We start from the raw sequence: 230686 nt of genomic DNA on the forward strand, positions 1-230686 counted from the left end.
ATGCCTTCTCCGGTCGTATCCGGTATTAGACCCAGTTTCCCAGGCTTATCCCGAAATCAGGGGCAGGTTACTCACGTGTTACTCACCCGTTCGCCACTCATCCACCAGGTGCAAGCACCCGGCTTCAGCGTTCGACTTGCATGTGTTAAGCACGCAGCCAGCGTTCGTCCTGAGCCAGGATCAAACTCTCCATAAAAAAATTATGTTACGAATCAATCCCAGCAAGACAGCCAACCCCTCACGGGGTGAGAAGGTTGACCAAAAAATATCCCGACCAAACACACCATCCACCCATGTGATGCGGGAGGTTCGGCGAAGAACCACCCACCAGGGTGAACCAGATGTTCGATCAGGTGATTGTCTCACCAGAAAAATATTGAATGTTCTGGCATCACAACTTGTTCAAACAAACACGCTATTGGATTCTCAAACCACAAACACACACCCATCACCACACCACACAAAAGAAAGCGTGTTCACTGGGGGTATCAGTTTCATTTCTGGTTGCCCACCCGGTGTTCTGAACTCTCGGATCAAACCGTGTTTGTCCTGGTCAGACCCGGTAGAAACTCTGTCTTAGCGACGTTGTTTCCGGCGGGGCAACGAGATATAACTCTAGACCACCCCATCCGCACCGTGCAAATCCAAAACCGACTTTCTCCACGTGACACCCACCACACAGCCTGCAGTGCTCAACGATACATCAGTCCTTGCACCAACCGAGCCCGAATGCCGCGCGATTCAGCTGCCCGGGCGGATAGCTTTGCGCAGGCGTGCGAGCTGTGCGTCGATGACGGCACCCATCTCGATGATCTCTGCCCGTCGGATCCCCCGTTCTACAGCCCGCGACCTCCACCCTTCGACTGCACTCACGACCTCGTTGAGCACAGACACAGCGGTCGGCTTCGTCAGATGGCAGAGAGAGGCGAACTCGAGCAGCGCTTCGGCTTCGGTCTCCGCTGACACGACGCCATTGACCGCGGTCTGCCGTTCGACCGCGGGTTCCGGTTCCGGGTTGATGTCGAAAGCCGGGCTCAGCTGCCATCCCGCGTCCGCCCGTACGAAGCCGTGGTTACGCAAATGATCATCCGTATTGTGAAATGCAACTGAGAATGCCGCTCGGCGAAACAGTTCCGCACAGTCGCTGCGCCAGCGCCGGCTGTGGTCTTCGATAGCTTCGACGATATCGAGATAGTCACCGGCTTCTCCGTCTCGACGCCCGGTCGCTGTCATCGCACTCATATATCCGATCCGACGGTCAGCCGTGCGATCGAACCTCTGCAGAAGAAGCACGGATCTCTCGTCGATGCTCAGCAATCGAGATTCAGAAGTCTCGATTCCGGCCCCACGGGCAAGTTCGAGCGCCAGGCTCTCCCACGCGATGACGTCTCGATCGTCGCCAGGTCGGGAGAACTTCGCAATTAGCAGTCGTCCCTCATCGTCCACCACAGACGCTTTGGGCCGCGCCCCTCCCAGAGACCCTGTCCCCGCGTCGAGAAGGCGCTTCACAGCCGTGCCCGACCCTTCTGCGGCACCATCGGCAGCCCGCTGCAGTTCGGGCAAGGACAGCAGCTTCGGTACACGGCTCGTCGGGCTGAGGAAGTCTTCGTCAGACCCACGACGAAATCGCAGAGCTCCCTGTCGAGTGCGATCGCTGACTCCGAGCAGAAAGTCGATGTCTGTCAGACGGCGGTCACGGACGACGCCGTCGGCGACCTGCCGCCGATGCTCCTTCGCAACGAGATTACGACCCCAGCGGTCAGGAGAACAGTCGGCAAATGCTCCCGGCAGACCGGGTACGCTGAACGGGACTGTCGACAGTGGGAGCTCTGGGTCGATGGAGTAAGCCCATCGAGCTCCCACGTACTCATCGGAGTATTTGAACGTCGTCGAGATCTGCCCCCGTGCGATGTGGAAATAAGCAGTACCGACGAAAACCGCCGCTCCGCCATGGTCCAATTCAACCCGGATCTGCTCACTCATCGACGAACCCTGTCTGGAAGCGTTTCAGCAGAACGCAGTCTGCCGACATCGGTGCTCAAAGGATCGAACGAGGCGGACACGTGGTCGAGCTGCCCCAGCGCCTGCATAACCGACATCACTGCGCCGATTGATACCCCTGCGTCACCACGTTCGACTTTCTGGAGCGTCGATCGTGAGATGCCGGCACGCTCCGCGACTTCGACAGCCTTGAGCGACTGAATTAGTCGCCACCGACGAATCGAGGATCCGATCTCGGTGAGGCGGCGATCCACTTGTCGAGTGACGCTCATTTGGGCTCCTTATGAGTGCAATAGGCACCATACAGTACATTAACGACTAGAATACGCGTCATTAGATCAACCGGCAATGCCGATTTCGGGCGGAGCGATGGCCAGCTGCCATCCGGATGGACGACACAAGATCTCTGCACGTCTGTGAGCACACCATTCTCAGTTGCCGGCGACGAGCCGGAGATTACACGAATGGCCTCGTCCGACCTGACTTTCACAACTAGTTGCTGATTTCGCGATTCTGTTCGTGTTTATGCTGGTCACGAGGTCGGCAATTGCGCTGGTGGGGCACTAATAAGCTGTCTACGATGGGGTTATGTCGCCTTTTCGCCTCCAAGTAAGTGCCCATGCTGGGCGTACGATAGCGGCGGCCCGTCACCGAGATAGTGACGGGCCGCTGCCGTGTCTGGCGATGTGTCAGGTACGGTCTAGCCGGCGAGAGTGCATCTTCGTCGGCCTGCCGATGTAGTTCCCTGAGATGGTGATGCACTGCATCCCCGGCTGGGCCTTGCAGTAGGGGCACTCAGCGTCGATCGCCGACGCATTCGCTGGCGACATTCTGCTCTTGCTCTGCTCGGTAACGAAGTGAGCCATTCCCAGCACGACGCTCGACATGGCGATGCCGTCTGTACCGAGGAAATGCACCAGATAGGTGGGCAGGCTGTACATCACGAATGCGTAGACAACCGAGCGAGACGCGATATTCAGCTGGGTGATGACTCGCGCAGAGAGCTCGGGGTAACGGTCCTGCCACCACGTGCTGAAGTCGGCCAGCCGGCTGAGGACAGCGTCGAGGATGGGATCATCGACCTCGGCGCTTTCCTCTGGGTCCGCTACCGTCTGAGCATCGCCGTGCTCTGGCTCCGCGGGCTCAGTGACGGCATGGACCTTGGCGAACAGCGACTCGATGGTGTCGTCGCTCAGCGAGGTCGCCATAGCGGCTCCGGTCTGCGCGATCGTCTGCGATATCGCGCTCAGGTTGGACCTCTGAGCCGCAGTGGTGATGCTCTGCCAGTCGACGCCACGGTAGGCTCCCTTCCACCACTCCTGCTGCTCGAGCCGCATGGACGTGAGCTGCGTGAAGGCAGAGGTGTTCATTATCGACCGAGTCCGGTCCAGCCATGCCAGAGTGTCGACCTTCGGATACATATCGGTGATCCACGACAGCGTGTCGACCTTCGGCATCAGGTGGTCGAACAAGCTGAAAGCGTTCACCTGCTGGAGAATCTTGGCGACGGTATCCACGGCGGAGGGCTGAGTCATCATGCCCAAGGCCGCCGGTGTCGGAATGGTGCTCTTGAACCACGCAGCGTTGTTCAACGCAGAGAAGTGGTTCACGGCTGAGTTACGAGTGATGTTTCTGATAATGCGTCCGATGGCATCGTTCGGGGAATCATCGTCGTCATCGGCAATGGGAGTCGTGGTCATGAGACCACTATGCCGTAGCTGACTGGTATATCAAGCATTCTGAGTGCACGGCTCTACTTCTGCTCCCGCTGTTGCTCGTAGTATCTCGCTAGTTCCCTGCCGGGCTCGTCGGAGGGACGACCAGACACCCCCGAGTGGGAGTACCGACCGGGCAGATCGGTGCCGCTGCTCGGTAGCATCACGGTCACGGTGTGCTTCCCGACCGTGATGTCCGCGATTCACTTTCGCTCCCGAGGTCACAGGGGAGGCCAAAGAAATCGCGGCTGAGCTATTACCCGACCGGCTTCCGGGGCACTAAAGCTGTGAAACTCAGGAGCCGGAGATTACACGAATGGCCTCGTCCGACTCCCAGTGGGAGTCGTACGAGGCCATCTACTACCTGACGGGGGTCCAGCAACCCCGCGCCAGGTAGCAGGACTGTGTTGTCTCAATAGGTTGCTGACAACCTGACTCAATACGTTGCTGACAGTATGTCTCAATACGTTGTTGACACACTTCGGGCCATGCCTGAAGCACTTTCAATAGCCCAACGCCGCGCGATCATCGACTTCGACCCCAACGCACCAGATTCACCATCGATCACCGAGTTCTGCGAACACAGCGTTACTCGAACGTCGTTTCTATGCGATCCGCAAACGGTACAAAACCGAGGGGTTACGGGCACTCCATGCCCGTTCATCGGCGCCGAAGAACACCGTGCGAATCTACGACCAAGAAACCACCGATCTCGTCTTGAAGATCCGTGCCGAACTCGAGTCCACCGGGTGGGATGCCGGACCGAAATCGATCTGGTACGAAGGCGTTCGATACGGCCGATTCACCGAACCCATCCCATCGGTGGCCACGATCGGACGGATCCTCTCCGACGCTGGACGGGTGAAGGCGAACCCGAAGAAGCGTCCCCGATCATCATTGATCCGATTCGTCCGTGCCAACGCCATGGAACTGTGGCAACTCGACGCTTTCGAATTCGAACTCACCGGCAGCACCACCAAGATCACGGTGTATCAGCTCCTCGACGATTCCACCCGCTTCGACGTCGGCACACAAGCCTTCCACGGAGTGGAAAACGGCAATCATGCGATCACGACGATCTCTGATGCCTTCGCCAACTACGGGGTGCCCCAAGAGATGCTGACCGATAACGGCAACGCCTTCAACGGCAACAGGCAGGGTTGGGTCGTGGCCACTCAGCTCTTCCTCGCCGACTATGGGTGCCGAGGAATCTCCGGCATGCCCGGACACCCACAAACCCAGGGAAAGAACGAACGCGGCCACCAAACACTGCTCAATGTCCTCAGGGCCCACCGACCCCGCAGCCTCGCTGAAGCACGGAAAGTGATCGCGATGTTCCGCGACCGCTACAACTATCGGCGACGGCATCAGTCACTGCCAGGAGACATGAATCCTCACCAAGCCTGGCAAGCAGCAATCCACACTCCTTCAGACGGCACACCGATCCCGCATGCTGAAGTCGAAGCGATCGCACGTGGGTACGCTCAACGGCGACGCGTCCTAGCCGCAATGAACCAACCACACGTCGATGACGAGAAATCGGCCGGTGAACCTCTCCCGACCGCAGCTGACTCAGTACAGACCGTGTCGTCATCGCTGAGGGCAATCCACAGATCTATTTCCATGCTGTCGGACTCGGAGTACCGAGAACATTGGCCGGAACTTATCAATCAGTCGTCACTGACGACTTCTACGCCCTGTTCGACACGACCACTGGCGAGGAAGTGGTGTACTTCCCTCTTCCGATCCGCACCGCGGAAACGCAGAGACGATATCCGCTGTGGAGAGTCGTCGGTGCCAGAATGCGTGGAGCTTCGAGCCTGTGGTTGAAGAAGCAGCGCGACTACATGCTCAAGCATTTCCCCAGCGAGGCTCCGGCTAATCGAATCGTTACGAAATGCCACTGACAACCCCACTCATTTGGTGTGAGCAACCTATGGAGTCAGGTCGTTCGCAACCTGGTGAGCGAGGTTGTCAGCAATGTGTTGAGTGAGGTTGTCAGCAAGGTCGCGAGTTTCCACACCAGGTAGCAGGACACCCCTCAGGTAGCACCAACACACCACCACCGGTGAATAGCAGAAAGGCCCCACCCAACACAGTTGGATGAGGCCTCCCCACTCAAAAAATATTGCGGCGGTCACTTACTCTCCCACAACCACCAAGTTGCAGTACCATCAGCGCGAATGGGCTTAGCTACCGGGATCGGAACGGTTAACCGGGCGTTTCCCCACCACTATCACCACCGCAAAACCAACAAACCACCACACCCAAACCCATGCTCGGGTGGTAGTGGTCCAAGAACCGCACAGCGAACGCGAACACCAAAAACTCATGCAACATGCACACCCTATGGGTGTGAACTCTTCACATCATCCTAGAAAAACAAACAAAACTGTTTTCGCACACACCAACCCCAAAAATTGGATGGTTGATGAGTGATCGGTGTATTAGTACCAGTCAACTCCACACCTTACAGTGCTTCCATACCCGGCCTATCAACCCCATCATCTATAGGACACCTCCCCCAACAAATGTTGGTCGGAAATCTCATCTCGGAGCAGGCTTCCCGCTTAGATGCTTTCAGCGGTTATCCATCCCGAACGTAGCCAACCAGCCATGCTCCTGGCGGAACAACTGGCACACCAGAGGTTCGTCCGTCCCGGTCCTCTCGTACTAAGGACAGACCTCCACAAATTTCCTACGCACGCAGCGGATAGGGACCGAACTGTCTCACGACGTTCTAAACCCAGCTCGCGTACCGCTTTAATGGGCGAACAGCCCAACCCTTGGGACCGACTCCAGCCCCAGGATGCGACGAGCCGACATCGAGGTGCCAAACCATGCCGTCGATATGGACTCTTGGGCAAGATCAGCCTGTTATCCCCGAGGTACCTTTTATCCGTTGAGCGACCACGCTTCCACAAGCCATGGCCGGGTCACTAGTCCCAGCTTTCGCTCCTGCTCGACACGTCCGTCTCACAGTCAAGCTCCCTTGTGCACTTACACTCGACACCTGATTGCCAACCAGGCTGAGGGAACCTTTGGGCGCCTCCGTTACTCTTTAGGAGGCAACCGCCCCAGTTAAACTACCCATCAGGCACTGTCCCTGAACCCGATCAGGGTCCGAAGTTCAGGAATCCACTATGGTCAGAGTGGTATTTCACCGATCGACTCCACCTCAACTAGCGTCGAGGCTTCCCAGTCTTCCACCTATCCTACACAAACCACACCGAATCCCAATACCAAACTATAGTGAAGGTCTCGGGGTCTTTCCGTCCTGCTGCGCGTAACGAGCATCTTTACTCGTAATGCAATTTCGCCGAGTTCGTGGTTGAGACAGCAGAGAAGTCGTTACGCCATTCGTGCAGGTCGGAACTTACCCGACAAGGAATTTCGCTACCTTAGGATGGTTATAGTTACCACCGCCGTTTACTGGGGCTTAAATTCTCCGCTTCACCCCAAAAAGGGGTTAACAGGTCCTCTTAACCTTCCAGCACCGGGCAGGCGTCAGTCCGTATACATCGACTTACATCTTCGCACGGACCTGTGTTTTTAATAAACAGTCGCTTCTCTCTGGCCTCTGCGACCACCACCAGCACATCCCCACGCATAGTGGGTTCACCGGGATGGTCCCCCTTCTCCCGAAGTTACGGGGGCATTTTGCCGAGTTCCTTAACCACGATTCTCTCGATCACCTTAGTATTCTCTACTCGACCACCTGTGTCGGTTATAGGGTACGGGCAACACACACCCTCACGTCGATGCTTTTCTCGGCAGCAGAGGATCACCAGATCACCCCACCAATGTGGGGCGCCCATCAGCTCTCACACACCTGTGGGGACGGATTTACCTACCCCCACGTGCTACAACCTTAGACCGTGACTACCATCGCACGGCCTGGCTACCTTTCTGCGTCACACCTCACGCTTACCGACTCCACACTCAGGTCCCCCCAGCATCCCCAACAACAAGTCCGAAGACTCATAGGAGGAGTTTGGGGGTTAGTTTCGTGTGTTTTGGTACTGTCGGTTGTGTGTCGGTACCAGAATATCAACTGGTTGTCCATCGACTACGCCTGTCGGCCTCGCCTTAGGTCCCGACTTACCCAGGGCGGATTAGCCTAGCCCTGGAACCCTTGGTCATCCGGTGGACGGGTTTCTCACCCGTCTTTCGCTACTCATGCCTGCATTCTCACTCGAATCGCCTCCACCACTCGTTCACACGGCAGCTTCACCAGCAACTCGACGCTCCCCTACCCAACACCACACCATTACGGCGTATGTGGTGCTGCCACAACTTCGGCGGTGTACTTAGCCCCGCTACATTATCGGCGCTCAATCACTTGACCAGTGAGCTATTACGCACTCTTTCAAGGATGGCTGCTTCTAAGCCAACCTCCTGGTTGTCTTCGCAACTGAACATCCTTTCCCACTGAGCACACGCTTAGGGGCCTTAGTTGATGGTCTGGGCTGTTTCCCTCTCGACAATGAAGCTTATCCCCCACTGTCTCACTGCCACGCTGAACCTTGACTGGCATTCGGAGTTTAGTTGACGTCAGTAACCCGGTAGGGCCCATCAGCCATCCAGTAGCTCTACCTCCAGCAAGAACCACGCAACGCTGCACCTAAATGCATTTCGGGGAGAACCAGCTATCACAGAGTTTGATTGGCCTTTCACCCCTAACCACAGGTCATCCCCTCCATTTTCAACTGAAGTGGGTGCGGGCCTCCACGCGCTCTTACACACGCTTCACCCTGCCCATGGCTAGATCACTCCGCTTCGGGTCTAGGACACGCGACTCAATCGCCCTGTTCGGACTCGCTTTCGCTACGGCTACCCCACACGGGTTAACCTCGCCACGCACCGCTAACTCGCAGGCTCATTCTTCAAAAGGCACGCCATCACAGCCATCAAGATGCTGCTCTGACGGATTGTAAGCACATGGTTTCAGGTACTCTTTCACTCCCCTCCCGGGGTACTTTTCACCATTCCCTCACGGTACTATCCGCTATCGGTCATCAGGAAGTATTTAGCCTTACCAGGTGGTCCTGGCAGATTCACACGAAATTCCACGAGTTCCGTGCTACTCGGGCAACGCACACACTGCAAGCTGCCGGCGTTTCGCCTACGGGACTCTCACCCACTCCGGTCCTGTTTCCCACCAGGTTCGACTACACCAACACGCTCACAGACCGGCCATGCTGGACCAGACCATGCACACCCCACAACACCCTGCCAGCAAAACCAGCACGCTTGACACTGACAGGGTTTAGGCTCATCCGGTTTCGCTCGCCACTACTGCCGGAATCATTGTTATTTTCTCTTCCTGCGGGTACTGAGATGTTTCACTTCCCCGCGTTCCCCCCACATGCCCTATATATTCAGACACGGGTCACCACCCTCACGAGTGGCGGGGTTTCCCCATTCGGACACCCTCGGATCAACGCCTGTTTATCGGCTCCCCGAGGCTTATCGCAGATTTCCACGTCCTTCATCGGCTCCTGATGCCAAGGCATCCACCATGCGCTCTTACACACTCACCCCACCCCCACGAAGGGGCCGGTTCGTGTGCGCGAAAAATTGTTTCATTCACCTTTACTCGATGATGACAAGAAAAATCACATTACATAAACAACACAAAAAATTGTGTCATTTGATGCTCGCGTCCACTATACGATTCTCAAACCACTACCAAACACCCACCACCCACAACCACACCGTGGCTGCGAAATGACCGGGTTGGTCCTGTTGGTTGAAACCACACCCACACCTACGTGTGGGGTTTGTGATTCCAGGACCCAATAACGTGTTTGTCCTAGCCCATACAACAATCAACGTCGACACGGCAGTCACCGGACAACGCTGGAAGGTATGAGCGGAAGAAGTGATGTTCCACCCTTGAGCTCTCATGATGACCACATGCGGGTCATGCCATGAGGATCTTAATGTGTGCTCCTTAGAAAGGAGGTGATCCAGCCGCACCTTCCGGTACGGCTACCTTGTTACGACTTAGTCCCAATCACCAGTCCCACCTTAGACGGCCCCCTCCCCCAAACGGGGGTTAGGACACCGGCTTCGGGTGTTACCGACTTTCGTGACTTGACGGGCGGTGTGTACAAGGCCCGGGAACGTATTCACCGCAGCGTTGCTGATCTGCGATTACTAGCGACTCCGACTTCACGTAGTCGAATTGCAGACTACGATCCGAACTGAGACTGGCTTTAAGGGATTCGCTCACCCTCACGGGTTCGCCTCTCTCTGTACCAGCCATTGTAGCATGCGTGAAGCCCAAGACATAAAGGGCATGATGATTTGACGTCATCCCCACCTTCCTCCGAGTTGACCCCGGCAGTCTCCTATGAGTTCCCACCATCACGTGCTGGCAACATAGAACGAGGGTTGCGCTCGTTGCGGGACTTAACCCAACATCTCACGACACGAGCTGACGACAACCATGCACCACCTGTACACCAGCTCCAAAGAGAAGAACTGTTTCCAGAACGGTCTGATGTATGTCAAGCCTTGGTAAGGTTCTTCGCGTTGCATCGAATTAATCCGCATGCTCCGCCGCTTGTGCGGGCCCCCGTCAATTCCTTTGAGTTTTAGCCTTGCGACCGTACTCCCCAGGCGGGGCACTTAATGCGTTAGCTACGGCGCGGAGAACGTGGAATGTCCCCCACACCTAGTGCCCAACGTTTACGGCATGGACTACCAGGGTATCTAATCCTGTTCGCTCCCCATGCTTTCGCTCCTCAGTGTCAGTTACAGCCCAGAGTCCCGCCTTCGCCACCGGTGTTCCTCCTGATATCTGCGCATTTCACCGCTACACCAGGAATTCCAGACTCCCCTACTGCACTCTAGTCAGCCCGTACCCACTGCACGCGCAACGTTAAGCGTTGCGTTTCCACAGCAGACGTGACCAACCACCTACGAGCTCTTTACGCCCAATAATTCCGGACAACGCTCGTACCCTACGTATTACCGCGGCTGCTGGCACGTAGTTAGCCGGTACTTCTTCTGCAGGTACCGTCACTTTCGCTTCTTCCCTGCTGAAAGCGGTTTACAACCCGAAGGCCGTCATCCCGCACGCTGCGTCGCTGCATCAGGGTTTCCCCCATTGTGCAATATTCCCCACTGCTGCCTCCCGTAGGAGTCTGGGCCGTGTCTCAGTCCCAGTGTGGCCGGTCGCCCTCTCAGGCCGGCTACCCGTCGTCGCCTTGGTGGGCCCTTACCCCACCAACAAGCTGATAGGCCGCGAGCCCATCCCCGATCGAAAAACTTTCCACCGGAGAAGATGCCTTCTCCGGTCGTATCCGGTATTAGACCCAGTTTCCCAGGCTTATCCCGAAATCAGGGGCAGGTTACTCACGTGTTACTCACCCGTTCGCCACTCATCCACCAGGTGCAAGCACCCGGCTTCAGCGTTCGACTTGCATGTGTTAAGCACGCAGCCAGCGTTCGTCCTGAGCCAGGATCAAACTCTCCATAAAAAAATTATGTTACGAATCAATCCCAGCAAGACAGCCAACCCCTCACGGGGTGAGAAGGTTGACCAAAAAATATCCCGACCAAACACACCATCCACCCATGTGATGCGGGAGGTTCGGCGAAGAACCACCCACCAGGGTGAACCAGATGTTCGATCAGGTGATTGTCTCACCAGAAAAATACAATGTTCTGGCATCACAACTTGTTCAAACAAACACGCTATTGGATTCTCAAACCACAAACACACACCCATCACCACACCACACAAAAGCAGCGTGTTCACTGGGGGTATCAGTTTCATTTCTGGTTGCCCACCCGGTGTTCTGAACTCTCGGATCAAACCGTGTTTGTCCTGGTCAGACCCGGTAGAAACTCTGTCTTAGCGACGTTGTTTCCGGCGGGGCAACGAGATATAACTCTAGACCACCCCATCCGCACCGTGCAAATCCAAAACCGACTTTCTCCACGTGACACCCACCACACGACCCACCGGGCCGTTTTCGCTTCCGGGACTGCGCCCGGTGTTAGCGTCCTTCTATGAACACGAAGCCCGATGATCAGTCATCTGCGTCTGTCTGTCCGTCCGGCTCACAGACCACACCAGTCAACGCAACAGCCGGGGCCAGAGCGACTGCAGACGCCCCACAATCCGGGAGTCCGATCGCGGTCATTGCCGGGGCTTCGGGATTCATCGGCGGAGAAGTTCTCACTGCATTGCGGTCCTGGGGGTACGAGACTCGGACGATCGGCCGCTCCCCTGCCCGTTCCACCGTCACATGGGATGACCCGGACGGCATCGCTGGGCTCGTCGATGGCTGCGACCTGCTCATCAACCTCGCCGGCCGCAGCGTCGGGTGTCGGTACAACGATGCGAATCGGCAGGAGATCTGGGACTCCCGCGTCCAGACGACTCGCACTCTCCATACGGCGGTGGCAGCCGCCTCGGCGCCGCCCCGTCTGTGGATCAACTCGAGCACGGCCACCATCTACCGCCACGCGATGGACCAGCCCCAGACTGAGGACGATGGCGACATCGGCGAGGGATTCTCGGTCGACATCGCGAAAGCCTGGGAGAAGGAGCTCTTCGCCGGATCTTTGCCGGCGACCAGACGAGTCGCGCTCCGGATGGCGATCGTGCTCGGTGACGGAGCGGCGTTGAACATGTTGGCCACCGCAGCCAGGTTCGGAGCCGGCGGAGCCCAGCATGAAGGGCGTTGGTTCCCGCACCGACGCTATCGCGGGATCGGCCCGGAGGCTTCAGGGCCGAGGGTCTGGCGGGGGCATCCCCCGACTCACGGGCGGCAGCGATTCAGCTGGGTTCATATCGAGGACGTGCTCCGCGCCATCCGTTTCATCGACGACCATGAGGAGCTCAGCGGCCCGATCAACATCTCGAACCCACAGGTCTCGGACAACCGCTCGCTCATGACAGCGCTGCGCAAAGCGGTCCGTATGCCCGTAGGGATCCCCGCCCCGCGGTGGCTGCTCGAGACCGGAATGATCGTCCTGCGTCAGGAGTCGGAACTCGTGCTCAAGAGCCGGTGGGTGCTGCCCGCACGGCTCGAGGCTGCCGGATTCGACTTCAAATGGACCGATGTCGAGGCCGCCGCCAAGCACCTGCTGCGCTGAGCTCGACGTCCGCTTCTCATCACCGGCTTGGTGAACCGGCCGACTCCTCGGGTGGACTATCAGCCGGCGGCCGCCTCGGCGGGGATTCCCTGTTCGACGCAGTCTGCACAGTAGGGCTGCCGACCCTTCCCCGTGCATTCGGTGCACCTCAGGTACTGCTTGCGGCAGTCGAGGTTCGCACAATTGACGAACTCCGGTGTCTTCTTCTCGCAGGACACACAGTGGCCGATCGACTCGACGTTGTCGCCGAACTCGACGTGCATGCGTTTGTCGAAGACGTAGAGAGAGCCGTCCCAGTAACCGGAGTTTCCGAAGGTCTCGCCGTAGCGGACGATTCCGCCGTCGAGCTGGTAGACCTCTTCGAACCCGCGGTTCTTCATAAGCACGGACAGGACCTCGCAGCGGATCCCGCCGGTGCAGTAGGTGACGACGGGTTTGTCCTTGAGGTCGTCGTACTTGCCGGATTCGATCTCGGCGATGAAGTCACGCGTGGTGTCCGTGTCGGGGACGATCGCGTCCCGGAACTTCCCGATCTGCGCTTCCATCGCATTGCGGCCGTCGAAGAAGACGACATCCTCGCCGCGTTCGTCGAGGAGTCTGTGCAGGGCTCCCGGTTTGAGGTGCTGGCCGCCGCCTCGGACTCCGTCTTCTGTCACGGTGATCTCGTCCGGTGTGCCGAAGGTGACCAGCTCCTTGCGCACCTTCACGCTCAGGCGCGGGAAGTCATCGCCCTGACCGTTCGACCATTTGATGTCCGCGCCCTTGAATGGCGCATAGGATTTCGTCGCCCGCACATACTGCTTCACGTCGAAGATGTCCCCGCCGACCGTGGCGTTGATGCCGTCCTCGGACACGATGATCCGCCCTTTGAGCCCAAGGCTCTCAGCCAGGGTGTGCTGCCACAGCTTGACCGCTTCGGGGTCGGACAGCGGGGTGAAGACATAGAACAGGACGATCTTGGGAGTTGCCATGACCCCCATTCTAATTGGGCTCGCCCAGTGCTCCCCTCGCCGAGGTGGCCGACCGTGGCCGTGTCAGTTCCCTGTCAGTCCGCCCCACCCCGTTCCCTGCCGGGCCGGGCCGCCCCGACCCGCGCCCGGGTGTCCGCGGGCCAGCCGTGGACGCACTTCGCCCGCGCAGTGGGGACACGGCTAAGATTGGGCGTGAGTGCCGTGTCGTATGAAAGGGCCCCTTAGAGGACATGTCGTCAAACCTCAGTTCTGCGGATTCCACGCAGGTCGATTCCGCGCAGGACAATGCGAAGCAGGTCAAGGAGACGGTCGAGTTCGCTGCGGCGAATCCCGATGTCGATCAGCCTTACGCCGATCTTGGCCTCAAGGCCGACGAATACGAGCAGATCAAGGAGATCCTCGGACGTCGCCCCACCTCGGCGGAGTTGGCCATGTACTCGGTCATGTGGTCCGAGCACTGCTCGTACAAGTCCTCGAAAGCCCACCTCTCGAAGTTCGGTGACAAAGTCACCGAGGACATGAAGAAGCACCTGCTCGTCGGCATCGGCGAGAACGCCGGCGTCGTCGACATCGGCGACGGCTGGGCCGTGACGTTCAAGGTCGAGAGCCACAACAGCCCCAGCTTCGTCGAACCCCACCAGGGTGCGGCCACGGGTGTCGGCGGAATCGTGCGCGACATCATTTCCATGGGCGCCCGCCCGGTGGCCGTTATGGATCAGCTGCGCTTCGGACGCATCGACCACCCGGACACTGCCCGCGTCCTCCACGGCGTCGTGGCAGGCATCAGCAACTACGGCAACTCCCTGGGTCTTCCCAACATCGGCGGCGAGACCGTCTTCGATCCCAGTTACCAGGGAAACCCCCTGGTCAACGCCCTGGCTGTCGGAGTCCTGCGGCATGAGGACATCCGCCTGGCCAATGCTTCGGGCAAGGGCAACAAGGTCGTCCTCTTCGGGGCCCGCACCGGTGGCGACGGCATCGGCGGCGCCTCGATCCTCGCATCCGAGTCCTTCGACGATTCGAAGCCCTCGAAGCGTCCTGCGGTGCAGGTCGGCGACCCCTTCGCCGAGAAGGTGCTCATCGAATGCTGCCTCGAACTCTTCCACGCCGGAGTCGTCGAAGGCATCCAGGACCTCGGTGCCGCGGGAATCTCCTGCGCCACCTCGGAGCTGGCCTCCAACGGCGACGGCGGAATGCACATCGCCCTCGACGACGTGCTGCTGCGCGATGAGACGCTGACCCCTGAGGAGATCCTCATGTCGGAGTCGCAGGAGCGCATGATGGCCGTCGTCCGCCCCGACCGACTCGAGGAGTTCCTCGCGATCGTCGGCAAGTGGGAGGTCGAGACCTCCGTGCTCGGCGAGGTCACCGACACCGGCCGACTCATCATCGAATGGCGCGGCGATGTCATCGTCGACGTGCCCCCGCGCTCGGTCGCCCACGATGGCCCCGTCTACAACCGCCCCATGAACGCACCTGCTTGGACCGCCGAGGTGGCTGCCGACACCGTCGAGGCTTCGGGCCTGGCAAAGCCCGAGTCCGATGACGAGCTGCGCTCGACGATGCTGCAGCTCGCCGCATCCCCGAACCTGGCCTCGAAGTCGTGGATCACCGCCCAGTACGACAAGTACGTTCAGGGCAATACCGCGCAGGCGTTCCCCGACGATGCCGGAGTCGTCCGCGTCGACGAGGAGACCGGACTGGGCGTGGCCATCGCCACCGACGCCAACGGTCGCTACACGTTCCTCGACCCGGCCCGCGGAGCTCAGCTGGCACTGGCCGAGGCCTACCGCAACGTCTCCACCTCCGGTGCCGTCCCGCGCGCTGTCACAGACTGCCTGAACTTCGGATCGCCCGAGGATCCAGCGATCATGTGGCAGTTCGCGCAGGCAGTCGAAGGCCTCGCTGACGCCTGCAAGGACATGGGCATTCCCGTCACCGGCGGCAACGTGTCCCTGTACAACCAGACCGGCGGAGTCGCCATCCACCCGACACCGGTCGTCGGTGTGCTCGGCGTCTTCGACGACGTCAACCGCGCCACCCCGAGCGGGTGGCAGGAGCCCGGCCAGACCATCTACCTGCTCGGCACCACCGAGGCTGAGCTCGACGGTTCGGCGTGGGCAGACGTCACGGCCGACCACCTCGGCGGGGTTCCTCCGCAGTACAAGCCGGCGGCGGAGAAGGAACTCAGCGAGATCCTCATCAACGCCTCGCGCGACGGCATGATCGATGCCGCGCACGACCTGTCCGAGGGGGGCCTGTCGCAGGCGCTCGTCGAGTCCTGCCTGCGGTTCGACACGGGTGCGCGCATCTGGCTCGACGAGGTGTGCGAGCGTGACGGCGTCGACGTGTTCACCGCACTGTTCTCCGAATCGACGGCACGTGCGATCGTGGCTGTGCCGCGGTCGGAAGAGGTCCGGTTCAAGGACATGTGCACGGCCCGCCGGTTCCCGTTCGTGCGCATCGGCATGACCGATGCCGGCGATCCGGAGCCGAGTCTCGACATCGTCGATCACTTCTCGATCGGCCTCGACGAACTGTGTGAGACCCACGAGGGCACCCTGCCGAACCAGTTCGGCGGAAGCGTTGCGGCGGTGACCGAAACCGCGGTCTGAGCGATTACCACCGACCACTGATGCCGGGACGGCCCCTCAGCCTCGACATGACCAGCTGCAATTGGTCTTCTCGAGGCTGAGGGGTCTTTTCGCTGTCGCCCTGTGCCAGGACGACCCGGTCGATGCGGAAGCTAGCAGGATGAGTCTGAAGCCTACTCCGGGTTCGCGCCCACGTTGCTGCGGCGCCATCGATCGCGCAGCGGTCCGACTATGCCCCAGACGAGCGCAGTGAAGAGGGCGACGATCGTCCAATAGATCAGCCAGAACGAATCCGACCAGCCCGCGATCGCCATTCCGACTGCCAGCAGGGCAATGGTGATCGCCGAGGCGGTCAGACACCGCAGCCAGTACGCGGAACTGGTCCGGTCCGGCACCGGCGCGTCCTCGACGGCGGTGGAGTGCTTCTTCGCGAAACGCCGGTCGACGCGGGCGATGGCCTCAGGTCCGAACACGATGGAGAAGCCGACGTAGAACGCGGCCATTCCGTGGCTGAAGTCCGACGCTGCTCCCCGGTGCAGATCGATGTACGTCAGGACGATGATGACGATGTCGATGATGGGAGTGGCAACGAGGAGAACCGTCGAGGCCGCGCGCCATCGCAGCAGGTACCTGGCGCACACTCCGGCAAGCAGGAAGATCCAGAACAGCGCTTCACCGGCGAGTATGAACAAACAGCATCGGGTTCCTCGCTCAATTACGTGGGTTTCTCGTGTCTCGCTCGTCCGAATCTAGTGATGAGGGTTCGACCACTGTTCGGGCCCCGGCCGCCACTGATTCGGATCGGGCTGGATTGTGTGACCCGATGGCGGATACGGCTGCGGCGCGTAGCCCTGCTGAGGGACGGGCCCCGGCCGGCTCGGCGGTGGTGCCGTTCCCCCGCTCACTCGACCGAGCAGATGACAGAGCCCGAGAACCCCGAAAGTGACGGCCAGCCACACAGCTTGCACGACTACTGTGACCATGAGTCCCCCGGCCAATTGAGCAGCCAGCATCTGATCGAACAGCGAGTTGACGACGTTCAGCACCACTGCGATGGCGACGGCGATGACGAGGATCCACCACCGGCGGTTGCGGGCGACGTTCCATCCGCAGAAGACTGCGGACAGATAGAACCCGCTCACGACGCCCTGGATGACCGTCATGGTCAGCATCGAATCAGTTGGTCCGGCTCCGCTCATACCCACGATCGCCGACATCAGCGGACTGAGGACCAGCAGGGCGAGGCAGCCGACCACGAAGATCGCAGCCCCGACTGACCTGCGCACCCACGTCGTGTTCTTCACCAGCAGGATGGCGATCGTGCCGAGGACAAGCCGCAGGCATCCGGCCACGATCGTTCCGACGCTGAATAGAACGATGGTGTCCTGTCCTCCGGTGAAGCTCATCGGGGCCAGCACCAGCGCCGGGAGCGCTCCGACGATGAGCGCTGCCCAGAACAGCGACCGCGCGAGCCATCCGGGATGCCGGGACACTGCCGTATGCGACATGACTGACGTACCCGGTGCGGTCTGCGTGCTGGATGGTGCCTGCATTCTCGATGGCACCGGAGGATGTGGTGGCGCCGGAGGGTAAGCGTACGGATCTGATCCGTGCGAATCTGCTGCGTGTGATGGCGGCTGATGCGGATTCGACCGGCGTTGTCCATCTTGGCCGTGCTGTCCAATGCTCATAGCCCCACCCTACGGTCCATCCGCGCTGGACACTCGAGGTCACGTGACCGTAGATGACACCGACCGCACATGCACGACTGCGAATGTGATTGCCTGAAGAAGAACGATGCGGCTTTCGCCGGCAACGGTCTCAGAAGCGCAGACGAACGACACGACGATCAAGGAAGAGGAGTCAGTCATGGCGACGATTCGCACATCCCATGCGGGATCCTTACCCCGCACACCCGAACTCATCGAGGCCAACAAGGTCAAGCAGGCGCAGAACACCGCCCGTCTGGCCGGTGAGTCCGTGTCGCAGGAGCAGGAGCAGGAATTCGACGAGTTGCTGACCGCCAGCGTCACCGACCTCGTCAAGCGTCAGAAGGATCTGGGCATTTCGCTGCCCAACGACGGCGAGTACGGTCACGCCATGGCCGCTGACTTCGACTACGGCGCTTGGTGGCACTATTCGTTCGCCCGCACCGGTGGGCTCGAACTCCACGACATCGACCTGTGGGAGATCCCTGCGAACCGCTCGACGCCGGGCAATATCGTGCTCACGAGCATGCCCGACCGCCGCGACCGCAACCTCTTCCCGAACGTCTACACGGACCCGAAGGCCGGCACCGACACCGGGACCCAGCCCCAGTTCCCGAAGGCGACGGGTCCGATCAGCTACATCGGTCAGGACCAGGTCAACCGCGATATTGCGAACCTCAAGGCCGGTCTGGCCGCCGCGGGCTACGACGAGCGCGCCGGCTACATCAATGCGCTCTCCCCCGGATCGGCATCGCGCATCGCCGACGAGCACTACTCGAGCGATGAGGAGTTCATCTGGGCATGGGCCGATGTGCTGCGGGAGGAATACCTCGCCATCACCGAGGCGGGGCTGACCGTCCAGATCGACGATCCCTCCCTGGCCGAGAACTTCGACCAGATCAATCCGGAACCGTCTTTCGATGACTACCGGGCGTTCATCCAGGTCCGCATCGACGCACTCAACCATGCGCTGCGGGGTATCGACCCGGCTCAGGTGCGTGTGCACACCTGTTGGGGTTCGTGGCACGGACCGCACGTCACCGACCTGCCGTTCATCGAGATCGTCGACCAGGTGCTGTCGATCAACGCCGCCGGCATCACCTTCGAAGCCGCGAACGTCAGGCATGAGCACGAATGGCGGATCTGGGAAGAGAAGAAACTGCCAGAGGGCAAGTACATCATTCCCGGAATCGTCTCCCACTCGACCAATGTCGTCGAGCACCCCGAGCTCGTCGCCGAACGCATCGGTCGGTTCGCTGGTCTCGTCGGCCCGGAGAACGTCGTGGCCTCCACCGACTGCGGCCTGGGCGGACGCGTCCACCCGGACATCGCCGTCGCGAAGCTGCAGTCTCTGACCGAAGGTGCCGAGATCGCCTCGAAGCGCTTCTGACCAACACCGTCAGAAACACCGGTCCCCTCCGCTCGGCATCCGCGCCGAGCGGAGGGGATCTCTGTATTACGCCCCTCCGCCGAGCTCCTCGTCGAAGCAATCTGCCAACGTCGGGTGGGCGAACTGGTAGCCGGTCTCTTCGAGCTTCTCCGGCACCACTCTCTGATCCGCCAGCGCAAGCTCCTTCGCCCCGTCGCGTCCGAGCATAAGCTCGGTGATGAAACCGGGCGTCGGGATCCAGGCGGGGCGACGCAGGTGGGCGGCGAGCGCCTCGGCGAATTCAGCCTGCGAAACGAGATCAGGGGCGACAGCGTTCACCGGTCCCCGCACATAGTCGTAGAGGACGGCGTGCACATACGCGCGCGCCACGTCGTCGAGGGAGATCCAAGCCAGGGCCTGCTCTCCGCTGCCCAGCCGACCCCCGGCGCCGGCGAGGAACAGCGGCGCCTGCAGTTTGAGCAGACCGCCCAGGGAGCTGAGCACGACTCCGGTACGGATCGACACCCGCCGGATCCCTGCGTCCTCGACACCGGCCGCCGCCTCTTCCCACTTCTGGCACAACTCGGCGAGGAATCCCTCGCCGGCCGGTCCGGTCTCGTCGACAGGTTCGTCGGCCTTGGCCCCGTAATAGCCGACCGCAGAGGCGCAGACGAAGACCGACGGGCGCTTCGCCTCGGGCAGACCGCGCATCGTTTCGACGAGCAGCCTCGTCGAGTCGATGCGGGAGGACCAGATCTCGTCCTTCGCATGCTTGGTGAACCGAGTGGCGATGGATCGCCCGCCGAGGTGGACCACCGCATCCGCCCACGCGAGGTCCCGTGGATTGAGGATTCCCAGATCCGGATTCCAATGCACCTCGTACGGGAACTTCGGGGTCTCGCGCACGAGGAGCCGGACGAAATGTCCGGCGGTGGAGAACAGGGCGGCCACCTGGCGTCCGATCATTCCGCTGCCGCCGGCGATGAGGATGTGTTTGCCCTTCTTCCGCGTCAGCAGGGGCGCGTTCGTGGATTCGAGGAAGTCGATGTCCATGAGCATCCGCTTGCGACGAGCGTCGAAGGTGGCCTCAAGGTAGCGGGTGAGGCCCCGATCGATGACGTCGAAGCCCTGGGGAGCCATGGAGAATTCGATGTGGTCGTCGATCTTCGTCCCGCCGGCGACCGACGTGAACTCGTGCGTGTGCTTCCATTGGCTCAGCGGTCCTTTCTTCAGCTCGTCGACGAAGGAGAACCGCGACGGGCCTTCCGAGTGCACGGAGCTGAATGGCCGTCGTACGAGCCCGTAGGTGCCGGGCACGCTCGTCTTCACCTGCGCCACCGAGCCCGGAGCGATCGGAGGATAGCTCTCTTCGACGATCTCCTGCGCCCAATGCGGTGAGAGACGTGTCAGCGCTCCTGGCTGAGCATGCCAGTCGTAGGTGGTCTCCGCGCCGAGCGGAACTTCAGATGTCGACTCAAAGATGGTCATAGCATCCCTCCTACCTCGAATGATGCCACCCGTTTCTGAGAATGTGACCCGCAACTCACCTAAGACCAGGTGAATTGTTCTCGCCGAGGCGGCTCACCCTCACAGCCGACCTGCTCCGGCCGTCCGGCGGGGCCCCGAAACCTGCTTCCGCGTGTTCGAAGTGTGGGCACAGTGATCTCGCCCACACTTCGAACACGCGGTTGTAGCGCGGTCAGTCGGCGGCGGGGATCTTGCCGAAGCGGAACGCCGACCAGAAGTCTCCGCGCACGTAGCCGTGCTTCGGTTCCGGGTCGAAGTCCCAGTGACGGGCCCGACCGACCTTGAGCGCATCGGCGACGAGCTGACGGCTGCGCTGCGAACCGAGCACATGCTCCTCGAGGTGCTCTAGATCGTAGCGGGATTCGAGCTCCCCGCGCATCTCCTTCAGCGTCTGGGCATAGGCCGGATCCTCGGCACGGTTGACCAGCTCATCGGGATCCGCCGCCAGGTCGAAGAGCAGCACCGGATCGCCCGGGCACACCGTGAGCTTGTGATCCCCGCGCACCAGTGTGACCTGCGGGCGGTAGGTGCCCTCGGCGAAGTATTCGATGACGACATCGCGATCCTCGGGTCCGAGCTCGCCGGCGGCTTCCCGCCGGGCGGATTCGAGCATCGAGATTCCGCTCAGCCCCTCGTCCGTCGCCGAGGCGGGCCCGGCGCCGGATTCCTCCGTTCCCTCGGCACCCCCGCGGGCGATCTCGAGCAGAGTCGGTGCGAGGTCGACGAGGCTGACGGGGTTCGCATACCGGCCCGGGGCGATCACCTCGGCGGGTGCGTTGATGATCAGCGGAACCCGGGAGGACTGCTCGTACGGGGACATCTTGAACCACAGCCCCTTCTCCCCCAGCATGTCCCCGTGGTCGCTGGTGACGACGATGACCGTGTTCTCTGCCAGGTCGAGTTCCTCGAGCCTGCGCCTGATCGCCCCGACGTGGTCGTCGATATAGTTCACCGCCGCATAGTAGGCCCGGCGGGCCCGCCGCACGTCGTCGTTTCCCGGTTCGCGTTCGTCGAGGCCGCACATGGTGCGCAGTCGGTGGCTGTGCGGGTCCACGGCCGGATCGGGGACCTCGGGGTGGGCCGGGTCCGGGATGGCCACCTCGGCGAACCGGTCCCAGTTGGCCTTCGGCGGCTCGTACGGGTCGTGGGGGTGGATGAACGAGGTGACCATGAGGAACGGCTGATCGGTTCCGGCGGCCTGGTTCGCGCGCTTGCGATCGTTGAGATGACGCAGGGTCCTGAAGATCACCTCGTCATCGAAGTCCTGCTGGACGTTCGCGGTCGCCGCACCGGCGGTGAACACCGGCTCGGCCTCGTGGTACCACTGCAGCTTCTGCTCCAGGGGACGGTCCCAGTCGGGCACCATATCGAGGTCGGCCGGGTACACGTCCGTGGTCAGGCGCTCTTCGAAACCGTGGTGCTGATCAGGTCCGATGAAGTGCATCCGCCCGATGAGCGCGGTGTGGTAGCCGAGCTTGCGCAGACGGTGGGCGAAGGTCGGCACCGAGGCCGCGAAGTCATCGCCGTTGTCCAAGCAGTCGATCTCCGAGGGCATCCGACCGGTCATCATCGACGCCCGCGACGGCGAGCACAGCGGAGTATTGCAGTACGCGCGGTCGAAGACGGCTCCGTCGGCGGCCAGAGCATCCATGTTCGGGGTCAGCGCGGCCGCATCACCGTAGGCGCCCAGGGCTTGGGCGGCCATCTGGTCAGCTTGGATGACGACGATGTTCGGGGTGGTCATGAGCGGTCCTCTCTGCGGTCGGATTCGGAGTCTGATTCCGGGGCGGATTCGGCCGCCGAGGCGGCCCCGGAGTCCCCGTCGGTCGTCGAGGCGGCGGCCGCCTCGGTGTCGGTGGATTCCTCGGTGTTCGTGGATTCCTCGGACGTCGCGGAATCCTCGATGTCGGAGGATTCGTCCTCGGGCATCCAACCGTCGGCCCATTCGCCGGTTTCGTAGTCGAAGCCGACGGGTTCGCCGTTCTCGTCCGTGCGCTGGTACCAGTCGGTGTAGTCCTCGTGCTCGGAATCGATTCCGCCGTTCGCGCCGTCACCGGGTTCGGTGGGCACGACCTGAAGGGCGAAATCGTCACCGTACGCATCGGCACCGGCGACCACGGCGTTGTCCACCGCGTTGAGCGCGTACTGACGACGCAGGGCGAGCGGGTCGGTGCGCAGCTCCTTGAACCAGGCGACGATGATGAAGAGCATGACGAGCGCGAACGGCACCGCTGTGACGATGACGAGCTGCTGGAGCCCCTCGAGTGCGCTGGCGTCGCCGAGGAGGAGCATCACCACGGCGATGCCCGACATCACCAGGCCCCAGAACACGACGACCCACTTCTTCGGCTCCTGATCACCACGACTGGCGAGCATGCCCATGACCACCGAGGCGGAATCCGCGGAGGTGATGAAGAAGATCGCCAGGACGATGATGGCGACGAACGGCAGCCATTCGACATAGGGCAGGTTGTCGATGAGGGTGAAGAACACCTCGGGGGCTTCCATGCTGTCGGTGAAGCCCGAGGCTCCGGAACGGTACATCCAGATGGAAGTTCCGCCCATGATCCCGTAGGCGACGAAGAGCAGCGTCGAGGGGATGAAGATCGTGCCGAGGATGAACTGGCGGATCGAGCGACCGCGGGAGATGCGGGCGATGAAGGTGCCGACGAACGGCGACCAGGAGATCCACCAGGCCCAGTAGTAGACGGTCCACAGGGACTGGAATTCCTGCGTCTCGGCACCCCAGGACAGGGACCGGCCCATCATGTCGAACATCGACCCGAGGTATTCCATGAACGCCGAGGGCAGCAGATTGAGCAGGTAGAGCGTGGGCCCGAGGAACAGCACGAGTGCGACGATGCCCACGGTCAGCACGATGTTGATCGACGACAGGTAGCGGATTCCTCGGGAGACGCCGGAGACGGCTGAGATGATGAAGCCGACGGTGAGGACGAGGATGATGATGACGAGCATGTTGTTCGTCATCGGTCCCGCATCGGCGACGATGCTGACACCGGTGCCGATCTGCATGGCCGCGATCCCCAGGGCCGCGGCCGTACCGAAGAGAGTGGCGACGATCGCGAAGATGTCGACGAGCTTTCCGGCAAAGCCCTCGGTCTGACGTTTGCCGAACAGGGTCTGGAAGATCGAGGACAGCAGCAGGGAGCGACCGCGACGGTAGGCGGCGTAGGCGATGGCACCGCCGACGAGGGCATACATCGCCCAGGCGTGGAAGCCCCAATGGAAGTAGGTCTGGGCCATCGCCCCGTGGAGCGCCTCGGTGGTCTCCGGGTCATTCGTCAGCGGCGGCGGTGAGATGAAGTAGGTCAGGGGTTCGGAGGGCCCGAAGAAGAGGACGCCGATGCCGATGCCCGCCGCGAAGAGCATGGCGACCCAGGAGAAGGTGGAGAACTCAGAGGTCTCCCCGTCCTTTCCCAAGGGGATCTTGCCGTAGGGAGAGAACGCGAGGATGAGGAGGGAGACGAGGATGATGATCGCGACGAGGTTGAACAGCCACCCGACGTTGAGGGTGGCCCAGTCATAGGCTGTCTGAGCGACAGCGGCGACGCTGGCGGGGCTGGAGATGCCCCAGATGACGAAGGCGACGGTGAGGCCGCCGGCGATGGCGAAGATGATCTTGTCCAGCGAGTACTTGCGCCGCTGTTCGTCGATGGCGATTCCGGGCACGAGGATCGGGTGGGTGTCGTGCGGGTAGTGGCCGTGTGTTTCTTCGAGGTCGGCCTTCACGGGGCCGCGCGGGCGGCGGTAGTCGAAATCGCCGAGCTTGCGGCCGGTCTCGCGGCTCACTCGCCCGGCTTCGGCACTCACGCGCTTCGCGTCGGCCTTGATTCTCTCTCGTGAGGCCGAGTGGGACCGCGTCCCACGGGCCTCCTGCTGTGCCGAGTCAGGACTGGGATCTGATTCGGTATCGGACTTCTTCTGAAGGTCGTCGGTCATACGCCAACTCTTTCCGGTAGAGGGGGTCAGTGATGAATAGCAGTGCCCAGCCACCGGTCGGCGCGGCATACGCGACGTCGCCCGCTGACACTCGTCGGTCAGCGGTCAGGTGTTCGTTGAAAGGAAATGAAAGGCGGCCGGGCCGGCAGTCTGCGTCAGCGGCTCAGGGCTCTCCGCCCCACCAGCCGACGGCTACGGGCTCCCATGAGTCATTGGCGAAACCGCAGCTCGGACGCTCCGCATTCGGGGTCGCAGTTCCACGGTCACGCGGAAGGACATCACCGATAGGAGGCACAGTTCTGGACGATAACAGCTTCCTCCCGGCTTCTCAATAAATTCTCAGCAACGAGCAGGCACGGCCGGTGCCAGATCTGCGGCCCGCCGATTCGCCACAGCCGGGTCAGCCGGGCCAGGTCAGTCGACTCGCCACAGCCGGGTCAGCCGGGCCGGTTCAGCCGAGTTCGACGAACATGACGCCGACGGTGATGAAGCCGATGCCGATGAGCGCCTTGCGCGTCAGCGGATCGTTCCAGATCACGCGGGAGAGCAGGCACACCAGCGCGACCCCGCAGGCCGCCCAGAGCCCGTAGGCGACGCCGAGCGGCATTCCCTCGGCGAGGGTGCGGCCGAGGAAGACGAAGGCCGCGGTGTAGCTGACGGCCACGGGGATGAACCAGATCTTGCGCTGCAGTCCGGCGCTCGCGCGCAGACACAGAGTGCCCGCGACCTCGCTGAGGATCGACAGTGCCAACCACATCCAGCTCATTCGGGCACCTCCGCATCGACGGTCTCGGATTCCTCGGGGGTGCCGGATTCGACGAGGACGACGCCGATGATGATGAGGGCGATGCCGATCACGGCACCGACGCTCAAGAGCTCACCGAAGAACACGACACCGAGCATGGCGACGAGGGCGACCCCGCTGGCCGACCACGTGGCGTAGACGGCACCGAGCGACATGCCGAGTCGTTGAGTCAGCCCGAGGATGAAGAAGGCTGTGGCGTAGAGGACGATGACCCCCGGGATCCACACGGGATCGGTGACCGAGGCGCGCAGCATCAGGGTGGCGGCCACCTCGGCGAGGATGGCTGCGACGAGGAGCAGAAGACGTTTCGAATTCATGCGGTCACCTCCGTTTCGGGGGCGTCGGACGTTCTTTCAGCGGCATCGATGAGGGCAAGGGCATGCTTGCTGACGGCCGCGAGATCATCGGAGGGAAACACTCCGGTGGCTTCGGACATCCATGCGCCATCGGCGCAGAACCGAGCCGCGGTCAGCAGCGATACCGCACGATCGTCGAGTCCTGTGGTGTCGAACCACGGGCCGAGGTGCTCACTCCATGCCCGAGAGAGCTTCGGGTGGTAGAGGGCATCGGAGAAGATCCAGTAGTCGGCGCGGGAGACCTCGGCGGTGGTGGCCACGGTGACATAGGCGCGGTGCCGCTCGAAGCTCGACAGTTCCGAACTCGAGCGCCCTGTGTGCGTGCGCAATCGCTTGGCCCAGTCCTCGGCGGCATGGCCGACGAGCCCGAGCATGAGCGCTTCCTTGGACGGGAAGTGATACAGCAGACCCGGCTTCGTCAGTCCCGCCTGCTGTGCGACCGACTCGAGCGAGATCGTCACGCCCTGCACCGAGTCATGCGACTCCGCCAGGTCCTTCGCCGCCCGCAGGATCCGCATCCGTCCATCATTTGCCATGCTCCTACTTTACCAACCGGTTGGTAAAGTACGCCAATTCGGAAGAGAGGGCGATCCGCACCACCTCGGTGCGAACCGCCCTCTCGTCCACGCGCCTCAACCGCGCGCCGGGCTCGGTTCAGTTGAGCAGTGCCCGGTCGCCCAGTGTCGCTCCCTTGAGTTTCGAGAATTCGCCGAGCAGGGTCTCGACGGTCAGGTCCTTCTTCTCCTCGGCCGAAGCCTGATAGATGATCCGCCCCTCGTGCATCATGATCAGCCGGTTGCCCAGCGCAATCGCCTGCTCCATGTTGTGGGTGACCATGAGCGTGGTCAGCCCGTCGGCCTCGACGATCTTCTTCGTCAGCGCCGACACCAGGGCCGCACGCTGCGGGTCGAGTGCCGCTGTGTGCTCATCGAGCAGCAGGATCCGCGGCTGAGTGAATCCAGCCATGAGCAGGCTCAGCGCCTGGCGCTGACCGCCGGAGAGCAGCCCGACCTTCGTCTTCAGCCGGTTCTCCAGGCCGAGTTCGAGTGTGGCCAGTTCGTCCTTGAAGTGTTCGCGTCGCTCCGAGGTCGTCCCCCGACCCAGCCCGCGCGGTTGTCCGCGTTTGAGCGCAAGCGAGAGGTTCTGCTCGATCGTCAGATCCGGAGCGGTGCCGGCCATCGGATCCTGGAAGACTCGGCCCAGATATCTCGCCCGCTTGTACTCGGGCATCCGGGACACCTCGGCGCCGTCGATCGTGATCGAACCCGAATCGATGGGCAGACGACCGGAGATGGTGTTGAGCAGCGTCGATTTTCCCGCACCGTTGGAGCCGATGACGGTGACGAAGTCGGATTCGTCGAGTTCGAGCGAGAGCCCCTGCAGCGCCTTGCGTTCGTTGACGGTGCCGGCGAAGAAGGTCTTGGCGATGTTGTCGATCTTGAGCATGGTCTCAGATCTCCTTCCCGGCTCGTGCACCGGTCGCGCCGGCGGGGACGTCGGCGACCTCCGCCGGGTCCTTCATATCGGTCGTCCCCTGCGGCACCGAGGCGGCTGCGCGGTTTCCGCGGCCGCGCAGGGAGGGGATCCGTTTGAGGAAGCCCCACCTGGGCAGCAGCAGTGCGATGACGACGAGCAGCGCGGTGGTCAGCTTCATATCGTTCGTGTCGAGGCCCGCACGCAGGGCGAGGAAGATGATGAGTCGGTAGACGACCGACCCGAGGAGCGCCCCGAGGCTGGCCATGAAGATATTGCGGCTGCCGAAGACGGCCTGGCCGAGGATGACCGAGGCGAGTCCGACGAGGATGAGGCCGATGCCCATGCTGATATCGGAGAATCCCTGGTACTGGGCGACGAGTGCACCGCAGAGGGCGACGAATCCGTTCGACAGCGCCAGGGTGAGCATCGTCGAGTTGTCGGTGTTGACGCCGAGGCTGCGGATCATCTCTCTGTTGTTGCCGGTGGCCTGGATGGCCAGCCCGAGATCGGTGGTGAGGAACCAGTCGATGGCGAATTTGAGGATGAGGGCGAACGCGAGCAGGATCGCGATCGACACCCAGCTGCCCAGCAGCATGTTCTCGCGCAGCGGGGTGAACACGGTGTCTTCTCGCAGGAGCGGCAGGTTCGCCTTCCCCATGATCCGCAGGTTGATCGACCACAGGCCGATCATGGTGAGGATTCCTGCGAGCAGCCCGTCGATGCCGCCCTTCGTGTGGAGCAGACCGGTGATGTAGCCGGCGATGAGTCCGGCGCCGATCGCGGCGGCGGTGGCCAGGAAGGGGTTGACCCCGGCGATGATGAGGGAGGCTGCGGTGGCGCCGCCCGTGGTGAAGCTTCCGTCGACGGTGAGGTCGGGGAAGTTGAGGACCTTGAAGGTCAGATAGACCCCGAGCGCCATCGCGCCGTAGATGAGCCCGAGCTCCAATGCTCCGAACATGTGTTTCCGTTCATTTCTGGTGTGTGGTTCGAGGTGGCCCCGAGGCTGTCGACAGGACTGCCGACTGCCTCGGGGCCGGTGACGTCGGTGCGGTCGAGGAGTTCAGGACTCCGCGCACCGGATCACCGGGTGTGACGTGTGCCGATCACTCGATGACGTTGTCGGCTTCGTCGACGAGACTCTTCGGAATCTCGACGCCCTGCGCCTTCGCGGCCTTCGGGTTGACTACGAGCTCGAGGTTCGAGCTGGTCTCGACGGGCATATCGGCGGGCTTGCTTCCGTCGCGGAGGATCTTCAGAGCCATTTCGCCGGTCTGTTCGCCGAGCTTCGTGTAGTCGATGCCGCGGGTGATCGCCGCACCGGATTCGACCTGGCCGGCTTCGGATCCGACGAGCAGAGCCTTGTTCTTCTCCGCCGCCTGGACCATGGTCGACACCGCCGAGACGACGTTGTTGTCGGTGGGCACGTAGTAGGCGTCGACCTTGCCGAGCGAGTCCACGGCCTGTGCGAGTTCGCCCGAATTCGCGATCGTCGCTTCCTTGATCGTCACGTCGAGGTCCTTCGCGGCCTTCTTCGCGAGATCGACCTGCACCTGCGAGTTGACCTCACCTGAGCTGTAGACGATGCCGACGGTCTTCGCATCCGGCTTGACGTCTTTGACCAGCTTGAGCTGCTCCTCGACCGGGTTGAGGTCGGAGGTGCCGGTGACGTTGCCGCCGGGCGCATCGTCGGAGTCGACGAGTCCGGCTTCTTGGGCGTCGGTGACGGCGGTGAAGAGCACGGGCTTGTCGGTGATCGCCTGGGCTGCGGCCTGAGCGGCCGGGGTGGCGACGGCGAGCACGAGGTCGAGGTCGTCGTTGGCGAACTGCTGGGCGATCGAGGTCGCATTGGCCTGTTCGCCCTGTGCGTTCTGCACATCCCACTCCACCTCGACACCGGCGTCCTCGAAGGACTTCTTGAAGCCTTCGGTGGCGGCATCGAGCGCCGGGTGCTGCACGAGCTGTGAGACACCGATGGCGAACGAGTCCTCCTGGCCGCCGCCGTCACCGCCCTCGCCGCCGGAGCAGGCCGAAACCGCAAGAATCGAACCGACCGCCACAATCGCTGTGGCCAATTTCCTGAGACGCATTCTTCTCCCTTTCGGAATTTCGGTCCGCCGGTGCGGATCCGTCACGAATTCTGCATTCGACACCGACGCTCCCCGCGCGCAAGGAGATGACGGCAATGCAGATGAATGATGCGCCGCCTGGTCACAGACCTTTCTGCGACCATGACGCGCATCACGTCGAATGTGATGATATCCACTCTATGGCCCGGCACTGACGCCGGGTGCCGATTCCGGGTTTTGGAGACAATCGTCCCAGTATCGTTATCTGCGGCGACAGTCGTCCCCTCAGGCCTCTATTTCGGCATCCGATCGTCCCAGCACATCGAGGATCCACGCGTACTCGAAGGCGATCTCCTTCCATGCGTCGTAGCGTCCGGACGCCCCGCCGTGGCCGGCGACCATTTCGGTCCTGAGCAGGGCGTCGGCACCGACTTCGCGGAGTCGGGCGACCCATTTCGCGGGTTCGACGTAGAGGACTCGGGTGTCGTTGAGCGAGGTCACGGCCAAGATCCGCGGGTAGGCCGCCTCGGTGACGTTTTCGTACGGAGAGTACGAGCGCATGTACTCGTAGACCTCCGGATCGTGCAGCGGGTCGCCCCACTCCTCCCATTCGATGACCGTCAGCGGCAGCTCGGGCATGAGGATCGAGGTCAGCGCGTCGACGAAGGGCACTTCGGCGCTGATTCCGGCGAAGAGCTCGGGGGCCGTGTTCGCGATGGCGCCCATGAGCAGCCCGCCGGCCGAGCCGCCGCTGGCCACGAGCCGGTCCGGGCTCGTCCAGCCGGTGTCGATGAGGTGGCGGGCGACGTCGATGAAGTCGGTGAACGTGTTCTTCTTCGCCGTGGTCTTGCCCTGGTCGTACCAGTGTCGGCCCATTTCGCCGCCGCCACGCACATGGGCGATGGCGAAGACGACGCCGCGGTCGAGCAGAGACAGCCGTGAGACCGAGAAGTACGGATCCATGCTCGCTTCGTAGGAGCCGTACCCGTAGAGGAGCAGCGGTGCCGGCTCCCCTTTCGCCGAGGCGGCCGTGCCGTTCATCGCGTCACCGCCGTCGCCCGTTCCCTCCATCTCCGAGGCGGGGGTGTCGTCATCGCCGAACTGGTGGAGATCCTTGCGGCAGACGATCGAGATCGGGATATCCGTGCCGTCGTCGGCCTTCGCCCACAGCAGGGTTTCGGTGTAGTCGTCCAGGTCGACCGATCCGAGAACGGGCTGACGTTTGAGAACCGTGTCAGTGCCGTCTGCGACCCTGTGGGAATAGATCACGGCGGGTGTGGACATGGAGGTGAAGTGCAGTCGGATGCTCGCCTGTGCGAATTCGGGGTTGCTGCCCAGGTAAAGTGACCCGGTCTCTCGGCCGAAGGGCAGCTCCTGCAGCGGACCGAACGGAGAGGAGGCCTCGCACAGGCGGACGATGCCGACGCGCGCGAAGCCGCCGCGGCGGTAGCTGAGCACGATGAAGTCGGCGAAGGCGTCGACGTCTTCGATGCGCAGGTCGTCGATGCTCAGCTCATGACTTACGCCTGAATGCGCACCGGCGGCGATGATGTCGCGGCCGGCTGCGGTCGGTTCGGCGGCCGGGACGTCGACGAGTTCGAAATCGGCGCGGTTGCGGTTGTGGGTGATGAGGAACCGGTCCTCACCGCCGATGACCGCGTGCTCGACGTTGTACTCGACCCCGTCGACTCGGGGCCAGATCTCCTGCGGCTCGGCCTCGAGGTCGTCGGCGCTGAGGCTCCAATAGCCGGTCGTCGTCTTCGACCCGGTGACGACGAACATCATCCGGCCCGAACGAGAGAAGCCCGATCCGACGAAGAAGCGCTCATCGGGTTCATGGAAGATGCACACGTCGTCGCTGCTGTCGGTGCCGACGACGTGGCGCCACACCTTCTCCGGTCGCCAGGCGTCGTCGACGGTGGTGTAGAAGACGAACCGGCCGCTCGGGTCGAGGGAGGCTCCGGCGAAGGTGCCCTCGATCGTGTCGGCGAGGTCGTCTCCGGTGCCCAGGTCGCGCACGCGCAGTGTGTAGCGCTCGTCGCCTGTGGTGTCGACGCCGTAGAGGAGTCGGCTGCCGTCATCCGAGAGTGAGAAGGAGCCGAGGGAGAAGAATTCCTGGCCTGCGGCCGCGATGTTCGAGTCGAAGACGACCTCTTCGCCGGGCAGAGGCTCTTCGCCGACCTCCGGCGGGGTCCAGTCGTCTGGGTCCGAGATGGGGAGCCGGACGCTGATGCCGTAGTCGAGTCCTGCCTTGGTCCGGGAGAAATACCAATACCGCCCACGCCGGTTGGCCACGGACATATCGGTCTCTTTGATGCGCGTTCTGATCTCGGTGAATATCGATTCCTGCAGCCCTTCGAGGTGAGCGGTCTGCGCGTTCATCCAGGCGTTCTCCGCCTCGAGGTGGGCGATCACCTCGGGTGACTCCTTCTCACGCATCCACTCGTAGTCGTCGACGAAGGTATGACCGTGGTGCGTGCGCTCGAACGGAACCTTCTTCGCCACCGGTGCCGATGCCGGGGTCGCGGTCGTCGAGGCTGCGGGGTCTGCGCCGGAAGTTTCGCTCATGACGTCAGCCTAGCTGCCGGTCCGGAAACCCCGGCACCCGACCGATGTATCGCCGCCGACTCCGCGCTGAGCAGAATGCACTCAACGCGCTCAATGAGCAGAACGCGCAGAGTGAGCACAATCTCGCACTCGACACTCAGCAACCTCTAAGGTGAGTCTCACATCACACCTGCCTTCAAAGGAGAAGTCCGTGCCACAGGCGCCACCTCCCGAGGGTTCCGTGACGGAATCCTCCCATCCCTCCCGACGAACGTTCGGTCGCATCGCCTACGGGGCGATCGCCTTGGCGGCGATCGGAACGGCGACGACATACTCGGTCAGGGCCGCCTCGGCGAAGGGCGACCTGTCATCGAATCTCACGCTCATCGCTCCGGCAGGCGCCGGCGGCGGATGGGACGGATTCGCCCGCGAGACGCAGCAGGCAATGCGCGTCGACCGGCTCGCCAACAACGCCCAGGTCGTCAACATCCCGGGCGCCGGCGGCACCATCGGCCTCGGCAAATTCTCGACCATGCACGGTCAGGCGGACACGATCCTGGCCACCGGCACCGCCATGGTCGGCGGAATCGCGCTGAACAAGTCGCCGGTCGGCTTCGACAACACGACCCTGCTCGCCCGGGTCGCCGAAGACTACGATGTGCTCATCGCCGCCGCGGATTCCCCGCACAACACGATCGACGATGTCGTAGGTGCGTGGAAGAAGGATCCGAAGGGCTTCGTGTGGACGGGCGGTTCGGCCGGGTCGGTCGACCATCTCACCATCGCTCAGCTGGCATTGCTCGGCGGGATCTCCGCCTCCGACATCACCTATATCCCGAAGTCCGGCGGCGGCGAGGCGATCCAGACTCTGCTCTCGGGGACCACCGACTTCGCCTCCTGCGGCTTCAACGAGGTCTCCGACCAGATCGAGGCCGGACGCGTCAAAGCCATCGGGGTCGCCGCACCGAAGCGGATCAAGGGCTTCGACGATGTGCCCACCATGTCCGAACAGGGCTATGAGGTCACGCTGACGAACTGGCGCGGCTGGCTCGGTGCGCCGGACATCACCGGAGACGAATCCGCTCAGCTGCTCGAGGTGCTGACCAAGACCCGCGACAGTGCGGCGTGGAAAGACGCTCTCGATCGGAACAAGTGGACCGACGTGTGGCTGACCGGCGACGAATTCGCCGAGTTCGTCAAGGAGGACTCGTCACGGGTGGAGAAGCTGCTGAAGGAGTTGGGACTGTGAACGCACAGACGACGGAACGGACGGGCCACCTCGGTGCCGGAACCTGGTGGCAGGGGCGGTCGGGTCTCATCGTCCCCCTCATCATGGGGGCGTTCTCGACCTATCTGCTCGTGGGCATCCTCACCATGGAGGTGCCCGCGGATGCGGACAAACCCGGTCCGCAGTTCTTCCCGACGATCACCATGCTCGTCGGCTACGCGCTGACGATCCTGCTCGTCATCGCCTATATCCGCAATCCCGAACCCGTCGATGTCGACGAGGAGCTGCCGGCCGCGGCCGAGGAGGACAAGGCGTTCTCGACTCCGGTCACCTCGGCGGTGTCGGCCTCGCGCCTGTCCCCTCATGAGGAGGACGAGCCGGCAATCGACCGCCAGGCTCTCGCAGCGGCCCGAGCCGCCGATCAGAGGCACCGCACGCACAGCGACTTCGTGTCCCTGGCCTGGGGCGCCGGCGGATTCGCGGCCTTCGCTCTCATCCTCGAGTTCGCCGGGTGGATCATCGCCGCAGCCCTTCTGTTCTGGTGCGTGGCCCGGTCGATGGGCTCGAAGAAACCGCTGTTCGACCTCACCCTGGCGCTGACATTCTCATCCCTGGTCTACATCGCCTTCGCGGTGCTGCTGGGACTCAACCTTCCTTCGGGAATTCTGGGAGGTGGCTTCTGATATGGACGCCCTCATGTCCCTCTTCGAAGGGTTCACACACGCTCTGACGCCGATGAACCTGCTGTGGGTCCTCGTCGGCTGCTTCCTCGGCACCGCCGTCGGTGTGCTGCCGGGCCTGGGTTCGTCGATGGCCGTGGCTCTGCTGCTGCCGATGACCTTCGCGCTGGACCCCACGGGTGCGTTCATCATGTTCGCCGGCGTCTACTTCGGTGGACTCTTCGGCGACTCGACGATGGCCATCCTCATGAACACCCCGGGCCAGGCCTCTGCGATCGCCTCGACCTTCGAAGGCCACAAGATGGCCAAGGCCGGGCGGGCCCCGCAGGCTCTGGCCACGGCTGCGATCGGCGCGTTCATCGGCGGCTTCATCTCCTGCTTCCTCGTCGTATTCGTCGCCCCGGCGCTGGCGGACCTGTCGACGAGCTTCGGCCCGGCCGAGTTCTTCGCCCTCGCGCTCTTCGCCTTCGTCGCCACCTCCTCGGTGGTCGCCGATTCGGTGCTCAAGGGGCTCACGGCACTGGTGCTGGGCATCGGCTTCACAGTCATCGGCATCGACTCGGTCTCCGGTACGGAGCGTTTCACGCTCGGTGTCCCCGAGCTCTTCGACGGAGTCTCCCTGGTCACGGTGACCGTCGGTGTGCTCGCCCTCGGTGAGGTGTTCTTCATCGCCTCCCGCATCCGCCGTCAGACCAAGGACAACACGATCAACTCCTCGGGTCGGCCCTTCCTCTCCCGCAAGGAGGTCGGCGAGGCTGTGCCGGCATGGCTGCGCGGAACCGCGATCGGCCTGCCCTTCGGCGTCATCCCCGTCGGCGGTGCCGATGTGCCGACGTTCATGGCCTATGGCCTGGAGCGCAAGCTCGATTCCCGCCGGAAGGATCCGCAGTTCGGCAAGGGTGCGATCCGTGGTCTTGCCGCCCCCGAGGCGGCCGGATCGGCGACGACGGGCATCGCCATGGGTGCGCTGCTGGCTCTTGGTCTTCCGATCTCGGCGACCGCGGCGATCATGCTCGCCGCCTTCCGTCAGTACGGCATCCAGCCCGGACCGCTGCTCTTCGACCGCTCCCCCGAGCTCGTCTGGGGTCTGCTGGCGAGCTTCTTCATCGCGATGATCGTGCTGCTCATCATCAACCTGCCCTTCGCTCCCCTGTGGGCGAAGCTGCTGAAGATCCCGGACCCGTACCTCTACGGCGGCATCGCGGTGTTCTGCGGTCTGGGCATCTACGCGACGAGCGCCTCGACGTTCGAGCTGCTCATCCTCTTGGGCATCGGTGTCCTCAGCTTCGTGCTCAAACGCTACGGTGTGCCGCTGGCTCCGCTGATGATCGGCATGGTGCTCGGTCCCCTGGCCGAGTCGAACCTGCGCGATGCTCTGCTGGCCTCCGGCGGTGACGCATCGACGCTCGTGTCCTCGCCGATCACGATCGTCATCTATCTCGTGCTCATCGCCGCTCTGGTCTACACCGGCATCGGCCGAGTGCTGGCCCGTAGGCGGCAGAAGCAGACGAACCAGGAGATCCTCGCTTCGACGCGCTGATCTCCGGGGTTCGTTCAAGCCGAAGTGCGGTGCCCGACCGTCGTTCAAGGCCAAGCGCGGATATCGAGTCGTCTACGATTCGATATCCGCGCTTCGGCTTGAACGACGGCGTTTGGCGCGTTAGCCGGCCTCCGGACACCACGCCGGGACGCTTGATGGGCCGCTCAGCCGAACCTCGGTGCGGGGTCGCCTCCGGACTCGATGCGGTAGGTGAACGTCCCCGCGTACTCGTAGACGCGTCCGATGATCGGCGCATCGACGACGAGGTCGACTCGCTGCCGGTCAGTACTGTCGTCGAAGCGCTCGCTCAAGGCGATGACCGGGCACATCGCTTTCGGGACAACAACTCTCAGCCGACCGAGCCGGAGTCCGACCCGGCGGCTCTGCAGTCGCAGTCCCCAGTCGACCACATCGACGTCGAATTCGGCTTCGACGATGGGCGGCTTCCCGAGCACATCGACGACACCCCGAGATTCGCAGGCTCCTTCGCCGCCCATCTCCGCTGAACGCCGGCCGGGGACGAACGACACCGCATCAACCATCGACCATGCGCCCTTGTCGAAGTACAGCGTCCGCGTCGCGGTCTGTCTGCCGTCGTCCGTCCGATTCTCGATACGGAACGGCACCTCACGGTGCACGCCGGGCACGATCACTCGGCGCCGACGGGCCACGGCGAGGATCGGCGACAGCCACCGCCGTTCGGTGCCGAAGCGGTAGAAGACTCCCTCGCCGATGCCTACCGATCCGGCAGGGATCGCCGCGAAGTAGCGGCGGAGCACTGGGTGCAGCTCGCCGAGGCGGGACCCGAGCGCGCGCTCGTACGGGGATCGGATCTCTCGGCTCATGCCTGTGAGTGTAGGGCATCCTTTTCGGTCGCCTCGGTATTCGCATCGGACATGAGCCGGCCAGCCCCCTTGAGTCCGACGCTCGTGAGCACAGCGGCGATGAGGACGAGGACGACGGCCGCACCGGCTGCCCACTGCACGCCGAAGTCGAAGGCTGTCACAGCCGCCTCGGTGATCCGCTCCCCGGCCGATGCGGTCAGCCCGGACGCGTATTCGAGGGCGGAGCCGAGCGTATCGAACTGGGCTCTGTCCGCTTTGTCCCCGATCTCGGACTGCAGCGCGGATCCGTACATGAAGGTCGAGAGCCCACCGAGGACGGTCGTACCCATGACGGATCCGAATTCGTAGGCGGTTTCCGAGATCGCCGAGGCGGCTCCGGCCTTGTGAGCTGGGACCGCAGCGAGAATGAGGTCGTTCGTGATGACTTCGGCGGCGCCGAGTCCGATGCCGAGGATGAGGAAGGCCAGCAGCATTCCCACCACGGAGTGCTCGGGCGTGAAGGCGATGATGCCCATGCCGATCGCATTGAGCACGAGCGCGCAGGGAACGACGACGCGCGGTTCGAAGCGAGAGATGAGCGGCACCGCGAGATAGCCGGCCGCGACCGAGGTGATCAGCCCCGGAATGAGCACGAGGGCGGCATCGATCGGAGAGAGTCCGAGCACGAGCTGGAGCAGCTGCGTGCCGAAATAGAGGAATCCGGCCAGTCCCATGATGCTCAGCAGGTTCGACACCACCGCCGAGGTGAACACGGAGTTCGCGAACAGACGGACGTCGAGCATCGGGTTCGATGTGGCGAGCTGACGGAGGACGAAGCTGGTTCCGGCGACGATGGCCACTGACAGACTCAGCCAGAAGAGGATGTCGGCGCCCGATGCCAGGCTGTGTTTGATAGCGAAGACGAGCGGTGCCAGGGCAAGCATCGACAGGATGATGGAGAACGGGTCGAAACGGCCGGGGTTCGGGTCGCGCGATTCGGGCAGCAGGATCGCGGCCGCGGGGATGAAGAGCGCGATGAGCGGCAGGTTGATGAAGAAGACCGAGCTCCAGTGGAAGTGTTCGAGCAGAAAGCCGCCGAGGATCGGACCCAGCGCCGCACCGCCGGAGAACATCGCCGCCCAGGTGGCGATCGCGATGCGGCGGTCTTTGTCGTGGTCGAAGATGTTGCGGATGAGCGACAACGTCGAGGGCATGAGGGTGGCGCCGAAGATGCCCAGCAGGGCACGGGCGAGGATGAGCATCTCGGCGGTGGTGGAGAAGGCCGCGAGCAGTGAGGCCGCACCGAATCCGGCAGATCCGATGATGAGCAGCTTGCGTCGCCCGACCCGATCGCCGAGGCTGCCCATGGCCACCAGCAGACCGGCGAGCATGAGCGCGTAGATGTCGACGATCCACAGCAGCTGCGTGCCCGTCGGGTGCAGACCGGTGCTGATGGCCGGGATCGCGAAGCCGAGGACCGTGTTATCGATCGAGATCAGCAGCACGGGGACCATAAGCACCGCCAGTCCGGCCCATTCGCGCCGTCCGGCCCGCAGCTGTGGAGTCAGTGTCCTCGTCATAACCTCTACTGTACCGTCTAGACGGTACAGTTATAAAGGCGGATAGCGGTCTGGGTCCAAATGCTCAGCAATTGCGCAGGCTGCACCGCCGGTCAGACCTGCGTCCCCCTGATCGACTAGGCTCGTGAGCATGGCACGCAATCCGACCGCAACCAAGGAGAAGCTGCTCGACGCTTTCGATACGCTCCTCGACGAGCACGGCACAGCGGGAGCGACCCTGGACGCAGTGGCTGCGAAAGCGGGTGTCTCCAAGGGCGGCCTGCTCTACCACTTCGGCTCGAAGGCGGCACTCATTGAGGGAAGCCTGGAGCGCCTGAGCCGACTCGTGGCCGAGGACGTCGACGAGATGAAGGCCGCCGGCGAGCGCCTCCACTACTACTACCTCGAGACCTCGGCCGAGGTCGGCACTCCCCTGGACCGCAGTCTCATCGCAGCCGGCTGCCTCGCGCTGGAGAACGAGGAGGCCAAGGCCGCTCTGCGCAATACTCGGGAAGCCTGGTTCAACTTACTCAACGACCACCTCGGCGATGCCGATCTGGCGATGACGATTCAGCTCATCGGAGACGGCATGTACTTCAACCAGAACTTCGGTCTCTCGCAGGACGAAGCCCTCGACCACGTCAAACGAGTCTTGGAACGCCTGGGTCTCTAGAGCACCACTCCGCGCATCTCTCCTGACGGACGCCTGGCAGACGCACCAGGTGGGAGAAGTGGTCACGTTCTTCTGCGCAGAACGTGACCATTTCTCCCACCTATGAGCAGTAATTCACCGGCCAGCGTGAATTCACGCGGAAGATCAGCCTCACGCTGCGCCGACTCTTGAATCAGCTCAGGTGGTGCACCTCCTGCAGCCCATACACCGGAGTGTCGATTCCCTCGTGGCGGGCCTTGAGCTGAAGGGCCAGGTACAGCGAGTAGTGGCGAGCCTGGTGGAGGTTGCCGCCCATGAACCACAGGTTCTCCTGCTGGGTCGGCTTCCACATATTGCGCTGCTCGCCTTCCCACGGGCCTGGGTCCTTCGTCGTCTCCGACCCCAGTCCCCAGCATTTGCCGACCTTGTCCGCGGTCTCCTGATCGACGAGGTCAGCGACCCACCCGTTCATCGAACCGTAGCCGGTGGCGTAGACGACGAGGTCGGCCGGCAGCTCGGTGCCGTCATCAAGGACGACGGCATCCTCGGTGAGGTGGTCGACCTGACCCTTGGCCAGCTTCACTTTGCCGTCGGCGACGAGCTCGGCGGATCCGACGTCGATGTAGTAGCCCGAGCCCCGACGCAGATACTTGAGGAACAGACCGGACTCGTCATCGCCGAAGTCGAGATCGAATCCGGCCGCCTCCATGCGCTGATAGAAGTCCTTGTCCTCTTCCTTGATCTGGTCGTAGAGCGGGATCTGGAACTCGTGCATGATCCGATACGGCAGTGACGCGAAGATGAGATCCGCTTTCTCCGTCGTCACGCCATTGGCCAGCGCGCGTTCGGAGTACAGGTCCCCCATCGCGATCTCCACGAGCGAATCGCTCTTGACGATGTGCGTGCTCGAGCGCTGCACCATCGTGACGTCGGCGCCGTTCTCGTACAGAGCACCGCAGATGTCGAAGGCGGAGTTGTTGCTGCCGATGACGACGACTCTCTTGTCCGCATACGCGTCAGGACCCGGGTGCTGCGAGGAGTGCTGCTGCTCGCCCTTGAAGACGTCCGACCCCGGGAAGGTGGGAATGCTCGGCTTGCCCGACATCCCCGTGGCCATCACCAGATGGGTCGGGCGCAGAGTGACCTTCTCCCCGTCCCGTTCGACCTCGACCGTCCACCGACCCGCCGCTTCGTCATATTTCGCCGAGGTGGCTGCGGTCGATGACCAGTACGGAATCTCCATCACCTTCGTGTAGAACTCCAACCAGTCCGCGATCTTGTCCTTGGGCGCGAACACCGGCCAATTGTCCGGGAACTTCAGATACGGCAGATGGTCGTACCAGACCGGATCGTGCAGACACAGAGACTTGTACCGCGACCGCCACTGATCGCCCGGCCTCTCCCACCGATCGATGACCAGGGAGGGCACCCCGAGTTGGCGGAGGCGAGCACCGAGGGCGATCCCGCCCTGTCCGCCACCGACGACGAGGATGTAGGGGTCGGCGGTCTTGCCCCAGGCGGCGTCTTCCTCGGCGAGCTTCTCCGACCAGCTCTTCCGCTCGGGATCGACGCCGTGTTCGGCCCCTTTGACCCGGCGGGTGCCGCGCGGTTCCTCATGACCGGTGATCTCCTGCAGCGAGGTGAGCACGGTCCAGGCCTTGATGCCGTCTTCGTCGATGAGGCGGACGAGTCCCTTTCCCAGCCCCACCGAGGTGGTGAAGGTGAACCATGCTTCGGTCACTCCGTCCGCCGTTGACGCCGGATCGGTGAGTTCGAATTCGGCCGGTGAGACCCGGTCGAGATTGTGGGTGAGCAGGTCGGTGACCCCATCGGGGTTCTCCACCGTCTTGAGGTTCCAGGTGAAGGACACGAGGTCCCTCCAGTAGCTGTCCGTGGCGAACAGTCCGGCAGCGGCCGGGATGTCCCGGCGGCTCAGCGCCGATTCGAAGTCCTGGAGCCACCTCATTGCGATGTCGTCGGCAGTCAGCTGGGGACGGTCGATCGTCGTTGTCATTTCACTCCTCCTCATTGAGTTCAGTGATCCCAACCTAGGCCGGGCGCACGCGGCTCGGAAGAGTTGCATCGGATTGCATGGGCTCGCGCCGAGGCGGGATTCTCATGAACGCTTCGACCCCATGGTCAGGGGTTCGTTCCCGTCTTATACTCAAGGCATGCTTCAGCCGGATCTGGCGCATCTCGCCAGGGATCTGACACGCATTCACGATGCCGTGCTCACCGGGGCTTCGCCGCCGGTGCAACCGCGCGCGCTGGTCAAGCGCTCGTGGGATCGGATGCTGCGTTTGGGGCTGGACCCTGACGGTGCGAATGCTCGGTTCGTCGCCGATGAGGCCGAGCTGGAGACGCGTCGGAGGACGTCGAAGCTGCGACTGGTCGTCGAGGAGATGCAATCGGTGCTGCTGCGTGCCCCGGACGCGGCACCGTTCATCCTCGTCGTCACCGACGCCGATGGGGTCATTCTGTGGCGAGATGGTGCGGCTTCCGCCAAGCGCCAGGCCGATGAGCTCGGATTCGTCGAAGGAGCACATTGGTCCGAAACCACGGTCGGCACGAACGCCATCGGCACAGCCCTGACCGAGGAGGCACCCGTGCAGCTCTTCTCCGCTGAGCACTTCGAAGCCTCTCAGCATCCTTGGTACTGCAGTGCCGTGCCGGTGCACGACCCGCATGACGGAACCCTCTTAGGCGTCGTCGACATCAGCGGCCCGGCCCTGACTCTTCACCCCGCAGTGCAGTCTCTGGTGACGACGGCGGTGCGCCTGGCCGAGGCCCGGCTGATGATCGCGCAGCAGGAAGCCTTGAACACTCTGCGGGACCGGATGTCGGCGATGCTCGCCGGCTCCTCCGGTCCGGCACTCGTCGTCGACGATGCCGGGTGGGTGGCGTACCAGCAGGGAGTGCGCAGCCGGGACCGCATCGAGGTGCCCGCCGCCGACCGTTCGGTCCTCATCCCCGGTGCCGGTCTGTGCCTGCCGGAGAAGATCACCGGTGGGTGGCTGCTGCGCCCCACCGGTGACCGACGGGCGTCGGTGGCCCTGCGGATGAGGCAGGACCCACCCGTTCTCGACATCTGTTCCGGTGCCGAACCCCTCGTGGTTCCGCTCACGCCACGGCGGGCGCAGATCCTCGCGGCGGTCACTTCGGCGGGGGCGGCGGGGATCAGTGCCGCCGACCTCAGCCAGCGTCTCTACGGGGACGGCGACCATGTGGTCACCGTCCGCGCCGAGGTCTCGCGCCTGCGCCGATCGGTCGGAGCCCTGCTCGCCACCCGTCCCTACCGGTGGGCAGAAGGCGTCGACGCTCGGGTGGAGTGAGGCAGTGAGGCTCAGGCCTGGTGCGGGACGACGACGGCTCGGCCGGAGAGCTCCCCGGCCTGCAGCTTCCGATAGGCCTCGAGACCGTCGTCGAGGCTGTAGCGTTTGATTTCCGGCATGATCTGACCGGCCCGGTACATGTCCACGACCTCATAGAGGTCCTCGATCGTTCCCCAGTAGGTGTTCGTCAGCGTCGCTTCGTAGGGGGTGGTGAAGAACGACCACTCATATGCTCCCCCGGCAATGCCGACGACTGTGCAGCGGCCCATGCGAGCCATTGACTGGGCGGCGACTTTGACGGTCGAAGGTGCGCCGACGAAGTCGAACGCCGCATCGACGCCCTTGCCGCCGGTGATCTCACGGATTCGTTCAACCTGATCATCTCCCCCGCCCACGGTGATGGCCCCGGCTTCTTCGGCCTTCGCCATCGCCTCGGGTTTCATATCCGTGGCGATGATCGTCGCTCCGGTGAGGGCCTTCAAGATCTGCACGCCGATCTGGCCCAGTCCGCCGAGACCGATGACCAGCGCGTATCGTCCGCCTCCCGCAAGGTTGGGCAGCGAGTTCTTGATTGCGTGGTAGGGGGTCAGACCGGCGTCGGAGAGCGGTGCTGCGGCGACGGGGTCGGCATCGCCGAGGGGGACGAGATTCCGTGCGGGGACGGTGACGTATTCGGCCATCCCGCCGTCACGGCCCAGTCCGACGCCGAGGTAGGGGTTGGTCGCGGCGTTCTCACAGTAAGTGTCCTGCCCACGCGAGCACGCTCGGCAGCGACCGCAGCCGATCGGGCCGTAGACGAGGTAGGCATCGCCCTTCTTGAATCCCGATATTCCGGGGCCGAGATCTTCGACCCAGCCCGAATTCTCATGTCCGAGGACGAATGGCGGTGGCACTGCTCCGGGACTGCCTTCTTCGAATTCGCTGTAGACGGCAACGTCCGAGTGGCAGGCTCCTGCTCCGGCAACCTTGAGCAGAACTTCACCTGGTCCGGGTGTGGGCTTCTCGACGTCTTTGAGCGTGGGAAAGGTTTTGAAGTCTTCGAAGACGATCGCCTTCATGCTGCGAGCTCCTTTCGAATGGATCGGCGCGGTGATTACCGCTCCAAGGGCCACGTTAGGCTCGCGCCACAGATAATTGAACCCTTATATCACCTGGTGAAACCACGAATTCCACTGCCGGTTCGGACCCTGGCGGCACTTTCAGCGCACGATGAAGACGTCGACTTCGACACGGTCCGGGTACCGTCGACCCGAACCGATGAAGATCACTTCGTCGACCCAATCCCACTTTCCCGAGCCCACCAGGGAAGGCACACATCGGAAATACACGCGCTCCGGTGGGACTGCCTCACCGTCGGCGAGCGCGGCGGCGTCCTCGGCCGAGGCCGTGCGGATGCCGACGTTCTCGATCTCGATGTGCTCACCGTCGATGAGTTCGAACGCATACTTCGCGACCACCTCGGTGACGGTCTCCGAACGGATGGTCTGAAAGTCCGCACCGCCGGGCAGCACATGCCCCGAGATCTCCGGCCCGACGATCGATCCTCCGGAGATGGGTATCACTCGTTTCCGACCGGTCTTCATCTGGCCTATTTCGATCGGCTCCTCGATGAGCGCTGTGATGGTCGCGAAGAACTCGAGTGCCGGTGCGACGGCATCCTCACCGGCACGTGCCGTCTCATCTGTCACGTGTGATCCCCTTTTCATCCCTCAACTGGGCTGTATCGGTAGGCCGCTCAGTCAGACGCTGATTGCCAGGGTCGGCACAGCCCGAGAGCAACCTGCCCCTGATGCTAAAACACTCGCTGCGTCGTCTGCTCATCGTTCCAAGGCCCGCAAACCGGCGCACGAAACCGGCACTGTCAGTTCCCCGCCGGCATCGAGCCACCATCGACAGCGGGTGCGCAACGTCCGCTCGGTGCTCGCCAAACCTCGGGCTCGAATGAGCTCTGCGGTCCGAGGATCCTCTCGGCGATCGATCACTGGCAGCACCCGGCCCCGTCCTACGCGGACGCGCCGCGGTAGCTGCCGATCGACCACAGCACGCCTTCGGGATCCTGGATGCTGAAGTCGAGCGAACCGTAGTCCTGTTCGGTCAGACCCATGACCTCGGTGGCACCGGCGGCGATCGCCCGCGCGTGGAGTTCGCGAACGTTCCCGGCCGCCAGATACACCGACCCCGAGGCGACTCCCGTCTTGGTCATGACACCGCCGTCATCACGAACGGACCCGAGCATCACTCCCCCGCCCTCGGGCCACGCCAGTTCGGCGTGGTCGACACGGTCGGGATCCTCGGCGTTCATGTACTCGGCGATGACTTCGAAGCCGAGCGCGTCCTGCAGGAAGGCGATCGCCGCTTTGGCATCGCGGTAGCGGAATGTGGGCCAGACGTTGCATGACTGAGCGTGTGCAGGTTCGGCGGACATGAGGACTCCTTCTCTCTGGGTGTTCTGGAATCTCCATCATCGAGGAGCGCTCCCCACCAGGTCTTGAACAAATGGGAACAATTCATCCCCTCGCCGAGGCGGCCCCAGCCGAATCAGTTCCCACCGTCTGCGTTCGAGCCACGTCGTCGGCGGCCAACCACCGACTCGGGCTGAGGCCGACGAACTCCCGGAAGTCCCGGTTGAGGTGCGCCTGATCGGCATTGCCGCAGTCCACCGCGATCTCCGCCAAGCTGCCTCGGCCGACCGGGATGAGACGCCGCGCTCGATCGAAGCGGACGATGCGTGCGGCATCCTTCGGGCCGATCCCGTACTCCGACCGGAACTGGCTGCCCAGATGGCGCCTGCTCCACCCGATGTCATCGGCGACGAGGGAGACGGGCAGACCGCCGCGGCTGCCGACGATCCGATGCCAGGCGGCGGCCACCTCGGTGCGGGGACGATTCGTGTCATCGATCGTGCTTATGAGCACCTCGTCGATGGCGGCGAAGCGGGCGGACCATTCGGTCTCGAGATTCACCCGCTCATGCAGTTCCGCGGCCAGCGGTCGGGAGAGCTGGGCGAGGTCGACACTGTGGTGGGCGAACTCTGCGGCGGGGACTCCGAAGAACGCGCGCGGAGCCGATGGGTTGAAGTTGATCTGGATTCCGGACATCGCGCCGGGGTGAGCGATGAGAGTCGAGCGCAGGTGGAGTCCGGCGAGCAGTACGTCGTAATGCTCGCGGCTGCCGGTGACCGCGTCGACCTGGCACAGTGGTTCGTCGATCGAGACGATGAACGTCAGCGTTCCCGATGGCAGCCCGAGATGCGTCCCCGCGGGGACGCCGGAGATGTCGTAGCCGGCATAATCGCCCACGAATGGACGTAGGCTCGGGTGCGGAGCGCGGGTGAGCGGGCCGGCGGGTGCCGCAGACATGCCCACAGTGTAAACCCGCGCCCTTGATACTGAGGTGCCGCCTTGCGGTGACGCCCCACAGTATTGAAATTTCAACCGTGCAGCAGCACCTCACGGCTGTCGGCTTCACGGGTGCGGACATGCTTGTCCTGGGCTGCGATTCCGCCGATGAGCAGCTGAGCTGCGAGCAGCACGAGGAGGGTGACGAGTGGCAGCGTCCACGAACCGGTCACCGTGTGCAACCAACCGAGACCGAAGGGCCCGAGGCCGGCAAAGAGGTATCCCATGCCCTGCGCCATCGTCGAGACGTGCCCGGTGTGATGCGCGTCCGGAGACCGCCACACGATGTAGGACAGTGACAGACTGATCGCCGCGCCCTGTCCGAGTCCCATAAGCGTCATCCATACAGACGCTCCTGCCACGGGAGCGATGAGGAGCCCGGCAATTCCGGAGCCGGTGAGTACCGAGGCCGCGGCTGCACCGATCCAGCGCGGTCGCATCCGCTGCGCCAGAGATGGCGTGAAGAGGCAGGTGAGGATCGCGGGGAGCGCGGAGTAGGACATCATCCAGCCGGCTTTCCCGGCAGCCATGCCGCCGTCTTGCAGAATCGCGGGGACCCAGGTCAATGCGGCATAGTAGCTCAGCGACTGCAGTCCCATGAAGCCGGTGACCGCCCAGGCGATGGGATCAGTGAGGATCGAGCGGAAAGGCGGCTCCCCGATCTCGCTCGGAGCAGCTGCGGCAGCGTCGTCGTCCGTGCCAGTGACCCTCCGTGGCTTCGGAAGATTCACTGGGCGGCGCAGCAATTGCGGAAGCCACAGCAGAACAGCCAGGACTGCCGGGGCCGCCCAGATTCCGAGTGCCCACCGCCACGATCCGTCAGAGCCGGACATGATCGGCACTGTCAGTCCTGAGGCGAGCGCGGCGCCGAGGAACAGCGACGTCGAGTACAGGCCCATCATCAAACCCGCACGATGAGAGAAGTCGCTTTTGATTGCGGCCGGCAGCAGTACGTTGCCGACCGCGATGGCCGCACCGACGAGTACCGTTCCGCCGTAGAGAGCGAGCAGGCTCGGCTGCAGCCGCAATGCGATGCCCGCGGCGAGGACGATCATGAGGATACCGAGCACCCGATGCATGCCGAACCGTCGTGTGAGCGCGGGCGTGAGGAACGCGAACGCCCCGAAGGAGAAGACTGGGATCGTCGTCAGGAAGCTGCCCTCTGTGGCGCTGAGACGAAGATCGTCGAGGATATCCCCGAGCACTGGCCCTACCGAGGCGACGCCGATGCGCAGGTTGAGACCGATGAGAATGAGACCTGCGCCGAGGACGAGCAGACTCATCCGACTCCGATTCTCCTGCACCGTCACTCGGTTCGGAGGTTCGCCGAGGGTATGGACCTCATCGGTGGATGAGAGGTCCTGGTCGAAGTTCTGGTCGAGTCTCTTCATTGCATCCTTGTCGTTCAGTTCGGTCCGTCGGTACTCCCCATTCAAGCGGGCCCCACCTCGGCGGAGAACCGTTAAACAGCCTCCGAATGGACAAATTCAGCCACAGATTTCTCAGCCCGGTGTCGCGAGGCAAGGCGTACCCCATCTCTGCTTGCAGGATCGTTCCGAGCCTCGCGGCGGTTGAACCTAGTACGAAAGCAGGTTGGGTCAGGCCACCTCCACCGGGGTCAACGTCACGTCATACCCCAACGCTCGAAGTCGATTGAGAGCATTTCTCTTCTCTCGGTCGGGGTTCATCCTGGAAAAGTAGTCCACGCCGAGATCGGTGTAGGTTTCACCGTCACTGAGCATGTGCCAGACCCTGTTGAGGATCGCGTGCTCCGTCGCGACGATCACTTTCAACTTGCCTCGACGAATAAGAATGCGTCGGTATCGGGCATCCAAATACCTCGCAACGCGAGGATCTGGCTCGTCGTTGCTGCCCACGTCGTGTTGTGCGTGGTGTAGGTGTCTCGTCGTTTGCCCGGAGCGCGGATCGCGACCTTCGCGTCCCGTTTGGAAATATCAATCCCCGCTGCACGTTGATGGATGACGTCCATGGCACTCCTCCTCGAGCGGACACTTTGCACTCATCGGTGCCTGCCGCGTAGAGGGTGGAATAAATATCAGGACTCTAGTACTCGTGCTCGTAGCAACAATCCACGGTTCCCGTGGAACCCTCCGCACCACGCTGGACTTCGAGCTCTCACGCACCAAGGCAGGACCGGTGTCGACGCGGCAGACACATCTTATGATCCACCTCTATGGTGGTCTGGCGCCAGTGTTTGGTGCGCGCGCACGTAGGCTTTCGATCACCACGCCGCGCAGCGGCGCTGGATCGCTAGACTGAGAGTTCGAAGAGAGGACACATATGTCGGGTTTGGTTGCGGCTCATGGCTCATTCGATCCGAAAGCCGGGCTGCGCATGCTGGAGAGGCTCACCCACCGTGGCCCCCATGGTCAGGACCACTGGCAGAGCGGCGACGCATGGCTGGGCAGCCGTTATCTGTCGATCGTCGACCCGCAATCCGGGGATCAACCATTGACCGGTGGTGCCGAGCGCAGCATCTGCTTGGTCGGCGACGGGATGATTCACAATCATCACCGCATTCGCGCCGAGGCGGGCCCTGACCGCTTCTACACCGATTCCGACCTCGAAGCAGCCATCGTGCTCTTCGAAGACCACGGTGCCGCTGCGTTCGAGCGGATGTGGGGACCGTTCGCTCTGGCCATCGCCGACGCGAACCGCGGATTCGCGGTCGGGCGCGATGTGCTGGGCCTCTCCCCGCTGTACTGGGTCCGTGACGGCGAGACAGCCATCTTCGCCTCAGAGATGAAAGCCTTCGACAAGCACCTGCGACCCCAAGTGGAACCTTTCCCTCCCGGCCATGTGTGGACGCCGGAGACGGGTCTCGAGGCCATTCGTGAGTTCCCCGGCGCCTCCCCCGTCCTCCTGCAGAGTCGCGCCCCGTACGAGGATCCGCCGGAGTGGGTCTTCGATGCCATCCGCGAGACGCTCGTCCGAGCCGTCGAACGGTCCCTTGACAGTCAGCAGCCGGTCGGTGTGCTGCTCTCCGGTGGCGTCGATTCCAGCATCCTCACCGCGATCGCCGCTCGCCGCAGTGCGGTTGCTGGCCGCAGACTCAAAACCTTCGCCGTCGGCCTGTCTGACAGCGGCGACCTGCGCGCCGCGCGGTCTGTCGCGGATTTCTGGGACACTGATCACCGCGAACTCGTCTATACCGCCGAAGATGCGATCGAAGTGGTGCCCGAGGTGATCGCCGGTCTGGAATCCTTCGACCCGACGCTCGTGCACTCGGCCGTGCCGAACTTCTTCGTCTCCAGATTGGCCGCACGACACGTCAAGATCGTCCTCGTCGGCGAGGGCGCCGATGAGCTCTTTGCCGGATACACCCACTACGGACGACACGAAGTGGGCGAGGAGCTGCACGCCGAACTGCTCCACACCCTCAAGGGAATGCACATCGGCGGACTGCAGCGAGTGGACCGGGTCGCCGGGGCGCTCGGCGTCGAACCCCGTCTTCCCTTCCTCGACCTCGACATGGTCGAACTGACCATGTCTCTGGCGCCGGAATGGAAGCTGGTCACCGACTCCCGGCCTGCCAAGTGGCTGCTGAGACGCGCCTTCGACGGGTGGCTGCCCGACGAGGTGTTGTGGCGACGCAAAGAGCAGTTCGGCGAAGGCACAGGAATGAACGATGTGCTCCGAGAGCATTTCGAAGCCACGATCACCGCACAGGAGTTCGCGGCCGAAGCCGATGTCCTCCAGCCTCCGCTGCGGACCTTCGAGGAGCTCGCCTACTATCGCATGTTCACCCGCTCGCTAAAGGGAGTAGACGCCGGTGTCACAGTCGGCAGGTTCGCTGACGCTTAGACCGCCTCCTGCCGAGGCCGCCGGAGGCTGAACGGGCCGAGTCCGAGCGGCACCACAGGAGAAATCCCCGGCTCGGCGCACAGCCGAGCCGGGGATCGTCCTTCAGCGGCAGAAGGCTTCAGCCTCCGATGAGGCCCTGGTCCTCGAGCCACTCCTCAGCCACGTCCTCAGGCATCTCACCGTCGGTGTCGACGCGGCCGTTGAGCTCCATTATCACCTCATTGGTCAGCTTCTTCGAGATCGGCTTCATGATCTCGGCGATCTCCGGGTACTCATCGAGTGTGTCCTGGCGCAGAGTCATGGCGCCCTGGTACTGAACGAAGAAATCCTTGTCGTCCTCGAGGACCGTCATGTCATTGGCTTTGATCCTGGCGTCGGTGGAGAAGACCTCCCCGAACTGGCACTTCTTCCCGACCTGCGGGTAGATGAGGTTGAGGTCGAGCTCCACGACATCGGAGAATTCGAACCCATAGGCCTCTTCCAGCCCGGGCAGTCCGTCATCGCGATTGACGAATTCGCTGGCGGCGCAGACTTTCCCCTGGTCCTCGTGGTCGGCGATGAACTTCGCGGCATCAGACATCGTCTTGAGGCCGTTGGACTCGGCGAAGTCGTTCTTGACCGCGATCCGGTATGTGTTCTCGAATGGCGCAGGGTCCAGCCAGGCGATGCCGTTGTCAGCATCGGCCTCGGAAACCGCTTTGAACAGGTCCTCCGGCACGTCTTCGGTGGTCTTGCCGAGGATGTTCACCCAGCCGGTTCCCGTGTAGTCCCAGTAGAAGTCGACTTCCTTGCTTTCGAGGGCCTCGCGCACGGTTGCGCTTCCGGAGATGCCGGTCTGGTCTTCGATGCTCGCGCCCGCATCTTCGAGTGCCTTCAAGGTGATCTGCGAAAGCACCACCGATTCAGTGAATTCCTTCGACCCTGCGGTCAGGTCGGCGCCGTCGAGCAGCCCTTCGTTGGGGCTCTCTCCCCCTCCTCCCCCACAGGCTGTGAGCAGCAGGATGGCTGCGGCTGCCGTGCCGATCATCGGTGTCAGCTTCGATTTCCTGGACATGATGTCTTCTCCTTCAGTTGGTCGAATCCGTGAGGCGGCTTCGCGATTCGAGGCCTTCGCGTCGCTCACAGTCCCTTGGGCCGCAGGAAGTCCTCCGCGATTCCGGCGATGTAGTCGATGAGCAGAGCGAGCACTGCGGTGAGAGCAGCACCGACGATCTGGACGAGAACGCGGTTGGTCGACAGACCGGCGACGATGATGTCGCCCAATCCGCCCGCGTTGATATAGGTCACCAGAGTGGCAGTGCCGACGTTGATGACCAGCGCTGTGCGCACACCGGCGAGGATGACCGGCACGGCCAGCGGAAGCTCAAGCCGATGCAGCACCTGCATCCGCGACAGCCCCATACCGCGTCCGGCCTCCAACACGTTCTCATCGACCTGTTCGAGACCGACCATGGTGTTGAGCAGGACGGGAATGATGGCGTAGAGGACGAGTCCGACGATGGCGGCCTGGAATCCCAAGAACAGGAAGGCCACGGCGAGCAGCACGAGGATCGCAATCGTGGGAACCGCCTGCAGAATGGTCAGCACGCCGATGATGAACGGACGGATCCGTCGCGTCAGAGGACGTGTGAGCAGCACTCCCAGCGGTACGGCGATGACGAGTGTGACGAGCGTCGACACTGCGGTGAGGACGATGTGCTCCTGCAGGGTCGTTGCGATCGAGTCGATGTTGAGGGATCGCTGCTCGATCGTGTCGAGCTCTCTGCTCTGCACGTAGAGGAAGAGCCCGAGGCAGACGAGGCCGAGGAACGCAGGAACCGTGAGGTAGCCCAGCCATGTGCGTCGATGCGCAGCAGAGGGGGTCTGGGTGACCACTCCCGCATCGGAGCGGTGCTCAGCAGAAGTCTGGCTCATGATGACGTCTCCGAGGTGCCGGTGCCCGGGGAGTCTGCCTGAGCGGATGCCGTCGACGCCGATGGTGCGGACGTGAACTCCGCGCGCGCCTCGGCGACGGCGGAGCTGCGCATCGTGCGGATCGACTCATTGACTTGGTCGATGTCGACCACACCCTGATAGCGTCCGTGCTCGTCGACGACGATCGTGACGGCGTAGCGGGCGGCGACCAGTTCGTTGAGCGCATCGGACAGGGTGGCCCTCGGTTCGATCACGGCCTGCGGCACCGAACCGATCTGGTCGAGCCGTCCTCCTCCGCCTCGGCGAAGATCATCAGCGGTGACCCAGCGTGCCGGCCGTCTTTCGCTGTCGAGCACCAGCACGGCGCTGTGGATCGACTCCGCCAGGAGCTCGTGGGCCCGTTCGTGTGAGTCCTCACTGGTCACCGTCGGCCAGCTGCCCAGTTCGATCTCGCTGACGCGCGAGAGGTTGAGCCTCTTCAGCGAGGCACCGGAACCGATGAAGTCCTTGACGAAGTCATTCGCCGGTGCGGTGAGGATCTGCTCGGGCCTATCGTACTGCGCGATGCGAGACCCCTCCTGCAGAATCGCGATCCGATCACCCATCTTGATCGCCTCGTCGATGTCGTGGGTGACGAATACGATCGTCTTGCGGACTTCGGACTGCAGGCGCAGGAACTCGTTCTGCAGACGGTCACGTGTGATCGGATCGATCGCTCCGAAGGGCTCATCCATGAGCATCACGGACGGGTCGGCTCCGAGAGCGCGGGCGACGCCGATGCGCTGCTGCTGTCCGCCGGAAAGCTGCTTGGGGAACCGATCGCGGTACTCGTCCGGGTCCATGTTGACCATCCGCAGCAGCTCGTCGACTCGGCTGCGCACCTGTTCGGCGCTCCAGCCGACCAGCTTGGGGACTGTGGCGATGTTCTGGCCGATCGTCTCGTGCGGGAACAGCCCCACCTGCTGGATGACGTAGCCGATGCGCCGCCGCAGTTCGTCGGCGTCGGCAGTGGTCACGTCCTGCCCGTTGAGGATGATGCGACCGGACGTCGGTTCGATGATCCGGTTGATCATCTTCATCGTCGTGGTCTTCCCGCAGCCGGAGGGGCCGACGAGGACGACGATCTCACCCTCGCGGATGTCCATCGTGAGTTCGTCGACGGCATTGGCCTTCTGGCCGGGGAAGCGCTTCGTCAGGCCTTCCAAACGGATCATGACATCGGGCTCGGCAGCGGAGCCGGGCTGAGCTGGATTCGTTGTCTGTGTCATCGGATACCTCGCGAAGTGGTGAGTCTCTGGACTGCGTAGAAGACGAGATCGAACAGAACCGCCAAGACCATCACGCCGACCGTGCCGGCGAGCACCAGGTTGACGGCGACGGGGGTGCCGACTCGTGCCAGGCCGGTGAAGATCAGCTCGCCATAGCCGGGGCCGTTGACGATCGCTCCGATGGCGGCGATTCCCAGCAGCACGAGGGTTGTCACGCGCACACCGGTGATGATGACCGGCCAGGCCAGCGGCAGTTCGACACGCATCAGTCGCTGCCTGCGGTTGAGGCCCATTCCCTTGGCGGATTCGATGATGGCCGGATCGACCTCACGGAGACCTGTGATGGTGTTGCGCACCACGGGCAGGAGCCCGTAGAGGACGAGCGCCAGCAGCACGGGCGGCCATCCCAGGCCGAGAGGACCCAGCAACAGGATGAAGAGCGCGAACGAGGGGATCGTGAGGAAGGAACCTGTCACGGCCAGCACGATCTCCCGGGCTCGTTCGTGCTGAAAGGTCAGCGCGCCGAGTGCGACGCCGAGGACGGTGGCGATGAGCACTGCCGCACCGACGACCGCTGCATGCGCCAGCCCGAGTTCGATCATGTCGTCGGCGCGTTTGCCGAGGAACTCCCCAAACCCCATAGGCTCCTACTCCTTCCGGCGACGTGAACTGCCTCCACGGTGAAGAGCAATATCCGTTCTATTGTAGTTCACCGAGTTTCCAGCTGAAGCGAAGTGAACTCACAGGCTTGTCGTCGACCCCATTTCGATGGGCATCGGAAAGAGTCAATAGTTGAGGCGGACTGCGGTCTCGCGCAGATAGCGGTCGACAAGCAGGTAGGCATCGCGAGTGAGTGCCCGCCACAGCTGCAGCCCCAGCTGCGGATCCTCCGCTTCGAGCTCGTCCAGCGACTCGGGTGTGAGGATCATAAGCTCGACAGAACCCACGGCCTTCTCTGTCGTCTCCTGCCGGTCATCGCTGCCCAATGCCAGTTCTCCGAAGGTCATTCCGGCACTGAGCGTGTTGAGTCGCACCCGCTCCCCGCCGGGGTCCGTGACGATGGTGTTCACCTGGCCGGAGACGATGAAGTGAACCCCGCCGAACCGCTGTCCCACGCGACGGATGATATCGCCGTCGTCATACTGCCGCGGCACCAGATAGGACAGCAGCTGGTCACGCTGCCGCAACGACAGCGGCGCCAGCACCGGGCTGTTCTCCACCAGGACTCGACCAGGCTCGCCGACGGCCGCTCCCGAAGCCGAAATCAGCTGATTCTCGCAGTACTCAACTGCGCCCCCGCGGCTGGTGAAGATCTGCACCGCCGGATCAGATGACAGCTCGGTATCGTCGAACAGTCCGCCTCTGTCGATGAGCACCAGCTGCCTGTCGGCCTCCTGCAGCCGATGAGAGACCTCTTCGAGCATCTGCGTGGCCAGCGCACCGACCTCGTTGACTTGCTGCATGTCGATGACGAGGAGTGAGACTTCGTCATCGGCTTCGCTGACGGCGCGGACGAGCGACTCTGTACCGGCGAAGGCCAGGTCTCCGCTGACTTCGATGATCCGACACCTCTCGTGGAGGTCTTCGAGCACTGCCGCCTGTTCCTCTGTGCGACGGATCCGCGAAGGCAGCTGAATGATCCCTGGACCCTGCCGCACGGTCGAATTGCCTCTGGTAGCCGAGCGCACGAAGTGCATCTCCATGTCGGCCGACAGCCTGCGACAGGTTTCCGCACCGCGCACACTGCTGCCGTGCTCGTCCAGCGGTGGTGAGTACACGGCCAGCCCTGCCTGGCCCGGCAGGACGGCGAGTGTGCCGCCGCCGACCCCGGATTTGGCCGGCATGCCGACACTGCTGACCCAGGAACCGGCATCGTCGTACATCCCTGAAGTCATCATCACCGACAGGATCCGCTCGACCTGCTCTATCTCGAGCACTGTCTCTTCGGTGCGCGGGTTGATTCCACCATTGGCCAATGTCGCGGCCATCAGCGACAGATCACGGCAGGTGACCTGAGTCGAACACTGTCGCAGATAGTTCTCCAGCGCCCGCGTCGGATTGTCCTCGATGATCCCGAACGAACTCAGCAGATAGGCAAGGGAATGATTCCGGTCGCTGTTGCGCATTTCGACCTCGAGAACGGCTTTGCTCCCGGTCAGTCGACGCCCGGCGAACTTCGAGTAGAACTCCGTGATCCGCCGAGGCGCGGATTTGCCGCCACTGCCCTTGATCATCGACACCACTGCCAGCGCTCCGGCATTGATCATCGCGTTCGCGGGCCGCCCCGTGCTCGGCGCCAGGGAGATCTCGTTGAAGGGATCGCCCGACGGTTCGACGTCGACCTTCCCATCAACGGCGTCGATGCCGTGATCGGCCATCGCCAGCCCGTAGCTGAATGGCTTCGAAATGGATTGGATCGAGAACCGCTTGTCCGAGGCACCAGCGGAGTACACATAGCCGTCGACCGTGGCCAGACAGATCGCGAAGTCCTGGGGGTCCGGAGCATCGCCCGCGGGATGGATCGGGTAGGGGACACCCGCGTCACTGCCGCTGACCTCGTCGAGCAGCCCTTCGACATACCTCTGGATCGGGGATTGCATGGAGTCAACTCTAAGACAGCGTGCAACCGGGCACGGCCGGTTTCACCTGCCCTCCCGCGGCGGCCCACCGTTAGACTGACTCCGAATGGACGAATTCAGCCACGAATCCCTCAGCCCCGAACTCATCCACCTTCTCGGCCACGATGAGCGAACGCCGGCGCACACCCACGACCTCGGGCATCTGGTGTATCCCGCGACGGGGGTGCTGTCCTTGGTGACCAGTGCCGGGTCGTGGATCGCCCCGTCGAATCGCGTCGTCTGGGTGCCGGCGGATTTCGAACATCAGCACCGGGCGCACGGGACCACGGACATGCGCGTCGTCTTCCTGCCCGAACAGATGGCCGCCGCCCTGGTCGACCGGCCCGCAGTACTGGCGACGACACCGCTGGCCGCGGAGGCGATGCTGGCTCTGACCAGTCCGAGACGCCGGACGAAGCCGAGCACGGACCGGCTGCGTCTCGTCATCATCGACGAATTGACGGGCACCGGCGAGCAGCCGCTGCACCTTCCTGAGCCGCAGGACGATCGACTGCTGGCCGTGACGAAACTCGTCGAGGAGGACCTGGCGAACCCCGTATCCCTGGCCGAGCTCGGCCATCGGGTGGGAGCCAGCGAGCGGACTCTGACGCGGCTGTTTCAGCAGGAGACCGGGATGACGTTCCGTCAGTGGCGTGCCGAGCTGCGCATCCACCGGGCGCTGCTGCTCCTGACCGACGGGTGGAGCGTCTACGACACCGCAGCCGAATGCGGATGGGCGAATCCCAGCTCGTTCATCACCGTATTCACCGCGCTGGTCGGCATGAGCCCGGGCCGATACCGACAGTCCCTGCACGGCTGATCGCGCAACTGGTCACGGGCTCGTCCAGCACAGCCGGAGACTTGTACCGCACTACTCACTCACGCGATTCATGCCACTTTCAGTGTCTTCAGGCGACGCCCCAGATCGGGTCCGTGAACGATCGGTCGAGGTCGAACCCGAACTCCTCACGGAGAACGGCGGCGAAGTCGACGGCATCGGTCAGAGTCCGCTCGACGCGTTCTGGCTCACCACCGGGCCGTAGGCTGCGCAGATTGCTGCCCTCGAGCGACACCTTTCCGCCTTTGCCGAGTGTCTTCGCCACCACCGGCGCCCCGGTGAAGCGTGTTCCGGGTTTCGTCGCGGTGAACCAGTTCGACACCTCGAGGTCGGCCTGTTCACGCGGGACGTCCGCGAAGGCATAGACGGTGCGAAACTCCTGATCAGAGCTGGTCCGGGACTGCAGTGCCCATTCGGCTTCCGCTCGCATCGCAGGCTCCAGCACTGTGTCCGCCGGGACCAGCTTGTGCTCTCCGTGCTCGGTCATGCGTGGTCTCGACTCCGCCTCGAGTGCGAGCGCGGCCTCCGGCATCCCACCGCCGAATCCAGGATCGACGAGGAACCGCCGTCCGCCGAGAACAGCGATCGTCGCCTGATGCGTCAGACCGCCGGGGGCAGTCCTCCCGTCGCCGAGGTGGACGCGAGCGAGGATCGGGTACACGCTCAGCCCGAGCTCACAGAGTACGGCACGGATAAGTGTCGCGTGTTCGTGGCAGTAGCCGCCGCGACCGGCGTCGAGGAGCTTCCTCGTCAGGGAGTCGAGGTCGGTGGGGACGCTCCGTGCTTCCCCTGCCGCGCGTGCGGCGATGACGTCGAGATTCTCGAAGCAGATCGACCGGATGTGGGCGGCCAGCAGCTCATCCATGAGGTCGATGACCTCGTCGGTCGTCCCGTGCGCCCGACGTCGCAGCACGTCCTCCGAACTGTCGAGGCCGAGCCGGTCGGCGTACCGTGTCACAAGCGTTGACGATGCCATTGCAGGTCCTTTCCGGTCTGGTCGCGTGCTTACGTCCACGGTTGAGGTCGGAGCCCGTGGGCTCCTCGATAGTTCGGGGATGCCGGTTGCTCCCACTCACCGAGGCGGCTCTGGGCTGTCCGATAGACAGTGACCTGCAGGGGGTGGCAGTTCTCCACCGGATCTGACGAGCCCTCGCCGAACATCGGGGCGGAGAGGTCGCCGCCGGGGCAGGTGGACAGTGCCGCGAGCAGGTCCTGCTCGGCGAAGAACTCGAAGTAGTCTCCAGGTCGCGCGGGGCAGGTCTTCATGAAGTATTCGTCATTGTCGTTCAGTCCTGTGCATTGGAAGACGTTGAGCACATCGTGGACGTCGAATTCGGTGAGCCCATAGGGCAGGATCGCGCGGACGAGATTGGAGTGACAGTGGTAGTCGAAGTCGACGCCGCTGAGCATCTGCGACACATATGGGTCGCATCGGGTGCCCAGTGTGTCATGCAGCCGGCCGCCTTCCGGGTCGGTGCCGTAGTCGGCCAGAGTGTCACCGACGATAGTGGCCATGGGCCGCAGGAACGGCAGCGTCGACCACAGGCGGTCGAAGGTCGAGACGTGGGCGGCCTGCAGCTGTCGGGTCCGTGCCGCCCAGAATCGTTCCCTGGGGTCGTGGCGGTTCCATAGGTTGAGGTCGCCGACCTGTGGGCCGTCGACGGTGGAGATGCGGCAGACATGGCCGGCGGGGACGTCCCACGCCTGTCCGGAGCGGATGGGAATGATGAACTCGTCGATGACTTCCCGGGACTGGATGTCGTCACCGATCTGTGAGTAGAAGTCTCTGTCGACGTCGAGCGCGGCACCTTGGTAGGCGGCTTCCCGGAGACGATTCTGTGTCATGTGGTGCGTCCTCCTGCCTGGCTGTGTTGCCTGCAACGATGCCAGCTTCTGCTCAGCATCCCAAGGGGTTGATCGTCGGGTCTATGCTGAACAGAGACAACCGACGCAGCTGAATGGGCCGCGCCGTAGCGTTTACCGAACCGCGTGTACCGAACATTGGGAGGTCGGAATGGCTGACGAGAAGATCGACGTCGAGATGCAGGACACGGGAGAGTTCCTGGCCAGCATCCACACGACAACAGGGACCGATGAGATCGTTCTGATGTTCGCAGATGCCGAAGAGGCCTCCGACGGCGTCTTGGGCAATGACGAGGCCACTGCTCGCGCAACCGTGGAGTTCCTCCTCAGCCATCAGCCCTCAGGTGACCTGCCGGACCGGATCGACCTCGTCGACATCGCCGCCGCCTACGATGACGCCCTCGAGTCCATTCGCAAGCTGCGCGGATGACACCGCACCTGCTCGGCCGACAGTTCCGGGAGCAGGTGACAACCCAAGTGCTGCTCACTCCAGTGAGCACCGGAATACCTCGTGAAGAAGATGATTTTCATGTCCGAGACCCAACGACTCAGCATCCTCGCTGCCGACAAGACAGCCTACGAGCCGCTCTACGCTCTCGAGAAGTACATCCACTCCGGCAGCCTCGGTGAGGGTCTGCTCTCCTTGATCAAACTGCGTGCCTCCCAGCTCAACGGATGCGCGTACTGTCTGAACATGCATGCGGGTGAGGCTCGCAAGGCCGAGGTCGACCAAGTCAAGGTCGACGTTCTCGCCGGATGGAAGGAAGCGACTTCGGTCTACAGCGAGCGTGAGCAGGCTGCGCTGCGCATGACCGAAGAGGTCACGCACATCGCCGACGGCGTCTCGGATGAGGCCTGGGCGGCCGCTTCGGCGATGTTCTCCGAACAGGAGATGGTCGAACTGCTCATGGCGATCTCAGCCATCAACGTCTGGAATCGTCTGGCCGTCAGCACCCACCAACCTCTGGACTGAGCACCTCAGGCATCGACTTGGGCGTCAGCGTTCTTCTTCCCGAGCATCCGCTTCCAAGGCAGAGCTGACACGAGTGCCAGCAGAGCGATGATGAGGAACACCATGGCCAATGGGTCGGTGATGACCGCCCAGAAATCGCCGCCGGTCAGGCCCAGCGCCTGTTGCAGGTTGCGCTCGAGCATCTCTCCCAGGACGAGTCCGATCACCAGCAGCGCCGGCGCCATTCCGACCAGACGCATCACATAGCCGAGTACGCCGAAGGCCAGTGCGATGTACACATCGGTCACCGAATTGTGGATGCTGTAACAGGAGATGAGCGCGAGGATGAGAATGACCGGGGCCATGAACGGCATCGGAATGGCCAGGATCTTCGCAAGCAGCGGGGACGCGCCGATGTTGATGGCGACACCGAGAATCGCGCTGAAGAGCAGTGCCCCGATGATCGTCCACCCGAGCTCCGGATTCGCGTCGAAGAAACCGGGACCGGGATTGAGGCCGTACATCATCAGGTAGGCGAGCAGAACCGCCGTCGTGCCCGACCCCGGGATTCCCAAGGTCAGCAGAGGCACCATCGAGCCCGACACCGCAGCATTGTTCGCAGACTCCGGTGCGACCAGTCCGCGAACAGCACCCTTGCCCATCCCTGCCGATGCCGGTGCGAGTCGCTTCTCCAGTCCATAGGAGAAGAAGGCAGCGATCGTCGTTCCCGCTCCTGGAAGGACACCGGCGACGAACCCGATGACCGATCCTCGCAAGCTCGGAAGCGTTCCCTGCTTCAGGTCGGACTTCGTCGGGAGGAAGCGTCCCGACAGCTTCGACATCACCTGGGAGTCCTTGCCCATCGTGGTGCTGGCCAGAATCTCACCGACGCCGAAGACGCCGATGATGGCGACGATCGAATCGATCCCCTCCAACAGGGTGAAACTGCCGAAGGTGAAGCGCGGAAGTCCGGACTGGAGCTCGATGCCGACGGTCGACACGGCCACTCCGATGGCAACCGCTGTCAGTCCCAGCATCGGTGCCGAACCGACGAGGGTGGCGCTGAGTACGAGCGCCATCACGACGACGGCGAAATAGGCGCCGGGGCCGAATGCCAATCCGAGTTCCGACATCGGTCCCGCGATGAAGGCGAGTCCCAGGAACGCGAGCACACTGCCGACGAATGATGCGATGGCGGAGATCGACAGGGCGGTGGCCGCCTTGCCTTTCAGCGCCAACGGGTGACCGTCGAGGGTGGTCATGATGGCGCCGGGATCGCCTGGGATGTTCAGCAGGATCGCCGAGATCCTGCCGCCGTATTCCGCACCGAGATACAGGGACACCATGAGTGGGAGAGAGATCTCGGCCGGAACTGTGATCGCCACAGGAAGGAGCAGCGCAATAGCGGTCGACGGACCGATGCCGGGCAGCAGACCGGCGATGGTTCCGAGGACGACGCCGCCCAGGATGACCAACAGCAGAGTCGGTGATGCGGCGATACCGCCCAGAGCGGAGAGGAGATCGTTGATTGTGCTCACAGCTGCAGACCTCCGAATACCCAGTACTCCAACCAGCCGACAGGCAGCAGCACGTTGAGCCAGACATCGAACACGAGGAACAGAACCATCGCGATCACAAGGTTGATGACGAAGAGCCCAACAGCTCGTGCGGCACTGAGACGAACTCCGAACACCGTCATCGAGACCAGCATCGAGAAGATGACTGAGGCTTCGACGAAGCCGATGAGGAAGATCGAGGCCGCATACAGACCGAAGAGGACGATGCACCAGGCGACGCGCAGAATCTCCTGTCCCCGGACCGGCCTGACGTCGACGCTTCCGCGCAGAATCGCGATGATCCCGAGAGCGGTCGTGCAGAAGAGGACGACGCCGACGACCAGTGGAAACGTCTTCGGACCGATTCCGTCCTCTCCTGCTGCGTCCGGCAGGAGAAAGGCATTGATGAGGTAGAAGATCGCGAGGAAGCCGAGCATGATGCTCGAAACCATCGCCGAGGTGGTCCGACTTCCTGGTTCATGGTGCGGTTCGCCGACCGGTCGAGATGCGGTCGGATCCGTATTCGCGCTCATTTCACCAACCCCACTTTCTGCAGCACTTCGGTCGATTCCTCCTGCTCGGGTCGAATCACCGTGTCGAGCCATTCCTCCCCGGCGACGTATTCGGGGTTGATCCCCAAGGCCTCGGACTGCTTGGCGAATTCGTCAGTCTCCACGGCTCTCTTCAATGACTCTCGCCACCAGTCGACTGCGTCCTGAGGCATGTCCTTCGGGCCAAAGACTCCTCTCCAGTGGTTGATCGTGATGTCCAATCCGAGGTCGTGCCACGTCGGAGCCCCTGGTGCCGAATCGACCGGTTCCGGAGCAGAGACTGCGATGATTTCGACGTCTCCGCTGTCGACGAGTTCCATCGCCTCCGACATCCCCGTCGACGCCACATCGATTCGCCCACCGAGCAGCTCGTTGTTGAGATCGCCGCCATCGGAGAACGCGACGAGATTGAGCTCGGACAGGTCGTCGACTCCGTACTCGCTGGCGGGGCGAAGGACGTTGAGCTGATCGTCGCTGGGAACGGTCCCGATTCCGAAGTTGACCGATCCTGCGTCCTCCTTGATGTCATCGAGCACCTTCTCTGCGGAGTCGTATTTCGACCCGGATTTCACGATCCACACTTCATAGTCGGTCGTCAGCTGAGCCAGTGGCGTGAAGTCGTCCAGAGACATATCTGTCGCTCCCGTGATGTTCGAGAGGAAGATCCGGTTGGACTCGAATACGACCGACGTTCCATCGTTCTCCCGCTGGAGGACGGCGGCACGAGCCGGATTGCCTCCACCGCCTCCCATGTTCTCGATCGACATGAAGGTGTCGATGCCCGCGGCTTCGAAGCCGTCGTTCGTGATGCGTGTCGTCAGATCGAGGCCACCGCCCGGGGATCCCGCAGCGATCGCGGTGACCCGGGGCGGAGGGAAGCCATCATTTCTGTGGACGTCAGGCATACACGCAGCCGTGGACGCGACGAGCGCAAGTCCCGCAGACACAGCGGCGACACGCAGAAGAGTTCGTTTCAGGGAGGATATTCTCGCCATTGGGAATCCGAAGTGGAGCATGACCGGCACGTTACCCTTGAACGACTTCAAGCCTCAATGAATCCTGCGAGAATGAGACAAGCAGTCTGAGTGCCTCGTCAGGTGTTCCCACCTAACGGGCAGATGCCGAAGGGCGGAACCGACTCACTGTCGATTCCGCCCTTCGGCACGTGATGATGTCCGGAGTTTCCCCGGACCCGCTCAGTCCAACAGGTCGTGACGCACGATGGACTGTTCGCGATCGGGACCGACGCCGATGACGGACATCCGGCAGCCGGAGAGCTTCTCGAGGGCGAGCACGTACTTCTGCGCGTTCTCCGGCAGGTGGTCGAAGGTTCGGGCCGTGGTGATGTCCTCGGTCCAGCCGTCGAAGTACTCGAAGATCGGCTTCGCGTGGTGGAACTCGGTCTGGGACACCGGCATCTCGTCCTGGCGCACTCCGTCGACGTCGTAGGCCACGCAGACGGGGATCCGGTCGATGCCGGTGAGCACGTCGAGCTTCGTGAGCACGTAGTCGGTGAAGCCGTTGGTGCGGGCGGCGTAGCGGGCGATGACCGCGTCGTACCAGCCGCAGCGGCGCGGACGACCGGTGTTGACACCGAATTCTCCGCCGGCCTTCTGCAGGTATTCGCCCATCTCATCGAAGAGTTCGGTCGGGAACGGACCGGCACCCACACGGGTCGTGTAGGCCTTGACGATGCCGACGACGCGGTTGATCCGGGTCGGTCCGATGCCCGTGCCGACGCAGGATCCGCCGGCCGTCGGGTTCGACGAGGTGACGAACGGGTAGGTGCCGTGGTCGACGTCGAGCATGGTCGCCTGACCGCCCTCCATGACGACGACCTCACCGCGGTCGAGCGCCTCGTTGAGCATGAGCTCGGTCTCGGCGACATAGGGACGCAGACGTTCGATGAAGGGTTCGAAGTATTCGACGATCTCTTCGACCGACACCGCCCGACGGTTGTAGACCTTGACGAGCAGTTCGTTCTTCTGCCGCAGCGATCCCTCGATCTTCTGCCGCAGGATGGACTCGTCGAAGACGTCCTGGACGCGGATGCCCAGACGCCCGATCTTGTCCATGTAGGCCGGGCCGATGCCGCGGCCGGTGGTGCCGATGGCACGTTTGCCGAGGAACCTCTCGGTCACCTTGTCCAAGGTCTGGTGGTACGGGGCTACGAGGTGGGCGTTCGCCGAGATCCGCAGCTTCGAGGTGTCCGCGCCGCGGGATTCGAGTGCGTCGATCTCCTCGAAGAGCGCCTCGAGGTTGACGACGACGCCGTTGCCGATGACCGGGGTGACGTTCGGTGAGAGGATGCCCGCCGGCAGAAGCTTGAGTTCGTACTTCTCTCCTCCGACGACAACCGTGTGGCCGGCGTTGTTCCCACCATTGGGCTTGACCACGTAGTCGACGCTGGTGCCGAGGATGTCGGTGGTCTTACCTTTACCTTCGTCGCCCCACTGAGCGCCGACGACAACGATTGCTGGCATGAGAGTACTTCACCTCGAAGTGAAAAGGGGATGTCATTACTCCCTAAGTCTACTGGGTCACACCGACACGAAGGTCAGTGGGAGCTTCTGTCGGCGATAATGGACCGATGCGCACCAGATCGATCACCGCAGCTGCCTTTGCCGGCCTCCTCGCTCTCGGCGGGTGTTCCGGCTCAGCCTCGGACGAGTCCCCAGACGCTTCCCCAGACGATTCGGCGGACGCGAAGCTCACTCTCGACACCGGCGAGAAGACCGTCACGATCGAACCCACCGATGTCTACTGCTCCGGGAAGCCGGGCAGTCTCCGACACATCATCGGCAAGACGGACAATGAGCTGCCGTTGGTCAAGGCCGAGGGCACCGATTTCGTCATGGCCAAGGTCGGCGAGGGACGCCCCTATAAGGCGAACAGCCCCAAGGGCGTCAACGTCGACGATGAGAGCGTGACCTTCGACGGGACCGAGCTCGGCTCGGCCACGCTCGACGGAACCATGACCTGGACCGATTGGGAAGACTGAGTCAGCTCCCACACACATGCACACCGCGCGCCGCGGTCCCGAAGTAGCCGGGGCCGCGGCGCGCAGTGCATCCGGCGCTCACTCCATGCTCATGCCCTTGGCCGGGGCGATCCGCGACATGGACCGGGCCGGTATCGCCGAGGCGAGGACGGCGGCGAGCACTGCGGCGACGCCGATCAGTCCGATCTGCGTCCACGGCACGGACAGCACCGGATTCGCTGAGGCGGGCATCATCGACGCCGTTCCGACCCAACCGAAGAACGTGCCGACCCCGGCTCCGACGATCAGCGCGATGAGCGTCATGAGCAGCGATTCGATCGTGATCATCCGCGACATCGCCGCTCGGGTGAATCCCAGCGCCCGCAGCAGCGCGCCCTCTCGACGTCGTTCGATGACCGAGAGCGTGAGCGTGTTGCTCACTCCGATCACGGCGATGACCACCGCAGCCGCCAGCAGCCCGAGCACCACGCTCAGCGCGACCTGGAACATCGAGGCGAACTCCGCCCGATACTGTGCGGCAGCCGCATCACCTGCGGCGCCCACGGCATCGAGTTCTGAGGTCAGGGCCTCGATCTGCGAACTCGAAGCGTCATCGGCGATCTTCGCCCAGGTCTGTTCGGCCACATCGTCGCCGGCCGCCGCCTCGAGGGTCTTCGCATCGCCACCGCTGACCAGGGCCGTCCCCGCGGGGACGTCGAAGGAAGTCTCGATCGTCAGATCGAGATCCTGATCGCCGAGGCGGACGGTCGCGGTCTGACCGTCGACATCGGAATCCGCGTCGTCGAGTCCCACCGATCTCGGGTCGATGAGAATCGTGCCCTCATCGACGTCGTAGCCGTCGCTGCGCAGAACCGGGGAGTCCGCGGCCGCCTCGGCGCTGGTGATCGCCACATCACCGGACCCATCGGTCCCAGCGACGCTCACCGAGGCGGTGGGCGCCGGAACGTTCTCGCGCTCCTCGACGATCGGAGAATCATCGAGCACGGAGCCGATCTTCGCATCGTCGGCACCGCTCTGGCCTGCCGTGGAGACCACGAGGTCGACCGGGGTGTCCTCGGCGGTGGCGAGTTCGAGGGTCCGCTGCAGGCTCGACGAACCGACGACCACGGCCGTGACGAGGGTGATGCCGATGAGCAGAGCACCCGTCGTCGAGGCGGTGCGTCCTCCCGCGGTGCTCGCCGACCGCCCGGCCAGCTTCACCGCCGGCGAGCGCCGAGTGATGAGACCGACCGCGACGGCGAAGAGCGCCACCAAGGGCGGGACGAAGACCTTCGCACCGACGAGGAGGGCGACGAAGAGCGCGAAGCAGCCGACGATGCCGAACAGCACGGACTGGCTGGTGGTGCCGAGCAGGCACAGTCCGATTCCGGCGATGCCGAGCACAAGCGTCAGGCTCAGACGCACCCACCGGATGCGCGGGGCGGCGGCAGGCACATCGACCGGGCGGAGCGCTTCGATCGGGGAGACCCGAGAGGCCCGGATCGCGGGGATCAGCCCCGCGGCGAGGGTGACGAGGATGCCGACGACCGGTCCGACGACGAACGCCGAGACGGACGGCGACATCTGAGCGAATTCCGGCATCCACAGCGCACGGACCACGGCCGAGAGTCCCCATCCGATGAGGAGTCCGAGCCCGACGCCGAGCACGGATCCGACGATTCCGAGGCTCAGGCTCTCCACCACCGCGGCTCCGCGCACCTGACTGCGTGAGGCTCCGATCGCGCGGAAGAGCGCGAGCACGCGGGTGCGGGAGGCGACGAGGACGTTGAACGTGTTCGAGATGACGAGTGCCGCGACCCCCGCGGCCAGCAGTCCGAAGGCGATGCCGACGGTCGAGAGCATGTCGGAGGTGTTCGACAGCGACTCGATCTGGTCCTCGACGACCTGGTCGACGGTCCGGACCGAAACGTCGGCACCGGCATCGGCGAGCGCGGAGCCGACCGCCTCGGCGAGGGCCGTGCGATCACTCCCGTCGTCGGCGACGACCCGGATGGAGTCGGGCACGAGCTCACCCGGCGCAGTTTTGAGTCCGCCGTCGGTGAGATAGAGATTCATCCCTGCGGCCGAGGAGCCGGGCATGATGCCCGAGACGGTGAAGCTCGGCCCATCGGCGGACCGCCGCGCCCCGTCGAACTCGCCGAGGGTGATGGTGTCGCCGACGCCGACCCCGAGGGTCTTCGCATCGGCTTCGCGGAGCATGAGCTCGTCATCCGAGTCCGGGGCGGAGCCGTCGACGGTCTCCGCCTGTCCCTGTGGGAGGTTCGTCGCCGACCCCGTCACCGACGTGGATCCCGCCGAGACCGAGACGAAGGCGGATTCGGTGAGCTGGGCGGACTCGACCCCATCGACGTCGGCCACCGTCTGACGCATGGAATCGGTCAGCGGGGAGGCCTCATCGGCCGCGGCGGCCGGGTCGTCGGATGCGGCCGCGGTGACGGCGACGTCGGCACCGGCCCATTCGGCGCGGACCTGGTTGCGCAGGGTGTCGCCGAAGGCCTGGGAGAACAGGAGTGCCGCGACGATGAAGGCCACGGACACGGCGATCGCGATCATCGCCGCACTCAGGCGCCCGGAGGCGCTGCGGAGGTTGGACCAGGCGATGCGGATCATCGGGCACCTCCGTCTGCCGGCGCAGGCCCGGCTGCAGACCCGGGCCCGGCTGTGGGCCCGGCTGACTGCCCAGCAGGTGCGGCTGCCGAAGCTGCCGAGCCTGCCGTGACATTCATCAGCGCTGCGGCCACGGACTCCGGATCCGGGTGGGAGAGCTCACCGGCGAGGCGGCCGTCGGCGAGCAGAACGACGCGGTCGGCGCGGGCTGCGGCCCGGGGATCGTGGGTGACCATGACGACGGTCTGGCCGAGCTCATCGACCGAGGCGCGCAGGATGTTCAGCACCTCTTCACCGGAGCTCGAGTCGAGATTGCCGGTGGGCTCGTCGGCGACGAGCACATCGGGCTGGGCGACGAGGGCACGGGCGACGGCTACCCTCTGCTGCTGTCCGCCGGAGAGCTCGTGCGGCCGGTGGCCCAGACGCTCGCGCAGACCGAGCAGGTCGACCATGCGGTCGAAGATGCGACGATCGGTCTTCTGTCCCGACAGCTGAGAGGGCAGCAGGATGTTCTCCTCGGCACTCATCGCGGGCACGAGGTTGAAGGACTGGAAGACGAAGCCGATGCGGTCGCGGCGCAGCGCCGTGAGCTTGCGGTCGCTGAGCCGTGAGATCGCCGTGCGCCCGATGAAGACCTCGCCCGAATCCGGGGTGTCGAGTCCGGCGAGCATGTTGAGCAGCGTCGATTTGCCCGAGCCGGAGGGTCCCATGATGGCGGTGAAGCGTTCGGCTTCGATGTCGAGGCTGAGGTCGTCGAGCGGTCGGACCTGCGCGTCCCCTCTTCCGTAGGTCTTGCGCAGTCCGATGGCTTGGATGGCCAGCCTCGGTGCGGGATTCGACCCCTGGGCCCGGGTCGAACCCTGCGCGGGGGTCGGGGGCGGAGTCTGGGAGGGATGGGCATCGGTGTGTGTCGCTGATGTGTTCATGCCTCCAGCTTCGTCGCCGAACCCACCCGCCCACATCGGACCTGAGGATGGTCTTCGCCGCAGAGCGCCGAGGCGGCCGTGTCCCACCCGTCATACCTGAGGATGATCTCGGGCTTCCGAGATCGTCGTCGGGCCCCGAACACGGCCCAGGTCTCGTGCGGACCTCAGTCTCGTATGGACCTCGGTCTCGTGTGGGCGACCTCGGTCTCGTGCGGATGGCCCCTGGCTCAGTGGCCGGGTCCGACGAGGCCGGCTTCGTAGGCGAACACGACGGCCTGCACACGGTCGCGAGCCGCGAGCTTCATGAGGATCCGACCGACGTGGGTCTTCACGGTCGGCTGCGCGAGAAAGAGCCGTTCGCCGATCTCGGTGTTGCTCAGACCGGTGGCGATGAGGACGAGGACCTCGGTCTCGCGCTGGGTCAGTGACTCCAGCCGGCGCATATCGGCCGCATCGAGACGGCTCGCACCGGCCATCCCGGACGCGTCCGCGCCAGCGGTGCTCAGCGTCCCCCGACCGTTCAGCGCAGAGGTGCCGACCTCGGATGATGCAGGCTCACCGTCCCCGGGCGGGGTGGGCGCAACGCCCTCGGCCGATGTCGCATCGGTTCCCGTGGCCGCCGATCTCAGATCCGAATGTGGTGGATCTCCCGCGCCGAGGTGGGGCAGGAGTCGTGTCTCGAGCAGTCGTTTGGTGGTGGTGGGGGCGATGACTGCACCACCGTCGACGACGGTGCGGATCGACTCGAGGAGCACCTCGGGCAGGGTGTCTTTGAGAAGGAAGCCTGACGCACCGGCCCGCAGCGCGCGCAGGGCGTAGTCGTCATCGTCGAAGGTGGTCAGGACGATGATCTTCGGGGGACGGATCGTCCCCTCGTCGGCGAGAGCGAGGATCCGCTGGGTCGCTTCGATGCCGTCGATACGGGGCATCCGAACGTCCATGAGCACGACATCGGGTTCGTCCTGCCTGACGATGTCGAGACCTGCCGCACCGTCGCCGGCCTGTCCGACGACGGTGAGGTCCGGCTGGGAGTCGATGACCATGGCGAAGCCCGCCCTCACGAGGGCCTGATCATCGACGAGCACGATGCGAAGCGGCCCACTCCCCCGAGCATCAGTCCGACCGTGCACGGTCGCCTCGTCATCGACGCTCATCGGCTGCTCTCCTCGACTTCGACGGACTGACTCTCTCCGGTCTCGGCAGCCTCGGCGGCCTGTCCGGCCTCGGCGGGCTGACTCTGCTCGGTCTCGGCAGCCTCTCCTGTTGCGGCGATCTGATTCTCTCCCGCCTCGGCGGTCTCCCCTGTTCCGGCTGTCTGTCCTGTTCCGGCGGTCTGCCCGGTTTCGGCAGACCCATTCTCTCCATGATCGGACGAATCATGAGTGCCGGTGCCCGGGGTGAGTCCGGAATCGGGCCCGGGTTCGGGCCCGGGTTCGGGCCCGGGTTCGGGTTCGGGTTCGGGAGTGGGCGCGGGAGCGGACAGCGGCAGTCGGGCCTCGACGAGGAATCCCGTCGTCGTTCCGAAAGCGCTTCCCATGACCGCACCGGAAGAGAACCCGGGCTTCGCGTCGGTGCGCCCTTCGGGACGGTCCTTCACTCCGGTCGAACGGATCGGTCGAGCCGTGAGCGTGCCGCCATAGAGCGCGGCGCGTTCCTGCATGCCGACGATGCCGTAGCCACGGCCGTGGGCAGCCGTCCCTGTCGGGTCGTCCGCTCCGTGGCTGTCCGTTTCTCCGCTCCCGCGGGCGCTCGTCTGTCCGGTTCCGTTGTCGCTGATTCGGGCGACGAGCTCTGCGTCCTCGGCCAGCAGCTCGACATGTGCCCGAGCACCGTTTCCGGCATGTTTGAGCACATTCGTCAGCGCTTCCTGAACGATGCGGTAGACGGCGAGCGACGCTCCTTCGGCCAAGCGACCGCGGTCGACGTCATCCAGTTCGGTCACCGAGACCGGAAGCCCCGCCGATCGCACATCGGCGATGAGGGAGCCGATGTCGGCGACGCCGGGCAGCGGCGACGAGGAGCGTTCGTCGTCCTCCTCGGCGCGGAGGAAGCCGAGCAGCGACCGCGTCTGTGCCAGGGCTTCCCGTCCGGTCTGCGCGATGGTCTCGAGGGCTCCGACTGCGACGGCCGGATCGGTCTTCGCCGCATAGCGTCCGCCGTCGGCCTGGGCGATGACGACGGACAGGGAATGGGCGATGACATCGTGCATCTCGCGGGCGATGCGCATGCGTTCGGCATCGGCGGCCAGCCGGGTCTCGGATTCGCGTTCGCGCTCCAGCAGGCGGTTGCGCTCCCGGATGCCCTCGATCTCGCGGCGGCGACGGAATCCGACTCCGCCCAAGAGCCAGGCGATGAGCACGATCGAAGCACACAGCGCCACGACGACGACCAGCAGCACGTATTCGCCGAATGCCAAGGGCCGCGGGTTCACCCCGATCATCGCCTGCAGGGACACGAGGTAGAGCCACCCGCCCAGGAAGAGCGCGCCGAGGAGGCCCAGGGCGAGCACGATGCGACCGTGGTTCCGTGTCCCCCACGCCGTCGTCGAATACACGGTGATCGGCACGGCGACGATTCCGAACGTCGGTCCCATCATCGTGAGCACGGTCAGCAGGCAGCCGACGGCGATGAGCGACGAGCTCAGCAGCGGGGCAGTGCGCCGCAGTCCCAGCGGCAGCGTCTGGAGCAGAACGATGCCGACCTGCACAGCCACGGGCACCAGGGCGATCTCGCTCCGCTCGGCCTGGGAGGAGGTGAAGACGACGGTCAGATAGGTGATCGGCAGAGCCCAGAGCAGCGAGTCGACGATCCACGGATGAGCGGTGAGGGTGCGACGGATGCGGTCGACGCGGTCGGGAGTGTGCTGCTGCGGCTCCGGGCGGTGGCCCTCGGTCCGGATCGATCGATTGCTCATGCCGGCCATGTTAGTTCCGCGTCGCCGGGGCTCACATCATACTCAGGGCTGATCCGAGCAGACCATGCCGACCACGGCGCTCACCCGCGGCAGCCCGCTCACTCTGGAGGGCTGCCCGCACCGACTCACCGAGGCGGCCCTCCCCTATGGCGCAGCCCCGGGCCAGCCGCTGCGTCTCCCCCGTTCGGCGAGGATCTGCTCGCGGAGGATGTCCGCGTGTCCGCAGTGCTGGGCGAGTTCGCGGAGAACGTGCAGGAGCACCCATTTGAGCGGCATCGGTCCGGCCCGATGGCCGGTGAGCACGGTGTCGAGGTCCATCCCTTCGATCGCGGCGTGCGAGCGTTCGACGGCGGCCCGGAAGTCGGCCGAGACGCTGGCGATCGTGTCCGAGGCGTCGAGGAGGAAGGAGTCCTTCGAGTCCTGCGGCAGCCCTTAGTCGACCCGGCTTCGGCCGGTGACCGCCTCACCGAACCAGACGGTTTCGACGAACACCGCGTGCTTGAGCAGAGACAGCGGGCGGGTTCTGCTCGGCACCAGGGACCTCCTCGCTTCGTCCTCGCTCAGGTCGTCGAGGCTCCCGAGCAGATGCTGTCGGTGTTCGTCGATGAACGCTGTGAACTGCACGCCGAGGTCGTACTCGCGCACATCGAAAGGTCTGATAGTCGGACTGCCGCCGTCGGCGCCTGCACCTGTCATGGCTCCAGCTTAGAGCCGCCTCGGCGAGGGAGGACAGACCCGAGCGCCGACTCGCCCGGAATCGCAGGCGATCAGCATCCTTGTCCGGCAGGTCACCCGGACCTATGCTGAAGTGACCCACGTAACCCGTCGTTCGGGCAGGAGCCTTCTGAACGTCGCCGGAGCAGTCGACTTCAGGGCATCACCGCTCAGAGGAGGTCGCTCATGTCCACCACTTCAATGCATCCGGCCACGAGTGCTTCGCAGAACCAGCCGCAGACTCCCGCGCTGCCCTTTGCTCGCCGCCACGACCAACTCGTCGGGTCCGTCATCGATGCCTCCACCACGGTGCTGGCCCAATACGACCACGACATCGTCAAGTTCGGCATGGGGGCACCGGCCCCGGACATGCTCCCGGCCGCGGACTTCGCCCGCATCGCCGCGCAAGTCTTCTCCCCGGAGAACTTCACCTACGGGGAGACGAAGGGCGAGCCGGTCCTCATCGACGCCCTCCACGACTACCTCACAGCGACCGAACAGATCCCGCCCGAACAGCAGGGAAACCGCGACCGCCTCCTCATCACCTCCGGGGGCATGCAGGGCCTCGACCTCGGGTTCAAACTCTTCGTCACTCCAGGTGATCTCGTCGCCTGTGAGTCGCCGACCTACACGAACGGTTCGGCCACGGCCATGAGCTATGAGGCGGAGATCCTCGAGGTTCCCGTCGACGACGAAGGCATGCAGATCGAGGCTCTCGAGGAGCACACGAAGCGCACCGGGCGCGCCCCGAAGGTCATCTACACCGTCCCGACCTTCCAGAACCCGGCCGGGGTGACGATGTCTCTGCCGCGTCGCGAGCGCCTCCTCGAGTTCGCCCACCGGCACCGCTCGGTCATCATCGAGGACAACCCGTACGGAATGCTGCGCTTCTCCGGCGAGTCCGTGCCCGCGCTGAGCGACCTCAGCCCGAACGATCCCCTCATCTTCGGTGTGCGCACGTTTTCGAAGTTCGTCGCCCCGGGCCTGCGCGTGGGCTGGATCGACGTCGACCCCGAGGTCCGCGAGCTCGCCGTCAACGCCAAACAGACGATGGACTCCTGCGCCCCCGTTCCCAACCAGCACCTCATCGCCCGCTGGTTGGAGGAAGGCGGTGCCGACGCTCACGTCAAGACCCTGCGCGAGGCCTACCGCGAGCGCAAGATCACCATGTCAGAAGGCCTCGAGAGGCTCTTCCCCGGAGAGATCCGAGCCACCGACCCCGACGGCGGCTTCTTTCTATGGGTGACCTTCGAGGACGAGACGATCAAGACCGAAGATCTGATGACCACGGCGCTCGAGGAGGGTGTCGCCTATATCCCCGGTCCCTCCTTCTCGCCGGCCGGGAACTTCTCGAACGCACTGCGTCTGTGCTTCGCCTCGGCAGCCCCCGACCGCATCGACGACGGACTCGAGCGCCTCCGCCGCGCGCTCGATCGGTACCGCTCAGAGCGCTGACGTCTTCAACCCCGTCGCCGAGGTGGCCCGCCGTATCCGTACCACCTCGGCGATCGTTCGCGGCCGTCCCCGGGTGATCCACACTGACGGCGGCTGGGTCCGTCGCCTGTGGCACAATGATGGTGTCGCGCGTGCGCGGCACGGCGGTGGGGCTCGCCGTACCCAACCTCGACGCGGACCGTGACGGTCCGTCTTCGACAACAGTCCCTACCTCGACCGGCGTCAGCATGCCCGAAAGGTAGGAGAGACCATGAGCACCAGCCCCGATCCGAGAGATCGCGATCTGAGACATGACGGGCCGCCGCGCGCCCGCGTCATCCTCGGCATCGTCCCCGATCAGCCCGCCGAGGTGATCGCCGCCGCCGCGGACTATGCCGCCCACTTCGACGCCGAGCTCGTCTGCGCCCACGTCGACGACTCCCGCTATAACGTCGAGACCCGCCCCGACGGAACTGTGCGCTCGATGCCCATCGATCCGGACACCACGGCCGAGGCGGCCACCGAATTCGACCCCGATCTCCAGGACCGCATCGCTGCCGCCCTGGCAGGAACGGACGTCGCTTGGTCGACCCGGGCGCTGGCGGGGTCTCCGGCGCAGGAACTCGATCGGCTCGCCGATGCGCTCGACGCCCGGATGATCGTCCTCGGAGTCCGGCGCGCGGGAATCCGCGGCTCGCTGCACGAGTTCTTCAACGGCTCGGTCGCGATCCAGCTCTCGAGGCACCAGCATCGCCCGCTCGTCGTCGTCCCGCTGGCCACCGACAAAGACGGCATGGACGACCCCGAAGCTCCTGCGACGTCGCCGCCCCCAGGCGCCTCCCCCACTGCTGAGCTGCAAACCGGCGAGGGCGAGCAGTGACCCGGCCGGTCCACCTCCGTCTGTCCTATCTGGGGCTCGCGTTCGTCGGCGGCACGGCCGGCACGGCCGCACGCGAAGCGGTCAGCTTGGGTATGCCGGCCGTCGGCGGTGTGCCGTGGGCGATTCTCACGGTGAACATCCTCGGCGCGTTCTTGCTCGGGCTGCTGTTGGATTCCCTGGCGCTCAGCGGTCCCGACGAGGGGTGGCGCCGGAGAGCACGGATCCTCGTCGGAACCGGTTTTATGGGCGGATTCACCACGTACAGTGCTCTGGCCGCGGATACGGCCGGCCTTCTCGGCGCGGGCCACGGCGGTGCGAGCAGTCCCGGTGTCGGTCTCGCCTACGGAGTGGGCACGGTGCTCATCGGCGGACTCGCCACATTCGCGGGCATCGCCACGGCGACGGCGCTCCACAGCCGACGCGGAGTCGAGCCCGGCGGACTCGACTCCGTCATCTGTGCAGACGAACTCCGGATCGGTCCGAGCAGACTCGGATCCGACGAGAGGCGGTGAGGCGAAGTGACTGCACTGGTCTTCATCGCACTCGCCGTCGCCGGCGGGTTGGGGGCTACGGCGCGGATGCTGCTCGATGGGCTCATCAAGTCCTGCATGAGCGTCGCCCTGCCGTGGGGGACGATCATCATCAACGTCTCCGGATCGCTGGCGCTGGGAGTGCTCACCGGAGCGGCGGCGGCCCATGTCCTCCCCGAGTCCTGGCACCTGGTGCTCGGCACCGGGTTCCTCGGCGGGTATACGACGTTCTCAACGGCGAGCTTCGAGACCATCCGACTGATCCAGGAACGCCGCTGGACCGCTGGGCTGGTCAATGGGCTCGGCACCCTCCTCGTCTCCACCGCGGCCGCGGCACTCGGGCTGTGGCTGGGCGGACTGGCCTGAAGACCGCCGCCCTGAGCGGCTCCCACCGGCTCCGTGCCCCTACCGGATGAGAGCATTCTCATTGCCGCTCCCCTCGAACCGAGCACTGGGTCGCCCATACTGGAGGTATGGGGCGTTTCGGTTGGCTGCTGATCATCGGAACAGCTGTGCTCGCCGCACTCGCCTTGTTCGGGCTGGACCGGTCCATCGACGGTGGTGACACACAGCTGGGTCCGCCGGTCATCGTCCCCTCCGGCAACTCGGCTCCGGCGCCCGCGCCGGACGCGCCCGCCGACGAACCGACAGCAGAGCCCTCCGTGACGCCAAGCCCCTCGAACACACCGAATCCGCCCTCATCCGGTCCTCCCACCGGTGCCGACCGCATCACTCCCGAACCGCCGCGCTCGGCCGGTGACCGCAATGCCGACAGGGACGGTAGCGATGACGACGATGACTGATCGTCGCCGGGGCACCAGTGCGCGAACCCGGATCCTCGCCTGGATCATGCTTGTTCTCACCGTCGCGGTCTTCATCATCGTCACCTCCACAGCCCGGGCGGAGCTGGCGGGGGTGCGCTCCCACGCCGGCGCCGAACTCGAACACGAGGTCACGAAATTCCGCGACTTTGCGGCCAGACCCGACCCCGCCGATGATCGCCCCTACACCTCGGTGAGGGACCTGATGACGAGTCACCTGCAGAACAATCTGCCCGAGCACACAGAGACCTTCTTCTCCATCGTCGACGGTCAGGAGGATCAGCGCAGCGCCGACACCCCACCGCTGCGACTCGATCAGGATCCCGATTTCATCGCTGTGGCGTCCGAGACGACGACGCCGCGCTCAGGGGAGATGAAGACATCCGTCGGGCCCGTCGCCTATGCGATCGTGCCCGTCGAGATCGAGGGGCAGCCGCAGCGAGCTCAGCTGGTCATCATCGAATTCCTCGCTTCCGACCTCGACGAAGCATGGACGACGATCTGGACGATGTCCTCGGTGGCCGTGGTCGCTCTCGTCGCCGCAGGATTCCTCGGCTGGATCGTCGCCGGGCGCGTTCTCGAACCCATCCGACGCCTGCGCGAGACCGCCGCGGGCATCGGCGAAGACGAACTGAGCCGCCGCATCGAGGTCACCGGCAACGATGACGTGGCACAGCTCGGCGTCACCTTCAATCGGATGCTCGACCGGCTCGAAGCGGCCTTCGACGGACAACGGCAGCTGCTCGACGATGCCGGACACGAGCTGCGCACCCCGATCACAGTCGTGCGCGGGCAGCTGCAGGTCATGGGAGACGAGCCTGAGGACCGGCAGAGCACCCTGGACCTGGTCGATGACGAGCTGCAGCGGATGTCCCGACTCGTCGATGACCTCGTCATGCTCGCCCGCAGCGAACGGCCGGACTTCCTCGACCTTGCGAACACCGACCTCATGGACCTCGTCATCAGCAGCTTTTCGAAGGCCAGCGCCCTAGCCCCGCGGAATTGGATCATCGACGCGGCTCCCGAGGGCTTCGGCCTCGTCGATGAAGAGCGTTTGACCCAAGCGCTGCTGCAGCTGGCCTCGAACGCCGTCGACCACACCGGACCCGAAGACACCATCGCCTTCGGCGGCCATCTCGACGGCGACACCGTGCGACTGTGGGTCCGCGATACCGGTGCCGGCATCGCCGTCGAGGACCAGGAACGGATCTTCGAACGCTTCGCCAAAGGACGCACGGCCCGCAGCGGTCGGAAGGGCACCGGCCTGGGACTGACGATCGTCGACCGCATCGCCCGCGCCCACGGAGGTACGGTGAGCGTGAAGTCCGACGCAGGAAAAGGCGCACTGTTCACACTCACCCTGCCCTGGCACGGTAAAGAAGGAGACGGCCGTTGACACGCATTCTCATCGTCGAGGACGAAGACCGCATCTCGTCGTTCATCGCCAAGGGTCTGGCTGCCGAGGGCTTCGCCGCCGAGGTGACCGAGGACGGACACATGGCCGTCGAGTTCGTCCGCGGCGGCGGCTTCGACCTCGTCATCCTCGATTTGGGACTGCCCGGCCTCGACGGCTTCAGCGTGCTGCGGATGATTCGGGCCGAACGTCACGACCTGCCCGTCATCATCCTCACTGCTCGTGAATCCATCGAGGACACTGTCGCCGGGCTCTCCAGCGGCGCCGATGACTACATGCGCAAACCCTTCGCCTTCGACGAGCTCCTCGCTCGGGTGCGGTTGCGCTTGCGACCAGTCGACGCGCAGGAGGCGACCGTGCTGCGCGCTGGAGACCTCGCCGTCGATATCCGCACGCGACGCGCCCTCGTCGGGGACAAAGCGATCGAGCTGAGCTCTCGAGAGTTCACGCTGCTCGAGGCCTTCCTCAGGCACCCCGACCAGGTGCTCAGCCGCGCTCAGCTGCTCAGCCGAGTCTGGGGACTCGACTTCGACCCCGGCTCGAATGTCGTCGACGTCTATGTGCGCTACCTGCGGGAAAAGCTCGGCCGGGGCACCATTGAGACTGTGCGCGGGGCCGGGTATCGGCTCAGTGTGCCGAAGATGTGAAGACTCTAACCTTCCCCTCATCATTGTCTTAACTGCGATGAGCAATCTGGTGAATGAACATCAACTAGGAGGAAACATGTCATTCGCCATTGCCCTGGCCACCGATCTCATTGCGATCTTCGTGCTCGCCTACGTTCTGTACTTCCGCAGGCATCGTCGGCGGGATCTGCTGCTGTCCTATGTCGCACTCAACATCGGTGTCGTCGCGGTCACCTCGGCGCTGGGCTCGGTCGAGGTCGGCGTCGGGTTGGGCATGGGCCTGTTCGGAATCCTCTCGATCATCCGCCTGCGCTCGGACCAGATCACGCAACAGGAGATCGCCTACTACTTCACAGCGCTGGCACTCGGTCTGCTGGCCGGACTGCATCCGAACCCGATCTGGCTCACCCCGCTGCTGTCACTGCTGGTCATCACCGCCATTGCGATCCTCGACAGCCCACTGATCGCTTCCTCGACGCACCGCCACACCTTCACCGTCGACCGCGCCATCACCGACCGCGATGAGCTCATCGATCACCTCAAGGACGTCTTCGATGCCGAAACCGTGCGGGTCGAGGTCCTCGACATCGACATGGTCCGGGACACCACACTGGTCGACATCCGGTACACGACCAAGCCGGCCCGCACTTCCGCTGCGAATTCCCGCGCCGAGACGGCAGCGGCCTCCCAGCAGAGCGGAACCGTGGCCTGGATGTCGGATTCCAATGCCGAGGTGCGCTGATATGCACACCCTTGCCGATACGAATCCGGAGAACTCGCTCGCCACCTCATCCGAGGGGACCGCGGCGAGAGATCTGGCCGCCATCGATGCTCAGCTGGCGAACATGGAGCCGATCACTCTCGCGGAGCTCAACGCTCAGGCCCGGATGATGACCCGCGTGGATCGGAAGTACTTCGTTCCCCGGGAGCTGTTCCTCGATCTCCTCGTTGCCACCGAAGATGACTTCCAGGTCCTCGAGATCGCCGGCAGGCATCGCTTCGAATACCGGACCGTGTACTTCGACACCCCGGATTTCCGGTTCTTCCGCGATCATGTGCAGGGTCGACGTCGACGCTTCAAGATCCGCACCCGAACCTATGTCGATACCGGCACCAGTCACCTCGAGGTCAAATCCAAGGGGTATCGCGGGCAGACGGTCAAGCAGCGCATCATCCACCCCGTCGACCATCCCACGGAGCTGACCGGTGCCGGGCAGAACTTCGTCGATGCCATCCTCGACCCGCAGGGCGGCGTTTCGGCCAGGCCGCGGGTCAGCGCCGCGGATCTGGCCCCCGTACTAGAGACTGTCTACGATCGCATCACGCTCACTCACGACCAACAGCGGCTGACCTGCGACCTCGATATCGAGACCCGCAATGGCGGCGAGACCCATGAGGGGCCACGCGATGTCCTCGTCGAGACGAAGAGTGCCGACGGCGTGAGCATCTGGGACCACCTGCTCAAGCAGGCCGGCATCCGCGAGCACAAAGTGAGCAAGTACTGCGTCGGTGCTTCGCTGCTCAATCCCGAGCTGCCTGCCAATCCGTGGAACAGGACGATCCGTCGCTTCTTCCGGTGACAGCGCCGTCCGCGAACGCGCTCTCCCCGCGGACGGCGTTCAGCTCACTTGTACGCGCGGTGGTACTGAGCCGGCCGGTAGTCGATGTCGAAGCGCAGGGCGTCGGCGGCGCGCAGCGCGAAGTTCGGATCGCGCAGGTACTCGCGGCCCACGAGGATCGCATCGGCCTGGCCGGTGGCCAGGATGTGCTCACCCTGGAACGGTTCGCTGATGAGACCGACGGCCGCAGTCGGCAAGCCCGATCCCTTACGCACGCCCGCGGCCAGGTTCGTCTGGTAGCCGGGACCGACAGGAATCGTCGCCATCACATTGCCGCCTGAGGAGACGTCGATGAGGTCGACGCCATGCTCCTTGAGCCGACCGGCGACCTCGACCGTGTCCTCGAGCGTGAGGCCCTCCTCGGTCCAGTCCGTCGCGGACAGGCGCACGAACACGGGAACCTGTTCGCCCACCTCGGCGCGGGTGGCATCGACGATCTCGACCAGCAGACGGGCCCGGTTCTCCACGGTTCCACCGTAGGAATCGGTGCGGGTGTTGCTCAGCGGGGACAGGAACTCGTGGAGGAGGTATCCGTGTGCGGCGTGGATCTCGACGAAGTCGAACCCGGCCTCGATCGCCCGGCGGGCCGAGGATCGGAAGGCCGCGACCACCTCGGCGATCTCTGCCTCGGTCAGGGCGCGCGGTTCGGCAAGGCCGTCGAAGGCCAGCGCGGACGGGGCCAAGGTCTGCCAGCCGCCCTCGTCGACGGGCAGGCTGCCGTCGTGGTCGGTCCCCCACTCCGGATAGGTCGAGGCCTTGCGCCCCGCATGGGCGAGCTGGATGCCCGCTGCAGCGCCCTGGGAATGGAGGAAATCGACGATGGGGACGAAGGCATCGCGCTGCTCGTCGTTCCACAGTCCCAGGTCCTTGGCCGAGATCCGCGCCTCCGGAGTGACCCCGGTGGCCTCGACGATGACGGCGCCAGCGCCGCCGCGGGCCATGCCACCGTAATGGACGGTGTGCCAAGGCGCCGGGACCCCGTCGAGAGTCTCGACGGAGTACTGGCACATGGGCGGAACCCAGATGCGGTTGCGGAAGGTCAGGCCGCGCAGAGTGAGCGGTTCGAACAGCAGATGAGACATGGCACCTCGTGATCTCGTCGAGATTGGTCGTTCGGAAGTATGAGATTCTTCGTACTTCGAGTTCGCACTTTACTACGATAAATTTCGTACTACCAAATATTTCGTACAATAGAGGGAGACGACACCATCCGCGACCGGTGGCTGCCTCGACAGCCGACGCCGCCGCAGACCGACACGATGGCGAGACGGGAGGCTCCTGATGCGCACACTCGACCACCCCAGCCGGGACGAGATGAGACTGGACACCGTGCTGGCCGCACTCGCCGACCCGGTTCGCCGCACCGTCGCCTGCAAGCTCAACGACGCTTTCGGCCATCACGCGTGCGCGACCTTCGAGCTGCCGGTGTCGAAGTCCACGGCGACCTACCACTTCCGCACACTGCGCGAAGCGGGAGTGATCCGCCAGGAATATGAGGGCACGAAGATCATGAACACGCTGCGCAAGGATGACCTCGACGCCCGCTTCCCCGGCCTCCTCGACGCCGTCTTCGCCGCTCAGGACATCGAGCGCGGCGAGGCGTGAGATACGCGTCCGATAACTGGCCCCGACGGGATGTGAGCCTCAGCTCCCGACCGGCTGGCCATCCTGCCGGTCCTTGGCGCGACCGCGGGCGAGATCGACCAGCCCGATGACTCCGGCGAAGACGATGACGAGCGCGATGAACCCGAAGCCCGCGACGATGGCCGCGCCGTATCCGGCCATCGGCTGGACGACGAAGAACACGGCGGTGACGATCGCGATGCCGATGGCCGTGCCCACTCGCTGCCCGGTCTGCATCACGCCGCCGGAGCTTCCCGCGTAGTCGACGGGCACCTCGGCCAGAGTGAGAGTCTGATTCGGGCTGATCGCCATGCCCTGCCCGAGGCCGGTGATCCCGAGCGTGAGGAGCAGCCACCAGATGCTGACTCCCCAGGACTCGTGCGCCAGCACCAGCAGCGCCGAGGCGACGACCCCGGTCAGACCGATTCCGACGCCGAGGACGACCATCTTCCGTCCGAAGGTGAGCACGACACGTCCGGCCGCCTGTGCGGCGATGGCCGAGAGCAACGCCGAGGGCAGACCGACGAGACCAGCGTGGAGGGCGGGGAACCCGAGACCGTTCTGCAGGTAGAGCGCCACGATGACCCAGATGCCGGGCATGCCGACGAAATACATGGACGTCAGCGATGCCCCGTAGGCGAAGCTGCGTGTCTTGAACAGCTGCATGTCGACCATCGGTGATCCGCCTCGGCGGGAGTACCGGTTCTCCCACCGCACCCACAGCCAGACGACGGCGACGCCGACCGGGACGAGGGCGTAGATCCAGGCCCCTGCGCTGCGTTCGAGGAAGGGCAGCATGACCAGCAGCGTGCCCACGCCGAGCAGAACGAGCCCGACCGGGTCGAAGTCGGCGCGACGCCGGCCGTGCGAATCGGACTCGGTGCCGGTGCCGACCCAGGCGCTCTTCGGCAGCCAGAACCGGCCGAGGATGATTGCGGCCAGGGCGATCGGCACGTTGATGAGGAACGCCGAACGCCATCCCCATTCCTCGCCGAGCACAGCGATGAGCCCACCGCCGAGGACGGGCCCGATGCCCACGGAGACGCCGACGATCGTGCCGAACATCCCGAACGCGCGACCGCGCACCTTGCCGTGGAAGTACTGCTGGAGCATCCCCACGCCCTGGGGGCTGAGCAGGCCGGAGCCGAGGCCCATGACGACACGGGCGATGTTGAGCACGAGCGGATCCGGGGACAGTCCCGAGATGAGGGATCCGAGGGCGAAGACGCTGACGCCGATGACGAAGAGCCGACCGCGGCCGAAGAGGTCGCCGGCTCGGCCGGCGGCGACGAGGAGCACGCCGAAGGCGAGCGTATAGCCCGAGAGCACCCATTGGATCGCCGAGTTCGAGGCGCCGATCGAGCGCTGCATATCGGGGAGGATGACGTTGACGATCGAGACGCTGAGCAGCGACATGAACATCGGGACGAGCATCACCGCAAGGATCTTGCGCTGCTCGGCGGTCATGGTCGTCTCGGAAGTATTACCCATTCATATAGTTCTACGCCGCCCCGCCGACAAGCACAATCGGTCTCCGTGGTGCGTTTGCTCACGCACCACGGAGACCGATGTGTCCGAGGGAGTCGGACGGGCCTACTCCCCCGCGGCGATCACGTCGACCGCGGTCGGGTCGGAGGAGTGCAGGAACTCCTCGATGCGCGCGGCCTCTTCGCCTTCGCCGATCGCTGCCGCAGCGCGGCCGAGGGCGTAGAGCGCACGGAGGAATCCACGGTTGACTTCGTGCGAGTACGGGATCGGTCCGGCGCCGCGCCAACCGGCGGCGCGCAGGGCGTCGAGTCCGCGGTGGTAGCCGACGCGGGCGTAGGCATAGGCGTCGACGAGGCGGCCTTCCCTGTGTGCCTCATCGGCCAGTTCCGCCCACGCCAACGAGGAAGCCGGCAGTGCGGCAGCGACGTCGATGGGCTCTTCACCTGCGTCGATGCGCTTGCGGGCGTCGACGTCCGGGTGGTCATCGGGCAGGTAGGTCGGCTGCGGGCCGAGCTGGCTCGCATCCAGATTGCCGATATGCGATGGGTTGCCGATGGGCTGGGTCATTGCGTCTCCTTCGTTGTCGTGGTCGTCAGATCTCGCCGAGGCGGCTGTCCGCCCCGGCAACACGGTCAGTCGGTCTTCACTTCGGACGGCAGGACCTTGTACGGGTTCTCACTCAGCGCACCGGTGACTCCGGCGTCGGCGAGCTGATCGAGCTGCTTCTCGTCCTTGACGTCGGTGACCCACACATCGAGGTCGGCTCCGGTCCATTTCTCGGCGGCATCGGCCTCGACGGCCACTGCCGTGTACCCGGCCCCGGACAGCGATTCGTTCCCGGACGCTGTCACGTCCCCGGTGAACATGGCGCCGACGCCGGCGTCAGCGGCGGCACGGGCCACCTCGGCGTCGTCGGTTCGCACGATCGTCGACTCTTCGAGCCCCGCCTCGGTGATGGTCTTCAGGGCCGGGGCGGCCACTTCGGCGGAGTCGATGCCGGGCATGAACACGGTGTCCCCGCCGAACTCGTCGACGATCTGGTCCCAGGTGATGGGCTCGCCGGGGCTCGTGCCCTTGCGGGCGGGGGCGATGGTCTGGTCGAGGAACTCCTCGGCATCGAGCTCGTCGAGGTCCTTCTTCAAGCCCATGTCCTTGGCTGCGGTCTCCGGGTTCGCGGCGACGATCGTGCCGTCGCCCAGCGCCGAGAGGGTGGGCGCGGGAAGGTAGCCGAACTTCACGTTCTCGGTGAAGGCGAGCTTCGAGTTCGCCGCGTACACCGAGGATCCGCCGTCGAGGGCGCCCACGGCCGGCGGATTGAGCGAGTCGACGGTCAGCTGATCCTTCGACCCGAAGATGTTCATCGCGAGCACGCCCGCGACGAGGAGGACGACGATGGCGCCGGCCCACAGGGGTGCGTTGAATTTCTTCGGCGCGGGACGATCGGGCACGGGAATGCGTTCGTTCGACTCGGGATCGGGCGTGGGCAGCGGGTCATTGGTGCCGCGGCCGTAGCGATCCTTGTCGATCCGGTCCGGTCTCTTCTTGCTCATCGGCTGCTGTCTTTCGTCGATCCGGCCCCGGTGACGAGTCCCCGGAGGAACCCGGCGCCCCAGCACAGGTGCATGGTCGGCAGGACGATGCCGAACCAGAATCTCTCCCGTCGTCCGCAGTCCTTCGCCGCCGAGGCGGTGGCCAGGATTCCCGCGATGTAGCCGAAGCTGGGCACGTGGACGAGGGAGGTGAAGCGGCGGAGGAACTTCGGCCATGTCTTCGTCGTCCCTGACAGCTGGAGCAGGGTCTCGATCACGGCCCCGCCCATGCCGAGCACGAGCAGCGGCGGAGCGAAGTAGCGGATGGAGTTCTTCGATCCGTAGCGGCGGATGAGTTCGGCCCGCCAGATTCCGGTGGCCCAGAACTGCTGGGCGATCTTCGACCAGGTGCCGCGCGGCCAGTAGGTGACCTCCATGTCCGGGTTGAACCAGATGCGACCGCCGGCGGTGCGGATGCGCAGGTTGAGTTCCCAGTCCTGTCCGCGTTTGATGCCTTCGTCGAACCCGCCGAGGTGGACGAACACTTCCCGACGGTAGACACCGAGGTAGGCCGATTCGGCTTCCTGTGCCTCGTCACCGGAGTGGTAGGCGGGACCGCCGAGGCCGACCGGCGACATATAGGCGCGGGCCACGGCCTTCTGGAAGGGAGTCTTGCCGCGAGCGAGCATGAGGCCGCCGCAGTTCGCTGCTTGGGTCTCGCGCAGGGTGTCGATGGCCTGCTGAGTGTAGTCGGGTCCCAGCCCGGAGTGCGCGTCGACGCGGATGATCACCGGATGCCGGGTCTTCGCGAACGCGAGGTTGAGGCCGATCGGGGTCGCGGCCTGCGGATTGTCGACCGTTTGGATCCGAGGGTCGAGGGCTGCCATCGACTCGATGATGGCGTTCGTATCGTCGGTCGAGGGGCCGAGAGCGAGGACGATCTCCTTGTCCCCGTCATAGTCCTGCGCGAGGATCGTGGTGATCGCCTGTTCGATGTGCTCGGCCTCGTTGAGGACCGGCATGATGAAGGAGACACCGGGCTTCTCGGCCAGCGGCGGAAGGCCCTCCGGGGCCAGGATCTCAAGTACTTTCGACACGCCTTCAATCTTCCCACACCCGCGCGCACCCGGTCTTGAGGGGGCGTACAGGTGGGGCTCTGCCGTCTACTGTTCGGCGATGGCCTCGATCGGCAGATCGTGCTCGGCGGCGAATTCCACCCAGTGCGCGGTCGGCTCGGCCGCGAAGGTGCGCTCGAGCACGGCCTCCTCGGTGCCGATGTGCATGGCCAGCGCCTTCGCGAAATGGGGCTCGATGCAGGCGACGGCGATGTGCCCATCGGACGTCGGGTAGGTCCGGTAGAACGGTGATCCCCCGCCGAGGTGGCCACCGGGTGAGCTCAGACCGTGCCGTGCCGGCCCTGCCGCCCATGCGGCCGCCAGGTCGAGGACGACGCGTTTGACGACACCGCCGTCGATACGCAGCTGCTCCTTCTCCCGCAGCCCGGCGAGCGCTGCGAGTGCGGCATGCTCTCCGCCGAGGATGTCGGCGACGGGCACGGTCGGCATCGTGCCGGGCACGAGTGTGGCGTGTGCGGCCTGGTAGGTGAGGTCGTGGCCGGGCACGTCGGCGCGGTAACCGGCGAAGCCGACGATCTCCACGTGGACGAGTGCGTGCTGGTCGACGAGCTCGGGCAGGCCGAGTGCGGACGCCGCTCGCGGTCGCATCGCAGTGAGCAGCACCTGAGCCTCGGCGGCGAGGGCGTCGAGCTCTGCCTTACCGGCGGGATCCTTGAGGTCGAGCCTGCGGATGTCCTGGCCGACGGTCAGCTCCTGGTAGTACTCGGGCACAGCGGCATCGAGAGGATCGCCCGTGAGCGGCTCGACCTTGATGACCTCGGCTCCAAGGGCGCTCAGCCGGGCGGCCGCCAAAGGGCCCGGCAGGTTCACGGCGAGCGTGATCACCGTGACTCCGGCAAGTGGTTGCTGGTCGGGCACCGTGTCTCCTCGGATTCGCTCGCAGCACGACTGCTGCACTCCATCGTCTCTCAACGAATGTATTGGAAACTGAAAGAGTGTTCAATAAGCCGCGCCTGCCGCTCTCCGGGTTGTGCCGTGGCGCACATTCCCGTACATTCACAACATAGGACATCATACGTCTTACGTGTCGGTCCTAAATGTCAGATGGGGCTTCCGCTCGCACTCACGCCCGCGCCGGTCCCCTACGTTTTCCACGTGAGGAGGGAGCATGGACGCTCCGGGACTCGGCGGCCTCAACTGGGCCGTGATCATCATCTACCTCTTGGCCACCCTCGGCATCGGGGTCTGGTTCACCCGGCGGGCCAGCGGAGGAACAGAGGAGTTCTTCAAGGCCAGCGGACGGATCCCGGCATGGGCGGCGGGTTTCTCGATCTACGCGACGACGTTGTCGGCCATCACCTACATGTCCACGCCCGAGCAGGCCTTCCTCGCCGACTGGTCCTATGCGGCCGGCAACATCGCGATCTTCGCGATCGTCCCGCTGCTCGTGATCTTCTACATCCCGTTCTTCCGCAAACTCGACGTCACCACGGCCTATGAGTACCTCGAGGAGCGCTTCGGCCCAAGCATCCGCGTGCTCGGCTCGGTCCTCTTCGTCCTCTTCCACATCGGCCGCGTCGCCATCGTCATCTACCTGCCGACGCTGGCCATCAGCTCGGTCACCGACATCAACCCGGCCCTCGTCGCCGGGGCCGTCGGCGTGCTCTCGGTCGTCTACACCTTCCTCGGCGGCATCGAGGGCGTCATCTGGTCCGATGTCGTCCAGGGCATCATCCTCCTCGTCGGCGCCGCGGTCATCCTAGTCTTCGGCATCATGGCCCTCGACGGCGGGCTGGCCACCGTGGTCTCGGACGCCGCGGCCGATGACAAGTTCATCTCCGCCGACAACTGGAAGTTCGGCGGGGCGGCAGCGGCCATCCCGATCGTCTTCCTCGGGTCGGTGTTCAACAACCTGCACCAGTACACGGCCAGCCAGGACGTCGTCCAGCGCTACCAGACCACGGATTCGCCGAAGTCGACGGCCCGGTCGCTCATCGTCAACGGCTTCCTCGCTCTGCTGACGATCCCGCTGTTCTACGGAATCGGCACCGTCCTCTTCAGCTTCTACCAGCACTCGGAGGCTCTGCCGGAAGGGTTCAACACCTCCGCGCTGGTGCCCTACTTCGCGGTCACGGCCCTGCCGGCCGGCGTCTCGGGTCTGCTCATCGCCGCGATCTTCGCCGCCGCGCAGTCGACGATCTCCTCGAGCCTCAACTCGATCTCGGCCTGCGTGACTGTCGACATCCGCGACCGCTTCTTCCCGCCCAAGGACGGAGCGTCCCGCACCGGCGTCGGCTTCTCCCGCGCCGTCATCGTCATCGTCGGCGCTCTGTCCGTCGGGGTCGCGCTCTACCTCTCGGCCACCGATCAGGCGCAGACCTGGGATCTGTTCCTGGCCATCACCGGACTCTTCGGCGTCCCGCTGGCCGGAGTATTCGCGCTCGGCATCTTCACGAAGCGGGCGAACACCTCGGGAGTGCTCGCAGGGCTGCTGCTCGGTGCCGCACTGGCCTGGGTCGTCCAGGAGAAGGCCGGGCTCACTCCCTTCGCCGTCTCCACCGTTGCGTTCGTCGGCGCCATGGTCTTCGGCTACCTCATCTCTCTGATCACCGGAGCGATGCAGCGCGGCCGCCGCGACCACGATGTGCTGCCGCTGACGATCTACGGCAAGCGCTCGGCCTACACTCGCCGGGTCCCCACCGATCCTGCCCGGACGGTCGCCGCATCCGTGGCCTCCGCCCCCGCGGTCTCCGCCGACTCAGCCCCGACGGTCGGATCGGATCCGACCGACTCCGGGGCCGCCTCGGCGAGCAACAACACGAACGACAAGTAAGGACACGACAATGACTGACTTCCACGGAATCATCCCCCCGCTGCTGACCCCGCGCACCTCCGGCGGTGAGATCGACCGTGCCGGGCTGGCCGCCCTCGTCGACCACCTCGTCGCCGGCGGTGTGCACGGAATCTTCGTACTCGGGTCCTCCGGTGAAGTCCCGTATCTGACGAACGCCGAGCGTGACCTCGTGCTCTCCACCGCAATCGAGGCCGCCGCCGGGCGCGTGCCCGTCCTCGTGGGCATCAGCGAGCAGACGACGACCCGGGTTCTCGAAGAGGCCGACCGGCTGCTGGCCATCGGCGGTGACGCGGCCGTGGTCACCACGCCGTTCTATGCCCTGTCCGACGCCGCCGAGGTGGAGCGCCACCTGCGCGCGGTCGCCGCCCAGATCAGCGTCCCCCTCTTCGCCTATGACGTGCCCGTGCGCACGCATATGAAGATGCCGCTCGACGTCCTCGTCCGCCTCGCCGAGGAGGGTGTGCTCGCCGGAGTCAAGGATTCCTCCGGTGACGACGTCGGCTTCCGCCGTCTGCTGCTGGCGACGAAGCACGTGGACGACTTCGCCGTGTTCACCGGCCACGAGGTGGTCACCGACGGTGCGATGCTCGGCGGTGCGGCGGGCATCGTTCCCGGCCTCGGCAACGTCGATCCTGCCGGATACGTGCGCATCTATGATGCGGCGAGCGCCGGCGACTGGGCGACTGCAACTGCCGAGCAGGATCGCGTGGCCAGACTGTTCGACATCACCGGGGCTGCCGCCCCGGGTCGGGTGTCCGCCGGTGCCGCCGGCCTCGGCGGGTTCAAGACCGCTCTGCAGCTCATGGGCGTCATCGGCTCGAACCGGATGGCCGAGCCGATGGAGGCCCTCGACGCCGCCGAGACCGAGCGCGTCCGCGAGATCGTCGCCGCCGCAGGACTGCTGTGACCCTGCCCGCCACCGTCGCCGTCGATGTCGGAGGCACGAAGATCCGTGCCGGTTCCGTCATCGACGGACGTCTAGCCCACGTGCGCAGAGTGCCGACGCCCGCGACCGCAGGTGCCCAGGCGGTTCTCGACACCATCGCCGAGGTGGCCGCCGCCGTCATCGCGGACGTGCCCGGTTCGGGTGACGCCGAGTCCGGTGCCGGTGGTGGGGACGCGACCGATGCGCGTTCCGGTGTCCGCGGGGCGGATGATTCCGGTGTCGGCTCGACGGGCTGTTCCGGCGACCTCGCGTGGCGGATCGGCATCGGTGCGGCCGGGGTCATCGACCCCGCGACCGGTGTCGTGGTCTCGGCGACGGATTCGCTGGTCGGTTGGGCCGGCACCGAGCTGACCGCCGAGCTCTCTGCCCGCACGGGACTGCCGGTGCGGGCCGTGAACGATGTGCATGCGCATGCCCTCGGCGAATCCTTCGCCGGGGCGTCGCGCGGGACGCGAAGTTCCCTGCTCGTCGCTGCCGGGACCGGCATCGGCGGCGGGTTCATCACGGACGGGCGCCTGCTCACGGGCCGGAATTCGGCGGCCGGACACATCGGGCATGTGCCGTCTGCAGCCGCCGCCGGACTGGACTGCCCATGCGGCGGCACCAGCCACGTCGAGGCCATCGCCTCGGGCCCGGGCATCCTCGCGGCCTATCGACGATTGGCCTATGAATCCGCCGAGATCGACACCGGGCCGGTGGAACTTGCGGCGCCAGGGGAGTCCCACGTACCGGCAGCGGCGACACCGTCCGACTCCCCCACCTCGGCGGCAGTGACGTCATCAAACCCGGCCACAGCGCCGGCGAGCACCCGAGAATTGGGGGCGGCCGCCTCGGCGGGGGATCCTCTGGCCATTCGTGCCTTCGATATCGGGGCACGTGCCCTCGGATCGGCGCTCGGCGGGATCGCGAACGTGCTCGCGCCGGAGGTCATCGTCATCGGCGGTGGGCTCGCCGAGATGGACGAAATCTGGTGGGCGCCTCTGCGTGAGGCCTTCGCCGCGGAACTCATCCCCGCCGCCTCCGGAATCGAACTGGTGAAGGCAGAATTGGGGCAGGACGCCGCCCTCATCGGCGCCGCCGGCCTGTGGGACGACTCCCCGGTCTCGGAAGACGGCGATTCCGCCTCACGCGCCCGCACGAACAAGGAGACGAACTGATGCTGTCGAAGACCGAAATCCTCGAGGCGCTGCGCGGGCGGCTCATCGTCTCGGTGCAGGCCTATCCGGGCGAGCCGATGCGGGATCCGAACACGATGGCCCAGATCGCCGCCTCGGCGGTGGCAGGCGGCGCGGCGGCGGTGCGGGTGCAGGGCCTCGGCGATATTCAGGCTTCCCGTTCGGCCGTCGAGGTCCCGGTCATCGGACTGTGGAAGGACGGCAAGGACGGGGTCGTCATCACCCCGACGTTCCAGCACGCCTATGCCGTGGCCCTAGCCGGTGCTCAGGTCGTCGCGCTCGACGGGACGCGGCGGGAACGGCCCGACGGGCTGAGCCTGGCCGAGACGGTCACTCGCCTCCACAACCAGACGAACGCGCTGGTCATGGCCGATTGCGGCAGCCTCGACGATGCTCGGGCAGCGGTCGATGCCGGCGCCGACATCATCGGCACGACCCTGGCCGGATACACCGGCGAACGACCGACAACCGACGGCCCGGATCTCGAACTCATCAGTGCCATCCGGACCGCCGATCTGCCCGCGATGCTCGTCGCCGAAGGCCGCATCCACTCCCCCGCCCAGGCAGCGGCCGCCCGGGAATCCGGGGCCGAGGCCGTAGTCGTGGGCACCGCGATCACCCACCCGACGACCATCTCTTCGTGGTTCGCCGAGGCTGTCGAGGGCTGAGCCGGCTCAGGTCGGGACCTGAGCCCCGCTCAGAGTGAGAGCTGAGCCCGCTCAGGCCTCGATCCGCTCAGAGATCCTGCCAGGCCGGCTTGTTCTCATAAGCGTGGCGGTAGTAGTCGGCGAGCTGCAGCCTGGAGGCCGCCGCATCGTCGACCAGCACGGTCACGTGCTGGTGCATCTGCAGCACCGTCGCCGGCCACATCGCCGAGATCGGCCCCTCGACCATCTGGTGCACGGCCTCGGCCTTGTTGCCGCCGGTCGCGACGAGCACGAGGTGACGCGCCTCCATGATCGTGCCCAGCCCCTGGGTCAGGCACAGCTTCGGAACCTGCTCGACATCCCCGTCGAAGAACCGCGCATTGTCGACCCGCGTCTGATGCGTCAGCGACTTCACCCGCGTCCGTGACGCCAGCGACGATCCGGGCTCGTTGAACGCCAGGTGGCCGTCGGTGCCGATTCCGAGGATCTGCAGATCGATTCCGCCCGCCTCGGCGATCTGTCGTTCATAGTCCGCCGAGGCGGCCGCCAGATCATCCGCGGTTCCATCGGGTCCGTGGACGGCCCCCTCGGTGAAATCGACGCGCGTGGCGATCTCGGCGTCGATGACGTTGCGGTAGCGTTCCGGGTGGTCGGCGGCGATGCCGACGTATTCGTCGAGCATGAACGCCTGCGCATGGGCGAAAGTGAGCCCTTCGTTCTTGTGGCGGGTCGTCAGCTCATCGTAGATGCGCAGCGGACTCGAACCGGTCGCGAGCCCGAGGACCGGCGCGGTCTGCGTGCGCAGCAGCCGCTCGATCGCATCGGCGGCGAGCTCCGCCAGCGTAAATTCATCGGCGATGACAACTTCCATCAGGTCTCCTTCGGCACTGGTCCGGCAAGTCGTTGAGGCGTATGGGCCTCAGTCAATCATTTCTTCTCGAGGGCACGCATGATCGGCTCGTAATGGGCGGTGATCGCGTCACGGAACGCCTCGGCACCGCCGGATTCCGCGGCCTCGAGCATGAGTCCGTGGGCTTTCGCGGTCTGCTCGAGGTCGGAGGCCACGGCGACATTGAGCTTCGGCAGCACCGCGGTGTGCACGTCCCAGAACGCCGCGACGAGCTGGCCGACGAGTGAGTTGCCGAGCTGGGCGAGCAGACCGGTGTGGAAGGCGCGGTCCTGCTGTGGGAAGGTCCTGCCGTCTGCGGCCAGCGCGGTCATCTCATCGACGAGGGAATGCAGATCCGGGTTCGAGGTCCCCTGCAGAGCGTCGACAATCTGCTCGGACATTCCGTGGTCGAGGGCCTTGCGGACCTCGATGACGTCGCGCAGCGCATCGAGGTCGTCGCCGGGGCTGAGCACTCCGCGGAAGACGAGCGCCTCGACGAGCGCGTCGAGCGTCATCTCGCCGACATAGGTGCCGTGACCGTGGCGGACGTCGACGATGTCGAGGGTGGAGAGCTTGCGGATGGCCTCGCGGACGTTCGATCGGGAGACGCCGAGGCGGGTGCACAGTTCCCCTTCGGTGGGCAGGAGATCGCCGGGGTGCAGTCCGTCTGAGAGGATGAGATCCTTGATCCGATCGGAGGTCGTCACCTTCCGACCGACCGCTGTCGCCTCCGTCATGAGCACCTTCCACCGTCGATTCCGTGCCGAGTCTCCAGTATACGTCTGACATCAGATGTGTCGGTCGTCGGTTCCCTGTTCGAGACGCGCACCGTCGGCCTTGTCTTATACGCGGGTGGCCTTGTCATATACGCGGGCCGAAATGACTACTAGAGTGATAGGCGTCAGCGGTCGTCGCACGGCCGACAACCACGACCCATTGGAGCAGTCATGAGTGGACTTGCGGTCACCATCGCCGTTGTCATCATCATCCTCGTCGTCGCCGTCCTGTTGTTCGGGAAGCTGCGCACCAGCGTGTTCTTCACGGTGAAGACCCAGGAGAACGTCATCGTCGAACGCTTCGGCAAGTACAAGAAGGTCGCGAAGCCGGGACTGAACACGAAGGTGCCGTTCATCGAGACGACGAGCAGGCCGATCTCGCTGCGCGTCCAGCAGCTCGAGGTCAACATCGAGTCGAAGACGAAGGACAACGTCTTCGTCACTGTGCCGGTCGCGGTGCAGTACGTCGTCGAAGAGGACAATGTCGCCGATGCCTACTACCGTCTGGCGAACTCGGAGGAGCAGATCCGCTCCTATGTCTTCGACACCGTCCGCTCCGCACTGTCGGGACTGACGCTCGACACTGCGTTCGAGTCGAAGGACGACATCGCCGAGAACGTCGAGCGCCGGCTGTCGGAGTCGATGAAGCGCTACGGCTTCAAGATCGTGAGCACCCTGGTCACGGACATCACCCCGGATACGAAGGTGCGGGATTCGATGAACTCGATCAACGCCGCACAGCGTGACCGCGTCGCCGCCCAGTCTCTGGCCGAGGCGGACAAGATCAAGCGCGTCACCCAGGCTCAGGCCGAGTCCGAGGCGATGCGCCTGCACGGTGAGGGCGTCGCCGCGCAGCGCAAGGCGATCGCGACCGGCATCGCCGAACAGTACGCGAAGCTGCAGGAGGTGGGCATCGACAAGACGGCCGAGCAGCTGCTGATGATGACCCAGTACTTCGACACGATGCAGAACGTCGCCCAGGAAGGGCGGTCGAACGTGCTGTTCATGCCCTCGAATCCGGGCGGACTGGGAGAGATGGGTCAGGAGATCCGCAATGCCCTGTTCGCCGCCAACGCCGCCGAGGACGGTGCGACCTTCACAGCACCGGAGAGCCGGTACAGCTCGAGCCACCGCTCGGATCGCGGCGATGTCCCGCCGCAGCCCACGACTCCCCCGAACTCCGGCGGATCCGATGAGCCGAACGCACAGTCACTGAAGTCGCGAGCACAGTCGATCGCCCAGCAGTGGACGAACTCACAGCATCCTCCGCAGGATCCACGGCAGTGATCGACCGCTGAGCACTGCACCACCGACGAAAGGACGAATCATGATGGCCCTCTACACCGCAGAAGCACTGGCCACCGGCGAAGGCCGCGACGGCCACGGTCGCACGAGCGACGGCCAGGTCGATGTCGACCTCGCCACCCCCACGGAGATGGGCGGCAGCGGCAACGGCACGAATCCCGAGCAGCTCTTCGCAGTCGGCTATGCGGCCTGCTACCACTCGGCGCTGCGTCTCGTGGCGAGTCAGACGAAGGCGAATATCGACGATTCCTCGGTCGGCTCCCGCGTGAGCCTCGGCAAGAACAACGAGGGCGGCTTCCAGCTCGCCGTCGAACTCGAGGTCACCCTCCCGCACCTCGACAAACCCGAGGCTCAGGCATTGGCCGACAAGGCCCACAAGGTATGCCCGTATTCCAACGCCACCCGCGGCAACATCGACGTCACCATCAACGTCACCGACGACTGAGCGCGGGCCGCATAATACGGCCGAGGGGCGGGTGAAGATCTCTCTTCACCCGCCCCTCAGCTGTGTGCGGACCGGTCGAACCCGACGTCAGCGGTCAGCCATCGCCTCCAGCGCGGACTTCTCGACCGCCTCGGCGACGGCCGGCGCCACACGGGAATCGAGCGCACCGGGCACGATATAGCCCGGCGCCAGGTCATCACCGACGAGGTCGGCGATCGCACGCGCGGCGACGAGCTTCATATCATCGGTGATCTCGTCGGCATCGGCGTCGAGCGCGCCGCGGAAGATTCCGGGGAACGCGAGGACGTTGTTGATCTGATTCGGGAAGTCGCTGCGCCCAGTCGCCACCACCGTGGCGTACTTCGCGGCGACGTCGGGGACCACCTCGGGGTTGGGGTTCGACAGGGCGAAGATGATCGCGTCGTCGGCCATGTTCTCCAGGTGCGCCTCGTCGATGGTGCCGCCGGAGACGCCGATGAAGGCGTCGGCTCCGTCGAGGGCTTCGCCGATCCCGCCGGAGATGCCGCGCGGGTTCGTGTCGGCGGCGAGCGCCTGCTTCGTCTCGGACAGGTCGGACCGGCCGGAGTCGACGACGCCCTTCGAATCGAGGACGACGATGTCGTTGACACCGGCGTCGGCGAGGATCTTCACCACGGCCACGCCGGCGGCCCCGGCACCCGAGACGACGACGCGGACGGACTCGAACGACTTCTTCACCACGCGCAGCGCATTCGTCAGCGCCGCGAGAACGACGACGGCGGTGCCGTGCTGGTCATCGTGCATGACGGGGATGTCGAGGGCTTCCTTGACGCGGTCCTCGATCTCGAAGCAACGCGGAGCGGAGATGTCCTCGAGGTTGATCGCGCCGAAGGTCGGGGCCATCCGGACGATGGTCTCGACGATCTCGTCGGTGTCATTCGTGTCGAGGACGATCGGGATCGCATTGAGTCCCGAGAAGCTCTTGAACAAGGCGCACTTGCCCTCCATCACCGGCAGCGAGGCGGCGGCCCCGATATCGCCGAGGCCGAGCACGGCCGAACCGTCGGAGATGACCGCGACGAGGCGGCCCGTCCAGGTATGGGTGCGTGCCAGCTGCGGTTCGTCCTTGATCGCGGTGCACACCTTGGCCACGCCCGGCGTGTAGGCGATCGACAGGTCGCGCTGAGTGGCGAGCGGGCTGGTCAGCTCGGCGGAGAGTTTGCCGCCTTCGTGGGCGGCGAAGATCTCCTGATCGGTGATGGGAGTCGGCGCGTTCTGGCCCGAAGCGGTCGAGTTTTCGGCGGTGGTCGTCATGTTTGATCCTCGTGGTTGATGCGGCGACAGGGCGTATTCGCTGTCGTCGACAGTGATCGTCTGGACGTCGGCCGTCGGAGGCGCGGCTTCGGCGGCATTCGCATGGGTTTCCATGAGCCCGGTTGCACTCGCATGGCCCTGGTGGGTTCGCAAGAGCCCGGTTGCACTTGTATGAGCTCGATTGCACTTGTAGGAGCTCGTATGGGTTCGCCGAGGCGGTCCTGACGAAGAACTGGTCACCAGTGAAGGATGATGCGGTGACGTCTGCGCGCCCTGTGGTGCAGACCCTAGGTGAAGGGCGTCGCAGGTGCGCGCTGTGCGGATACGGCTCGCATAAGGGCGAGTGTCGACCTCATGGGTCGCATCCGGCAACCCGATCAGCATAACCGATGACGTGACTCGATTCACCCGAAAATCCACCCCTCACCGAGGTTGCCCGCCGTTTCGGTGGCATGTTCTCCGGACCTTTGGAACCGCGGAAGGCGGGCGCAGCTCCCTTGGCGTTCTCGTGTCTGACTGGGTTCTCATCTCACCTTATGCCCTGGCGTCACCTCGGATTCTTGTGCCAGCTCGGGCTCGCGTGTCACCTCGGTTTCTTGTGCCAGCTCGGGTTCGCGTGTCAGTTCGGGTTCTCGTGCCAGCTCGGGCTCTCGTGTCAGCTCGGGCCAGCCCGGATTCTCGTGTCAGTGCCGAATGCGACGATTGTTGCACAACGAAATCAGACACGATCAGCTATCGAGAATTATTCGAACTATTTTTCTGTTTTCTATTGTATATGGCACTCTGATTAATTATCATAGTGTTACAGGCTTTTCAAATCAGCTCCACTTCCCCGACAACGAAGTCCGAGGCAGGTGAAAACGCAATGAAGGGCACGACCGACCGTTCCACCCCGGCGCACGCCGAGGCACCCGAGACGACACCGTCGTCTCCGCGGCTGACCATCCGCTTCGAATCGAGCATGTCTCGCTTCGCTGAGGAGTCCGCCGCCGCGGATCGCGCCTATCTCTCCGCCTTCGAATCGTTGTCTGCAGTGGTGCTCGAACAGGTCTTCATCGGCCTCGATTTCCCCATCCCCGAGGGCTCCGAGCCGTTCCGCTGCGAGACGATCGCCGGAACTTTCGAGCGCCGCGACAAGGAATCCAGACACGCAGCAGCAGCCGATTCGCAGGCCGTCGGCGAGAAGTCTGGTGCCGAGCCCAGTGAGTCGGCCGTGGACGCCCCGTCTAGCGCCGAGGCCGCGACGGACCCGGCCGTGTTCTATGACGAAGACTTTGCTCGTGAGCAGAAGAAGGCCGAGGATGCCGCGCGGAACCTGTTGCCGGAGTTCCCCGAGCTCGACTCGGGCATCTGCTTCTCGAAGTGGGTCTATGACAACGTGGACTCCGATGACCTCGTCGAGATCTCGACGGTGCTGGGAACCAATTCGGGACGCACCTACCGCCAGCTGTCGAGCGCGATGACGATCCTCTACGGACTCCCCCGGTTCACCGACCGTGTCCGTGCCGGCGAGTTCACGCGCGCTCATGTCGATGTCGCTGCTCAGCAGTGCCAGAACGTTGCATTCGAGTTCCTGCCGCGGATCGATGCCTTCCTGGCCACCAAGAAGGCCGATGTCACCTGTGACTCCCTGCGCAGGGCTCTGACGAAGATGATCGCCCTGCTCGTGCCTCCGACCGATGCGACAGAGATCGCCACGAAGCGCCGCCGCATCGACGTCGAGGGCTATAAGGACGGCTCCGCGTGCCTCACCGTCAGCGGTCCGTCCGCCGAGATCTTCTCCTGCTACAACCGGATCCAGGCAATGGCCCTGGCGATTAATGGGAAGAACAAGTCTGCGTTCAATCTGCCCGCAGGAGTCGAGCTCAACGACGACCGCTCCATTTCCCAGCTCGAATACGACCTGTTCGTCCGTCCGGTTCCCGAGCTGAGCGTCAAGGTCGTCGCAGTCGATTCGGTCACCGGCATCCAGACCGCCAAAGAGGCACCGATGCTCGGTGCCGACGGAGAGCTCATTCCGGGCCTGGACGCCGAAGACGGCCTCGCTGACTATGCCAAGCGAGTCGCCGCGCAGTCGCCCGACGCCGACAGCGCGATCGCCGGCGACGTGTCGGGCGATCAATCCATCGGGTCCGCTTTCGCCCCGGCCCCCAAGGATGGCGATCAGGCCGACCATGGCCCCGTCGAGTACTCGATCAAACTGCGCATGCCCACCAGCCAGTCGTGGCTGGCGAACCAGGCCGCCACGGTCGTGACGGTTCCGTTCCTCACCCTCACCGGCGACTCGGACCTGCCCGGCACTTTCGCTGACGGCTCGCCGGTCCCCGCCGAGGCAGCTCGCACGATCGCCGGCCGGTCGAAGTCCATCCAGCGGATCCTCACCGATCCCGCCACCGGCACTCCCATCGATGCGAAGGCCACGACTTATACAGTCCCGAGGGACCTCCGCAAGACCCTGATCGAGCAGTGGACGGTGTGCACTGTCCCCGGCTGCTCGCGCAGGGCTGAGAAGTCGGAGATGGACCATGTCAATCCGTTCTTCCACCTCGCGCCGCTCAAGGGCGGACTCACCCGATTCGGGAACATTCACCCACTGTGCCGACTGCACCATGCGCTGAAGACTGCCGGTCGGTATAGGGTCACTATGCCCAAATCCGGCGTAATCGACTACGAATTCAGGCACGGGATCTCGACCACTGTGTCGGCTCCCGAGCAGCCGATCAATGTTGCCCAGGTCCTCGACTTCGCCGCCTTGGCACACTTGGGTCTCGAGCGGTGGACTCTGCCCGTATCGATGGTCCCCACTGTTCCGACGGTGCTTGAGCTCATGCCCGGCGAGTCGACAATTCGCGAGCGTGACGAGAAGAAGCGCCTACGCGAGGAGCGCGATGCCAAGCAGCGTCGCTTGTCGGAGGCATTCAATGACCAGCGTGCCGCACGACAGCGGCTGAGGCTCGAGCGGTGCCTCGACTGGGAGAACTCTGTCTTCCAGCCCTGTCTCCCTGCCGGCTCCGACACTGCCGCGGTGAAGCAGCTGACGGGGAACGCGAGGTATGCCCAAGTAGTCAAATGGGCGCGTCTTGCCAAGCTCGACATCGACGATATCGACTTCGACCCGAACGAGCCCGACAAGCCCAGCGCCCGTACCAACGCTGGCTCGAGCATCACCGGCTCCGAGGGCAATACGCAGTCTGAGGACACCGCAATGCGCAAGGATGCGGGAACCGCCGATCCTTGGGACCACCGCTTCGTCTCCAAGACAGTGAACTGGGACCACGACCTCGAGGTCGATCCCCCACCGTTCTGAAGACCCGCCAGAGCCTGCGGCATCGCTCCCAAATCGGAGGCCGACGCCGACAGCGCTGGCGGCAGACCCCTCAGCGCCGCAACCACGGATCGCGTTTCGTCGGTCGGGCCGACGTCTACCGCAGTGGGTTGGTCGTCGTCCACCGCACCGGCCCGTCCGTCGCCAATCGCAATGGGGCGTCCGTCGACTATCGCAGGGGCCCGGGCCCTCCTCCCCTACTGCAGCGGGCGCCGTTCGTCCGCTGCGTCGACTTCAGTCGTAAGGTCGCGACCACGGGTTTCGGGTGCGAAGAGTGCGCCGAGCAGGCCACAGCCGGCGAAGAGGATGAGAACGATCGCGACGGGCCACCACGAGTCGGTGATCACGGCGACGAGCGAAGCCGCGATCACCGGTGCCAGGCCGCCGGAGACGACCGAACCGACTTCCTTGATCGTGGTCATGAACGTATACCGGTGCTTCGATCCGAACAGTTCGACCAGCCAGCTCGACTCAACTCCGTACAGGTTCGGCAGGGGGCCGCCCACGAAGACCGCGAAGACAGCGGCGATGACGATCGGATTGCCGGTCTCGATGAGCAGCATGGCCGGAATCGCGAAGAGGATCTGGAAGAGAGTGAAGCCCAGGAACACCGGCCGCCTGCCCACCTTGTCGCTGAGCTTGCCGAAGTACGGAACGGTCGCGAAGCCGATGACAGTTCCGATCATGATGCCGGTCGTGACCACCGCGGAATCAAGGCCGGTCGTAGTCACGACCCATCCGACCATGAATCCTTTGACCAGGTAAACCGCAGAGTTCTCGCCCATGCGGATGCCCAGGGCGAGCAGGAACGACTTCGTCGACCGGCGCGCCTCGACGAGGATGCTCGGCTGCTCCACCTTGTGCGCAGCGGCCTCCGCGCGGCGTTCCTTGGCTTCCTCGAACACCGGGGATTCCTTGACCTTCGTGCGAATCGCCAGTGCCACGAATGTGGTGACGATGCTGAGCAGGAAGGGCACCCTCCAGCCCCAGCTGAGGAAGGCGTCGTCCGGCAGCAGGGTGAGCAGTGTCCACAGAACTGTGGCCAGGAAGATTCCACTGTTGGTCCCCATGGCTACGATCGCCCCGAAGAGACCACGGCGACGCACAGGCGACGATTCGACCAAGAGCACCGAGGCTCCGGCCAATTCGGCTCCGGCTCCGAACCCCTGCACGAGTCGGAGGACGACAAGCAGCGCAGGTGCCCAGATGCCGATCTGCGCATAAGTCGGCAGAAGCCCGATGCCCATGGTCGCGATGCCCATCATCGACAGGGTGACGATGAGGACGATCCGACGTCCGTGCTTGTCACCGACTCGGCCGAAGACGTACCCGCCGATCGGGCGGACGACGAACCCGGATCCATAGACCCCGAGACTGGAGATCAGCGCGACCGCAGGAGTCTCATTGGGGAAGAAGAGCGGCCCGAAGACCAAGGCTGAGGCAAGCGTGTAGAGGGTGAAGTCCATGTACTCGAGCGAACTGCCGAGCCACGATGACCATGCGGCGCGGCGCAGCTCGGGACGAGTCACATTCGGGTCAGGAGGGGATGCGGCCTGGGTGCTTGTCTTCATTGACATGGTTTCAACTTTCTTCGGTTCGAATTCTCGTGTGCTCGGTAAGGAGCCTCAGCTGTCGGCTGCTGCCCACAGCTGTCCGCGGACATGGGCGGGCGGGTGAGGGCTCCGGTTCAGCGCAGGTAGATGCGGGTGGGATCGAGTGTCTCTCGCAGCAGTGCCAGCTCACCCGGAGTCGGCGGCTGCGTCGTCTCAAGGTCGGGCGAGACCTGCAGGCTCCACCCGGTCTGGCGCACCGCCTCGGCGGGGTCGACACCCGGGTGAACGGCCGTGAGCGTGAGCTCTTCATCCTGGGCGAAGCGCGTCATGATTCCCAGGTCGGTGATCACATGGGTCACGCCTGCGCCCGTCGGCATTGACCCGACCTCCGCCTCTGCGGCCTTCTTCGGCCCTGGGGAGGTGACGAAGTCCAAGGATTCGACGAAGGTGCGCGGGGTGTGTCGGCGCATGACGAGGAAGATCTCGGCTGCGCCCGCCATGGCCTCGATGGCTCCTCCTGAACCCGGAAGTCGGCTGTCGGGGTGCTCCCAGTCCTCACCGATGAGGGTGGAGTTGAGGTTCCCGTACTTGTCGACCTGCGCGGCGCCGAGGAATCCGACATCGATGCGCTGGCCTTGCAGAACATAGTTGAACAGGTGCGTCATCGGCATCACCGAGGCGGCTCCCGGCACGAGGATCGAGTCCGAGATGCTGCGCGGCATGACCGGCGGTCTGGCTCCGGTGACTCCCGATTCGTAGACGATCTCGACGTCCGGCGCCACGGTGTGCTGGGCCAGGGAGACGGCCAGTGTGGGCAGGCCGTGTCCGGCGAAGACCACGTTGCGTCCGGCCAGCGCCCGCGCCGAATGGACCGTGAGCAGTTCGCTGCTGGTGACCTCGTCGCCGGTGGTCTCACTGCTGGTGACCTCGCTGCTGGTGGTCTCGTCATGGGTGACCTCGCTGCTGGTGGCGTCGCTGACCGCGTCGCGGGGCTGAGTCTCAGTGGTGTCGTGAGCACTCAGTGTCATGCTCGGCCTCCGTAGTTCACAGGTGTCGAATAGGCGTCGTGGATGGCCATCCGCTCGAAGTGGTCCGATCCGAAGGTGGCAAGGAACTCATCGTGGTCGCTCGTGCCGCGGATGTTGGTCTCGAGCCAGTTCTGAACCGCCGCCGCGTCGCGGGCGAGCACCGACCACTGTCTCGAGAACTCGTCGTCGCGGTCGTAATAGCCCTGGACCGAGTGAGGATGCGAGCCCCGGGGGACGGCGACCACGGCATCGACGACGTGCGCGGGAACGATCGTGCGGTTCGGGTCGGAGCGGATGACAGCCTCGTCGACGATCTCTTCGACGGTGACGATGAGACGGCGACCGGCGAACGCGGCCTCGGTTTGGATCCCGAGCATCCCCCAGGCCTGCACATTTCCGTGCATGTCCGCGCGCTGGGCGTGGATGATGGTGAGGTCGGGATTGAGTGCGGGCACGACGTGGATGTCCGGTCCGCCGTAGGGGTCGGGCACGGATCTGATCCGCGGGTTCTTCGCCGCCAGGTCGCTGCCCCGGTAGGAGGCGATGGGCTGGAACGGGAGCTTCGCGGCACCGGCCTGGTAGCGAGCGACCATTCCACCGTGACTGTATTCGTCGAACCACAGCGGTTCCGGGTCCGACTTCTCAATGCGCCGCCGCAGCTCGTGGAGGGAACCGGCCGAACTGTTGGCGATGAACGAGGAGATGAGGCCCTTCAGGCAGTTCGCTCCGAGCAGCTGGTCGACGATGACATCACAGGACATGCGGGCGAGGACCAGATCTGTGAAGCCCTGTCGGATGATCTCGTGCGCGGCGGCGACCGGCACGATATGACCGAATCCCTCCAGCGCGACTGTGTCTCCATCGTTCAGATACGTGCTGATCGCTCGGGGAAGACTCATCGTCTTGTCCATCGCGTTCCTCCTCGAACTTCGAATGACTGTGACCTCAGTCATCCTTTCAAAGTCATTGATACCCGTCCAATACTTATAATGGAGGTGATTGATGCACACTCTGCACGAATATCTCCCGGTCCTCATTGAAGGGACGGCCGCATTTCACGAATGGGACACCGATATGGACACCAAGCACATCCGCGCGTTTCTCGTCCTCGCTGAGGAACTGCACTTCGGCCGGGCCGCCGAACGACTTCACATGACCCAGCCGCCCCTCAGCCGCCTCATACGTGGCCTGGAGTCCGATATGTCGGCTCAGCTGTTCGAACGCAGCACCCGATCGGTGCGCCTGACCCCGGCAGGACAGGCGCTCATCGAACCTGCGCGCGACATCCTCATGAGCCATCGCCTCGCCGACTCCGCAGTGCAGGCAGCGGGGAGGGGCGAAGTCGGACACCTGCGTCTGGGCTTCACCAGCATCGCGACCCACAAACTCATCGGGCGGCTGCTGAAGCTGGTCCGCGGCACTCATCCGGGAATCCATCTCAGTCTGCAGAGCGCTTCCTTCGCGCTGCCCGCCATCGACAGCGTCGCCGACGGTTCGATGGACCTCGCCTTCGGGCTCTGGCCCTTCGTCCCACAGTCCATCGAGACGCGGATCGTCGCCCAGGAGTCGCTTGTCGTCGCCATGCACAGGGAGCACGCTCTGGCAGACCGAGAGTCGGTGTCGATGAGCGAACTCGAGGGAGAGCATTTCATCACGCTGCCGCCGAACCCGGGTTCGACGACGATCGAGCGGCTCTACGCGCTGTCCCAAGCCGCAGGATTCAATCCCACCGTCATCCAGGTCGCCCCGGACACGTGGACGATTCTCTCGCTCGTCGGCGCGGAGATCGGATGCTCGGTCACCGTGTCGTCGGTGCCGCAGAACGCGTCCTTCCCCAACATCGCCTTCGTCCCTCTCGAGGATCCGAAGGGGCCGTTCCCGCTGCTCATGGCCTGGCGCAGAAACGACGTCAGCCCTGCCCTCGCCGAGGTGCTTCGACTGGCCCAGCAGCTGTTCCCCACCGCTGTCCCGTAGACTCGCATCAGTAAACGATCGCTCGAACAGTGCTTCGGGCTTCACGACGAGGATGTGGTGATTCATGAGCGTGCTCTATCTGATCCGGCACGGACAGGCCTCCTTCGGCACCGATGACTACGACCGACTGTCCGATCTCGGCAAGGAGCAGAGCCGCGTCACCGGCCGATTCCTCGCCTCCCAGCGCGTCGAACCCGATCGGATCATCCACGGTGAGATGCTGCGACAGCGGGAGACGGCCGCCGGCATCCTCGCAGGACTCAGGCAAGGACTCGAAGACAAGCATGGCCGAAAGCACGGGGCCGACCGCGAGCCCACTAACGAGCACAGCCCCGACCGCGAACGCGATCACGAGCTCAGCACCTGCTGCGAACACGACACGGTGGTCGATGCCGGCTGGAACGAGTACAACGCCTGGGAGCTCACGGGCGCCTTGACCGAGACCGACCCACGGGCAAAGCACGACTCGAAGATCTTTCAGACCGAACTCGAACGCGGTTGCGCCCGCTGGGCTTCCGGTGATTATGACGAGGGTTACTCGGAGACCTACAGTCAGTTCACCTCACGAGTCGATCGCGCCCTGGACGAGGCGATCAACGCGATGGGATCGGGTCAGTCGACGATCGTCGTCTCCAGTGCTGGCGCCATCGCCTGGACGGCTGCCCGGCTGCTCGGCGGAGGCTTCGACCAGTGGATGGCGTTCAACCGAGTGACCATCAACACCGGCATCACGAAGATCATCACCGGCCGCGGCGGCACCAGCCTCATCTCCTTCAACGACCACGGCCATCAGGACCCGAAGAACGCAACGTATCGCTGAGACGGAGTGATCCGAACCGATGAGTCAGTCGGCCGCGCTCTCTCCGGAGCGTCCGTGCTCGTCCCCGGTGGGGATCCCAAGCGCAACCGGTTCCGCAGTCCCGCAGCATTCGGCCGTCTTTTCTGGTGCATCGGTCGGTGCATCGCACGACGTTCCGCCATCGGCTGAGCACACGCCGGTCTCGGGCAGGACGAGCTCAACTCGGTCGGCGGCTTCCTGGTCCCCGGCGATCGCTGCGACGACGGAACGGACCTGCTCATATCCGGTGTACATGAGGAACGTTGGTGCCCGTCCATAGGACTTCATTCCCACGATGTAGAAATTCGGCTCCGGATGCCTCAGCACCCGAGCACCATGCGGCGGGACCGTTCCGCAGCTGTGATATTCGGGATCGATGAGCGGCCCCAACTTCTGCGGAGCCTCGACAACCGGATCGAGATCGGTCCGGATCTCGCGTAGGAATCCCAGGTCGGGACGGAAGCCGGTGGCCGGGACGACCCGGTCGGCGTGGAGCGTCACTGGCTCTCCGTCGATCTCAGCAGCTACGGTGCCATCACCGTCAGTGGCGAATCCTGTGATCGTCGTCGAGGCATGCACGTCGATGGCTCCGCTTTCGACAAGATGACGAAGTCGCGCGCCCAGGGCCCCGCGAGCAGGCAGACCGTCCTGGCCCTCCCCGCCGTAGACGGATGCGGGATCTGCGCGTCTGAGCACCCAGACGATTCGCGTGTCCGGGGTTTCCTCACCCAGTTCTGCCAGTGCCAAGAGAGTGTTGGCCGCCGAGTGCCCTCCGCCGACGACAAGCGTTCGTCGCCCGGCGAACTGCTCACGGTCGCGGCCTACCACATCAGGCAGAGGCGAAGTCACGAACCCGCTGCGACGAGCCTCGACTTCGCCGGGCGCTGCGAGTCCGGCCTGTCCAAGCGGATTCGGGCTCTCCCAGGTTCCCGAGGCGTCGATGACGGCCCTGGCCTGGAAGTCAGCCATTGTTCCGGCGGAGTTCTGAGTGAGGATGAGGAACGGAGTCGATTCTCGCTGCGCTGTTCCCGTTCGGTCCTTTCCGACCCGGCTGACTGCCACAACTCGGGAATCGGTGAGGATGGCGTCGCGGAGCTCAGCTGTCTCGGCAAGAGGCTTGAGATAGTCGCGAATGAGCTCGGCACCTGTGGGCAGGTGCTCGCCGTCGGGCTCCTGCCAGCCGGTGGGTGCCAACAGGCGGCGGGCTGCCTCGTCGATGTCGTACTTCCATGGAGAGAACAACCCGATATGACCCCAGTCGGCCACTGCCGCAGTCGGGGTGGGCCCTGCCTCGAGGATGAGCGGGCGGATGCCGCGCACAACCAGCTGGGCCGCAGCCGCGAGGCCGACGGGACCGGATCCGATCACGGCAACCGGCAGATCTTCGAGTGCGCTATCAGTCATTCAGGGCCTCCTCGGCGGCCGGCTTTGAAGTGGTAATCGATTGTGTGGACTTCGGCCCAGCGTCGGGGACGAGGTCGACGATGAGGGCTTCGACACGAGTCCGGATGTCATCACGGATTCGCCGCACCGACTCGAGGCCCTGACCTGCCGGATCGTCGAGAGCCCAGTCTTCGTATCGTTTGCCGGGGAAGATCGGACAGGTATCGCCGCACCCCATGGTGATTACGACGTCGGAGGTGCGCACCGTGTCCGCGTCGAGCAGCGTGGGATGGTCTTGGGTGATGTCGATGTCGAGCTCTCTCATGGCCTCGACTGCGACGGAGTTGATGGTCTCGACCGGTTCGCTGCCGGCGGACCGCACTTCGATGTGCTCCGCGGCCAGTTCGCGGAGGAATCCAGCGGCCATCTGGGATCTGCCGGCGTTATGCACACAGACGAAAAGGACACTCGGCCTATCCGATGGTGTGGGACTCATGCTCGATTCGCTCCTCGCTCAGAAGTGGACGGAAAGAACCGCGGTCGCGCCCACAGCGCGACATAGACGAGGGCAACGAGGATGGGCACCTCAATGAGGGGACCGACGACTCCGGCGAGCGCCTGCCCGGAGGCGACGCCGTACGTCCCGATGGCCACAGCGATGGCGAGTTCGAAGTTGTTGCCGGCCGCGGTGAAGGCCAGGGTCGTCGTCTTCTCATAGCCCAGGTTCAATGCCTTGCCGATGACCATCCCGAGGGCGAATACGACGACGAAGTAGACGAGCAGAGGCAAGGCGATACGGGCGACATTGCCCGGGTGGGAGGTGATCTCGTCACCCTGAAAGGCGAAGAGCACGACGATGGTGAAGATCAGTCCGTACAGCGCCCACGGCCCGATAACGGGGAGGAACCGGTCTTCGTACCACTGACGCCCCTTCGCCTTCTCCCCCGCTGTGCGGGTGAGGAAGCCGGCGAGAAGCGGAATGCCGAGGAAGACGAGGACGCTGAGCGTGATCGCCCAGAAGGAGAATTCACTGCTGGTCGTCGGCAGCCCCAAAAGGTCCGGCAGCCACTGCAGGTAGAACCAGCCGAGGAGACCGAACGCGAGAACCTGGAACACCGAGTTGATGGCCACGAGCACGACGGCGGCCTCGCGGTCCCCGCATGCCAGGTCGTTCCAGATGAGGACCATGGCGATGCACCTGGCCAGCCCGACGATGATCAGTCCGGTGCGGTATTCGGGCAGATCGGGAAGGAACAGCCAGGCGAGCACGAACATGAACGCCGGCGCTGCCACCCAATTGATGACCAGAGACGTGATCATGAGCTTCTTGTCGGCCAGCACGCGCCCGGTCTCGTTGTACCGGACCTTGGCGAGCACCGGATACATCATCACGAGGAGCCCGATGGCGATCGGCAGAGACACGTCGGCAACCTTGACCGAGTCCAGAGCCGCCGCAAGGCCGGGCACGAGTCTGCCCAGCAGCAGGCCCAGCGCCATGGCGCCGATGATCCACAGCGGCAGGAATCGGTCCAGCGTCGACATCTTCGCCGCCACCGGGGAATCGGTGTCGGCAGGCGCCGTGGAATGCATGGTCCCCCCTCGAGGTGCGAGCCTGGTCGGCGCCGCAATCGTAGACCGGCGCATCGAAGTTCATCGATACGATACGAACACAAGGCATCGACAAATGTCAATGTAAAGGCATAATGGAAGAGTGACCACACAATCCGCACTCTCTCCGACCGAGGTGGACGTCTGCTGCCCGTCGCTGACTGTCTCGCCGTTGAGCCACGATGACGCTCAGGACTTCGCGCGCATCCTCAAGGCAGTGGCCGACCCGACCAGGCTGCGCCTGGTCTCCCTCGTCGCCGCGCACGCGCAGCAGGAAGCGTGCGTCTGCGATCTCACCGAACCCGTCGGACTCGGCCAGCCGACCGTCTCCCACCATCTGAAGATCCTCGTCGATGCCGGGGTCCTCCACCGGGAGAAGCGCGGCGTCTGGTCGTACTATTCGCTCGAGGCCGCCACACTTGATCGCCTCTCCGAGTTCCTCTCCCCGGCTTGAGAATTGCACGAGCTGGTGGGGTCCTAGTACCAAGACTGGACCAGGTCCCATACCGTGCGCGCATCCGCGACAGCTCCGCCGCCGACGGTCGGCGCCTCCCAACCAGGTGAGTCTCGCAGACGAGGTCTCGGAGCCGACGTTGGACGCTCGACTTGGCGGTGTTGTCAGCCTCAACCCCCTCACTCATGCATCCGCGCACCTTTGACCGTCCGGTCGACCGCGTTCTTCGCCCCGCGCATGGCCACCCCGACGAGGTTGAGCTGCTCAGCCGGCACCGCCGCCACAGCCGCCCGATTCGCCGCATCGTGGCCGGTGGAGAACAGCTCCTCCGTGTAGACTGCGGTCGGGATTCCGCGCCCCAGCGCCTTCGACCGGATCGATTTGAGTTTCTCCGCATCCGCGCTCATCACCATCACCGGTTGGCGCAGCATCGGCAGGTAGTCATTGCCGTCGGCGTCGCGGTAGTTCTCTCCGACCAGGTCGTCTTCGCTCGCAGCGATGCCGGACATGAGGAACGCGGTGACATTGAGCTCCTGCCACGGCAGCAGGTCATCGCGGAGGACCACGACGACCTTCGTATCGAACCGGACGGGCGCTCTCGGATAGCCAGACGACTGTGCACCCAGATCGCCAGACGACGACGGTGCGGCCGCCTCGGTGACGGGATTGCCGACTGCCGCCTCGGCGGACGATGAGGCATCGGATGGGACTGTGGAATTCGTGTTCTCGTGCATGGATCCAGCTTCACCGTCAGCACACACCGCGGTCTTGTACATTTGTTGCATGGTCGACGTCATCCGCGCCTGGCACCCTCAGGTTCCGCAGGTTCAGGAGGTGCTCCACGCCCGCTTCGACCATCATGCCTATCCCTCGCACACGCACGATTCGTGGACGGTCCTGCTCATCGACGACGGTGCCGTGACCTATGACCTCGATCGGCACGATCACCTCGCCACCCCGACCGCAGTGACGCTGCTGCCGCCGCAGGTGCCCCACGACGGTCGCTCGGCGTCGGCGGAGCAGGGCTTCCGCAAACGGGTGCTCTACCTCGAGCCCGAGTGGCTGCCGGAGTCCGCGGTCGACGCCGCGGCGGATTCGCCCACCCTGCTCGGCACGGCCGCCCTGACCGCGGTCACCGACATCCACGCCGCCCTGACCGATCCGGCCGATGCCCTCGCCGCCGAGTGCGGGGTGCTCGCCCTGCGCGAGTTCGCGCTCTCCCGGCTCACCCCGACCGCTGAGCCCGCGTCGGATGCGCCGCTGGCCCGCCGTCTGCGCGAAATGCTCGATGATCGCCTGTTCGAGTCCTTCACAATCGCCGAGGCGGCCACCGAGCTCGGCGCCCACCGCAGCCATCTGGTGCGGGTGTTCACGTCCGCGTTCGGAATCGCGCCCCACCGGTACGTCATCGGCCGCCGCGTCGATCGCGCCCGCAGGCTGCTGCTGTCCGGTCACTCCCCCGCCGAGGCGGCCGTTGAGTCAGGGTTCCACGACCAGGCGCATCTCACCCGGCACTTCCGGTCGACCTTGGGAACGACTCCCGGCGTCTTCGCAGCCTGACAGCTGGTTCCGCAGCGGGTGGGTGCCGGACCGCGGCGAACCCACGCAGTCATCGCCGCGCTTATCGGCGCCGGTGGGCGTGCGCGACCGCCTCGGTTCTGTTGCGCACGCCGAGCTTCCGATAGAGCGCGGACAGCCGGTTCTTCAGAGTGCCGGGCACGACTCCGAACTCGCGGGCGATCTGCGCCACGGACTTCGGCGAATCGATGGCGAAGAGCAGCGACAGTTCGGCCGGAGTCAGGTCGGTCTGGAAGTCCGGCACGGTCTGCGAGGACTCGGGCAGGTCGAGAAGCCGCTTCTGCAGTTCGGCCGGCGTCACTTCGTCATCATCGAACGACCTGGCCAGGGCGGTCCAGCCGGGATGGTCGGCGGACGCGGGGACGAGCGCGTCCCGGGACTGCTTCGACAGCTGCGCGATGGCCAGCACGGATGACGTGATCGAGCAGTAGTCGAGCACATGGATGAACGCTTCGAGCGCCTCGTCCGCACGCCCTTCATGGTGGAGGATGTCGGCACGCAGAGCCGCAGCGGAGCTCTTGAGGCGAGGCCCCTGATCCCCGGTCAGCATCCGCCCGGTCTCAGACCACAGCAGATCGTGCTGCCCGAAAGCCAGTGCCTGCCGGGCCTTGACGATCGGGTAGCCGGCGCTGTGCGGGTTGAGGTGGTCGCCCAGCTCCTGCAGGGCCTTCTTCTCCCCGGCAGCCACGAGCACGAAGCTGGCGATGTTGAGCACGCCTGAGAATCGTGCGCTCGAGACACTGACCATCGGCAGGAACCGCACATGTGTGCTCTCGGTGAGCAGCTTCGCGGCGATCGACGCCCGCCCCTGGTAGACATGGTGAAGGCTGCGGATAATGTCGGGAATCGGCCCGAGACTCCCCGTGGGCTTCGCCGAGTCGAGGCCCTCGAGCAGCCGGTCGGCGGCAGTGAGATCGAGACGGTCGAGGCTGCGCATCAGCTCGACGCACCGCGCCGTGAGCTCGTCAGGCAGCGTGTCCATCCCGAACCGAGCGGCGTTCTGCCTGGCGCGCGTCAGACTGCGGTCCATGTCCGATCCGCGCCCGTGTCCCATCCCGGCCAGGCCAGCTTCGACGAGCCCGGTGAGCAGGGGATGCGGCGAGTTCGGCGCGTAGATCTCGGCGAATTGGACGACCCGCTGCAGCATCGCCGTCGCCTCGGGGAAATGTCCGGCCGCGCTCAGATTCCGTCCGTGTTCGAGGTTGAGTTCGGCCTGCAGCATGAGCGTGGGTCGGGGTTCTGCCTCGCCGAGGCGGCGCAGCCGTTCTCGTCCCGCGTCGAGCAGGGTCAGGGCGCGTTTGTAGTCCTTGTTCAGCCTCTGTGTTCGTGCTTCCAGCGTGGTCAGCACGGCCACCTCGTCGGCGGTCAGGGCGGGTTCCGGTTCGGCGAAGAGGAGCCCGTGCAGCTCAGGCAGCACGATGCTGTCGAAGTCGGTGGCGGCCAGCACCGTCGGCCCGACATCGCTGCCGAGCTTCAGCCGGGTCGAGTCGATGCGACGGGCCGCGCTGCGGGCCAGGGTGAGGATCGGGTTCTTGGCGAGCACATCCTCGGGGACACCGAGATAGGCCTTGATCGCGGTGGGCGCATCGAGGAAGACGTTGACGGATCGGCGGGCCCAGGCCCGTTCGAGCACTTTCCAGTGCCGTGTCTCGACGACGAGGTCGACGATCTCGACCAGCCCGGATCGGTCGTCCGGGCGCGTCCGCCCGAACTTGCTCGCGATGGCCGCTCCGAGCGCTTCTCGCGGGGTTTTCTCAGCGGTGCTCGATTCGGTGGCGATGACTCGTCGCATCAGCCGACGGATGAGGGGAGGGACCGTGAATACGACGTCGGTGCCGTTCGGGATCGTCAGCAGCCCTTGGTCGAGGAGGAAAGAGGTGAGGTCTTCGGGTGACGAAGCCGCCGAGGCGGTCACCTTCGCGGCGGCGAATGCGACGTGGAACAGATCGACGATCTCTGAGGTGACTCGCGGTGCCGCCGAGAACAGGGCCAGCAGGTAGAGCGCTGCTGCCTCCCGCGTGGCGCCGTTGACGACCGGAGTCAGTTCGGGTGGGAGCATCGCGTCGATGCGGTCGGGATCTGTGTCGGTCACGGAGCTGCCGGCGTTGACGCGTGCCCGCCGGAGTATCTCGGCGATGCGGATCCGGCCGCCGCTGCAGGTGAAGAGCTGTTCGAGATCGGGCTCGGCCAGGATGTCGCTGTGCTCGACCGCCTCGGCGAAGGATTCGAGGGAGGATGCGCGCGGCCCGAATCGGGAATCGATTTCGGAGGCCGGGGTCACCGGCGCGGTTGTGAGGTCATCGGGGCGTTTGAGTTGGGAATCGGTCACGAATTCGGGTCTCTTCTGTTATGGCGGCGGTGGGTGGCCGGTCGGCAGGGGGTGATTGCCGCAGGGAGGGGAAATTTCGGTGCTGGGTATGAGTCAGGGTACCGCATGAACCCGAGACCGCTGGTGAACCGCCTCCCAGAGCTGAGCAGCACTCCCGCAGACAGAGCTCCGTTCTGGCGCTCAGACCGATCGATCCAGCCGCGCAGGGGAAGTTGTTACCCAATCGAGACAACACCTGGTGTATTCGGTTGAAATTTTAACCTATCATTGAAGATGCAACTACCTCCTCTCTGAATCTCCGGAAGTGATAATGACACAGCAGCCTCCAGTGCCGGTTGACAACTCGAACCAGTGGACTCCCGCACAGCCCTCATTCGGGCAGAACCAGCCCCTCGTCGGGCAGAAATCGTTTCTCGCTGCGTGGCTGCTGTCATGGCTGCTCGGCGGACTCGGTGTCGACCGTTTCTACCTGGGCAAGATCGGCACCGGCATCCTCAAGCTCATCACCTTCGGCGGTTTCGGAATCTGGGCCCTCGTCGACCTGATCGTCACCCTGGCCGGAGGACAGAAGGACAAACAGGGTCTGCGCCTCCAGGGCTACGACCAGCACAAGAAGATCGCGTGGATCATCACCGGCATCTTCTTCGTTCTCGGCCTCGTCTTCGGCGGGATCGCTGCGGGCTCGGCCGCGAGCATCTCGGACGACAACGCACCGATCGTCTCCGAGGAAGAAGCACCTGCCGACGAAGCGCCTGCAGATGAAGCGGTCGAGGAACCCGTTGAGGCAGCGCCCGCGGTCGAAGATGAGCCTGCTGAGGAACCGGCCGAAGAGCCGGCCGCTGAGGAACCTGTCGAGGAAGAGCCGGTCGCCGAGGAACCCGCGGCACCGGCGGAGGAAGAGGACGACTCGAGCGTTCCGACCGAGTACAGCTCAGCGTTGACCCAGGCCGAGACCTACTCGGACATGATGCACATGAGCAAGCAGGGCATCTTCGACCAGCTCACGAGCGAATACGGGGGCCAGTTCTCCGACGACGCGGCCCAGTACGCCATCGACAATGTTCAGGCGAACTGGAAGGAGAACGCGTTGGAATCGGCGCGAACCTACCAGGATGAAATGGCGATGTCGCCGAATGCCATCCACGACCAGCTCACGAGCGAATACGGCGGCCAGTTCACGCAGGCTGAGGCCGACTACGCGATCGAGAACCTCGACAACTGACGACTGTCAGCTGACAGTTCGAAGGCGGGCGAAGGAAGAGATTCCTTCGCCCGCCGTCACGCATTCACGCCCACCGGTACTCGTACTCGGGCCGGCCCGGGGTTCCGTGGCGGGGCTGCTTGATCGCCTGTTTCGTCGCGACGAGGTGTTCGAGGTAGCGGCGGACGGTCACGCGGGACAGGTCGAGGCTCTGCCCCACCTCGGTGGCGGAGACCGGGACTGCGGAATCGCGGACGAAGGCGGACACGGCTTCCAAGGTCTCGGTGATGAGGCCCTTCGGCAGCCGCGTCGACGAGACCGACCGCAGCGCCGACAGGGCGTTGTCCACCGACGCCTGAGTCGCCAGGCTCCCTGAGCCGCTGAGACCGCGCCGGAACTCCCGCTGGTTCTCCAACTTCTCCCGGAACGCCGCGAAAGTGAACGGTTTGATGAGGTACTGGGTGATGCCCGACGAGATCGCCGAGCGGATCACCTGCAGGTGCCGCACCGCGGTGATCGCAATGATGTCGACGTCCTGGCCCCGCGAATTCAGGCGCCCGGCCACCTCGAGACCGTGCGAATCCGTGAGGTTCATATCGAGCAGGACGATATCGACGGGGTGGCCCGCCGTCGCGAGTTCGTCGAAGCGGTCGATCGCCTCGTGCCCGCCCAGACACGTTCCTGCCACCTCGAATCCGGGAACGCGGGCTACGAAGTCCGCGTGCGCCTGCGCCGTCATCGGATCGTCCTCGACGATGAGCACCCGCAGCGCGGCATCATCGCTCACGTGGGTCTCCTTCCCGCTCAAGGCCAGTATCGAGGCCGTCGTCCCTGCTGTGGTCCTCCGCAGAATCGTAGTCGCCCGCCGCATCCGTGTCCCCCAGCGGAAGCGTGACCGTGAAGATCGCGCCGCCATCGGAGTCGACATCGATATGCCCGCCGAGGCGGCTCACCGCCTGCCGGACCAAGACGAGCCCGAATCCGTGCCGCCCCGCTCCCCCGACCTCGGGCTTCGCTGACGTACCGAGGTGGAAGAGTGCGTCGATGTCTTCGACCGCAACCCCTGCACCGGAGTCGGCGATGGTGATGATGAGCTCCCCGTCGGCGGCCACGAAGTCCGCCCACACATGTTTGTCCTCCGAGTCCGCGGCCGCGTCGAAGGCATTGTCGAGGAGGTTGCCGGCGACGGTGACGAGGTCACGGGCATCGAGGCGCGCCGGCGGAAGTTCGCCGGTGGCGGTGACTGTGAGTTCGATGCCGCGCTCATGGGCCTGAGCGGCCTTGCCGATCATGAGTGCCGTGATGAAGGGTTCGTCGAGGGCCCCGACGAAGGAGTCGGTGAGACGTTGGGATTCCTGTTCGTCCTTGACCGCGAAGTCGAGTGCCTCCTGGGTGCGACCGAGTTCGATGAGGGTCGAGACGGTGTGCAGCCGATTGGCGTGTTCGTGGGTCTGGGCGCGCAGGGCCTCCGACAGGGTCGTCATCGTCGCCAGCTCCCCCGTGAGCTCCTGAATATCGGTGCGATCGCGCAGGGTCGCGACCGTTCCCCCGACCCCGCGACCGGCGGACCCGCGACCGCGCGGTTGGCTTGCGTGTTTCTGGCTGACGACGAGGACTCGGTCCTCGGTGAAGTGGATTTCGTCCACGGCGACCCGACCGGTCGACAAGAGGTCACGGACGGATTCGGGCAGGGCCACCTCGGCGAGGGCGATCGGGGCGGACTCATCGGGCTCGGGCAGGCCCAGCAGGACGGCCGCCTCATCGTTGTAGAGGACGAGCCTCCCGGAGTCATCGGCGAGGATGAGCCCCTCGCGCAGGGAATGCAGCGCGGAATCGTAGAACGCGAACAGCCGGCGCAGCTCCTCGGGGCCGTAGCCGAGGGTGACTCGGCGCAGATAGCGGGCGAGCAGCCAGGAGCCGAGCCCGCCAAGGGCGATCGCGGCGAGTCCGACGATGATGATCTGCGGCAGGGAGGCCGCCTGCGCCACGGACAGAGTCTCGAGCGTCACGCCCACGGCGACCATCGCGGTGACCTCGCCGTCGGAGTCGGTGATCGGCACGATCGATCGCACGGACGGGCCGAGGGTGCCCACGTATTCCTCGGTCTGGGTCTGCCCGGCGCGTGCCTGCGCGGTGCTGCCGAGGTACTTCCTGCCCAGCTGAGCGGGGTCGGGGTGGGTGTAGCGGGTGCCGTCGCGGTCCATGATCGTCACGAAGTCGACCTCGGCGGTGTCGATCACGGTCAGAGCGTAGGGCTGCAGCTGCGCCGACGGGTCGTCATCGGTCACAGCCTCGGTGACGAAAGGGTCGTGGGCGAGCGTCTCGGCGATGGTCAGCACTCGCTCCCCGGTGGCCTCGCGGATGTTGCCCAGCGTCGTGACGTAGCTCGTCACTGACAATGCGGTGCAGACGAGGACGATGAGGACGAGCTGGACGAGGAAGAGACGCCTGGCCAGGGGCCCGCCCCGGCGAGGCCCGATCCGATCCCGGCCCCGCCGTGGTGGCCGCACAGTCCCCAAGATACGCACCAGTTTCGAGGCGTCAGCTGTCATCGATCAAATGGGACGGGCGGCGAGAGGAAATCAATGTCCAGCTGCTCCGACTTCCTCATCTTCGACAGTGGGAAATCGTCGTCCGAATGGACCTCACCAACAACTTCGGACACGGCCGAAGCGACCTCCTCGGAATTCCGCGCCTTTCCAGGATCGCATTTTGCGGCGAGAGCCTCGGCAAACATACTCCAAAGGGCGCTGACGAGGAACGGGTCTTCTCCTAGTTTCAGGCGAAGGATCCTCTGTGCGAGTGCATTGGCTTCCGACGGCAGTGTCCTCAAGTCCACTGGTTCGTCCATCTCGTCAGGCAGAGATGGCAATCTGCCAGCTTCAACGATCACCTGGATGGTCAGTTGCATACTGGATGAGTTCCAGTCGTTGGACTCCACACGGATTTCCGAGACCTGATTCAGGACTCGGCCAATCGGTGACTCCGATTTCTCATATTTACTTCTCACGAGCCTCTGGAGCGGCGCAAGCCAGGGATGCACGTTGTCAGGCACTGCGAATCGACCGAACCAACGACCAATCGCGAGACCGAAATCCCTCGCATCGGCCTCCGTGGCGAACTCAGACTCAGAAATGACAGGCATGCCGTCTGCTTCGGTCTTAAGAACGCTGACGATTCGAGCGAGATCAGCAAATCGGCAATTGTCGCCACCGCCCAACTGCGGGTATCGCGGATTCTCGCGTTTCAGAGCTTGTGCTCGTTCAGTGCCTTCAAGGGGAACCAGAGGAGCGAGCTGGAGGTACTCACGCTTGGGCAGGACAACGTCACAAGTCTGGGATACGACAGCAAATTCACGCTCGGGGCCCATTACACTCGAATATTCGACAACACTTCCTTGTCGAAGCGTCTGAAAATAGCTCGAGTCCATGACCGGCTAGGGTTCCGGGGTATAGGTCGACGCAGGTCTATTCACGTCTGCAGGAGAAGAAGCATGCTGCGATCTCTGCTGATCGAGCAAAGCAAGGAACCGGAACCGTGCTCCGTGCTCGCCAGCTTCCTCGATTGCTTCGATCTGCCTCATCACTCGACCGAGCGCTTCTTCGTTTACCGCAGAGATCTTTCCGCCCGATGCCCATAGGTGAACAGTCCTCCTCGAGACGCCGAAGAGCTTCGCAACCTGGTCCCAGGTGTAAGCTCCTCGACGCTTGATCTGCTTGACAAGGTCTGCAGTGGACTCGGCCTCCGTAGGGGCAGATGGCGATGATTCGAAGCCACGAACTTCATCAATGGGAATCTTCGACGAACTTGGTGAATCGCTGTGCCAACGCCGGGATGAGACGTCGCCATAGTCGCCCTTGACCGGAATTGACGTACCTGCGATTGACAACGTCGACATTCGCATACCTGGAGCAAAGAAGAAGTCGGGTTTCGAATAAGCAACAGCACTCATGAGTCATACCTCTCATAGAACTGAGACGTCACCACGTCGCTGAAATGATTCGATGCAATTCCAGACAGATGGATCAGCTTCTTTCGGACCTCATCACGATTGACAACCAGATGGCCTTCCTCGTACGCGTCCAAGTCGAGAATCCAGCTCGGTTCGTCGACTGGAGGCAAAGTAGGTTCGATCGACTGTCCTGCACCCAAGCGAGCAGACCGCACCAGCAAGTAGGCCAATTCCACACGATAAACCGATTCGGTCATGCTGTGGACCAAGTCGGCGTTGGCCGGGGACGCGGTATGGCCGCCGAGCACAGCCGGTACGAAGTGGGCTTCCAACAGGTCCAAATCCGCTTTGCCGACTATCCGATTCGTATAGCGATAACCGATCCTACTGAACCGAGGAATGGTCACACCGTCGTGAACCGCGCTGAGGCCGTCGAGCAGTCGATCAACGAAATCGTCATGGTTGGTGTAGTCGGTCGACTCCAAAGCCATGAAATTTCGACCGACTGAAATACTCCACTTTTCGTCGCCCGAGAAGAACCGAGCAATCCTCCCTCGACTCTTCTGTTCGGCGACCCCCGACTGAGTGACCACGACCTCGACTTCGCTCTCTTCCCGTATGAACGGGTACGCAACGCCAAGATTCTCACTGATGCGCGATGTCACTCGCTGAAGATCGAAAGAGGTCAAATCGGGCCAACGAACCTGCGCTAGAACTCGAGCGAGCGGCGGATTCTTCAGCTCTGCTCGCCGAATTTTTTGAGGCAGCGAATTTGAGGACACATTTCACACTCTACTTCACACTCTGAACAGTGTGAAGTAACCGGATGCGATTCACATTGAACCAGGACGGGGCTCTCCGCCCCAGCGAGGCCCGATCCGATCCCGGCCCCGCCGTGGTGGGGCCGGGAGGGACCTCACTTCTTCTTGTCGCTCTTCTTGCTCTTCTTGCTCTTCTCGCTGCCGCCGGAGATGAGGAGGGCCAGACCGATCGCGGCCAGCCAGGTGTCCTTGGCCAGCGGGATGCCGTCCTGGGACGGGCGGACGCCGTCGTCCTCGGTCATCGAGTCGATGGAGAAGTAGTTCGCCACCAGTCCGGCGGAGAACGTCGTCAGTGCCGCGCCGGCGATCCGGGTGGGCACGAAAGGCAGGAGCAGGGCGGAGCCGACGGCGATCTCACCGTAGGACAGGAACTTTCCGAACTGGGCCGGGGTGAGGTTCTCGACCATGGGGACGCCGTTGGCGGCCATCTGCTGGAGTCCGGCGGCGGATTCCTCGTCGAGACCGAGTTTGCCGATGCCCGAATTGAGAATGAATGCGCCGGGGACTGCGCGCAGAAGTGCGGTGCTGAGTTTCATATCCTGCTCCTTCGTAATGGGATCGTCACTGAGCCAAGACTATCCGTGAGGGCGCAGGTGCGCCACAGCAACAGGGCCTGTCGACCCCGGCGACCGAGATTCTCAGCCCTGCGTGCTGGTGCGGATCCGCTCGATGAGATCGTCGAGGGCGTCGTCGAACTCGCGCTGAGCGTGGTCTTCCATGAGCAGGCCCTGCAATCGCTGCACCGTGGGATACTCGCTGAGGTCTTCGCCAGCGGAGGAGCCCTCCTCATCGCCGAGAACCTCCGGGGTCAGAGAGGCCGCCTGGAGCAGAAGCGCGCCGACCAGGAAGCTCGTGAAGGCCTTGTATGCGGCCACCGCCTCGGCGTCGGCGAATCCGAAGCGCTCCAGCGAGGACAGGAAGTCCTCGACCCAGCGCACGCTGCGCAGCGGCGGACGCAGCCAGGGGGCCTGAGGTGGCTGGGTGGCGATGAGCGGGAAGATCCGCGGATGCTCGATGGCCAGATTGCGCGTGGCATTGGCGACACGCTGCAGATACTCCTCCCACGAATGGGAATCCTCGGTCATGAGTTCGTCGTCGAAGAGGCCGTCGATGAGCTCGTCGACCATGGCCTCGAGAAGGTCCGCTCGCCCGGAGACGTGCCGATACAGTGCCATCGCCTCTACGTCCAAGGCAGTTCCGAGGCGGCGCATCGTGAGTTCGCTGAGACCGCAGGCATCGACGAAGGCGATCGCCGACTCGACGACCTGGGCACGATCGAGTCGCTGCTGAACCACGCGCACTCCCCTTTCCTCGTCGGAGATGTCGCAGACCGGGCGGCTTTCACCGCCAGTCTACTCGCTTGATCCGACGCGTCGAGAGATCCCCTCATAGTGCGATTACACTGTAAACACCTCATGGATGACTAAGTTATCACTCTCCATCGACCGCCCCACACAAGGGCAAGTCAACCCTCCGGCTCCATCGAAGCGTGCAACGCAGGACTCCGATGCGTCCGACTCGCCGGATCTATTGCGCAGCGAAAACCCGGTCTGCTAGGTTGATTACACCGTAAACATGAATGGCGCTCGACAGAGCAGAACGTCCAGACCGATCCACACGAAAGGACGAATCATGAATTCTCACGACAAGGCCGACAAGGCCTCTGACAAGGCAGAAGAACTCAAGGGCAAGGCGAAGGCCGCCGCCGGCAAGGCCACCGACGACAAGAGCCTCGAAGCCGAGGGCAAGACCGACGCGGCCAAGGGCAAGATCAAGCAGGTCGGCGACGATGCCAAAGACTCGCTGAAGGGCGTCAGAGACTCGCTCAAGGACTCACCGGAGAACTGAGGGACGCGGCCGGAGGGCGGAAGCACTGTCCGTTTCCGCCTCCGCCCTTTGGCCATGCTTTCAGATCCCCTGCCACAGACTTCGACGTGCCGGCAAGACCCGGCCCGTCGGCACGAGAAGAAGAGGGAAGATGGGAACTGACCGCCATGCTTTCGTCGTGGTGGCCAATCGCCTCCCCGTCGACCGCAACGATGGGGCGTGGGAGACCTCACCCGGCGGGCTCGTCTCAGCCGTGGCTCCCGTGGTGCGTGAGCACGCCGGAGCCTGGATCGGCTGGGCGGGCACGCACGACGACAGTCTGGAGCCCTTCGACTTCGACGGGATGAGCCTCGTCCCCGTCCCCCTCAGCCACGACGAACATCAGCAGTACTATGAGGGATTCTGCAACGCCACTCTGTGGCCGCTGCACCACGACCTCATCGTCGCGCCGCAGTACCACCGCTCATGGTGGCGGGCCTATCGTGCAGTCAACGCCCGATTCGCCCAGGCCGCGGTCGAGGCAGCCGAGACCGGGGCGACGATCTGGGTACACGACTACCACCTCCAGCTCGTACCGGCGATGATCCGCGCCCAACGACCGGACGTCCGGATCGGATACTTCTGCCACATCCCCTTCCCTCCCGTCGAGCAGATGGCCCAGCTGCCCTGGCGTGACGAGATCCTCCGCGGCCTGCTCGGGGCCGATGTCATCGGTCTCCAGCGAGAGGCCGATGCCGCGAAAGTCCGCCAGGCCATGCAGAAGCTGCTGGGCATGGATCCCGAGGAACTTCGCGGCCGCGTCGGCTCGTACCCGATCTCGATCGACGTCGAGGAGATCCGATCCGCGGCCGAATCCCCGGCCGTACAGGAGATGGCCCGCTGCTTCCGCCGTGATCTGGGCGATCCCGCCACCCTCATGATCGGTGTCGATCGCCTCGACTATTCGAAGGGAATCCTGCACCGGCTGTGGTCCTTCGAGGAGCTGATCGACGACGGACTGCTCGACGCGCGGGAAACCTGTCTCGCACAGATCGCAGTCCCCTCGCGTGAAGGCGTGCGCGCCTACCAAGACCTGCGCGACGAGGTCGAACATACGGTCGGGCGCATCAACGGGAGGTTCTCCACTCTCGGCCGCGATGTCATCCACTACTCCCACCACTCGTATTCGACAGAGGAAGCCGTCGCCCTGTACCTGGCCGCCGACATCCTGCTCGTCACCTCCCTGCGGGACGGGATGAACCTCGTGGCCAAGGAATTCGCCACCGCCCGCCGAGGCAGGGGCGGTGCACTCGTCCTCTCCGAATTCGCCGGAGCCGCCGAAGAACTCGACCAAGCCATCATCGTCAATCCCCACGACCGGGCCGGCCTGAAGGCTGCCATCCATCACGCGACCACGCTCAGCGAAGACGAGGCCCGGACGCGTATGGATGCGATGGCCGACACCGTCGCCGCCTTCGACGTCCGCCACTGGGCGCAAGCTTTCCTCCACGACCTGCGAGACCCAGCATCTGCGGCGGCTCTGTCGCCCAGCGACTGGTGACGCCGACCACTCTGACCGCCCCACCCCCAGGAGACCACTGTGTACACGATGCTCAACAACCAGGAATCCTCGAAGTACGACCTCTACCTGCCCGGCAAGCTCGTCGCCGCGCTGCACTACAAACTCGAGCCCGACGCCAATGAGGTCATGTTCATCTACTGTGAGGCGATCGAACCCACACAGGCCGACCGCCACCGCTGGGAGCTCATGCGGCGGGCCGTCGAAGACGCGAAGGGCCGACGCCTCAAACTCACCATCACCTGCCCCATCGGCCTCAAGGCCCTCGAACGGCAGGAACCGCCTGTCGATGTCGGTCCCCGGCAGGCAGAGGACCCACGGGCCTGATCCTCCCCGGCCGACCCTGCCCGGCCGAATCCCCGCCTCGGCGGGTGCCTGGTTCCTCCTGTGAACACTATGAACGCAACCGAGACACCCGTCACACCGAATGGCACAGTTGTCGGGTACATCACCACCGCGGCCAGTCGTCGCGCGCGTTCGCACCCACCGATGGGTGAGGTCGCGGAAACCATTTGGAGGAATCATGGCAACGTCGCCACAACAGCAAGGCGGGTCATTCGACAAGGAGATCGCCGCCACCGCCAAGGCACCGGAACCGGGCGCCCCGCAGCGGAAGAAGGACCGCACTCACTGGCTCTACATCATGGTCATTGTGGCCGTGTTCGCCGGTGCCGCCATCGGGCTCATCGCCCCTGACGCCGGCATCGCGCTCGAACCGTTGGGCAAGGCCTTCGTCGCGCTCATCAAGATGATCATCGCCCCGGTCATCTTCTGCACCATCGTCCTCGGCGTCGGCTCCGTGGCGAAGGCGGCCACCGTCGGCAAGGTCGGCGGACTGGCGCTCGTCTACTTCCTCGTCATGGCGACCTTCGCCCTGGTCATCGGCCTCGTCGTCGGCAACTTCATCCACCCGGGCGAAGGCCTCCACCTCCAGCCGTACGAAGAGGCCTCCGGCGGTGAGGAAGGCGGAATGGTCGCCTTCCTCATGAGCCTCATCCCCGGCGACATCCCCGTCCTGCCGACCCTCGTGCTCGCGCTCCTCGTCGGCTTCGCTCTGCAGTCGATGGGCAAGGCCGGCGAACCGGTGCTGACCGGCATCAAGCACATCCAGGCCGTGGTCTTCAAGCTCATGATGATGATCATGTGGGCCGCCCCCGTCGGCGCCTTCGGTGCGATCGCCGCGGTCGTCGGCAAGACCGGCTGGGCTGCGATCGGTGCGATGGCGACCCTCATGGGCGCCTTCTACCTGACCTGCGCGCTGTTCATCGTCATCGTCCTCGGCGGTCTGCTCAAGATCGTCACCGGCCTGAACATCTTCCTGCTGCTGAAGTACCTGGCCCGCGAGTTCCTGCTCATCTTCTCCACCTCGTCGTCCGAGTCGGCCCTGCCGCGCCTGATCGCGAAGATGGAGCACGCCGGAGTCTCGAAGCCGGTCGTCGGCATCACCGTGCCCACCGGCTACTCGTTCAACCTCGACGGCACCGCCATCTACCTGACCATGGCCTCGCTGTTCGTGTCCTCGGCCATGGGTATGCCGATGTCGATCCCCGAGCAGATCTCGCTCCTCGTGTTCATGATCATCGCTTCGAAGGGCGCCGCCGGCGTCACCGGTGCCGGCCTGGCCACCCTGGCCGCCGGCCTGCAGTCGCACCGCCCCGAGCTGCTCGACGGCATGGGCGTCATCGTCGGCATCGACAAGTTCATGTCCGAATGCCGTGCCCTGACGAACTTCACCGGCAACGCCGTGGCCACCCTGCTCATCGGCAAGTGGACGAACGAAATCGACCTCGACCAGGCCCGCGCCACCCTGGCCGGCCAGAACCCGTTCGACGAGCTCTCACTTGAGCCGGACGCCCACGGTGCGCCGACGAACGCCCCCGAGGCCGACGAGGCCCTGCCCGAGCCGCAGACCACCGTCGCAGCCGTTGGTCAGTCGAAGGCCGGCGCCATGAGCTGACCTCGGTCGCTTTCGCACCACAACCACCACGGGTGCCGATGTCCTCATCGTGAGGACGCCGGCACCCGTGGTGTTTCGTCTCCCCTCGCCGAGGCGGCCCTCCCCTGTCGTACTGCTGTGACGAGGGTTCGAAACCTCGGAGCAAGAAATGCCCCTGTCCGGCCAATCCACCTGCGCGAGCCCTCCGAATGACACATGTCCGTCCCAATACGGACGACCACGAAGTCAGAAGAGGACAGGGACCATGAAGAATCTCAAACTCATCAACGCCCGCACCGTCTCCGGTGCCGCACTCGCGACCATCGTCATTGCCGTCGGTCTCATGACCGCGCCCGGGGGCGCCTCCGCTGCCGAGACCTCTCCGACCGATTCGACCGAGACCTCGGGGGCACTCATCAACGGCCCGATCATCGATCTGGGCGACCTCCTCGGCGATATCAACATCGGACAGTTCCAGTGACGACCGATCCCCTGCTTACTCCCGTGATCCCGGCGCCGGGTTGCGCTGAGCACCCGCGCGCCTCCTTGCCGACGGAAACCTCGCTCAAGGAAACCCCCACCCGATGCGAAAGACACGATGACTGACGAGAACGCTCGAATCGACCTCACCTCAGCACAGCGCGGAATCTGGTACGCCCAGAAGATCGAACCCGACAACCCGACGTTCCAGATCGGGCTCTATGTCGATATTCGCGGACCGCTCGATGTCGACAGAATGCGCAAGGCGGTCGCCACGACCGTAGCCGAAGCCGACTCGCTCAACGCCGTCTTCGGTGAAGACGAAAAGGGACCCTTCCAACAGCTCGGACCGGCACGCAGCCATCTCCTCGTCCGTGACCTGCGGACGGAGTCGAGTGAGGATCCCGAAGCCTCGGCTCATGCGCTGATGCAGGAGGATCTCGAAACCGTCCACGACGTCGATGAGGGTGACCTGCTCCGGTCCCAGCTGTTCCACCTCGGACCCGACCACTGGATCTTCTATCAGCGGGCCCACCACCTCCTCGTCGACGGCTATTCCGCCGTCCTCGTCCTCCGCCGCGAATCCCAGGTCTACCGGGAGCTCGCCGATCAGGGAACCGCATCTGACTCGCCCTTCGGCAGCCTCGACGATCTGGTGGCCGAGGAGGCTCAGTACCGTTCCTCGCAGCGCTTCACCACCGACGCCGAGTTCTGGAAGCAGGTGCGCTCCGAGTCGGACACGGCCACCGGCCTGGCCGACCGCCCGGCATCACCGGCACGACGGCTTGTCACCGGCAACGCCGACATCCCCCAGGAGCTCTCATCACGCCTGGCCGGTTCCCGGTCGGCACCGACGCTCATCCTCAGCGCCGCAGCGACCTACCTGCACCGCATGAGCGGACGAGAGTCCATCTCGGTGGGGCTTCCGGTCACTGCCCGTCGCAGCGCCCTGTCCAAATCGGTGCCGTCCATGATGTCGAAGATCCTGCCGGTGCAGCTGCAGGCAGCACCGGAGATGACGACGGCAGATCTCGTCGCCGGCGCCGGCGCGACGCTGCGCGAGACGCTCATCCACCAGCGCTTCCAATATCAGGAGCTGAGCACCGACAGCGACTACATCGGGCCTTCGGTCAACATCTTCCCGCACGTCGACGACATCGACTTCGGAATGTCGACCGCCTCGCTGCACCTCCTCTCGACCGGCCCGGTCGACGACCTCTCGATCATCATCCACGGCATCGGAGCGGATCCCAGCTCCGATGGAGGCAGCAGGCCCGCCATCGTCCGGTTCGAGGCGAACGCCGAACTCTACGATCAGCACAGCCTCGCCGAGCACCTGCGTCAGTTCCTCTCCGTCCTGTGCCAGTTCGATCCGAACGAAGATCAGCACCTGGCGGACCTCTCACTCATCGATGCCGACGAGTCCGACGAACTCATCGCGGGCGGCAGAGGACCCGAGCAGCATCTTCCCCGGCACACCGTGGTGGAGGAATTCTCCCGTCACGCCCGCAAGTCCCCATTCGCCACCGCGGTCGTCGCCGAGGACGGGCACATCAGCTTCTGCGAACTCGACCGCCGCTCGACTCAGCTCGCCGACCTTCTTCGGGACTGTGGTGCAGGACCCGGGACTCGCATCGCGGCACGCTTGGGCCGGTCCACCACGCTGCCCATCGCCGTGCTCGGAATCCTCAAGACAGGTGCCGCCTACGTGCCCCTCGACCCTGACTACCCGGCCGACCGCATCGAAGCGATGATCGCCGACGCAGCGCCGGTGCTCGTCATCAATTCCTCTGCAGTGTCGGGTCCCGCCGGAGAGACGAGTATGACCACCGACCGTCCCGTCATCGACATCGATGCGCAACCGCAGTCGGCAGCACCCGCGCCCGAGTCGACCCAGGCCGGATCAACGCAGGCCCAGCAGACCGGGTCGACACCTGCCCCCGACGACCTCGCCTACGTCATCTTCACCTCCGGGTCGACCGGTCGACCCAAGGGCATCGGGGTCGAGCACCGGTCGCTGCTCAATCTCTTCCACAGTCACAAGGAGACCATCTTCGATCCGGCCGCCCGTCGACTCGGACGAGGACTGCGCGTGGCACACACGGCCGGGATCTCCTTCGACGCCTCCTGGGATCCGCTGCTGTGGCTCTTCGCCGGGCACGAACTCCACCTCATCGACTCGGTCACCCGCCGCGATCCCGAAACTCTCACCGACTACTTCTCCACCCACGGCATCGACTCGCTCGAGACGACGCCCTCATTCGTCAAGGCCCTTCTCGCCCACGGCACGTTCAGCGGCACCGAGCATCCCAGCGTCGTGGCCCTGGGCGGAGAAGCGGTCGAACGTGGGCTCTGGGACCAGCTCGCAGCTCTGCCCGAGGTGGATTCCTTCAACTTGTACGGACCGGCGGAGACGACCGTCGACAGTCTCACCGCACCCATCGTCGCCGGCGCCTCACCCGACCTCGGCGGTTCCGTGGCGAACACCAGGCACTACGTCCTCGACTCCCGGTTGACCCCTGTTCCCGCCCAGGCGCGTGGGGAGCTCTACATTGCGGGGCTGAATCTGGCGCGCGGCTATGTGGGCCTGCCGGCCACCACGTCAGAACGGTTCATCGCCGACCCCTTCGCTGACGACGGCTCCAGGATGTATCGCACCGGCGACATCGTCCGCAGGCCTCTGACCGGGGGAATCGAGTTCCTGGGCCGAGCCGATGAGCAGATCAAACTGCGCGGCTATCGCGTCGAACTCTCCGAGGTCGAGCTCGCCCTCCAGTCGGAGGGCCGGATCCGGTCAGCCGCGGTCATCCTGGGACAGAACCAGGCCGGCTACAGTCAGCTTCTCGGATACATCACCGCCGATGAGCAGATCGACACCGCCGAGGTCCGCCGGCACATGAAGACGCGCGTACCCGACTACATGGTCCCCTCGTTCATCACGCAGATCGAACGGATTCCCCTCACGGTCAACGGCAAGCTCGACCGGGCTGCGCTGCCGGAACCGGAATCGACGCGATCGGGATCCGCCGCACCGAGGACAGCCCAGGAGCAGGCCGTGGCCGAGGCCTTCGCCCAGGTGCTGGGAGTGGAGACCGTGGGCATCGACGATGACTTCTTCGAACTCGGTGGGCACTCCCTGCTCGCCACCCAGCTGGTGGCCTCACTGCGAAAGCGATTCGCTGCCCCACCCGCCCTGAGCGAAATCTTCCACCACCCCACCGTCCGCGAACTCAGTGCCGGACTCGACCTCGACGACACGGCGCAGGAGCCGGCAGACGAACTCGTCGCCGCAGACCGTCCCGCGACCATTCCCCTGTCCTACGCGCAGAGCCGTCTGTGGTTCCTCAACCAGTTCGACCCGGCGTCCGCGGCCTACAACATTCCGCTCACCCTGCGCATCCGCGGAGACCTGGACACCAATGCTCTGCGTTCCGCAATCAACGATGTCGTCTCTCGGCACGAGAGCCTGCGCACCGTGTTCCCGTGGACCGAGGGTCAGCCCGAACAGGTGATCCGCGCCGCCGACGATGCGCAGATCGCCCTGCCCATAGTGGAGATCAGCGAGGACCTCGTCGATCACACCGTCGATGCGGAGGCCACACACGGCTTCGACGTCTCCACACAGCTGCCGATCCGGGCCCTGCTGATCAGGCTGGGCACCGAGGATCATCTCCTGCTCCTCACGCTCCACCACATCGCCGCCGACGGCTGGTCGCTGCGGCCCCTGGCCGGTGACCTCTCCGATGCCTATCGCGCTCGGGCTCGCGGCACCACCCCCACCCTCCCCGAGCTGCCGATCCAGTACGCCGACTACGCACTGTGGCAGCGAAGGACTCTCGGCTCCGAGGACGACCCCGACAGCGAGATCGCCGACCAGCTGGCCTATTGGAAGGACGCGCTGAGCGAGGCTCCGGTCGAACTCAGACTTCCCGTCGATCGGCCCAGGAGCGCACAGAACACCGACCGTGTCTCGCGCAGGATCCCGATCGACATCGACGCCGATACCCACGCCGGTCTGCGCCGGCTCTCCGGCGAGCGCAACGCCAGTCTGTTCATGGTCCTGCAGGCCGCCTTCGCTGTGCTGCTGAGCAGACTCGGTGCCGGCAACGACATTCCCATCGGCACTCCCGTCGCCGGCAGGACGGAGACGAAACTCGACGATCTCATCGGCTTCTTCGTCAATACCCTCGTCCTGCGCACCGACACCTCCGGCAACCCCAGCCTGGTCGACGTCGTCGATCGGGTCCGCGCGTCCAACCTCTCCGCCTATGCCCGTCAGGATGCGCCGTTCGAACGAGTCGTCGACGAACTCGCGCCCCCACGCTCGGACCAGCTCCATCCTCTGTTCCAGGTCATGCTGACCCTGCAGAACACTGCCCCCGCGGCTCTGGACATGGGCGGCCTCGACGTCGAACCCGCACCCGGGCCACAGGTGTCGGAGGCGAAGTTCGACCTCCTCCTCGACCTGACCGAACGCGAGAACGACGGCGCGGCTCACACGGTCGGTGACATGCACACGGTCAGTGAGGCGGCCGGCATCACCGGCTCCCTCGAGTTCGACTCCGCGCTCTTCGATGAATCCACCGCCGAATCCATCGCCGCACGATTCGTCCGTGTGATCGACCAGTTCGCCGCCGACCCGCACACACCGCTGCGCGAACTCGAGGTGCTGCGCGCGGACGAACTGGCAGAGATCCGCGCTCAGGGTCAGGGCCGCGACGCGGTCGCACCAGAGTCGACGATCCTCGACGTTTTCGATTCGACGATCAGGAGCCATCCCGAGCGTCGGGCGCTCATCGCCGACGACGGTGAGCTGACATTCGCCGGCCTCGGGGCCCGCATCGACCAGATCGCTCATGTCCTGGCCACCCGAGGAATCACAGCGGGAGACAGCGTCGCCATTGCCCTTCCCCGGTCCGCCGACGCCGTCGCGGCCCCCTTGGCCGTGCTCTCGATCGGGGCGGTCGCTGTGCCCATCGACCTCAGCTACCCCGGAGAGCGGATCCGGCTGATCCTCGACGCGAGCACCCCCGCGGCCGTCATCACCGACGAGGCTGAGCTCCCGGTCCGCCCGGGCACAGCGGTCGGCACCACCGAACTCCGCACCGTCGAGGTGGGTCGCCGTGACGATGACACCGCCGGACTCGCTCGCCGCGGGGCCGACCGTCCGGCTCCGAGCGACCGCGCCTATGAGATGTACACCTCGGGTTCGACCGGCACACCGAAGGGCGTGGCCGTTCCCCACAGTGCGCTGCTGAATCTGCTGGCCCATCATCGGGAGACCATCTTCGCCGAGGCGGGACTCGGCGTCGGACCGGTCCAGGCGGCGCACACGGCGGGGCTGGGCTTCGACGCCGCCTGGGATCCGGTGCTCTGGCTCGTGGCCGGAGCGAGCCTGCACATCGTCGGCGACGAGGTCCGCCGCGATGCCGAAGCACTCGTCCGATTCTGCCGCGAGCATGAGATCCGGGCCCTCGAGACCACTCCGTCGTTCGTCAGGCAGCTCATCATCTCAGGACTGCTCGAGGACGACACCAGCGGGAACCGCGTCCCGCTGTCGCTTGCTCTCGGCGGAGAGGCCGTGCCCGAGGATCTCTGGCAGGAGCTTGCTGAGAATCCCAAGGTGCGTGCCCACAACTTCTACGGTCCCACCGAATTCACCATCGATTCCGTCACCGCCGCGGTTGCGGGAGACCGACCCACCATCGGGCATCCGATCAGGAATGTTCGAACCATGGTCCTGGATCAGCATCTGCGTGAGGTCCCCCATGGAGTCGTCGGCGATCTCTATCTCGCAGGCGCCGGAATCGCCTCCGGCTACGTCAACAGACCGAAGGAGACGGCAACGCGATTCGTCGCCGATCCTCTCGAACCGGGCGTTCGGATGTACCGGACCGGCGACCTCGTGCGCCGAAACCCCGACGGCAGCCTCGACTTCGTCTCCCGCGATGACGACCAGATCAAACTGCGCGGATACAGGGTCGAGCTCGGAGACGTCGAGAACGCCCTGGCCTCGGGCAACGGCGTCACCCAGGCGGCGGCCATCGTCGAGAATCTCACGGATCCTGAATCAGCACGGCTCATCGGCTACTACACCGGGGACGCCGACGAGGCCGCACTCCGCGACCACCTCGCCGCCCAGCTGCCGGCACCGATGGTCCCCCACATCCTCGTCGGTCTCGACTCGATCCCGCTGACGTCGCATGGCAAACTCGACCGCTCCCGGCTGCCTGCCCCCACTGCTTCGGGGGCCGAGGACTCCCGGGTCCCGCGCACCGCGGACGAACACACCATGTGCCGAGTCTTCTCATCCGTGCTCGGCACGGAGGAGATCGGCCTCGACGACGACTTCTTCGACCTCGGCGGGCACTCGCTGCTGGCGGTCTCCCTCATCGGCCGCATCCGGGCAGCCTTCGACACCGAGCTGCCGCTGCGCGCAGTCTTCGACTCCCCCACCCCGGCTGCGCTGCTGCATCGACTCGATTCTCGCGGCCCCACCGAGCCGGCACCCGCCGAAGGCCCCACGACCACGGCGGAATCGGCCGACGGTGCGCCGCACCTGAGCCTCACCGCGTGGAGCCGGTCGCACGGGCACACCCGCCCGCAGCTGATCCCTCTGTCCTATGGGCAGTCGCGGCTGCACTTCCTCAATCAGCTCGACACCGATGCCTCGGACTACACCATCTCCCTGGCTGTCCGGTTCTCCGGAGATCTCGACGCGGCCTCCCTCGGGCAGGCGCTGACGAACGTGATCGCCCGACACGAGATCCTCCGCACCGTCTACCCCGGTGTCGATGGCAGCCCCGTCCAGCAGATCCTGCCCCCGGACGCCGGTGAGGGTCTCATGGAACACCGCACCACGACCTCTGGCGCAGAGACCGCGGAGCGAATGCGGGACGAGGCCGCCGTCGGATTCGACCTCAGCCGCGACCTTCCCATTCGTGCGAGCCTCTTCACTGAAGGCGACGAGTGGGTTCTCCACCTGGTGATGCACCATATCGCCACCGACGGCGCCTCGCTGAGACCGCTGACGCAGGACCTCTCGACCGCCTATGCCGCACTGCGCGGCTCGGCCCATCCGATGCAGCGCACTCTCGAGGTCCAGTACGCCGAGTTCGCGCTCTGGCAGCGCCATGTCCTCGAGGACGAGCAGGCACCTGAAGCGAAGGCCCCGCTCCTGGAGCGGAAGATCCGGGCCTGGCACGACCGGCTCGAGGGGATTCCCACCGACATCAGCCTGCCCGCCGATCGTCCCCGTCCCACGACCGCCAGGCAGTCGGGTCGTCACCATCACTTCAGCCTCGACGCCCGTACCTCTGCCCGTCTGGCAGCGGTGGCCGCCGAGAACGGGGCGAGCCTGTTCATGGCGCTGCACTCCGTGCTCGCCGGCTATCTCAGCAGGCTCGGTGCCGGTGAGGACATCGTCATCGGCTCCCCCAGCGCCGGACGGTCGGACCCCGCGCTGGAGGACATGGTCGGACTCTTCGTCAACACCATTCCGATCCGCACCGACACCTCGGCGGGCCCCGACCTGCGCACGCTCCTGGCTCGCACCCGCGCCGCAGTCATCGATGCTGTGGAACTCGACGACGTGCCGTTCGAGCGTCTCGTCGAATCGGTCAATCCGCCTCGCGAACTGGGCCGCCATCCCCTGTTCCAGGTCATGCTGTCCCTCGAGGAGTCGGCAGCACCGAAACTCGAGCTGCCCGGTGTCACCACGAGCATCGAACCCGAGGTCGAGACCGGTGACGCGAAGTTCGACCTCTCATTCACATTCCGCCGCAGCGAAGCCGAGGCGGGACTTGCGGTGGTCCTCGATTTCAACTCATCGATGTTCGACGAGGAGACCATCGCCGACATCTGCCGACGATTCTCCCGATTCGTCGATGAGGCCGTGAAGGATCCCGAGCGTCCGCTGCACGACATCGCCCTGCTCGACCCGGTCGAAACGCGGACGGCGATCGAGTCCCTCACCGGCTCCGTGCCTGCGGACACGCCGCCACCGGTGCTCGACGTCTTCGCCGTCACGGCAGCCCGAATGCCCGATGCCGTGGCGGTCCGGTCCGACCAGACGTCGCTGTCCTACCGCGAACTCGACGCGGCCTCGTCCCGGTTGGCGCACGAACTCATCGACCAGGGAGCAGGCGCCGGCGAAACGGTCTCCGTTCGACTGAGTCGCGGCCCCGGCGTCATCGTCGCCACGCTGGCCGTGCTCAAGTCCGGTGCGGCCTTCAACCCGATCGACATCGACTACCCCAGCGGCCGCACCGCTGCGATCCTCACCGACGCCGAACCGCTCATCGTCATCACACAGCCGGGCAGCACCTCAGAGCTCGCGCCCCTCCTCGCCGATGCCGGGATCATCTCGAGCATCATCGAGATCTCGCCCGCCGACGGTTCGGCTCGCCCCTCACCTGCTCCTCAGGAATCCACGACCTCAAGTTCAACCGCTGCGACCACGACCGCGACGCTGCCCATGCCTCACCGGGATTCGGCGGCCTATGTCACCTTCACCTCCGGCTCGACGGGCCGGCCCAAGGGCGTCGAGGTCGGCCACGCGGCCTTGGCGAACCTCCTCGCCTCCCACCGCGCACGGCTCCTGCCGACCCCGAGCGAGGAGTCCGACCGGATTCCGGTCGCCCACACCACCGGAATCGGCTTCGACGCCGCCTGGGATCCCCTGCTGTGGATGGTGGTCGGGCATCCGCTGCACATCGCCTCGGAGGCCGTCCAACGCGATCCGCAGCAGCTGGCGGCCTCTCTGCGCCGACTCGGCATCGGATTCTGGGAGACGACACCGAGCTACCTTCGCCTGCTGACCACCGAACCGGAATTCGAGCGCATGCTCGCCGAGGCCGCTGAAGAAGGCTCTCCGACCATCCTCGCCCTCGGCGGGGAAGCGATCGATCCCGATCTCTGGCAGTGGCTGCGCGACCACCCCGGCATCATCGCCCACAACCTCTACGGGCCCACGGAGACCACGGTCGACGCATTCGCCGCACCTGTGGCCGCCTCTCCGACGCCGATTCTCGGGGCGCCGCTGGAGCGCATGCGCGGATACGTCCTCGATGAACGCCTCCATCATGTGCCGTCCGGCACGATCGGGGAACTGTATCTGGCGGGTGAGCAGTTGGCCCACGGGTACCGGGGCCGACCGGGGCTGAGCGCCGAACGCTTCATCGCCGACCCTTACGGTCGCCCGGGCGAGCGCATGTACCGGACCGGTGATCTCGTCCGGCACGAGGGCGGAGAGCTCGTGTTCATCGGTCGCAACGATGATCAGATCCAGCTGCGCGGATACCGAGTCGAACTCGGGGAAGTCGAGCGGGCCCTGCGCCAGGCACCGGGCGTCAAGGACGCCGTCGTCCGTCCGTTCGGCACGGACCCTGCCACCATGCAGCTCGTCGGCTATATCGTCGCCGGGGCCGGCGAGAGCACCGAGACCGCCACAGAGCTCGCCGAAGACGCAACCGGGACGTCGTCTCGGGACCTGCTCGCCGATGAGGCCCGCGACCATGTGCGCTCGCTCGTTCCCTCCTACATGGCGCCCTCGCACCTCGTCGTCATCGACGAGATCCCCCTCACCGCTCACGGCAAGATCGACGAGGCGGCCCTGCCCGACCCGTCGACAGCGGCCGTCGGATCGCGACTGACACCGCGCACGCCGCAGGAGGAGACCGTCACCGCGATCTACGCACGCGTGCTGTCCCTGCCGCATGTCGGCATCGACGAGTCGTTCTTCGAACTCGGCGGGCATTCGTTCCTCGCCCGGCCGCTCATCGCGGCCGTCAACGAGGCCCTCGGTGCCGATCTGTCGGTCCAGGCCCTGTTCCGCTCACCGACCGTCGAACAGCTCGTTCGCGAGGTCGGCCGAGGCGGTGCGGACTCCATCGCCGACAGCCTCCACCGCCTGCTTCCGCTCCGCCGCGCGGGTGCGAAGCCGCCGCTGTTCGCCGTTCACCCGGCCACGGGCATCAGTTGGGGCTTCGCCGCGATGCTCCACGGTCTCGATCCGGATCGCCCGCTGATCGGCCTGCAGATGCCCGGCCTCTCACCCGGGGACCCGGAGGAGATGACTGCCCAGACGCTGACCGAACTCGCCGACGACTACATCGACCACCTGCAGACGGCTCAGCCGTCGGGCCCCTACCACCTGATCGGGTGGTCTCTCGGCGGCATCCTCGCCCACCGTCTGGCCACCCGCCTCCAGGAGCGGGGCGAGTCCGTCGCGTTCCTCGGAATTCTCGACGCCTTCCCCACCGGGCAGGAGCGTAACGCCGACGTCGGCGAAGGGTCCGAGCTGTGGGCGAACTACCTCGGCGCCAATCATCCGGCGATCACGGAGACGACGGAGGGTCTCGATGACGAACGGGCCCTGGAGATCCTGCGTGCACACGGTGATCCCCTCGGCAATGTGGCACCGGAGACCATTGCGGCGATGACCCGCGGGTTCTTCACCCTGGCCAGACTGATCCGCGAGGCCCCGGTGGAGACGTTCGACGGTGAGCTGGTGCTCTTCACCGCGACCCGGGACGTTCCGAACGGCACCCCCGGCCCCGACTCATGGCGCCGATTCGTCACCGGCGACATCCACGTCACCGAGGTCGACGCGCGGCACTCGGACATGCTGAGTGCCGAGGCTGTCGAAGAGATTCTTCCCGTCCTGTCCATCCACATGGACGAGGCCGCCGAATCACAGATGAGTTCCATCCACTCCTGGAACACAACCCCGCCAAGCAACACCACTAGGAGCTGAAGAAACATGAACAACCCCTTCGACGACGCAACAGGGACCTTCCGCGTGCTGGTCAATGACCTGCAGCAGCATTCGCTGTGGCCGTCGTTCGCCGATGTGCCAGCGGGTTGGGTCCTCGTGTTCGGACCGGCCAGCCGCGAAGACTGCCTCGAATTCGTCGAGGAGAACTGGACGGACATCACTCCGCGCCGGCTCGCCGAGATCGCCTCATAGTGATTCGCCTGGAGAACCTGAGGAAGAGCTATGGAGCCTTCCGTGCTCTCGACGGCATCAGCCTGGACATCGAGGAGGGACAGATCTTCGGTCTCCTCGGCCCCAATGGGGCCGGGAAGACGACGACCGTCAAGGTCCTGTCCACACTGATCCGCCCCGACTCCGGCACCGCCGTCGTCGCGGGACACTCGGTGACCGCCGATCCCACTGCCGTCCGTCGCAGCATCGGCCTCTCCGGCCAGTACGCGGCCGTCGATGAGAAGCTCACCGGGTACGAGAACCTCGTCATGGTCGCCCGCCTCTACGGGATGAGCCGCCGGGAAGCTGCGGCCCGTGCCCGCGAGCTGCTGGCCGAATTCGATCTCAGCGACGTCGCAGGCAAACGCGCAGGCGCCTATTCGGGAGGCATGCGGCGACGACTCGACCTGGCCTCGGCCCTGGTCGTGCGTCCGCCGGTGGTCATTCTCGACGAACCGACCACCGGGCTCGATCCGCGCGCACGGCTCGACACCTGGGAGGTCATCACCACCCTGGTCAGAGGCGGCACCACCGTGCTGCTGACGACCCAGTACCTGGAAGAGGCCGACCAGCTGGCCGATCGCATCGCCGTCATCGATTCCGGACAAGTCATCGCCGAGGGAACCTCCACGGAGCTCAAGGGCAAGCTCGGCGCCGAACGCGTCACACTGACACTGGCCCACCGCGGCTCCCTCGAAGGAACCCTGCGGATCCTCGACCGCATCATCGGCGGCTCCGCCCGCCCGCAGACGGACTCGTCGGGACTGCGCATCACCGCGTCCGCACCACTGGGACAGAGGAATCTGCTGCAGGTCCTCGCCGCCTTGGACGCGGAGGGGCATTCCGTCACCGAGGCGGCCCTGTGCCGTCCCACGCTCGACGACGTGTTCCTCGACCTCACCGGACAACCCGCCTCGGCGAGGCCCTCACGGACCCCGGCAGACACCGCCGAGGTGGGAGTATGACCGCACTCGTCTCCGCCGCTCGCGACAGCTCCGTCATCGCCTGGCGCAATCTGCTCACCGTCCGTCGCACTCCGGGCGCCCTGGTCACGGGAGTCGTCCAGCCGGTGATCTTCGTCTTCCTCCTCGCGTTCGTCTTCGGCGGCAGCCTCGGCGGCGGGCCGTACCGGGAGTTCCTCATCGGCGGGATCCTGGCTCAGACGCTGACCTTCAATTCCTCCTTCACCGCCGTCTACCTCGCCAAGGACCTCCAGCTCGGACTCATCGACCGTTTCCGTTCGCTGCCGATGTCACGGGTCGCCGTGATTCTGGGCAGAACATCCTCGGACCTGGTCACCAGCCTCATCTCCGTGGCGGTGACGATGATCTGCGGTCTGCTCATCGGGTGGCGCATCACCGAGGGATTCGGCTCTGCGCTGCTGGGCATCACGCTCCTGCTGCTCTTCAGCTTCGCCATGTCGTGGATCGGTGCGGTCATCGCACTGACGGCCAGGAGCGTCGAGGTGGCACAGAGCCTCGGCCTCATCTGGCTCTTCCCCGTCACCTTCATCTCCGGAGCCTTCGTCTCGATCGACACCCTTCCGGGCCCGCTGCAGGCGATCGCCGCGTGGAATCCCATCACCGCGGTCGCCACGAGTGTCCGAGAGCTGTTCGGCAACGCACCGCCGGCCGGGTTCGTCACCAGCACGGGCTGGGCGGCCGACAACGCCGTCATCTATGCGATCCTCAGCTGCGTTGCGGTCATCGCCATCTTCTCTCCCATCGCCGTCTCCCAGTACCGTCGGATCAGTCGGAGATGACGAGAGCCGCGATCGAATACCTCATCAGCGACATAGCAGCGATCGAACGGGTGCTCGCCGAACACCCATGGCTCGATTCGCTGCTGTCACCGGACGAAGCCGCTCGAGCGGACCGGTTTCGCAGACCCGCAGATCGGGCCGCGTTCCGAGGGGCGCATCTGATCTTTCGGCTCATGGCTGCTCGCCGCCTCGGCGTCGATCTCGAAGAGGCCGGCGAATTGGAGCTGACACGCCGCTGTCGCACGTGCGGCGGCCCCCATGGCAAGCCGACAGTCCCCGGGGCGGAACTCAGCCTGTCTCGGTCGAACGGGGCCGTGGCGATCGCCTCGGCGCCTGGGACCTCACCGATCGGAGTCGACATCGAACAGGTCCCGACCGATGTCTTCTCCGGCTTCGACGACTACGTCCTCGGCCCGACGGAGACTCTGACCGAGGGCGACGATGCCGTGCGTCGGCGCATCGACGTCTGGGTGTGCAAGGAAGCCGCGGTCAAGACCACCGGGCATGGGCTGTCCGTGCCGCCCAGTGGTTTTGAAGTCATGGACCTGCCGTCGGGAATCGGCCCGCACGGACCATGGACAGCCACGATCACGGCCCCCGGAAATTCCGAACTCGACGCACTCAACATCTCCCGGCTCACATGCCCTCGACCGTATGTCGCGGCGTTGTGCAGCGCCGATCGACTGCCCGTCGAGGCTGTCGGTCTGCAGGAGATGCTCGCCGGACGGTGAGGGTGCATGCAGCCCAGCGAGACAAGCCTCCTCAGGACGGAGCCCGATCGCCGAGGACTTTCCCCGGGTTGAGGTTCTGTCCGGGGTCGGTGGCGCGAAATACGGCGTCGACCATGAATGCGCCCGGCTCGCTGATGTCGTCGACGAGCCACGGCTGGTGTTCGGTGCCGACTCCGTGGTGGTGCGACAGGCCTCCACCGGAGTCGATGAACTCCTGCTGAATGCTGTCCTTGACGTCCTGATACTCCGCCAGCGCCGTGTCCTCATCCGTGTAGGGAATCGCGAAGGTGAAGTACAGGCAGGCGCCGCCGTGATAGCTGTGGGACAGATGGCAGAACATGAATCCCGGTCCGCCCTGCTCACTGCGGGTCTGGCGGAATCGCTCGTGCACCCGAGCATGGACGTTCTTGAGGTCTCCCCACGTCACTCCCGTTTCGCAGACATCGCCGAAGACCTTGTAGTTGAGCAGGAAGTCGCGCAGATACGGGGTGTCGAACTTCTTCTGATCGTAGACGTCGCCGGGTCCGGAGCCGAGGCTGATTCCGCCTCGGCGACCGATGAGTTCCTTCACCTCGGCCTTCTCACGTGCCACGCGCTCTTTCGACCCTTCGAAGCAGACGTATGACAGGCACATGCCTTCTGTCGTGTCCCACCCTTTGGACCGCAGGTAGGCGAACAGGGCATCCTGACCGCGAGCCGCGATCGTTGCCTTCACACCCCTCGGCTCAGAGACCATCGCGAGACTGAACCGAGTCTCGGGCCCGTCTGAGAGACGGGTGAACGCGGGCGTGACCTCGGAGCGGGCGATGTCGTGCATGGCCTCGACTCCACTCGCCCAATCGGGGAAGAGGTAGGCGATGACCTGCCGCACTTTAGGCAGCCGATGCACCTGCACCGTGCATTCCGAGATCACACCGAGTCGGCCTTCGCTGCCGAGGACCATCTCATGCACCGACGGGCCCGAATCGCGGCCCGGAATGGGCTTGCTCACCATGACGCCACGGGGGTGGACGAGGCGAAGACCACGCACGATGTCTTCGATGTCACCGTACTTGTCCGACTGCATTCCCGATGACCGGGTCGCCGCCCATCCGCCGAGGGTCGAATAGCTGAACGAGTCGGGGAAATGACCCATCGTCCATCCGCGAAGATTGAGCTGCTCCTCGAGGTCGGGTCCATATGCTCCGGCTTCGACTCGGGCGAGGCCCGAATACTCGTCGATGTCGATGACTCGACGCATCCTCCCGAGATTCAGCGAGACGATGGGACGCTCCTCATCCGGACTCGGGGTCACTGAGCCGGAGATGCATGAGCCGCCGCCGTAGGGTATGAGCACGAGATCGCGCTCGAGGACGAGAGCGAGGACAGCGGCGATCTCATCCTCGCTGCCGGGGTAGACGACGGCGTCGACGAGGCGGGTGATCGGCTCGTGGCGCACCCGGTAGAGGTCCGGCAGGGAGCGGCCGAACGAATGGGTCACGCGCAGTTCGTCGTCGACGCTGACATTGTCCGACTCGACCACGGCGCCGAGCTCGTTGAGCAGCGTCGATGACATTCGAGACTCAGGTATGGTCAGATCGCTGAGCACCGGCGTGGTCGGCCGCGGAGCATTCCAGAGGTCGAGGCCGACTTTGTCCTTGGCGATGGCAGCGAAGTCGGGTTTGGTCTCCCACCGGAAGTCGACTCCTTCGGCTCCCCAGCCCCACCAGCGGTGCCGTTTGACGTCCTGCATTCTCATGGGTTCGCTCATTTCTTCGTCCTTTCCGGCGATTCGACGTGTTCACTGCCGACACCGATGTCATCGGCTCCCGCGGCGAAGAGCTCCGCCACGAGTTGCCGCACCCGCGCGGTGAGTTCAGACAGCGATTCCTCGTCTCGGGCGGTGACCGGTTCACCGAAAGCCACATGCACAGGTGGCCTGCCCGCCGCCGGCCAGGCAGCGCCTTTGGGCATCGCTTCGAAACCGCCGACGACCGCTGCCGGCACGATGGGAACCGAGGCATCGACTGCCAGCTTGATCGATCCGGCCTTGAAATCAGCGATCGTGCCTGATCTCTGCCGACTTCCCTCGGGGAACAGCAGAACCGGCACACCCGAGCGCAGCAAGGCGCGGGGCAGATTCGCGCTGCCACGTGATCCTTCGCGATAGATCGGAAACGCGTTGAACAGCCAGCGGACGAAGAGCCGCTTGTGCCACACGGTGAAGAAGTAATCGTAGGCGACTCCGGTCGCAAGGAACCGCGACTGTCTGCGCGGCAGGCTCTGCGCGATCATCGGCGCATCGAGGTGCGAGGTGTGATTGGCAATCACGAGAAAGCCTCGGTCGAGCTCGCACACTCCTGGGGCGATACTCACCGTCGGAGTGATCGCCGAACGGACGAGGCCCCGGAAGAGGACACGTTGGAGGAGGAATCGCAGCGCGGAGCGCGTGCGCGACCGGTACTTCGGCGGCGCCGGCGGGGAGAGAGTGTGATCAGTCATCTCCACTGATTCGGAGCCGCTAGTGCATTCGGATGGGCATTCCCCCGAATTTCTTCGACCGGTCGGGCGTTGCCGCCCCTACTCCTCCTGCTGCCGTCGAGACGTCAGCACCGCGGACAGACGGTGGATTGCCGGGCGCGGCAGCAGTCGCAGCGTCGACGAGATCACCTTCCACCGCAGCTGCGGCACCGAGATCTTCTTCCCCCGTACGACGTCTCGAAGACATCCCTCCACCAGCTTGTCCGCATCCATCCACAGCAGGTCGGGAATCGACGTTCCGGCGATGCCGGCTCGGGAATGGAACTCTGTGCGCACCCACCCGGGCACCAGAGCGGTCACACTCACCCCGGTACCTGCGGTCTGCACCGACAACGCCTCGGAGTAGTTCTGCGTCCACGCTTTGATGGCGGTGTAGTTGTTCTGCGTCAGTCCCGCGCTGACAGAGCAGACATTGATGATCCACCCCCGCCCTCGATGCTTCATCGCTCTGGCGGCGGCACCGCCGATGATCAGCACGGCGCGCTGCATCACTTCGAAGCCGCGATCATGTTCGGTGACATCGGTGCTGAGCAGGCTCGAGCGGACCGAGAAGCCCGCATTGTTGACCACGATGTCGATCTCGGGGTCCGCACCGGGCTCTTCGATCCGGGCCGCCACGCGGGCCTGGGCATCCCGGTCGGCGAGGTCGGCGACGATCGTCGCGACGTCCACACCGAAATCGCCGCGAAGCTGCTCGGCAGACGACTCCAGGGTGCCGGGGTCTCGAGCGACGAGGACAAGACTGACACCACGTCTGGCGAAAGCGCGAGCGAAAGCCGCACCGATGCCCGCAGTGCCTCCGGTGATGAGGGCCACATTCATATTGCTACGATACAGGCATCCAAACACCGGTCCGCACCGAATCAAGTGTGTAAACCACGTCCGCGGTTCCACCGAATCGCATTCTCTACCCGATAGGTCTCCGCATGCACCCCAGCCGATACCTCTTGACCGGTGCCACAGGGTTCCTTGGTCAGGCGCTGCTCCAAGCGCTGCTCGAAAGCGACCCGCACGTCGCCGTCACCGCACTCGTTCGTCCCCGCGGAACCCAGTCGGGACATGATCGTCTGCAGCGGCTGCTCGGCAAGCCGGTCTTCGCGTCCTGGATCGATCGGGTCGGCGAAGAGACTGTGCGTGGGGCCTTCGATTCACAGGTCACGGCCCTCGAGGGAGATCTCGCTGATCTGCCGCCCTTGACCGATCGCTTCGACGTCGTCATCCACTCCGCATCGAGCGTGTCCTTCGACGCTGCTATCGATGAGGCGTTCGACACCAATGTCGGGGGCGTCGAACGGCTCTATGCCGCTCTGCGGGAATCGGATCAGAGCCCCCACGTCATCCATGTCTCGACAGCCTATGTCGGAGGCATCGCGAAGGGCCTCGTGCAGGAGTCCCGGCTGCCCCACACCGTCGATCATGGCGATGAGTTCCGGGCGGCCCGGCAGGCCAGGACCAGCGTCGAGTCCGAATCCAGACAGCCCGAGAATCTGAGTCGATTCATTCGCGCAGCCCGCGCTCGAAGCTCTCGGATGGGCCCGAAATCGGTGGCCGCCGGGGCGGAAGCCGCCAGGGAGAGCTATGTGCGGGATCGACTCGTCGAGTTCGGACGCACCCGTGCCCAGTCCCTCGGGTGGACAGACATCTACACCTTCACCAAGGCGCTTGCCGAGCGGATCGGCGAAGAGTGGGCAGCCGAGGGGCATCAGGTCTCATTCGTTCGCCCGTCCATCATCGAATCCGCGTTCCGTCGACCGAGCCCCGGGTGGATCGACGGCTTCAAGGTCGCTGACCCCCTCATCATGGCCTACGCCAAAGGAAGCCTCTCGGAGTTCCCCGGGCACGCCGATTCGGTGCTCGACATCATTCCCGTCGACTATGTCGTCAATGTCATCCTCGCCCTTGCCGAACAGGGTCCACTCGAGCGGCAGCCGGCAGAGCACGACAGCAGCTCCGGACAGCCGGAGCAAGGTCATTCGGACTACTACCAGGTCGTCTCGGGCACGAGCAATCCCCTGCCGTTCCACCAGATGGTCGGAACCGTCCGCGAGTACTTCCTCGCCCATCCCCTGCCTGACACAGAGGGGGTTCCCACGGTGGTGCCCGAATGGAGCTTCCCCAGCTCCGAACTCATCGAACAGCGCATCCGGCTGAAGGAACTGGTCACGGGCGTCGGCCGCGAAGTCGTCGAGCGGCTGCCCGCCTCGACGCGCACTCGCGCTCTGACCTCACGGCTGCACAGAACCGACGCCAAACTGAAGTCACTGCGTCAGTTCGCCGACCTGTACCAGCAGTACACGAAGACAGAGATGATCTTCGATGATGCGAACACGAGACGGCTGCTCGAGCGGCTGCCGGAGGACTGCCCGACCAACCGCAGGTTCGACGTGACCGAGATCGACTGGACGGAATACTTCCAGGACGTCCACATCCCGGCGATCACAGAACTCACCCGCAGCTATTCGCGCAGACGCCGACAGAGCGAGGCCACGCCCACTCCGCGTCCCCTGCCGCCCACTTCCGAGGCTCTGGCCGTCTTCGACCTCGACGGGACGGTGATCTCGGCGAACATCGTGCAGCAGTTCGCGGCGGTCGTGCGCGCCACGCAGCCGATCTACAAGTGGCCGGCGATGATGGGAACGATGGCCGGAGTCGTCCCCGGACTGCTGCGCGCCGAGTACCGCGACCGTTCGGACCTCATCCGCATGGTCAATCGCCGATATCAGGGCTTTCGCCTCGATGAGCTCCGAGCGGCCGTCACCGGCCGCCTCGGGCAGACGATCCGCGACTCCATCCGCCCCCAGGCTCGGCAGCTCATCGACGAGCACCGCGCGGCCGGTCACCGTACGGTCCTGCTCACGGGCGCTCTCGACGTCCTCGTCGAACCTCTGGCCGATCTCTTCGACGAGGTGGTCGCAACCCGAATGGACGTCACCGCTGACGGTGTTCTCTCGGGGTTCCTCGCGAGCCCTCCGCTGGTCGATGAGGCTCGGGCGAACTGGCTGCGCAAATATGCCGACACCGTGGGTGCCGATCTGGGACGTTCGACCGGCTACGGCGACTCTCTGGGCGATGCCGCGTGGCTCGAACTCGTCGGCAGCCCCGTTGCCGTCACTCCGGATCTCGGTCTCTACGGCCTGGCACTGAAGAAGCGATGGAAAGTGATGGAATGGTGACAAGCGACAGAACACTGCACGACCGCCGCGTCGAACATCCGCCCGGGCATGTCGGAGGACGACTGTTCTCCGATGCAGAGCTTCCCATCGTGCTGCGCACAGCATTCGATGTCGACGACTATCTTGCTCACGCTCGAGGGCGCATCGAATTCGACGCAGAGCGCATCGAGGTGCCCGGGGACGTGGCACGCGATCTCGGCTTCCTATGGCGACTGGAGAACTCGGCGCTGGCCGAGACCCGAGCGATGTTCGCCTCCTGGACGTCCAACGAAGCGCGAATCACAGCCTTCGTGACGGGATGGGGCTACGAGCGGTACTGGTTGGCGCGGGCACTGCGCGACATGCTCGAAACCACCCTCAGCCCTGAGGACCTTCGCGGGGGCAGGTCACGGAGACTGCGCGGAATGTGGGTCGAACGGGGCCTGCCGATCCTCGCACCTGTCGTCGGCGGACTGGTCAAGGAACCTCTCACCGCCGGGCACATGGCCAGGCTCGCGATCCAGGAGGCGGGCCTCCAGGCAGCTGAACGGGCAGTGCGGACACGACTCAGCGGTGAAGCCGCTCGCGTCCTGACCGAGATCATCGACCGGCGCGAGACGATCGTCCGCTTCTTCCGTTCGGAGGCGGTGGCTCGGATCCGACGATCACGGATCGAAGCCCTCACCGCTCGAGCTCATCTCATGCGGCCGTGGGCTCCCCTGCGGATCGTCGGGGTGCCCGAACCGGATGAGGCCAGCGCTCTGACAAGCATCTTCGCCTCTGCCTCCGACAGACGACGTCTGATCGACTCGGATGCCGAGATCGGACGGTTCCTGCCGGGGAACCCGCAGCCTTCGATGAACCAAGTGACGGCGGCACTGCGCTCGACGCGCAGAGCCCATGCTCAAGCAGGGAGAAACCATGGCATTTGACTTCGACAAGTACGCCGAGACGTCCGAGGCGGTGAACTGGACCGATCTGGATCTCGATGTGTTCGACGACATGCCCTTGGACAGAGACACTCTCCGGTCGGTGCGGTACATGTGCGACGTCGAATATCACACCACCTGTTTCGTCAGGGAGCTGCTCGTCACTCCTTCACACAGCGAGGACGCCACGGCAGCATTCATGACGATGTGGAACCGTGAGGAGTTCTGGCACGGAGAGGCATTGGCCGCCGTGCTCGAGAAACACGGGATCCACGTCGATTACGACGAGGTCAAAGCCAAGCGGATGAGCTTGGGGTGGAAACTCGCTCTCGGGCCTGCGAAGCAGTCGGTGCTGTCGAACATGGTGGGCACGGACTTCATTGCCGTGCATATGGCCTGGGGTGCGGCCAATGAACTCTCCGCCACAGCCGGATATCGCAGGATGGCGGCGATGCAGGACCACCCGGTGCTCTCTCCGCTGCTTGAGCGCATCGCCAAACAGGAGACTCGACATGTGGCCTTCTACACGACTCAGGCACGACAGAGACTCGAGGACAACCCCCGAGCTCAGAAGATCGTGCGCCTGGCCCTGGGAAAACTGTGGAAGCCGGTGGGCTCAGGGATGATGGACGATGCCGAAGTCGAACATGTGATGAGTCATCTCTTCCAGGATCACACGGACGAACTGGACAAGCTCGACAAGAGCGTCCAGAAGCTGCCGGGTCTGGACTCGCTGACCATCTTCCGCGATGCCTTCGCCCGCTTGGGAGTCGGCTGACTGCGGCCCGTTCTGCGAAGGATTTCTCACGTTTCTTCTCCATCCGCCCATCCGGATGCTCGCCCGCTGCGAATACTCAGTACACAGCGAGCAATGGAGACCACGTCACTGCTGTGGGATCATCCGCATCACTGTTTCTAAGGAGAAGAACAATGAAGACTCTGCTTCGCACACGCACCGCCACCATCCTCTCGGCCGGCGCCATCGGCCTGTTGGCCCTCAGCGGCTGCGGAATGGATTCCGGATCCGGCAGCGACGACTCCGGCTCGGAGTCCGGCAGCTCCGAATCCCAGCCGGCTGACTCGAGCGAGTCCGAGATGCCCGACGAGTCCGGCGACGCGTCCATGGCCGATGCCGACCTCGTCGGCAAGGGCTGCTCGGCCTACGCCGAGGCGAACCCGGACGGAGCCGGATCCGTCGAGGGCATGGGCCAGGACCCAGTGGCCACTGCCGCGTCGAACAATCCGATGCTGACGACCCTGACCAAGGCTGTCTCGGGCGAGCTCAATCCCGATGTCGACCTCGTCGACACCCTCAACGGCGACGAGTTCACGGTCATCGCCCCGGTCGACGACGCCTTCGCCGATGTGCCCAAGGACGACCTCGACGCCCTGGCCAAGGACTCGGACCAGCTGACGAAGGTGCTGACCTACCACGTCATCCCCGGTCAGCTCTCTCCCGATGAGATCGCCGGTGAGCACGAGACCGTCGAAGGTTCGAAGGTCAAGATCTCCGGTGAGGGCGAGGACATGAAGTTCGACGATGCGGGACTGGTCTGCGGCGGAGTCAAGACTGCCAACGCCACGGTCTACATGGTCGACGCCGTGATGATGCCCAAGGACTGACATCCCATACTCCTCGCAGCACCGGCCAGGGGCCGATATGTCGCGATCGGCCCTTGGCCACCCCCTTTCTCGCCCATCCGATGGATATTCTGCGAAACGACTCCCGAGGGGATGAGAACATTGGTCAATGAGCTCAGACGATCCCACGGCGATTCAAGACGGACCCCCGGGGTACCCGGCCCCATCCAGAAAGCCGGTCCCCACCTCGACCGACGACAGAACGGCCGATGCCGGACCGGTCGACCCCAGCGGTCAGCTGCTGGTGAGAATCGCAGAGGGCGACGCGGTCGCCTTCGAGCAGCTGTTCACGAACCAGTCGAGCATCCTCATGGCCGTCATCGTGCGGATCGTCAAGAACAGAACGCTGGCCGAGGAGGTCCTCCAGGACTGCTTCACCGAAGTCTGGACGCGCTGTGCGGGCTTCGACCCCGCCCGAGGAACGGGCAGGGCGTGGCTGGTCACCCTGTGCCGCAGACGAGCCATCGACTGTGTGCGCAGCGTTCAGTCCCAGCAGGACCGTGACCTCGCCGATGGGCTGCGCACCTCCGCCGAGGCCGCGGAAGGGGTCGAACAGACCGTGATCGACCGAGCGGAGTCGGACCGGACGGTCTCCGCCTTGAAGATCCTTCCCCAGGAGCAGAGCAGACCGATCGTCATGGCCTTCTATCAGGGTCTGACCCACACCCAGATCTCTGAGGACCTCAAGGTGCCGCTGGGTACCATCAAGTCACGGATCAGAGACGGAATGAAGAAGCTGCGAGACGAGTTGGAGGCGAGTCGATGAGCACCGATCGTGACTATCTGGCCGCCGGCCTGGCCTTGGGCGGGCTGACCGACGACGAACTCGCCGAGGCTCAGGTGCTGGCCGAGTCCGATGCAGACTTCCGTGCCGAGGTCGCCGCCTATGCCGACGTCATGGCCGACGCGGCCGAGTCCGATGAACCGGTCGAGGTCAGCGCGGCGACTCGCGATGCGATCCTAGCCATCCCCTCGACACATGCGCAGCAGAGTTCGGCGGACGGGCCGCAGAACCCGACGAATCATACGCAGGCCAAGCCGATCACAGCGACCCCGGTCGCACCCGCGTCTCCGACCTCGCTGGCCGACCACCGCGAATCCCGCGCACGCAGCGAGTCACGGGAGCACAGCACGCCCGGAGACCAGAGCGGGCACAGCGCTGGTCGTGAATGGACTGGTGGCCGCAGACCGGACCGCCGGGCCGATATCGGGCGTCGCTCATGGCTGCCCTATGCGGCAGCCGCGGCCGCGCTCATCGTCGCGGCCGGCTCCGGGGTGACTGTCTGGCAGCAATCGCAGCGTAAGAACCAGCTCGAGGAGGATCTCACCACCGCGCAGCAGCAGCTCGACTATTCCACACGGCTGATGCAAGCCGATGATCTGCACACGAGCACGGCCGAGCTTCCGGAGGGAGGAACGGTCACGGTTCGATCCTCGGAGTCCGAACAGCTCATCCGGCTCAGTCCCGACGATATCGGGAAGCCTCCGGCCGGGAAGTCGATGCAGATGTGGGTGATCGGCGATGACGGCCCCGAAAGCGCCGGACTGATGACCGGTGAGCCGGTGACGATCGCCGGCCACGAGTTCTCGGCCGACAGCGTCTTCGGCATCACCGTCGAGCCGGAGGGCGGGTCCGACCAGCCCACCACGGACCCGGTCGTGGCGATCTCCCTGTAAGGCCCGAGGTCGACTTCGACCTTTGCTGGGAGAGTCTTCCGTTCGCGGACTTCTCCTCGAGCCGCACCTGCCGGACCGAATACCGTGATAGCAAAGGGAGCCTTCCGCCTCACTTCTGGACTGGACTACATCGGCTCCCTCTAGGAAGGCGAAGGTCGAGTGCATCTCGATACACTGTTGGACCTGCTTGGGGTGTCGATCGTGGACTACTGGGACTGATGACTGTCCGAGTGCATACAGCGCGTATTCGCTCTCGCACCACGCCCACCACGAGTGCCGATGTCTTCATCGTGAGGACGTCGGCACTCGTGGTGGTTCGTCTCCCCTCGTCGAAGCGAGGCGTCCTATCCGTAGAGCCCCTGAACTCGGGCAGCCGAGCAGTGCAAGCTGGGCTCGCTGCGACCTATCCGTGCAGGCTGAGTTCGATGAGGTCGAAGGGCCGAGTGATGTTGTTCAGTTTCCGGCTGATCTGACCGATTTCGATGCGGCGCACGTTTCTGGCCAGAGCACCGAGGATGCCGTGGACTTCGAGCTTCGCCAAGCCCTGGCCCGCGCAGGCGTGCATCCCGTGCCCGAATGCCAGATGATCGACAGGATTGCGTGCTGGATCGAACACGTCCGGCTCATCATAGTGACGTGGGTCGTGGTTTCCTGCCCCGATGAGCAGAGCAGCCTGAGCACCGTCCGGGATCGTCACTCCCCCGATTTCGACGTCACCGACGACTCCGCGAGCGAGCATCGGAATCGGCGGCGAGATCCGCTGCACCTCGGCGAACGCGGACGGGATCAGGCTGGGATCTTCGCGGATCCGCTCGAATGCCTCGGGGTTCCGGCCGAGTTGGACGAGCGCGTTGCCCAGCGATGTGATGGTCGTATCCATGCCCGCAGCGATGTACTGGTGAATGATGAGCCCGCAGCTCTCGTGCGGGATGTCACCGCGATCGGCTGCGGCGAAGACGGCCCGACCGATGCTGCCCTCGGCGAGGTCCTCGGCTCGAATGTGGTTGTGCGTCCAGTCAAAGAGTTCGCCGGCGATGGGGAAGCTGTCGAGAGCGCGCTGATTGAGCGGACCCTGCATGTTGAACGCAGCCTCTCCCCATCCGAGCAGCTTGTCCCGGACGCTGCCTTGGACACCGATGAGGTCCATGACAATCGAGACCGGAAATGCTCGTGCCAGGTCGGTCGCGCCGTTGAACGGTCCGGCCCCGACGAACCCGGAGACCAGCGTCTCCGCCTTCTCATCGATGCCGGCTTTCATCCCCCGCACTGCACGTGGCGACAGATTCTCCGTCAGCGCCGTCCGCAGTTTCTGATGGTCTGGCGGATCGGTCGCCAACGAGGTTCCTCGGAGGATCTCGTTCATCTTCGGATTGAAAGCAACACGCGTCGAAGAGAAGTGTGCGGGGTCGGCGAGCGCATCCCTCACCCCTTCGTAGCGAGTGACCGCCCACACTCCTGTTCCGGCAAGGTGGACGACCGGCGCCAGTTCGCGCAAGCGGTCATGGGTGGGCTGGGTATCGGCGAGGATCTCATCGGAAAACAGGTCGAGATCTTCGACTGCCGCCTCGGCGGGATGGGTATCAACGGTCATGGGCTTGTCACTCCTTGTCAATGGATTCACGCGGGCCGGGTTTCGGCTCGCGGATCGGTTCGGTGGTCACGGCAGTGATCAGGCGCCCATCCGTGGGCTGCGCATCGGCGCCAGAGGCTTCGACCCGTTCTGCGTCAGGAATCATTTCTGCGTCTGAGTCAAGTTCGGTCTCAGGCATCGGCTCGGGTGTATGTCGCAGGAACACCAGGACGAGAAATGCAGCCGCCGCTGCGGCGATGGCACACACGAGGAACGACGTGGAGAACCCGTTCGACAGTCCCTCGAGCGCAATGGGCGCCGCCTCTCCTCCTGGGGTGCCGGGTGGAACAGAGTTGAGGGCGTAGGGCCCACCGGCGTGGAAGATCCCTTCGGCCTGCTCTTTCAATTCTGGTTCCATTCCTGTCGCAGCCAGGGAGGTGCCGATATGAGACGCAGCGAGGGAGACAGCGATTCCGCTGACAAGCGCGGGGGCCAGCGCGAAGCCGAGATCACGCAGCAGATTCGTCGTGGCCGATGCCATTCCCGCCAGCTTGCGCGGAACGGTGTTGATCGCGATGGCCGTGACGGGGCTGAGAGTGAAAGCGAAACCGACGCCGATGACGAATGCCGGAAGCAGATAGGGACCGACGGTGGTGGCATCGGTGCCGATGAGCGAGCCCAGGTACGCACCCAGCGCGAGGATGAATAGTCCCGCTGAGAGCAGGTACCTGTCGGGAACCCGGGTCATCAGGGCCGAAACCACCGGAATGAGCACGAAGGCCGGACCTTGGAGCATGACGAAGACGATGCCTATGTTGATCGGATCCTGGTGCTGGACTGCTCCCAGCAGCATCGAGAAGCAGTAGCAGGCGCCGAGGAAGGCGAACATGCCGACGACGGCAACGATCGAGGCGACGGAGAACGCAGGGTTGCGGAAGAGTTCGAGCCGCAGCAGCGGGTCGCTGACGCGGCGCTGGATGACGATGAAGACTCCCAGAGAAATGATCCCGACGAGCAGAGCGATCCAGACCGATGGCGTGGCCCAGCCGCTCTCCGGCCCCTGGATGAGAGCGAAGAGAATGAGCGTAAGGCCCAGAGCAAGAGAGATCTGCCCACCCCAGTCCACCGACCGAACCTGCAGCCGGGGGGATTCGGCTGCGGCCAGACGGCTGAAGGTCGCAATCGCGACTCCGAGGACGACGACCATTCCATAGGAGAGCTGCCACATTCCGGCGGAGGCGAGGCCCCCTGCCACCACCGGCGCAATCACTGCACCGACCGACAGGCACCCGGACCAGGCTGCGATCGCGGCCGCTCTCTTCTTCAGCGTCGGAGTCACGACCGCCAGCAGAGCGAGAGAGGCCGGGTACATCGCTCCGGCACCTAGGCCGTTGATCGCCGAACCGACCCACATGAGCTGGACGGTCGGCGCCAACGTACACAGCAGCGATCCCAGCGCCAGTGTGAGCGCACCGATCGAGATGAGGCGCCTGTGGCCGAATCGATCACCGAGGAGGCCGAAGGAGAGCTCGAAGACGACGACGGGAACCATGAACGCCGACGCGATCCAGATGATCTCCGAACCATTCGTGTGGAAGGTCGATTGGAAAGTGCCGCTGAGTGCACCCGGCAGCGCATTGGCCAACTGTGCGACCAGCACTGTCAGCCAGGTGACTGTCAGCGTGATCCTGATCTTTGCAGGACTGAGCGAAGGAGCGGGTGGGGAATGGTGAAGTGATGACGTCATTGCCGATCCATTCATCGAAGTGAAATGCGCTGCCCTCGTCGGCTGGTCCTCCGTTGGAGCAGCTCGACCGTGTGCGCATTTATTATGTCAATATAATGACAGCATGATTCATATCACGCAAGAGATCACCGCAAATGTGTTCACAAGGGGATCCCGCGCATCGCCCGACGCCTCGGTCAGCCCTCTCTCCCCGGCGCGCAGCTGAGCAGAAGCTCGCGGAACCATTCCTTGAAGCCGTTGTCTGCCAGCCATGGGCTCCACACCATGTCGACGCCGGGGTGACCCGTGTCGAACGGCAACGGCGCCCACGAAAGCTCGTGGTCACGGGCGATGGACCGGATCGCCTGCTCACGGTGGATCGCCACGAACGGCCCGTCCGCGACCAGCATGGCAAGCACAAGCGAGTCACCGACCGTAGCCCTCACATCGACGTGGATGCCATGCGCTCGAAGCACATCGTAGGCAAATGACACGCGACCATTGTCGAAGACGACGTGCGGTCGGGCACCGATGACCTCCAGGACGTTCTCGCTCGTCACCACACCGTGGGCGGCGATGACCACCCAACCGTCGTCGTAGAGCGGTTCCCGTGGATACTGCGCTTCAGTGGCCCTCGGCAGGAGAGCGACATCGACGCCCTCCGCGGTGTACATCTCCTCGGTGCTCTCCCACGAGACACGCATACGCACCCGCATAGATGGGGCCTGTTCACGCACGGCGCGCAGCAGCCGAGCGCCCATCACGGCGATCGAGCTAGAGGTCAGAGCAATGGTGATGGTGCGCTCGTCGGTGGTCGGGTCGAACTCTCCTCCCCTGATGAGAGCCTCGGTGCGCAGCAGGATCTCGCGCAGCGGCTCTCGCATGGCCAGAGCCCGGGGAGTGAGTTCGGACCCGCCGCGCCGTCGCACCAGAATCTCATCGTCGAGCAGACGCCTGATTCGTCGCAGCGAATGGCTCATAGCCGGCTGCGTAACGCCGACCCGATTCGCGGCGTTCGTTACGGATTCTTGCTCAATGAGCGCATCGAGCGAGACGAGGAGATTGAGGTCGAGGGACAATAATGCGTTTCTCTCTGGACCATTTTCGATGCTCATGACCTCATGATATTCGCCTGACTAATGCGTATCATGACCGCACTTAATTGGCATTTATACCAGGGCTCTTCGACACTGAGAATTCAGCGCCGAGGCTGATGACGCCTCGGCATCCGTTTCGACCGAGGAGGTCTTATGCACATCGAACTCGACACCCCGCGGTGCGAAGGTCACGGGCTGTGCGAAGAAGCAGCGCCCGAACTCATGCATCTCGACGACGAAGGGGACCTAGTCATCGACGTGCCCGATGTCGACGAGAACAGCGACCGAGCCGAGCGCGCCCGCGCAGCGGTGCGCGTCTGCCCCGTCGCCGCCCTGCGTCTCAACTGACAGAGACAGACCCAGCCCCCTGAGGAGGCCCGATGCCCCACTATGACTCCGTCGTCATCGTCGGCTATGGAATCGCCGGCATGACGGCCGCCGACACCTTGCGCGCGGAAGGCTTCGCCGGTCGCATCACCATCATCGGCGCAGAGCAGAGCGAACCGTATTCGCGTCCGGCGCTGTCCAAGGCGATGATGTCCGCCGAAGCCGAGCTTGCGCCCCAGTTCCTGCCGCCGTCCGCTCATGGCGTAGACGTCCTCCTCGGCCGCCGCGCGGTCGGACTCGACCGGCAGCGCCGCCAGGTCACTCTCGACGACCGCACACGCCTCAGCTACGACGGACTCGTCATCGCCACCGGCTCCACGGCTCGGCGGTTCACCGACGACCCCCGCGAATTCGTCGTCCGCGGAGCCGACGACGCAGCCGCCGTCCGATTACGCCTTGCACGCCGGCCGCGAGCCGTCGTCCTCGGCGGGGGCCCGCTGGGCATGGAAGTCGCCTCAGGTGCGCGCGAGCTCGGCTGTCCGGTCACCCTTGTCCAGCGCGGGCAGCCGATGGCTCGCCACCTCGGCCCATATCTCGCCGAACTCTGCCGTCGAGCCGCAGAAGAACGCGGTGTCACCTTCATCAATGACACCGTCACCGAGGTGGTCGCCCCTGACGATCCGAACGCGACCCTGACCGTGCGCCTCGCTCAGGTGCCGCCGATCTCTGCCGACATCGTCATCAGCGCCATCGGCGACCGCCCCTCCGATGGCTGGCTAGCCGAGTCCGGCCTGCTCACCGACGACCGACTGCTCGTCGACGACTGCGGTCGCGTCTGCCCGGCAGATACTCCCCCACCCGGCCGGCAGGGCATCGAGAACATCGTCGCGGCAGGCGACATCGCCTGGCACCCCGTCGAAGACGGGCATCGCCGCAGTCCGCTGTGGACGGCTGCGATCGAGGGGGCCAAGACCGCCGCCACGGCACTGCTGACCGGCAGGACCTCAACTCCCCGGCCCTACTCCCCTTATTTCTGGACCGAGCAGTTCGGCCTGAATATCCGAGTCTCAGGCACCTTCCCTCTCGACGGCGAACCCGAGGTCATCGCGCACGGGCAGACCCGCGACCCGGAAGCCCTGCTGCTGCGGTGGAGCACAGACGGCACGGGATCGGCGGCGGCCGTCAACTACCGGATCCCGATCCCTCGACTGCGCGAGGTCGCCCAGGGTAACGATCCAGCGGCCTGAAGCCCCCGAACCCAGTATCCTGCGGCTCGCGCCTCCGAACGAAGAGGCAGCGATATGGCAGGATGGAGAACTGTCTAGCGCCGCATTGTCACGGAGGGGAGGCATGATCGCTCATGCCCGTTCGGGAACTCGACTCATCGTCTGGGGTGCCGTTCTATCGTCAGATCAAGGACATCCTCCGCCACGAGATCTCCAACGGGGAAGTCGACAGCCAGACGCCCATCACCGAGGCGCTGCTGCTGGAGCGCTTCGATGTCAGCCGAGCACCGATCCGCCAAGCGCTCAAAGAGCTCGCCGATGAGGGTTTCGTCTACCGCCGCCAGGGCAAAGGCACGTTCCCGGTGCCCGGCGCTCACGTCCATCGGCCCGCCGACATCCGCCCCGGCGGCTTCCAGGACTACCTCCTCGAACGCGGGATGCACCCGACTTCGGTGGTCAACAGCCTCGGCCGCGTTCGCCCGCCCGAGAACGTCCGATCCCTGCTCGAGACGGCCGACACTGTCGAACTGCTCCACTTCCGCCGGATCATCTCCGTCGAAGGCGAACCGCTGGCCGCCAACGAGGTCTACGTCGTCGCCCCCGACGACTTCGAGACGACCGTGGAAGAGCTCATCTCCGCGGGCTCCGTCTTCTCACTGCTCGAGGATCGCTACGGCCTGAGCGTTGCGCGTGCCGCGAACGAGGCGTGGGCGACGGCGGCCGAAGACGAACTCGCCGCCGCACTCGGCATCGAGGTCGGCACACCGGTCCTCTCGATCGACTCGGTCTTCTACGCCCGGGACGGTCGCCCACTCGGCTGGCGTTCGGCCATGCACCGTCCCGACGAGTTCAAATTCCACTTCGTCACGGGACGCTGAACACCTTAACCGACCCTGTCGATCAGCCACTGAAGCACCTGCATTCCCAACTTTGACTTTAGTATGACAATATGTAAAGCTAAATCTGCGAGGCAGGTCACACCTCCTCGCCTAGGACGCTGCGGATGGCCGCTCTGCCATCTTCCTGGTGCCTCGACTCTTCGACTGACATGAACCTCGAGGTCCGCCTCAGGCACCTCCCACAACGACACACCGGCGTGTAATGTCAGCACGGCATTCCGCCGAGAAAGTGCAGAAGCCAATGAGTAACGACGCTCAGGACAGCGCCGCCACGGTCACCACGGTCCTGGGGCCGATTCCCGCAGCAGAGCTCGGCGTCACCGCCATCAGCGAAGCCCTGATCTCCGCCCTGCCCGGAGCAGAATACGCACCGGACATCAGCATGGACCGCAGTGAGATCTTCGCCGAGGCGGCCGCCGCGCTCACCGCCTTCCGCCAGGCAGGCGGATCGACCGTCGTCGATACGACCGGCATGTTCCACGGTCGCGATGTGAAGCTCAGCGAGGCCCTGTCCCGGGACACCGGGGTCCACATCGTCGCCTCGACGGGAATGGGTCCCGAAGAGCTGCTGGGCGGCTACTTCCTCACCCCGCAGACGAACCCACCCACCCCATGGCCGGCCGAGAAGTTCGCCGACCTGTTCGCCAAGGAGATCACGGAGGGCATGGTGGTGCCGCGAGTCGAACGCCGCGGCCCAGCCGGACTCGTCGTCACCGCCGCAGCCCGCTCAGGCATGACCCCGACGGAGGAGAGCCTCTTCCGCGGATCCGCCCGCACCGCACTGAGCACCGGCGTGCCCGTCATCGCTCGCTTCGGCGCCGACCCCGTCGCCGATCTCGGCCACCTCCTCGACGAAGGACTGCCCGCCGAGCGTGCAGTGATCGCCGGACTCGACTGCACCGACGTCGACCCGGCCGCCGTCGCCTCAGTCCTCGACCAGGGAGCCATCATCCTCTTCGACCACGTCGGCACCGAGACCGATGGCTGGCTGAGCGACGATGCCCGCGCCGATCTGATCTCCGAACACATCGCGAACGGTCGGGGGAAGCAGATCCTGCTGTCCTCCTCGGCGACGGGAGCGGCCCGAGGAACCGAGGCCAACCCCATCGGCTTCGGCTACGTGCTCACAGATTTCCTGCCCAGGCTGTTCGAGCGGGGTGTGGCCGAGGACGCCGCCCGCGGCCTTGTCACCTCCAATCCGCACACGCTGCTGGCCCGGCACTGACCGCCCGCACATCCACGACTGACAGGTGAGAGACATGTCAAAGATCAACACAGTACTGGGTCCGGTCGCCCCCGCAGAGCTCGGCGCGGTCGCCATCCACGAACACATCGGCTACGGCATGCCCGGTTCGGAGCTCGACACCACCTGGTGGAAGTCTCCGGAGGAACGCTACGGCGAGACGATTCCGAAGCTGCGCGCCTTCCACGACTACGGCGGCGGCACGTTCGTCGACGCCACCGGCATCTGCAACGGCCGCGACGTCGACTACTACCAGTCGCTGTCGGAGAAGACCGGCGTGCACATCGTCGCCGCCACCGGCTTCGTCGGAGGGGACACCGCCCTGCCGCACTTCTCCCGGGCCTCGGTCGAGTACCTCGCTGAGGTGTTCGTCCACGAGATCACCGAGGAGATCGGCAATACCGGCGCGAAGGCCGGAGTCATCAAGGTCGGCGTCTCCCGCGGGGGTCGGATGACCGAACTCGATAAGACGATCTACCGTGCCGGCGCTCGGGCGGGTGCGGCCACTGGGGTGGGGATACTCACCCACCTGGCCATCGATCCGGAGCCGGCGCTGGCGATCTTCGCCGAGGAGGGCATGCCCTTGGACAAGGTGCTCTTCGGTCATGCCGACGACGGAGTGAACGCACCTCTGACGCCCGATACCCGCATCCTCGGTGCCGGGGCACGACTGGGCTTCGACACCTTCGGCTATGAGACCGAGCTGCCGGACCCGCCGTTCTGGGCCCGGCCGCGCCAGGAGCGTCTCGACCATTTCCTCCGCCTGTCCGAGGAAGGCTGGTTCGACTGCCTGCTCGTGTCCGCGGATGCGAACTGCTCCCCGCTCGGTTGGCCCGGCGTCAAGGGTCACACCGTCAACTACATCTTCGAGCAGCTGCTGCCCGACCTGAAGAAGGCAGGAGTCGACGACGACGCACTCCACCGCCTGCTGGTCGACAACCCGGCCGCATTCCTCACCATCGCGAATTGACTAGGACATCACGATGAACGACACGGACATCAAGAATCTGAATATCGCCGTCATCGGCGGCGGATTCGGAGGCGCGGCCGCAACGGTCTTCCTCAACCGCCTCGGCGCGGATGTGCATCTGTACGAACAGGCCAAGGAGATCAGGGAGGTCGGCGCCGGCATCGGCATGCGCCCGAAAACCCTCGAAGTCTTCCGCAAGTGGGGCATCCTCGAGGAGATGAACAACGTGAGCTCGGCCTCGGAGTTCTTCGAGATCCTCGACGGGTACGGCAAGCCGGTCGTGCGCGAAACCTGGCCGAAGATGGACGAGTTCGACTTCGATGCCCGCACCCGGATGATCCACCGCGGCGACTTCATCGACACCTTCATCCGCGATGTGCCGACCGAACGCTTCCACCTCGGCCATAAGATGACCGAGATCGACGACCACGGCGATTCGGTGACGGTGACCTTCGCCAACGGTGAGTCGACGACGGTCGACCTCGTCATCGGCGCCGACGGCATCCGCTCGAAGGTCCGCTCGCAGCTCTTCGGCGACTACCAGCCGGTGTTCGCCGGGGCACATGCGCACCGGGTCATCGTCGACGGTGCGGACACTCACGGTATGCTCACCGATGACAATCTGCGCATGTACGTCGGTGCCAACGGCGCCCTCATCTACTTCCTGCCGCTGCGCCACCGTGGACCGAATGGGCAGCTGTCCTTCGACATCACCTGCAACAGCGATGACGACTCGTGGGCCCCGACCCTGACCCGCGAGATGCTCGCCGAGGCGGTCGAAGGATTCGACGACCGTCTCCAGGCGATCACCGCCGAACTCGACCTCGGGTCGGTGAATTCGCGGGGAGTCTATGACATCGATCAGGTCGAGACCTGGCATTCGGAATCCGTCGTCCTCATCGGCGATGCGGCACATGCGATGCTCCACCATCAGGGGCAGGGGGCGAATCAGACGATCCAGGATTCCTCGGAGCTGGCCGACTGCCTCGTCGAATTCGACACGGTGCCCGAAGCGCTGGCCGCCTACACCGAGCGTCGAAAACCCGACACCCAGGCACTGCAGGCCATCTCCCGACAGAACTGGCCGACCATCGAGGATCTCAGTACCGCGTTTCCGGAGAAGGGCAACATCGCCTGAGCGACGGGGCGGCGAGATCGCCGCCGTACCCTCTCCGCGTGGAGTACCCCTCTGCCGCGGAGTCCCCTCTGCACTGTCACAACAATGGAAAGGATATGACATGGCTCTGCACCCGGTGATCGCCGAGGTTGTGGCCGGCATCCCGCCGACCCCCGAGGACGGAACCGCGACCGTCGACCCGCAGCAGTGGCGCGCCGATGAGGAATCCCGCGTGCCGCCGCTGGCCGATCGTCTGCCGGTGACCCGTGTCGAGGACACGAGCATCGACACGAGCGCCGGTGAGCTGGCGCTGCGCATCTACCGGCAGCACCCGGGCGAGCTCACCGGGGTGGTGCTCTACTTCCACGGCGGCGCGTTCTTCTCCGGCAGCCTCGAGACCCATGACTACGTCGCCCGGTCGCTGGCCGTGGAGACCGGGTTCACCGTCGTGGCCGTCGGATACCGCAGGGCACCCGAGGCGGCCTTCCCTGCGGGACTCGAGGACTGCTTCGCCGCATTGAAATGGGCGATCGGCCACGGCGCGGATCTCGATTGGGATTCTCACCGTCTGGCGGTGGCCGGCGACAGCTCCGGGGGAACCTTCGCGACCGTCGTCGCTGCCCGGGCTCTGGATGAGGGGATCGACGCCATCACCCACCAGGTGCTGCTCTACCCTTCGGTCGACCTCGACTTCGATCTCGACCGCTACCCCTCGCTGCGGGAGAACGCACGCGGCTTTGGGCTCGAGACAGCGGGGCTGAAACCGCACAACTCCTTCTATCTGGAGTCCGGAGCCGATCCGGTCGACCCTCGGGTCTCCCCCATCAAACGGGAGAAACTCGCCGGTTTGCCGAAGACGCTCATCATTACCGCGCAGTTCGACCCGCTGCGCGATGAGGGCGAGCGCTACGGTCAGCGGCTGCAGCAAGCCCGAGTCGACGTCACCGTCCACCGGTATGAGACGGCGAACCACGGCTTCCTCGCAAACTTCGGGCAGCTGCCCGAGTTCTATCCGGCGTTCGCGGAGATCGGGGAGTTCGTGCGGGGATGAGCGGGCCGCTTCATCTTTGGCGGCAGAGCAGCGACTGGGCGTCAGAAATGGCCAACCGAGACACATCGTCTCGCCGCGAATCCGTGCTCAAGACTGTCTCCTGACAATCGGGCCCGAGAAATCGTGACCGATTCTGGTACCGAGGGCGAGCAGGACCAGGTCGTCAGGGCGGTTCGGGTCTCTTCCGGAGAGTTCCCTGATGCGTTCGAGCCGATAGCGGACAGTATTGGGTCGAATATTGAGTTCCGCAGCAGTCTGTGTCAGATTGAAGCGCTTCAGAATATAGATCCGCAGGGTATGAACCAGGTTTGAGCCATGGGCCTTGTCATAGTCCGAGAGCGGCCCGACGGTTTCACCGAGGATCGTCGCACTCAGTCCAGACCGCTCCACGACTGCCTGCAAGAGAACGTCCGTATAGAAGTAGGGCCTCAGATCTCCTTGGACCCGGGCGATCCTCACTGCGTCAGAGGCCTCTCGGTATGCTTCGAAGGTGCGACCCTCGCCTATGTGGGTGCGGCTCACGCCCATTGCATATCGGGTGACTCCCGTCGAGATCTCGTCCGCCACCGCCCGTACCGCGCTTTCTGCCATCCCAGCGGTCGGCAAGATCACTACTATCTCTTCTTCTCGCAATCCGACGAGGGGTTTACTCATTGGGCTGGCAGGCAATAACCTTCTCACCGAGGATAGGTCATCTCTGGCCTGGCTGGATTCAGCCGCTGAAGGGTTTCGTCGATGCAACAGTAGGACGCAATGGCGCTGATTGAGATCGATGCCGAGACGTGAAAGGTAGCTATTCACCCGTTCGGAGATCTCAGCTCCCGATATGAGTTCTTCAAGGGCGTTTCGTTCGGCAAGGTGACGGTCCTGGATAACTCCTTCGGCCTCTTCCAGGTACGAATTCGCCACGGCCAACGACACACGGTTGACGTAACGCATGACTTCCCCTGCCACAGCGAAGCCCGTGGCCGGGGAAGTCTTGCATTCGGGCAGCCCGGCGATCTCCTCCCAAACGATCTGACCCCAAAGCCTGTAGGAGTGAAGCAGAGCCTGAACTGATATTCCCTGTCGGAATCGTCGCACAGCACTGTTGCGGAAGTCTTCGAAACTGCGGGCTTCGTCCGCATCGCCTCTCAACCAGTCGCGGAGCGTGAAAAGACTCGTCCGAGAATTCTCGAAGACATCATTCATCAGAAACCCCTCCGGCTGCGACCGGTAGTCGACGATCTCGTCGGTATACGCGGTAACCAGCCTGTTGGAGATTTCGTCAGCATGTTGTGCCAGGTGTTCGACGACCGACTCAAGGAGCATCTCGGAATCGTCGTCGCCCACTCGGTTCTCCTTCGAAGTCATTGCGCTATCCTCTCACGGAGGAGCAGCGACTCTGATCGTCATTACAGGCGGAGCAGGATCGCTTGTCCTTGGCCGCCTCCCCCGCACATCGAGGCGATCCCGTATTCGACGCCCCTTCTGCGCATCTCAAGAGCCAAACTCATCGTGATTCGGAAACCTGAAGCCCCTAGAGGATGTCCGATCGCGATGGCTCCGCCATTGACATTGATGCTCTCGAGATCCAGAGACAGATCGCGTGCCGTTGCGAGTGCAACTCCCGCAAACGCTTCATTGACCTCCCAGAGGCCGATGTCATTGGGCTTCATCCCGACTGAGTCGAGCAGTTTGCGGGCCGCTGCCGCGGGTTTGAGGTGGAGCGAGGGGTCAGGGCCCGCCACCGTGCTGGAGCCGACGATCTCGACGAGGGGTCGCAGTCCTTCGGCTTCGGCCACAGCCCTGCTGGTGAGGAGACCGGCAGAGCCTGCATCGGACATCTGAGAAGCGTTTCCTGCAGTGACTGTCCCTTTACCGGTGAACGCTGGACGCAGCTTGGCCAGGCGATCGAGCGATGAGTCGGAGCGAATTCCCTCGTCTGCTTCCAGCTCGGGAAAGGTGACGATCTCGTCGCCGAGGCGGCCGCTTTCAGCTGCTTGGTGGGCACGTCGGTGGCTCTCGACGGCGAACGCGTCTTGGTCTTCACGCGAGATTCCGATATCAGCATTGGCCTGGTCGGCAATGGGGCCCATCCCCGAGTCGGAGACGGCGCACCATAATCCGTCCTTGGTGAGGAGGTCGACTGCCGATTCGTTGCCGACCTTCGGGGCCTGCCTCATCTGAATGGCGTGAGGTGCCCTGCTCATTGAGTCGAACCCACCGACGACTGCCGAGTTGAGTTCCCCACATCGGATCATGGTGGCTGCCATGCCTGCGGCGTACATGCTGGCCAAGCAGACGTTGTTCAAAGTGATGGCTGGCACGGTTGTCGGCAAACCTCCCCGAAGGCCAGCTGACCGTGCGGGGTTCTGACCATTTCCCGCTTGGAGCACATTGGCCATGATGACGTGGTCAGGAACAACCTCTCCTGCGTTGTCCATGGCCGCGGCAACCGCCGCGCCGCCGAGATCGAGAGGATCGACTGATCTGAGCGCGCCATTGAACTTCCCGACGGGCGTCCTCGCTGCGCTGACGAGTACCGGGGCTTGTGCGTTGATGGGCATTATGTGCTGCTCCTATGGAATCGTTGCAATGTAGTTGGCGTGAATGAGAACGTCCGATCACGTCAGAGACATGGTGTAGCACACGGCAGTACCGTCGAGGACGACCGTGCCGTCGTCGCGAACAACCTCGGTCTTGATCTTGGTGACGGGTTTGTCCTCGCGCGCTTCGACGACTTCGACTCGACCGGTGATGGTGTCTCCAGGACGGACCGGTGCTTTGAAATCCCAGTTCACGTTGAGGAACACGGTGCCGGGCCCTGGCAGCTCTTCGGCGACGACGGCGTTGAGGATCGCACTGGTCACTCCGCCCTGCACGACAATTTCGCCGAACTTTGATTGCTTCGCCGCTTGTTCGTCGTAGTGAATCGGGTTTCTGTCTCCGCTGATGTCGGTGAACTTCTCAATGTCGTTTGCCGTGACTTCGCGCGTCAGCTCTGCCGTCTGTCCGACGACAAGCTTCTTGGTGGCAACTGATTCGGTCATGGTTACTGCTCCTTCTCATTGATGGGTTTGGATCGGGAATATACGGGGTCGGTCGATGTGGTTGGCGGGGCGTCGGCTTGATCCGATCGAGGCTCAGCGTCCGAGGTTGTCGGATTCCTTCGGTGCCGAAGGCCCATCGCCACTGCTCCGACGATGGGACCTGGGACCAGGATCAGAAACGCGAATTGCCAGCTGGTAAGTTCTGCCGCCAGCGGCACTAGTTGAATCGTGATGACGGTGATGAGAAAACCGACTGTTGTCTGCATGGTCAAGGCGGTTCCGACGTAACGTGGGTCGATGCTCTCGCTCAGTGAGGTCGAGAAGACTCCGGAGTCAGCGATGACCGAACATCCCCAGATGATGAGGAACACGAGCATCAGTGGTCCTGTCACCGTGAACATCACCGGCGAAACGAGGCAACAGAGGCCACTGACGACCAGAGCCGAGACCGCGGCCGTGCTCCTTCCCCACCGGTCGGCGATCCAGCCGCCAAGCAGACAGCCGATGAGTCCGGCGACCCCGATGGCGATGAAGACCGAGGTGCCGAGAGAGACGGGATCTGCCTCTGTTCCCGTCGCCTGCCTGCTCAACAGGAGGAACGTCGGAAGCCATGTCCAGAACGCGTAGAGCTCCCACATGTGGCCGAAGTATCCGAGGTTGGCCAACAGCGGTGGACGTGAGTTGAAGCCCGCCCAGGCGTAGCGCATCTTCGGTCGAGTCGTGTCGGCGCCTCCGAGAGGCCCCTGGCGAACCCAGAGGCCGGCCAGAACTCCTGCCAGGGCGGTGACACCGGCTGCGATGAGCATGATGTACCGCCAGGGCAGGTCCTCAGCCAGCCCGGAGATAAGATGCGGCATGCCCGAACCGACCGTCAGAGCACCGATCAACAGCCCGAAGGCCATCCCCCGTTGGCGGGGTGATGCCCAGCTGGCCATCACCTTCATACCGATCGGGTAGAGCCCCGCGAGAAAAACACCAGTGAAGAATCTGAACCCGATCGCCGGCCATAGGCCATTCGCCACGAGGGCCAGACATGCCGTGGTCAGGGAAGCGCCGAAGGCGGACAGGCACATCACGGAGTGTGGTCTGTATCTGTCGCCGATGGTGAGGAGGGCAGACGCGATCCCGCCACAGACGAATCCAACTTGTACCGATGCCGTCAGCCATACAGCCGATGAGGGACTGATGGACCATTCCGCCTGCAACGCGGGGGAGACCGCTGTAGCTGAGAACCACACTGTCAATCCGAGGACCTCGACAGCGGCCAATAGCAACATCTGCCCGCGCCTGCTCGTTGCCATCACTGAGGTTCAGAGACTGTCGCAACTGCTGGCTGGGAAGTGTTCCCCGAGTGCTCCTCCCGCATGGGCCGAGGCAGTTGATTCGCGTCCGCATCCGCAGTGCGATCAGTCTTGGCTGCCTTTCTGCGATTGCCTCTGTGGGTCTCGGGCGACAGGATCGTTGCAACGATCGAAACAATACTGACGCCGATCATGTAGAGCGCCACCAACCAGGGTCGATCATTGCCTACTTGCAGCAGATAGACGGCGAGGACGGGTGAGACCGCGCCCGCGATTGTCGAAGCGAACTGGTACCCCAGCGATGTTCCCGTGTACCGGACCTTCGTCTCGAACATCTCAGTCATGAACGATGCCTGCGGTCCGTACATCGCGTCGTGGAAGATGAATGCGAGGATAATCGCCACTGCGATGAGAACGACGTTGCGTGTGTCCATCAGCGCGAACATCGGGTAGGCGAAGACCGCGGAGGCGATAGCGCCGAAGAGGTAGGTCCGTCGCCGTCCGAACTGGTCGGATACCCAGCCGAAGAACATGAGGGAGAAGACGCTGATCACGCATGCGATCATCACGCCGGCCAGTGCGACGTCGTCGCTCATGCCCAGCGACTCTCCAACATAGGTGAGGACGAATACGGTGATGATGTAAAAGATCGCGTTCTGCGAGATCTTCACCCCGGCGGCGAGCAGGAGTCTGCGCCACTGGGTGCGGAACATCTCGGCGATGGGGAACTTGGCGACCTGCGCAGTCTCCTTCACCTCGGCGAAGTCCGGAGTCTCCTCCATCTTCAGGCGGATGATCAGGCCGACAGCGATGAGCAGTGCCGAGCCGAGGAATCCGACCCGCCAACCCCACGCGACAAATTCTTCCGGCCCGATGATGAAGTTCATGATCATGAACACCGCGTTGGCCATGAAGAGACCGACGGGCACTCCGACCTGCGGCCAAGATCCGGCCAAACCCTTCTTCGTCTTCGGCGCGTGCTCGACTGCGACGAGAACAGCGCCTCCCCATTCGCCTCCGACTCCGAATCCTTGAATGACGCGCAGCAGCACCAAGAGGAACGGGGCCCAGATGCCGATCGTGGCGTAGGTCGGGAGGAACCCGATGAGGGTTGTGGCGATACCCATGGTCATCAGCGAGAGCACGAGCATCGATTTGCGTCCGATTCGATCACCGAAGTGCCCCATGACTATTCCGCCGAGCGGTCGTGCGACGAAGCCTGCAGAGAAGGTCATGAGGGACAGGAGCGTTCCGGTGGGTCCGTCAAAATCTGTGAAGAACACTTGGTTGAAGACGAGTGCGGCTGCCGTGCCGTAGAGGTAGAAGTCGTACCATTCGATAGCGGTTCCGATGAAGCTTCCCCATTTGGCGCGCCGAACCATCGCCGGCGTACGGGTGGGAGTCGATTGCGTGTTCGCTGTTGTCATTTACTGACCTCCTTGTCAGCCGAGTGCGTTGTGCACCCGGGTTGGTCGCTGTCTATTCCGAAACAGCAGGTGCGAAACTCAGCAGCATCTGATTGAGCTGGTTGTCCCACATAGGAGCGAGGCTGACCGGCATTCCCACTGCCACAGTTTCGGGCGGACAGTCGACGATCCGAGTCATCATCCGCGGCCCCTCTTCCAGCTCGACGAGGGCGATCACGTACGGAACCTCATCAGCCCAAGCAGGATGACCAGGCTTTTCAACGAGGGTGAATGTCCAGACGACGCCGTTGCCAGAAGCACTCATCCACATGGGCTCATCCGCCCAGCATGAGGTGCAGATGTTGCGCGGATAGTGCTGGCGATGACCACAATTCGAGCAATGTTGTATGAGCAGCTCGCCCTCGTTAGCGCGATCCCAGAACGGTTCGGTTAGCGGAGTCGTGACCAACCTCGGCCGTTGGATCGATTCGGATTTCGTTATTGTGCTGGATGATTGAGTGTCGGTCATTTCAGTTCCTTTCGAGCTCAGCTAGGAGAGTTGCCCAATATCAAGGCGACTTCTTCGCTGAGTGTGGCGCCGTTGCCGGTGACCAATGCGAGTTCGGGGTCGTCAATCTGCCTTCCGATCGCATCGCCCCTCAGCTGCAACACGGCTTCGACCACGTGTCCCATTCCTCCGGCGAGGTCGGACTGGCCGGTCGAAAGCTGTCCGCCGTGGGGGTTGATCGGCAGATCGGACGTGATGGAGAAGTCCGCCTGCTCGATCCAGGGCCCACCCTCTCCTTTGGCGCACACGCCTGCGTCTTCGACGGTCTCGGCTACCACGATGGAGTAGCAGTCATAGATTGATAGGAGGTCGAGCTCATCGGTTCGCACTGCAGCCATTCGATAAGCCTGTTCGATCGCCGGTGCCAGTGGCGAGGTCGTCAATCGCGGGGCCTGGCTCAATGCCCGGTGAGTGACCATCTCCCCTGCGCCGAGCAGATACACCGGATCATGAGGGGTGTCGTGAGCACGATCGGAGGAGGTCACGACGACGGCGGCTCCCCCACCGCAGGGCATGACCACCTCGAGCAGATGCAAAGGCGACATGACCATCGGGGACGACAGCACGTCGTCGACGGTGATTTCCTTTCCGTGGAAGACAGCATTCGGGTTGAGCATCGCATTCTGACGCTGTTTGACTGGCACCTGAGCAAGCTGTTCGGGTGTCGTTCCGAATTCGGCCATATGAGCCTGAGCGACCATGGCGTAGGCCTGATTGGCTCCGCTGGCACCGTAGGGGACGTCGAATTCGCGGATCGGGTTTCGGTTCGGCGAACGGGGAAGACGTTCCGGGTCACGAGCGTTGCCCAGCACGCATAGAACTGTGTCCGCCATTCCGGCCGCGATCGCAGCCGCCGCACGCCAGACCATGCCGGGCCCGCACGCTCCCCCGAGATCGACGATATCGGCGAACCTCGGCTGCAACCCCAGGTATTCGGCTAATGCTGCCGGCGCGTGCTGCGGCGTCTCGCCGACCTGTGGGCCGATTATCAGGCCGTCTATGTCCTGTGGAGTAAGACCGGCGTCGAAGGTCGCACCCCTTGCCGCTCTGGCGATCATTTCAAGACTGGTCACGCCGGGGGTGGTGCGCTGTGGCGGAAGTTCAAACGCGCCGACGACTGCCGCGCCCCTCATACGAGTTCCTCTTCCCGAACGCTCGTCGAAGATCCCACCGTCACTTGCGCCAGCTTCGGGTCGAGGATCACCGGAGCTCCCGTCGCGTCGATAACCTCGTCGATGCTCAGTCCCCCCGCGACCTCGCGAAGAACGAGCCCGTCGTCAGTGACATCGAACACGCCGTGACTCGTGATGACCATCGAGACGACCCCTTTGCCGGTCAGCGGAAGTGTGCACTTTTCGAGGATGCGGTGGTCGCCGTTCTTCGTCAGATGCTCCATGAGCACGATGACGCGTTTGGCGCCATGCACAAGATCCATCGCGCCACCAGGCCCCTTGATCATCTTTCCCGGCACGGTCCAGTTCGCCAGATCGCCCTGTGCTGAGACCTGCATTCCTCCGAGCACTGTGACGTCGAGCTTCCCGCCGCGGACCATTCCAAAGCTCATAGACGAGTCGAAGTAGGCTGCACCGGGCATTACAGTGACGGTTTCTTTGCCTGCGTTGATGAGCTTCGGGTCCTCCTCGCCTTCGAAGGGGTAGGGGCCTACTCCGACGATTCCGTTCTCCGAATGCATCGTGATCTCGACGCCCTCCGGCAGGAAGTTCGGGATGAGGGTGGGCAAACCGATACCCAGGTTGACGTAGCCCCCCGCTGGGAGCTCAAGTGCCGCACGTGCGGCCATGTCGTCGCGCGTCCAAGTCATGGTATTTCCTCGCAATCTCTCTTATTCGGCAGACGTTCAGGCAGCTGTGCGGGGCCGGGTCTTGAGCTTCTCGATGGGAAGCTCCTTCGCGACCTCGGCCGTCTGGGCAATGACACGGTGAACGTAGATGCCGGGAATGTCGACATCGTCAGGATCGATCTCTCCGGGTTCGACCAGCTCCTCCACCTCGGCGATCGTGACGCGTCCGCAGGTGGCCGCGACAGGGCTGAAAGCGCGCTCTGCCTTCTCGAAGACAAGATTCCCGTGGCGGTCGCCTCTCGCGGCGCGGACCAAAGAGAAGTCGGTGACGATGGCTTCCTCCAGGACGTAGCTGAGCCCGGGGCCGAAACGGTCGAATGTCCGAGTCTCTTTCGCCGGTGATTCCACGATCACATTGCCTTCCCCGTCGTACTTCCACGGCAGGCCCCCATCGGCCACGACAGTGCCGACTCCGGAGGCAGTGTAGAAGCCCGGGATTCCGGCACCGCCGCAGCGCATTCTCTCAGCAAGCGTTCCTTGCGGTGCGAACTCCAATTCCAGCTCTCCACCGAGGTACCGACGTGCGAATTCGTGATTCTCTCCCACGTAGGAGGCGATCATGCGCGAAATTTGGCCGGTGCTCAGAATCTCACCGAGCCCCCAGTCATCGATGCCGCAGTTGTTCGAGACGACCTCCAGGTCATCGACGCCCAGATCGCGCAGGGCCCGAATGAGGGTGATCGGCACTCCGACGAGGCCGAATCCACCGACCGCTACGGAAGCTCCAGATGGGATATCCCGAATTGCTTCAGCAGCCGAAGCCTGTACTTTGTCCATCAGAGAGTTCTCCTTTGCATCGCCTTTGATCGAACTGTCCTCGACGATATGCACCAGTGTTGGCGGAGTCACTGGCGAGAAACGCGGACTTCCCCCTCAGGAACTGCAAAAAATGCAAAAATGCTGGTCAGAGCAACACTATTCTCGGTGGCAACTGCGGATGGCCATTGCGCTTAGGTTGTGCCGGGCCGTCACTGGGCGGATTGTAAGAACATGTGCGGCTTCCACTCCCGCTGGAGCGCCCCCGCATTGAAGTATCCCTAGATTTCGATATCGATCTTGCAGACTTGAGATCCAGGCCGAAACCTCTCTCACCGCATCGTCATCATCTTCAGAGGAGCTGCAGAAGCTTGCCGAAGCACCCGATACAGCTTCACCGTTCAGGGTGCACTAGCCAACTCGGTCAGCGTGATCACGACGCTCAAATAGGACCGATCGTATTGCACCGCTGGCCCTCTAAGTGAGCAAAGATGAAGGCCCGGATCTTTTTCTCTTAGGCAGTACGCCCGAACCTTCACTGTCCCAGGCTCCGGGTCGATGGCGGGCTCATTCTGAGGCGTGTCCTCATGCATGCTGTTACGGATATCGGGCGGGTCCCCATCGGTCTCCATCCGTCCCAGCCGGCGCATACTAATGAACCGGTGTGAAACAAGGATCACGCTAAGAACTCCGCACGAGATGGACTTCGGTCGCGGTGATGGACCGACAGTCAGCGACCGCCCTCCGACTCACCATCGAACAGCCTCCGGTATCCGTCCATCGTGGTGAAGAACGGAGAGGGCTCCAGGCTCGGGTCGCCGCTGTAGCCGATCTCAGTGGCCACGGCTTCGAACGGCGAGTACGGCGACGAGGTCTCGGCGAACCCCTCCCCGACCGCCTCGCGAATGCGCGCCTCGATCGCCAGTGACTCCTCGAACGCCTGGGCCGCACCGGCGGCATCGAGGCCGATGTCATAGGGCTCACCGGCCGAGTTTCTGTACGGGTGACCAAGGAAGAGCCGGTTCGGCCGGACCACGTCGCGCAGACACTCGAGGCTGCTCCGGTAGGCGTTCGGATCCTCGTACCCGGGGAAGCCGTTGGCCGCCCCGTGGATCTGCACGGCGTCGCCGACGAAGACATCGTTCTGCCCATCGATGACATAAGCGACCGATCCCGCGGTGTGGCCGGGGATGCTGTGCGCGCTCACGCTCACCCCACCTCCGAGCGACAGGCTCTCCCCGCCGCGCAGCACGACATCGGCACTCATCTCTCCGGAGATCGCCGCTTCGGCCATTCCGGTCTGCTGCGATTCTGCCTCGGGATTGTCGAGGTAGTGATCGCGCAGCTCGAGGTAGTTCTCCACATGGGCTCGACGTCTGCGCAGATAGTCGAGGTCCGCCTCGTGGATGACGACCTTCGCCTTCCGCCCGGTCAGCTCCCACAGAGCATAAGCTCCGCCGAGGTGGTCGATGTGTCCGTGGGTGAGCAGGATCCAGCGGACGTCCTCGATGCGCCGACCCGACTTCTCCAGTTCAGCGACGGTGCCGTCGACTGTCGACGTCACTCCCGCATCGACGATGGCCGGCTCCTCGGCATCGATGAAGAACGAGTACAGGCCGAATCGGCCCCAGGGAGAGAAGAGAGGGGACACGGTGACTGCCATGGAGGCTCCTGCTTTCGTCGTCGAACTGACGTGGTGGATTCTCGATCCAATCTTTGTCATAATAATATTGTCTATACGCCATCGGCGCCACTCCTTCCGTGAAAGACCGTCTCTGTGAGAACCATCGATGCTGCTGCGTTTATCCAGAATGCCCGCCCCAACCGCTTCCACGGCTGGCTGCTGTTCTGGTCGTGTTTCATTGTCCTCTTCGATATGTACGACCTCGTCATCTACGGCTCTGTGCTGCCGATCCTCATACGCGAATGGGCGATCGGCCCGGTCGAGGCGGGGGTGATCGGGAGCGTCGGCCTCTTCGGCATGATGATCGGGGCGATCTGCTTCGGCTTCCTCGCCGACCGCTTCGGGCGTCGGCGGATGCTCATCGCCAGCGTGCTGATCTTCAGCCTCGCGACATTCGGCTGCGCCTTCGCATCCGCCCCGGAGGTCTTCGGCGCCCTGCGGGCGATCGCCGGTGTGGGCATCGGTGGGATCCTGCCGAACATCATCGCGATGATCACCGACTATGCCCCGAAGCGGACAGCGAACACCATGGTCGCGATCGTCACCTGCCTGTTCTCCGTCGGCGGCATCGTCGCGGCCTTCGCCGCCATGAGACTCATCCCCGCCTTCGGCTGGCAGAGCGTGTACTGGGTGGCACTCATCCCGGTTCTGACCCTGCCGCTGTCGGCACGCTGGTTCTTCGACTCCCCCACCACTCTCATCCGCCTCGGTCGCACGGAGACGCTGCGGACGACCCTGCACCGACTCGCCCCCACCGCGGGTGGCCTCGGGAACGCGGACCTGTACATGGGAAGCACCGAGGCGACCGCGGCCCCTGATACCGAGCCGACCGCCCGCGACTCCCGCCGAGCGCATCCGCGAGCCTCCCTCGCCTTGATCTTCGGGCACGGCCGCGGCCTGGCCACGGTGATGATCTGGATCGCGTTCTTCATGTGCCTGCTCATGGTCAACGGAGTCACGACCTGGCTGCCCAATCTCATGATGACCGCCGGCTACGCCCTCGACTCGAGTCTGACGTTCATGATCGTGCTCAACGTCGGTGCGATCGTCGGCACACTCTCGCTCGGACGCCTGGCCGACCGAATCGGAACGAAGCGGGTCCTCGTGCCGATGTTCGTCATCGCCGCCGTCTCCCTCGTCCTCCTCGGTGTGCGCGCCGACATCGTCTTGCTGCTCCTCTTCGTCGCGATCGCCGGTGCCTGCACGATGGGCTCGCAGAACATCTCCTACGCCTTCGTCTCCCAGTTCTACCCGTCTTCGGTGCGGTCGACGGCCCTGGGGCTTGCCTCCGGGATCGGCCGCGCCGGCGCCATCCTCGGCCCCACCTTCGGCGGATTCCTCCAGGCACTCGAGCTGCCCGTCCAGTCGACGTTCCTCTTCTTCGCCGTCCCCGGCCTCATCGCTGCCGCGGCGTTCGCCTGCGTCCCGCTCGCCCGCGCCACCACACCGCCGAGGCGATCGGACCCCGATCTGGCACCGCACCGAACGGTGCACCCGACCACCACCCCGACCGATGAAAGGGCTTCCTCTCATGACTGACACCCGCACCTGGAACGACGGAATTCAGGACATCCGCATCCGCAAGGACCTCAGCGTGCCCATGCGCGATGGGACTCGTCTGGCCGCCGACGCTTACGAAGGCAACGACCAGAAGCCTCGCCCGGCGCTGGTGGCGCTCAGCCCTTACGGCAAGGAACTGCAGGCGATGGCGCTGACGATGCCTCCGCAGAAGCGGCCGAGCCCATTGTGGGACGGCTGCATCGAGGCCGGCGACATCTCCCGCGTCGTCGCCGAGGACTACGTCCACGTCATCGGCGACCTCCGCGGCTCCGGTACCTCGGAAGGCGAGCACATCGGCAACTACAACGCCGGAGGCGTGTCTCTGGGCGAGGATGCCTACGACTTCATCGAATGGGTCGCCGACCAGCCGTGGTGCGACGGCAATGTCGGCATGATCGGCATCTCCTACTTCGGTTCCATGCAGGTCATCGCCGCCGCAGAACGCCCCCCGCACCTCAAGGCGATCTTCGTCTCCGGCGGCCACTACGACTTCTATGAGACGACCTATCACGGTGGCATCATGTGGTTCATGCCGCGCGCCGCACGCGAGGGCCGCGGTGGAGACTCCGGGTGGGCCTTCACCGACCGCACCAAGTCCCGCATGCTCGAGGAGTACTCGCCGGACGAGCTCAAGGCCATCGTCGACAAACGCCTCGCGGATCCCGACGTCCAGGCGTGGCCCAACCTCGTCCACACCCTCCACTACCCGAAGCACCACGAAGCCTGGTTCGACATCATCACCAACGAACTCGACGGGCAGTGGTACGAAGAGCGCAATCCGGTCAATCTCGCGAAGAACATCGACATCCCCACATGGCTGCAGATCGATCAGGGCCGTGGATGGACGATCGACAGCACGATCGAGACGTTCGACAACCTCGGCGGGCCCAAGCGACTCGACATCGGCGCCTACCCGCCGATGCAGTCGCGGCCGTTCGTCGAGGAGCACGACACGATGTTCCGCTGGTACGAGTACTGGCTCAAAGGCATCGACAACGGCATCATGGACGAACCGAGCGTCAACATCTTCGTCGAAGGCTCCCGTGAGATCGTCTCCGGGTCGCAGTGGCCGCCGCAGGCTCCGGAGCATCAGTCCTTCTACCTGCGGCCTCGGGGGAAGCTGTCGATCGAGCCGGAGCCGATGACCGCCGACTATGCCGCACCCGACGGCTTCTACCAGGCACCGTTGACAGTGACAGACGAGGTGCAGATCCTCACGTGGTCGACTCCCCTCTTCGACACCGACACACAGATGATGGGCACCGGTGCGGCGCACATCTTCGCCGAGATCGACCAGGAGGACACGAACTTCATCCTCCGCATGTGGGACGTCGCCCCCGGAGGCGCCCGTCAGCTCATCACGACCGGGTACCTCAAGGCCACGCACCGCGAACTCGACGAGGAGAAGACGAGCCCCGGCGACCCGCACCATCCGCATACGCGTGCGGTGCCGGTCGAGCCGGGCGTGATCAACGAATACATCCTCAGGCTCTATCCCTTCGCGGCGACCTTCCGCACCGGGCATCGCCTGGTGGCGGAACTGTCGAACGTCGAACCGCTCGTCGACGACCACAACTCGCTGCTGCCCCCGGACGCGTTCCACCTGCCGATCGGACGCCCGGTGTCGCACAAGATCTACCGCGACGCGAAGCATCAGTCCCGACTCGTGCTGCCGGTGACCGCACAGAACCGGCAGGGCTGAGGAGATCGATCCCTCGGTACTGTGCGGCCCTCGCTGAGGCTGCCGTCCGCCGCCGCGGCGGTCGGCTGCAGCCGCGGTCTGTTCCGCATCGCGCGACACTATGCCCAGGGCCGCGACACCCCGCTCTTCTCCATCTCCTCAGCATCGATGTCCTCGATGTCCGCCGAAGCCGCCCGCGACCACCGGAGCATCACCAGATCCACGCCGAATTCGCTAGGCTTGTGCTGCCGGACCACAGCCGATGAAGAGGAGCCGAGTGGCCACCCAGCGGGACATCGACAAGCTGCAGACGCAGCAGCGCATCGTCGACTCAGCGCTCGAGCTGTTCGAAACCGCCGGCTACGAAACGACGTCGATGGTGCAGATCGCCCGGCACGCTGAGACGAGCAGGGCTAATCTGTATCTGCACTTCACCAGTAAGTCGCAGATCGTGCTGCACCGTATGCGCCAGTTGGAGTCCGAGGTCCTCGGCCTGTACCGCGGACTCGACCGTGTGGAAACCACGGTCGACGGTGTCATGACTTGGCTGGAGACGGCCGCACAGCTGTGGAAGACACATCGCGCCGAGTTCGACGCCATCTCGCGGGCCATGACCGTCGATTCCGAGGTGTTCGACGAATGGCTCGAACTCCACCGACGGGTCACCCGCTCGCGAGCCGAGGCGCGCACCGATTCCCGCAACGACACCGACCTCGATCAGTGGGAGGCGCACCTCATCACTCTCATGATCGGGCTGGAGCACAACTTCTACTTCCTCTACGTGCGCGGACAAGCGATTCCGGAGAAGCTCATCCTGCGCAGCCTCGCCGAGCAGTGGTCAGCCTTCCTCGACTGAGACATCACTTATCGAGCACCAACAGCGGACAGGTCCCCTGAGCGCGGGAGACGCAGATCATCATCGTCTCGTTCGCCGCCTGCTCGGAGGTGCTGAGAACCGAATCCCGGTGATCGACATCCCCGGACACCACACGGGTCTCACACGTGCCGCAGGTGCCTTCCTCACACGATGAGATCACGGGGAGACCCGCCTCCGCGGCCGCCTCGAGGATCGTCTGATCTGATCTCACCTCGACCGACACTCCACTCGCCTCGAACCGCACTTCGAAGGGAGTATCCGGCTCGGTGCGCTCGACTGTCTTGGGAGCGAATCGTTCGAGTCGAAGCGCATCATCGGGCCATTCACCCATTGCCTGTTCTGCGGCATCCATCAGCGATTCGGGCCCGCAGACGTACACCAGGCAGTTGTCCTGGGCATGCTCGAGAAGTCCGGACAGGGACAGACGCCGACCTTCGTCGCCCGGATAGAGGGTGACACGATCCCCGAACTCCGCGAGCTCGTCGAGGAACGCCATGGTCGCGCGGGCGCGGCCCGCATAGTGCAGCTCCCACTCCGCGCCGGCAGCATTCGCCTCTCGAATCATCGCCAGCATCGGGGTGATCCCGATTCCGCCGGCGATGAAGAGATACTTCTGCGCCCCGGACAGCCGGAAGTTGTTGCGCGGCCAGGACACAGTCACCTCGGACCCTGCCTGCAGCTGCTCATGGGCAAGCTTCGAACCGCCGCGTCCGTCATCCTCGCGCAAGATCCCGATGCGATACCGTGAGGCATCGGCCGGGTCCGATGACAGCGAGTACTGTCGCACCAGCGGTTCTCCGCCAGCATCGGTCAAGGTCACATCGATATGCGCGCCCGCCTTCCACCGCGGAAGGACACCGCCGTCCGGATGTTCCAAAGTGATGGCCGCCGCCGAAGCGGTCAGCTCGGTTCGCTCGGCGACCCGTAGATTGAGCTGCCGGATAGTCTGCGTGCGATTGCGGCGCACATCCTCGACGTCCCAGTGCACGTGCAGCGAGCGACGGACCGGCAGCAGCGGCAGCCGTGCGAAGTCGAGCTCGTGAATGTCATCCGGTCGCAATGAGGGCAGCCGTTCGAAGAGCACCCGCAGACCCGTAGCACCCTGCACCCGGGCAAGCGGGTTGCCCAAGCAGGTGTGACGCCCCGCGGTGAACGCGAGATGGTCGGTCGGGACCGGTCTGTGGATGTCGAACTCGAAGGGATCGCGCACGTAGGTCGGATCGGTATTGGCCGATGCCAAGCCGACGAAGATCATGTCACCGGTCGGGATCTCGACACCCGAAAGTGTCACCGGGCGGGTGGTCTTGCGGGAGGTGAAGGTCGAGGACGGGCGACGACGGACGGTCTCCTCGAAGACGTTCGACCAAAGCTGCGGCTCCACCAGGGCGTCTTCAAGAGCTTCGGAATGCTGCGTCACGAAGAGCACGGCATTTGTCATCGCCTGTGCGGTGGTGTCGGTCCCCGCCGCCGAGAATTCCGAGATGTGCAAGCCGATCTGTTCCGACGACAACGCGAATGCTCCGTCAGAGTTCCGTGTCGAGGCCATCACCGAGATGAGGTCGTCGGCCTCCGAATCGCGTCGCTGGTCGATGATCTCGCGGAGAACGAGATTGGAGTCGACGAAGCGGTCCCAGACGACGGACTTCTCGGGTTCCTCCATCGGCGCGTGAGCCGAGGAGAGGATGGCGAACAGATCGTCACGAAGTTGGCGCAGCATGCCCTCGTATTCGTAGTCCAATCCGAGCAGCGCCATGATCGTCTGGGTGGTCAGTTCGAGGGAGTACTCCTCGAGGAGGTTCGCCGAACCCTGTTCCTCGAAGCGGTCGATGATGCGGTTGGCACGGGCCTCGATCTCGGGTTGGAGTCGATCCATCCGGTCCTTGACAAAGCCCTTCTGTGCCACCGACCGCGCCAGCGTGTGATCGGGCGGATCCATGCCGACGATCATCTTGGCCACCAATTCGGGCGGATAGACGCTCCGGTGCCGTTCGGGGACATCCGCTGCGGAGTTCGACGCGGAGGAGAACGTCTGCCAGTCCGATAGGACTTCGAGACAGTCCTCACGCGTGGTGACGATCCAAGCGTGCAGGGGCTCGTACCAGAAGACCGGGGTCTGCTCCCTAAATTCGGCTAGGTGGACCGCGGGATCTGTGTAGTAGTCGTCGCCCATGACGTCGAAGCCGTGCGCGATGGGGCAGCGGCCGACCGGACGGGAGTCGTGAGACGTGGTGGTCATAATGGCGGGATCTTCCTCTCTGAAGTCCGTTTGGCTCGGTCAGTCGATGACCGCGGAGGCGACGATTGATGACAGACGTTGGAATCTGGCCACGTTATCGGCCTCATCCATGACGCCGCTCGACAGGAAGCAGAAGCTGACGTCTGAGACAGGGTCGACCCACAGAAGGGACGAACCCGCGCCGTAGGAGCCGAATGTCCGCGGCGACACGAACGGGCCGAAGAATCGCGCATAGGTTCCGGTGCCCGCCAGAGCCATTCCGAGTCCCATGTTGCCCTCGGGAGCATCCCAGTGCCGTGCCGCTGCGACCATGCCGTAGAGGTCGTTGATCTGGTCGCCGGTCTGTTTCGTGGTGGCGAAGTCGAGTACCGCCGGACTGAAGAGGAGTTCGCCCGAGGCGGAGCGGCCCCGATTCCGCAGCAGCTCGGTGAACGTGAAGACGTCATCGATCGTGGAGACCGCTCCGACCCACGGCATCTCTGCGTCAGAGCGGGCGATGACCTCATTGAGCACTTCGATGTCCTCGGGCTTCAACCAGGAGTCATTGGCGACGATCACCTCGAGAGGGACCGCCCGGTCCACCCAGTCCTCGGGCAGGCCGAAGCGCGTCGTGTTCATTCCGGCTGGTGCGAAGATCTTTTCGTGCATGAGGTCTCGGAACGAGACTGCGCCGTAGGCCCTGCGCAGCATCTCGCCGATGAGCGCGTGGTTGATCGCAGCCGAGTAGTTGAGGTTCTCTCCGGGCTCATTGACCACATCCACGGAGCCGAGGGCGTCGATGACGTCTGCAAGCACCGCAAAGGACTCCGGCCCCAGCCCTGGGTTGGGCGTCGCAGGCATTCCCGCACGGTGGGTGAGCAGGTGCGCCAGATTGATGCGCTCTTTGCGCGCTGCCCGGAACGGCTCGGTGCCGAAGAATTCCGGGATGAGGTCGACGACACGGGTCGACAGCATGATCCGCCCCTCGCTCAGTGCGCGGTAGACGAGGGCGTTGGTGAGTCCCTTGGACATCGACAGAATTCGGTAGACGTCATCGGGGCCGGTGGCACGACCTCGGTGACGATCCGATTGGCCGTAGGTTCCCTTCAGCGCGATCTCGCCGCCCCTGGCGACGACCACGCTGGCTCCGTAGTAGGACTCCGCCTGCAGGTCTTCTGCAATCGCCTCGTCCAGACGGTTGATGAAGCGAGCTTCCATGCCGGCAATGTCATTGATGACGACGTCTCTGTGCATATCCATCTGTCTGTTCCTTTCGCTGGGCAGGCTCACATCATCACCGCGCCGCCGGAGGGCGACAGCGTCTGACCGGTGTAATGTCCGGATTCCTCGGAAGCGAGGAACAGGACGGTCTTGGCGATCTCTTCCGGCTCGGCAACGCGTTTGAGCGGTTGCAGTGCCAGCAGAGCGTCCATGTGCTCGTCGCCGGAGGCGGCGAACATCGCAGTGTTGATCCCCGCCGGGGCGAGGGCGTTGACACGGATATCGAAGGGGGCGAGCTCGGCCGCGATGGCCTTGGTCATCCCCACGATCGCGGCCTTCGAGGCCGGGTAATAGGCGGGCATCGGCAGACCCATCAGCCCCGCAACGGAAGCGAAGTTGACGATCGATCCTCCTGTCTCTTTCATCAGCGAAGCTGCTTCCCTGATCATAAAGAAGGTGCCGTTGAGGTTGATGTCGATGACTCGACGAAAATCATCGTCGGTGATGCCTGAGAGGAAATCCGGGTGGTACTCCCGACCTTCCTTGGCCGCATTGATCATCTCGTGGTTGATCTCGTCGACCCAGCGCTGTTTCTCACTGTTCGGGGTGGAGACGCCCGCCGCGTTGATCAGCACATCGAGCCGCGACTGTTCATCCTCGACGCGGCGAAGAGCGCGGGACACCGATGATGAGTCGGAGATGTCCAGCGCGATGGTCCGGACCGATGCCTCGGATTCGAAAGCCTGGAGAAGCGGTTCTTCACGCAGATCGATCGCGTAGACCGTTGCGCCGTTTCGGACCAGCTCCTCGACGGCGGCTCGTCCCATACCTGATGCCGCTCCTGTGACGACGGCAACCTTGTCTGCCAGCTTCATTGCTCTGCCTCCTTGGTGTGATGTAGGAAACAGTCTTTAGCTTCAGTAGACACATGTCAAGTGAAATTTCTTGGCGCCACCTGCCTCGCGTCACGACGCCCCTCGTCTTCGCCCCGACTCCAACATCCCTCAGCCTCAGCCCTGTCATTGGTCGCCGAGCACGGCCGAGGCGAGCGCCGCATGGATTTCGGGTGAGTCGAGCAGCGCCGCCTGACGGCTGGGCACGGAGATGCTCACGGCCGCCACCGCGGTGCCCTCGGCGTCGCGCACAGCCATGCCGAGGGCCGCGACGCCCCGCTCGGTGCGTTCGCGGTTGAGCGCCCACCCGACCCGGCGGATGGATTCCAGCCTCCTACGGAATCGGGCGAAAGCCGCGTCATCGAGGAAGTCGCCCGAGGTGCGTGCGGAGTTCGACCGGTAGAGGCTCTCGAGGACGGCCGACTCGAGCTCGGCCAGCAGCACCTGTCCTCCGGAGGTCAGGGACGCCGGAAGGATCTCACCTGCCCGTGACCCGATGCCCAGCCGGTCAGCGCCCTCGTGGCTGTCGAGGAACCGCGTGGTCGTGCCCACCCGCACCATGAGGTTGCAGGTCTGCCCGGTGGCCTCGGAGAGCTCGGCGAGCTTGGGCCGCATCCTCAACAGCACACCGCGATGCGCCGACTGCGCCTGCGCATTCGCGACGATTCCCGGGCCGGGATGGTAGACCCGCGACTCGTCCCTGACGGCGAACCCGCGGTAGACGAGCATGCTCAGCAGCCGGTGAGCCGTGGACACGCTGATGCCGAGCTCACGAGCGGCGTCGGTGATCCGCAACGCACCGGTGTCCCGCAGGATCTGCAGCAGCCGCAGGGCCTTGTCGACCGAGGCGAGCAGATGAGTCGGCTTCTCGGCAACCACGCGGCGTTCCATGGTGCGACTCTAGCCGTTTTCCACTGTGCAGAAAATGTTTGCGTCGGCCTCGGGATGACGCGACAGTGATCGAGAGCACGTCGCCGATCAACGACGATTCCCAGACGATTGGAGCACCATGCAGTTCTACCTCGACGGATTCCGTCCCGGAGATCCCGAGATCCGCCCCGCCGCACCGACGGCCGACCGCGAATCCGCCGAAGTGACGTCCCCCGCTCCAGGCCACCGCCCCGAAAATTCCGCTGAGACCGTCGACGTCCTCATCGTCGGCACCGGCCCGGCCGGGACCGTGCTCGCCGCACAGCTGTCCGAATTCCCCGACATCACCACCAAGGTCATCGACCGCCGAGGCGGCCCCCTCGAACTCGGCCATGCCGACGGCGTCGCCTGCCGCACCGTCGAGATGTTCGACGCCTTCGGCCTCGCCGACCGGCTGATCCGCGAGGCCTATTGGGTCAATGAGACGACGTTCTGGGGACCCGATCCGGCTGATGCCTCCCACATCGTGCGCACCGGACGCATCGATGATGTGGAAGAGGGCCTGTCCGAATACCCGCACGTCATCGTCAATCAGGCTCGCATGCAGGACTTCCTGCTCGAGCACATGGCGAAGTCCCCGACCCGCCTGAGACCCGACTACGGTCTCGAGGTCCAATCCGTTGACATCGATGAGACCTCGGGCCACCCGGTCACGGTGTCCATTCTCCCGACTCGCACCGGCGACGAGGCGGCCTCGCCCCAATCGACCGAGACAGCCGCCCCGACGACAGTCCGGGCGAAGTATGTCGTCGGCTGCGATGGTGCCCGCTCGGCTGTGCGTCGCAGCCTGGGCATCGAGATGACCGGCGATGCGCGGAACCATGCCTGGGGTGTCATGGACGTCTTCGCCGTCACGGACTTCCCGGACATCCGCCTCAAGTCGGCCATCCAGTCGGCGACCGGCGGCAGCGTTCTGCTCATCCCTCGCGAGGGCGGTTACATGGTCCGCCTCTACGTCGACCTCGGCGACCTCGACCCGGCCGACCCGGCAGCCCGCGGTCGGTTCACCTCGGATGAGATCATCGCCGCCGCACAGCGCATCTTCCACCCCTACACGCTTGAGATCAAAGACATCGCCTGGTGGTCGGTCTACGAGGTCGGCCAGCGCATCGCCGAACGCTTCGATGACGTCGTCGAGGCCGACCGCGGCACCCGGCATCCCCGCGTTTTCATCACCGGCGACGCCTGCCACACCCATAGTGCGAAGGCTGGACAGGGCATGAATGTGTCGATGCAGGACGCGTTCAACCTCGGCTGGAAACTCGCCTCGGTGCTGCGCGGACTCGGCCCGGAGGGCTTGCTCGACACCTATGCCGAGGAACGCCGCGCGATCGCCCAGGAGCTCATCGACTTCGACCTCACGTGGTCGGAGGCCATGGCGGCCAAACCGGCCGATCCGAACGCACCTGAGGCCGGGGGCATGAGTTCACAGGAACGGCAGGAGATCTTCACCGCGGGAGGACGATTCACCGCAGGCTTCGCCACGGACTACCCGCCGAACATGATCACCGGCACGGACGAGCACGAGCATCTGGCCACCGGATTCCCGGTCGGCGAGCGCTTCCATTCGGCACCGGTCATCCGCCTGGCTGACGCGAAACCGCTCGAACTCGGTCATGAGGCGAGCGCCGATGGTCGCTGGCGTCTCTACCTGTTCGCCGATTCCGCCGATCCGCAGTCCCCGGATTCACCTATTGCCGAACTCTGCCGCTTCCTCGCCGAGGAGCCGAACTCCCCGGTGCTCCGCCATACCCCGGCCGGAGGCGACCCGGATGCCGTCTTCGATGTGCGCGCCGTCTTCCAGCAGGGGCACCGTGATCTCGCGCTCGAGCGAATGCCTGACTTCCTGCTGCCAAGAAAGGGACGCCTGGGCCTGGTCGACTACGAGAAGATGTTCTGTGCAGACTTGAGAGCCGATACCGACATCTTCACCCGCCGCGGCATCGACCGCGACCGCGGCGCAATCGTCGTCGTCCGCCCCGACCAGTATGTCGCGAACGTGTTGCCAGTCGAAGCTCACGCACAGCTGACCGAGCTCTTCGCCGGAGTGATGAATCCTCAGAACTGATTATTCCGTCGCCGAGTTCGCCTTAAGCGCGGTTCAATGAGCCCCGAGCTTTCACTTTCTTGCCCTGCGAAATGTAGCAATACTCTTCTCTCGAGTCGTTATGCTACCAGTGCTACACTAGTGGCTAGGAGGCCACCATGACTGCACAAGCACACCAGCCGAAGAGCCCCGCCGATGGTGTCGACTTCGAAGGCCTGAGTCGACTCGACATCGAGAAGGCCATCAAGAACTACCGTCGCCATCAGAAGCTCCAGGTTGCAGAGCGGTCCGCGCTGCGCGAGCGCGTCGACCGTGCGTACGTTGAAGATGCCCACATCGTTTCGGAGGCCACACAGAAGCAGGCCGTCCGCAGCGCAAAGATCCGCATGCGTCTGCTTGAAGATGAAGGCGCAGAAACCTACGCAAGCCTCGCCGCTCTGCGCGGGCGGGAACAGTCCGCGGCACGCGCCTGGGTAGCTCGGCTGCGCAAGCAGAACCGCCTGTTCACCGTCGAAGCCCAAGGGCTTGTGTTGGTCCCGCGCGTTCAGCTGACGGAAGTAGGCAACCTGGACAAGGAAGTCAGCGAGATTCTCGTCAAGCCCCTCCTCGACGCTGGAGAGCACCCATGGGCTGTGTGGGCGTGGATCACACATACCACCGGCCTGCTGAGTGGCCGCGTTCCGGCCGAACTGGTCAAGGAGAAGCCGCAGGTGGTTCAGAAGGCCGTTGCTGTGCGGGTTGCCGACATCGAAGCGCGTGCCGGTACATGAGCGAAGAGTTTCCGCCGGAGGCGCTCGAGTGCCCTGAGCCCGATGAGTGCCCGGTGGCGATCGGTGCGCTGTCTGGTCTGGCGACGAACGGGCGGCTGCCCGTTGCCACTGTTGCGACAGGGCAGCCGTGGAGTCGGGTCTACCACTCTATGTATGGTCACATGGAGTTCAATCCCGGATACGGGAATGCCCGATTCTCTCCCTTCGACTCTGCGCTGGACGGAGCTCGGATTGCGTCGATCTACTTAGCGGCCAGCCCGGAGGCGGCGCTGCTGGAGACGGCTCTTCGGGACATTGACTATGAAAACGAACCTGAGGTGCAAGATGAAGACTTCCACGGCTACCTCCATGTCGAGCTTTTGTCTTCGGAATCTTTTCGGGTTGCTGATCTTCGCGACGAACAGCTCGGTGTACTTGGATTGGAGCGCACGGCCGTATCGTCAAACCTCAGCCAGCATTATCCGTGTACGCGAACCATCGCCAAGGCGGTCCACGCTTCGACGCAGGATCTCAGCGGGATCCTCTGGCACTCTCGACAGGCGGAGCTCAGCGGGCAGCCGCAGGAGGAAGTGCTGGTGCTCTTCGAAGAGCGGACAGCCGGCGGTCGGAAATCCTTCGAGCTCAACCCAGGAAGGAAATCGATCGGGGCTCTCTACGAGGGTGCTGGACGGGTCACACTCGATGAGCTGCTCGAGGAGCTTGGGGTTAATGTTGCAGGTCCGTGGGGCTAACAGCTGTCAGAGCGGCTGACGGTCTCGGATGCATAAACTGACCCGACGAAGATTGTCTTCAGGCTCGCCCTCGGGGAATCAACGCCCCGTTTCCCTCAACTGTGCGCGTCAGAGACGAAAGCCGATTACCTCCTCGGTGTGGATCTCGCGGTCAGCCCGCCGGAGGGTTGATGATACTTGTTAAAGAATGGTCACGCCGCCGCATGATCGGAATCAAGCAGTCGCCGACTCCCCAGTTCCAAACAGATCTCAACCTGAGTCAACGACCCCAGAACCCGCGCCGAAAGGAATATCGCCAACTATGAATACGATGAAGATCGCCGTCATCGGCGGAGGAATCGCTGGTGTCACCACCGCCTACGGACTCGCGCGCCGGGGTGCAGCCGTCACCCTGATCGACGATGCCGCATCGGGTCAGGCGACAGCTGCCAGCGCCGGGATCATCGCTCCCTGGGTATCTTCCTCCAGCGGCGCCTTCTATGAAGCGTACTCAGCTGGAGGCAACTACTATCCGGAGTTCCTCGCCGGGCTCCATGACCTGGGGATCCCCGAACTGGGATACAGGCGATCCGGCGCCCTGATGGTCTCGCGAGACGATGCAGAACTCGACGCCGTCGAAGACCGGATAGCCCAGCGCGTTGCTGAGTCCGGTTCCGTCGCAGGAACGCTGGAGCGCGTAGACAGCACACAGGTCAACGAACTGTTTCCGGCCCTGTCCCCCGAACTGAAGGGTTTGTACGTCTCCGGCGGCGGACGGGTCGACGGCCACGTTCTCAGAAATGCGACGTTGAGCGCCGCAGTCATTCTCGGGTCCGAGCACCGCGAGGACGCAGTGATCGCGATCGATCCTGTCGACGACACCGGATGGCGAGTGCAGACGATGCGCGGACCGTTCGACGTTGACTCTGTCGTCGTGGCAGCAGGGGCAAGAACGCCAGAGCTGCTGCTTCCCCTCAACGTGAGCTGCGCAGTGAGCCCGCAACGCGGACAGATCACCCATCTGAACCTTCGTGGAGTGAACACTTCACAATGGCCGACGGTCCACCCCTTCACACCCAACTACATGACCCCGTTCGATAATGGCAGGATCGCAGTCGGCGCAACCCGCGAGGATGGGAGCGGTTACGATCCCCGCGTCACCGCCGCAGGACAGATGCAGGTCCTCCAGGACGCGCTGAGCCTGGCGCCAGGGCTCGCCGATGCCACAGTCATCGAGACCCGAGTCGGCATCCGTCCCATGGGCGAGGACAACCTGCCGATCGCCGGAGAGGTGCCGGGCAGATCAGGCCTATGGACCATGACGGGCTACGGCGCGGGCGGGCTGACGCTCGGGCCGCTACTGGGCGATGCCGTCGCCCGCAGCATCCTCGGAGATCCCGCGCCGGAACTGACTGCATTTCCCACAGCCATGCCGATGTGACGGCGCCCTCTGATCGGCCGACGATGAGGAATGTGAGCGGAAGAAAACCGCCCCGCGCACCTGAGCCCGCGTCCGGTCAGTCGATCAGCCCCTGCCCGGCTGCCCAGATGCGGAATCCACCCGGTTTGAATGGTAAGTGATAGGTACCGGTAAGCAAGTCATCAGCAAGGCTTTCCACCATCGACACTGTGAGTTGCCCTTCGCGGATCGCTTCGCACAGCAATGCCAAGGTCCCCCGAGCACGCAGCTTCTCATCGTCTGCGATTTTCCGCGGAACCCTGTCGTCAACGATCATGGTGTACCCATAACATCTGCCCAAAGCCAGGACCCCGCACTCGCCACGGTTGCGGCCACCCGCAACGAGGCGCTTTTCATATCGCGCAAACTCGGCGAGGTATTGGATATCGTCGCCGTGGTCGACAGCGATCCAGTCGGCGTTGAGTACTTGTTCCAGACTGGCGTGACTGTGCCGCTGCTCCAACAGTTCAGCTTCGACGCTTTCCGGAATGACGACGTAGTTGTCTTGAGTCAGGTACTTGAGCACACCTAGCCACCCCGCGAGAGCGAAATGACGCAACGGCCCCGTGTCGAAGACGAATGTCTCCGACACGGGGGTCACGAGACGTAGTCCCAGATGGCGTCCGCGCTTCGCATCTCTGGTTGTGGCAGGTCATTCATGGTCAGCAGCCCCTGCAGGAGTTCCAGGCCGCGCTCCCGGCTGATGGAATCCTGTTGGATCAGTCGAAGAACCGCCTTCTGAAAGCTCCGTGGCTGGGAGGTTCCGTGCATCTCATCGCCAGGGTGCAGATCATACTCAATGAGATCCGCTCGTGTCGTGCGGACTACTCGAACGTCGCCGGCAGTCGGTACATCACCGATCTCCAGGTCGAGGAGCCGCCGCGACAGCGTAGCCATATCGACCTGATATTCGCTCGCGACGATGACAGCAGCGGTACGCAGGTCAGCCGACCCTTGCAGCTCTGTCCACCGAGATTCCAGCCCCTCAGCCGGCAGCAGCAGTCCACGCGCGAAACGGTCGAACAGTGACTCATTACGTGCACCGTCTCCGACACGCCAGTCAATGGTGTATTCGTCTGCGACGAGGAAATGCGCCAGTTCATGAGCCGCAGCGAGCCGACGTCGACCAACCTTGGACGACGAGTTGACGAGCGTCACTCCACCTTCTTGCAGGAGGACCGTCCCCGCATCCGCGGTGTCTGCGCCGAGTTCCCGAGTGAAGACCAAGAGCCCTATCCGTTCGAACAGGTTCGGCAGGCCCTTCGCAGGTTCGATCGCGTTCAGTCCCAGCTGATCTCGCGCACGCTCAGCCATAGCGTCGGCATCGTCGAAACATTCTGGAACAGTCCAATCCTGCGCCGACTTCCGGGGGATGAATGGAGCCAGCTCATGTACGAATTCGACTTCGGATGCGCAGTCGGAGAGCAGAGTGTCGATCTGGCTGTCTTCGGGATCCAAGCCCTGGGAGGAGCGATGCGAAACGACAGCGGGCAAGGGTTCTTCAAAGAATGAGGCCATCCGGACTTCGATGGCGCTCGCAATGTCCGCCAATTCCAGGGCCGACACCCGCCGTGTTCCGTTCTCGATCTTGTTGAGAACGGTCCGATCGACGCTGACCTTTCGAGCGACTTCTTCTTGGGTCTGGCCACGGAGCTTTCGCTCATCACGAATGCGCCGACCAAGCAGCTCAGACGTCACCTTCTTCATATGTGCGATTCTCGCACATTCTGATACTAGTGACTAGATCTGGTTGCCACCGCATTTATGCTTCTGACTGAGCTTTTAAGGCGGAAGCCCGAGTGTGCTGACCATACTATGGCGAGCAGATAGATGATGTAGTTGCGACTGCCGACGACGATGGCTTCTCATCTCCCCTCACCAAGGCGGCCCGGCCAGTCCCACCCCGGCTCTCATCCCTTGGACATCACAAACACCGTCACCGAGCTCCCCGCGAGGTCAATCCTCAGCTTACCGTCCCCGGTCCTGTCACTCGGCGAGGTCGAGGAGCTCGCACCAGCCGTCGAACTCGCCCCACCCGACGACGACCCACCAGCCCCGTCCCCACTAAAGGGCACCGAGTCAGGCAGCGGGTTCGCAGGCACCACCTGAGTCGCACTCTTCACATCATTCGACTCCCCATAAACCTGCGAGGCCGAGTCGACAGCAAACCCCGAAGGCATCGACAGCGTCACCGGATTCCCACCCACCGAAGCTGCGTCGTTCGCGTTGATCACCGTCGTCACCAGGGTGCGGCCGTCGTTCTTGACCACGGTGTAGGCGCTCATGTTCCCACCGCCCTCAACCGTGGTCTTAGTGAACTGTCCGCCGACACTGGGCACAAGCAGCCGCAGCCCGAGCATGTTCGGCCTCACCTGAAATGAGTTCGACCGGCCACCATGGTCGGCCGGATCGCAGACAAGCGACATCGGCGCTCCTCCGTTGCAGGCGCCGAGCATCGAATGCATGGCCATGCGTTCGACGCCCAGAGTGGCCGCGTACATCGTGTAGTCGGCCGCCCACAGCGCCGAGGCGTTCGTCAGTGAGGTATCGTTCGTGCCCGGGCAGCTCGTCGGCCCAGTCTCCTCTAACCACAGCGGCAATCCCGCGGCGTCGGCTTTGTCCTTGCCGATGCCGAGGTTCTTCTTCGCCGCCTCCTTCGCAAGCGGATCGATGAGGTTCGCCGCCTGCGGACCTCGGCCAGGAACCTGAGTCGAGTCGCATTCGTAGAGCTGGTACCAGTGCTGTGCGATCGCGGTCTTGTTCTTCACATCGGAGTCCGCGAAGGCCGTCATCCATGCCCCGTCGTAGACGTCGGGGCCGATGATCGGCGCCTCGGGCCGTTTCGCATGGATGGCCTTGGCATACGCTTCGAGCTGCTTGATGTATTTGTCCTTGTTCCAGCCTTCACCGCGAACCGCACCACCGGGAACGTCGTCGACGGTATAGCCGTTCGGTTCGTTGCCGATGCCCAGACCGACGAGGGAATCGCCGAGGATGTCGATCGCATGCGCGGCCATGTCTGCTCCGCGTTCCGGATCAAAGGTGCCCAGGGGGATGCCGATGGTGACAGTGGAACCGGTGGCATCGACGAGTTTCTTCAGCCTCTCGAGGTCACCGGGAGTGATGGTGACCTTTTCGCCGTGCTTCGGCTTCTCTCCCTTCGATGTCCAGAACGTCCTCCGGTCGAGGGCATTGCCGGCGAACCGCAGCGCCGGAGATCCGAGCGCTTTCAACTGCTCGTCGAGGTTGGACTTCGCCGGGTCGAGCCGAGGGTCGGCAAGGTCGGTGGCTTCGAAGGAGACCCCGATGTTGTCGGCCGTGAACCCCGTGCCGGTCTTGTCAGCGGTGACTGTGACATCGGCCGTCGATCCGGAGGCAACATCGACATTCGACTGCTCGAATTCGGTCGGAGTGGGGCTCGGGTCCGCGGACGGCGATGAGCCGTCCGAGTCGAACCACGAGCATCCGGACAAAACGAGGGCGAGCGCCAGCGCGCCGCCCTGAATACTCCGCCTGATGTCCACGGCAATAACTCTGCCCTGTTGTCCCGGATTCGCCAACTTCCGCAGTGGCAGTCTGTCCTTTTCTCAGGAGGCTCCGAGCGCTGCTCGCGCCACAGCCGCGGCAACCAGCGCGTGGGGAAGCGCCCGTGATCGTGCTTCCCCGGCCAGCATCGTGAGCACGTCGTATGTCGGACTCGTGACCGGCAACGGACCAAGACCGTCGTGGCCGCTGCGCCAGCCGAGGCCGAAGAGCGCCTCGGTGATGCGGTCCCGCCACTGCTCCGATGACTCAGAGCTGCCGACCACGGCCACCGCCGTCCACCCGGCGTCGTGGTCCCAACGTGATCGGCCGAGCGGAAGTTTCCCCGCCATGTGTTCGAGCAGTTCGGCCGGTCGGTCGGCCAGAGACTTCGCTGTGCGAGTCGGTGCAAGCCGCTTCTTGCGCACCGAGATCAGGCCCACAGCCTTCGCGGTGTCTCGCAGAATCGCGACCGGTGCCGTCTGGTCCTCACGGTTGGCCTTGCCGATCCACCAATCGGCGATCCCGGTCCGCCGTGCGATCTCCTCGACCACGGCAGGCTTGAGATACCCCGCGCCGGTGAGTTCCGTACCGTCGCCGATCACCTCGAGCAGGATCCGATACGCCTCGGTCGCCGAGGCGGCTTCTTCGGCCGTGACCTCGTCGAGGCTGCGCGCGGCCGGGTGGGCGAGCGCAGTCTGCAGACCGGTTCCGCCGCGAAGATGTTCCTGCTCGATGAGAGCAGTCAACTCTGCAGGAACACCTGTTGCCGGCCCGCCTCCCCCGGCGACCCCCGGAGCCGAACCGTCACCCGCCGAAATCTGACCCGGAGACCCCCGGCCGAACTCGACGCTGCCGAGCACGATGTTGAGCGCGTCGCGGTCGAACTCGTCAGGATCCCACCGAGCCGGCAGCCAGGCCTTCCCCTCGGCGGCGTCTTCGAAGATCTCCGGTCGCAGGTCGTCGCTGTAGCCGCTGCGCACCCACTCGGCCATTTCGTAGTATCCCCACATGCCGCCGCAGTCCTCGGGCGGTCCGGCAAGCCGACCGGTGATGCAGACAGGGTGCGTCGGCGGGTCGTCGAGGATCTTCTCGACCTTGAGCACATGGAGCCAGCTGTCACCGAAGTCGTATTCGTACCAGAGCCGGTCCCCCGCCTCGGCGAGGATCTGGTCCAGGCGAACATCGTCCTCAGTCACGCCTTCATCGCCTTCGGTGACGTCGAAGGCGCTGAGGAATGACGGTCCGCCGTAGTCGCTGGAGGTGCGGAACCTGTGCAGGTGGCTGTTGGTCCACGCAAACGCGATCTGAAGCACATGGTGCAGCCCGCCCACGGTCAGGTCCCCGGGAAGGTCGAGCCTGCGCCAGATCGGCGGCTTCGCATCTGTGAGGTCGACGCGCACCCGAAAGCCCCGTGCTGTCTGCGGTACCGGACCGACCGTCGGCTGCGGATTGCGGCCCGGGTCACTGAGATCGTCTTCGCTGAAACTGCCCGACATAAAGCTCGCCCGCAGCTGCTCGAGGAGCTGAGACAGGTTGTTGGAATCGAAATCGTTCGTCGGCATCGCGAGCCCCCTGGTCGGAATAGGTTCCGTGCCGACTCTATTCGAGCATCGGGCCGGTCGCCTATTCGCGTCGTTTCATTTCCATCCCCGCCGCGGCGGCCGCCCCGGACACATGGCATCGTAGGGATGGATATCACGCCGCCAGAAGAGAGGATCCACTGTGCCCGAGCGCCCCAGCAGTTCCTCTCTCACCCCCGTCCGTGGAGCCTTGGGCCTGTCGGTGGCGATGGGCATGGGCCGGTTCTTCTACACCCCGGCGCTGCCGCTCATGGTCGCAGCCCTCCATTGGAGCTCCGCCCCCGGCGCATGGATCGCGACCCTGAACTACGTCGGCTACTTCATCGGCACCCTCGTCATCGCCCAAGGCTGGGTCGAACCCAACCGATTCGTCTACCGCCTCAGCCTCATCGTCTCCACCGTGGGCCTGGCCGCGGTCGCCCTGACTCCGAACCTCATCTGGCAGGGCGGCATCCGCACGTTCGCCGGAATCGCCTCGGGGCTGATTTTCGTGTGCGTGACCCAACGCATTCCCGCGAACTCCCGCAGACCCCGCGACGGCGGCATCTCCTACGGCGGAGTCGGCTTCGGCATCCTCGTCTCCGGTGCCATCGTGCTGGCCGCCGGCAGCTTCGCCGACTGGCGGCAGCTGTGGCTCATCTGCGCGGCCGTGTCCGCGATCTTCTCGAGCATCGCCTGGACGTGGCCGATCCCGGCCCGAATCCCACCACACACCACCGCTGAGGCGGCCGCCCCGACCGAGTCAGACGATCCGACCGAGATCGGCCCCGACCACTTCCCCGCCGAGGCGGTCACCCCGTTCGAGACCAACCGCCGCCGAGCCATGGCCATCCTCTCCACCGGCTACTTCTTCCAAGGCGGCGGCTACATCATCATCGGCACCTACCTCGTCGTGCTCGCCGGCCCCGTCTTCGGCGCCACCGCAGCCGCCTCGACGTGGCTCATCGCCGGGATCGCGACGGCGGCTTCTCCCCTGACGTGGTCAGCAGTCGCCGCGCGCATCGGCACGGTGAAGGCGCTGACTCTCTGTTACTGCCTCCAGGTCTTCGGCGCTCTGCTCGCTGTCTTCGGCTCCACCCCGATCGTGCTGATCATCGCCGCGGCGCTCTTCGGCTTCACTTTCGTCGGGGTGGTCATGATGACGATCGGCGTCGGCACGCAGATGGGAGTCGCGAACGCCTCGGCGAAGCTGACGTCTTGGTACAGCATCGGTCAGATCGTCGGCCCGGCCATTGTGGCAGCGGCCTTGAGCGAGCGCATCGCCGCCGCCTTCATCGCCTCTGCCGTCGCTTTGGCCATCGCCATGGCACTGACCTTGGTCGGTGTCCTCGCCGGCAACGTCGACCGCTGAGAGGCTGACTCAGCGCACCGTCCACGATCGACAGATCTTTCGCGATCACCCTTGCCAAAGCGCTCGCCCAATAATAATATTTCCGTAATATTAAAACTGCTCAACGACGAGGAGATTGACACGTGTCATCACTGTTCCCAAACCTCTTCAGCCCGATCGATCTGGGCCCGCTTCGTCTGCGAAACCGGATCGTTTCATCCGGCCACGACACCATGCTGGCCGACGACGGTCTGATCGGCGCGGACCTCATCGCCTACCACGAACGCAGGGCGGCAGGCGGCGCCGGATTGATCGTTCTGCAGGTCTCGGGAGTTCACGAGACCGCCCGATACACGAGTCATGTCCTCATGGCAACGGATCCCGACGCCGCCGACGGGTACAGAGCCGTAGCGGATGCGGTTCACAAGCACGACTGTGGAATCGTCGCACAGCTGTTCCACCCCGGGCGCGAAGTCATGGACGGAGAGCAGGGGATGGCGCCTCAGGCGGTAGCGCCCAGCGACCGCCCGCAGGAACGATTCCATGTGGTTCCCCAGGAACTGTCGACGCAGGTCGTCGAAGAGATCGTGGATGGCTACGGTCAATCTGCCGCTCTCATCTGCCAAGCCGGTGTCGACGGGGTCGAGGTCGTCGCCAGCCACGGCTACTTGCCGATCCAGTTCATCAATCCTGCCGTCAATGACCGAACCGACAAGTACGGAGGATCACCGGAGAACCGACTGCGGTTCCTCCTTGACGCAATTGCCAGCGCACGTCGCGGCGCCGGCGAGCACAAGGTCGTCGGTGTCCGCATCTCAGGGGACGAACTCACCAGCAATGGTCTGGTCGATTCTGAAGTGCTCGAGGTCATCAACGCAATCGAAGACCAAGGAATGGTCGACTACATCTCCGTCACGGGTGGAGATTCCTCCACCCTGCAGGGAGCCCAGCACATCGTTCCGTCGATGCAGTACGAGCCGGCGTACCTCGGCCAGCTGTCGGAGCAGATCAAGAAGTTCACGGACCGACCTGTGATGGTGGCTGGCCGAATCAATCAGCCGCACGAGGCGGAGAAGGCCATCGTCGACGGTCAGACAGACCTGTGCATCATGACCCGGGCAATGATCTGCGATCCGGAGATTGCCGGCAAGGCTGAACGAGATGCAGTGGAGGAAATTCGGGCATGCATCGGCTGCAACCAAGCCTGCATCGGTCACTTCCAGCAGGGGGTCGGCATCAGCTGCATTCAGTATCCCGAATCCGGCAGAGAGCTGACGTTCCTCCCCCGACCGACAGTACGAGAAGCATCACGACTGTTGGTCGTCGGCGGTGGACCTGCCGGACTGAAGGCCGCGGCAGTTGCCGCTGAGGCCGGCGCGCACGTCACACTGCTGGAGAGAGAAAAGGCTCTCGGCGGCCAGGTTCTCCTCGCCGAGAAGTTGCCGCACCGCTCCGAATTCGGCGGGGCAGCAACGAACCTGACCGCCGAAGCGAAACGGGCCGGTGTTGAGATCCGAACCGGCACAGAGTTCTCCTCCTCGCATCTCGACGAGCTGCGGCCCGATCAGGTGATTTTTGCCACCGGTGCGGCAGATCGCGACCCGGACTATGAGGTCGTCGACTCTCCCCTGATTCTGACTTCCCGACAGTACCTGACCGACATGCCAGACCTTCCACAGGGAGGTGTTCTCATCGCGGATTGGAGAGGTGACTGGGCAGGGTTGGGCCTGGCAATCATGCTTGCACGCAAGAGGCAGGTCACGCTGGCCACGGCAGCCAACTTCGCCGGCGCCGGGATTCAGCAGTACACCAGAACGGCGCTCATGCCCGAGCTCATTCGAGCGAAAGTCAATTTTATCAATGATGCACGGTTGGCGGGGGTAGACGAAGACACCGTCTATCTGCAGTCAACACTGTGCGATGAGGTCATTGAAGTCGAGGGTGTTGCCACGACCATCGTCAATCATGCCTCCCGTGCTGTGGTGCCCGAAGCCGACTTGAACGGGATTCCCTATGTTCGGATCGGCGACTGCAAGGCACCTCGTACCGTTGAAGAGGCCGTCTACGAGGGACTTACGGCCGCGAACGAGTTTATTCTCAACACCGGTCGCCGAGCATCGGTCGGCGCCTGATGAGCACCAAGCCGGGCCGCCCGTCCCTGTCACAGGACGAAATCGACGACCGCAAAGGCGCCGTGATCACAGCGACGCTCAGCCTGATCAGTGAGCGAGGCACAAGTGGGATCCGCCTCAAAGATGTCGCACGGGAGGCAGGCATCTCGGTCGGGACGATTCAGCACTATTTCGATTCCCGCGAGGATCTCATCATCAGCGCGTACCAGCAGCATTCGAAGAACGTCATCGCTCTGATCCGACAGTCGTTCAGCGACACAGCCGATCCCTGGACCAGCCTGGCCCAAACGATCCACGATTTCCTTCATCTCGCAGACTTCTCAACTCGAACTCGTCTGTGGATCGAGTTCGTGGCCGCAGCGACGAGGAATGACGAGCTTCGCTTCCTGCTCGACGAAGTGTTTCTTGCCTGGAAACAGGTCATTCGGCGCATCGTCGAAGCTGGAACAGCCGACGGAAGCTTTGCACCACAGGTGGATGCGGAAGTCGCAGTTGACGCTCTCCTGGCCCAGCTCGACGGCTTTGAAATCGCGCACGCAACGGGTGCCACCGGCACGAACGTTGAACGAATCGAGTCAGTGCTCAACCAAACGGCCCAGGTTCTTCTGGGCGCGTCCAGCTTTCCAACGTTGGAACCTGCGGATACCTCGTCCGCACTTCAGGCGCCAATCGCCCCAACTTTCGACCGATTGATCCAAGGAAGGAACATCTGATGTGGGGATCTATAGCAGTTGCGATCGTGTACGCCGTTGTGCCGATCTGCTGTGTGCTCATCGGTTTCGGTCTCATTCGCAGAGACTACGGAACCGATCGACCAACAGATACGAACAATCTGCAGGCCCGTTCGAGCGATGAGGGAGGATTCTGAGGTGTTCGCTGTTGCCATCTTCGGAAGTTTCCTCTTATACCTAGTGATAGGCGCGGTTGTCGGCCGCAGAGTGAAAGACAAGTCCGACTATTATGTGGCCGGCCGAGCTGCTCCTACCTTCTTGGTTGCAGGAACCTTGGTCGCTTCGTTCCTATCCACCGTTTCGTTTATGGGAGAACTGGGGTTCTCTTACGACGGATACCCCGTCGTCATGCTGCTGCTGACGGCATTCAATATCTCCGGCTATGTCCTCGGCGTCATGCTCTTCGGCCGATACCTGCGGCGCTCCTCGGCGCTGACAGTGCCTGAGTACTTCGGGAAGCGCTTCAACTCCCCCGGCCTCCAGGCGTTGGCCGGCGTGATGGTCGTCGTCGGCATCGGCCTCTACCTCGTCGCCGTGACTCAGGGTCTGGTCCTGGTCGTCGGGCAGCTCGTCGACATTCCGAGTTGGGCGATCCTGTTGATCGTCTGGGCCTCGTACACGATCTTCACCTTCCTGTCCGGGTCCCAGGGCGTGCTGGTCAATGACACCATCATGTTCGTCGTCTTTTCCGTTGCGGCGATTCTGGGGATGGGCTGGATCATCGGTGCTTCCGGAGGGCCGGTCACGGCAATGCAGAAGATGGCCGCGCTGACGAGCAAGCCAGACGGCATCTCATGGCACGGGCTGACTGGACCGGACAACTATATCGGCACCCCGACACAAGCTGTCATCTATGCGGTGACGTTCGGCATCGTCTGGTGCACTGTTGTCGCCGTGAGTCCGTGGCAGTCGAGCCGCTTCCTCATGGCCAAGAACGAACACGTCGCCATTCGCTCGGCACTGTTCGCTACCGCAGCGCTTGCTGTCACCTATCTCTTCCTCACCTTCGGCGGATTCTCCATCAATCTGTTCGACGACGGAATCGACCCGAGCGAGATTGCCTTCATCTGGGCTGGGCAGAACGTCCTGCCGTCGCTGTTGGGTGTCATTGCCGTTACGGGCATTGTGGCCGCTGGGCTCTCGTCTGCGGCATCGTTCTTGTCACTCATCGGCTTCTCGGCGGCCAACGATGTCATGCCGTATCTCACTGGTCGACGGGTTCGGACGCCGGAATTCGCCGCGTCGACTGGGGGCTCGCAGCGGAGCACGGTCCCGGCAGCTTCATCAGGGGCGAACACTGGGATCGCGACTGCCCTGGGCGAGCCAGCCGATGAAACAGGTGGCGACTCGGCAGACGATGATCGACGCGGGCTGCAGATTGCGCGGTGGACGATGGTCGTGGCCGGGTTGGTGGTTCTCGTGGTCACGTGGGCAGCACCTCCGGCGGTGTTGACGATCGGCTACTTCGCGGCGACTCTGTTCGCCGCTTCGTGGGGGCCCATCGCCTTCTGGAGTGTGCGGTCGACGAAGCTGTCTGCTCGCGCGGCAGCCGTGGGCATGATCGCAGGATTTGTCGTGGTCGCAATCTTCGAGTCTCTGTCCGAGTTCGCCGGCTTGGAGCTGCCAGATCTGCTCAATCCCACAATCCTGGGATTTGTGGCCTCCATCGGCGGCACATTCCTGGGCAACATCGGCACCCAGCCATCGAAGCTGGGCAATCAGTTCAGGGAAAAACTGATGGAAGTACCGGCAGAGGACCGAGACCCGAAGAGATATCGACGGACTCGGGCGTGGGTGATCGGAACTGTAGTAGTCCTCTTCTTGTGCGGCCTCGCCATGTTGTTGCTCTACGCAATCCCGTACGCTTCAACTCTGGCCTGATGAGCCTCCCAATCCGCCACTGACAATGGAGGAATCCAAAGCGGGCCGCAGGTGCACATTCCAGCACCGGCGGCCCGTGTGGCTTTGAGGACAGCGCTGAGCAATCCCGTACACGCCACCACCGAGGTGGCACACGTGGGGTTACCCTTCCCTGTGGAGTGACCCGCAAGCCAATCGCCGAGGATACCGAGCGCAATCGCGACGATGTCGGCTCCTCGTGCCGGATCGGAGGTGCCCGGGGATCGAGGGCCACAACCGAGCCAGTGACGTCAATGAGCATTTTCAACCGTTGGAGATCCTCGGGTCCGACCGTCATCTTCTCCACACGATGGGACCGCTCCTCCAGGCCCAGGCAGAACCCGACAGGTCGGTCGCTTCGCCGCGACTGGCGGGGCAGCCGATCAGAAGGCTATGCGCAAGTCGGGCTCAGCAGTGAGAATCTCTCCATCGAAGTGCTCGCCTGCATCGCAAGCAGACGCTGCACGGTCAGTTCCTGGCCAGGACTGAGTGAAACAACCGCTTGGCACCGGCTCTGTGAGCCCACGACACCGGCTTGGCGTCCACAGTGCTCGTCAGAGTATCGAGACTGATCGCCTCTCTCACACCGCTATGATCTCGTACACGACCCGCCTGTGAGAGGAGAAGGTATCGCTCACGGTGTTTACGCTGTAATCTTCTCGGCGAGTGTTGTTTATGGTCGGCAGACTTGGTGGGTGAAACGGCACGTGGAATTACATCCGCCGGCAGACCAAGAGAACGGCAACGCTCCGACGTCGGCTGCGCTCAGCCTCGGCGTTGATCAGATTCCGCACCGGCTATCGATCCGGTGGTGCCACGCTCACAGCGAAACCGATAAGGAAGAGAAATTATGGCTATTGTCCTATGGATCCTCGCAGCGCTGCTCGTCGTCTCGGGCGTCTTCGCGATCTTGCGTAAGCAGATTCTTTGGGGCGTCGTCCTCATCGTCGTCGGCTGCCTCGTGGGGCCAGGAGGGGTGAGCATCTTCGCCTGATCTGCTCGCACCGTCACGTGAGGCGTCTCTCTCCGGAGGGGCGCCTCACGTGCAGGTGGAGAACGAGTCAGGACCAGAGCGCCACCGCCCCGTAAGCGCCCCGATCTTCGGGACCGGAAAGCACCGTCGCTTCACGTCAGTTGACGCAAGTAGCTGCTGAAGCCCCCGCGCGTGCGACCGGCCAGACGAGCAGACGTGAGCACTCTGCACTCGTCGGTTCTGCGAATGCGGCCGCCCTCCCGCAGCACCGCATCGACGATTGCTTCGTCCTCACCACATTCCAGCGGAGGCACGCCTCCCATGGCTTCGAGCGCGCTGGCGCGCAGCCCCATGTTCGCTCCGAATATGTACGGGTGATTCTCGAGCAGTTCGTGGTTGGCATGCCAAGTTGCGACCAGGTCGGCCGTTGCTGTCTCAGGGCGTGGGGCCACAGTGCCCACCAGGCAATCGACGCCGCTCGCGGCGAGTTCGAGATGTGTGGTGATCCAATGTTCGGGCACTCTGCTGTCGGCGTCTGTGAATGCGACCCACGCCGAGTCGGAGTCTTCCCCTGTTGTAAATTCCTCGATTCGCATGAAGTGCCTCCATCCGAAGTCGCGGGCTCGACCCACGGACTGAAAAGAGGTCGCGAGGACGAAGACGTCGCGATGTCGGGCGGCAAAATCCTCGACGATGCCCTCCGTGGCATCGGTGCAGGCATCTGCCACGACAAGTACTCGAAACCGACAGTCGATGCCTCTGTCGACAGCGCATGAGCGCGATCGCTGCACCGACTCGAGGCACCCGAGGATGTCTTCCTCCTCATTATGAGCCGGGATGATCACACCCAAACGCGTGATCATGCGTGCCCCTCGGCCGCGGATGGGCGGAAATCCTTGTCGATCGTGATGATGTCCAGACGATAATCCCCTTCATACCGGTGTTCGATCCGATGACGAGGCCAGGCGCCTAAGCAGATGCGATGCACTTCATCGGCATCCAGTGGCCAATCGTCGATCTCTCCCCTCCAATGGCAGAGCACGAGGACGAAACGAACCGTTGTCGAGCCATCGATCTTCTCCAAGGTGTCGAAGAGCTGGGAACGACTGAGGTAGAAGCCGGTCTCCGACAGCACGACGCAGTCGAAAGTGCCCTGGGGCCACTCGAAGGGAATGGTGGCATGGACGAAGTTGATTGCCGATGAAGGCGCAGCTCCTCGGCGTCTGGCGATTCGCAGAGCCTGCGAACTCGCATCGACTGCCGTCACCTGCGCCCCGACACCGGCGAGATCATGAGTCAAAGCGCCTACCGAGCAGCCGATCTCAAGGATATGAGCGTACGGAACCGCAGGCAGATGGGTGAGGAGATTCCGGCGTTTGGCGATCTCATATTCGGAACTCCACACCTGCCAGGGGTCACACCGTTGAACGTGGACTTCGTCGAAGACCGCAGAGGCCGCACTGGCGTCGTGGAGCGTCTGTGAGCTGCCGCCGCCGCAGGAAACCGGAGTCGCGGCGGCGCGGAAGTCCGAGACCGCGAAGGTGTCTCCGCCACGACGGAAATGGTCGAGATGAGCGGGGCCGACGATTGCTTCGTCTCCGGGCTGATCGGATAGCGCTGAGACCTGCGAGGGATAGCAATCGAACACTGCCTGCCTGTCGAAGTTCGCTGGATCGGGCAGAAACGACCAGCTGCGCCACGCCTCGTCGGCGGGGTCTGCCCAATGCCAGTACCAGATCGGGTACTCGAGCACCGTCGTGTGGCGGTCACGCCCCAGCTGCAGGGCTGCTGCTCCGATCGCCTCATGATCGCCATGTCCGTCCCGGCTGTAGGGTGAGACGAGCACGACGTGCCCCTGGTGCTGGTCCACTTCGACCGCGATCTCGTCGACGATCCTCTGGCTGAATGCGTCCAGCTGCCCATCAGGCAACCCCACGAAACGGCGGGACAGACGCTCGTGATCAAACAGATCCAGTGCCGCATCGAACTCGCGCAGACGCATCTCTCTGAGTTCCTTCGTCGAGTGGGTGGGAGACGCCGGATGGGATCGTTCCCCTGCGGTGAAGAGCAGGACGACGACTCGATGAGCGGACCGGCGCAGGCGGGCCAGCAGGCCGGCGGCTCCAAGGGCCTCATCGTCCGGATGTGCGGCAAGGATGATGAACGTGGCCCCGGCAGGCATGGCCTCGACCCCGAGCGCGGGAAGATCCTGCACACCGGCTTCCCTCCAACAGGCTTCGGGCGTGCCGGTGTCACGATGGTCAAAACCCATTGTGGTCGACCTTCGTGCGAAGTTCCGTGCCGAGAGCGGCTTCATCGCGTGGACCGTGGTGCTGACTGATGTAGACGGTGAGGTCAGCGTCGGCTTTGGCGAAGCCGACATCGCCTGTCAGCGCCGCCGGTCCCGCGATTTCGCGACTCAGGTGCTGGATCCGGCGAACTCCTGAGTAGACGATATTGCGCACTGTCAGGGCCACGGTCCAGGCACGTGCACGGGAGTACTCGTCACTCCCGTCGGCTGCGGCCGCTGCCTGCGCGAAGACGCTGCGAATCGAGAAGATCTCAGCCTCGAGCTGACCGATCAGCATCTCACCGACTGTGGATGGGTTGGAGCGCTTGCTGTGCCGTCGCACGGCATTTCTTGCCAGTCCCACGGCGGCGCCGAACCAACATGCTGCCACTCGGATGCCTCCCCAAGCGAATGCAGTTCGATCCAGGTACCAGTTCGGCGGACCGAGGACGGTGACGGGCGTTTTCGTGAATGCGACACTTCCGCTCGGGATCTCCTGCAGACCCATGCTCGGCCAGGCAGTCGGCTGGACCTGCGCTCGGGGGTCCCTGAGGTCCACGGCACAGGCGTACGATCCCCCGTCGCTGCCGGCGATGACGATGGCGTGCGAGAGTTCGGCGGCCAAGGAACACCAGGCTTTTTCTCCATCGATCACGGTCTGTTCGCCTTCTGCGCCCACGGTGAGGACGTGGGCTGGAGACTCGGCGGCGTAGACGCCCCAGGTCGAGCCATCGGGTGCGTCGTGTCCGGCTTCGGCAAGGATGCCCAGCGCATCCACATGGGGTTCGAGCATCCGAGCGACAGCGACATCGATGGCCGCCACCTCGAGCAGCGGCTCCCACTGCCGCATGTGAGACGTCGTCCCGGTGAGTCCGAGAAATCGACTCAGGGCGCGAACCTTGTCAGCGGTCTGCGCATTGCTGGTGACCAGCTTTCGCAGATCATCCTGGCAGGCGGGTTCGTCGCGCCAGGAGCCCAGAGGCGCTGAAATCATCCCAGTGACGTCTAACCGATGCTGTGTGTTCATGTCATATCTTTCTGAAATCGCTGGGCAGGTCCTTATCAGCCATCAGGAGTTCTGGCTGACATCATCGGTGTCCGGGTGGTTGTCGGTGTAGACCCGTTGGCGCATGCGCTGTCCGTGAGTCAGTCGTTTCACATCTAAGTCGGAGTCGAAGCTTGCGCCGATACCGCCGGCGACGACGCCCATCGCTGCGCTGAGCCAGGCGATGTCAAGATAGTTGGCGACCGTCGCCTTCTGCTGAATCTGGGCCGTCATGAATTCGGGGTCGATGACTATGAGACCGCCCAGCAGAATGAGGCCGACCAGTCCCGCGTAGAGCGCGAGCACGGTGATCAGCAGGGTCAGGACGGTCGAGAGGTTGTAGTACATCACCACTGTTGCCAGGCTGTCTCTGCGCGGTTCGTCCCAGAGTTTGTGGTTGATGATCAGCCAGGTGACCATGACCAGGATGGCGGCCGCGCCGATTGACAGCAGCCGCGTGGTGGACAGATAGGTCGACATCTGCCAGATGGAACTGTAGAAGATGCCGAAAGCTCCTGTGGCCGATGCCGCGGCGAGGGCGCCTGAAAGCTTCGGGACAGTGCGCCACGGGTCGTTGGCCATCGTCATTCCCAGCACCAGACGTGGGCCTCCTGTGATGGTGTGGGCATGCAGCGACTGGTGCTGGGCGTCTTCGTTGTCGGACCAGTCGGACCAGCGGAGCAGAAACCGACGGGTCGTATCTTCGGGATCCCACGGCACCAATTTGTTGACCGAGCTCATCAGCACTTTGATGATGCGGCGCTTGGTCGACCATGCGCCCAGAGTGGGACAGGACACGATCGCCAGATTGCTGTCGGAATGCACCTCGGCGATCAACGGGTCGCCCTGAGTATGGCGGGGGATCTCGGTGAGTATCAGGACGATGTTCACGTCCGGGTAGTCGGCCCGAAGGTCTTCGACAGCGCTGAGGTCGAGTTCGCTTTCCGGTGTCAATCGGATGGTGTCAGTCGCCGTGTGCAAGGTCGTCGTGACCCCATACGCGTCTTGCAGAAGCCTTTCGAGACGTTGATGGATAGCAGCCGCCCGGCGGCTGGGCAGGCCCGGGTCGGCCACGAGAAGGACCTGGAGGGCCTCTGAAGAGGTGTCGAGCATATTGATCCTTCTCAGCTGGGTGAGCTGTTTGAGGTTGCAGCTAATTGGTTGGTGAGAGGCGGATGCGTTCGATGAGTTCGTCGAGAGCATCGTCGAACTGGCGTTGGCGATGATCTTCGCTGAGCAGGTCACTCAGCGCGTTCACGGTGGGATACTCCGATAAGTCGGAGTCGTCACCCGCCTTCTCGTGATCATCTCCGCCGGTGAGGTCGAAATTCGTGGAATGAACTTGCAGCAGCAGATCCCCGATGAGGAAGCTGGTGAACGATTTGTAAGCGCCGACCGCGGCCGCATCAGAGAACTCGAATCCCTGCAGAGTGGAGAGGAACTCTTCGACCCAGCGCAGGCTGCGCAGTGGAGGGCGCAGCCACGGGGCTTGGGACGGTTGCGTGGCGATCAGAGGAAAGATCCCGGGATGATCGCGCGCCAGTTCCTTCGTCGTATTGGCCACCCTCTGGAGATAGTCCTCCCACGACGACGGTGTCTGCCTCATCAGCCGGTTGTCGAACAGACTGTCGATGAGAGCTTCGACCATCGCTTCGAGAAGATCTTCGCGTCCGGAGACATGCCGATACAAGGCCATGGCTTCGACCCCCAGGGACTGCCCGAGTCGTCGCATGGTCAGCGCATCGAGTCCGTGTGCGTCGACGAAGGTGATCGCCGCTCGCACGATGTCGTTTCTGGTCAGACGATTCTGGGCCATGGGATCCTCCCTGCCCGAGTTGACAAATGTTGAACCTGCTCGCTCACCTCAGATGTCACACAGCCCAAGACCTCCTTTCACCCCTGAGGCGCGATTAGCGCGTAAACACTTTTACGCTATGCCGTCCAGGCTACATCGGGTCCGCGGCGACGAGAACCCCCTGCAAAATTCGCCGTAGGCTCTTCGCACAGACCCAAAGTGTCTGTTAGCGTGATTACGTCGTAAACATGAAAGGAGTCGACATGAAACCCGCAGTCAAAGAATTCCAGGACGATACCGCACTGATGGATGAAGTGAAGCGCCAGGCGGCAGCGGGCATCGCCAAGGATGACCTCTTCGTCATCTCCCATGACGATGACCGCACCGACCGCGTCGCAGGCAGCGTCAACGCCAACGAACCCGACGATCTCAGCAATCTCGTGGGCACCCGGTACGACAAGAAGGGCGACGAGCTGCGTGCGATCTTCGAGGAGTTCGGCTTCACGTCGAACGAGTCCGACGACCTCGAAGAGAAGCTCGACCACGGCAAGATCCTGCTGCTGATCAACAGCTGAGGCACAGGTAGCCGGACACTTCTCACACAGAATCTCCCATCGCATCGGATCCCGCCTGCTTGCGCGAGACCGGTCATGCACGCGAAAGGAAGAAAGATGAACGATAGCTCCCCCGAAGTCGACAAGCTCAAGGGCTCCGCGAAATCTGCCGCAGGCAAGGCCAGCGGTGACAAAGGACTGGAGGCCGAAGGCAAGACCGACAAGATCCAGGCCGAGGGCAGACAAGCCGCAGAAGAGATCAGGGACACGGCTCGTGAAGCCGCCGAATCTCTGAGGAACGGTCCGAAGCACTGACGTTGCCCGGAGGAAGGGCGAGGACCAGGTTCTCGCCCTTCCGCTGCCCCGGCAGGAGAAGAACTCAACGAGTCTCAGCGGCAGATGAGTCAGAAGAGCGAGAAGAACATGGCAGAGACCAACCCTGAACATTCGTTCATCGTCCTGGCGAACCGCTTACCCGTCGACCGGTGCGAAGACACCTGGCAGGCCGCGCCGGGAGGCCTCGTCTCCGCACTGGCGCCGATGGTCAGAGCCGAACGTGGGGCGTGGCTCGGCTGGACTGGAGGCTTCGACGAAACGATCCCACCATTCGAATTCGACCAGATGTCACTCGTTCCTGTCCCTTTGACTGAGGCTGAACATCGAGCCTACTACGAGGGCTTCTCCAATGGCGTGCTGTGGCCGCTCTACCACGACCTCATCGTCACTCCTCAGTACCATCGCACGTGGTGGCGCGCATACGAGGCGATCAATTCCCGGTTTGCGCAGGCGGCCGTCCGATCGGCCGCCTTTGGAGCCACCATCTGGGTCCACGACTATCATCTGCAACTGGTTCCGCACATGATCAGGCTGCTCCGCCCCGACGTGCGGATCGGCTTCTTCAACCACATTCCCTTTCCCCCCGTCGAGCTGTTCGGGCAGCTGCCCTGGCGCAGAGAAGTCGTCGAAGGTCTGCTCGGAGCCGACGTCATCGGCTTCCAGCGCAACTCGGACGCGGAGAACTTCCGGGCGGCGGTGCGTAAATTTGCCGTCGATGCCGATGCCCCGCCTCCCCTGATCGAGGCTTTTCCCATTTCGGTCGATACCGAAGCGATCCGTCAGGCCGCTGACTCGGAGGCGGTGGCTCGAACGGCGACCCAGATTCGCCGCGATCTCGGCGATCCGGACATTCTGATGCTGGGCATCGATCGTCTCGACTACACCAAAGGCATCCCCCACCGCCTCCGGGCGTTCGATGAACTCCTCGATGACGACCTGCTCTCACCGCAGACGACGAACTTCCTGCAGGTGGCTGTGCCCTCTCGCGAGGGCATCGCAGCCTACCAGGACCTCCGCGACGAGGTGGAGCGACTGGTGGGACGGATCAATGGTCGTTTCGCGACGCTGGGGCGAGGCATCGTCCAATACTCACACCATTCGTATTCGTTCGAGGACACTGTGGCCCTGTACCTCGCCGTCGATGTGCTCGTGGTGTCGTCCCTTCGCGATGGGATGAATCTCGTCGCCAAGGAATTCGTCACCGCCCGCAGAAATCGAGGCGGAGCGCTTGTGCTGTCAGAGTTCGCAGGCGCCGCCGATGAACTCGAGCAGGCCACCATCGTCAACCCCCATGACATCTCAGGGCTGAAGACCGGAATGCACCAGGCCGCAAGCCTGGACACCGTCCAGGCACGAGAGCGCATCGCAGCGATGGCGGCAACGGTCGAAGACCATGATGTGCACCACTGGGCCCAAAGGTTCCTCACAGCTTTGCAACCGTCCGCGCCGCTCGGTCCCGCAATGGGGAAGTCAGCGACTGCCCATCGTGACCGAGCCGCGCAGAAGGTTACATCTTCTGATTGACGACGCAATCGACTCAATCGGCGGCGTCCCGCTCACGAGCTCACCCCGCGGCGCCCACCTCATATCCGAATACTTCACTGAGAGAGACATGAATTCCTACATCCTGCTCAACAACCGCGAAGCCTCCAAATACGATCTCTACCTCCCTGGCAGACTCGTGGCGGCTCTCCACTACAATCTCGACCCTGCCGAACACACGATGATGTTCGTCTACTGCGAAGCGATTGAGAAGACAGAGGCGAACAAACACTGCCGGGAGCTGATGCGACAGGCGACTGAGCACACCAGGAACCGCCGTCTCGAACTCACCATCCCCTGCCCCATCGCGCGCAGAGCCCTCCAAGAGGCTTTGGCAGAGGTCACGAGCACCGATGATCTCGTCCCCGCCGAACGGTGAAACTCAGGCCATGAGCAACGCCGAAGAATACGAAGATCGCGCCGCCCGTATCGCTTCCGAGCTGGGCGAACTGTGCGAGACCCACCAGATAGTCGTGGGTGTTGCCGAGTCACTGACAGGTGGCAAGATCGCCAGCCAGCTCGCCGCTGTGCCGGGTTCTGGCAATTGGTTCGCGGGTGCTGTCGTCGCCTATTTCAGCGATGTCAAACATCAGCTGCTGAGAGTCCCGCGGGGGCCAGTCATCTCGCAGACGGCTGCCGAGAGTATGGCAAGTTCTGCGTGCACCCTTCTGGGCTCCGATGCCGCCGTGGCCGCTTCCGGCGCCGGGGGCCCTTCGGGCCAGGAGGGGCAGGAGCCAGGCACGACATGGCTTGCTGTCGCTGTCGGCTCGGAAGTGTACTCCGAACGACAGATCTTCTCCGGCGAACCAATCGAGATCCTCGCTCAGACTCAGGAACGGGCGCTGGCACTATTGCGGGACGTCCTGCGCGAAGCGATCTGACTCATCAGGGGTGTGGCGGCGCGGTTTGAAGCAACAGGGGAATCGTCCTCTTCCCCCGGGTATCAAGGAACCGCAGACGGTGACGACTGCTTCGACTTTCAGGCCAGCCCAGAGGCGATGTAGTCGTCAAGCTTCCCCGCCTCCCGGGCCGCTGCGACAGCCAGTGCCTCGTTGGGGTCTTCGAGATGGATCACCAACGCCGCGTCATCGTATGCTCGACCGGCGCAGATCATCTCGCCATCGTGCTCACCACCGTCGGTGATCCAGACTTTCAGATCCTGCTCTTCCAGCGCATCCCAGACATCCGCTGCTTGCTGCTCGTAAGTGGGAGAGAAACGCTCAAAGACCTTTTCGACATCGTCACCTGTGGGAGCCTGTGCCCGCCCAGGTCGGGGAAAGTCGGGTCGCGTCATTATCTTTTCTGTGCTCATGGTCACAATCTAGCAGTCCAACGGTTCCGCGACTGCCCCTCACATCCGACCAGTTAGATAAGAGCAACCAGGCCACGCGATGCTCGATGCTCCCAATACTGACGGAGTCCAAGAAAGGAGTCACAGTCCAGGCCGGCCGTGGAGATACTCAACCAGCGCGTATTGAACCGGGCGCACCGTAGAGTGCGCCCGGTGAACAATCTCAGATTGGCCTCAGACCGTGGATGAATCGTCTGTTCGGGCATACCTGGCGATCTCATAGGCCTCCGGTCGATAGATCACGGCGTGAGGACGACTCGTCGTCAGATAGTCACGAGCCCAGGACACCACCGCTGCGGCACGTTGCTGCCAGCCTGAGAGAAGACCTGCGTGGACTGCCAGCCAGCCAAGGAACGCCGGCATTCCCTGCACTTGGTATCGGCGCGGAGTCAGCTCGGCCACCGACTGCCCTCGACCGATCATCGCCATATACCCCATATCGACGAACTTGAATTCGCGGCGGGGCCGTCCAGTCAGGTCGGCTCGAATATTCTCTGCCGCCCATCGGCCCGACTGTTTGGCGACCGAGCCCAACTGCGGCAGCTTCCGATCCTTGGCATCAACGATATTGGCGGCATCGCCTAAGACATAGACTCCCTGGCACTCCGGTGCCGTGAGGTCTTTGGCCACATCGATCCGTCCCCCACGACCGGTCGTGAGTCCGGCAGGCTCCAGTAGGTGCGAGGCTTTCAATCCGGCGGCCCAGACGACGATTTCCGCATCGATCTTCGTCCCATCAGCAAGGGAGATATCTGTATCGGAGACTTCCGAGACAGCACTTCCCAAATGCACCTTGACGCCGAGTTTCTCCAACCGGTTCCTGGTGTATTGCTGGGACGTCTGCGAGAAGGGCGGCAGCACAGTGTCGACCATGTCCACCAGGTGAACCGCGCACGACGAAGCGAAACTGTGCGAGTAGTACTTGCCGACTACGTCCCTGATGTTTTCGGCGATGGCCCCGGCAGTTTCCACACCATTGGGACCCGCGCCCACGACGGCAACCGTGAAATTCTGGTTTGTGGAGTGGTCGTGGTTCGCCGATGCTCGTTCCAAAGCTCCGAGCAGTGCTGAAGACAATCGGGCGGCGTCGTCGACCGAATACAGGGGGTAGGCGTGTTCTTCCGCTCCGGGAGTATCGAAGAAGTTCGGCTCCGCACCCGAGGAGATCACCAAGATCTCCGCTCGGTAGCGCACACCGTCTGCGGTGGTGACCGTTTTCTTCGCTGCATTGATCGCAACTACTTGCGCCGTGCGAATTGTGACATGCTTCCGCTCCCGGTGGAGGATGGAGCGCAGGGGGCGAGCCACCGTTGAAAGGGCGATCTGGGCGGTTGCCACTTGGTACAACAGGGGCTGGAACTGGTGATAGTTGTTCTGATCGAGCAAGAGCACGTCGACTCCGGCCCGCCCGAGGCGCTTGGCTGCTTCGAGGCCAGCGAATCCGGCGCCGACGATCACGACTTCGTAGGTTCGTGCCACGGAGTCCTCGCCCGCGGTCCGTTGATCGGTAGAAGTTTCGTTCATGCTGTCTGTCCTCCTATGGCATGCTGTCGAGCAACCGTGTCGCAGACGCAATCGCTGGGGCTGGTGTCGTCTCGCGTTCTGTGAACAGATGCGCCCGCAACCGGGGAAGATAGTTGAAGCTCTTGACCAAGTCTGTCAGCGATGACGTGAACGCGATAGCCCCTTCGACTCGACCGGGAATCCTCCGCTGGGAATTCCGCGCGAGCGATGAAATGAAGCTCTGCCCCCACCGAACTTCGAAACGGAAAGCGCGGCTTGGAGTGAGCCTCAAGCACTGAAGCTCCGTTCGGATCCGCATGCGACCCAGTCGGCCACACTGACAGGCCGAGAATTAGACTGAGCGCATGCACACGAGTGTTCCAGACGACTGGCAACCCTGGCGCACGCCGTCATCGCTGGAGGGACGTAGACCCGGTCGGTCCGACCTCGAACGGGCCAGTCTTTGCGGCAGGGGCCGTGAAGACGTTCTCCCCTACCCAGACGATGAACTGTGCAGGGGAAAGATACGCCTCCTCATCGTCGGGATCAATCCGAGCCCGTGGACCATTGCCGTCAACGCGCCCTTTGCCCGACCGGGGAATCGCTTCTGGCCTTCGCTCCATCGCGCCGGGGTCACTGAAACCGTGGTCGACGCATCTCGCGGGTTGAGCAGCGCAGATGAGAGGATGCTCGCGGAGCGCGGCCTCGCCATGACGAATTTGGTCTCTCGGCCCACCGCCCGAGCCGCTGAGCTCGATGATGCTGAACTTCGCCGCGGTGGCCAGAGGACGGTGAGTCGAGTGAGCACTCTGCTCCCCCTCTCCGTAGCCGTCGTCGGGATCACGGCCTTCCGGAAAGCGTTCGATCTTCCTCGTGCGGTGGTGGGCAGACAGGACACCAACCAGCTCAATGGTTGGCCTGATCAAACCTCTTTATGGGCTCTTCCCCATCCCAGCGGGCTGAATGCGCATGAGACGCTCAGCAGCCTCGCAGAGCATTGGCACAAGGTGTGGGCCGACGTCGAGGGAGGCGCCGCGAACCGGGCCAAACCGCGGTGAGAGGGCGGGTGATGCCACTCCCCTCGAACGGCACACGCAGCAAATGACCACGGGCGAGATGACCCCGTAAAGCGAGTTCGCTCAGTATGGCCGGACCAGTATCCGAGGCGACGGCGACTCGGACCGCCGCATTGCTGCTGAGCACCAGAGCTGGTTCGACTGGCACATGATCGACGAGGAGATCCCGCGCAGCCTCATACGTTCCCGACCCGGGTTCCCTCGTCACAAGCGCGGTCGCGGCCAGTTCTTGCAAATTGATCTGCCCTCTTCGTAGGGCCATTCATATCGGGGTCCGATCGCCACCAGCAATTCGTCTTAGTGGACCACATGACTGTGCAGACCCACTGGAACATGTGATTCTTCGATGAACCCCAGCTGAAGATGTCCCTGTGAGTCCCGCTCCGGAGGAAGCATTCGCTGCTGCGCAACTACTCCATCTCCGGACACTCCCGGTTCCTGCTGGAGTCGCCGCGATCCGCGGCATTCCCGTTGGCGAGATCTGCATCAGCCGTCTCGGACATCTCCGCTATCTTTCGAGGTCGTCGGCACGCCCGCTGTGACCTGACTCGGCGTTCTCGGTCTCTGAGTTCCCACTGTTCTGATGACTCGATGTTTCACGGTGGCGCGACGCGTATGCTGGTGTCGAACCGAGAAGAGGGGAATCGTGGACGCCGACGTCGTAGTCGTGGGAGCAGGTCTCGCGGGCCTGCAATGTGCCAGACGGTTGCAGCGCAACGGTTTGACTGTCCAGGTCTGCGACTCGAGTGATGATGTGGGCGGTCGCGTGCGCACCGATCGAATCGACGGGTTCCTCTGTGACCGTGGGTTTCAGCTGCTCAACCCCGCGTACCCTGCAGTGCGCGCTTTCATCGACGTCGCCTCACTGGACCTGCAGACTTTCGGGGCAGGAGTGATGGTCCGCAAGGGACAGCGTCTGACCACGCTGCGCGCATCCTTGAGCCGACGTGGCACCGAGTCATCCGGTTTGAGTTCCGGACTGCTCAGACCGAAGGAGATCCGCGGACTTCTGCGATGGCTCGGTCCGACTCTGCTGCGGCCATCGTCAGCCTCGCGCGCAACGCGGGACTCAACTCTCGCCGAATCTTTGGAGGCTGCGGGAGTTACGGGAGCTTTGCGCCGAGACGTCATCGACACGTTCCTCGCCGGTGTGCTGGCCGACAGTACTGGCGCGAGCTCGGCGAACTATGCTCGACTGCTGATGAGATCATTCGTGCGCGCGATCCCCGGTCTGCCCAGGAAAGGCATGGCGGCTCTACCCGAACAGATGGCGGCTTCTCTCGAAACGCCCGTGCGCGTGAACACCGCCGTACGAGACCTTCGCGAGACCGATGATGGTGTGGAAGTCGACACCGACCAGGGACGGATACGAGCGCGTGTCGCTGTCACCGCGGTCGGTGCTGAGGATCTCGAGGAACTGACCGGCGAGAAGACTCCTCCTACACGCGGACTGACGACCTGGTGGTTCCAAGCTCCGGAGCCACCACTCGAGGATCCGCTGTTGGTGCTGGATGCCTCGGCTCCCCAAGGAGGCCCAGATGGGCCCGTCTGGCACACGGCAGTGGTCTCAAATGCAGCACCGAGCTACGCACCTGCGGGATCGGCGCTCATTGAGGCGACGACTCTGCTCGATCGGCCCGACAGTCTGGCCGACGAACGGGAGATCCGACAGCACCTCGAACGCATCTACGGCACGTCGACGCGCCGGTGGCAGGTCCTGATCAATCATCGGCTTCCGCACGCACTGCCGGCCTCGGCTCCCCCTCTGATCGACCGATCCGTGCAGCGGATCTCCGAGAGAATATTCGTCTGCGGCGACCACCGTGACACCGGCTCGATCCAAGGCGCACTGATCTCCGGTGATCGAGCCGGGCAGGGAATCGCCGGATTACTCTCACCTGTCTCCCGCCGCTCTGACAACGATCCAAACGTGAAACCATGATCGCAACCTGCGGAACTCCCCCATCTGTGTGCGAGGAGTCCGGGTATGCCCCGGGCACAGCAGCATGAGCACCCATATCCGACGGGCTGTTGCGGCCCTCCTGACCGGTCTCCTCACCGCGGTTGCCTCCGTGGGCTGTGCCGCCGCAGACGGTTCAAGTCCGGGTTCTCCGCTCGTGGCCGTGTATCGCGGTGAGGCCGCGTGCGACGGGTGCCCCGAGACGATCGCACAACGGCTGAGAGCCTCGCTCGCCCACGCCGAGGTGGTCTGCATCGGTCGCGATGAACGTCTGCCGCTGCAGGCCGATTCCCTTGCAGACGTGGACCTCTACGTCCAGCCTGAAGGTGGCGACGACATCGGCGCGGCCGCCGAAGCGCTGCCTCCTCGATTCGTCGGGGGCCTCGAACGGTATGTTGCGAGCGGCGGTCGTTACCTCGGTCTGTGTATGGGCGCCTATCTGGCCGGTCCGGTCGCCTTCGGCCTCGTCGAAACGGACCTCGACGGTGAGGTCGGCCGTCCCGGCTTTGCAGTCACTGACAGCAGATCGACCGTGGTCGACGTCGCCTGGGACGGTCAGCATCGCCAGACGTTCTTCCAAGAGGGCGCAGTCCTTCCGCCACCCGATGATCGCGCCGACGTGTTCGCGCGGTACGGCAATGGCGATATCGCCGCATCACGCTACGACCACGGTGACGGTATGGCCGGTCTCATCGGCCCGCACCCCGAGGCCGACAAGACCTGGCTGGACGAAGCGGCGATCACCGATCCGGACGGTGACGACTGGAAGTACGCCGTCCCCTTCGTCCAAACACTATTGGACTGACTTCTCCACAACAGCGAAAACCGAGTCTGCGACTGTTGTTTTTCTGAAATCGTCCGGTCGCCGAGTCGACACCAGCGCGACCTCGCACCACCACCCCTCACCGAGGTGGCACACACCCGACCGCCCGTGTAAGACTACGTAGGCGATTGCTCATTCAATGATCACTTGATCGGCGAATGAGCACACCGACTACGACAGCCTCCCCTACAGGAGCGCGGAGGAACCGAAGGAGCTATCCCCCATGACAGAAACTCCTGGGATCACAGGTCATTGGGACATCGATCCCTCACATTCTCGACTGGGATTCTCCACACGCCACGCCATGGTCTCGCGTGTACGCGGAGCGTTCAATGATGTGTCCGGATCGGCCGACATCGCCGACGATCTTGCCGACTCGACCGCCGAGGTCATCATCCAGACCGCCAGCGTCGACACACGCAGCGAGGGTCGCGACGAGCACCTGCGTTCGGCAGACTTCTTCGATGTGGAGACCTACCCGGAGATCCGTTTCGGCTCCTCGGCCATCGATGAGGTCGGCGAAGGCTCCTACATCGTCACCGGTGAGCTGTCGATCCGTGACATGACGAAGACCGTCTCGGTTCCGCTCGAGCTCATCGGCGTCGAGACCGATCCCTTCGGCAACCTGCGCGCCGGCCTCGAGGGCTCGCGTCGCATCGATCGCAAGGACTGGGGCGTGACCTGGAATACGACGCTCGATTCCGGCGGCGTGCTCGTCAGTGACAAGATCACCCTCGAGTTCGAGCTCTCCCTGATCAAGAACCTCGCCGAGGCGGCCCCCGCCGATTCGGCCGAAACCGACGATGAGGACGAGGCCGACGAGACCGCCCCTCCCGCGCCGAAGGCCCCGAAAGCAGCCCCGACCGCTGAGCCCGCCGGCAAGGAGTTCCCTCCCCCGCCGCCGGTCAAGCCGGCGGAGACGGCCCCGGAAGCCAAGCAGCCGGAGGCTCAGTCATCCGGAAACGGCTTAGGAAAGCTCTTCGGCCTCCGCTGAGCCCAGCGCACGTCCGCTGACGTCAGGGGCCCGATACGGCAGTCCTCACCGCGGGTGAGATCGGTACACGAGCCGATCTCACCCGCCGCTACTATTGAGACCAGCACCAGATGACCGGACCGAGGAAGTAGGACTGCCATGGCCAAGCTGACGAAGATGGTTTCCGCCATCGGTTCCCTCAAGGACCTCAACTCCGCCCGCGCCGAGTTCGATGACGCATCGAAGGCCATTCCCGCCGAGGCTGCCTTCCCACCCGCAGAGATCCGTCCCACCGCAGACGACTCCCGCACCCTGATGCTTCGGGTGACGAATCCCGGAAGCCCCGCCGAGGCGGCTCCGCAGTCATCTAGCCAAGGTGACACCTTCGCTGTCATTTATGTTCCCGCCGCCGGTGAATTCGCTGCCGTGCTCGTGCTCAATCCCTCCACTCAGATCGAGGCAGGTCAGACGTTCGGCACTATCGCCGACGAGGGCGGATGGCCGGTCGTTGTCGCCATGGTTGAGGAGTTCCTCGGCATCCGCATCGATCACATCGCACAGCTGGAGGCCGACGTGCTCGGACGCGTCATTGACGAGCTCCGCGGCCTGCAGGTCTACAGTCGTGCAGCGTTCAACGCCGGTGGGACCGATTTCGTCGAGGGCACGAATAACCTCGACGGAGCGACATCTGCGATCTTCACCGCGGCAGACCCGGTCGATGATGCCGGCCAGACGCGCACTCGCAATCAACGTGCGGTCGTGCGTGCGCTCGTTCAATCGCTCAAGTCAGGTGGGCTGGTCAAAGATCCGAACAAGGGTGCGGCCGTGCTCGGACATTTCGCTTCAGGCATTCAGCGCAACGCCGAGCTGACCACGAGTGAGCTCGTCAAGATCGCCAATGGCCTCCGCACACTTCAACTAGACGACATCGCGGTGGTCACTGTGCCCACGAACTCGCGCCGCGAGGATGACGGCACGGTCATCATCGACTTCGACCCCGAAGCCTTACCGGCACTCAAAAACGCTTTGGCCAGGAACGACCTCGCAGACTTCTTCCGTTACCTCGTGTCTTTGGGGTACTGATATTCGCGAGAATTATTCGAAGGCTCCGTCGCCTGGCCAGAGAGCATGAAGTCCCCGCCGTGTGGTTGCCAGCCTTTCAATCTGCTGCATCAATTCTTCGCGCAGAGTCACAAGACCGAATGCGTACAAATCGGGATCATTCTCTGCGTTTTCCAGGTACCGATTACACGCGTGCGTCATCATAGACAAAGGCTCTTGGATTCCAGGTAGCCCACGCACAGCATCTCGCGTATGTCGGATCTCGTCTCTCACCGACAGGATGCTTGAGTTCGCGTATCGATAGTCTGGCGAATTGACAGCTCCGTTTATCCGTACTGCATGACCTGAGAAGGCCCGGCGATGATGCACTTCATTGATCAGCCCCCAAAGGCAAGCTTCTCGTTCCGTCGTAGATTCAGCAGAAATGTTCCATACGCGATAGCGACTGTAAGGACAGCGCCGAATACAGCGACAAGAACGTCCAACCAAAATGTCAACCACATGACACCAATACTGCCAGAGTTGAATCTGAAATGAAGAGGCATTTCAAATTGCGTTGATTCCCATCTCGGCAGCACGAGTCCGATAAAAAACTTCCCCCCATTTCGATGTTCTCGGCCTGCTATACCTACCGGCATCCCTGTGTCGGAGATAATTCAAGAAGCACGATGCAGTCCCTCTCGTCCTAACGAGGCCCCTCACACACCGAAAGCGACCGAAATCGCAGCAAGGAACGAGAGTTCAGGATTCCTAAGAGCAATCTGCCAGATGGAACCGCCGACGGCGACACCGAATCTAAAGGTCGCGACTGGAATTCGATCAGTCCACCATTTACTCATGCCTACAGTCACAGACGACCCACCACCCTCAACCTGGGCACCGAGCGTATGCAAGCACAAGACGGTCGCAAATGAACCAACAAACTCGTCGACCACAGGATTTGTAGCCCTACATAGCCAGACTAGCCGCAATCAGTCCGCCGTCCAGGACACTACAGCGCCTGACGCGACAGAACCAAAACATACAACGGCTACGTGACAATGCAGCCGCCAGCGTGAGATACCCTAGTCAGGAACAACCTCGGGGACACAAACGCGTGGAAACGCAACTAACAAGAAGGCCACACATGCAATTCCTGACAGTAGGCGACTCACACACGCAGTACTTTGGAATCTCAAACCAAATGCGCGGTCTTAACCAAAAGCTCCGCGGCATTCGCGTCATCAATAAGGCTGTCAGCGCAAGCACCGTCACTGGCGTCGGGAAGTTAGACTCCACTCTAAAGCTTGGGACCAATATCCACCAGTGGATAGATAAAGTCAAACCGAATTTCCTGGTGCTTAACCTAGGGCAAGTAGACGTTGAACTAGGAATACCTTTCCGGCAGTTTGTAAAACAGCGGAATGAGACAGAGGATTACTGGCTCAATCACTTTGTACAAAAGTATGACGAATTCCTACAGGCCGTACAGCTAGACAATAGTCAAATTATCATCAAAGGAATAAATCTTCCGGTTCTATGTTATGACCACCAGAAGGCAATTAAATATATAAGCAGAATTGTCACAGAACGTTTCACAGGAGAGCAAAAGGACTTACAGCGCACTCGCGAGATCGAAGAACGACTCACTCAGCGCTACCCGTCTGACATCGTGCGCACCGACCTCGCGAGAAGGTTCAATACGAAACTAGAGACTTTATGTTCCACACATGGGTACGGTTATTTTGACATAAATTCGGCCCTCGAAAATGAACCTCAAGGCACAATATCTCCACGGTTCATGCCCTCAAAATTCGACCATCATATCGTCGACTCTTTAGAGGTCCGTTTACTTCACTGGGATGAATTGTTGAAAGTCGCGAGAAGGCAATATTGGAATTTGCCAAAATAACCCGATACATTGCAACGTAGCCCCGAAAGGTCCTTAGACATGGCACAAGAAAAGTCGAATTCCCCCAACACAGACTCACTTGCAGAGTCCCTCGATGTTAGCAAACAGATTCTCGAAGCGCTCCAAGACATGAACGCTCTCAATAAGAAGTTGCTTTGGGAGGCCCAGGTTACGCGACGAACTCTAGATACTATTCGTACGACCCTTGCTCGCCCGGTCCTCAGCGACGTTCATGATTTTATAAATCGAGCTCAGCTTTCTTTTCTTGATACACTGAAAGCTATCAAAGACGGCCAACTCAGCTTTTCCCGCTTTGGCGACGGAGAGATGCGTCTAATGCTCCGAGAGGACTACAAATTAACATTCCAGAAGAACTCGCCACAGCTCGCATCAGATCTAAAAAAGATACTTACCGAGCCAGCTGAAAATCTGCTCGTAGGCTTCCCCCACCTATACCGCGATAACCACTGGTCGGGAGTGTGGAGTGACATTTGGGATCAAATGAAGCCTCTACTGAGAGACATTAGGGTGGTGGGTAACAGCCACGTATCCCGCCCAGTATTTTTTCAACACACAGGGCAATTCGGAGTAGAAGCTTGGCGCGACCTCTGGGAGCAGAAGAAGATTTCTATAATCACCGGCAAAGACTCTCGATTTGAATTAATTCAAGAATTGTTTGACAATGCCAGCCAGAGCCGATTCATGTATTCCGCTCCGAAAAACGCATATGAGGAACTTGAGGCGGTGCGCGAATCTGCACTGCAAGATGATTCTGACCTAACGTTAATAAGTCTCGGGCCTGCTGGGTCCGTGCTTGCTTATTGGTTAGCAAAAGCTGGAAAGCAGGCGATCGATATTGGTCATATTAGCGATAGCTATCAGAATGTATTTAAAGGAGGGTCTTGGCCAGAGACCAAATCGGCAGTGATCCCCAGGTAGCTAGGTACTGATAGCTACTCGCGGCGATCAAGACTGTTTCATGAACCCAGCCGACTCGAGAGGCAACACCAACTCGCTTTCAGGAAATGCATTCAATAGAGCGCGTGGATCGTATTTGGATTCGGGGAGCGTGGCTTTAGCGGCAACGTCGTCTAACGAGATGTCCCTAATCTGATCAGAATTTACATCAACCCGAGAAACTTGGGCCTTTTGCAACGTGGAGAAGAAATCGTCAAACTTAAAATTGCTACCAACTAGCTGACTATCAATAATGTTCAACCAAACCCAAGGGACGCCATATGCCTGCGCCACTATCAGCCCGTGGAGGGATGTTGAAACGACCACCCTCGAAGTTGCAATTTGAGACACGACCACTTCTGGGGGGTTGCGAACATTGATAGCTTGCCAGCTTGCATTCAATTGGTGACTAGCGAATGCACGTTTATGAGCATAGTGAGGCACTAAAGTGTTTTTCGGATCGCCTTCGTGAGCCATAGTTGGCGGCTCAAACAACAGGGGCAACACCAATGCAGGATCACCCAGAACTGCCGGCGGCTCCCACTGGAGTTCATCTTCAACCACCGAACGAGTAAGTTCACCTCTGAGAGCGTGGATGGCGGTCGGGGGATTCTTTGACAACCGGCTCAACGTAGCTCTGTTTGGACGGGCGATGATTCCAGTACCCCACACGGACAAACCAGGCCTGTACATCCCCGTCAAGATAGAGCCCACCGTCACAAGCCCGTATCCGGCAGCCGGATCTCCCATAGTATTGTGTGCGGGTCGACCAGTGATCATTTCGATGATCCAGGCCCCAATTTGATCTCCAAAATTTTCCTGAAGATCCCACCAGTAGCCTGGCACCGACCGAATGGGTATGTCTGTAGCGGGCGCCATCAGGGTGGCAGCACGCTGAATCAGAGCTCCGATCTCGACGCATGCCTGAGATGATTCATAAGTCGAAAGTTTCCATCGCCCAAGGAACCTGTGCGGTTGGCCCTTGATAAGTGACGTGATTCGCCAAAGGCGTTTATTGATTCGATAACGCGTTGCGTCGTCGCGTCCGACCACCTTGAGTTCCAGAAACCCCTCTGCGACCACGAAGTCGAAAGCGTACCTAGCTACGTCGCTTTGGGTAATCTCTAAAACTAGAACGTTGTCCTTCCAAAACCAGAACTTTGACTCGGCCCCAACGCCCCAGGAAACGGGCGTCAGGCACTGCTCAATGCTGTCAAGTGATTCCCTAGGATTATGTTCTTGCACGTCGTTCCCACACCCCACAGGTGACAGTCCAATCTCGTCGATCTTTAGCTAGAGCTCTTTGCTCTATAGCTTAATCGCTAGGAGATGCACATGTGGAATTGAGCACTCGCTCACGTACTCGAATATTTCAGAAAACCGATCGGGCCCGTTGCATAGCTGTGGCCTTCTTTGCTTCGGCCCGTTCAGGCGCGGCGGCCTCGCCCAGACCACTACCTCGCCGCTTACCCCGTTCCATTGCCTAAGAGGTTGCGCGGATAGGCGGGAAGTGTGCGTATCCTGCGCCCGGCGTGTCGTGGTAGGCGGACACGAGGAAACGTCAGCTTCGATGGAAGTGCAAACATCACAATCGAAGACAAAAGGACAGCTTCCCCGTGCCCGCACTTCCATCTTCAGTCATCGACCCCCTCTTCAGCCAATTCGAATCACTGCTACCGACACCCGCCGACGCCCACCCGCTGGGCTGTCACCGACCACGCGTGCCCGATCGTGTCGTCTTCGACAAACTCATTGCCCGCCTCGTCCTCGGCGGTGCCTACACCAAACACGCCGACGAAACCGTCTCGGCAACAACTGCGGCCGTATGGTTTTGTGAGACAGGTTTAAGGAGCACTCACAATCGTGACCACCAGCAGGAAGAAGTACACCCAGAAATTCAAGGAAGACGCCGTCGAGCTCTTCCTGACCTCGGACCGACCGATCGTCCAGGTCGCGGAGTCAGTCGGTGTCAAGGCCGGAACGTTGGGCAACTGGATCAAGAAATACCGGGCTGAGCATCCCGAAAAGTTCGCCACTGACGAGCCGGAATCGGTGTCGTGGGCCGATCACCAGGCGGTCGTGGCCGAGAACGCACGCTTGAAGCAGGAGAACGAGTTCCTGGGAAAAGTCAGCGCCTTCTTTGCAGCGAAGCGACAGTAGAGGATGTCTACGAGTTCATTCAGGCAGAGAAGGCCACCTATTCGATCGTGATGATGTGCACGGCTCTCGGCATCGCCCGCGCATCGTTCTACCGTTGGCTCAAGCGCAAGGACGCAGGCCCCACACAACGCGATACACGGCATCACGAACTGGTCGTGGCGGTCAAGGCCAAGGCGAAGGCGACGAAGGGCATGGCCGGGCGGCAGGCGCTGACGGTGCTGCTGAACGATGATGGCATCGCCGTCTCTGAATCCACAGTCGGAGCGATCATGCGCGCCCACGGTCTCCAGGCGAAACGGTTGCGGGCGTTTAAGACCACGACTGTCCAGGACCCGCAGGCGAATACGGCCCATATCGTCAATCACATGCTCGATGCCGACGGCAATCGGGACTTCTCCTCGCAGGTTCCCGGGACGCGACTGTGCGGCGATATCACCTACCTGCGTACGGGTGAGGGGTGGTTGTATCTGGCCACGGTCCTCGACTTGTGCACCGGCATGATCATCGGCTGGTCAATGGCTGATCACATGCGCACGAGCTTGGTCATCGAGGCGATGGAAATGGCTCGCGACCACGGATTCATGCGCTCTGACCAGGCAATATATCACACAGACCGGGGTAGCCAATTCACATCGGCGAGGTTCCAGGCGTGGTGTGCCGGCAACGGGGTCACCCAGTCGATGGGCCAGGTCGGAGTGTGTTGGGACAACGCGGTGGCGGAGAATTTCTTCTCGCATCTGAAGACCGAGTTCTACCACCACGAATCCTTCGGCACGCGGCTAGAGGCCAGGACTGCGGTGATGGAGTACATCGAGGTTTGGTACAACCGTCAGCGCCCGAATGCCAGGGCGGGTTTCCGTGCCCCGGCAGTGGCGTGGGCGAAGTACGAAGGAGTCAGCCAGGAGGACCTGGCCGCGTAAGAATCAACGATCACTTGTCTCAAAAACTTGACGAGCGCAAACACTGCGAGCACGACGCGACGAATGGATCGCTGCCGACGTGTTCTTCGCCTTGGAACAGCTCGTACTGGAGAACTTCGATTACGTCATCGGCCTCGACCTGAATCATCTCAGCATCGATGGGTGCTGCGTGAAAGCACCCACCGGTGGCGACAACACCGGCCCGAACCCGACCGATCGCGGCAAATCCGGGCAAAAACGGTCCGTGCTCACCGACGGCAATGGTCTGCCGCTCGGTGTCATCCTGGCTGGGGCCAATCGGCACGATTCTCCCCTGTTGCGTCCGACTCTGGAGTGTTTGTCCCGGTTCGAGTTCTTCTTGCCCGAGTCGATTCGGGTCGATCTCGATTCCGGGTATGACTCGCATGTCACCCGAGACCTGCTCGATGAGTTCGGCTGTGGATGGAAGATCTCGCCAAAGGGCACCTATATCGAGATCAACCACACCAGGCGGTGGCAGGTTGAGCGGACGAATTCCTGGCACACTCGCGGATTCACGCTCCTCCAAGTCGTGCTCGATCGAACCGACCGCGTGCAGCGGGCCTGGTGTTGTATGGCCAATGCGATCATCGTGCTCCGCCGACTACTGAAAGAGGCATGGCCGCGTTTCCGTTGGTCTACACGCCCTGTCAAGCAGTTCGACTGGCGATGACCGCCTATCCGCGCAACCACTAAGCGTCGACCATCCACACAACACTGATCTAGCCTCGAGATTTCATGATTAGGATCGACCGGATGGTGGACTGACACAAGAAAAGTGCTCCTGACCAGGGATAATGGTGCTTGCGAAGACAACAAAAACCCATTGGAAAAGGAGCACTCTCAGAGTGAAGCCTACCCGCACCTATCCTCGCTTGCACATCGATACCGCGCCCAGCAACGCCCTCGGGCAAGCCGGCGGCATGCTGCTCACCGAAACCGTGCACACCAGCGGGCTCGGCCATCACCTGAAGCAGGCTCTGGCGGCATGGAAGAGACCCTTCGCCATCCACGACCCCGCCAAGATCCTCATCGACATTGCCATCACTTTGGCTCTCGGCGGTGACACACTCTCCGATAGTTCCGTCCTCCGCGACGAGCCCGATCTCTATGGGCCGGTGGCATCGAACCCGACGATCACTCGCCTCATCCGCACTCTCGCCGATGATGCCGACCAAGCCTTGGCCGCGATCAACACCGCTCGGACAGCTGCTCGTGCCCGCGTGTGGGAACTGGCCGGGGCTCAGGCACCGAACCATGACAGTGATGCTCGGGCTCCGCTGGTCGTTGATATCGATGCCACCTTGGTCACCGCCCACAGTGAGAAGGAAGAGGCGAAGCCCACGTACAAGAAAGGGTTTGGATTCCATCCACTGCTGGCGTTCATCGACCACGGACGATCGGGTTGCGGCGAACCCGTTGCCGGGCTGCTGCGACCGGGCAATGCCGGATCGAATACTGCTAGCGATCACATTCGGCTGGTCAAGGAAGTTCTCGCTGGTCTTCCCGGCGGCAGGCCGCGTCCGGGTAAATCGGTGCTCATCCGGACCGATACCGCCGGTGGCACCCATGGCTTCCTGACTTTCCTCACCAGGAGGCGCCTGTCGTACTCGGTCGGGTGGATGCTGCCGGCAACGATGCCTGATCTCTATCGCCAACTCATGAAGCTGGACGCGTGGGAGCCGGCCTACGACACCGACGGTCGTCCCCGCGAAGGTGCCGACGTTGCTGAGCTCACCGGAGTCCTCGACCTCAACGATTGGCCGGACGGGATGCGAGTCATCGTCCGTCGGGAACGACCCCACCCTGGTGCGCAATTGCGTTTCGATGACGTTGATGGGTACCGGCTGACCGCGTTCGCGACCAACACTCGCGGTATGCAGTTGGCCGATTTGGAAGTCCGGCACCGCTCCCGGGCACGGTGCGAGGACCGGATCCGCATCGCCAAAGACACCGGGCTGGCCAATTTCCCCCTCAAAGGCTTCGACCAGAATCGGGTCTGGTTGGCCATCGTCGCTCTCGCCGGGGATCTGCAGGCCTGGAGCGGACTGTTGACGTTCGTCGATGACGAGATTCGTCGGTGGGAGCCGAAGAAGCTGCGTATGCACATCTATACAGTGCCAGCGACGATCGCGAGGACGGCCCGTCGGGTGGTGGTGCATGTGAAAAACACTGCTCGATTCGCGCAAGACATCGTCGCTGGCCTGAACCGACTGCGTTCCTTGCCAGGGCCCGAGCCGGGATAACCATCGTGGTGTCCGTGTTCGTTCGAGTAGAGGAAACCAGTTGGGGTCGGAGTCCCCGCCCAACCGTGGCGACACACGGTGGCCGCGTCACACCCGAATGGCAAAATCAGAAACGAATGCGCTCCACAGCGCGAGAATCAAGGCGCGAGCCACACCGTGAAAAATTGAGGCTAGTTGAAGCCAGTAAGCTCTCACGCGTATCGAATTCTTCGAAGCTGGCGTTAAACTCCTCGAGTCGACAAATCCGGAAGCAGCTTGCCTCAAGTCTTTCAATCTGCGAGGCAAAGATAGCCAGGTACCGGCGCGACAGAATTTCTGAAGACGGTAGTTTGCTGCCACATCCCAAACTGGAGAGTCAGTGATCGGACCCTCGCCAGGATTCATCGTATCCTACATCACAATCTTCTATGCTGTCCGTGCCTCCGATCGCAATGAAGTGATGATTTCAGCTGTTAGAATTGTACAATTGCGAAGGATTTGTAGGGTCCCGCTGTAGTCGCGTTGCTCAGGAGAAGTGTTCACATATGACTTACAAAACTGATATTGCCAGGGCTATGCGTCGAGTAGGTCTTTCACGACTAGTTGACTCCTCTGTCCTCAGGCGTGCAACTGGAGTTACTATTCCCGCCACTAGGCAACCATCAGATGAGGATCAGTCGGCCACACCTTCCAATCTGGGGATTAACGGCCCCAAACTTTCAGTAATTGTCCCAACTTACAATGTCGAAGAATATCTTGCGAATTGCTTAGACTCGATCCTCGGTCAGTCCTATACTAACCTTGATGTGATCGTCGTCAATGATGGGTCGACTGATCAATCAGGCGCCATCGCCGATAGTTTTGCGCGTAAACATAAGCGATTGCGGGTGATACACAAACGCAATGCAGGTCTTGGAGCTGCCCGAAATACCGGTCTAGATTATAGTGACAGTGAATACGTCACTTTTGTTGACTCGGACGACACACTTCCACCGGACGCTTATCAGACTGCGATGACCTCGTTGCTCAACACCAATTCAGATGTATCAATTGGGTCAGTAGAACGGTTCGACAGTCGAAACAAGTGGCTACCGTTCTGGGTCAAACTGGCTCACGACGAATACCGGCCCGCGATTCACGGACTCGATTTTCCTCCGATAATGTGGGATGTTTTCGCCTGGAATAAAATATACAAGAGAGACACTTGGGATCAGCTGGTTGGACGTTTTCCCGAGGGCACTCTATATGAGGATCAGGAATGCACCGCGAAACTGTTCGTTGGCGGCGCAAAGATTGATGTACTGGAATCAGTCGTTTATCGGTGGCGACTCAGAGACGACAATTCATCCATTACTCAACAGAAGACAAATATTAACGATCTAAGTCAGAGACTGGACGTTATGGATTCAGTTGAATCCATCATCAGCGGCACGAGCGACGAATATGTCGATTACTGGTACTCAAAGACTCTCGGCGAAGACCTCTACTACTACCTTCGAGAAATTCCGCGTGCAGACGACGATTTTTTCGACCTTCTGTCCAACCGCACGCGTTCTCTATGGGAAAACGCGTCTGACGACGCAATTGCAGGCATTCCACCAACGCGCAAAGCACTTTGCTATTATGTTGCCAACAAAACCAAGGACGAGGTAACGCGTTTGCTCGTCCAGTTCGAAAGAACTAAAGAGGATTATGATATCCAATATAACGACGGTGAACTGACCTTTACTATTCCGGATGAATTTGGTCATTCATTTGCTCTCCCCGATGTTCTTACGAGGGTCATACCGGACCACATAACTGCAGACGCGAAGATCGACTTTTTTGATCCACGTTCTAATGGCGATGTCGTTTTCGAAGGCTTCGCGAAGTTGAATTGCGTTGGATTCGCTACCGGTTTCTCAGCTGATTTATACGATTCGCACACGGATCAGGTTGTCGCTACGCTAGAAATCGAGCAGAAGACTCGACAAGCTGATTATCGCATCAGTGACACGTTGCACAGTTACAAAGATGCCGGATTCGATCTGACTATTCCCCATTATGTGATTGACCAGATTGCGAGTGTCTCAAATGCGACGCAGAGCGCTCGGCTGACGCTCCGAATCCATGTACATCTTGGTGAGCACACTTGGACCGTAATAGATGTCAAGCGCGATATAAATTCGTTCGCGGGATATCCGCATGCTACCGAGTTCACTAGTAGGAACCATCGTTTAGCAATACAAGGTGATCCTCGAGTACGGACTGATCTCTTAGTGATCAGCCCCAAACTGGTCGCATCCCATATCGAAATCGTGAATGGCGAACTAGAGGTTACGCTCGACTCCAGTGCAATCCAGGCGGCATTCGGCACCGACAAATCTATCGACGCATACCTGCTCGTTCAGTCCAACGATGTCGAGTTGGGCAGGAGCTATTTCAACTTCACCCATGAGCTTGCCATCGCTCGTATTCCGCTTCCCGATCTATCACTAAATCGTGCGTTGTGCATTGATCGGCACGATCTTTACGTGGGATCACCAAACGGCATGCGAACCGCTATTGCAGTATCGCAGGGGCAGGCAACTAGGAACAGAAATGCTGATCTCCAGATCGGGATGTCCGGATTCGGTTACGCAACTCTCGATCAGCCGATCCAGTCAGCGTCAGTTCACGCAGTGGAAGTCGATGATAGGTCCGCTACCTTGACGGTCACTGGAAGCTTCACGCTTAGCCCCAGGGCAGCAAGAAGCGTCACACCAACATTGGCTCTGGTCGGTAGCGGCCGCAACATCTATCCGGCTCAGCTCAGCATCAACTCACAAACGCGTGAGTACTCTGCCGTGTTCTCGCTAACTGGATTCGTCGCACCCACAGGGAACCGACTCGAGTCCGCATCGCATTACATTCTCCAATTGTTGCTTGCCAGCGGCAAGACCCATCCTGCCTCTTCGTGGGTTACGACGAATGTGGATTTGGAACGTTCACTGCCTATGCGATCCAAGTGCGGAGATCATCTGCTCACTGTCGACCCTGTAGGAAACAGTCGGTCACTACGAGTTCAGATCTCGGCACCATTGAGTCCAACCACTGAACTCGGGCGATGGAATGAGAGTCGCAATACTCGCACGTTCATATCTCCGACAAGAACGATTTCCCCGAATACGGTACTGTTCGAAAGTTTCGCCGGTCACTCAATCGGCGATTCTCCGCTCGCGTTGAACAACGAGATCGCTCGCCGGTTCCCAAGTGCGACTCGCTATTGGACAGTGCGCAGCTCGAAGTCGTATGTCCCGGCGGGTGCGACACCAGTGATCTACGGAAGCATCGACTGGTTTGACGCGGTCGCCAGCTCTGCAGTTCTGATCAATAACAACAACTTTCCGTACTATTTTTCCAAGCACAGAGAACAAATCTACTTGCAAACTTGGCATGGCACACCACTTAAAAGAATCGGCAACGACGTGCCAGCTTCAAACCTGTCTTTAAGCTACCGTGCACTCATGAAGGATGAGGCTGAGAAGCATTGGAGCTTTTTGCTGGCTCAGTCTCCATGGGCAGCTGATACATTAAGCAACGCATTCGGCTATTCAGGCGATATCATTGTCGAAGGCTACCCCAGAAATGATGTATTAGTCGATTCCAGCTATGCGGCAGCGCGCAGGAATGAAGTACGTAAGAGACTAGGAATTTCGAATACCCAGACTGCCATTCTTTACGCACCGACCTGGCGTGATAATTTGAAGGACCGTTCCGGTCACTACAGCATGGTGGATTTCCTCGACGTCAATAAGTCGTCTCAAGAGCTCGGTAAATCAAGCAAGATTCTCTATCGAGGTCACTCGAACTCGATTTACAGCAAGAGGGATCATTTTTCCGAACGCGTTATTGATGTTTCACTCTATTCGGACATCAATGATCTGATCCTTGCTTCTGATGCTTTGATCACCGACTATTCCTCAATAATGTTTGATTATGTTGTCACAGGAAAGCCTATTGCCTTCCTATGCCCTGACCTCGACTCCTATCAGGAGAAAGTGCGCGGATTCTATTTTGATTTCGAAAGCATGGCCCCAGGAGAGATTCTTCGATCCCGAAAGGATGCTATCGAGCTGTTGAGGAGTTCGAGCATGTTCACCTCCCAATCTACTGAACGTTATGTCGCGTTCGCTCAGAAGTTTGCGAGCCTAGACGATGGTGCTGCGGCGGAGCGAGTGGTTGGCCAGATTGGGCACTTCTTTAGTTGAAGCGGTTGAAATTCTCGAGCCCGGGAGCGAGTCGGCGGCAATCGCCAGCCAGTCTGTCTGTACGGAAGCGCCTTTCGGTAGCACCTTCCCTACAATGAGGGTACAGATTCCCATGCTTGGATGTCACCGCAATTTTAAGATTCAGCGCCCCTAATTGCTGTAACTTACGCATCGCTTCGTGGCGCGTCTGTTGCCGAATGACAGCTCTCTATATGGGCGGCTGCCACGCAATGAAGAATGAATCTAGTTCGGCAATCCGAAGACAGGGTTAGTTTGGCCTGCGAACACTCCGTCTACGAAAATCAAACTTATAATTCTTTACCCACGAGAAGGGAAATAGCGTTTCATTCTCCGTCGACGCATTTGTAACACTATTGGCGCTTCTCGTATTCGTCAAGCACCCTAAATGAAACTTTCTCCGAGCAGGCATTCTCTGGCGGCAGCTGCACGCGAGTTCCGCGCAGCGAAAGTACATCTACGATTTCTTGGATCAGTTCGTTTTGGTCGACACGATACCGCAATTCGTCATCACTCCCCGAGTACAGGCCACGGTCAGCTCGATACTCGTCTATATCCGGAAAGTAGTGTATTACCGGTCGCCCAAGAGTTGCGAAATCGTAAGTCAACGATGAGATATCAGTAATTAGGACATCACTAAGGATCATCAATTCTTCTACATGCGGGTAGTTTGTTGCATCCACGTAGTTTGATTGACCATTTTGACTCTTTTCAGTCATATGATGAGCTCTTACTATGATCTGCGCGCCGGTTACTTCTGAAACATGGTTTAGGTCTAATTGCTCGTCCCAGTCGGCATTACCACCTGCACGGTCCGCGTTTCGCCACGTTGGTGCATAGAGAATTGTTGGCCTATTCTCGTCTAGTCCTAACTCCGTTCGAAGAAGTTCAATTCGTTGCTCGCTAGTTGAGTACATGCGAAGATTCCGTGGGTATTCAGTAAGGCTGACCTCTCCCGAATAGCCAAGGCCGGATCTCAAAAGCGTTGCAGCTTGTGGAGTTTGTGCTATCAAATGGTCCCAGTTTGCGACTTCGCTCACCATCAGCCGACGATAGGTCAATGGCACTTTGCGTCGGGAGATGTCCCATAGGAGCCGTTTAATAGGGGTCCCGTGCCACGTCTGTAAGTAGAACTGTCCGTTCGTTTTACGTATGTAATAAGGGAAGTTGTTGTTGTTAATCCAGACTCGACTTGCAGCAAGCGCACGATGCCATTTTGTTGTGCCTTCGACAACGGGGATTCCTCCAGTAGGCACATCGACCCTTCGATCTCGTACTGACCAATAGAGCGGTATATCGCTTCGTTTGGCTCTGATAGCTTCAAAAATCGCCCTGGGATTGTCGTTGGCCGACTTCCCGTTATACGACTCGAATACTATTCCGTCAGTGAGCGGTCCCCAGCTTTTCTCGCGGAGCCTGAAGCGTCCGTACTTGGTCCGCTCCTGAGCAGACCAAGGCGGTGAGGCCGTGACAGAAACGGCGCCCGAGTCTCGTCCTTCGACCCGGAGCGTGTTCCATTCGGTAAAGCAATCCACTGGTCGGATGGCCAACTTGCCGGCAGCCCTAGCCCAACTGTCGGTGCGGTTCGTAGTTTCTCCGTACTTCAGGTGATAGCCGCCTGCCAATGCCGCGACCTTGCCTCCTTCTGCCCCGGTAGTCGTCAAGTCATACACAGCGGTGAAGCTGCCATCAGCATGCTGCGCAGACTCATCAGGCTCAATCGTCTGCTCGGAGGATTTAAGCACCACCTTGAGCTTCTCCGGAGGGTCAATCCGACCGATAATCAGCAGTCGATCCCGGTCGTTTGTCGCACCCGTTACAGTCACTCGCCGGAACCGCTGCGCCAGTCTCACCATGCCAGCAGAATTCGCCGCAAGACGCACACACGAAGTGCCGGGCACAAGATAATCGACGGATGCGTGGTACACATCGACGTCATCTCCTTCGGTGGTCCTAGCCAACAGCTTCCACTGCCGTTCCCCATGGGTTCGGAACCGCTGGGGAAGTTCAGGCAGTGTGGTCGAATAGATGGAAGGCCCGATTGATTCTAGTTCGACTTTGCGGCCCGCAGTGTGCAGTGCTAAGCCACGTACATTCGCAGAAGCGTCGAGGGTCACCGTCACATCCCGCCCACGGAAGTCGACGTTCTTCACGACTACTGGATCAGCCGGCATGGTTACGGGACGAATCGACAATTCGCTCCGACCGTCAGCGACAACCGTCAGGCGTCCTGCATCGCGAATTGGACTAGGTGCAATCATTCCAACTACCGCTGTCGACACAGCCGGGGCCCGGAGTTGCATCCCTTCAATTTCAAAGGAGCCGATCAAGTCGATGCCTCGTGGCGATATGTCTCCCAGACCGGAAACATCAACACAAACCGTGAAACCCCCAGCCTCGTATGTGCGCCAAGGATCACCGACGTCTAAGTCCACTCGATTGTCGTGACGGGTCTCAACAGGAGAGTCCAGAACAGTCGCCCCATCCATAACGCCCTGCATACGGAATGTGGCCTGCTCTGGATCAACCCCGGGGATGTACGCGCACCCCTGGAGCTCGATCTGTTGCTCACTGATCCAACGCGCGTTCCGCACGATGACGACAGGCTTGAAGTCGACAGGCTGTGCTTTCAGCAATCGTTGCGGAACAGCGGTCTTGAGCCGAGACAAGTACGTCGGCGCGACTACCCAGCCGTCGTCGACTAGTTCGAGTGGCACGGATCGAGTCTCTTCCATCCTCGTTCCGAGAACTTCTTCGATATCGTCCAAGGCTCCGGACGCCACAACCCACATGTACAGACGTTCCTGTGCAGGCATGAGCTTCCAGGCGCCTTTCGACATAGACGTTCGAAGACTCTTGGCCGCATCACAGAGAGTCTTTCGGAAACGTTTGTTAGCCGTATCCAGGTACTCGGCATGCATGGCTAAATCAGTGCCCATCCAGATCGCATACGCCTGCTCGACTACGTGGTCGGGCGCGTGGTTCAAGGTGTCTCTGAGCGCATCAATGACTTCGAGCTTCGAGTGCAGATCACTCAATTCGGCTTTGCGTTTGGAACGAGTGGCTCGTCCATCGGCTAGCCTCCACGCATACACGTCGTTTGTGAGCACGTCGATCGCCGCGGCACCGACCAGTGCCCTATAAACAGGCTCTTGGTCTTCGTAGTTGGAGAATCCCCACATCTCTCCGACATGACGGTTCCAGAAGTCGTGTCTGTAGACTTTGTTCCACAGGACAGGCTCCTCCAGCAGTTCCGGCATGTCGTCCAACCGAACTGCTAATCGCTGACGAGCATGTACTCGCGCGGTCAGCTTCGGTCTGGACCGACCGGTCGAGCCGATACGAACATACGCCCCGGTGGCAATGTCAGAGTCGGTTCGTTCAAGCGAATCAACCAGCGTCGAGTATGCGTCGGCCAGCACCTCGTCATCTGCGTCGGCAAAGGTGATGTACTTGCCGCGGGCTGCATCGACTCCACGGTTCCGTGCACGCGCCGGGCCTTCATTGGGTCCTGTGAGGATTGATACCGGCGTAACACCATCAAAATGCTGGTTGGCCTTTTCAACAGTGTCATCGGTCGAACCGTCGTCGACGACGATGACTTCCAATGACACACCACGCTGGTTGAGTATGCTCCTCAAGCATCGGTCGATGAAGTCGCTCGCATTGAATGCAGGCACGATAACGCTCAAAGTCGGAGTGTCCGTGCCATTCTCATCGGGAGATCCAACGGTCGATGTTCTGGTCGAAGTGAGTTCCGATTCGCGCTTACGCCGGAATATTTTGAACCCTTCGACTCCGCCATGCCGCAGATGCCACAGTGCTTTTCGCCACTGCTGTCCGCTCACATGGCCTCACCACCGTTCTTCTTCACCTGCCGACGGATGCTGTCGACGATCGACTGATAATCAGCACGCCGATAGTGGAACGGTTGAGGTCCCCACTTATGGTCTCTGTCGATTCGGACCTCGCGGCTCTCTCTCACCACTGACGACGCTGCCAGCGATCGTGCCTCTTTACGATACCGGATGTAGTCACTATTGGCTGAATGAGCGCGGTCGGCATATTCCTCTGCTTCAGTCGGTTTCACGTTGCGCATGCTCTGCCATGCTTCGGCGAGGCCGCGGCCCCTCGAGAGCTCCCTGCCCGCCTCACGCGAACCACGCTGGAAGCGCCTCCACCGGCGGCCGAGGCTAGCAAAGCTGTCGTTCTGCGGGTGCTGGGCTCCGTCGACAGCTCCGGCCCATTCGATGTCGAGGAGGATCGTCTTCTCCCATAGCCCTGCGGCTTTGAGTCCCTGAATGAGCGTCGCGAAGCCTGCACTCCACTGGGTGAAGTGCTCATCGGTGCCGAACTCGATCAATCGAGCCCCTTCTCGACGTGCCCCGCGAGCGGCACCGCAGGATTCCACCTCAATCGAGTTTGTCATGGTCGTACCGTCGGGGAACTTCCAGAATCCTCGTCGTTCATCGACAAGGTCGAGCAGGACGACATCCAGATCGCCTGCGTTCTTGACGATCCTCTCAATGCCGCTCCCTTTGAGGTCGCCGGTGACCATTCGCTTCTGGAAAGCGGAGGTCAGATCGCTGAGATCGATTCCAGCTGTCCCATGCGGAGACTCCAGGCTCGTCACCGAGTGCCTGGCCACGTAGGCCACGACCTCGGCTTCAGGCATGAACTCCGCCGTATCGCGGCTCACGCAGGAACCGAAGATTGCGATCTTCATCGGCCCGAATCCTGGTGCACGACAGGTGCTTCGTCTTCCTGCCGCAAACGTTGCCGCTCCTCGTAGCGTTCATCGGCGATCTGGCGTGCGCGGGAGGCAAGCCTGCGGCCGGTGAAATCTCCAGCAGCAGCTACAGACGACGCGCGGTCGTTCGGATTCGCGGCCCGCAGAACGACCCGCTTCTTACTGGGGTTCAGCCGCAACGGCGGGGCATCAGTGATCCGTGGTGCACTTACTGCCTGAGAAGCCGGTTTAGGCAGAGCCGGGAATTTGGCTTTCGGCATCTCAGCGTCGAAGGACTGAGGCCAGACCTGTTCCTCGGCGGCAGCCAACATCGGAGTCGGAGTCTCTTCGACTTCATCGACCGTATCCTGTCGCTTCACATGGCGTGCCGGAGCGGACTTCTTCTTGGACGGGCGCGCTGCGTGCCGCGGGATGGGGTTCTTGATGAGTTCGGGTTCGAGGATATTGATCTCCTCCTTGACCGCGTTGCCCACCACATCGGCGAGGAGCTTGTCGGCGATATCTTCCTTGCCCTTTGCCACATTCCACGCCCACCACCGGTATTTCTCTGCAACAGCCTCTGCCGGGCCGTTCATGAGGATCTCGCCTCGGTGCATCCACACTGCGCGGGTGCACAGCTCCTGAATCACCTTGGCGGCGTGGTTGACTAGCAGAACCGTTCCTGCTTCGGCGAGAAGCTCATCCATCGCACGTTCACTGCGCTCAGCGAAGGTCGCGTCACCTGTCGAAAGGGCTTCGTCGATGAGCAGAATCTTCGGGCGTGCGGCCAAGGCGATGGCAAATCGGAGTCTGGCGCCCATACCCGAGGAATAGGTTCCCATCGGCCGGTGAATCGCCGAGCCCAATGCCGAAAGCTCAACGACATAGTCGAAGGCTTCGGCGGCCTCATCTGGAGACAATCCCATCGCCAGACATCCGAGGCGGACGTTCTCACTTCCCGACAGCGCTGGCTGCAGGGCAGCGCTGACACCGAGCAGAAGCGGCTGGTAACGGACGAGAATGCGGCCTCGATCCGGTTGCTCGACCCCAGCGACATTGCGCAGGAAGGTAGATTTTCCGGAACCGTTCGCTCCGACGATTCCCACCATCTCGCCTTCGCGGGCGACGAAATTGACTCCACGCAGCGCTCGCACCGTGGTCTGACCTTGCCGCCCGACGGCCTTGTTCGTCAGCCGTCGTATTCCTGTCGCTTTGTTGCCTGGATCGTTGGTGTTGACGGTGTACCGGACTTGGACGTTCTCCGCGATGATAGTGGGGTCCTGGACCTCAGAGTCGGCCATAGTTCTCCTCCCCTCTCCAGAAGAACAGGAATCCAACGATGAGAAGGCCGAAGGCCCAGACAGTCCCGACGATCCACATCTTCGGATCCGAATCGACTCCGTAGAGCAGCGAGTTGCGCACCAGCGTCAGATAAGCATGCATCGGGTTGTACTGCATTGCTTCCAAGAGTGTCGGATGATTTCCCAAACGGTCTTCGATGGAGAAGAACACTCCCGATCCGTAGAGCCAGAATCGGCTGACAATCGACATGAAGTTCGTCAAGTCTGGGATCTTGTGACCAAGTCGCGCAAGGAAACACGCGAGTCCGACGTTGAAGAACGTCTGCAGAATAATGACGGGGATGACAAGGATGACACGCCAAGTGATGACTTCAAGCGGCGGCACGACCGCCAGCACAATGACCATGACGAGCAAAGTCGGCATGAAGTCAAGGAAATTGCGGACCACGGTGGAGATCGGTAGCGCAGCGCGTGGGAATTGGAAGCCCTTGATCATGGACGCACCGGAACGGATCGCTCCGGTTCCGCCGGTCATACATTTGCCGGTGTACCCGAAGAAGAAGACGCCGACGACAAGGAACCCGAGGAAGTTGTGGATACCTCGCGAGGTCCCCAGGATGTAACCGAAGATGAACCAGAACGCGAGCACCGACAGCAGCGGATTGAGGAACAGCCAGCCGTAGCCGAGGATGTTCTTCCGCGTCGAGCTCGACATCTTGGCTCGGGACTCGGCGATGATGAAATGCCGGCGGTTCCATAGCGCGGCGAGGTAGCTGCTCAGGCTCGTCCGCCGACCGACGGGCACGAGGCCTTCACTCGACACGGACGGGATCGAACTGAGCCCGAGGGGGTTCGTCGTCTCACTCATCGCACATCACTCCCCACGAGTTGAGAATAGACCTGCCCATATCGTCGTCCGATTTCCTTCCACCTGCGTGTTGCAAGAACATGTGCTCGTCCATTGTCCCCGAATCTTGCCCGTGCCGTGTCATCGGAGGCGAGCTCGGACAGCAGTTCCGCGAGTTTCTGCGGGCTCTCCGGCGGAGTCGCCAAGCCGGCACTGTCCGGAACCAGTTCACGCAGTGCCGGCAGGTCGGAGATGACAACTGGTCGTGCTAGACCCATCGCTTCGATCGGTTTGATCGGAGTGACCAGACGACAGACCGGTTCGTCCTTGCGCGGCACGACGATGGCGTCGAGCGCGAGTTGGTACTCAATTGCCTGAGCTTGGGAGACCCGACCGGTGAAGACTGCGTTCTCTCCCAGGACCGCGGCACGTTCCCGCAGTTCTGGCAGGGCGACGCCGTCGCCGGCGATGAGGAGACGCAGGTCCGTGCCTTTGTTCCGGGCCAGGATTACGGCGTCGACGAGGTCGTCGAGGCCTTCATATCCGACGATCGACGCCGCCGTTCCGACCCAGACCCCGTCGTCGGGCAGGCCGAGGCTTCTTCTCACTTCGGCCGGAGTGCGGGTGACATCAGTGTCGACGACGGTTTCTGAGACCGAATTCGGAATGAGTGTGATGGTTTCTGCCGGCACTCCCCCGGCGATCAGGTGCTCACGCATCGTCTCACCCAAGGTGATGACGGCGTCGGCCGCCGACGCGACTTCGATCTCCTTCGACCGCATCATGGCGAAACGCTGGCTCTCCCGACGCGCGATCCGGTCTGCTGGAGTGCTGCCTGCAGCGGCCCACGTCTCCTCGAGAACTCCGCGGACCTCATAAATCCAAGGCAGTCCAATAGCTCTGGCTGCAGCTCCAGTGGCCAGACCGTTGACATAATGCGTAGTGGTGTGGAGGAGGTCGACTTCACGTTTGAGCGCCTGGTCCGCGATCCACGCGGATTGATCCTCGAGTCGCGCAGTCGGTGTGGCGGCTGGGCGGAGCGGTACGTCTCGCAGATAGTCGATACCGTCGACGGTTTCGACCGCGTCGCCGCTGAGTCGGCCGATCGTCACAGGGTAGGAGGGGCG

Annotated in this window: 190 protein-coding genes, 4 rRNA genes and 3 pseudogenes (2 of these 197 only partly in view); 89 read left to right on the forward strand and 108 right to left on the reverse strand. The window is 63.3% G+C overall.

The annotated features are described in order from the left end of the window. The 4 genes from GUY37_RS15375 to GUY37_RS15390 form a co-directional block, all read right to left on the reverse strand. Positions 1 to 196 (reverse strand): 16S ribosomal RNA (locus GUY37_RS15375); it reaches 1334 nt to the left of the window's first position. 545 nt (positions 197 to 741) lie between these two features. After that, a complete protein-coding gene (locus tag GUY37_RS15380; protein ID WP_166827350.1) occupies positions 742 to 1983 on the reverse strand; it encodes a type II toxin-antitoxin system HipA family toxin in 1242 nt (413 codons plus the stop codon). Next, entirely contained in the window at positions 1980 to 2273 is a 294-nt protein-coding gene (locus GUY37_RS15385; protein ID WP_166827354.1) for a helix-turn-helix domain-containing protein, read from the reverse strand. The genes GUY37_RS15380 and GUY37_RS15385 overlap by 4 nt, the downstream gene beginning before the upstream one ends. Positions 2274 to 2690: 417 nt before the next feature. Then, the gene (locus GUY37_RS15390) at positions 2691 to 3518 is read right to left on the reverse strand and encodes a zinc finger domain-containing protein (protein WP_166827357.1); all 828 of its coding nucleotides are present in this window, start codon (positions 3516 to 3518) and stop codon (positions 2691 to 2693) included. A gap of 879 nt (positions 3519 to 4397) precedes the next feature. Between GUY37_RS15390 and GUY37_RS15395 the strand changes: the two genes are divergently transcribed. After that, positions 4398 to 5546 carry an integrase core domain-containing protein gene (locus GUY37_RS15395; protein ID WP_166827360.1) on the forward strand — a complete coding sequence of 383 codons (1149 nt, stop codon included), beginning with the start codon at positions 4398 to 4400 and terminating at the stop codon, positions 5544 to 5546. Positions 5547 to 5844: 298 nt separating this feature from the next. Here GUY37_RS15395 and rrf read toward each other — a convergent pair. The 3 genes from rrf to GUY37_RS15410 all read right to left on the reverse strand — a co-directional run bounded on the left by rrf (position 5845) and on the right by GUY37_RS15410 (position 11206). Beyond that, a 5S ribosomal RNA gene (rrf, locus tag GUY37_RS15400) occupies positions 5845 to 5963 on the reverse strand. 180 nt (positions 5964 to 6143) lie between these two features. Beyond that, positions 6144 to 9259, reverse strand: a 23S ribosomal RNA gene (locus GUY37_RS15405). A 417-nt stretch (positions 9260 to 9676) separates the two neighbouring features. Continuing rightward, positions 9677 to 11206 (reverse strand): 16S ribosomal RNA (locus GUY37_RS15410). Together the 16S, 23S and 5S rRNA genes form the textbook arrangement of a ribosomal RNA operon. A 535-nt stretch (positions 11207 to 11741) precedes the next feature. Between GUY37_RS15410 and GUY37_RS15415 the strand changes: the two genes are divergently transcribed. After that, the gene (locus GUY37_RS15415; RefSeq protein WP_166827363.1) at positions 11742 to 12833 is read left to right on the forward strand and encodes an epimerase; all 1092 of its coding nucleotides are present in this window, start codon (positions 11742 to 11744) and stop codon (positions 12831 to 12833) included. A 59-nt stretch (positions 12834 to 12892) separates the two neighbouring features. On the opposite strand, the gene trhO is transcribed toward GUY37_RS15415, so the two are convergent. Beyond that, positions 12893 to 13804: an oxygen-dependent tRNA uridine(34) hydroxylase TrhO gene (gene trhO, locus GUY37_RS15420; RefSeq protein WP_166827366.1), complete on the reverse strand. Its 912-nt coding sequence runs from the start codon at positions 13802 to 13804 to the stop codon at positions 12893 to 12895. A 230-nt stretch (positions 13805 to 14034) separates the two neighbouring features. Here trhO and purL point away from each other — a divergent pair, with 230 nt between their 5' ends. Next, positions 14035 to 16419, forward strand: coding sequence for a phosphoribosylformylglycinamidine synthase subunit PurL (gene purL / locus GUY37_RS15425; RefSeq protein ID WP_166827369.1), 2385 nt, complete (start codon positions 14035 to 14037; stop codon positions 16417 to 16419). A gap of 152 nt (positions 16420 to 16571) precedes the next feature. Here purL and GUY37_RS15430 read toward each other — a convergent pair whose 3' ends face one another. Beyond that, positions 16572 to 17090, reverse strand: coding sequence for a hypothetical protein (locus GUY37_RS15430; protein WP_166827373.1), 519 nt, complete (start codon positions 17088 to 17090; stop codon positions 16572 to 16574). Positions 17091 to 17147: 57 nt separating this feature from the next. Further along, a complete protein-coding gene (locus tag GUY37_RS15435) occupies positions 17148 to 17891 on the reverse strand; it encodes a hypothetical protein (protein ID WP_166827376.1) in 744 nt (247 codons plus the stop codon). Positions 17892 to 18267: 376 nt separating this feature from the next. Between GUY37_RS15435 and GUY37_RS15440 the strand changes: the two genes are divergently transcribed. Beyond that, complete coding sequence (locus GUY37_RS15440; RefSeq protein ID WP_166827379.1) at positions 18268 to 19497, forward strand: cobalamin-independent methionine synthase II family protein; 1230 nt, start codon at positions 18268 to 18270, stop codon at positions 19495 to 19497. A 66-nt stretch (positions 19498 to 19563) separates the two neighbouring features. On the opposite strand, the gene GUY37_RS15445 is transcribed toward GUY37_RS15440, so the two are convergent. The 10 genes from GUY37_RS15445 to GUY37_RS15490 form a co-directional block, all read right to left on the reverse strand. Beyond that, the gene (locus GUY37_RS15445) at positions 19564 to 20964 is read right to left on the reverse strand and encodes a TIGR01777 family oxidoreductase (protein ID WP_166827382.1); all 1401 of its coding nucleotides are present in this window, start codon (positions 20962 to 20964) and stop codon (positions 19564 to 19566) included. A 211-nt stretch (positions 20965 to 21175) separates the two neighbouring features. Continuing rightward, entirely contained in the window at positions 21176 to 22747 is a 1572-nt protein-coding gene (betC, locus tag GUY37_RS15450; protein WP_166827385.1) for a choline-sulfatase, read from the reverse strand. Further along, positions 22744 to 24963, reverse strand: coding sequence for a BCCT family transporter (locus GUY37_RS15455; RefSeq protein WP_208094688.1), 2220 nt, complete (start codon positions 24961 to 24963; stop codon positions 22744 to 22746). Before GUY37_RS15455 ends, betC begins: the two co-directional genes overlap by 4 nt. 451 nt (positions 24964 to 25414) lie before the next feature. Next, positions 25415 to 25729 (reverse strand): DMT family transporter, encoded by a 315-nt coding sequence (locus GUY37_RS15460; protein WP_166827388.1) that lies wholly within the window; start codon positions 25727 to 25729, stop codon positions 25415 to 25417. After that, complete coding sequence (locus tag GUY37_RS15465; protein ID WP_166827391.1) at positions 25726 to 26085, reverse strand: DMT family transporter; 360 nt, start codon at positions 26083 to 26085, stop codon at positions 25726 to 25728. Before GUY37_RS15465 ends, GUY37_RS15460 begins: the two co-directional genes overlap by 4 nt. Beyond that, the gene (locus tag GUY37_RS15470; RefSeq protein ID WP_166827393.1) at positions 26082 to 26660 is read right to left on the reverse strand and encodes a TetR/AcrR family transcriptional regulator; all 579 of its coding nucleotides are present in this window, start codon (positions 26658 to 26660) and stop codon (positions 26082 to 26084) included. The genes GUY37_RS15465 and GUY37_RS15470 overlap by 4 nt, the downstream gene beginning before the upstream one ends. Positions 26661 to 26778: 118 nt before the next feature. Next, entirely contained in the window at positions 26779 to 27570 is a 792-nt protein-coding gene (locus GUY37_RS15475; RefSeq protein ID WP_166827396.1) for an ABC transporter ATP-binding protein, read from the reverse strand. Positions 27571 to 27574: 4 nt separating this feature from the next. Further along, positions 27575 to 28558, reverse strand: coding sequence for an ABC transporter permease (locus tag GUY37_RS15480; RefSeq protein WP_166827399.1), 984 nt, complete (start codon positions 28556 to 28558; stop codon positions 27575 to 27577). A 145-nt stretch (positions 28559 to 28703) separates the two neighbouring features. Then, on the reverse strand, positions 28704 to 29687 hold the full coding sequence (locus GUY37_RS15485) for an ABC transporter substrate-binding protein (protein WP_166827402.1): 984 nt from the start codon (positions 29685 to 29687) through the stop codon (positions 28704 to 28706). A gap of 264 nt (positions 29688 to 29951) precedes the next feature. After that, a complete protein-coding gene (locus GUY37_RS15490; protein ID WP_166827405.1) occupies positions 29952 to 32234 on the reverse strand; it encodes a S9 family peptidase in 2283 nt (760 codons plus the stop codon). Positions 32235 to 32424: 190 nt separating this feature from the next. On the opposite strand from GUY37_RS15490, the gene GUY37_RS15495 reads away from it, so the two are divergent. The 3 genes from GUY37_RS15495 to GUY37_RS15505 are packed head-to-tail and all read left to right on the forward strand — an operon-like array spanning position 32425 to position 35661. Beyond that, positions 32425 to 33462 (forward strand): Bug family tripartite tricarboxylate transporter substrate binding protein, encoded by a 1038-nt coding sequence (locus tag GUY37_RS15495; protein WP_166827408.1) that lies wholly within the window; start codon positions 32425 to 32427, stop codon positions 33460 to 33462. Next, on the forward strand, positions 33459 to 34124 hold the full coding sequence (locus GUY37_RS15500; protein WP_166827411.1) for a tripartite tricarboxylate transporter TctB family protein: 666 nt from the start codon (positions 33459 to 33461) through the stop codon (positions 34122 to 34124). Before GUY37_RS15495 ends, GUY37_RS15500 begins: the two co-directional genes overlap by 4 nt. A gap of 1 nt (position 34125) precedes the next feature. Further along, positions 34126 to 35661 carry a tripartite tricarboxylate transporter permease gene (locus tag GUY37_RS15505; RefSeq protein ID WP_166827413.1) on the forward strand — a complete coding sequence of 512 codons (1536 nt, stop codon included), beginning with the start codon at positions 34126 to 34128 and terminating at the stop codon, positions 35659 to 35661. 164 nt (positions 35662 to 35825) lie between these two features. On the opposite strand, the gene GUY37_RS15510 is transcribed toward GUY37_RS15505, so the two are convergent. Both GUY37_RS15510 and GUY37_RS15515 read right to left on the reverse strand, forming a co-directional pair. After that, a complete protein-coding gene (locus GUY37_RS15510) occupies positions 35826 to 36506 on the reverse strand; it encodes a DUF4166 domain-containing protein (protein ID WP_166827416.1) in 681 nt (226 codons plus the stop codon). Continuing rightward, positions 36503 to 38065: an MFS transporter gene (locus tag GUY37_RS15515; protein ID WP_166827419.1), complete on the reverse strand. Its 1563-nt coding sequence runs from the start codon at positions 38063 to 38065 to the stop codon at positions 36503 to 36505. Before GUY37_RS15515 ends, GUY37_RS15510 begins: the two co-directional genes overlap by 4 nt. A 130-nt stretch (positions 38066 to 38195) precedes the next feature. Here GUY37_RS15515 and GUY37_RS15520 point away from each other — a divergent pair, with 130 nt between their 5' ends. Then, a complete protein-coding gene (locus GUY37_RS15520) occupies positions 38196 to 38717 on the forward strand; it encodes a TetR/AcrR family transcriptional regulator (RefSeq protein WP_166827422.1) in 522 nt (173 codons plus the stop codon). A gap of 172 nt (positions 38718 to 38889) precedes the next feature. Here the strand turns inward: GUY37_RS15520 and GUY37_RS15525 are convergent, their stop codons facing one another. After that, positions 38890 to 40710, reverse strand: coding sequence for a flavin-containing monooxygenase (locus GUY37_RS15525; RefSeq protein WP_166827426.1), 1821 nt, complete (start codon positions 40708 to 40710; stop codon positions 38890 to 38892). 157 nt (positions 40711 to 40867) lie between these two features. Here GUY37_RS15525 and GUY37_RS15530 point away from each other — a divergent pair, with 157 nt between their 5' ends. Further along, on the forward strand, positions 40868 to 42028 hold the full coding sequence (locus GUY37_RS15530) for a GAF domain-containing protein (RefSeq protein WP_166827429.1): 1161 nt from the start codon (positions 40868 to 40870) through the stop codon (positions 42026 to 42028). 11 nt (positions 42029 to 42039) lie between these two features. On the opposite strand, the gene GUY37_RS15535 is transcribed toward GUY37_RS15530, so the two are convergent. The 7 genes from GUY37_RS15535 to GUY37_RS15565 form a co-directional block, all read right to left on the reverse strand. Then, the gene (locus GUY37_RS15535) at positions 42040 to 43086 is read right to left on the reverse strand and encodes an NAD(P)-dependent alcohol dehydrogenase (RefSeq protein ID WP_166827431.1); all 1047 of its coding nucleotides are present in this window, start codon (positions 43084 to 43086) and stop codon (positions 42040 to 42042) included. Positions 43087 to 43227: 141 nt separating this feature from the next. Then, a complete protein-coding gene (locus GUY37_RS15540) occupies positions 43228 to 43716 on the reverse strand; it encodes a DUF3237 domain-containing protein (protein ID WP_208094690.1) in 489 nt (162 codons plus the stop codon). 314 nt (positions 43717 to 44030) lie between these two features. After that, positions 44031 to 44453 (reverse strand): VOC family protein, encoded by a 423-nt coding sequence (locus GUY37_RS15545; protein ID WP_166827436.1) that lies wholly within the window; start codon positions 44451 to 44453, stop codon positions 44031 to 44033. An 82-nt stretch (positions 44454 to 44535) separates the two neighbouring features. Next, positions 44536 to 45387: a helix-turn-helix domain-containing protein gene (locus GUY37_RS15550; protein ID WP_166827439.1), complete on the reverse strand. Its 852-nt coding sequence runs from the start codon at positions 45385 to 45387 to the stop codon at positions 44536 to 44538. Positions 45388 to 45458: 71 nt separating this feature from the next. Further along, positions 45459 to 46817: a CynX/NimT family MFS transporter gene (locus tag GUY37_RS15555; RefSeq protein WP_208094691.1), complete on the reverse strand. Its 1359-nt coding sequence runs from the start codon at positions 46815 to 46817 to the stop codon at positions 45459 to 45461. A gap of 207 nt (positions 46818 to 47024) precedes the next feature. Continuing rightward, on the reverse strand, positions 47025 to 47213 hold the full coding sequence (locus GUY37_RS15560) for a hypothetical protein (RefSeq protein WP_166827442.1): 189 nt from the start codon (positions 47211 to 47213) through the stop codon (positions 47025 to 47027). Between the two features lie 2 nt (positions 47214 to 47215). Beyond that, complete coding sequence (locus tag GUY37_RS15565; protein WP_166827444.1) at positions 47216 to 47416, reverse strand: hypothetical protein; 201 nt, start codon at positions 47414 to 47416, stop codon at positions 47216 to 47218. A 311-nt stretch (positions 47417 to 47727) separates the two neighbouring features. On the opposite strand from GUY37_RS15565, the gene GUY37_RS15570 reads away from it, so the two are divergent. Beyond that, on the forward strand, positions 47728 to 49251 hold the full coding sequence (locus GUY37_RS15570) for an asparagine synthase-related protein (protein WP_166827447.1): 1524 nt from the start codon (positions 47728 to 47730) through the stop codon (positions 49249 to 49251). Positions 49252 to 49369: 118 nt separating this feature from the next. On the opposite strand, the gene GUY37_RS15575 is transcribed toward GUY37_RS15570, so the two are convergent. From GUY37_RS15575 to glsA, 5 genes are all read right to left on the reverse strand, one after another. Further along, positions 49370 to 50305: a glycine betaine ABC transporter substrate-binding protein gene (locus GUY37_RS15575; protein WP_166827450.1), complete on the reverse strand. Its 936-nt coding sequence runs from the start codon at positions 50303 to 50305 to the stop codon at positions 49370 to 49372. A gap of 65 nt (positions 50306 to 50370) precedes the next feature. Continuing rightward, the gene (locus tag GUY37_RS15580; RefSeq protein WP_166827453.1) at positions 50371 to 51165 is read right to left on the reverse strand and encodes an ABC transporter permease; all 795 of its coding nucleotides are present in this window, start codon (positions 51163 to 51165) and stop codon (positions 50371 to 50373) included. Continuing rightward, positions 51162 to 52433 (reverse strand): ABC transporter ATP-binding protein, encoded by a 1272-nt coding sequence (locus GUY37_RS15585; protein ID WP_166827456.1) that lies wholly within the window; start codon positions 52431 to 52433, stop codon positions 51162 to 51164. Before GUY37_RS15585 ends, GUY37_RS15580 begins: the two co-directional genes overlap by 4 nt. Further along, complete coding sequence (locus GUY37_RS15590) at positions 52430 to 53074, reverse strand: ABC transporter permease (RefSeq protein WP_166827460.1); 645 nt, start codon at positions 53072 to 53074, stop codon at positions 52430 to 52432. Before GUY37_RS15590 ends, GUY37_RS15585 begins: the two co-directional genes overlap by 4 nt. Before the next feature lie 144 nt (positions 53075 to 53218). Next, entirely contained in the window at positions 53219 to 55033 is a 1815-nt protein-coding gene (gene glsA, locus GUY37_RS15595) for a glutaminase A (protein WP_166827463.1), read from the reverse strand. Between the two features lie 85 nt (positions 55034 to 55118). On the opposite strand from glsA, the gene GUY37_RS15600 reads away from it, so the two are divergent. After that, positions 55119 to 55871, forward strand: coding sequence for a helix-turn-helix transcriptional regulator (locus GUY37_RS15600; RefSeq protein WP_166827466.1), 753 nt, complete (start codon positions 55119 to 55121; stop codon positions 55869 to 55871). A gap of 88 nt (positions 55872 to 55959) precedes the next feature. Here the strand turns inward: GUY37_RS15600 and GUY37_RS15605 are convergent, their stop codons facing one another. Both GUY37_RS15605 and GUY37_RS15610 read right to left on the reverse strand, forming a co-directional pair. Further along, positions 55960 to 56865: an arylamine N-acetyltransferase family protein gene (locus GUY37_RS15605; RefSeq protein WP_166827469.1), complete on the reverse strand. Its 906-nt coding sequence runs from the start codon at positions 56863 to 56865 to the stop codon at positions 55960 to 55962. Positions 56866 to 56894: 29 nt separating this feature from the next. Next, on the reverse strand, positions 56895 to 57734 hold the full coding sequence (locus GUY37_RS15610; protein ID WP_166827472.1) for an urea carboxylase-associated family protein: 840 nt from the start codon (positions 57732 to 57734) through the stop codon (positions 56895 to 56897). A 169-nt stretch (positions 57735 to 57903) separates the two neighbouring features. Between GUY37_RS15610 and GUY37_RS15615 the strand changes: the two genes are divergently transcribed. Both GUY37_RS15615 and GUY37_RS15620 read left to right on the forward strand, forming a co-directional pair. After that, a complete protein-coding gene (locus GUY37_RS15615) occupies positions 57904 to 58182 on the forward strand; it encodes a hypothetical protein (protein ID WP_166827475.1) in 279 nt (92 codons plus the stop codon). Positions 58183 to 58281: 99 nt separating this feature from the next. After that, positions 58282 to 58725, forward strand: coding sequence for a carboxymuconolactone decarboxylase family protein (locus GUY37_RS15620; RefSeq protein WP_166827478.1), 444 nt, complete (start codon positions 58282 to 58284; stop codon positions 58723 to 58725). 5 nt (positions 58726 to 58730) lie between these two features. Here GUY37_RS15620 and GUY37_RS15625 read toward each other — a convergent pair whose 3' ends face one another. From GUY37_RS15625 to GUY37_RS15640, 4 genes are all read right to left on the reverse strand, one after another. Further along, positions 58731 to 60242 carry a tripartite tricarboxylate transporter permease gene (locus GUY37_RS15625; protein ID WP_166827480.1) on the reverse strand — a complete coding sequence of 504 codons (1512 nt, stop codon included), beginning with the start codon at positions 60240 to 60242 and terminating at the stop codon, positions 58731 to 58733. Beyond that, positions 60239 to 60793, reverse strand: coding sequence for a tripartite tricarboxylate transporter TctB family protein (locus tag GUY37_RS15630; RefSeq protein ID WP_166827483.1), 555 nt, complete (start codon positions 60791 to 60793; stop codon positions 60239 to 60241). The genes GUY37_RS15625 and GUY37_RS15630 overlap by 4 nt, the downstream gene beginning before the upstream one ends. Beyond that, a complete protein-coding gene (locus tag GUY37_RS15635) occupies positions 60790 to 61716 on the reverse strand; it encodes a Bug family tripartite tricarboxylate transporter substrate binding protein (RefSeq protein ID WP_166827486.1) in 927 nt (308 codons plus the stop codon). Before GUY37_RS15635 ends, GUY37_RS15630 begins: the two co-directional genes overlap by 4 nt. A 291-nt stretch (positions 61717 to 62007) precedes the next feature. Further along, on the reverse strand, positions 62008 to 63294 hold the full coding sequence (locus GUY37_RS15640; RefSeq protein WP_166827489.1) for an adenylosuccinate synthase: 1287 nt from the start codon (positions 63292 to 63294) through the stop codon (positions 62008 to 62010). A 107-nt stretch (positions 63295 to 63401) separates the two neighbouring features. On the opposite strand from GUY37_RS15640, the gene GUY37_RS15645 reads away from it, so the two are divergent. After that, positions 63402 to 63812: a hypothetical protein gene (locus tag GUY37_RS15645; RefSeq protein WP_166827492.1), complete on the forward strand. Its 411-nt coding sequence runs from the start codon at positions 63402 to 63404 to the stop codon at positions 63810 to 63812. 78 nt (positions 63813 to 63890) lie between these two features. Here GUY37_RS15645 and GUY37_RS15650 read toward each other — a convergent pair whose 3' ends face one another. The 5 genes and pseudogenes from GUY37_RS15650 to GUY37_RS15670 all read right to left on the reverse strand — a co-directional run bounded on the left by GUY37_RS15650 (position 63891) and on the right by GUY37_RS15670 (position 70955). Then, on the reverse strand, positions 63891 to 66422 hold the full coding sequence (locus GUY37_RS15650) for an ABC transporter permease (RefSeq protein ID WP_166827495.1): 2532 nt from the start codon (positions 66420 to 66422) through the stop codon (positions 63891 to 63893). Beyond that, positions 66419 to 67345 (reverse strand): ABC transporter ATP-binding protein, encoded by a 927-nt coding sequence (locus GUY37_RS15655; protein WP_166827496.1) that lies wholly within the window; start codon positions 67343 to 67345, stop codon positions 66419 to 66421. The genes GUY37_RS15650 and GUY37_RS15655 overlap by 4 nt, the downstream gene beginning before the upstream one ends. 227 nt (positions 67346 to 67572) lie before the next feature. Next, on the reverse strand, positions 67573 to 68499 hold the full coding sequence (locus GUY37_RS15660) for a response regulator transcription factor (protein WP_166827497.1): 927 nt from the start codon (positions 68497 to 68499) through the stop codon (positions 67573 to 67575). Continuing rightward, complete coding sequence (locus tag GUY37_RS15665; protein ID WP_166827498.1) at positions 68496 to 70259, reverse strand: sensor histidine kinase; 1764 nt, start codon at positions 70257 to 70259, stop codon at positions 68496 to 68498. Before GUY37_RS15665 ends, GUY37_RS15660 begins: the two co-directional genes overlap by 4 nt. 144 nt (positions 70260 to 70403) lie before the next feature. Beyond that, a pseudogene (locus tag GUY37_RS15670) lies at positions 70404 to 70955 on the reverse strand (DinB family protein). A gap of 204 nt (positions 70956 to 71159) precedes the next feature. On the opposite strand from GUY37_RS15670, the gene GUY37_RS15675 reads away from it, so the two are divergent. The 9 genes from GUY37_RS15675 to GUY37_RS15715 all read left to right on the forward strand — a co-directional run bounded on the left by GUY37_RS15675 (position 71160) and on the right by GUY37_RS15715 (position 78258). After that, on the forward strand, positions 71160 to 72428 hold the full coding sequence (locus GUY37_RS15675; RefSeq protein WP_228278212.1) for an aminotransferase-like domain-containing protein: 1269 nt from the start codon (positions 71160 to 71162) through the stop codon (positions 72426 to 72428). Positions 72429 to 72678: 250 nt separating this feature from the next. Beyond that, positions 72679 to 73287 (forward strand): universal stress protein, encoded by a 609-nt coding sequence (locus GUY37_RS15680; RefSeq protein WP_166827499.1) that lies wholly within the window; start codon positions 72679 to 72681, stop codon positions 73285 to 73287. Next, positions 73284 to 73799: a fluoride efflux transporter FluC gene (locus GUY37_RS15685; RefSeq protein WP_166827500.1), complete on the forward strand. Its 516-nt coding sequence runs from the start codon at positions 73284 to 73286 to the stop codon at positions 73797 to 73799. The genes GUY37_RS15680 and GUY37_RS15685 overlap by 4 nt, the downstream gene beginning before the upstream one ends. 6 nt (positions 73800 to 73805) lie before the next feature. Further along, complete coding sequence (crcB, locus tag GUY37_RS15690) at positions 73806 to 74183, forward strand: fluoride efflux transporter CrcB (RefSeq protein WP_166827501.1); 378 nt, start codon at positions 73806 to 73808, stop codon at positions 74181 to 74183. A gap of 107 nt (positions 74184 to 74290) precedes the next feature. Further along, positions 74291 to 74620 carry a hypothetical protein gene (locus tag GUY37_RS15695; RefSeq protein ID WP_166827502.1) on the forward strand — a complete coding sequence of 110 codons (330 nt, stop codon included), beginning with the start codon at positions 74291 to 74293 and terminating at the stop codon, positions 74618 to 74620. Beyond that, positions 74604 to 76034: a sensor histidine kinase gene (locus tag GUY37_RS15700; protein ID WP_208094692.1), complete on the forward strand. Its 1431-nt coding sequence runs from the start codon at positions 74604 to 74606 to the stop codon at positions 76032 to 76034. Before GUY37_RS15695 ends, GUY37_RS15700 begins: the two co-directional genes overlap by 17 nt. After that, positions 76031 to 76699 (forward strand): response regulator transcription factor, encoded by a 669-nt coding sequence (locus GUY37_RS15705; RefSeq protein ID WP_166827503.1) that lies wholly within the window; start codon positions 76031 to 76033, stop codon positions 76697 to 76699. Before GUY37_RS15700 ends, GUY37_RS15705 begins: the two co-directional genes overlap by 4 nt. Positions 76700 to 76775: 76 nt before the next feature. Further along, positions 76776 to 77420 (forward strand): DUF4956 domain-containing protein, encoded by a 645-nt coding sequence (locus GUY37_RS15710; RefSeq protein ID WP_166827504.1) that lies wholly within the window; start codon positions 76776 to 76778, stop codon positions 77418 to 77420. A gap of 1 nt (position 77421) precedes the next feature. Beyond that, positions 77422 to 78258 carry a polyphosphate polymerase domain-containing protein gene (locus GUY37_RS15715; protein ID WP_166827505.1) on the forward strand — a complete coding sequence of 279 codons (837 nt, stop codon included), beginning with the start codon at positions 77422 to 77424 and terminating at the stop codon, positions 78256 to 78258. Positions 78259 to 78302: 44 nt separating this feature from the next. On the opposite strand, the gene GUY37_RS15720 is transcribed toward GUY37_RS15715, so the two are convergent. Further along, on the reverse strand, positions 78303 to 79379 hold the full coding sequence (locus tag GUY37_RS15720; RefSeq protein ID WP_166827507.1) for an NADH:flavin oxidoreductase/NADH oxidase: 1077 nt from the start codon (positions 79377 to 79379) through the stop codon (positions 78303 to 78305). A gap of 199 nt (positions 79380 to 79578) precedes the next feature. On the opposite strand from GUY37_RS15720, the gene GUY37_RS15725 reads away from it, so the two are divergent. Beyond that, complete coding sequence (locus GUY37_RS15725; protein WP_166827508.1) at positions 79579 to 79902, forward strand: ArsR/SmtB family transcription factor; 324 nt, start codon at positions 79579 to 79581, stop codon at positions 79900 to 79902. Positions 79903 to 79941: 39 nt separating this feature from the next. Here the strand turns inward: GUY37_RS15725 and GUY37_RS15730 are convergent, their stop codons facing one another. From GUY37_RS15730 to GUY37_RS15750, 5 genes are all read right to left on the reverse strand, one after another. Next, the gene (locus tag GUY37_RS15730; protein ID WP_208094693.1) at positions 79942 to 81411 is read right to left on the reverse strand and encodes an MFS transporter; all 1470 of its coding nucleotides are present in this window, start codon (positions 81409 to 81411) and stop codon (positions 79942 to 79944) included. Positions 81412 to 81513: 102 nt separating this feature from the next. Further along, entirely contained in the window at positions 81514 to 81975 is a 462-nt protein-coding gene (locus GUY37_RS15735; protein WP_166827509.1) for a DUF3151 domain-containing protein, read from the reverse strand. A 65-nt stretch (positions 81976 to 82040) separates the two neighbouring features. Further along, the gene (locus GUY37_RS15740) at positions 82041 to 82958 is read right to left on the reverse strand and encodes a hypothetical protein (RefSeq protein ID WP_228278213.1); all 918 of its coding nucleotides are present in this window, start codon (positions 82956 to 82958) and stop codon (positions 82041 to 82043) included. Next, positions 82955 to 84034 (reverse strand): glycosyltransferase family 2 protein, encoded by a 1080-nt coding sequence (locus GUY37_RS15745; RefSeq protein ID WP_166827510.1) that lies wholly within the window; start codon positions 84032 to 84034, stop codon positions 82955 to 82957. The genes GUY37_RS15740 and GUY37_RS15745 overlap by 4 nt, the downstream gene beginning before the upstream one ends. A gap of 66 nt (positions 84035 to 84100) precedes the next feature. Beyond that, positions 84101 to 84931, reverse strand: a complete 831-nt coding sequence (locus tag GUY37_RS15750) for a CoA transferase (RefSeq protein ID WP_166827511.1) — start codon at positions 84929 to 84931, stop codon at positions 84101 to 84103. A gap of 250 nt (positions 84932 to 85181) precedes the next feature. On the opposite strand from GUY37_RS15750, the gene GUY37_RS15755 reads away from it, so the two are divergent. From GUY37_RS15755 to GUY37_RS15770, 4 genes are read left to right on the forward strand one after another with little or no spacing between them, the layout of a single operon-like run. Beyond that, the gene (locus GUY37_RS15755; RefSeq protein WP_228278214.1) at positions 85182 to 86846 is read left to right on the forward strand and encodes a sodium:solute symporter; all 1665 of its coding nucleotides are present in this window, start codon (positions 85182 to 85184) and stop codon (positions 86844 to 86846) included. 10 nt (positions 86847 to 86856) lie between these two features. Then, positions 86857 to 87774 (forward strand): dihydrodipicolinate synthase family protein, encoded by a 918-nt coding sequence (locus tag GUY37_RS15760; RefSeq protein WP_166827512.1) that lies wholly within the window; start codon positions 86857 to 86859, stop codon positions 87772 to 87774. After that, on the forward strand, positions 87771 to 88970 hold the full coding sequence (locus GUY37_RS15765; protein ID WP_228278215.1) for an ROK family protein: 1200 nt from the start codon (positions 87771 to 87773) through the stop codon (positions 88968 to 88970). Before GUY37_RS15760 ends, GUY37_RS15765 begins: the two co-directional genes overlap by 4 nt. Further along, the gene (locus GUY37_RS15770) at positions 88970 to 89656 is read left to right on the forward strand and encodes an N-acetylmannosamine-6-phosphate 2-epimerase (protein WP_166827513.1); all 687 of its coding nucleotides are present in this window, start codon (positions 88970 to 88972) and stop codon (positions 89654 to 89656) included. Before GUY37_RS15765 ends, GUY37_RS15770 begins: the two co-directional genes overlap by 1 nt. 67 nt (positions 89657 to 89723) lie before the next feature. Here the strand turns inward: GUY37_RS15770 and nagB are convergent, their stop codons facing one another. Next, positions 89724 to 90506, reverse strand: a complete 783-nt coding sequence (gene nagB, locus GUY37_RS15775) for a glucosamine-6-phosphate deaminase (protein WP_166827514.1) — start codon at positions 90504 to 90506, stop codon at positions 89724 to 89726. 56 nt (positions 90507 to 90562) lie between these two features. Continuing rightward, positions 90563 to 91261, reverse strand: coding sequence for a FadR/GntR family transcriptional regulator (locus GUY37_RS15780; RefSeq protein WP_166827515.1), 699 nt, complete (start codon positions 91259 to 91261; stop codon positions 90563 to 90565). A 210-nt stretch (positions 91262 to 91471) separates the two neighbouring features. On the opposite strand from GUY37_RS15780, the gene GUY37_RS15785 reads away from it, so the two are divergent. Both GUY37_RS15785 and GUY37_RS15790 read left to right on the forward strand, forming a co-directional pair. Then, positions 91472 to 92587, forward strand: a complete 1116-nt coding sequence (locus GUY37_RS15785) for an SPFH domain-containing protein (RefSeq protein WP_166827517.1) — start codon at positions 91472 to 91474, stop codon at positions 92585 to 92587. 40 nt (positions 92588 to 92627) lie between these two features. Beyond that, positions 92628 to 93050, forward strand: a complete 423-nt coding sequence (locus GUY37_RS15790) for an organic hydroperoxide resistance protein (protein WP_166827519.1) — start codon at positions 92628 to 92630, stop codon at positions 93048 to 93050. Positions 93051 to 93137: 87 nt separating this feature from the next. Here the strand turns inward: GUY37_RS15790 and GUY37_RS15795 are convergent, their stop codons facing one another. Continuing rightward, positions 93138 to 94343 (reverse strand): NAD(P)-dependent malic enzyme, encoded by a 1206-nt coding sequence (locus tag GUY37_RS15795; protein ID WP_166827522.1) that lies wholly within the window; start codon positions 94341 to 94343, stop codon positions 93138 to 93140. A gap of 865 nt (positions 94344 to 95208) precedes the next feature. Here GUY37_RS15795 and GUY37_RS15800 point away from each other — a divergent pair. Beyond that, a complete protein-coding gene (locus GUY37_RS15800) occupies positions 95209 to 97650 on the forward strand; it encodes an HNH endonuclease signature motif containing protein (RefSeq protein ID WP_166827525.1) in 2442 nt (813 codons plus the stop codon). Between the two features lie 215 nt (positions 97651 to 97865). On the opposite strand, the gene GUY37_RS15805 is transcribed toward GUY37_RS15800, so the two are convergent. From GUY37_RS15805 to GUY37_RS15815, 3 genes are all read right to left on the reverse strand, one after another. After that, entirely contained in the window at positions 97866 to 99245 is a 1380-nt protein-coding gene (locus tag GUY37_RS15805; protein ID WP_166827527.1) for an MFS transporter, read from the reverse strand. Between the two features lie 110 nt (positions 99246 to 99355). Further along, on the reverse strand, positions 99356 to 100249 hold the full coding sequence (locus GUY37_RS15810) for a CoA-transferase subunit beta (RefSeq protein ID WP_166827530.1): 894 nt from the start codon (positions 100247 to 100249) through the stop codon (positions 99356 to 99358). Continuing rightward, on the reverse strand, positions 100246 to 101160 hold the full coding sequence (locus GUY37_RS15815) for a CoA transferase subunit A (RefSeq protein ID WP_166827533.1): 915 nt from the start codon (positions 101158 to 101160) through the stop codon (positions 100246 to 100248). The genes GUY37_RS15810 and GUY37_RS15815 overlap by 4 nt, the downstream gene beginning before the upstream one ends. Before the next feature lie 91 nt (positions 101161 to 101251). Here GUY37_RS15815 and GUY37_RS15820 point away from each other — a divergent pair, with 91 nt between their 5' ends. Further along, entirely contained in the window at positions 101252 to 102223 is a 972-nt protein-coding gene (locus GUY37_RS15820) for a LysR substrate-binding domain-containing protein (RefSeq protein WP_228278216.1), read from the forward strand. Between the two features lie 64 nt (positions 102224 to 102287). Beyond that, entirely contained in the window at positions 102288 to 103043 is a 756-nt protein-coding gene (locus GUY37_RS15825) for a histidine phosphatase family protein (protein ID WP_166827536.1), read from the forward strand. A gap of 24 nt (positions 103044 to 103067) precedes the next feature. Here GUY37_RS15825 and GUY37_RS15830 read toward each other — a convergent pair whose 3' ends face one another. The 3 genes from GUY37_RS15830 to arsB are packed head-to-tail and all read right to left on the reverse strand — an operon-like array spanning position 103068 to position 106034. Then, positions 103068 to 104465 carry an NAD(P)-binding domain-containing protein gene (locus tag GUY37_RS15830; RefSeq protein ID WP_166827539.1) on the reverse strand — a complete coding sequence of 466 codons (1398 nt, stop codon included), beginning with the start codon at positions 104463 to 104465 and terminating at the stop codon, positions 103068 to 103070. After that, on the reverse strand, positions 104458 to 104940 hold the full coding sequence (locus GUY37_RS15835; RefSeq protein WP_166827542.1) for an arsenate reductase ArsC: 483 nt from the start codon (positions 104938 to 104940) through the stop codon (positions 104458 to 104460). The genes GUY37_RS15830 and GUY37_RS15835 overlap by 8 nt, the downstream gene beginning before the upstream one ends. Beyond that, positions 104937 to 106034, reverse strand: a complete 1098-nt coding sequence (gene arsB, locus GUY37_RS15840) for an ACR3 family arsenite efflux transporter (RefSeq protein ID WP_166827544.1) — start codon at positions 106032 to 106034, stop codon at positions 104937 to 104939. The genes GUY37_RS15835 and arsB overlap by 4 nt, the downstream gene beginning before the upstream one ends. A 121-nt stretch (positions 106035 to 106155) precedes the next feature. Between arsB and GUY37_RS15845 the strand changes: the two genes are divergently transcribed. Continuing rightward, a complete protein-coding gene (locus GUY37_RS15845) occupies positions 106156 to 106506 on the forward strand; it encodes an ArsR/SmtB family transcription factor (protein WP_166827547.1) in 351 nt (116 codons plus the stop codon). A gap of 179 nt (positions 106507 to 106685) precedes the next feature. On the opposite strand, the gene GUY37_RS15850 is transcribed toward GUY37_RS15845, so the two are convergent. Beyond that, the gene (locus GUY37_RS15850; RefSeq protein WP_208094694.1) at positions 106686 to 107240 is read right to left on the reverse strand and encodes a DUF2000 family protein; all 555 of its coding nucleotides are present in this window, start codon (positions 107238 to 107240) and stop codon (positions 106686 to 106688) included. A 49-nt stretch (positions 107241 to 107289) separates the two neighbouring features. On the opposite strand from GUY37_RS15850, the gene GUY37_RS15855 reads away from it, so the two are divergent. Continuing rightward, positions 107290 to 108066, forward strand: a complete 777-nt coding sequence (locus tag GUY37_RS15855) for a helix-turn-helix transcriptional regulator (protein WP_166827552.1) — start codon at positions 107290 to 107292, stop codon at positions 108064 to 108066. Positions 108067 to 108127: 61 nt separating this feature from the next. Here the strand turns inward: GUY37_RS15855 and GUY37_RS15860 are convergent, their stop codons facing one another. Beyond that, complete coding sequence (locus GUY37_RS15860; RefSeq protein ID WP_166827554.1) at positions 108128 to 110413, reverse strand: helix-turn-helix transcriptional regulator; 2286 nt, start codon at positions 110411 to 110413, stop codon at positions 108128 to 108130. Between the two features lie 328 nt (positions 110414 to 110741). Here GUY37_RS15860 and GUY37_RS15865 point away from each other — a divergent pair, with 328 nt between their 5' ends. Beyond that, positions 110742 to 111635, forward strand: a complete 894-nt coding sequence (locus GUY37_RS15865) for an Ltp family lipoprotein (protein ID WP_228278217.1) — start codon at positions 110742 to 110744, stop codon at positions 111633 to 111635. A 64-nt stretch (positions 111636 to 111699) separates the two neighbouring features. On the opposite strand, the gene GUY37_RS15870 is transcribed toward GUY37_RS15865, so the two are convergent. The 7 genes from GUY37_RS15870 to GUY37_RS15900 all read right to left on the reverse strand — a co-directional run bounded on the left by GUY37_RS15870 (position 111700) and on the right by GUY37_RS15900 (position 117682). Then, positions 111700 to 112401, reverse strand: a complete 702-nt coding sequence (locus GUY37_RS15870; protein WP_228278218.1) for a response regulator — start codon at positions 112399 to 112401, stop codon at positions 111700 to 111702. After that, positions 112391 to 114166 (reverse strand): ATP-binding protein, encoded by a 1776-nt coding sequence (locus tag GUY37_RS15875; protein WP_166827562.1) that lies wholly within the window; start codon positions 114164 to 114166, stop codon positions 112391 to 112393. Before GUY37_RS15875 ends, GUY37_RS15870 begins: the two co-directional genes overlap by 11 nt. Next, a complete protein-coding gene (locus tag GUY37_RS15880) occupies positions 114163 to 115044 on the reverse strand; it encodes a hypothetical protein (protein ID WP_166827564.1) in 882 nt (293 codons plus the stop codon). Before GUY37_RS15880 ends, GUY37_RS15875 begins: the two co-directional genes overlap by 4 nt. Before the next feature lie 6 nt (positions 115045 to 115050). Continuing rightward, entirely contained in the window at positions 115051 to 115566 is a 516-nt protein-coding gene (locus tag GUY37_RS15885; RefSeq protein WP_166827567.1) for a helix-turn-helix domain-containing protein, read from the reverse strand. Further along, positions 115563 to 116348, reverse strand: coding sequence for a TIGR04255 family protein (locus GUY37_RS15890; RefSeq protein ID WP_166827569.1), 786 nt, complete (start codon positions 116346 to 116348; stop codon positions 115563 to 115565). Before GUY37_RS15890 ends, GUY37_RS15885 begins: the two co-directional genes overlap by 4 nt. A gap of 134 nt (positions 116349 to 116482) precedes the next feature. Next, positions 116483 to 116923, reverse strand: coding sequence for a hypothetical protein (locus GUY37_RS15895; protein ID WP_166827571.1), 441 nt, complete (start codon positions 116921 to 116923; stop codon positions 116483 to 116485). A 102-nt stretch (positions 116924 to 117025) separates the two neighbouring features. Next, positions 117026 to 117682 (reverse strand): TetR/AcrR family transcriptional regulator, encoded by a 657-nt coding sequence (locus GUY37_RS15900; protein WP_208094695.1) that lies wholly within the window; start codon positions 117680 to 117682, stop codon positions 117026 to 117028. Between the two features lie 337 nt (positions 117683 to 118019). Between GUY37_RS15900 and GUY37_RS15905 the strand changes: the two genes are divergently transcribed. The 10 genes from GUY37_RS15905 (at position 118020) to GUY37_RS15950 (ending at position 135668) form a co-directional block, all read left to right on the forward strand. After that, positions 118020 to 118235 carry a CsbD family protein gene (locus tag GUY37_RS15905; protein ID WP_139906896.1) on the forward strand — a complete coding sequence of 72 codons (216 nt, stop codon included), beginning with the start codon at positions 118020 to 118022 and terminating at the stop codon, positions 118233 to 118235. 130 nt (positions 118236 to 118365) lie between these two features. Further along, positions 118366 to 119754, forward strand: coding sequence for an alpha,alpha-trehalose-phosphate synthase (UDP-forming) (locus GUY37_RS15910; protein ID WP_166827573.1), 1389 nt, complete (start codon positions 118366 to 118368; stop codon positions 119752 to 119754). Between the two features lie 39 nt (positions 119755 to 119793). After that, complete coding sequence (locus GUY37_RS15915; RefSeq protein WP_166827574.1) at positions 119794 to 120099, forward strand: hypothetical protein; 306 nt, start codon at positions 119794 to 119796, stop codon at positions 120097 to 120099. A 196-nt stretch (positions 120100 to 120295) separates the two neighbouring features. After that, positions 120296 to 121729, forward strand: a complete 1434-nt coding sequence (locus GUY37_RS15920; RefSeq protein WP_407645369.1) for a cation:dicarboxylate symporter family transporter — start codon at positions 120296 to 120298, stop codon at positions 121727 to 121729. Between the two features lie 244 nt (positions 121730 to 121973). After that, the gene (locus GUY37_RS15925; RefSeq protein WP_166827576.1) at positions 121974 to 122189 is read left to right on the forward strand and encodes a hypothetical protein; all 216 of its coding nucleotides are present in this window, start codon (positions 121974 to 121976) and stop codon (positions 122187 to 122189) included. A 117-nt stretch (positions 122190 to 122306) separates the two neighbouring features. Continuing rightward, positions 122307 to 132944 (forward strand): non-ribosomal peptide synthetase, encoded by a 10638-nt coding sequence (locus tag GUY37_RS15930; protein ID WP_166827578.1) that lies wholly within the window; start codon positions 122307 to 122309, stop codon positions 132942 to 132944. 6 nt (positions 132945 to 132950) lie between these two features. Beyond that, entirely contained in the window at positions 132951 to 133157 is a 207-nt protein-coding gene (locus GUY37_RS15935) for an MbtH family protein (RefSeq protein WP_166827580.1), read from the forward strand. Next, positions 133157 to 134140: an ATP-binding cassette domain-containing protein gene (locus tag GUY37_RS15940; RefSeq protein ID WP_166827582.1), complete on the forward strand. Its 984-nt coding sequence runs from the start codon at positions 133157 to 133159 to the stop codon at positions 134138 to 134140. The genes GUY37_RS15935 and GUY37_RS15940 overlap by 1 nt, the downstream gene beginning before the upstream one ends. Next, positions 134137 to 134937 (forward strand): ABC transporter permease, encoded by an 801-nt coding sequence (locus GUY37_RS15945; protein ID WP_166827584.1) that lies wholly within the window; start codon positions 134137 to 134139, stop codon positions 134935 to 134937. The genes GUY37_RS15940 and GUY37_RS15945 overlap by 4 nt, the downstream gene beginning before the upstream one ends. Further along, positions 134934 to 135668, forward strand: a complete 735-nt coding sequence (locus tag GUY37_RS15950) for a 4'-phosphopantetheinyl transferase family protein (protein ID WP_166827586.1) — start codon at positions 134934 to 134936, stop codon at positions 135666 to 135668. The genes GUY37_RS15945 and GUY37_RS15950 overlap by 4 nt, the downstream gene beginning before the upstream one ends. A 31-nt stretch (positions 135669 to 135699) precedes the next feature. Here GUY37_RS15950 and GUY37_RS15955 read toward each other — a convergent pair whose 3' ends face one another. The 3 genes from GUY37_RS15955 to GUY37_RS15965 all read right to left on the reverse strand — a co-directional run bounded on the left by GUY37_RS15955 (position 135700) and on the right by GUY37_RS15965 (position 139010). Beyond that, positions 135700 to 137418, reverse strand: coding sequence for an FAD-binding oxidoreductase (locus tag GUY37_RS15955; protein ID WP_166827588.1), 1719 nt, complete (start codon positions 137416 to 137418; stop codon positions 135700 to 135702). Further along, positions 137415 to 138149, reverse strand: a complete 735-nt coding sequence (locus GUY37_RS15960; RefSeq protein WP_166827591.1) for a lysophospholipid acyltransferase family protein — start codon at positions 138147 to 138149, stop codon at positions 137415 to 137417. The genes GUY37_RS15955 and GUY37_RS15960 overlap by 4 nt, the downstream gene beginning before the upstream one ends. Positions 138150 to 138227: 78 nt before the next feature. After that, complete coding sequence (locus GUY37_RS15965; RefSeq protein ID WP_166827594.1) at positions 138228 to 139010, reverse strand: SDR family NAD(P)-dependent oxidoreductase; 783 nt, start codon at positions 139008 to 139010, stop codon at positions 138228 to 138230. Positions 139011 to 139114: 104 nt separating this feature from the next. Between GUY37_RS15965 and GUY37_RS15970 the strand changes: the two genes are divergently transcribed. The 6 genes from GUY37_RS15970 (at position 139115) to GUY37_RS15995 (ending at position 145587) form a co-directional block, all read left to right on the forward strand. After that, the gene (locus tag GUY37_RS15970) at positions 139115 to 141361 is read left to right on the forward strand and encodes an HAD-IB family hydrolase (protein WP_166827597.1); all 2247 of its coding nucleotides are present in this window, start codon (positions 139115 to 139117) and stop codon (positions 141359 to 141361) included. Beyond that, positions 141355 to 142272: a hypothetical protein gene (locus GUY37_RS15975; protein WP_166827600.1), complete on the forward strand. Its 918-nt coding sequence runs from the start codon at positions 141355 to 141357 to the stop codon at positions 142270 to 142272. The genes GUY37_RS15970 and GUY37_RS15975 overlap by 7 nt, the downstream gene beginning before the upstream one ends. Beyond that, positions 142262 to 143047, forward strand: a complete 786-nt coding sequence (locus GUY37_RS15980; protein WP_166827603.1) for a ferritin family protein — start codon at positions 142262 to 142264, stop codon at positions 143045 to 143047. The genes GUY37_RS15975 and GUY37_RS15980 overlap by 11 nt, the downstream gene beginning before the upstream one ends. Positions 143048 to 143199: 152 nt before the next feature. Further along, the gene (locus tag GUY37_RS15985; protein WP_228278219.1) at positions 143200 to 143892 is read left to right on the forward strand and encodes a fasciclin domain-containing protein; all 693 of its coding nucleotides are present in this window, start codon (positions 143200 to 143202) and stop codon (positions 143890 to 143892) included. Positions 143893 to 144019: 127 nt separating this feature from the next. After that, positions 144020 to 144676 (forward strand): sigma-70 family RNA polymerase sigma factor, encoded by a 657-nt coding sequence (locus tag GUY37_RS15990; protein ID WP_166827605.1) that lies wholly within the window; start codon positions 144020 to 144022, stop codon positions 144674 to 144676. Then, a complete protein-coding gene (locus GUY37_RS15995; protein WP_166827608.1) occupies positions 144673 to 145587 on the forward strand; it encodes an anti-sigma factor in 915 nt (304 codons plus the stop codon). Before GUY37_RS15990 ends, GUY37_RS15995 begins: the two co-directional genes overlap by 4 nt. Before the next feature lie 403 nt (positions 145588 to 145990). On the opposite strand, the gene GUY37_RS16000 is transcribed toward GUY37_RS15995, so the two are convergent. The 3 genes from GUY37_RS16000 to GUY37_RS16010 form a co-directional block, all read right to left on the reverse strand. Continuing rightward, positions 145991 to 147178: a cytochrome P450 gene (locus GUY37_RS16000; protein WP_166827611.1), complete on the reverse strand. Its 1188-nt coding sequence runs from the start codon at positions 147176 to 147178 to the stop codon at positions 145991 to 145993. Between the two features lie 7 nt (positions 147179 to 147185). Then, complete coding sequence (locus GUY37_RS16005; protein WP_166827614.1) at positions 147186 to 148904, reverse strand: MFS transporter; 1719 nt, start codon at positions 148902 to 148904, stop codon at positions 147186 to 147188. A gap of 176 nt (positions 148905 to 149080) precedes the next feature. Continuing rightward, the gene (locus GUY37_RS16010; protein ID WP_166827617.1) at positions 149081 to 149998 is read right to left on the reverse strand and encodes a LysR family transcriptional regulator; all 918 of its coding nucleotides are present in this window, start codon (positions 149996 to 149998) and stop codon (positions 149081 to 149083) included. Between the two features lie 135 nt (positions 149999 to 150133). Between GUY37_RS16010 and GUY37_RS16015 the strand changes: the two genes are divergently transcribed. The 7 genes from GUY37_RS16015 to GUY37_RS16045 all read left to right on the forward strand — a co-directional run bounded on the left by GUY37_RS16015 (position 150134) and on the right by GUY37_RS16045 (position 156813). Next, positions 150134 to 150328: a ferredoxin gene (locus GUY37_RS16015; protein WP_166827620.1), complete on the forward strand. Its 195-nt coding sequence runs from the start codon at positions 150134 to 150136 to the stop codon at positions 150326 to 150328. 32 nt (positions 150329 to 150360) lie between these two features. Next, positions 150361 to 151554, forward strand: coding sequence for an NAD(P)/FAD-dependent oxidoreductase (locus tag GUY37_RS16020; protein ID WP_166827623.1), 1194 nt, complete (start codon positions 150361 to 150363; stop codon positions 151552 to 151554). 113 nt (positions 151555 to 151667) lie between these two features. Further along, entirely contained in the window at positions 151668 to 152411 is a 744-nt protein-coding gene (locus GUY37_RS16025; protein WP_166827626.1) for a GntR family transcriptional regulator, read from the forward strand. Between the two features lie 262 nt (positions 152412 to 152673). Continuing rightward, positions 152674 to 153657 (forward strand): phosphotriesterase family protein, encoded by a 984-nt coding sequence (locus GUY37_RS16030; RefSeq protein WP_166827629.1) that lies wholly within the window; start codon positions 152674 to 152676, stop codon positions 153655 to 153657. 34 nt (positions 153658 to 153691) lie between these two features. Further along, a complete protein-coding gene (locus GUY37_RS16035) occupies positions 153692 to 154645 on the forward strand; it encodes a phosphotriesterase family protein (protein ID WP_166827632.1) in 954 nt (317 codons plus the stop codon). A 13-nt stretch (positions 154646 to 154658) separates the two neighbouring features. After that, positions 154659 to 155783, forward strand: a complete 1125-nt coding sequence (locus tag GUY37_RS16040) for an FAD-dependent monooxygenase (protein WP_166827635.1) — start codon at positions 154659 to 154661, stop codon at positions 155781 to 155783. A 100-nt stretch (positions 155784 to 155883) separates the two neighbouring features. Further along, the gene (locus tag GUY37_RS16045) at positions 155884 to 156813 is read left to right on the forward strand and encodes an alpha/beta hydrolase (protein WP_166827638.1); all 930 of its coding nucleotides are present in this window, start codon (positions 155884 to 155886) and stop codon (positions 156811 to 156813) included. Between the two features lie 87 nt (positions 156814 to 156900). Here the strand turns inward: GUY37_RS16045 and GUY37_RS16050 are convergent, their stop codons facing one another. From GUY37_RS16050 to GUY37_RS16095, 10 genes are all read right to left on the reverse strand, one after another. Continuing rightward, a complete protein-coding gene (locus GUY37_RS16050; RefSeq protein WP_166827641.1) occupies positions 156901 to 158166 on the reverse strand; it encodes a PucR family transcriptional regulator in 1266 nt (421 codons plus the stop codon). 41 nt (positions 158167 to 158207) lie between these two features. Further along, positions 158208 to 159362 (reverse strand): acetyl-CoA C-acyltransferase, encoded by a 1155-nt coding sequence (locus GUY37_RS16055; protein WP_166827644.1) that lies wholly within the window; start codon positions 159360 to 159362, stop codon positions 158208 to 158210. Positions 159363 to 159419: 57 nt separating this feature from the next. Beyond that, on the reverse strand, positions 159420 to 159845 hold the full coding sequence (locus GUY37_RS16060; protein WP_166827646.1) for a MaoC family dehydratase: 426 nt from the start codon (positions 159843 to 159845) through the stop codon (positions 159420 to 159422). A gap of 2 nt (positions 159846 to 159847) precedes the next feature. After that, positions 159848 to 161146 (reverse strand): MFS transporter, encoded by a 1299-nt coding sequence (locus GUY37_RS16065; protein ID WP_166827649.1) that lies wholly within the window; start codon positions 161144 to 161146, stop codon positions 159848 to 159850. After that, positions 161146 to 162573, reverse strand: a complete 1428-nt coding sequence (locus GUY37_RS16070; protein ID WP_166827652.1) for an MFS transporter — start codon at positions 162571 to 162573, stop codon at positions 161146 to 161148. The genes GUY37_RS16065 and GUY37_RS16070 overlap by 1 nt, the downstream gene beginning before the upstream one ends. Before the next feature lie 52 nt (positions 162574 to 162625). Then, positions 162626 to 163081: a Zn-ribbon domain-containing OB-fold protein gene (locus tag GUY37_RS16075; RefSeq protein WP_208094697.1), complete on the reverse strand. Its 456-nt coding sequence runs from the start codon at positions 163079 to 163081 to the stop codon at positions 162626 to 162628. Positions 163082 to 163098: 17 nt separating this feature from the next. Next, positions 163099 to 164193, reverse strand: coding sequence for a thiolase family protein (locus GUY37_RS16080; protein ID WP_208094698.1), 1095 nt, complete (start codon positions 164191 to 164193; stop codon positions 163099 to 163101). Between the two features lie 56 nt (positions 164194 to 164249). Beyond that, positions 164250 to 164942 carry a 3-oxoacid CoA-transferase subunit B gene (locus GUY37_RS16085; protein ID WP_166827657.1) on the reverse strand — a complete coding sequence of 231 codons (693 nt, stop codon included), beginning with the start codon at positions 164940 to 164942 and terminating at the stop codon, positions 164250 to 164252. A 36-nt stretch (positions 164943 to 164978) separates the two neighbouring features. After that, entirely contained in the window at positions 164979 to 165758 is a 780-nt protein-coding gene (locus tag GUY37_RS16090; RefSeq protein ID WP_166827660.1) for a CoA transferase subunit A, read from the reverse strand. A 709-nt stretch (positions 165759 to 166467) separates the two neighbouring features. Beyond that, entirely contained in the window at positions 166468 to 167400 is a 933-nt protein-coding gene (locus GUY37_RS16095) for an MBL fold metallo-hydrolase (RefSeq protein WP_166827662.1), read from the reverse strand. A 114-nt stretch (positions 167401 to 167514) separates the two neighbouring features. On the opposite strand from GUY37_RS16095, the gene GUY37_RS16100 reads away from it, so the two are divergent. From GUY37_RS16100 to GUY37_RS16110, 3 genes are all read left to right on the forward strand, one after another. Beyond that, positions 167515 to 168960 (forward strand): MFS transporter, encoded by a 1446-nt coding sequence (locus GUY37_RS16100; protein ID WP_208094699.1) that lies wholly within the window; start codon positions 167515 to 167517, stop codon positions 168958 to 168960. Continuing rightward, on the forward strand, positions 168953 to 170683 hold the full coding sequence (locus GUY37_RS16105; RefSeq protein WP_166827665.1) for a CocE/NonD family hydrolase: 1731 nt from the start codon (positions 168953 to 168955) through the stop codon (positions 170681 to 170683). Before GUY37_RS16100 ends, GUY37_RS16105 begins: the two co-directional genes overlap by 8 nt. 256 nt (positions 170684 to 170939) lie before the next feature. Beyond that, positions 170940 to 171518, forward strand: a complete 579-nt coding sequence (locus GUY37_RS16110; RefSeq protein WP_166827668.1) for a TetR/AcrR family transcriptional regulator — start codon at positions 170940 to 170942, stop codon at positions 171516 to 171518. A 4-nt stretch (positions 171519 to 171522) separates the two neighbouring features. Here the strand turns inward: GUY37_RS16110 and GUY37_RS16115 are convergent, their stop codons facing one another. The 4 genes from GUY37_RS16115 to GUY37_RS16130 form a co-directional block, all read right to left on the reverse strand. After that, a complete protein-coding gene (locus GUY37_RS16115; protein ID WP_166827671.1) occupies positions 171523 to 173775 on the reverse strand; it encodes a cytochrome P450 in 2253 nt (750 codons plus the stop codon). A 39-nt stretch (positions 173776 to 173814) separates the two neighbouring features. Further along, entirely contained in the window at positions 173815 to 175014 is a 1200-nt protein-coding gene (locus tag GUY37_RS16120; protein ID WP_208094700.1) for a serine hydrolase domain-containing protein, read from the reverse strand. Between the two features lie 26 nt (positions 175015 to 175040). Beyond that, positions 175041 to 175850, reverse strand: a complete 810-nt coding sequence (locus tag GUY37_RS16125) for an SDR family NAD(P)-dependent oxidoreductase (protein ID WP_166827674.1) — start codon at positions 175848 to 175850, stop codon at positions 175041 to 175043. Between the two features lie 144 nt (positions 175851 to 175994). Further along, on the reverse strand, positions 175995 to 176759 hold the full coding sequence (locus GUY37_RS16130) for an IclR family transcriptional regulator (protein WP_166827677.1): 765 nt from the start codon (positions 176757 to 176759) through the stop codon (positions 175995 to 175997). A 118-nt stretch (positions 176760 to 176877) separates the two neighbouring features. On the opposite strand from GUY37_RS16130, the gene GUY37_RS16135 reads away from it, so the two are divergent. The 4 genes from GUY37_RS16135 to GUY37_RS16150 all read left to right on the forward strand — a co-directional run bounded on the left by GUY37_RS16135 (position 176878) and on the right by GUY37_RS16150 (position 181766). Then, entirely contained in the window at positions 176878 to 178866 is a 1989-nt protein-coding gene (locus tag GUY37_RS16135; protein ID WP_166827680.1) for an FAD-binding monooxygenase, read from the forward strand. Positions 178867 to 179003: 137 nt separating this feature from the next. After that, positions 179004 to 179615, forward strand: coding sequence for a hypothetical protein (locus GUY37_RS16140; protein ID WP_166827683.1), 612 nt, complete (start codon positions 179004 to 179006; stop codon positions 179613 to 179615). Then, positions 179612 to 180346 (forward strand): RES family NAD+ phosphorylase, encoded by a 735-nt coding sequence (locus GUY37_RS16145; RefSeq protein ID WP_166827686.1) that lies wholly within the window; start codon positions 179612 to 179614, stop codon positions 180344 to 180346. Before GUY37_RS16140 ends, GUY37_RS16145 begins: the two co-directional genes overlap by 4 nt. A gap of 301 nt (positions 180347 to 180647) precedes the next feature. Continuing rightward, positions 180648 to 181766: an NAD(P)/FAD-dependent oxidoreductase gene (locus tag GUY37_RS16150; protein ID WP_166827689.1), complete on the forward strand. Its 1119-nt coding sequence runs from the start codon at positions 180648 to 180650 to the stop codon at positions 181764 to 181766. A gap of 76 nt (positions 181767 to 181842) precedes the next feature. On the opposite strand, the gene GUY37_RS16155 is transcribed toward GUY37_RS16150, so the two are convergent. The 4 genes from GUY37_RS16155 to GUY37_RS16170 all read right to left on the reverse strand — a co-directional run bounded on the left by GUY37_RS16155 (position 181843) and on the right by GUY37_RS16170 (position 186871). Next, positions 181843 to 182376 carry a nucleotide-binding protein gene (locus GUY37_RS16155; RefSeq protein WP_228278220.1) on the reverse strand — a complete coding sequence of 178 codons (534 nt, stop codon included), beginning with the start codon at positions 182374 to 182376 and terminating at the stop codon, positions 181843 to 181845. 5 nt (positions 182377 to 182381) lie between these two features. Further along, positions 182382 to 183491 carry a helix-turn-helix domain-containing protein gene (locus tag GUY37_RS16160; protein WP_166827693.1) on the reverse strand — a complete coding sequence of 370 codons (1110 nt, stop codon included), beginning with the start codon at positions 183489 to 183491 and terminating at the stop codon, positions 182382 to 182384. Between the two features lie 203 nt (positions 183492 to 183694). Beyond that, positions 183695 to 185308 carry a hypothetical protein gene (locus GUY37_RS16165; RefSeq protein WP_228278221.1) on the reverse strand — a complete coding sequence of 538 codons (1614 nt, stop codon included), beginning with the start codon at positions 185306 to 185308 and terminating at the stop codon, positions 183695 to 183697. A 63-nt stretch (positions 185309 to 185371) separates the two neighbouring features. Beyond that, on the reverse strand, positions 185372 to 186871 hold the full coding sequence (locus tag GUY37_RS16170) for a plasmid pRiA4b ORF-3 family protein (protein WP_166827695.1): 1500 nt from the start codon (positions 186869 to 186871) through the stop codon (positions 185372 to 185374). A 160-nt stretch (positions 186872 to 187031) separates the two neighbouring features. On the opposite strand from GUY37_RS16170, the gene GUY37_RS16175 reads away from it, so the two are divergent. The 5 genes from GUY37_RS16175 to GUY37_RS16195 all read left to right on the forward strand — a co-directional run bounded on the left by GUY37_RS16175 (position 187032) and on the right by GUY37_RS16195 (position 193975). Beyond that, a complete protein-coding gene (locus GUY37_RS16175) occupies positions 187032 to 188240 on the forward strand; it encodes a YbfB/YjiJ family MFS transporter (RefSeq protein WP_166827698.1) in 1209 nt (402 codons plus the stop codon). A 122-nt stretch (positions 188241 to 188362) separates the two neighbouring features. Beyond that, entirely contained in the window at positions 188363 to 190351 is a 1989-nt protein-coding gene (locus tag GUY37_RS16180; RefSeq protein WP_166827701.1) for an oxidoreductase, read from the forward strand. Beyond that, positions 190351 to 191064 carry a TetR/AcrR family transcriptional regulator gene (locus tag GUY37_RS16185; protein WP_166827704.1) on the forward strand — a complete coding sequence of 238 codons (714 nt, stop codon included), beginning with the start codon at positions 190351 to 190353 and terminating at the stop codon, positions 191062 to 191064. Before GUY37_RS16180 ends, GUY37_RS16185 begins: the two co-directional genes overlap by 1 nt. A 51-nt stretch (positions 191065 to 191115) precedes the next feature. Continuing rightward, positions 191116 to 192963 (forward strand): sodium:solute symporter family protein, encoded by a 1848-nt coding sequence (locus GUY37_RS16190; protein ID WP_166827707.1) that lies wholly within the window; start codon positions 191116 to 191118, stop codon positions 192961 to 192963. A gap of 868 nt (positions 192964 to 193831) precedes the next feature. Then, positions 193832 to 193975 (forward strand): GPGG-motif small membrane protein, encoded by a 144-nt coding sequence (locus GUY37_RS16195; protein WP_162835624.1) that lies wholly within the window; start codon positions 193832 to 193834, stop codon positions 193973 to 193975. 131 nt (positions 193976 to 194106) lie between these two features. Here the strand turns inward: GUY37_RS16195 and GUY37_RS16200 are convergent, their stop codons facing one another. The 5 genes from GUY37_RS16200 to GUY37_RS16220 are packed head-to-tail and all read right to left on the reverse strand — an operon-like array spanning position 194107 to position 199105. After that, the gene (locus tag GUY37_RS16200; RefSeq protein ID WP_166827710.1) at positions 194107 to 194817 is read right to left on the reverse strand and encodes a glycosyltransferase; all 711 of its coding nucleotides are present in this window, start codon (positions 194815 to 194817) and stop codon (positions 194107 to 194109) included. Next, positions 194814 to 196226, reverse strand: coding sequence for a PIG-L family deacetylase (locus GUY37_RS16205; protein WP_166827713.1), 1413 nt, complete (start codon positions 196224 to 196226; stop codon positions 194814 to 194816). Before GUY37_RS16205 ends, GUY37_RS16200 begins: the two co-directional genes overlap by 4 nt. After that, positions 196216 to 197271: an acyl-CoA dehydrogenase middle domain-containing protein gene (locus GUY37_RS16210; protein ID WP_166827716.1), complete on the reverse strand. Its 1056-nt coding sequence runs from the start codon at positions 197269 to 197271 to the stop codon at positions 196216 to 196218. The genes GUY37_RS16205 and GUY37_RS16210 overlap by 11 nt, the downstream gene beginning before the upstream one ends. Before the next feature lie 42 nt (positions 197272 to 197313). Continuing rightward, positions 197314 to 198402, reverse strand: coding sequence for a hypothetical protein (locus GUY37_RS16215; RefSeq protein WP_166827719.1), 1089 nt, complete (start codon positions 198400 to 198402; stop codon positions 197314 to 197316). A 40-nt stretch (positions 198403 to 198442) separates the two neighbouring features. Then, entirely contained in the window at positions 198443 to 199105 is a 663-nt protein-coding gene (locus tag GUY37_RS16220; RefSeq protein ID WP_166827721.1) for a TetR/AcrR family transcriptional regulator, read from the reverse strand. 242 nt (positions 199106 to 199347) lie between these two features. Here GUY37_RS16220 and GUY37_RS16225 point away from each other — a divergent pair, with 242 nt between their 5' ends. The 5 genes from GUY37_RS16225 to GUY37_RS16245 all read left to right on the forward strand — a co-directional run bounded on the left by GUY37_RS16225 (position 199348) and on the right by GUY37_RS16245 (position 202397). Continuing rightward, positions 199348 to 199659 carry a general stress protein gene (locus GUY37_RS16225; RefSeq protein ID WP_039209161.1) on the forward strand — a complete coding sequence of 104 codons (312 nt, stop codon included), beginning with the start codon at positions 199348 to 199350 and terminating at the stop codon, positions 199657 to 199659. Positions 199660 to 199755: 96 nt separating this feature from the next. After that, positions 199756 to 199953 (forward strand): CsbD family protein, encoded by a 198-nt coding sequence (locus GUY37_RS16230; RefSeq protein ID WP_039209159.1) that lies wholly within the window; start codon positions 199756 to 199758, stop codon positions 199951 to 199953. An 84-nt stretch (positions 199954 to 200037) separates the two neighbouring features. After that, positions 200038 to 201498, forward strand: coding sequence for an alpha,alpha-trehalose-phosphate synthase (UDP-forming) (locus tag GUY37_RS16235; protein WP_166827724.1), 1461 nt, complete (start codon positions 200038 to 200040; stop codon positions 201496 to 201498). A gap of 88 nt (positions 201499 to 201586) precedes the next feature. Beyond that, on the forward strand, positions 201587 to 201895 hold the full coding sequence (locus tag GUY37_RS16240) for a hypothetical protein (RefSeq protein ID WP_039209156.1): 309 nt from the start codon (positions 201587 to 201589) through the stop codon (positions 201893 to 201895). Positions 201896 to 201905: 10 nt separating this feature from the next. Continuing rightward, positions 201906 to 202397: a CinA family protein gene (locus GUY37_RS16245; RefSeq protein WP_039209389.1), complete on the forward strand. Its 492-nt coding sequence runs from the start codon at positions 201906 to 201908 to the stop codon at positions 202395 to 202397. 98 nt (positions 202398 to 202495) lie between these two features. Here the strand turns inward: GUY37_RS16245 and GUY37_RS16250 are convergent, their stop codons facing one another. Both GUY37_RS16250 and GUY37_RS16255 read right to left on the reverse strand, forming a co-directional pair. Beyond that, complete coding sequence (locus GUY37_RS16250; protein ID WP_166827727.1) at positions 202496 to 202828, reverse strand: hypothetical protein; 333 nt, start codon at positions 202826 to 202828, stop codon at positions 202496 to 202498. A 213-nt stretch (positions 202829 to 203041) separates the two neighbouring features. Next, positions 203042 to 204325: an NAD(P)/FAD-dependent oxidoreductase gene (locus tag GUY37_RS16255; protein WP_266096643.1), complete on the reverse strand. Its 1284-nt coding sequence runs from the start codon at positions 204323 to 204325 to the stop codon at positions 203042 to 203044. Between the two features lie 410 nt (positions 204326 to 204735). Here GUY37_RS16255 and GUY37_RS16260 point away from each other — a divergent pair, with 410 nt between their 5' ends. Then, complete coding sequence (locus GUY37_RS16260; RefSeq protein ID WP_166827730.1) at positions 204736 to 205428, forward strand: mismatch-specific DNA-glycosylase; 693 nt, start codon at positions 204736 to 204738, stop codon at positions 205426 to 205428. On the opposite strand, the gene GUY37_RS19545 is transcribed toward GUY37_RS16260, so the two are convergent. Continuing rightward, entirely contained in the window at positions 205349 to 205708 is a 360-nt protein-coding gene (locus GUY37_RS19545) for a LysR substrate-binding domain-containing protein (protein ID WP_200885296.1), read from the reverse strand. The genes GUY37_RS16260 and GUY37_RS19545 overlap by 80 nt on opposite strands. Positions 205709 to 206029: 321 nt before the next feature. On the opposite strand from GUY37_RS19545, the gene GUY37_RS16270 reads away from it, so the two are divergent. The 6 genes from GUY37_RS16270 (at position 206030) to GUY37_RS16295 (ending at position 213094) form a co-directional block, all read left to right on the forward strand. Further along, positions 206030 to 207388, forward strand: a complete 1359-nt coding sequence (locus tag GUY37_RS16270) for an NAD(P)/FAD-dependent oxidoreductase (protein WP_166827733.1) — start codon at positions 206030 to 206032, stop codon at positions 207386 to 207388. Positions 207389 to 207452: 64 nt separating this feature from the next. Further along, positions 207453 to 208211, forward strand: coding sequence for a BPL-N domain-containing protein (locus GUY37_RS16275; protein ID WP_166827736.1), 759 nt, complete (start codon positions 207453 to 207455; stop codon positions 208209 to 208211). Between the two features lie 241 nt (positions 208212 to 208452). Next, positions 208453 to 209223 (forward strand): YceI family protein, encoded by a 771-nt coding sequence (locus GUY37_RS16280; RefSeq protein WP_208094703.1) that lies wholly within the window; start codon positions 208453 to 208455, stop codon positions 209221 to 209223. A gap of 138 nt (positions 209224 to 209361) precedes the next feature. Further along, positions 209362 to 210285, forward strand: coding sequence for an LCP family protein (locus GUY37_RS16285; protein ID WP_166827739.1), 924 nt, complete (start codon positions 209362 to 209364; stop codon positions 210283 to 210285). A 1105-nt stretch (positions 210286 to 211390) separates the two neighbouring features. Next, a complete protein-coding gene (locus GUY37_RS16290; RefSeq protein ID WP_166827741.1) occupies positions 211391 to 212155 on the forward strand; it encodes an SGNH/GDSL hydrolase family protein in 765 nt (254 codons plus the stop codon). A 39-nt stretch (positions 212156 to 212194) separates the two neighbouring features. Next, on the forward strand, positions 212195 to 213094 hold the full coding sequence (locus GUY37_RS16295; RefSeq protein WP_166827743.1) for a GT-D fold domain-containing glycosyltransferase: 900 nt from the start codon (positions 212195 to 212197) through the stop codon (positions 213092 to 213094). 27 nt (positions 213095 to 213121) lie between these two features. Here the strand turns inward: GUY37_RS16295 and GUY37_RS16300 are convergent, their stop codons facing one another. Continuing rightward, positions 213122 to 214195, reverse strand: coding sequence for a polysaccharide pyruvyl transferase family protein (locus GUY37_RS16300; protein ID WP_166827745.1), 1074 nt, complete (start codon positions 214193 to 214195; stop codon positions 213122 to 213124). 533 nt (positions 214196 to 214728) lie between these two features. On the opposite strand from GUY37_RS16300, the pseudogene GUY37_RS19270 reads away from it, so the two are divergent. The 6 genes and pseudogenes from GUY37_RS19270 to GUY37_RS16325 all read left to right on the forward strand — a co-directional run. Further along, positions 214729 to 214929: pseudogene (locus tag GUY37_RS19270) on the forward strand (IS5/IS1182 family transposase); the annotation flags it as partial. A 46-nt stretch (positions 214930 to 214975) separates the two neighbouring features. After that, positions 214976 to 215272 (forward strand): transposase, encoded by a 297-nt coding sequence (locus GUY37_RS19560; protein ID WP_166827747.1) that lies wholly within the window; start codon positions 214976 to 214978, stop codon positions 215270 to 215272. Next, entirely contained in the window at positions 215170 to 216192 is a 1023-nt protein-coding gene (locus tag GUY37_RS16310; protein ID WP_166827749.1) for an IS3 family transposase, read from the forward strand. Before GUY37_RS19560 ends, GUY37_RS16310 begins: the two co-directional genes overlap by 103 nt. Positions 216193 to 216226: 34 nt before the next feature. Beyond that, positions 216227 to 216883: pseudogene (locus GUY37_RS16315) on the forward strand (transposase); the annotation flags it as partial. A 175-nt stretch (positions 216884 to 217058) separates the two neighbouring features. Next, a complete protein-coding gene (locus GUY37_RS16320) occupies positions 217059 to 218456 on the forward strand; it encodes an IS1380 family transposase (RefSeq protein ID WP_166823159.1) in 1398 nt (465 codons plus the stop codon). Between the two features lie 524 nt (positions 218457 to 218980). Then, positions 218981 to 222664 (forward strand): bifunctional glycosyltransferase/CDP-glycerol:glycerophosphate glycerophosphotransferase, encoded by a 3684-nt coding sequence (locus GUY37_RS16325; protein ID WP_166827753.1) that lies wholly within the window; start codon positions 218981 to 218983, stop codon positions 222662 to 222664. 371 nt (positions 222665 to 223035) lie between these two features. Here GUY37_RS16325 and GUY37_RS16330 read toward each other — a convergent pair whose 3' ends face one another. The 5 genes in view from GUY37_RS16330 to GUY37_RS16350 are tightly spaced (each overlapping or abutting the next) and all read right to left on the reverse strand, a layout consistent with a single transcriptional unit that may run on beyond the window. Continuing rightward, on the reverse strand, positions 223036 to 226530 hold the full coding sequence (locus tag GUY37_RS16330; RefSeq protein ID WP_166827755.1) for a bifunctional glycosyltransferase/CDP-glycerol:glycerophosphate glycerophosphotransferase: 3495 nt from the start codon (positions 226528 to 226530) through the stop codon (positions 223036 to 223038). Beyond that, positions 226527 to 227408 carry a DUF6270 domain-containing protein gene (locus tag GUY37_RS16335; RefSeq protein WP_166827757.1) on the reverse strand — a complete coding sequence of 294 codons (882 nt, stop codon included), beginning with the start codon at positions 227406 to 227408 and terminating at the stop codon, positions 226527 to 226529. Before GUY37_RS16335 ends, GUY37_RS16330 begins: the two co-directional genes overlap by 4 nt. Next, positions 227405 to 228712, reverse strand: a complete 1308-nt coding sequence (locus GUY37_RS16340) for an ABC transporter ATP-binding protein (RefSeq protein ID WP_166827759.1) — start codon at positions 228710 to 228712, stop codon at positions 227405 to 227407. Before GUY37_RS16340 ends, GUY37_RS16335 begins: the two co-directional genes overlap by 4 nt. Further along, positions 228699 to 229580, reverse strand: a complete 882-nt coding sequence (locus tag GUY37_RS16345) for an ABC transporter permease (protein WP_166827762.1) — start codon at positions 229578 to 229580, stop codon at positions 228699 to 228701. Before GUY37_RS16345 ends, GUY37_RS16340 begins: the two co-directional genes overlap by 14 nt. Next, positions 229577 to 230686, reverse strand: the 3' portion of a protein-coding gene (locus tag GUY37_RS16350; RefSeq protein ID WP_166827765.1) for a glycosyltransferase family 4 protein. Its footprint extends 633 nt past the window's final position; only the last 1110 of its 1743 coding nucleotides appear in the window; its start codon lies off the right edge, out of view; the stop codon is at positions 229577 to 229579. The genes GUY37_RS16345 and GUY37_RS16350 overlap by 4 nt, the downstream gene beginning before the upstream one ends.

Origin of the sequence: Brevibacterium limosum, from assembly GCF_011617705.1 — a bacterium.
Classification (GTDB): Bacteria; Actinomycetota; Actinomycetes; order Actinomycetales; family Brevibacteriaceae; genus Brevibacterium; species Brevibacterium limosum.

Coding starts and splice junctions, on each gene's coding strand:
- GUY37_RS15785 (WP_166827517.1), top strand. CDS start 91,472: ATGAGTGGACTTGCGGTCACCATCGCCGTTGTCATCATCATCCTCGTC.
- GUY37_RS15505 (WP_166827413.1), top strand. CDS start 34,126: ATGGACGCCCTCATGTCCCTCTTCGAAGGGTTCACACACGCTCTGACG.
- GUY37_RS16325 (WP_166827753.1), top strand. CDS start 218,981: ATGACTTACAAAACTGATATTGCCAGGGCTATGCGTCGAGTAGGTCTT.
- GUY37_RS15760 (WP_166827512.1), top strand. CDS start 86,857: ATGACTGACTTCCACGGAATCATCCCCCCGCTGCTGACCCCGCGCACC.
- arsB (WP_166827544.1), bottom strand. CDS start 106,034: ATGCATTCCACGGCGCCTGCCGACACCGATTCCCCGGTGGCGGCGAAG.
- GUY37_RS16025 (WP_166827626.1), top strand. CDS start 151,668: ATGCCCGTTCGGGAACTCGACTCATCGTCTGGGGTGCCGTTCTATCGT.
- GUY37_RS15730 (WP_208094693.1), bottom strand. CDS start 81,411: ATGGGTAATACTTCCGAGACGACCATGACCGCCGAGCAGCGCAAGATC.
- GUY37_RS15830 (WP_166827539.1), bottom strand. CDS start 104,465: ATGACTGATAGCGCACTCGAAGATCTGCCGGTTGCCGTGATCGGATCC.
- GUY37_RS16275 (WP_166827736.1), top strand. CDS start 207,453: ATGAGCACCCATATCCGACGGGCTGTTGCGGCCCTCCTGACCGGTCTC.
- GUY37_RS15555 (WP_208094691.1), bottom strand. CDS start 46,817: ATGAAGAGACTCGACCAGAACTTCGACCAGGACCTCTCATCCACCGAT.
- GUY37_RS15905 (WP_139906896.1), top strand. CDS start 118,020: ATGAATTCTCACGACAAGGCCGACAAGGCCTCTGACAAGGCAGAAGAA.
- GUY37_RS16205 (WP_166827713.1), bottom strand. CDS start 196,226: ATGGGTTTTGACCATCGTGACACCGGCACGCCCGAAGCCTGTTGGAGG.
- GUY37_RS16235 (WP_166827724.1), top strand. CDS start 200,038: ATGAGTCAGAAGAGCGAGAAGAACATGGCAGAGACCAACCCTGAACAT.
- GUY37_RS15630 (WP_166827483.1), bottom strand. CDS start 60,793: ATGAGCGCGAATACGGATCCGACCGCATCTCGACCGGTCGGCGAACCG.
- GUY37_RS15880 (WP_166827564.1), bottom strand. CDS start 115,044: ATGGACTCGAGCTATTTTCAGACGCTTCGACAAGGAAGTGTTGTCGAA.
- GUY37_RS15910 (WP_166827573.1), top strand. CDS start 118,366: ATGGGAACTGACCGCCATGCTTTCGTCGTGGTGGCCAATCGCCTCCCC.
- GUY37_RS15950 (WP_166827586.1), top strand. CDS start 134,934: ATGACGAGAGCCGCGATCGAATACCTCATCAGCGACATAGCAGCGATC.
- GUY37_RS15525 (WP_166827426.1), bottom strand. CDS start 40,710: ATGACAACGACGATCGACCGTCCCCAGCTGACTGCCGACGACATCGCA.
- GUY37_RS16095 (WP_166827662.1), bottom strand. CDS start 167,400: ATGGCAGTCACCGTGTCCCCTCTCTTCTCTCCCTGGGGCCGATTCGGC.
- GUY37_RS15475 (WP_166827396.1), bottom strand. CDS start 27,570: ATGCTCAAGATCGACAACATCGCCAAGACCTTCTTCGCCGGCACCGTC.
- GUY37_RS16280 (WP_208094703.1), top strand. CDS start 208,453: ATGACAGAAACTCCTGGGATCACAGGTCATTGGGACATCGATCCCTCA.
- GUY37_RS16245 (WP_039209389.1), top strand. CDS start 201,906: ATGAGCAACGCCGAAGAATACGAAGATCGCGCCGCCCGTATCGCTTCC.
- GUY37_RS15885 (WP_166827567.1), bottom strand. CDS start 115,566: ATGAGTGCTGTTGCTTATTCGAAACCCGACTTCTTCTTTGCTCCAGGT.
- GUY37_RS16050 (WP_166827641.1), bottom strand. CDS start 158,166: ATGACTTCGAAGGAGAACCGAGTGGGCGACGACGATTCCGAGATGCTC.
- glsA (WP_166827463.1), bottom strand. CDS start 55,033: ATGCAATCCCCGATCCAGAGGTATGTCGAAGGGCTGCTCGACGAGGTC.
- GUY37_RS15920 (WP_407645369.1), top strand. CDS start 120,296: ATGGCAACGTCGCCACAACAGCAAGGCGGGTCATTCGACAAGGAGATC.
- GUY37_RS15780 (WP_166827515.1), bottom strand. CDS start 91,261: ATGACGGAGGCGACAGCGGTCGGTCGGAAGGTGACGACCTCCGATCGG.
- GUY37_RS15590 (WP_166827460.1), bottom strand. CDS start 53,074: ATGGGGTTTGGGGAGTTCCTCGGCAAACGCGCCGACGACATGATCGAA.
- GUY37_RS15490 (WP_166827405.1), bottom strand. CDS start 32,234: ATGAGCGAAACTTCCGGCGCAGACCCCGCAGCCTCGACGACCGCGACC.
- GUY37_RS15795 (WP_166827522.1), bottom strand. CDS start 94,343: ATGACGACCACCGCCGAAAACTCGACCGCTTCGGGCCAGAACGCGCCG.
- GUY37_RS15695 (WP_166827502.1), top strand. CDS start 74,291: ATGGGGCGTTTCGGTTGGCTGCTGATCATCGGAACAGCTGTGCTCGCC.
- GUY37_RS16090 (WP_166827660.1), bottom strand. CDS start 165,758: ATGGACAAAGTACAGGCTTCGGCTGCTGAAGCAATTCGGGATATCCCA.
- GUY37_RS15565 (WP_166827444.1), bottom strand. CDS start 47,416: ATGGACGTCATCCATCAACGTGCAGCGGGGATTGATATTTCCAAACGG.
- GUY37_RS15415 (WP_166827363.1), top strand. CDS start 11,742: ATGAACACGAAGCCCGATGATCAGTCATCTGCGTCTGTCTGTCCGTCC.
- GUY37_RS16220 (WP_166827721.1), bottom strand. CDS start 199,105: ATGGCCCAGAATCGTCTGACCAGAAACGACATCGTGCGAGCGGCGATC.
- GUY37_RS15570 (WP_166827447.1), top strand. CDS start 47,728: ATGTCGGGTTTGGTTGCGGCTCATGGCTCATTCGATCCGAAAGCCGGG.
- GUY37_RS15580 (WP_166827453.1), bottom strand. CDS start 51,165: ATGAGCCAGACTTCTGCTGAGCACCGCTCCGATGCGGGAGTGGTCACC.
- GUY37_RS16215 (WP_166827719.1), bottom strand. CDS start 198,402: ATGCTCGACACCTCTTCAGAGGCCCTCCAGGTCCTTCTCGTGGCCGAC.
- GUY37_RS15930 (WP_166827578.1), top strand. CDS start 122,307: ATGACTGACGAGAACGCTCGAATCGACCTCACCTCAGCACAGCGCGGA.
- GUY37_RS16250 (WP_166827727.1), bottom strand. CDS start 202,828: ATGAGCACAGAAAAGATAATGACGCGACCCGACTTTCCCCGACCTGGG.
- GUY37_RS16035 (WP_166827632.1), top strand. CDS start 153,692: ATGTCAAAGATCAACACAGTACTGGGTCCGGTCGCCCCCGCAGAGCTC.
- GUY37_RS16345 (WP_166827762.1), bottom strand. CDS start 229,580: ATGAGTGAGACGACGAACCCCCTCGGGCTCAGTTCGATCCCGTCCGTG.
- GUY37_RS16040 (WP_166827635.1), top strand. CDS start 154,659: ATGAACGACACGGACATCAAGAATCTGAATATCGCCGTCATCGGCGGC.
- GUY37_RS15965 (WP_166827594.1), bottom strand. CDS start 139,010: ATGAATGTGGCCCTCATCACCGGAGGCACTGCGGGCATCGGTGCGGCT.
- GUY37_RS15515 (WP_166827419.1), bottom strand. CDS start 38,065: ATGACGAGGACACTGACTCCACAGCTGCGGGCCGGACGGCGCGAATGG.
- GUY37_RS16200 (WP_166827710.1), bottom strand. CDS start 194,817: ATGATCACGCGTTTGGGTGTGATCATCCCGGCTCATAATGAGGAGGAA.
- GUY37_RS16105 (WP_166827665.1), top strand. CDS start 168,953: ATGACTGACACCCGCACCTGGAACGACGGAATTCAGGACATCCGCATC.
- GUY37_RS16120 (WP_208094700.1), bottom strand. CDS start 175,014: ATGGATATGCACAGAGACGTCGTCATCAATGACATTGCCGGCATGGAA.
- GUY37_RS16170 (WP_166827695.1), bottom strand. CDS start 186,871: ATGCCGACGAACGATTTCGATTCCAACAACCTGTCTCAGCTCCTCGAG.
- GUY37_RS15575 (WP_166827450.1), bottom strand. CDS start 50,305: ATGTCCAGGAAATCGAAGCTGACACCGATGATCGGCACGGCAGCCGCA.
- GUY37_RS16075 (WP_208094697.1), bottom strand. CDS start 163,081: ATGACCGACACTCAATCATCCAGCACAATAACGAAATCCGAATCGATC.
- GUY37_RS15465 (WP_166827391.1), bottom strand. CDS start 26,085: ATGAATTCGAAACGTCTTCTGCTCCTCGTCGCAGCCATCCTCGCCGAG.
- GUY37_RS15735 (WP_166827509.1), bottom strand. CDS start 81,975: ATGACCCAGCCCATCGGCAACCCATCGCATATCGGCAATCTGGATGCG.
- GUY37_RS16340 (WP_166827759.1), bottom strand. CDS start 228,712: ATGGCCGACTCTGAGGTCCAGGACCCCACTATCATCGCGGAGAACGTC.
- GUY37_RS19545 (WP_200885296.1), bottom strand. CDS start 205,708: ATGGCCCTACGAAGAGGGCAGATCAATTTGCAAGAACTGGCCGCGACC.
- GUY37_RS16015 (WP_166827620.1), top strand. CDS start 150,134: ATGCACATCGAACTCGACACCCCGCGGTGCGAAGGTCACGGGCTGTGC.
- GUY37_RS15680 (WP_166827499.1), top strand. CDS start 72,679: ATGAGCACCAGCCCCGATCCGAGAGATCGCGATCTGAGACATGACGGG.
- GUY37_RS15710 (WP_166827504.1), top strand. CDS start 76,776: ATGTCATTCGCCATTGCCCTGGCCACCGATCTCATTGCGATCTTCGTG.
- GUY37_RS15650 (WP_166827495.1), bottom strand. CDS start 66,422: ATGATCCGCATCGCCTGGTCCAACCTCCGCAGCGCCTCCGGGCGCCTG.
- GUY37_RS15440 (WP_166827379.1), top strand. CDS start 18,268: ATGGCGACGATTCGCACATCCCATGCGGGATCCTTACCCCGCACACCC.
- GUY37_RS15835 (WP_166827542.1), bottom strand. CDS start 104,940: ATGAGTCCCACACCATCGGATAGGCCGAGTGTCCTTTTCGTCTGTGTG.
- GUY37_RS15545 (WP_166827436.1), bottom strand. CDS start 44,453: ATGTCCGCCGAACCTGCACACGCTCAGTCATGCAACGTCTGGCCCACA.
- GUY37_RS15665 (WP_166827498.1), bottom strand. CDS start 70,259: ATGAGCAATCGATCGATCCGGACCGAGGGCCACCGCCCGGAGCCGCAG.
- GUY37_RS15660 (WP_166827497.1), bottom strand. CDS start 68,499: ATGAGCGTCGATGACGAGGCGACCGTGCACGGTCGGACTGATGCTCGG.
- GUY37_RS15385 (WP_166827354.1), bottom strand. CDS start 2,273: ATGAGCGTCACTCGACAAGTGGATCGCCGCCTCACCGAGATCGGATCC.
- GUY37_RS15985 (WP_228278219.1), top strand. CDS start 143,200: ATGAAGACTCTGCTTCGCACACGCACCGCCACCATCCTCTCGGCCGGC.
- GUY37_RS15800 (WP_166827525.1), top strand. CDS start 95,209: ATGAAGGGCACGACCGACCGTTCCACCCCGGCGCACGCCGAGGCACCC.
- GUY37_RS16125 (WP_166827674.1), bottom strand. CDS start 175,850: ATGAAGCTGGCAGACAAGGTTGCCGTCGTCACAGGAGCGGCATCAGGT.
- GUY37_RS15740 (WP_228278213.1), bottom strand. CDS start 82,958: ATGAGCAAGAAGAGACCGGACCGGATCGACAAGGATCGCTACGGCCGC.
- GUY37_RS15640 (WP_166827489.1), bottom strand. CDS start 63,294: ATGCCAGCAATCGTTGTCGTCGGCGCTCAGTGGGGCGACGAAGGTAAA.
- GUY37_RS16335 (WP_166827757.1), bottom strand. CDS start 227,408: ATGAAGATCGCAATCTTCGGTTCCTGCGTGAGCCGCGATACGGCGGAG.
- GUY37_RS15935 (WP_166827580.1), top strand. CDS start 132,951: ATGAACAACCCCTTCGACGACGCAACAGGGACCTTCCGCGTGCTGGTC.
- GUY37_RS16195 (WP_162835624.1), top strand. CDS start 193,832: ATGGCTATTGTCCTATGGATCCTCGCAGCGCTGCTCGTCGTCTCGGGC.
- GUY37_RS16030 (WP_166827629.1), top strand. CDS start 152,674: ATGAGTAACGACGCTCAGGACAGCGCCGCCACGGTCACCACGGTCCTG.
- GUY37_RS16010 (WP_166827617.1), bottom strand. CDS start 149,998: ATGAGCATCGAAAATGGTCCAGAGAGAAACGCATTATTGTCCCTCGAC.
- GUY37_RS16045 (WP_166827638.1), top strand. CDS start 155,884: ATGGCTCTGCACCCGGTGATCGCCGAGGTTGTGGCCGGCATCCCGCCG.
- GUY37_RS15445 (WP_166827382.1), bottom strand. CDS start 20,964: ATGACCATCTTTGAGTCGACATCTGAAGTTCCGCTCGGCGCGGAGACC.
- GUY37_RS15550 (WP_166827439.1), bottom strand. CDS start 45,387: ATGTCTGCGGCACCCGCCGGCCCGCTCACCCGCGCTCCGCACCCGAGC.
- GUY37_RS15770 (WP_166827513.1), top strand. CDS start 88,970: ATGCTGTCGAAGACCGAAATCCTCGAGGCGCTGCGCGGGCGGCTCATC.
- GUY37_RS15645 (WP_166827492.1), top strand. CDS start 63,402: ATGCGCACCAGATCGATCACCGCAGCTGCCTTTGCCGGCCTCCTCGCT.
- GUY37_RS16065 (WP_166827649.1), bottom strand. CDS start 161,146: ATGGCAACGAGCAGGCGCGGGCAGATGTTGCTATTGGCCGCTGTCGAG.
- GUY37_RS16295 (WP_166827743.1), top strand. CDS start 212,195: ATGGCACAAGAAAAGTCGAATTCCCCCAACACAGACTCACTTGCAGAG.
- GUY37_RS15635 (WP_166827486.1), bottom strand. CDS start 61,716: ATGCCTGACGTCCACAGAAATGATGGCTTCCCTCCGCCCCGGGTCACC.
- GUY37_RS16020 (WP_166827623.1), top strand. CDS start 150,361: ATGCCCCACTATGACTCCGTCGTCATCGTCGGCTATGGAATCGCCGGC.
- GUY37_RS15945 (WP_166827584.1), top strand. CDS start 134,137: ATGACCGCACTCGTCTCCGCCGCTCGCGACAGCTCCGTCATCGCCTGG.
- GUY37_RS15970 (WP_166827597.1), top strand. CDS start 139,115: ATGCACCCCAGCCGATACCTCTTGACCGGTGCCACAGGGTTCCTTGGT.
- GUY37_RS15700 (WP_208094692.1), top strand. CDS start 74,604: ATGACGACGATGACTGATCGTCGCCGGGGCACCAGTGCGCGAACCCGG.
- GUY37_RS15960 (WP_166827591.1), bottom strand. CDS start 138,149: ATGACTGATCACACTCTCTCCCCGCCGGCGCCGCCGAAGTACCGGTCG.
- GUY37_RS15955 (WP_166827588.1), bottom strand. CDS start 137,418: ATGAGCGAACCCATGAGAATGCAGGACGTCAAACGGCACCGCTGGTGG.
- GUY37_RS16115 (WP_166827671.1), bottom strand. CDS start 173,775: ATGACCACCACGTCTCACGACTCCCGTCCGGTCGGCCGCTGCCCCATC.
- GUY37_RS15610 (WP_166827472.1), bottom strand. CDS start 57,734: ATGACACAGAATCGTCTCCGGGAAGCCGCCTACCAAGGTGCCGCGCTC.
- GUY37_RS15855 (WP_166827552.1), top strand. CDS start 107,290: ATGGTCGACGTCATCCGCGCCTGGCACCCTCAGGTTCCGCAGGTTCAG.
- GUY37_RS15510 (WP_166827416.1), bottom strand. CDS start 36,506: ATGAGCCGAGAGATCCGATCCCCGTACGAGCGCGCGCTCGGGTCCCGC.
- GUY37_RS15480 (WP_166827399.1), bottom strand. CDS start 28,558: ATGTTCGGAGCATTGGAGCTCGGGCTCATCTACGGCGCGATGGCGCTC.
- GUY37_RS15995 (WP_166827608.1), top strand. CDS start 144,673: ATGAGCACCGATCGTGACTATCTGGCCGCCGGCCTGGCCTTGGGCGGG.
- GUY37_RS15485 (WP_166827402.1), bottom strand. CDS start 29,687: ATGCGTCTCAGGAAATTGGCCACAGCGATTGTGGCGGTCGGTTCGATT.
- GUY37_RS16145 (WP_166827686.1), top strand. CDS start 179,612: ATGAGCGAAGAGTTTCCGCCGGAGGCGCTCGAGTGCCCTGAGCCCGAT.
- GUY37_RS16135 (WP_166827680.1), top strand. CDS start 176,878: ATGCAGTTCTACCTCGACGGATTCCGTCCCGGAGATCCCGAGATCCGC.
- GUY37_RS15790 (WP_166827519.1), top strand. CDS start 92,628: ATGATGGCCCTCTACACCGCAGAAGCACTGGCCACCGGCGAAGGCCGC.
- GUY37_RS15655 (WP_166827496.1), bottom strand. CDS start 67,345: ATGAACACATCAGCGACACACACCGATGCCCATCCCTCCCAGACTCCG.
- GUY37_RS15530 (WP_166827429.1), top strand. CDS start 40,868: ATGCTTCAGCCGGATCTGGCGCATCTCGCCAGGGATCTGACACGCATT.
- GUY37_RS15980 (WP_166827603.1), top strand. CDS start 142,262: ATGGCATTTGACTTCGACAAGTACGCCGAGACGTCCGAGGCGGTGAAC.
- GUY37_RS16240 (WP_039209156.1), top strand. CDS start 201,587: ATGAATTCCTACATCCTGCTCAACAACCGCGAAGCCTCCAAATACGAT.
- GUY37_RS15620 (WP_166827478.1), top strand. CDS start 58,282: ATGTCCGAGACCCAACGACTCAGCATCCTCGCTGCCGACAAGACAGCC.
- GUY37_RS16270 (WP_166827733.1), top strand. CDS start 206,030: ATGACTCGATGTTTCACGGTGGCGCGACGCGTATGCTGGTGTCGAACC.
- GUY37_RS15380 (WP_166827350.1), bottom strand. CDS start 1,983: ATGAGTGAGCAGATCCGGGTTGAATTGGACCATGGCGGAGCGGCGGTT.
- GUY37_RS16160 (WP_166827693.1), bottom strand. CDS start 183,491: ATGAAGAAGGTGACGTCTGAGCTGCTTGGTCGGCGCATTCGTGATGAG.
- GUY37_RS16055 (WP_166827644.1), bottom strand. CDS start 159,362: ATGCCCATCAACGCACAAGCCCCGGTACTCGTCAGCGCAGCGAGGACG.
- GUY37_RS16225 (WP_039209161.1), top strand. CDS start 199,348: ATGAAACCCGCAGTCAAAGAATTCCAGGACGATACCGCACTGATGGAT.
- GUY37_RS16070 (WP_166827652.1), bottom strand. CDS start 162,573: ATGACAACAGCGAACACGCAATCGACTCCCACCCGTACGCCGGCGATG.
- GUY37_RS16140 (WP_166827683.1), top strand. CDS start 179,004: ATGACTGCACAAGCACACCAGCCGAAGAGCCCCGCCGATGGTGTCGAC.
- GUY37_RS15535 (WP_166827431.1), bottom strand. CDS start 43,086: ATGAAGGCGATCGTCTTCGAAGACTTCAAAACCTTTCCCACGCTCAAA.
- betC (WP_166827385.1), bottom strand. CDS start 22,747: ATGACCACCCCGAACATCGTCGTCATCCAAGCTGACCAGATGGCCGCC.
- GUY37_RS15815 (WP_166827533.1), bottom strand. CDS start 101,160: ATGGACAAGACGATGAGTCTTCCCCGAGCGATCAGCACGTATCTGAAC.
- GUY37_RS15925 (WP_166827576.1), top strand. CDS start 121,974: ATGAAGAATCTCAAACTCATCAACGCCCGCACCGTCTCCGGTGCCGCA.
- GUY37_RS15605 (WP_166827469.1), bottom strand. CDS start 56,865: ATGGCATCGTCAACGCTTGTGACACGGTACGCCGACCGGCTCGGCCTC.
- GUY37_RS15460 (WP_166827388.1), bottom strand. CDS start 25,729: ATGAGCTGGATGTGGTTGGCACTGTCGATCCTCAGCGAGGTCGCGGGC.
- GUY37_RS15585 (WP_166827456.1), bottom strand. CDS start 52,433: ATGACACAGACAACGAATCCAGCTCAGCCCGGCTCCGCTGCCGAGCCC.
- nagB (WP_166827514.1), bottom strand. CDS start 90,506: ATGGAAGTTGTCATCGCCGATGAATTTACGCTGGCGGAGCTCGCCGCC.
- GUY37_RS15825 (WP_166827536.1), top strand. CDS start 102,288: ATGAGCGTGCTCTATCTGATCCGGCACGGACAGGCCTCCTTCGGCACC.
- GUY37_RS16005 (WP_166827614.1), bottom strand. CDS start 148,904: ATGACGTCATCACTTCACCATTCCCCACCCGCTCCTTCGCTCAGTCCT.
- GUY37_RS15895 (WP_166827571.1), bottom strand. CDS start 116,923: ATGAAACTCAGCACCGCACTTCTGCGCGCAGTCCCCGGCGCATTCATT.
- GUY37_RS16290 (WP_166827741.1), top strand. CDS start 211,391: ATGCAATTCCTGACAGTAGGCGACTCACACACGCAGTACTTTGGAATC.
- GUY37_RS16150 (WP_166827689.1), top strand. CDS start 180,648: ATGAATACGATGAAGATCGCCGTCATCGGCGGAGGAATCGCTGGTGTC.
- GUY37_RS15600 (WP_166827466.1), top strand. CDS start 55,119: ATGGACGAATTCAGCCACGAATCCCTCAGCCCCGAACTCATCCACCTT.
- GUY37_RS15850 (WP_208094694.1), bottom strand. CDS start 107,240: ATGCACGAGAACACGAATTCCACAGTCCCATCCGATGCCTCATCGTCC.
- trhO (WP_166827366.1), bottom strand. CDS start 13,804: ATGGCAACTCCCAAGATCGTCCTGTTCTATGTCTTCACCCCGCTGTCC.
- GUY37_RS15975 (WP_166827600.1), top strand. CDS start 141,355: ATGGTGACAAGCGACAGAACACTGCACGACCGCCGCGTCGAACATCCG.
- GUY37_RS16260 (WP_166827730.1), top strand. CDS start 204,736: ATGCACACGAGTGTTCCAGACGACTGGCAACCCTGGCGCACGCCGTCA.
- GUY37_RS15455 (WP_208094688.1), bottom strand. CDS start 24,963: ATGACCGACGACCTTCAGAAGAAGTCCGATACCGAATCAGATCCCAGT.
- GUY37_RS15470 (WP_166827393.1), bottom strand. CDS start 26,660: ATGGCAAATGATGGACGGATGCGGATCCTGCGGGCGGCGAAGGACCTG.
- GUY37_RS16285 (WP_166827739.1), top strand. CDS start 209,362: ATGGCCAAGCTGACGAAGATGGTTTCCGCCATCGGTTCCCTCAAGGAC.
- GUY37_RS15720 (WP_166827507.1), bottom strand. CDS start 79,379: ATGTCTCATCTGCTGTTCGAACCGCTCACTCTGCGCGGCCTGACCTTC.
- GUY37_RS16185 (WP_166827704.1), top strand. CDS start 190,351: ATGAGCACCAAGCCGGGCCGCCCGTCCCTGTCACAGGACGAAATCGAC.
- GUY37_RS15875 (WP_166827562.1), bottom strand. CDS start 114,166: ATGACAGCTGACGCCTCGAAACTGGTGCGTATCTTGGGGACTGTGCGG.
- GUY37_RS15990 (WP_166827605.1), top strand. CDS start 144,020: ATGAGCTCAGACGATCCCACGGCGATTCAAGACGGACCCCCGGGGTAC.
- GUY37_RS15755 (WP_228278214.1), top strand. CDS start 85,182: ATGGACGCTCCGGGACTCGGCGGCCTCAACTGGGCCGTGATCATCATC.
- GUY37_RS16085 (WP_166827657.1), bottom strand. CDS start 164,942: ATGACTTGGACGCGCGACGACATGGCCGCACGTGCGGCACTTGAGCTC.
- GUY37_RS15820 (WP_228278216.1), top strand. CDS start 101,252: ATGCACACTCTGCACGAATATCTCCCGGTCCTCATTGAAGGGACGGCC.
- GUY37_RS16000 (WP_166827611.1), bottom strand. CDS start 147,178: ATGACCGTTGATACCCATCCCGCCGAGGCGGCAGTCGAAGATCTCGAC.
- purL (WP_166827369.1), top strand. CDS start 14,035: ATGTCGTCAAACCTCAGTTCTGCGGATTCCACGCAGGTCGATTCCGCG.
- GUY37_RS15715 (WP_166827505.1), top strand. CDS start 77,422: ATGCACACCCTTGCCGATACGAATCCGGAGAACTCGCTCGCCACCTCA.
- GUY37_RS16230 (WP_039209159.1), top strand. CDS start 199,756: ATGAACGATAGCTCCCCCGAAGTCGACAAGCTCAAGGGCTCCGCGAAA.
- GUY37_RS15810 (WP_166827530.1), bottom strand. CDS start 100,249: ATGACACTGAGTGCTCACGACACCACTGAGACTCAGCCCCGCGACGCG.
- GUY37_RS15615 (WP_166827475.1), top strand. CDS start 57,904: ATGGCTGACGAGAAGATCGACGTCGAGATGCAGGACACGGGAGAGTTC.
- GUY37_RS16210 (WP_166827716.1), bottom strand. CDS start 197,271: ATGAACACACAGCATCGGTTAGACGTCACTGGGATGATTTCAGCGCCT.
- GUY37_RS16060 (WP_166827646.1), bottom strand. CDS start 159,845: ATGACCGAATCAGTTGCCACCAAGAAGCTTGTCGTCGGACAGACGGCA.
- GUY37_RS15520 (WP_166827422.1), top strand. CDS start 38,196: ATGGCACGCAATCCGACCGCAACCAAGGAGAAGCTGCTCGACGCTTTC.
- GUY37_RS15725 (WP_166827508.1), top strand. CDS start 79,579: ATGCGCACACTCGACCACCCCAGCCGGGACGAGATGAGACTGGACACC.
- GUY37_RS15675 (WP_228278212.1), top strand. CDS start 71,160: ATGTCCACCACTTCAATGCATCCGGCCACGAGTGCTTCGCAGAACCAG.
- GUY37_RS15805 (WP_166827527.1), bottom strand. CDS start 99,245: ATGTCAATGAAGACAAGCACCCAGGCCGCATCCCCTCCTGACCCGAAT.
- GUY37_RS16130 (WP_166827677.1), bottom strand. CDS start 176,759: ATGGAACGCCGCGTGGTTGCCGAGAAGCCGACTCATCTGCTCGCCTCG.